Genomic DNA, 175,827 nt, shown 5'->3' with positions numbered 1-175,827 from the left:
GGGCACGCCCGGGCGGGCGCGGGCGCGCGCTGGCTGGCCACCTGGCCCGGCTGCTGCGCCAGGCCCAGGCTTGCCACGCGCCGCGGCTGCTGGCCGCCGCCTTCGTCCTCGCGCTGGCGGCCTGGGCGGCGGAAGCGCTGGCCTTCTACTGCCTGCTGCAGTGGCTGGACGCCGGCGCCAGCCTGTCCTTCGCCTGCCTGGCCTTTGCCGGCGCCATGCTGGCCGGCGCCCTGAGCTTCCTGCCCGGCGGCCTGGGCGGCATGGAAGCGGCCATGGTCAGCCTGCTGCTGTGGCAGGGTATGGCGCCGGCGCAGGCCGTCGCCGCCACCATCCTGATCCGCCTGACGACCCTGTGGTTTGCCGTGGCCCTGGGCGTAGCCGCCCTGTCCACCAGCCGCGCCGCCCGGGTGCAGCCGACATGAGCGCGCCCGTGCGTTCGTGGAACGGCCTGCCGCAGGCGGCGCATGCGCGCCAGCTGGCCCTGCAGGCGCGCGACGCGGCCCTGCCCACGCCTGACGGCAGCCTGCTGGCGCACGGCAATGGCCGCAGCTATGGCGACAGCTGCCTGAACGACGGCGGCACCGTGCTCCTGACGCGGGGCCTGGACCGCTTCATCGCCTTCGACCGCGCCAGCGGCGTGCTGCGCTGCGAAGCGGGCGTGCTGCTGGGCGACGTCGTGGCGCTGGCCCTGCCGCAAGGCTGGTTCCTGCCCGTCACGCCGGGCACGCGCCACGTGACGGTGGGCGGCGCCATCGCCAACGACGTGCATGGCAAGAACCACCATGCGGCGGGCAGCTTCGGCCACCACGTGCGCGCCTTCGAGCTGCTGCGCTCGGACGGCAGCCGCCTGCTGTGCGGGCCGGACCAGCTGCCGCAGTGGTTTGCCGCCACCGTGGGCGGGCTGGGCCTGACGGGCTGCATCGTCTGGGCCGAGCTGCAGCTCATGCCCGTGCCCAACCCCTTCATGCTGGTGGCCGAACGGCGCTTTGCGGGGCTGGACAGCTTCTGGGAGCGCAATGCGGCGGCCGAGCGCGCCGCGCCCTATACGGTGGCGTGGATCGACTGCCTGGCACGCCAGCCGCGCGGCATTTTCAGCAGCGCCTGCCATGCGCCGCCGCAGACGGACCTGCCCGCGCACCGCGCCGCGCGCCGCCGCATGCCCTTCATGCCGCCCGTTTCGCTGGTGAACTGCCTGAGCCTGCGCGCCTTCAACGCCCTGTACTACCACCGCCCCCTGCCGGCGGCGCCGGCGCTGCGCCACCATGGGGGCTTTTTCTATCCGCTCGACGGCGTGCGCGACTGGAACCGCATCTACGGCCGGCGCGGTTTTTACCAGTACCAGTGCGTGCTGCCGCCGTCCACCTGCCGCGACGGCATCGCCGCCATCCTCGCGCGCATCGCCGCCAGCGGCCAGGGGTCTTTCCTGGCCGTGCTGAAGACCTTCGGCGCGCGGCCGCCGGCCGGCATGCTGTCGTTCGCGCGGCCCGGCGCCACCCTGGCGCTGGACTTTCCCAACCGGGGCGCCGCCAGCCTGCGCCTGTTCGCCGACCTCGACGCCATCGTCGCCCAGGCGGGCGGCGCCCTGTACCCGGCCAAGGATGCGCGCATGCCCGCCAGCCTGTTCCGCGCCGGCTTTCCCGCCTGGGAAGCGTTCAGCGCCTTCATCGACCCCCGATTTTCATCAAGCTTCTGGAGAAGAGTCAACCCATGAGATCATTGCAACGCACCGTCATCTTCGGCGCCACCTCCGCCATCGCGCACGCCACGGCGCGCCGCCTCGTCGCCGCCGGCGCCAGCGTCCACTGCATCGCCCGCAACGGCGCCAGGCTCGACACCCTGCTGCAGGACTTGCGCGTGCGCGCCGGCGCCGAGGGTCCCTACATCGGCGGCGAATGCGCCGACCTCGACGACTACGACCTGCACGCGGGACTGCTGGCGCGCGCCGACGCGGCGCTGGGCGGCATCGACGCCGTGCTGGTGGCCCACGGCTGCCTGCCCGACCAGCAAGCATGCGCCGCCTCCGTGCCGCTGATGCTGGCGCAATGGACGACGAACGGCGGCAGCGCCATGGCCATCCTGGCGCTGGCGGCCAACCTGCTGCAGCCGCGGGGCCAGGGCGTGCTGGCGGCCATCGGCTCGGTGGCGGGCGACCGTGGCCGGCAAAGCAATTACATGTACGGCACGGCCAAGGGCGCACTGGCCATCTACCTGCAGGGACTGCGCCACCGCCTCGCGCCGCATGGCGTGGCCGTGCTGACCATCAAGCCCGGCTTCGTCGACACGCCCATGACGGCGGGCCTGGACAAGGGCGGCCCCCTGTGGGCCAGCGCCGACACGGTGGCGGCCGGCATCGTGAAGGCCATGCGGCGCGGCCAGGCGCAGGCCTACCTGCCCGGCTTCTGGCGCTACATCATGCTGGCCATCCGCCTGACCCCCGACGCGGTTTTCCACCGCACGCGCCTGTGAGCGCCGCAGCAAACGGCCTGCCGCCGGCCGCCCTGTTCGATTTCGACGGCACCCTGAGCCGGCGCGACTCGCTGCTGCCCTTCCTGCGCCATGCCTGCGGCACGCCGCGCCTGGCGGCCAGCCTGCTGCGCCTGTCGCCCGTGCTGCTGGCGTATGCCTGCGGCCTGCTGCGCAACGACGTGGCCAAGCGGCGCCTGCTGGCGCGCTGCCTGGGCGGCATCGATGCCGGCGCGCTGGCGCGGCTGGCCGACGCGTATGCGGGCGCGCCGCTGGACGCCCTGCTGCGCCCGCAAGGCATGGCGCGCCTGCGCTGGCACCAGGCGCAGGGCCACGCCTGCGTGCTCGTCAGCGCCTCGCTCGCGCTGTACCTGCAGCCGTGGGCGCGGCGCCACGGCTTCCGCGCCTGCATCGCCTCGCCGCTGGCGGGCGCCAACTGCCATGGCCAGGAAAAGGTGCGCCGCATCGCCCGCTGGCTGGCCCGCTCACCGCACGCCATCGCCTACGCATACGGCGACAGCCGCGCCGACCTGCCCATGCTGGCCCTGGCGCGCCATGCCTTTTTATGGCGCGGCGGGTGCTTCGTCGCCCAGGCGCGAGGCCCGCATGCGTGAACCGGCCGTCTTCCTGTGGCTGGTCGACCTGGCCGACCCCGCCCTCGATGCCCTGGCGTCCTGCCTGAGCGCGCAGGAACAGGCGCGCGCGGCCCGCTACCGGGGCGAGGCCCTGCAGCGCGGCTACCGGCGCGGCCGCGCCGCCCTGCGCCACATCCTGGCGCGGCAGACGGGACAGGCGCCGGCCGCGCTGGCGCTGGCCGAAGGGCCGCTGGGCAAGCCCGTGCTGGCGCATGGCGGGCTGCATTTCAACCTCAGCCACAGCGGCACCCTGGCGCTGGTGGCCGTCTCCGAGGTGGCCGTGGGCATCGACCTGGAACAGCGGCGCGACGGCTTCGACGCCGCGGCGCTGGCACCGCTGGTCTGCCATCCCGAGGAACGCGCGGCCCTGGCTGCCCTGCCGCCGGCGCAGGCGCAATCCCGCTTCCTGCAGCTGTGGACGCACAAGGAAGCGTATTGCAAGCTGCTGGGCACGGGCTTGCACACGGACCCCGCGCGGCTGACGTTCGGCGCCTCGCCCGGCCCGGCGCCCGTCAGCGATGCGCGCGATCCCCGCTGCGGCGCCTGGGTCTACCCGCTGTATCCGGCCGACGGCTACGCGGCCAGCCTGTGCGTGGCAGGACGGGGCGCCAGGCCCGTGTGGCTGCGCTTCCAGGCCTGGCCCGCCGCACCGTTGCCGCCTGGACAAGCGCTTGCGTAAACGCCCGTCACGCTCGATAATGAGAATGCTTCGCATTTATGGCCATGCGGATTTCTCAACAAGTTTTGCAGGGTTGTCTTACGCATGCGCGCTTTCTGGACTGTCATACACCGCTGGGCCGGCCTCACCATCGCCCTCTTCCTCATCGTCGCGGGGCTGACGGGCGCCGTCACCTCGTGGGACCACGAACTGGACGAGTGGCTCAATGCCGACATCATGGACACGCCGGGCCGCGGCCCCGTGCTGTCGCCCTTTGCGCTGGCGCACACCGTGGCGCAGGCCGATCCGCGCGCGCAAGTCAATTACATGACCCTGGGCCTGGAAGCAGGCCATGCGGCCGCCTTCATGGTGCGCCCCCTGGCCGATCCGGCCACGGGCAAGCCCTTCGCGCTGGGCTATGACACCGTCTACATCGACCCCGTCACGGCGCAGATCACGGGCACGCGCGATTCGGCCGCCATTTCCCTGTCGCGCCGCAGCCTGATGCCCTTCCTGCGCCACCTGCACTACAGCCTGCACGTGCCCGCCTTCTGGGGCACGGACCGCTGGGGCTACTGGCTGATGGGGAGTGTCGCCCTCGTCTGGCTGCTCGACAGCATGGTGGCCTTCTACCTGACCACGCCGCGCCGTTTGCGCCAACGCGCTCCGGACGAGGCACCGCGCCACCGCGACGCCGCCGGCTGGTGGCAGCGGTGGAAGCCGTCGTGGACGGTGCGCTGGGCGGCCGGCGGCTACAAGCTCAATTTCGACCTGCACCGCGCGGGCGGCCTGTGGGTGTGGGCCATCATCCTCGTCGTGGCCTTCACCTCGTTCTCGCTGAACCTGTACCGCGAAGTCTTCTATCCCCTCATGTCGCTCGTCTCCACCACCACGCCGGGGCCGTACGAGACGCAGACGCCGGCGCCCTACGGCACGTATATCGCGCCCGCCATCGGTTTCGAGCAGGCGGCCGGCATCGCCAGGCAGGCCGCCGCGCAGCGGGGCATCACCGCGCCCATGGGCGGCATTTACTATGGCGGCAATTATTCGTTCTACAACGTCTCGTTCTTTGACCCGGCCGACGAATTCGGCGCGGCCGGCATGGGCCTGTCGAACCTCTACGTCGACGGCATGGACGGCAGCATCATCGGCCAGCACAAGCCGTGGCAAGGCACGGCCGCCGACGTCTTCGTGCAGCTGCAATTCCCCCTGCACTCGGGCCGCATCCTGGGGCTGCCGGGACGCATTCTAATGTCCTGCATGGGCCTGATGGTGGCCATGCTGTCCGTCACCGGCATCGTCATCTGGGAGCGAAAGCGCCGCGCGCGCCGGCTGCAGGCGACAAAGGCGTGACGCGCACCTGACTGGCGCCAGCACGCGCCGCCGCCCCGCCTGGCCACCGGCATGCTCACGCGCAAGGCGTGACGGCATTCCCCTGCACCCTCCCCACCTTCCCCATTTGCACCTTCCCCCGCGCACCACGACCGCCGGCACCTGCCGGCTGTCCGCGCTGGGTGCTGTCCACGCGCCTGCCGGGTAACTGCGCGCCCTGCGCCAGCGCAATAATTCAAATGCAGTTTACTTGCAATAGCGTGGCACGCCCGCTATTATCGCAACTCGATTGCATTTAGACCATCTTGCCGCGGCCCCAGCCGGCGCCGCCGCTTCACCCTTCCTGGAAAGACCTATGCGCCAACACGTATTCGCAGCCGCCATGCTGTCCACCGCCCCGCTCGCCTACGGGGCGGACGACGTCACTTTGCAGGCCATCGAGGTCCGCGCAGACCGGCCTTCAAACATCGACAGCGTCGCCGTCGTCGAGAATGACCAGGCCCGGAACAGGACGCTGGGCGGCATGCTCGAACAGGTGTCCGGCGTGCAAAGCAGCGCCTTCGGGCCGAATGCGGGCGCGCCCGTGATCCGCAGCCTGGGCGGCAGCCGCGTGCAGATCCTCGAAGATGGCCAGTCCATCCTCGGCATGAATGCGCTCAGCGGCGATATCAACATCCCCTTCGATCCCCTGTTTGCGCGCAAGGTGACGGTCAACAAATCGTCCGACAGCGTGCGCTACGGCGGCAATGCCATCGGCGGCAGCGTCGACGTCGATTCCGGCCTCGTTTCCAGGAAGATGGAAAGCAAGCGGCAAGACGTGGAACTCGTCTTGCGCAAGGGCATCAACGATGCCGATGCCCAGGGCTTGCGCGCCAACTTCAACGACGGGCAGCACTTCTCGACCAATGTGCAGCTGTCCTTCCAGACAATCGGCCACTACGACATTCCCGGCAACAGCAAGGCCGGCGCGTGCAACAGCCAGCTGTTCCCGGCCAACGGCGGCGTGAATACCTTCCTGGCCGACAGTTGCCAGAAAGAAGCGCGCATCCAGCAGGTGTACAACAAGGCCTCGCAGCCCTTTATCGACCAGTTCATGACGGAAAATCCGGACTGGGCGGACGGTGATTTTTCCTTCTTTACCAACAATCCAACCTCCGTCTGGCAGCGCAAGACCTACGTCAATCCCGCCAATCCCGCCTACGTGCCGGGCACGCCAGCGATGACGCAGAACAAGATCAACAAGGACGTGACGCCCGACTACCACGGCACGCTGGGCAACAGCCACGCCAGCAATGCCCACTTTGCCGTCGGCACCACCTATTTCTTCGAGCGGGGTTACGTGGCCTTCAGCCTCGATACCAAGGACAGCGAATATGGCGTGCCCGGTTTTTCCATGGAGAACCAGTCCTTCGGCGCCAATTACGCCGAGGGGCAGCCCGTCGGCGTCGTGATCAAGCAGGATAAATATGCGCTAGAAACCCTGCTGCGCGATCCCCTCCCCTACCTGGAAAGCGTGCAGCTGCGTGCTTCCCGCCTGAACAATGCATCGGGGGAACGCCTCGGCGCCGCCTCGGCGAACGATTACCAGTTCGACACGAATCAGGCCGAACTGCTGCTGGCGCAGCGGCGCGCGGGGCCGTGGAGCGGCTTGCTGGGCTTAGGCTACCAGACGAGGGATGTCAGCGGCACGGGACCGCAGCGCTACCTGCCCGACGTCAGCACCCGCAGCAGCGCGCTGTTCGTGAAGCAAAACCTCGACCTCGACTGGGCTTCCTTCGATGCGGGCGTGCGCCATGAGCGCGTGCGGCATGCGATCCACGAGAGCGGCTTCAAGACGGCGCGCAATGCTGCCAATTCAAAGCTCGAGGACCGGGCGTTCAGCCTGAACAGCTACAGCGTGGGCGCCTCGGCCCCGCTGGGCCGGCTATTCGGCGTGAAGCTGCGCTACGCCTCATCGGCGAGGGCGCCGGAAATCAATGAGCTGTATGCGAGCAACCGGCACTATTCCATCATGACCCAGGAAGAAGGCAACCAGGACTTGCAGGCCGAGCGCGCCAGGACGACCGAACTGACGGCCCTGTTCGGCCATGGCGGCTTCAAGCTGTCGGCCACAGGCTACGCCATGAAGTACGCAAACTATCTGTACCTGGGCCACTCGGGACTGCAGACGGCCAACCGCCTGCCCCTGAAGTACTGGAAACAGACGGATACGACGGTGAAGGGATTCGAAGTGGACGCCTCGCAGGCCATCCGGCTCGGCGGCTACGGCAAGCTGGATCTCTCCGCATTTGCCGACCTGGTCAGGAACAAGGCGGACCATCCGGACGCGCTGCGCGCGCACAACGACGGCGCCTACCTGCCCAACATGCCCACCAGCCGCTATGGCGCCCATGTGCAGTGGGAACGCCAGGGCTGGAAGAGCCGCCTGTCCGGCACCCGCTACGCCGCGCAGAAATACCTGGGCAAGAGCGTCAGCGAGGAAGTGCCGCTCGATGGCTACACCATGGTGAACTTCCAGGTGAGCCGCGCGTTCCAGCTGCCCCATGCGCCCATGGCGGAAATGGAAGTCTTCCTCAGCGCCTCCAACCTGCTCGATGACGAGGCGCGGCCACACAATTCCCCATTGAAATACATCGCGCCCTTGCCGGGGCGGGCATTCCAGCTGGGCTTGACGGGCAGGCTGTAAGGCGCCGGGGGGACCTTTGCCGCGGCGCCTGCCGCTCAGGCCTCGCTGGCCAGGCGCTGGCACCTTTCCAGGCTGCGTTCGCCATTTGGTCCCCATTCGGCGGTGTCCAGCCTGGTGCCGATTTTTTCGAACTGCTCCAGCAAGGTCATCTTGTCCTTGGCCAGGCAGGCAAAATAGGCATAGCGGTTGCGCTGGCTGACGCTGTCCGGGGAGCGCGCCAGGATATCTTCATATCCCTGCTTCATCGTCGGCCAATCGGCCAGGCTGCTGTCGAACAGGGCATGGCCATACTGGTGTACCGCCGCCGCCCAGTACAAGCTGGCGTACAGCCCTGCGCCGTGTTCCGCCCGTGTCTGCGCGGTAGCCTGCCTGATATATTTGTCCAGCTTGCCACTGTCGCCGCCCCACTTGGGCAGCAGCGCCATGCTGGCCACGGCATACAGGTTCAGGTCCCGGGGGTTGCGCTGCAAGCCGTCCTGCACGATGACATCCCTCTGCTTTTGACTGAAGCCCAGGCCCCTGCCGATATCGAGCAAAGTCACATGGGCATAACTGTCGCTCAAGGCGACTTCGCCGTGGTCATTCAGGTACTTCACCGCACTGCGCAGATAGCTTTCAAAGTCTTTCCATGCCTGGGGTGGTACCTGGTCCGCCATTCCGTTGCCACGGTACGACCAGCCGTGCGCAAACAGTGACCTGGCGTGCAGGATATGGGCCAGCGCCGATTGCGGATACTGCGTCGTCCATTGCAAGGTCAGCGCGTCCAGTTCCCGCAGATACGGTTCGCGTGGCCGCGCATCGTGATCGAAGACGCTGGTCAACTCCTCGCGAAACAGGTCGAGCTTCGCCTGGCCTTCCGGCGTGTAGCCGCCACTGTCCCTGAGTTGCGCATTTTTCCTTTCCAGCGCGGCAAAGTCGCCTATCCAGAAGTCTTCCGAGGCTTTCGTCGCGATGGGCGCCGCCGCTTCCGCCTTCGCCTGCGCGGCGATGCCAGCCATGGCAATGAGCACGGCAGCCAAGGCCAGGAAGGGCCGGCCCGCCGTGCGCCCGCGTCGAGTCTGCATGATCATGGTGTTCCCTCCTCGCCATCGGCTGCATCGTCCATGCCGTCCAGGCTCCATACCATTTGAAAGCTGGCATAGCCCGTCTTCGACGGTGCATAGCTTTGTCCCGTCATGGCATAGGCCAGCGCGGCGGCATCAAAAACTTGCTCAAAAGCAATAGGCTGTGCATCACGGATGCCCGGCACCGCGATCTTGCGCCCGATGATACTGGCCTCCTGCGCCAGCCCGGCGCCATCGAGGCGCACGCGCACGGTAGTGGTGCCCGTCACCTCGAAGCGCCTGGCCAGCGGCGGATAGGGCCTGGCGGAAGGACTGTCCCCAGCGGACTTCATGGAACGGAAATCATCATAACGGTCGGCCGCGACGCTCAAGGTGCCATAGCGATAGGCACGCAGGGCCTGGGCAGGCGCGACGTCTTGCAACAAGCTCAGCTGCAGCCACCATTGCTGCAGGGCGCACTGTTCATCCTTGTGCAGCTTATCGTAGGCGAGCCGCTTCGACAGCACGCTGTCGGCCAGGGCCGGGGTGAGCGCCAGCGCAGGCCGGGGGCCGCCGGCCTGCCAGCGGCTGATTACCGAGGCAATGGCTTCCTGCGGCAGCGGTAGCGGCATGGGCAACTGGGCAGGCCGCGCTTGTCCCCAGCGCGCCAGCATCTGGCCTTCGTTTGCCAGCGCGGCCTCGCGCTGCGCCACGGGCATGGCCTGGATGCGCGTGATTCTTCTGGCAAAATCGCCAAAGCGCCACGCGCCATCCGTCACGCATACCCTGGGCGCCGTCTTGAGCACCGCCAGCATTGCTGCTTCATACGCAGCATCGCCCGTATCGAGTTGCCATAATGCCAATTCATTGAACAAGCGTGACATCAACGGGAAATACAGGTCTGCGGCAGTTCCTGCCTCGCCGGCAGCGCGTTGCTGGACGCGCTCATCCGCCATCCAGGCCGCCAGCAAGGGGCGAACCTGCTTCAGGTGCGTTTCCCGCAGGGCAATGGCGCCCGCGCGCAGCGCCGGGTCGAGGGGCAGATCCTCGTCCAGCGCGAAGGTGAGTTCAACCCAGTGGTGCAGCCATTTGAGGAGCTCCGCATCCTGCCCCTGGCTTTTGGCAGCCGCCCCAGCCGCCTTGCCCTTGACGGGTGTCTTGGCGGGCGCGGCCTCCAGGGTGGTACAACACAATGCCAGTCCCAATACCAGGGCATGGCGCAAGCGGGGTGACGACGGGAGATGGGGCATCAAAAAAGGTCTCTTCGCGGGAAAGCATATGTTTGATCGCCGCCGCCATCGGGCGGCGGTCCAAAATTGCGTGCGAGAAATACAATACCATCTTGTCAATGTTGAAAATACACACATTCTCACACTTTCCCGCTATCGATCAAATAGTCATGCTTCCAGCAACAGACTCCTGATCACCGCCCCTCCCGGCCTGGCGGGCGCGCCCGCTACACGGCGCTATCCCATGGCGCCGACAGCCGCACGGCGCAGTTGATGAGGCCCACCATCGAATATGTCTGCGGGAAATTGCCCCACATTTCGCCCGTCACGGGGTGCGTGTCTTCCGACAGCAGGCCCAGGTGATTACGCGCCAGCAACATGGTCTCGAAGATCTTGCGCGCCTCGTCCTTCCTGCCGATGCGCGCCAGGGCGTCGATGCGCCAGAAGGTGCAGATGTTGAAGGCCGTTTCCGGCTTGCCGAAGTCGTCGGGCGCCTCATAGCGGCGCATGTAGGGGCCGTCGCACAGGGACGCTTCCAGCGCGTCGACGGTGGCGATGAAGCGGGGGTCCATGGGGTCGATGAAGTTGACTTCCGCCATCAGCAGCACGGACGCGTCCAGGTCGCGCCCGCCCAGGCTTTCCGCGAAGGCCTGGCGTTCCTCGCTCCACGCTTCGCGCAGCAGGCGCTCGCGGATCAGCACGGCGCGGCCGTTCCAATGGTCGGCCCGGTCCGCCAAGCCCAGTTTATGGGCGACTTTCGCCAGGCGGTCGCAGGCGGCCCAGCTCATCAGCATGGACGAGGTGTGGACGCGCGCCCGCGTGCGCAGCTCCCACATGCCCGCGTCCGGTTCCGCATGCAGGCGGAAGGCCTGGTCGCCCACGGCTTCCAGCGCGGCAAACTCGGCTTTTCCCGCCCGGTGGAACAGGCGGTGGTCGAGGAAGGCCTGCGCCGCGCCCAGCACGATGTTGCCGTAGACATCGTGCTGGAAGTGTTCCTGCGCCTGGTTGCCCACGCGCACGGGGCCGTTGCCCCGGTAGCCGGGCAAGTGGTCGAGGATCGATTCGGGCAGCTGCTCTTCCAGGCCGATGCCGTACAGGGGCTGGATGTGGCCGCCTTTCGAGCGGGCGACGATATTCGTCAGCCAGCGCAAATACTCTTCCATCGTGCCCACTTCCGACAGGCTGTTGAGCGCGCGCACGACGAAGAAGGCGTCGCGCAGCCAGCAATAGCGGTAATCCCAGTTGCGGCTGCTGCCGGGCGCTTCGGGGATGCTGGTGGTCATGGCGGCGATGATGGCGCCCGTGTCTTCATATAAAGACAGTTTCAAGGTGATGGCGGCGCGGATGACGACGTCCTGCCACTCCAGCGGCACGGCCAGGCGCCGCGTGTAGGTGCGCCAGTAATTGATGGTTTCCTTTTCGAAGATGCGCGCCGTCTCGTCGATGCCGCCGGCCAGGGTTTCATCGGGGCCCAGCAGGAAATTGGCCGTGCTGCCCAGCACGAAATACGTTTCGCTCAGCACATAGTTGAGCGATACATCCGTGTTCAGGCGCAAAGTCTGTTCCGGCCCCACGTAGCGGATGTGGTGGCTGCCCTGCGTGACCTGCGGCGCCAGGCGGCCCCAGTCGTAGCGGGGGCGCAGGCGCAAGCGGATGCGCACGGCGCGGTCCAGCGGGCGCACGCGGCGGATCAGCATCAGCGGGCGGAACATGCGGTCGCGGCTGAGAAAGCGGGGCGCGAAGTCCGTGATTTCCACGCCACGCCCGTCCATGTCGTACAGCCGCGTGCGCAGCACGGCCGTGTTCGGCTCGTAGAACTGTTCGCTGCGGGCAAAATTCTCGATGTCGATGGCCCACACGCTGCCGTTTTGCGTGTCGTCCAGCAAGGTATTGAAGACGGGATCGCCGTCGAAACGGGGCAAACAGGACCAGACGACCTGCCCCGCCTGGTCGATCAGGGCGTTGAAGGCGCAATTGCCCACCACGCCGCAGTTCAGGGATGCTTGCGCGGGAGGCGCCGTGGCAGCGGTCGTGGCGGCGGATGCATGGGCGCCGCTGGGGATGTCATACGATGTCGTCATGGGCTACTCCTTCAAGGGGGATACGGCGGCGGCCAGCAAGGCGGCGCGCAAGGCGCCCGGGCTGGCCAGGCGCAGGGCGGCGGCGCTGGGGCCGCTGCCCACTTTCACGCCCTGCCCGCCTGCAAGTTGTACAAAGGCAAAGCCTGCCTCGTCGGTGGTATCGTCGCCCGCGAACACGGGCCGGCGACCGGCGAACGGGCTTTCCTGCAGGAAGGCGGCAATGGCGCCGCCCTTGTCCGTGGCGGCCGGCTTGGCTTCCAGGACCATTTTGCCATGCAACAGCAGAATGCCCGGGCACGCTTGCACGGCCGCCGTCATTTCCTGCAGGCACAATTGTTCCAGTTCCGGCGCCAGCCGGTAATGCAGGGCCACGGCGCCCCGTTTCTGTTCCACCAGCAAGCCCGGGTGGCGCTCCGCCAGCGCCTGCGCGCGCGCCAGCACGGGCGACACGTCGGGCGTGGCCGCCACGAACAAGGTGCCGTCGGCGCCGCGCCGCTCCACGCCATGCACGCCGGCCACGGGCAGGATCAGCGGGGCCAGCATGGCATCGATCTGCGCCACGGGGCGGCCGGAAATGAGGGCCAGCGCGCCGTCGTGGCGCTCGGCCAGCAGCGCCAGCGCTTCCACCACGCCCGGTTCCAGGCGCACGCCGTCGGGCGTGGCCGCCAGGTCGACCAGGGTGCCGTCGAAATCAAGGAAGACGGCCGTCCCGGGCGCACCCAGCAGTTGCAGCAGGGCGCCGCTATCGTCGGTCAGGTCGTCCATCAGATCCCCTTGCGCCGCTTGATGCGGCTGTGGGCGTCGATCTTGGTCATGACCTTGTCGCGCTGGCGCAAGCGGGCCGCGTCCAGCAGCATGCGCCCGGCCCAGCGGTAGACATTGAAATGTTTCACTCGGGCACGCATGCTCTTCATGCGCTCGCGCTGTTCCACGGGCGGCATCACGAGGGCGCGGTACAGGGCCTCGGCACCCTGCTCGATGTGATACGGATTGATGATCAGCGCTTCATGCAGCTCACGCGCGGCGCCCGTGAATTGCGACAGCACGAGCACGCCCAGTTCGTCGTCGCGCGCGGCGATGAATTCCTTGGCCACCAGGTTCATGCCGTCATGCAAGCTCGTCACCATGCACACTTCGGAAGCGCGGAAATAGCGCTGCAAGTCGTCCTGGCCATGGTGCTCGGCCTTCAGCAGGATGGGCACGTAGTCGCCGCTGCCGAAGCGGCGGTTGATGCGCTCGACCATCTTGCGCACCCGCGCATCGAAGCTTTGATATTCGTCCAGGGCGGCGCGGCTGGGCGCGGCGATCTGCACGAAGGTAAAACTGCCCACCATGCCGGGCTGCTGTTCCAGCATGCGCTCGACGGCCTGGAAGCGTTCGACGATGCCTTTCGTGTAGTCGAGGCGGTCCACGCCGATGCCCAGCAAGTGGTCTTGCGCCACGCCCAGCTCGCTGCGTATCTGTGCGCGGCACGCGGCCACGTCGGGCTGCTGCGGATTCTCGTCCGGCCAGGCGATGGAAATCGGGTAATCCTCGACCTGCGTCATCTCGCCGCCGTAGGAAATGACGGACGCTTCCGGCTCGATGCGCGTTTCCAGGTAGCGGTCCACCGTTTCGAGGAAATTCTTGCGGTGGAAGGGCGTATGGAAACCGAGGATGGTGCTGCCCAGCAAGCCATCGAGGATTTCCTCGCGCCACGGGCAAATGCCGAAGGATTCGGAATTGGGCCAGGGGATATGCCAGAAAGTAATAATGGTCGCCTTCGGCAAGACGGCGCGCACCATGCGCGGCAGCAAGGCGAAGTGGTAATCCTGCACCAGCACGACGGGATTGTCCGTCTTCGCCTCGGCGATCACGGCATCGGCGAAGCGCTGGTTCACCTTCACGTACTGGTCCCAGTCGGACGAGCGGAACACGGGGCGCACGTGGGCGATATGGCACAGCGGCCACATGCCCTCGTTGGCAAAGCCATAATAATAGCCCTGCTCCTCTTCTTGCGTCAGCCACACGCGGCGCAAGGTATAGCTGGGGTTGTCCGGCGGCACGGGCACGTGGTCGAGCTTATCCACCGTCTCGCGGTCGGCGGAACCGGCGCCATGCGCGATCCACGTGCCGGAGCACGCCCGCATCACGGCTTCCACGGCCGTCACCAGGCCGCTGGCCGGGCGCTGCACGGCGATCCCGGCTTCCGTTTTGGTATGGATATACGGTTCGCGGTTGGATACGACGAGCACCTGGTCGCCCGCCAGGTCCGCTTCGAGCAGGGCGCGCAGCTTGTCCGGCGTCCAGTCGGACGACCAGCCGTTGTCGCCCTGGCGTTCCAGGTGGTATTCCTGCAGCAGTTCGCGCAGGTCGCCGATCAGCGGCGCCATTTCCGGCGGCGGCGCGGGCGCGGCGGCGGGTGCGGCGGCGGCCACTGCGCCATTGCCTTTCGGCAACAACTCGCCCCGTAAAATATCCTTCACGGCGGACAGCCAGCCGCGCCAGCTCAGGTGGGCCACGAAGACGGTCATCAGGGAAATGAGCACGGCCAGCACGGCCAGGAAGGCGAAGATGAAACGCTTGGTGTCCGTATTGCGGCGCTCGACAAAGCTCATGTCCTGCACCAGCACCAGGCGGCCCAGCTGCGAGGCATCCTGCATGACGGGGGTTTCGCTGATGTGGACCTGCCCTTGCGGCAATTGCGCGAGGGACTTGTACAGCCCCCCCGTGGGCGGCGTGCTCCAGCAGCCGATCGAGGCGGGGTATTCCAGGGATTGGTAGACCAGGTGGCCCGCGTTGTCGCAAAAGCCGATGGCGATCAGGCGTTCGTCGCGCGTGGCGCCCTGGAACAGTTCCTCGATGCGCGCGGCATCGTGGGCGGGCAGGTATTCGGTGAGCGAGGGCCGCAGGGTTCCGGCCAGCAATTCGGCCCGGCTGTCGAGATCGCGCACATACCAGCGCAGGGTAATATTATCGAGCAGGGGTACCACAATATACGCAAACAATCCCAGCACCAGGGCCAGCGGCAGGATGAAGCGCAAGGACATGCGGAGTGATCGTACTAGCATCGTTTTCCTTTGCAGACATGAACAACCATTGCAAGTATGGCTATGTTTCCATTGCGGCGGCGCCCGTTTGCTTTCCGTATTGAAACGTCAACGGGCATTGGCGCAGCGCAGCAATTTTTGCCAGTATCGCTCCTCCCGTCAGGCTTATCCGTTCGGCAACGCACACCCCCGCGTTGCCGTCTGCCCGTAAAATACGGGCTTCCTGCATCCATTTCACTCATAAAGAAGGAGTTTTCGCCTATGGATCTCGGCACGTTCCACTCGCTGATGGGAGGCCCGCTGCGCTCGGCGCTGACCGTGCTCGTCTCCGCCCTGCTCGTCAGCGTCGTCGCCATCGGCGTGCACCGGGCCGGCATCGGCTTGCTGAGAAGGCTGGCCAATGGCCGCCCGTTCACCACCAATGCCACGCGCGTGGCCTTCCGCGCCAGCCAGCTGTGCGTGATCGTCTTCGGCCTGCGCATGGTGCTGGCCGGCGCGCCCGACGACACGCCGGGCCTCGTTGCCATGTCGCATGTCACCAGCGTGGCCCTCATCGTGGCCCTGACGTGGCTGGCCATGCAATGCATCCAGGCCCTGTCCCTCACCATTTCCGAAGTCAATCCCGTCGACGTGGCCGACAACCTGCGCGCGCGCCGCCTGATCACCCAGGCCCGCGTGCTCACGCGCAGCGCGCACGCCATCGTCGTCATCCTGGGCCTGGCCTTCGTGCTGCTGACCCTGCCCGGCGCGCGCCAGATCGGCGCCAGCCTGCTGGCCTCGGCCGGCGTGGCGGGCCTCGTGGCCGGTATCGCCGCCCGCCCCGTGCTGGGCAATTTCATTGCCGGCCTGCAAATTGCGTTTTCGCAACCGATCCGCATCGACGATGTGCTGATCGTCAATGGCGAATGGGGCAAGGTCGAGGAAATCAAGGGCACGTACGTGGTCGTGCGCGTGTGGGACGAGCGCCGCCTGATCGTGCCGCTGCAGTGGTTCATCGAAAATCCGTTCGAGAACTGGACGCACAGCTCGTCCACCCTGCTGGGCACGGTCTTCCTGTGGCTCGATTTCAGCATCCCGCTCGAACCGCTGCGCGCGGAGCTGGCGCGCATCTGCGAAGGGGCCGCGCAATGGGATGGCCGGGTCTGCACGGTGCAGGCGACGGATTCGAACGAACGGGCCGTGCGCGTGCGCTTCCTGATCAGCGCGGCCGATTCGGGCCTGGCCTTCGAGCTGCGCTGCATCGTGCGCGAGCGGATGCTGGCCTTCATCACGGCCCACTATCCGCACGGCCTGCCCCGCTTGCGCGCCACGCACGACCCCATCGAGCTGCACGAGGCGCGCGAAGTGCACGAGTTGCACGAGGTGCACGCGATGCAGGCGCAGAACGCCAGCGTGCCGCGCCACAAGGCCTGACCACACCGTGCGGCGCGCTGCCCTGCGCCGCGCGCCGCTACAATGGACCGCATGAGCACCACCGCCTGGTTCATCCTCATCGGCTGCCTGATGCTGGCGCGCGGCCTGGGCGCCGCCAGCATCGCGCGCCTGCCGTTTACCTCGGCCATGGCCTACCTGGGCGTGGGCCTGCTGCTGGGCCCCATGTTCCTCGGCGTATTCGCGCTGGACCTCGTCAAGCAGGCGTCCCTGCTGGAAACCCTGGCGGAAATCGCCGTCCTCATCTCCCTGTTTTCCGCCGGCGTCAAGATGCCCGTGCCCTTCAGCCTGGCGCGCTGGCTGCCGTCGCTGCGCCTGGCCTGGCTGTCGATGGCCATTTCCGTGGCGCTGGTGGCCGCCTTCGCCTGTTTCGTGCTGGGCATGACGCCGGGCGCGGGCGTGCTGCTGGGCGCCATCCTCGCCCCCACCGATCCCGTGCTGGCCACGGATGTGCAGTTGCGCCACCCGGGCGACAGTGAACAGCTGCGCTTCATGCTGACGAGCGAGGCGGGCATGAACGATGGCAGCGGCTTTCCCTTCGTCATGCTGGGCCTGGGCCTGCTGGGCCTGCACGAGCTGGGACCGCACGGCGCCACCTGGCTGTGGCGCGACCTGTTGTGGGCCAGCGCGGGCGCCATCGCCCTGGGCGCGGCCGGCGGAGCGCTGCTGGCCTGGCTGGGCTGGCAAGTGCGGGGCAAGGAACCGAAGCACGAAGTGCTGGACGACCTGGCGGGCCTGGGCCTGATCGCCCTCGTCTACGGCGTGGCCACGTGGCTGCACGCCTGGGGTTTCCTCGCCGTCTACTTTGCCGGCGTGGCCCTGCGCCAGACGGAACTGATGCTGGCCGGCGCGCCGACGGACCGGCAAGGCTTGCTGCAGGCGGAAGACACGCATGCCGTGTCCGCGATAAAACCGCACGACAGCGAGGCGCCGCTCACCGTCAGCGGCGAATCGCTCGTCTTCAAGGAACACCTGGAACGCCTGTCCGAACTGACCCTCGTGCTGCTGCTGGGCGGCGCCGCCACGGCCGCCGCCTGGAGCTGGCAGGCGTGGAGCGTGGCCCTGTTCCTGCTGCTGGTGGCGCGCCCCGCCAGCGTGATGCTGGGCTTGCTGGCCTCGGGCACCAGCCTGCGCCTGCGGGGCCTGGCCGCCTGGTTCGGCGTGCGCGGCATCGGTTCCATGTATTACCTCAGCTATGCCATCGCGCATGGCTTGCCGCACGGCCTGGCGCGCGAGCTGGCCAATATCACCATCGTCGTCATCATCCTGTCCATCATCGCGCACGGCCTGACGGTCAAGCCCCTGCTGGCCCGCTACTGGCGCAAATGAGCACAGGAGAAGCCGGCATGTCTTTGCCGCATAGCAAAGTTTCGTCAATTGGCCGTGGCCCATCGGGAAATATTGTTAAGATAATTAAAAACGGCCAAGAGAGAAGCAATGAAACGACGAAGTGTGCTGGGACTGGGTGTATCGCTGGCCCTGCTGCAAACAGGATGTGCCACCGATCCGGCCAGGCTCGCGTGGGAAACGGAATTTGACGCCTTCATGCGCGACGGCCTGGCGCGCACGGAAACACCGGGCATGGGCGTGGCCGTCGTGCGCGGCGAGCAGACCCTGTTCGCGCGTGGTTATGGCTGGGCCGATATCGGGGCGGGCAGGCAAGCCGATGCCAATACGGTGTTTCCCCTGGCTGCCGTCAGCACCCTGGTGACGGCCACGGCCGTCATGATGCTGCTGGAACAGGGCGCCTTCCAGCTGGACGACAAGGTGGCGGCCTACCTGGACTTCCCCCTCATGCACCCGAAGTTTCCCGACGTGCCCATCACCTTCCGCCACCTGCTCAGCCATACCTCGGGCATTTCCGATGCCGTGTATGACAAGACGGCCACGTTTTCCGTGCAGGGCGACCCGCGCCTGCCCCTGCGCGACTTCGTCAAGGGCTACCTGTCGCGCGGCGGCGCCTGGTATGACGCGGACCTGTCCTTTGCCGCCCGGCCCGGCACGCAATGGCGCTACAGCAAGGTGGGCATTGCCCTGCTGGGCTACCTCGTGGGCCGGCTGCAGCCAGACGGCCTCGATGCCTGGACGCAAGAACACCTGTTCGAGCCGCTGGGCATGGACAACACGGCCTGGAGCCTGGCCAGCCTGCCCCGCCGCGCCGTCGTCGCCACGCCCTATGCGCACAAGGACGCGGGCCTGCAGGCGCTGCCGCCCGTCGGCTATCCGGACTGGCCGGCGGGCCTGCTGCGCAGTTCGCCGCACGACTTTGCCCGCTTCCTGGCAATCTTCAGCAACGGCGGCCGGGCCGGCGGCCACCGCTATCTGCAGGAAGCCACCTTGCAGCTGTGTTTCGCGCCGCAGGAAGCCAGCCTGCCGCCCGCGGAACTGGCCGCCCGCCAGGCCCTGGCATGGGTCTTGCGAGATGTCGACGGCAGCGCGCTGGCCACCCTGCACGGCAACGATCCCGGCGCCGCCACGCTCGTCTGCATCGACCGCGCCAGCAGGACGGCCGTGCTGGCCTTTGCCAACGTCAGCGCCGACAAGGAATTTCGTACTTTTCAGAAAGAAGTCGTGCGGCGCCTGCTGGCGCGCGGCGGCAGTGGCGTGCCGGCAAAATAGGCGCCGCTTGTGTGAACGGGCGCACGGTAGCATCCGGGCAAGAACGTATGCTGTGCTGGTCAAACGTTATTTCAACAGAGGAGACCGGCATGACCAAGCGCATCGGCAACAAGGACGTGGCGCAGCAGCGCAGCAAGAGCGAAAAAGCCCGCATGAAGGCGCACAACATTGCCAGCGAGGCCGTCAAGAAGGCCGAGGCCAGGGCCCGCTACCGCAACGCCGTCAAGGGCCAGCCGGCGCCGGCGGCCTGACCTGGCCGGCTCAGGCGCCGAACCAGCCCTGCAGCTTCTCGGCCGCGCGCAGTTTCACGTCGGCCGTGATGTAGGTGGCGACGGTGGCCACGGCGGCGGCCAGCACGGCCAGGTCGTCCGCGTAGCCGATGACGGGCGTGATGTCGGGAATCGCGTCGATGGGCGAAATGAAATAGCCGAGCGCGCCGTAAATGGCCGTCTTCGCCCACAGCGGCGTATTCGGCTGCTGCGCCGCGTAATACAGCCACAGGGCCTTTTCGATGACTTCGCGCCCCGCCGTCTTGGCAAACTTGACGACCTTGTCCCAAAAACTGTCATCGGTATATTTTTTTTCATACTGCTGCCCGGCCTTGGGGGCGTGGTCTTGTTCCAGATTCTTTCTTTTACCAAACATTTGCTGCTCCTGTGTGCCGCGCACGGCTTTCCGTACGCGCACCTTAGCATAATGGCGGCGCGCGCGCAGGCCGGCGGCGCCAGGCGGCAACACCGCGGAGAGCATCAAGCATGAACATGGAGACACCAGCGAGCACCACCGTTCCCGCCTACGCCACGGCGCGCGCGGCCGGCCTGCGCCACACGGGCGACCACCAGCCCGGCATCGTCCGGCTGGGCAAGCCCGGCAAGTTCCGCTATGCGGATGCGGACGGCCAGCCCGTGCGCGACGAAGATCTCCTGGCGCGCATCAAGACGCTGGCCATTCCGCCCGCCTGGACCGATGTGTGGATCTGTCCGCGCGCGAACGGCCACGTGCAGGCGACGGGCCGCGATGCGCGGGGCCGCAAGCAATACCGCTACCATGCGCGCTGGCGCCAGGTGCGCGATGACGTCAAGTACGAGCGCATGCTCAGCTTTGGCAACGCCCTGCCCGCCATCCGCGCCGCCGTCGCGCGCGGCATGCAGCTGCCCGGCCTGCCCCGCGAAAAAGTGCTGGCCACCATCGTGCACCTGCTGGAACTGACGATGATGCGTATCGGCAATGAAGAATATGCGCGCGCGAACAAGTCCTTCGGCCTGTCCACCCTGCGCACGCGCCACGTCGACATCAAGGGCAGCGCCGTGCAATTCCACTTCAAGGGCAAGAGCGGCGTGCGCCACGACATCCGCCTCAGCAACCGCCGCCTGGCCAGGGTGCTGCAGCGCATGCGCGACTTGCCGGGGCAGGAACTGTTTCAATACGTCGACGATGCCGGCGAGCGCCACAGCGTCGATTCGGGCGACGTCAACGACTACCTGCGCGCCGCGACGGGCGAGGACTATACGGCCAAGGATTTCCGCACCTGGTCGGGCACCCTGCTGGCCGCGCTGGCACTGCAGGCGTTCGAGCAGGTCGATTCGGCGGCGCAGGCGAAGAAAAACATCGTGCAAGCCATCGAATCGGTGGCGAAAAAGCTGGGCAACACGCCGACGATCTGCCGCAAATGCTATGTGCACCCGGCCGTGCTGGAGTCCTACCTGGATGGCAGCTTATTGGAAGGAATGCGCGCGCGGGCGCGGCAGGAATTGCGCGGGGACTTGCATGCGCTGACGCCGGAGGAAGCGGCCGTGCTCGCCTTGCTGCAGCAGCGCCTGCAAGGCACGGCTCCCGTCAAGCCTGGCGCGCCGGCCGGGGCTGGCAATGGGGTGACAGCGTAAGGGCATCGCTGCGGCAGGCCGGCAAGGTATCGTGCCCCGCCTCGCGCGCCACGGGCGCCGGGCCGGCGTCGGCACCGCCGTCGGCCGGCAGCATGCTGGCCGCCAGGGTCGACATGGTGAACAGGCAGATCAGGGCAAAGGGCTTGTTCAGGTGAAACGGCTGGATCGTCTTGTGCATCGCATACTCCGTCGGACTGGTTGGCTGTTGCAGCATGAACACGATCATCGCGTGTTTCCACAAGGCATACAATCAGACGCTTTCGACAAGATGGGTAGGACAGCGCTGACAGCGCCCGGCCCATCTTTCGCTGTCGGAAAACTTGACATCCGTCCCCCAGCCACTGCCCAAGTCCTTGTTTTAGCAGCCCAATTTCTCCAGGAATGCTTCCTGCTTGACCTCCTTCCCGGGCACCTTTCACGCCCGTCAATGGGGGAACGATCATGCGCTTCGTCAAACAGACGCCGTTAGCGCTCCTGGCGCTGCTGCTGTGCGCCTGCGGCGGGCCCAACGATCCCACGCAGCCGCCCTTGCCGAAAGTCGCGCTGGCCGGCGGCATCGGCGCGGGCGCCACCGTCACGCCCGGCGATACCGGTCAGGACGGCAGGTCGGCCAGTTCCAGCTCGGAAAACCCGGCCCGGCGCCGCGCTTCCAGGTTAAACGGACCGCGCAGGGTGGGCGCTTCGTAGCGCCGCGCCAGCGCCGCGTACGTGGCGCGCAGCTCCAGGCCCCTTTGATCGCACAGGTAGCCGTACCAGCGGTTGCCGATTTCTACGTGCCCCACCTCGTCGCGCAGGATGATGTCGAGGATGGCGGCGGCGGCCAGGTCGCCCGCCTGCGCCAGCTTGGCGCGCAGGGGCGGAATCGCATCGAGTCCCCGCGCTTCCAGGGTGCGCGGCACCAGCGCCATGCGCGCCAGCACGTCGCCGCGCGTCTTGTCGACCATTTCCCACAGGCTGTCGTGGCCGGGGAAATCCCCATACGTATGGCCCAGCACCTGCAGGTGCGCCTGCAGCATGGCGAAATGCGTGGCTTCCTCCTTGGCCACGCGCAGCCAGTCCGTGTAGTACTCGGCCGGCAGGTCCGGGAAGCGCCACAGGGCGTCGAGCGCCAGGTTCATGGCGTTGAACTCGATATGCGCGAGGGCGTGCACCAGCATGGCGCGCCCTTCCGGGGTGATCATCGAGCGCCGTCCCACGAGGCGCGGCGGCACCAGTTCCGGGCGTGCGGGCCGGCCCGGCACGGGACCGGACGGCGCCAGGGGCGCCTTGGCGTCGAGCGCCAGGCCGGCCGCGGCCATGGCCGCCACCATCGCCACCTTCGTTGCCGGGTCCGCTTCCAGCAAGCAAGCGAGCGCGCAGGCGCGCAATTCCGCTGGCGCGGCGGAGGTCGGTGGGGATGACGGCATGGCGGTTCTTTCGGGCAGGTTCTTCAACAAGGGGCGCAGTGTATCAAATTGCCTGCCCCAGCAGCCAGTCCATCAGCGCCTGCACTCTCGCCGGCAGCGGCCGCCCGGCATGCACGAGGTAGTACGCCTGCGGGCTGCGCAAGGCAAATGGGCCGAACGGCAGCACCAGCTGGCCGCTGTTCAGCCACGGCTGCACGAGGCGGCGCCGGCCCATGGCCACGCCCGCGTGGTGGATGGCCGCCTGCGCGCACAGGTCGGCGCGGTCGAAGCGCAGGCTGCGCGGGGGCAACTGCACCTGGGGCGCCTGCGCGTCCAGCCACAGCCGCCATTCCGCATCGGGCGCGCAGGCGGGCCAGGCCAGGGTGTCGTGCAGCACCGTCGCGTCCGCCAATTGGTGCGGCGCGCCCGGCAAGCCATGCCGGCGCGCATAGTCGGGGCTGCAGACGGGCGCCAGCCATTCATCCATCAGCGGGCGCGACGCGAGGCCGGGAAAGCTGCCGTCGCCGTAATGCAGGGCCAGGTCCACCTGCCCGGCGCGAAAGTCCACGCTGTCATTGCCCACGCGCAAGTCGAGCGACACGTCGGGATACAAGGCGCTCAAGCCGGCCAGGCGCGGCACCAGCCAGCATTGGGCGATGGAGGGGCGCGCATGCACGGTGATGCCGCCGGCCAGCACGTCGCCGCCGGCCAGGGCCGCATGCAGGCCGTCCCAGCCCGCCTGCAGGGCGGCGAAGATGCGCTCGCCCTCCTGCGTCAGCCTGACCTGCCGCGTCAGGCGCTGGAACAGCCGCAGGCCCAGGGCCGCTTCCAGGCGCGCGATGCGGTGGCTGACGGCACTGGGCGTGAGCGCCAGTTCCTGCGCCGCCAGCGCGAAGCTGGCATGGCGCGCCGCCACGCGGAAGGTGTGCAGGTTGGCGAACTGGCTGGCCGTCAGCGTGGCCATGCGTTGCGCGCCGGCCGGCATCAGTCGGCTCCGGGCGCCAGCAAGGCGCGGCCCCGCGCCACGTAGGCGGCCATTTCCGCCTCGGGCACCATGCTGCCGCCCGTGCCCCACACCAGGTGCGTGGCCTGCGCCAGGTGCGGCTGGTACTGGGGCGCCGCCAGCACGGCAGCGATGCCCGCGAAGCCGGCCACGGCGGACGGCTCCAGGCGCCAGCCTTGCGTTTGCTCAAGCGTCGCCAGCAAGCGGTACAGTTCTTCATCCGTGACGGTGGCGTAGCCGTCGATCAGGCGCTGCATGGCCCGCCCGACGAAGCCGGACGGGCGGCCCACGGCCAGGCCATCGGCGGCCGTGACGTTGTCGATGCCGATGTCCTGCACGCTGATGCCCTCGTGCAAGCCCGTGTGCACGCCCAGCAGCATGCAGGGCGAATGGGTCGGCTCGGCGAAGATGCAATGGACATGGTCGCCAAAGGCCAGCTTCAGGCCGAAGGCCACGCCGCCGGGGCCGCCCCCCACGCCGCACGGCAGGTAAACGAACAGGGGATGGGCCGCATCGACCGCGACGCCGCTTGCCGCGAACTGGGCTTTCAGGCGCTGGCCGGCCACCGCATAGCCGAGAAACAGATCGTGCGAATTTTCATCGTCGACGAAGTGGCAGGCCGGGTCGCCCTGCGCCTGTTTGCGCCCTTCCTCGACGGCCACGCTGTAGTCGGTGGCGTACTCCACCACCGTGACGCCGTGGCTGCGCAATGTATCCTTCTTCCACTGGCGCGCGTCGGCCGACATGTGCACCGTGGCGCGAAAGCCCAGCTTCGCGCTCATGATGCCGATCGACAAGCCGAGGTTGCCGGTGGAGCCGACGGCAATCGCGTACTGGCCGAAGAATGCCCGCACGGCGTCGCTGGCCAGCAGGCTGTAATCGTCGCCCTCCTTCAGCAGCCCGGCGTCCAGCGCCAGCATTTCCGCGTGCTTCAGCACCTCGTAGATGCCGCCGCGCGCCTTGATGGAACCGGAAATGGGCAGATGGCTGTCCAGCTTGAGCCACAGCTGACCGCTCGTCACGCCTGACGCCAAACCCAGCGCCGCCTGCATGGCGGGCAGCGGCACGACGGGCGACTCGATGACGCCGCCGCTGGCCGCCGTTTCCGGGAAAGCCTTGGCCAGGTAGGGTGCAAAGCGCGCCAGGCGCGCGCTGGCATCCATGACGTCGCCGGCCGACAGGCCCACGTCATGCAAGGCTTCGGCGGCTGGGGCGATGGCGGGATTGAACCAGCTCAGGGGCTGCAAGGCCGCCAGTTCATGAATCAGGGGAAATTGCGCGCGCAAGGCGGCGATGGCGGAAGTGGATAACATGGCAAGCTCGTGAAGGATCAAGCCATGATTAGACCGCATCCGGACGCTGCTGGCAAAGGATGGTTCATCAGGCAATGGATGACTTGGCGTCATCTGTGCGCCGGGCCAGCCGCATGCAGGCTGGCAAGCGCCTGCCTAGCGCTGCGCGGGCGCGCCGCCACTGCCGCCATCGCCCTCCACGCCATTGATGTTGTGGTACAGCGCCTGCAGATAATGGTAGTCGGCCATGAACAGATCTTCGATCACCTTGGAATTGACGATATCGAGCGAGCCCAGCCGCACCACGACGCGCGCCAGTACCAGGACCATCAGATAGGCAGGGTTCGCCTGGACCCGGTGGTCCTTGCGCGGCAGGATTTCATCGCCGGCCGTCGCCAGCCGCATTATCCCGTTGCGATGCAGGTTGCCATCAGCGTCGCGATAGCCGATGGGCAGGGTAAATTCACATTCCGTATTCGGTACTTGCATGGGCTCGTCTCCTTGTCTGCGGGGCGCCATTGCATGCACGGCATCCCCTTTTGCAGGCACTACTATGCAATGAAATGTTCTTCTAAGCAATATCCAAAAGCAAGAGCCCGGCGCCCTGCCGATAGCTAAATTTAATTCTTGGATGCACTATCGATTAAAGAAAAGTTTCCACAAAAGCATAAAAATAAGTTATCTTTAATGCAAATAAAAAGGAGACATTTTTCTCTTTATGACCGAGGCAAAAATGCGCTCCACGAATGACAAAATCACGATACCGGATATGGAAACAAGGGACTGCGCAAGGCAGGATGACTTGACGGCTCAGAAGGTCGAGGTCGGCATCATCTTCCAGGAAATGCTCGACACGGCCACGGCGGCCGCCTACCTGGCCAAGAACAAGGTGCCCATCGCCACGGCCCTGCGCGTGCTGACGGGCTCGCGGCGGAAGAAGGCGGAATGTGCACGCTGATACCGTGCCTGCGGCAATGGCCGTCTTATTTCGAGCAGCTCGAATCCGGCAGCGTGCTGGCATCCACTTCGCCAGGCACGATTTCATAGCTGAGCAGTTCCGCCTTGTCATCGCGCACCTGCCATAGCATGCGCTCGCTGGCCTTCCCATTCCTGAAATCGGTCTGGTAAACCAGTCTGACCTGGTTCAGGACGCAGGCTGCCCTGAGCTGGTGCGATTCCTTGATGGGGCCATAGATCTGCATCGCCTGTTCGGCGGCCTGGATGAAGTCACGCTCCGTCTGGTGCTGTCTTAACAGCTCGCCGGACATGGCGTACATGGCAGAAAACTGGCCCTGCGTCCAATACTGATGAAAAACATCTGCGGCCGCATCGGCCGTTTTCCAGTCCTTTTCATAATAGCCAACATGTACATCACAGGCGCCCAACAGCACAGCGAGCGACAAGCAGCAGCCGATCTTTTTCATTGCCAAAGTATTCATCCTTGATGGTCCGTGGCTGGCAGCCACCTTGATTGCCGCCCACGCCCGCCGGACGGCGGCCGGACAACGCCGCGTGCCAGGCGCCTGAAGCGGGCGCCAGCGAGCATAACAAATTTCCAAGAAGAAACATAGATGCAGGATCACCAGCGGCCAGCCGCCGTGCAGGCTGCGCCCCGGGCCGGCGGGCGCCTTCCGCTGCGGCATGGGCGGCAGGAGGAAGGCGCCGTCGCCGATGGCCAGCCTCAGAAGGTCAGCCGCAAGCCCACGTCGATCGACCTGCCCTCGGCCGGCAAGGCTTGCAGCGCCCCGCCCTGCGCCTTCAGGCCCGACAGGTAGACGCCGCCCAGGGGGTCCGCATGGGCACGGTTGAACAGGTTGCTGACACCGGCGCTCAGCGTCGCCATCTTGCCCAGCGCCACGCTGCTGCGCACGTTGACGAGGGCGTAGCCGCCCGTTTCCCGCTCCAGGCGGCGCGCATCAACCCTGTCCTTGCGGGCCACCACCTTCGTTTCGATGCAGCTGCTCCAGGCGCCCAGCCTGTGCTCGACGGCGAACACGGCGTTGAGCGGCATCATGCGGTATAGGTCGCCGCCATCGCTGCGCTGGCCCCGCGTCCAGGCCCCGTTGCCGCTGGCGCTCAGGCTGCCCCACTGGCTGCTGCGCGCCAGCGGCAGCTGCCACGCCAGGTTGACGCCGTACAAGGTCGCATCGTGGTTGGCGAACTGCAGCAAGTTGCCCTGGGCGCCCATCTGCATGTAGGGGTGGAAAGACGCCAGCACGTCGGCGTCGATGTAGTTGTCGACCTTGCTGTAGTAGGGGTTGACGCGCAGGAACCAGCCCTCCTCGCCGCCGCCATGCCAGTCGGCCGTGAAGGCCGCCGTGTACGCCGTCTCCGGTTTCAAGTCGATATTGCCCACGTAGCCGTTGCCGTCGCCAAACCAGTTGGTCATGGTCATGGCCATCGAGCCGCGGCCCCAGGAATAGCGCTCGTACAGGCTGGGCGAGCGCACCTTGCGCGCCAGCGCGAATGCATAGCTGCTGGCAGCGTCCGGCGTGAAAGTGGCTTGCGCCGAGGCATCGATATTCGTGTCGCGCTGGCGGCGGCTGCGCGCATTGAAGGCGGCGGCGGCCATGGAATCGGCCATGTTCATCATGTTCGTGCCATACGACTGCACGGCGCCCGACTCCATGCGCACGGATTCGCCGCGCAGGCCCAGCACGCTCGTCCAGCGCCCGTCGTGGCGCGTTTCCAGTTCGCCAAACAGCACCGTGCGCTCGCGCCTGCCGTCGTTGATGTTCAGGTAGGTGCGCGGCCCCATCATCATGGAAGCGGGCACGGCCGGCCAGACATCGTCGAGGCGGAAGCCGTGCCATTCCTGGCCCAGGCGCAACTCGCCCGCAGCCAGCGGCAAGCTGGCCATCAGCGCGTAGCCCGTGTTGCGCCCGTGCGTGAGCATCGGCATCGTGCCCGTGCGCTCGGGCGTGAAGAAGCCCATTTCATGGTCCGTCTGCTGCCAGTAGGCGCGCGCGTCCAGCACGCCCCAGGCAAACGGGCCCTGGTAGGCCAGGTTGGCGAACTGGCCGTGGTTGTCCGTCATGTCCATGTACTGGTTGGGGAAACCCTGGTAGGGAATGTGCTGCACGCCGGCGCGCAGGGTCAGCTGCTGTCCATCGCCTTTCGCCGCCAGCACGATGGCCTGGTTGATGCTTTCAAACATGCTGGCCAAGACAGTGTTGCCATGGCCATCTTCATAACTGTGGCCGCGCGTGGCGGCGCCGCTGTAGCCGATGCTGAGGGTATCGCTGGCGGCCGACGCGTTCACGCTGGTGGCCACGCTGTTGTTGACGCTGCGTCCCGACACGGCCAGGCTGCCCTGCGTCAGCAGCCCCGCGCCGGGCTGGGCAAACACGGGCGCCAGCGACTGCACGTCGATGGTGCCGCCGATGCTGTCGCCACCCATGCTGACGGGAGTGACGCCCGCGATCAGGCGGATGCGCTGCACCTGCTGCGGGTCGATGTAGGACAGCGGCGCATTCATGTGATTGGCGCAGGCGGACGCCAGTTCCATGCCGTCGATGCGGATTTTCAGGCGCTCATCGGCGAAACCATTGACCACCGGCAAGCCGGACACGCCGCCGCCGGCCGCCACGCTGTAGCCTGGCGTGCTCGACAGCATCAGCGCCGTGTCGGCGGCGGGACGGTAGCCGTCCTTGACGCCCGTGACGATGACTTTCATCTCAGGCAAGACCGGCTCGCTGCGGGTCTGGCCCAGGGCGGGCATGGCGATAACAAAAGAAATGATGAATGGAAAATGTTTCATGGTGCTGCTTTCAGATTCTGTATGGGCAAGACGAACGGCCGCCAGCGCACGAGGGGTGCGAGGCAAGGCAGTTCAGGGAGTGGACAGGTCAGAAAGCGGCAGGCGGCCCGCGGGGCTGGACGGGCGTCCAGGCGAACAGGGGCGTGGCGGACTGGTAGAACAGCAGGGGCAGCAAGCCCGTGAGGACTTCGCCGGACGCCAGCACGAGCGTCGTGGGCGCAATATCGAGGGTGGCCGCGTGCATGCTGCAGCAGGGGCAATCCATGCGCATGGCGCCCTGGGCGGGATCGGGTGCCTCAGTGGACAACTTCACGGGCAGCATGTTCATGCCGCCCGCCACGGAACAGATCTCGAAACTGGGCACGGCCTGGCCGCTGGCGACCGTGAAGGCGCGCGACAAGGTGGGGGCGAGCGCGGCCATGAGGATGGCGAAGCACGCGATCCACAGGACGACGACGGCGCGGCCTTGGCGAATAAACATGGCGGCATTATAACGGCCGCCCTGCCCCGTGCCCAGCCGCGCCGTCAAGAAAGCGCTACAAGGTATCGAGCTTCTTGCGTTCGGCCCGCAAGTCTTCCTCGCTGAGCGGCAGATAACCCTCCTCGCCATCCTGCTGCGCGTCGAGGATGGCTTGTCCCTGCGGCGACAGGGCCAGCTGCAGATAGGCTTTCACCAGCGGATCGAGTCCCTTGCCCGGCGCGCGGTTGACGTACAGCTGCACGGGCATCGTCAATGGATATTTGCCTGCGCGCACGGTGGCCTTGTCGGGACCGTAGTATGGCGCGCCGGGCGCGGCCGCCAGCGGCAGCACGCGCACCTGGTCCGAGATGGGCGCCGCATTCACCCAGCCCAGCACGGCAATGCCGTAGCGGTCGGCGGCCACGGCGCGGATCACGGCGTCGCGCGAGGCCAGCGCCTCGTACCGGGCCGCGAACGGACGCTTGCCGAAACGCGCATGGCGCAAGCCCGTGGCGAAGCCGCCATCGTCGCGCAAGCCGTAGGCATGGATGCGGCGCGGCGCCCACTCCCCTGTCGCGCCCAGCTGCGACCACAGGTGGATGTCGCCGGCGGGCGCGCCCGCCGTGAACACCTGGCCCAGCTGCTCCATCGTCAAGCCCGCCAACGGGTTGTCGCGGTGCACGTAGACGGCGGGCGGCGTCTTGGCCGGCGGCCGGGGGCCGTGGCCGTTGTAGCCGATGCGCACGGGCGTGGCGTCGTAGCCAAAGACTTGCCGGAAGGCAGCCTGGTCGCCCGGCCACATGTCGCGCGTCAATGGCGCGAATGCCGTGGCGCCTGCCGTCAGCGCGGGCATGCCGGCCGACGAACCTTCCATGCGCAGGCTGAAGCGCACCTGCGGATGCTGGCGCGTAAACAGCGCGTTCAACTGCGTAATCACTTCTTCCAGGCCATCATTGCCGACGATGGCCACCGTGCCGTCACGGTTCACATAGGTTTGCGCCGGATCAACGGCCACGGGCGCGGCGTGCAGGGAGCTTGCCAGCAGGCAGCAAGCGGCCAGCGCGGTCTTGTTCAACAGCGTCATTCGAGTTTCTCCAGTTCAACCCTGGCCTGCGCGGCCGTCAGGGGCAGGTAGCCGCCCGGTTGCGCGGCGAGGATGGCCTGCCCTTCGCGCGACAGCACCAGGCGCAGGTATTCCTTCGCCAGCGGATCGACGGCCTGGCCCGGCAAGCGGCGCACGTACAGGTACACGTAGCGGCCGTACGGGTAGCGGCCGGCGACCACTTCCTCGTCCGTGCCCGTCGCCGCCTGACCGTCGGCGCCCACGATGGCCAGCTGGCGCAGTTGCGGATGGCGCACGCCCAGGGCGGCCACGCCGATGCCGGCCGGGTCTTGCGCGATGCGGCCCGTGATGGCGGCCGTGTTGCCCAGCTCTTCGTGATTGGGCGCCAGCGCGCGGCCCTGGAAGTGTTCGCGCTGCAAGTAGTCGCCAAAGCCCGTGTACGCGGCCGTGCCGTAGGGGTGGATGGAGCGCGTGCGCCATTCGCCGCTCAAGCCCAGCTGTCCCCAGCGGCTGACATCGCCGCCGGGATTACCGATGGAGAGGATTTGCGACACCTGCGCCGCCGTCAGCTGCGTCAGGGGATTGGCGCGGTTCACGTAGACGGCCAGGGAGGTGGCCAGCTTGCCGTCCGGCGTGGCCGCCGTGTGCGCGATGCGGATTTCCAGGGCGTCGCGGCCGACGATCTTGCGGTATGGCACCAGTTCAATGGCATGGATGGCGCGGCCCATGGCGCCGAACAGGATCTTGTCATGCATCAAGAGCGGCACGGCGCTGCTCGTGCCCTTGCCCTCGAAACCGAGCACGATGCCCGGGTGGCTGGCAGTAAACAAGGCATTCCATTCCCCCACGGCGGCGGCCATGTGCCCGGCGCCGCCTATCATGGCCGCGCCCGTCTTGCGGTCCACATAGCCGGCCGTGGCCGGCACCTTGACGGGCTGCGGCACATACGCGGGCAAGGCGGGATCGAGCGGGGCTGCCGCCCCAGCCGGTGCCGACAGGGCCAGCAGGAAGGCCGCCAGCGGCAAGGAAGGCTTATTTGCCATCGCTGGCCCAGTCCACGGCCGCGTCGAACAGGCGCAGGCCGGCCGGCGACAGGTTCGTAAACGTTTCATTGTCGAGGAAGAAGCTGACCCGGCGCGCGGGCGCCAGGCTTTCGTAATCCATGGTGGCGCCCTTTTCATAGCCGAAGATGGCGGCTTTTTCCGGCTCGCCATAGATGGTGGCGATCGTCGTCGCGCCCAGGCCCGGCTTGCCCCAGCTCATGGTCGATTGCTTTTGATAAATATCCACCGTGCCGGCCGGCAAGCCGCCCGCCAACGCGTGCGGCGCGTTGACCAGCCACACATAGCGCGACTTTTCCACCGTGCCATAGTCCACGCCGGCCCGCTTGCCCGTCATCGACAGGTCGTCATACAGGTCGTTTTCCCATGTCAGCACGGGCACGGTGACGTTGCGGTAGGCACCCAGCATATCGCGCCCGCGGATGGTCGACGACAGGATCACCAGGTCCTTGCCTTGCGCGCCGGACACGGGCGCGTACTGGCTGTGCAGGGTGACGGCATAGCCGCGCGATTCCAGGTGTTCCTTGATCTTCTGGTCGAAAGGCAGGCTCTTGCCTTCCAGGCGCACCACCAGCAGCACCTGCTTGCCAGATGCGCCCTGCGCCGCCTGCACGTGCAGCGTTCCCGCCAGCAGGACCGCCGCCAGCAAGGTGTTGAGCGGGCGCATCACAGGTCCACCTTCATGCTCAGCTTGATGGCGCGCGGCGCACCGGACGCCAGGCGCGTGCCGGCGCCGGCCCAGTAGCGCTTGTCCGCCGCGTTTTCCACGTTCAGCTGCCACACGACGGCCTTGTTCATGAGCGTGCTCGCATAGCGGGCACCCGCGCTGAACAAGGTCACGCCGCCCAGGAATGCCTGGTTCAGGTCGTTGACGGGACGGGCGCTGTAGTAATACGCGCCGCCATTGACGGACAGGCCCGGCATGCCATCGAAGGCGTAGGCGAGGAAGGCGCTGCCCGTGCGCCTGGAGGCGTTCTCCGGCGCCTTGCCGTTGTAGTCGGCGTTGATGTGCTCGAATGTCGGGTCGAGGAACTGGGCCGACGTCTGCCACGACAGCTGGCGCGTCAGCTTGCCCTGGGTCGACAATTCCAGGCCGCGGTAGCGCTGCTCGCCATCCGACGTGAACACATTGCTGCTGTTGGTGTAATAGCCGGGACGCGTGATGTCGAACAGCGCGGCCGACACCAGGGTGCCGCCCGGGGTCATCCAGCGCGCGCCCAGTTCCTTCTGCTTGCTCACGCCAGGCGCCATCTTGACGTTCTGGTTGACGGTGCCCGTCGGGCCCGTCTCGCCCTCTTCCAGCCCCCGCGCGGACGAGGCGTAGAACGAGATGGCGGGCGTGGCCTTGTAGATCAGCGACACCATGGGCGTCGTCTCGCTCACGTCATAGTGGCTGGCGCCCTGGTCGCTCTGGTAGCTGGTGCGGCGCACGCCCACCACGCTTTGCCATTGCGGGCTGAAGACCATGCGGTCGAGCGCATACAGGCCCGTGTCGCGCGTGTCCAGCGCTGCCGTCGTCGGCGTCGTCGGCTTGGGACCGAACACGACATTCGTCACGGGCACGGGCATGTACAGGTTTTGCGAGGCGATCGTGTAGTTGCTCTGGTAAATCGGGTCCTGCGACTTGTCCGTGCGCGAGGCGCCCAGGGTCAGTTCGTGGGCGATGAAGCCCGTGCTGAAATTGCCGGCCAGTTCCGCGCGCAGCAAGTCCGACGCCGTCACGTGGTGCTGCATATTGCCCGTGATGCGGCCCGCGCCCGTTTCCACGGCGGCCGCGTTGTTCAGGCGGAAGATGGCCAGGCGGCGGTCGCGCGCCGTTTCCGAGTGGCCCGCCTCCACCGTCAGGGCCCAGCCGTCCGCGATGGCGTAATCGGCGCGCAGTTGCGCGTTCTTCGTCTGCGCCTCGAAATTCGACCAGTCCGGGCCGATCAGCTTGCCCGGATCAACGGCGCGCGGCAAGGTGATCACGCCCTTCACGGCCGTGGGCAAGGCCACGCCCGCCTGCTCCGTCACACGGCGGCGGTCGTATTCCAGGTCTGCCTTCAGCAGCAGCTTGTTCGTCACGCGCCAGTCCAGCGCGGCGGACACGAAGCTGCGGTTGCCATTGCCCACGTTCTCCAGGTAGGAACCCAGGGTGCCGCCAGCGGCGTTGATGCGCACGCCGAATTCCTGCTCGGCGCCAAAGCGGCGGCCGATGTCCACGTTTGCCACGGCACTGCCCCGGTCGTCGAGACTCAGGCCCATGCCCGTGACGGGCTTGCTGCCCGCCCGCTTGGTGACGAAGTTGACCACGCCGGCCGGCGACGTGAAGCCGTAGTACAGGGCCGAGGCGCCCTTCAGCACTTCCACCCTTTCCTTGTTTTCCATGGGCACTTGCGAAAAGTTCATGATGGGCATGGAACCGTTCAGGCGGTAATTCGTGCGGTTTTCCACGGCGATGCCGCGTATCACCAACTGGTCCCATGTCTCGCCGCCGTTTTGCTGGCGCGTCACGCCCGCCGTATTGCGCACGGCATCGTACAGGCCGGACACGGCTTGCTGCTCCAGCAATTCGCGCGTGATCACGTTGACGGTCGATGGCACGTCCATGATGTTGGCGCCACGGAAGCTGCCCGCCTCCGTCGTGACGGGCACCAGGCCTTGCGCGCGCGCGCCCGTCACCTGCACGGCCTGCATGACTTTCTCATCGCCAGCCGTCAGCTCGTCCTGGCCGTTGGCCCCATTCGCGGCGCTGGCCGCGTGGGAAGCGAAGGCCAGCGACAGGGCCGCGGCCACTGGAAGTAGTTGCAGGGAAGGAAAGGCAGCGCGCATAAAGACAAATCTTTCAACAGAAAACAGTGATCGGAGGAAACCTCAAGTTACGCCGCATGATATCCGTAACGAGAATCATTCGCAATGAATATGTGACAATCCGTGAGATTGTGAGGGTTTTCACAAGATAAACAGTCTGCAACGCCGCCTGTTATCACTTGAACACGTTTGGATTTTGCAGACGAGGCCGCAAAGAGGCATACTGACAGTCACGGCGCGCGCGACGCGCCACCCAACAAGATATGAATAAAAGGTAAGTTCGTGAACACAATCGACAAGAAAAGCGTGCAGACGAAATCATTTCGCTGGAAACGCTGGCAGCGCTGGGCCGTCGGCACAGGCTGCGTCCTGGCCGCCTACAGCGCGGCCGGCTTCTGGCTGGTGCCCTACGTCATCAAGCACCAGTTGCCCAAATTTGCCGAAAAAGAACTGGCGCGCCAGGCCAGCATCGCCGACGTGCGCTTCAATCCCTACACCTTGCGGCTGGAAGCAGACCAGATTGCCCTGAAGGAAGCGGCCGGCGCGGATGGCAAGGGCGGCGCGCCCCTGCTGTCCATCGGCGCCCTGGCCGTGCAGCTGGAATGGAAATCCATCGTGCGCCGCGCCTGGAGCCTGGCGGAAATCCGCATCACGGCGCCGCAGGCGCAACTAACGATCACGCCGGACGGCAAGTTCAACCTGGCCGAAGTGCTGGCCACCTGGCAACGCAAGCACCCGGAAAAGAGCGACGGCGGCATCCCGCGCCTGATCATCGGCCACTTTGCGCTGGAACAGGGCAAGGTGGACTGGCAAGACCAGAAGGCGGGCTACGCGGACAACTTCACGCCCATCGACTTCACGCTCGAGAATATCTCGACCCTGCCCGACGCCAACGGCAGCTACAGCCTCAGCGCCGATGCGGCGCGCGGCGGCAAGCTGCACTGGCGCGGCACGGCGTCCTTGAACCCCATCCGCGGCGACGGCGAGCTGATCCTGAACGACGCTTCCCTGCCCGGCCTGGCCGCCTACCTGAAAGCCTACACGCGCGCCAGCGTGGCGAGCGGCAAGCTGTCGGCGCGCCTGCCCTACGCCTTTTCGTATGCGGATGGCACGCTGGAAGCGACCGTCAAGGGCGCGGGCCTGGCCCTGCGCGACCTGGCGCTGGTGCGCGACGGCAAAGGAGCAGCCTTTACGTCGCTCGATACCTTGGGCATTGCCGGCGTCAACGCGGACCTGGCGCGCCAGAGCGTCACGGTCGACAAGATCAAGCTGTACGGCGGCAAGGTGGCCGTGCGCCGCGACAGCAAGGGCGAGATCGACGTGGCAAACCTGATGCTGCCTGCCACCGCTGCACCGGCAGCTTCCACCGCGCCTGCCAGGCCGGGCAAGTGGAAAGTGGACTTGAAACAAGTGGCGCTGGCCAACGTGGACGTGTCCGCCATCGATGAAACCGTCTCGCCAGCCCTGCAATTGAGCGCGAAACAGTTGCAACTGCAGCTGCAGCTAGGCTTGCAACAAGGGCCAGCGGGCATGGCTACCGTGATCGACGGCGCCAATTTCAGCCTGGCCGACCTGGCCATGCAACGCGGTACGCAAACGCCGCTCAAGCTGGCCCAATTCGGCTTTACGGAAGGCAAGATCGACCTGGCGGCGCGCAGCGTGCACCTGGGCGCCGTGACGGCCAGCGGCGCGCAGATCGACCTGGCGCGCAACCGCCAGGGCCAGTTTGCGATTGCGCAAAAACTGCCCGTGTTTGCTTCCGCCAAGGCCGACGCGGGCACGGCGCCCCCTTCCGCGCCCTGGACCACCAAAGTGGACAAGGTAGAACTGAGCAAGGTGGGCGCCCGCTTCGACGATGCGGGCACGGGCATCAAGGGCAACCTGCAGGATGCCAGATTGTCCCTGCAAAACGTCAGCAACGACATGAAGCAGGCGCTGCCGTTCGAGCTGGGCGTGGGCTTGCGCGAAGGCGGCTTGCTGACGGCCAGCGGCAAGTTCGTGCCCGGCACGGCCGCCGTCGATGCGCAACTGAACCTGAAACAGCTGACCCTGGCGCCCGTGCAGCCCTTGCTGGCGCAGCATCTGAAACTGAAGCTGGCGGGCGGCACCCTGTCCGGCAGTGGCCGCCTGACGACGGGCGGCGGCGCGCCGAAGGCGCCCAAGCTGCGCTATGTCGGCGGCGTGGATATCGCCGGCCTCGTGCTCAATGAAACGGATGGCAAGCGTTTTGCTTCGTGGAAAAGCGTGCGCGCCGACAAGCTCACGGCCAGCGTGGGTCCCGACTTCGTCGACATTCCCGAGTTGCGCGTGGTGGAACCGAATGCCCAGCTGATCATCGAAAACGACCGTAGCCTCAATGCCCAGCGCCTGCTGGTGAAGGCGCCGGAGCCGGCCGCGCCCGCGCCCGCCCCGGCGGCAGTGGCAACCGCAGCTCCGGCCGCCGACGCCGCCTTCCCCGTGCGCGTGCGCCGCGTGCGCCTGCAGAATGCCAAGCTGGACTTCGCCGACCTGAGCCTGCGGCCCCAGTTCGCCGCCAAGATCTATGAATTGAATGGCGTCGTCACGGGCCTGTCGACCAGGCGCGATGCGCGCAGCCAGATCGAGCTGGACGGCCGCATCGACGAATTCGGCCTGGCCCGCGTGCGCGGACAATTGAATCCCTTCGCCCCGACCGACAACACGGACTTGAACGTCGTCTTCAAGAACGTCGACATGGTGTCCGCTTCGCCGTACACGATGAAGTTTGCGGGCTATAAGGTGGCCGAAGGCAAGATTTCGCTGGACTTGCAGTACAAGGTGCGCAACCGCCAGCTCGACGGCACCAACCAGATCGTGCTCGACAAGCTGACCCTGGGCGAGCGCATCGACAGCCCGGACGCCTTAAAACTGCCTTTGGAACTGGCGCTGGCCATCCTCAAGGATAGCGATGGGCGCATCGACCTGGGCTTGCCCGTGTCGGGCGACATGAGCGACCCGCAATTCAGCTATGGCGCCCTGATCTGGAAAGCCGTGGGCAATGTGCTGACCAAGATCGTCACGGCGCCATTCCGCGCCCTGGGCAATTTGCTGGGCATCAGCGCCGACAAGCTCGAAGCCATCGATTTCGATGCGGGCAGCGCCGTGCTGCTGCCGCCCGAGCGGGAAAAGCTCAAGCAGGTGGCGCACATCCTCGCCAAGCGAGAACAGCTGAAGCTGGCCGTGCCGGCCCAGTACAGCGACACGGACGGGGCCGCCCTGCGCGCCCAGGCCGTGCGCCGCGCCGTGGCCGCCAAGGCCGGCATCAAGCTGGAAGCGGGCGAAGAGCCGGGACCGCTGAACCTGGGCGAACGCAAGATACGGGGCGCCCTGCGCGACCTGTACGCGGAACGCTTCGGCAAGGCCGAGCTGGACAAGCAGAAGAAGGCGGCGGAGTCTGCCGTTCCAGCCGCCCCCGCGGCAGCAGCGGCATCGGCCAGCGCCTCCGCTGCGGCGGCGGCCAAGATTCCCGTCTGGCAGCGCCTGGGCAAGCTGATCGAAGGCGAGCCGCAAGTGGCCGACACGGGCGCGTTCTACAAGGGCTTGCGCGAGCAGCTGGAAGCGAAGCAGCCGCTGCCTGCCGATGCCTTGAGCAAGCTGGGCGCCCAGCGCAGCGCGGCGATTCTGGCCGCCCTGCAGCAGGACGGCACGCCGGCGTCCCGCGTCAGCGCGGGCGCGCCGGAAAAAACGGAGGCCACGCCGGGCAAGCCGGTGGAACTGAAGCTGGGATTGGCGGCGCAATAAAATAAGGAAACCATCTGACGCATGAAAAACCTCGACAAGGTAGCACCCTATACATCGTCTGCCGCGCAAGGCGACTGGGGCACAATGACAACGTTACTTGCTGAAACAGCAATATCGGCCAAAGACAGCATCTCCTTTGCTGAGAAGACGCTGCTGGCTAATTACGTCTACAAAAAAAATGGCACCTACAAGCTGATATATACGACTGTCGCGATGGATGGCAGTATTGAAAACTACGCCGAGGATGACGGCATTTTGCCTACACTGTTCCTAAGTCCGGATCAGGAAAATTATGTTTCCGTCATCCCCTATCATCCTGATAAAGAACTGGAAATCAGCATTCCCGTCTTTCATCGCGAAGATGTGGAAATGCCAAAGGGCAACCGTCCATTTACCGGACACTTCATTGGAACAACGGTGGCCTATTCGATATTTCACGATGTGGATATCTTCGACAATAAACCGGACAAAATCCTGACCATCGAGTTTATCAATGGGAAGCTGAAGAAGAAACACAATGCCAAAATCCCCTTGCCCGCAAATAACCGCATCGCCATTTGCAACAAGGCAATTCATTTGCTGGCCAATGACGGCAGCATCCTGCTGCACCGGGAAATCGATGAAAAAGGTAATGTCACGCGCTCGCGGGAAATCGGCGCGAACGATATCCATGTATTGCAGATATTAAGCGCCTCCTTCGACAGGGATTCCTATCTGCTGGCGCAAGAAAAAGATAAAATCATTATCGAAAAAATAAATGCGGCTGGGGCAAGCGAAATCATTGAATTGGCGGACTTTGCCGATCCGCTGTTCAATACATGGCAGCCAGTCGACATCGCTGACGACACTTTTGTCACGCGTTTCAATACCGAGTTTGGAAACGGCTGGTTGACCATCAAAAATGATGAGTTATTGGAAATATTCTATAGCAAAGGCGAGCAAGGCTACCGGAACTTGCTGACAAACGAGCTTCTGTCCATGCAGCATGACAAATTGATCATTTCCAGCATCAACAAGACCACGGAGCGTAGTTATGCGGTCGTGCTCTACCCGAGGGTAGTCGGTACAGCGGAGAATGCCGAACTCATCGTCTTGAATCGCCGCTTGCCATAGCGTCGGGGCCCTCAATGGCAGCGCGTCGGCGGCATTGGCCAGTCCATGCCGCCGATGCGCTTCACTTACTTATCCTCTTACTTCCCTTTCCCCGCCTCCTTCACCGCCTCATCCGGCAAGGCAAACGCCACCAGGCTGTCGCCCATCTTGGTCCCCAAGGAACCGTGGCCGCCAGCCATGACGACGACATATTGCTTGCCCGTCTTGTCGGAGACATAGCTCATCGGCGTGGCCTGGCCGCCGGCCGGCAGGCGGGCTTTCCATACTGTCTTGCCATTGCGCACGTCATAGCCGCGGATGTAGTAGTCGAGCGTGCTACTCAAAAACGCCACGCCGCCGCCCGTGGTGCTGATGCCGCCCAGGCTGGGCACGCCCAGCGGCAAGGCGATGGGCACGGGGGCGCTGTCGCGCGTGGTGCCGTTCTTGTGCATCCACACTTTCTTCATGGTGCGCAGGTCGACGGCAGCCACGTAGCCCCAGGGCGGCGCCTGGCAAGGGAAGCCCAGCGGCGACAGGAAAGGCTTGATTTCCACGGCGAATGGCACGCCCGTCTGCGGCTGCAAGCCCATTTCCGTGCCCGTGCCGCCCTTCGCATTGGCTTGCGCGCGCGGCACCAGGCGTTCCAGGAAGCCCATGTAATCGGGATTGACCAGCAACAATTGACGGCCCGGATCGACTGCCGCGCCACCCCATTCGAAGATGCCCAGCGGGCCCGGCGAGATGATGGCGCCCTTGATCTTGCCTTCGGCCACCGTCTGCGGCGTGAACGGCCCTTCGTAACGGTGCTGGCGGAAGATGATGCGGCACGCCAGCTGGTCGAATGGCGTCGTGCCCCACATGTCCGTCTCGCTGATATGTTTCTCGGGCAGGAAGGTGAGCGCGGAGAACGGCTGCGTGGGCGACAGCTTGTCGCCAGGCGCCGCGTTGGCGGTCGGCACGGGTTTTTCCGGCGCCGGCACCACCAGGCTGCCGTCGCGCCGGTCAATCACATAGATGTCGCCCCGCTTGGTCGTGGCCACCACGGACGGCACCTTGCCTTTCGGCGTGTCGATATCGACCAGGGTGGGCTGGCCGCCGATGTCCATGTCCCAGATATCGTGGTGCACGGTCTGGTAGACCCAGCGCACCTTGCCCGTCGCCAGGTCCAGCGCGACGATGGCGCTGTTGTACTTTTCACCGTTCGGATTGCGGTTGCCGCCCCAGGTATCCGGGGTTTCATTGCCCATCGGCACGTACACCATGCCCAGCTTTTCATCGATGCTGGACACGCCCCAGGAATTGGGCGAGTTGTTGGTGTAGGTCTTGCCATCGGCAATCGGCGCCGTGTCGTCGGGATTCGACGCATCCCAGTTCCACATCAGCTTGCCGGTGACGGGATCGTAGCCGCGGATCACGCCCGACGGCTCTTCCGTGGAGAAATTGTCGGTCACGCTGGCGGCCATCACCACCACGTTCTGCGCCACGGCCGGCGGCGAGGTGGGCATCAGGAAACCCCGCTTCTTCATGGCCATGCCGTGGTACAGGCCGATCACGCCATTTTCGCCAAAGCTTTTGCAGGCCTCGCCCGTGTCGGCATTGACGGCGATCAAGGTCGCATCCATGGTGGGCGCGAAGATGCGGCGCGGGCATTCCATGCCGGCCGCTTCGGGCGCCGGGTTGTCCTTGGCGCGGCCCGCGTTCACGTCCCAGTACGCCACGCCACGGCAGATCATGTGCTGGTAGCTGGACGCGTCGCGGTTGATCTTCGGATCGTGGCGCCACAGCTCCTTGCCCGTGTCCGGGTCCAGGGCGATGACGATGTTGTGCGGCGTGCAGAGATACAGCATGCCGTTCACTTTCAGCGGCGTGACTTCGTTGGCGATCTCGCCCGGGTCGTTCGGCCCCTTGAAGTCGCCCGTGTGGTAGACCCACGCCTCCTTCACCTGCGCGGCGTTGGCCGGCGTGATCTGCGCGGCCGGCGCGTAGCGGTCGCCGTAGCCGGAACGGCCGTACGCGGCCCAGTCGTTGGGCGCCACGCCAGGCGCGTAATCGCCCTCGGGCTTGCCCGCCATGTTCTCGGCCGGCACTTCGCCGTGCAGGGTGTAGTAATCCTGGAACAGGGAAAACACGCCCACGGCGGCCGTCACGACGACGGCGGCGAGCAAGGCGCTCTTGCCGGCATCGCGCGGCTTCGCCCCGGCGGCCAGGGGCGGATCGAGGCGCCGGTCGATGAAGGGCAGCAGCAGCCAGACGGCGGCGGCAAACCAGATGTCCAGACGCGGCAGCAATTGCCACCAGTCGAACTTCACTTCGATGACGGACCAGATCAGGGTGGCGAACAGCAGCAGCGCCAGGAAAGCCTGCGCGCTGCGCCGGCCTTGCCACACGAGCGCACCGGCAACGAGCATGCCGATACCGGCCACGACGTAATACCAGGAGCCGCCGAGGCTGACGAGCCAGGCGCCGCCGCCGGCAAGCGCGAGGCCAAGCAGGAGGAAGATGACTGCGGTAAATGCCAACAAGGGGCCACGCCGGGCAGAGGGACTCATGATGCTCCTTTACAAAGGTAAGAACAGCTGGCCAAAGCTGCGCGCGCCGGGCTCGTGGCCTGCGCTGCCCGCCGAGCCTGCATCCGCGCGCATGCGCACGGCGCCACCGCTCAGTCACAACGCATAGCACGCGCTACGCTTTGGTCAGACGTTGTAAATCGGCGGCGCGCGCCTGCGCACCGGGTTGAGCACAATCAATGAATTTTCATTTTTTCACCATTTGACAAAGCGTGGCACACGCCACAACACGGGCGGGACGCAGTGTTGCTTTTCATCACATTCCCTGCCCGCCCCCACTGCCGGACAGCCGTGTCCGCAGGCGTTTTCAATAGAAAACATAAAATAAATCAAATAAATAACAAATTTCTCGAATAAATCAAATTTTTATCGTAAAATACAAATACCGAATTTTTGCACACCGATTTTCCCGATTTTTACCTTGAAGGGGAGCGCCCATCATGACCATCGCCAAACGCCTGTATGCATTGATACTCGCCGTCATCGTCGGACTGGCAGCCCTTGCCGGCTTCAACATCTACGAAATGGATCGCGTCTACACGGCGGCCAACTATGCCACGGTCAACACCGTGCCCAGCCTGCTGACCCTGAACGAGGCGTTCGTGCCTTTCACGCAAATGCGCACGGCCGTCTGGCAGCACATGGCCAGCAAGGATGCCGCCCGGCGCGATGCCCTGGAAATGGACATCCGGCAGGCGCGCGCGGCCGTCGACAAGGCGCTCGACAAATATGAGAAGGAAAACCTGTCCGACGAGCAGGACAAGGCCCTGCTGGCTACCAACCGCGCCACGCTGTTGCGCTACGATGGCGTGCGCGACAAGGTGCTGGCCCTGTCGAAGGCGGGCGAACTCGACGCGGCGCGCGACTTGCTGATGGCAAACCAACCCGTCATCAAGCAGCTGGTCGACGCGCTGGAAGCCCACCTGCGCTACAACGAGAGCCTGGCCAACAAGGGTGCCGCCGACGGCGCCGCCGCCATCGGCAATGCGCGCTGGATTTCCAGCGGCCTGGCCCTGGCCGTGACGGTCCTGGTGGCAGGCATGGGCCTGCTGCTGGCGCGGCGCATTGCCGCCTCGCTGGCCAGCGCCATCGGCGTGGCCCGCACCATCGCCAGCGGCGACCTCAGCGCGCGGATCAGCGCCACCTCGAAAGATGAAGTGGGGCAACTGATGACGGCCATGGGCGAGATGAGCGACAGCCTGGTGCGCATCGTGGCCGAAGTGCGCTCCGGCACGGAAACCATCAACACGGCCTCGGGCGAGATCGCGGCGGGCAACCTGGACCTGTCGGCGCGCACGGAACAGCAGGCCGGCTCGCTGGAGGAAACCGCCTCGGCCATGGAAGAACTGACGGCCACCGTGCGGCAGAACGCCGACAATGCCCGCCAGGCCCAGCAGATGGCCGTCAGCGCCTCGGACAAGGCGGCGCACGGCGGCGAGGTGATGGGCGACGTGATACGCACCATGGAAGCGATCGACAGTTCATCCAGCAAGATTGCCGACATCATCGGCGTGATCGACGGCATCGCCTTCCAGACGAATATCCTGGCCCTGAATGCGGCCGTGGAAGCGGCGCGCGCCGGCGAGCAGGGGCGCGGCTTTGCCGTCGTCGCCACCGAGGTGCGCAACCTGGCGCACCGTTCCGCCACGGCCGCCAAGGAAATCAAGGCACTGATCAGCGACTCCGTGGCGCAGGTGGGCCAGGGCGGCAAACTGGTGCGCCAAGCCGGCGCGACCATGACGGAAGTGGTCGACACGGTGCGCAGCGTCACCGACATCGTCAGCGAAATCTCGGCCGCCAGCGTGGAGCAAAGCACGGGCATCGAGGAAATCAACCGCGCCATCACGCAGATGGATGAAGTCACGCAGCAAAATGCCGCCCTGGTGGAGGAAGCGGCAGCGGCATCGCAGTCGCTGCAGGAACAGGCGGGCAACCTCGCTGCCGTGGTGAGCGCCTTCACGCTGGCACCGGGCCAGGCCGGGGCGGCGCCGGCAGCAGCGCCCCGGGCGGCGCACGCGCCTGCCGCGCGGCCGCCCGCAGCGCGCAAGGCGCCGCTCAAGCTGGTCGCCACGCGCAGCGCGGCGCCGGCCCGGAACCCGGCCGCCGACGATGGCGGCGACTGGGAAGTCTTCTGAAGCACCGATCACACGACTGACGCACGAGCACCGGCACGGACCGCACTGGAGCACCGCCATGAACGCCTTTCTGACCGCCTATCCCTTCATCCGCTGCGAAGACATTTCGCTGATGCGCCCTGCCCTGGCCATGGCGGGCCTGGCATTGCTGCTGGCCGCCCTGCTCTGGCGCCGCATCCGCTGGCGCCAGGCGCGCCGCGTGCCGGCCGACCTGCATGCGGGCCTGGAGCAGTTGCTGCAGGCCCGCACGCCAGGGCCCACCCCGGCCGGCAAGGCGGCAGTTGCCGCAGCGCCGCAGCCGGCGGCGCACGCGCCGGATGGGCTGCCGTTCGAGCAGGCCCGCCTCGATGCCATGTTCGGCTACGACCGGCGCCTGCAGGGCGAGATCCTGGCCCTGTTCGTGTCGGAGACGCGCGACCGGCTGGCCGGCATCGGCCATGCGCTGCGCTGCGAGCGCGCCGCCCCGGCACGCGTGCTGGCGCAGGAAATCCTCGACGGCAGCCATGCCATGGGCCTGATGCCCTTGCAGGCGCTGGCGCGCCAGGCCGTGCACGCGGGTTTTTCCAACGACATCGTCGCCCTGCGCCGCCTGCATGCCGACCTGCTGATGGCGCTCGATGCGCTGTCCCAGGCCGTCACGGCCCTGCAGACCAGCGCGGCGCCGGCGGACGACTGCAGCGGCATCGGGAGCATGTCATGAGCGCAGCGATCGACCTGGCGGCCCTGCGCGGCGGCGCCATCCTGCCCTCGCCCGCCTGGCGGCGCCAGCGGCTGGCCACCTTGTGCCAGCAACAGGTGTCATTCGACGAGCTGGCCGAACAGATACGCTGCGATCCCGCCCTGGCCGGCAAGCTGATCGGCCTGGCGAACGGCGCCGTGCCGTCAGGCGGGCGCAGGCATGCCGCCGTCGGCGCCCCGCTGCTGGCAGCGCTGGGCCGGCCCGCCCTGATCCAGGCGCTCGCGGCCCCGGCGGCCGCCTCCACCCTGTGCACGCAATTCAACGAGCCGCGCTTCTGGTGCCACGCGCTAGCCATGGCCTGCGCGGCCCGCCTGGCAGGCGACGCGCTGCAGCTGGCGCCAGCCGACGAACTGTTCACCTGCGGCCTGCTCGCCAATACCGGCCAGTTGGCCCTGGCAACGCTTCGTCCGCAGGCGTATGGTCAGCTGCTGGGACAGCATGGCGGCGCCGCTTCCCGGCTGCTGTGCGAGGAATCGCGGCACTTCGGCTACCACCGGCTGGCCCTGTCCGCCAGTCTCATGCACGGCTGGGGCTTGCCGGAACCGCTGTGCAGCGCCGTGCGCTGCCATGCCGCGCCGCCTGGCTGCGGCCAGGCAGGCGGCATGCTGGCGCTGGCCTGGCTGCTGAAACTGGCCAGCGCGTTCGCCGACTTGATCCTGGTCAATGGCGCGGGACCGCGCGGACCGGCCCTGGGCGCCGCGCGGGTGCTGGGCATCGATGCGGACGACATGGAAACCCTGCTGCGCCACAGCAATGCCGACTGGAGCGAATGGCGCGACACCCTGGAGCCGCCCGGCCATGCCGCCCCCTGCCGCGTGCGCGCAAGGCCGCAGCCATGGACGGGCCTGGTCTTTAGTGAATTCATCTAATTTGTTGAAATTGATTTTTTTTGCGCGAGTGCGTATCATTCCCCTTACCTTATTCCCCACATAAAGCCCATCATGCACACAGCAGACGTCTGCACTACACAGAAGGCCGCCGAAATCCTCGGCATCTCGGTGACATCCGTGCAGCAGCTGGTCGAGGCCGGCGTCATCGAAGCGTGGAAGACCAAGGGCGGCCACCGGCGCATACCCCTCGCGGCCGTGGAAGCCTACAAGGGCAACCCCGGCCAGCATGGCCAGGAGCAGCGCTCGGCGCGGCCTGCCCGCCCCGCGCCATCGGGCCGCCCGCCGTCCATCCTGGTCATCGAGGACAATCCCATCGAACGGGCGCTGTACGAAAAGCAGATCGGCTCGTGGGGCTTGCAGGCGGACTTGCGCTTTTGCGAGAACGGCTACCAGGCGCTGATGGAGATCGCCCGCGACCAGCCCGACATCCTGCTGGCCGACATCGTCATGGAAGGCATCGACGGCTACGAGGTGATACGCACCATCCTCGCCGACCCGCTGCTGGCGGACATGCACATCGCCATGCTGTCGAGCCTGACGTCGGAGGAGCTGGAAGAACGGGGCGGCGTGCCGCCCGGCGTCGTCTTCTTTGCCAAGCCCGTCAATTACGACGAACTGCGCGGCTACCTGCGCGCCTGCTGCGCCGGCCATGCGCGGCGCAACAGCCTGGCCGCCTAGCCCGCCACGCCCACCCTCGCCCCGGAGCCCTTCATGCAAGCGTATCGCCACATCGATCCAGCCGTGCTGTTCCAGGCCACCGGCCATGACCTGGAGATGTTCCGCGCCCTGTCGCAAACCTACCTGGACACGGCTCCCGCCATGCAGGAGCGCTTGGAACAGGCGGTGCGCAGCGGCGCGGCGCAGGCCATCGTGCACAGCTGCCATACCTTGCGCGGCACCGTGGCCCTGCTGGGCGCCAGCGCGCTGACGGCGCGCCTGGCCGCACTGGAGCAGCTGGTGCGCCACCAGGGCATGGCGGCGCCCGGCTGGCTCGACGAGACGGCGCTCCTGCTCGGCGAAGTGGAGCGCGAGGTGCGCCGCAGCATGCTGGAATACACGGGCGCGCAGGCATGAACGCGCGCCGGGCCATCCTGCGCCTGGTGCACCGCTATCCGCCACGCACCACGGCGGCCCTGGTGGGACTGGTCCTGCTAAGCCTGCTGGCGCTGCGCATCATCGTCGCTGGCATGCTGCTGCACCGCGAAGCCGTTGACGACTGGAAACGTGACCTGTCCAACCTGTCGCTGCTGCTGGCGGAAAACACGGCGCAAAGCATGACGGCGGCCCGGCTGGTGCTCGACAGCGTCAGCAGCGAGATCCAGACGGCGGCGCCGGCCGACGCTGCCGCGCTGGCCAGGCTCGTCGGCAACCAGGCCATGCAACAGACGCTGCGGCACAAGATCGGCGGCGTGCCGCAAGTGGACGTCGTTTCCATCGTCGGCGGCGACGGCGCCGTGCAGGTCTTCAGCCGCGCCTATCCCGCGCCGCCCATCCACCTCGACGAGCGCGATTATTTCGATTACCACCGGCGCCACCCGGATGGCGGCCTGCACGTCAGCGCCCCCGTGCAAAACAAGGGCAATGGCGCCTGGACCTTCTATCTCAGCCGGCGCATCAGCGGGCCGGACGGCCGCTTCCTGGGGGTGGTGCTGGTCGGCCTGTCGTGCGACTTCTTCAGCAAATTCTTCCAGAACACCAGCATCGGCGAACACACGGCCTTTTCCCTGTACCGCAGCGACTACACGCTGCTGGCGCGCTGGCCCGCCGCCCCTGCCATGATGGGCAAGCGCAACCTGACGGGCAGCACCTACCGCCTGCTGGAGCAGGGCCAGACGCATGGCGTCATCCAGGTGGAGCTGCCACGCACGGCGGAACAGGGCCGCACGGTGGACCGCCTGGCCGGCATCCGCCTGGTGCGCGACTACCCGCTGGCCATCAACGTCACCATCACGGACGAGGTCTACCTGGCCGGCTGGCGCCGCATGCTGCACACCATGGGTGGCGCGGCGCTGGTGAGCCTGCTGGTGGTAGCCCTGGCCGTGGCGCTGATCATGGCCCTGCTGCGGCGGCGCGAACGCGACACGGCCATGGCGCTGGCGCTGCAGGCGCGGGCGGAAGCGGCGAATGCCGCCAAGTCGCGCTTCCTGGCCATCATGAGCCATGAAATCCGCACGCCGATGGCCGGCATCGCCGGCATGGCGGAACTGCTGCTGGAAACCCCGCTCGACGCGACGCAGCGCCAGTACGCAGGCAACGTCAGCAATGGCGTGCACGACCTCATGCACATATTGAACGACATCCTCGACCTGTCCAAGGCCGAGGCGGGCCAGATGGGCGTCGAACTGCGCGACTTCGACCCGCGCCTGCTGCTCGACGACCTGCTGGCGCTGCACCGCGCGCAAGCGGAGCGCAAGGGCTTGCCGCTGGTGGCCGAGGTCGACCCCGGCGTGCCGCCGCTGGTGTGCTCGGACCGCACGCGCATCGCGCAGATCCTGGGCAACCTGGTCAGCAACGCCATCAAGTTCACCACGGCGGGACCGGTTACGGTGGGCCTGCGCCTGGCGCCAGGCATCCCCGGGCGGGAGGGCAGCGCCACCGCCCTGCTGTTCAGCGTCAGCGACCACGGCATCGGCATGACGCCCGAGCAGCTGGGCCGCGTGTTCCAGCCCTATTGCCAGGCCGACGCCAGCATCAGCGGCGCGTATGGCGGCACGGGCCTGGGCCTGGCCATCTGCAAGCACCTGGCCGAGCTGCTGGGCGGCGACATCGGCTGCGACAGCACGCCCGGCGCCGGTTCGCGCTTCAGCGTGCGCATTCCGTGCACGCCCGCCGCCGGCGCGCCGCTGACGGCGCCGGCGCCGCCTGCCGACGCGCCGCCTGCCGCGCCAGCCACCCCGTCCGCACCCGTAGCCGAGCCGGTAGCCATGCCTGACGCGGCGCCGGCGCCGCGCATCCTGCTGGTCGAGGATACGGCAATGAACCGCCAGCTGGTCTGCCTGCAGCTTGGCGGCCGCGGCTACACCATCGAGACGGCGGAAAACGGCGAACTGGGCTTGCTGGCCCTGGCGGCACAGCGCTATGACCTCGTGCTGATGGATTGCATGATGCCCGTCATGGACGGTTACCAGGCATGCCAGGCCCTGCGCGCGCGCGAATTGCGCAGCGGCGCCCCACGCACGCCCGTCATCGCCCTGACGGCCGGCGTCACCGACGACGACCGGCAGCGCTGCGTGGCCGCCGGCATGGATGACTTCCTCTCCAAACCCTTCACGGCGACCCAGCTGCGCGAGCTGGTGGAACGCTGGCTGGGGCGCCAGGCAGCGGCGCCTGAACTGCAATCACAGCAACCAATTACAACACTTGCAACAAATAATTCAAATTAATCGATAAAATCACAAATATTCGATATAATTGACCGCAGAGAAGCAGCGCGGCCCCTGCCCTCGTCCGCACGCGCGGCGAGGGCGAGGCATACCTACCGTGGGAGGCGATATGCGGCACGACAACCAACACCCCTTGCAATGGCAGGCCCTGTCCTGGGAACGCCTCGACACGCGCGTCCTGCTGGCCATTTTCGTGGCCCTGCTGCTGGCCGGCCTGTGGGGCGTGACCCTGCTGCAGCTCGAGCACGCCTACGACCAGGCCATCGCCGATGGCCAGCGCGATGCGCGCAGCATGGCGCGCGTCTTCGACGAGCATGCGATCCGCACCATCGAAGGCGCGGACCAGGCCGTCACCTACCTGCGCGGCCGCTACAACGCCCTGGGAGACAAGCTCGACATTGCCACCGACCTGCAGCAGGGCCTCAATCCCGGTCCCCTGTACAATTTGTTTACCATCGTCAACGAGCGGGGCGACACGGTACTGTCGAGCCGCCCGTTCAAGCCCACCAACCTGGCCGACCGCGAGCACTTCCAGGTGCACGTGCGCGGCGACAGCGGCGAACTGTACATCAGCAAGCCCGTGCTGGGCCGCGTGTCGAAGAAATGGTCGATCCAGCTGACGCGGCGCATCAATCACCCCGACGGCAGCTTCAAGGGCGTGGTGGTGGCATCGATGGACCCGTACTATTTCACGCGCCTGTATGACGAGGTCGACCTGGGCAAGAACAGTTCCATCTCCCTCGTCGGCACCGATGGCGTGATGCGCGCGCGCCGCGTCGGCAGCGTCAACACCATCGGCCAGGACGTGGGCGACAGCGCCCTGTTTGCCCAGATGCGCGGCCAGACGCGCGGCAGCTTCCTGCAGCGCAGCCCCATCGACGGCGCCCTGCGCTACTACGCGTTTGAAAAACTGGCGCACTACCCCCTCTACATGCTCATCGGCCTGGACCGCGACACGGTGCTGGCCGACTACGCTTCGCGCCGCGACCAGGCGCTGCTGATGGCCGGCGTCACCAGCGCGCTGATCGTGCTGTCATGGGCCGCGCTGGCCCTGCTGATCGGGCGTTTGATCGACAGCCGCGCCCGCGCCATCGCCGCCAGCGAAGCCAAGTCGCGCTTCCTGTCGAACATGTCGCATGAGCTGCGCACGCCGCTCAACGGCATCCTCGGCTTTTCCGAGCTGCTGCTGGAGCAGTTGCAGAGCGGCCTGGCCGGCCATGCGCAGGCCATCCGCGCCAGCGGCCGCCAGCTGCTGGCCATGGTCGACGCGACCATGGAATTGAGCGCGCTCGAGGGCGGCCAGCTGCAGCTCAGGTGCATGCCAGAGCCGCTGTCCGGCGTGCTGACCCAGGCGCTGGCGCCGTTCCGCCAGCGCGCGGCCGACAAGGGCGTCGCCCTGGCCTGGAGCGCCTCGGCGGATACGCCGCCGCAGCTCGAGTGCGACCGGCCGCGCCTGGTGCGCCTGCTCGGCATCCTGCTCGACAACGCGCTGCACTTCACGGCCGCCGGACGCATCGACGTGCGCCTGGCGCGCCAGGCCGGCATGCTGCGCATCGACGTGTGCGATACGGGCATCGGCATCGCGCACGCGCAGCAGGCCGCCATCTTCGACAAGTTCTCGCAGGCCGATGACGCACCCAGCCGCTCGCATGGCGGCGTGGGGCTGGGCCTGGCCATCGCCCGCCACCTCGCCGTCCTGATGGGCGGGCGCATCGCCGTGGCATCGGCGCCGGGCCAGGGCGCCGTGTTCAGCCTGTACCTGCCGCTCGCCGACACGGCGCAAATTGCCGGCCGCTACGACAAATTGACCACACTATCAACCGAGTAGCAACTGGGAAAAGTTGTTCTTCTTCCATAACCGGTATAGCATCGATACATGATCCGACTTCCAGGTGGCAACGCAGTGCACAGACGACTGATTGAGTGGCTTTTTTTCCTCCTCGGACTGCTGATCATCGGCGCCACCCTGGCTTACCTGCATCTGGCCGAAGCGACGCGCAATGAAGCGGCGGAACGTGAGCGGCTCGGTGCCATGACGGCGCTGCTGGCGAAGAATATCGAAGTCGACCTGGCCGCCACCAACCTGGTGCTCGAGGGCGTGATCCGCGACTTTCTCGGCACCGAAACGGAAGCGGGCGCCAGCCAGGCCCTGCCCCGGCGCCTGGCGGCGCTGGTCGACGCCATGCCGGGCGTGCGCACCATGCTGGTCATCGATGCCAGCGGCAAGCCCGTCGCCAGCAATATCGAAGAACTGACCGGACAGGACTTTTCCCGCCGCGGCTACTTCCAGACGGTGCGCGACGCTCCCGACCTGCACATGCTGTACCTGTCGCCGCCCTTCCGCTCGTTCAAGAACGACCTCGTGATGACGGCCGCGCGCATGGTGCCGGACCGGCAGGGCCGCTTCGCGGGCCTGGTGGTGGCCACCTTCGATCCCGAGTACTTCACGGGCAAATTCCGCACCGCCATGTATGCGGGCGACGTGTGGGCCGTGGTGCTGCATGGCGACGGCCGGCAATTTCTCAATTATCCGGCCAAGGGCGCCCTCGATGGCAGCAACCTGGACGTGCCAGGCAGCTTCCTGCGGCGCTTCCGCGACAGCGGCCAGCCCTCGGCCGTGCTGGACGCCGTGCTGGTGCCGGGCATCCCCGCCAGCCCGCCACGCATGATGGCCATGGCCACCATCGCGCCGCCCGCATTGCACATGGACCGCGCGCTGATCATCGGCCTGAGCCGCGAGGAAGCGGCCATCGCCGCCCCGCTGCAGCGCCAGGCGGCGGGCTACGCCATCTTCTTTGCCATCCTGGCCGCGGCCGGCGGCGCGCTGCTGTACTGGAGCCAGCGGCGCCGCCTGTCCCTGGCCAAATGGCGCGCGCAGCAGGAAAGCGCGCGCCAGGCCTTGCAGGCCGTGACGGACAGCGAGACGCGCTTTCGTACCCTGATCGAAGATGCGCCGCTGGCCATCGCCATCCTGCGCCATGGCCGCTTCGTCTATTCCAACCCGCGCTACCGGCATCTGCACGGCTATGCCCTGGAAGATGACTTGAGCGGCATGCCGTGGCGCGCCATGCTCTCGGCAGGATCGCAGGCGGCGCTGGCGGCCAACGAAGCGCTGATCGAGGCCGATTCGGCCTGCGAGCAGATGTTCGAGGCCGTCGGCCTGGACAAGCAGGGGCGCCCCGTGCCCGTCTTCAAGACGACGGCCCGCGTGATGCTCAAGGATGGACCGGCCACGCTGATCTTTGCGCAGGATATCTCGGCGCAGAAGCAGGCCGAGGAAGCCATGCTGCTGGCCCGCGACGCGGCCGAGGCAGCCAACCGCAGCAAGGCGGAATTCCTCGCCAACATGAGCCATGAAATCCGCTCGCCGCTCAATGCCATCCTCGGCATGGCATGGCTGCTGGAACGGGGCCGCCTCGATGCGGAAGGGCTGCAGATGACGCGCAAGATCCGCGCCGCCGGCCAGTCCTTGCTGGGCATCATCAATGACGTGCTCGACGTGTCGAAAATCGAGGCGGGCCACATGACGATCGAGCAGGCGCCGTTCCGCCTGGCCGAGGTGATCGACAAGACCGCCGCCAGCATGGGCGTCGCCGTGCATGACAAACCCATCACCGTGCGCATCGCCCCCCTGCCCGACGGGATAGACCAGGTGCTGGGCGATGCGCTGCGGCTCGAGCAGGTGCTGGTCAACCTCACCAGCAATGCCATCAAGTTCACGCCGCAGGGCATGGTCGAGCTGTCGATCACGCTGGAAAGCCGCGACGGCGACGCCGCCGTGCTGCGCTTCTGCGTGCGCGACACGGGCATCGGCATCGCCCCCGAAGTGCAGGAGGCGATCTTTTCCGCCTTCGCCCAGGCCGACAGCTCCACCACGCGCCGCTTCGGCGGCACGGGCCTGGGGCTGACCATCTGCCGCCAGCTGGTGCGCCTGATGGGCGGCACCCTGAGCCTGGAAAGTGCCCTGGGCCAGGGCAGCGCATTCAGTTTCACGGTGCCGCTGCAGCTGCTGCCGGCCGGCGCCTTGTCCTCGCCCGACATGAAAGGCCTGCACGTGCTGCTGGCCGACGACAACCCCGCCGCGCGCGAGATGGTGGCGGCAGTCGCCCTGGGCCTGGGCTGGAGCGTGCATGCCGTGGGCGGCGGCCAGGCGGCGCTCGACTACGCCTTGTCGTGCGCCGAGGGAGCGCGCCCCGGCGTCGCCCTGCTGGCCGCGCGCCTGCCGGACATCGATGGACTGGCCACGGCGCGCGCGCTGCGCGAACGCCTGCCGGCGCAGGATTGCCCCGTCGTCATCCTCGCGCCCAGCGACGCCGTCGCCGCGCCGCCCGCGCGCCGGCATACCGATCCGGACGATCCTGCCGACGCCATCCTCAACGAACCGGTGACAGCCTCCAGCCTGTACAACGCGGCGATGGATGCGCGGCAGCGGCGTGCCGAAGCGGCCGGCCTCGATGCCAGCCACGCGGCGCTGGAGGAGCGCCAGCTCGCCGGCGTGCGCGTGCTGGTGGTCGACGACAGCGAAATCAATCGCGACGTGATCAACCATATCCTGTGCGACCAGGGCGCCCAGCCCGCGTTTGCCTGCGATGGCAGGCAGGCACTGGACTGGCTGCAGGCCCATCCCGCCGACGTCGACATCGTGCTGATGGATGTGCAGATGCCCATCATGGATGGCTTGCAGGCGACGCGCGCGCTGCGCCAGCTGCCGCAGTTCCACGACCTGCCCGTGGTGGCCCTGACGGCGGGCGCATTCCAGACGCAGCGGGCAGCGGCGATGGAGGCGGGCATGAACCACTTCATCAGCAAGCCCTTCGACGTGCCGCAGACCATCGCCCTGATCGCCCGCGCGCATCGCCGCCATGCGCACGGGTTGCCGGCCCTGCCGTCGAGCGTGGCCGCGCCGACGCTGCGGGCCGCGCCGGACGGCACGGTGCCCGTCATCGACCTGGCGCAAGGGCTGGCACAGTGGCTAGACGAAGCCCCCTACCGCCAGCACCTGTCGCGTTTTGGCGCCACGTATCGCCACGCCGTCGGCAGCATGCGCGCCATGCTGGCAGCGAATGCCCGCGCCGACGCCGCCGCCCTGGCGCACAAGCTGGCGGGCGTGGCGGGCAGCCTGGCGCTGCCGGCCACCTTGCACGCGGCCCAGCACGCGGAACAACTGCTGCATGCCGGCAGCGATGCGGCGGCCGCGCTCGATACGCTGGAACAGGCGCTGGCGCACGCCATCGAGGCCGCCACGACGTTCACGGCACAAGCCCCGCCGCCTAGCCAGCCGGCCATGCGCGCCAGCGCGCCGGCCACCGTGCTGCTGGCGCGCCTGCTCGAAGCGCTCGACCGCGATGAGCCGGCGCCCGCCGAAGCGCTGCTGCAGGAACTGGAACAAGTCCTGCCCTCGAGCTGCCTGGGCGCGTTGCGCGCCCACCTGTCCGACTTTGATTTCCGCGGCGCGGAACGGGCCACGCGCCAGCTGGCCGAGCGACTCACGCCGCGGGTGCCGGGATGACCTTGCCGACCGTGCTGGTGGTCGACGATGAACCGACCAACCTGAGCCTGCTGCGCTCCATCCTGGCCGACAGCTATCACCTGGTCTTCGCCTGCAGCGGCAGGGATGCGCTGGCGGCCGTGCTCAAGCACCGGCCGGCGCTGGTGCTGCTCGACGTGGGCTTGCCGGACATCGACGGCTACGCGCTGTGCCCGCAACTGCGCCAGATCGACCCCACGCAGGCGATGCAGGTGATCTTCATCACGGCGTATGGCGGCGCGCAGCAGGAATCGGCCGGCTTCGAGGCGGGCGCCGTCGACTACATCGTCAAGCCCGTCTCCGCGCCCATCGTGCGCGCCCGCGTCGCGGCGCACCTGTCGCTGGTGCGCGCCACGGCGCTCGAACGCAGCTACCGCGACGCCATCCAGATGCTGGGACATGCGGGCCACTACAACGACACGGACACGGGCGCGCATATCTGGCGCATGGCCGCCTATGCAGCCGCCCTGGCCCGCGCCGCCGGCTGGGATGCCGAACGCTGCGCCCAGCTCAAGCTGGCGGCCGCCATGCACGATACGGGCAAGCTGGGCATCCCGCAAGCCATCCTGCGCAAGCCCGGGCCGCTCGACGAAGCCGAATGGGCCGTCATGCGCACGCATCCGAAGATCGGCTACGACATCCTGTCGCGCAGCGAGGCGCCCGTGTTCCAGCTGGCGGCGGAAGTGTCGCTGCGCCACCACGAAAAATGGGACGGCAGCGGCTACCCGGACGGCTTGCGCGGCGACGCCATTCCCCAGTCGGCGCGCATCGTCGCCCTGGCCGACGTCTTCGACGCGCTCAGCATGAGCCGGCCCTACAAGCCCAGCTGGCCCATCGAGGAGATCGTCGGCCACCTGAAGGCGGGCGCCGGCAGCCATTTCGATCCCTGGCTGGCGGAATTATTCATCGAACTGATGCCGCAGTTGCTGGCCATCCAGGGGCAATTCCACGACGTGGAGACGGCGGCATGATGCCCCGCCATGGCGGAAAGTCGCCATGAGTGTGCCGGCCAATGATAAACTTGCCAACTTAAAAACTTGGGGAACACTATGATCTGGTGCCGTGATCTGCTGCTGAGGCTCCTCATGCTGGGCGTGCTGCTATTCGTCGTGGGCGAATCGCTGTCCTACTGGATGCCGGAAATCAGGAAACTGCTGGCCTGGCGGCCTTTCTGAGCGCAGCCTAGCCTTCGCGCCCATCCACCCTGGCGCGCCACAGATACGGCGCATACGTCAGCCCGAACAGGGCAAACGCCAGCGACCAGCACAGCCCTGCCGCCAGCAGCGCGGGCACGTACAGCGAAGCGGGTCCCGCCGCTGCCAGCAGGCGCGCCAGCGCGCCCAGCTGGATCAGCCAGTACATGCCCGCTTCCGCCCTGCCCGCCTTGAGGGAACGTCCCGTGTGGCCCAGGGTGGTGCGCGTCATCATGCCGATGATCAGGCCCGCCATCGAACCCACCGTCAGCGCGTGCAAGGCGGCGCTGGCCGGCAGCAAATGCAGGCTGGCCAGCGCCAGCAGCGCAAAGCCGATGCCTATCCACGCGTACGACAGGTGCAGTATCCACAGCAGCGGCACGCGCAAGGTGCGCTGCGGTTGCCAGGCCAGCAGCTTGGCCAGGGAGACGCCGGCGGCGCACAAGGCCAGCGGCGCCGTCAGCCAGGCGGGCGCACCGGCCAGCCACGCGATCGCGGCGGCCGCCATGCAGGCCACGGCGAGCAGCGCGCGTTTCGGGCTGGCCACCGGCGTGCTGCCAGGTGCGCCATTGCGGGTAAACATGGGAATGACGCGCGCGCCGATCATGGATTCGATCAGCACGATGATGAAGATGGCCGCCTGCACGGGCAGCATCGGCGGCAAGGCCAACACCCCCAGCGCTTCCGCGTGGTACAGGCCATTGGCCAGCGCCAGCAATGCCAGCAGGCCGACGAGGAACAGGTTGCGCGTATTGCCCGCGCGGCGCAGCACCTGGTACAGGGGCCAGGCGGCCAGCGGCAGGAACAGCCAGTCGACCAGCGCCGCCACCAGCCCGGGACCGCACAGCATAGCCACGCGCCCGGCCAGCCACAGCCCCGCCAGCGCCATCAGCGGCGCGCCGTGCGGCGTGGGCAAGCCCGTCCAGTTGCGTCCCGCCGTGTACAGGAAGCCCACGACGACGGCCACGGCAAAGCCGAACACCATCTCGTGCATGTGCCAGCCCAGTCCCAGTTGCAGGCCGCCCGGCATCCACCCCAGGTAACTGGCCAGCCACAAGGGAATGCTGACCGCCGCAAACACGGCCGCCAGCAGGTAGAACGGGCGGAAACCCAGCTGCCAGACAGGGTGGCCGCTCTGCCAGGGCGCCGCGCCTTTTGTCATGCCGGGAGGGGTAGCTTCACTGATGGGGGTAAGGGCCATGATGGACTCGCCTTTAAAGATATATTCAACATACTACTTTAAAAGCACAGGAACTGCCATCGGCAAAAAGGACTAGAGAGATAGCGACAAGTCACCATGGGGTCTGACCCGGCGGGTCAGACCCCAACGCGGGCTACTTGCCCTGGCGGTGCTCCACCGCGTAGACGGCGGCCTGCACGCGGCTGTTCAGGTTGAGTTTTTTCAGCACGTTCTGCACGTGGATCTTGACCGTGCTTTCGGCCAGGTCCAGGGTGCGCGCGATGCCCTTGTTGCTCTCGCCGCGCGACAGGCAGTCGATGATCTCCTTTTCGCGAGGCGTGAGCTTGTCCAGCTCCGACACGGGCTCCTCGCGCCGCGTGCCCGCCTGCAACTGCGCCACCAGCTTGCCCGTCATGGCCTCGGCGATGACGACTTCGCCGGCGGCCGCACGGCGGATGGCGCGCACCAGGTAGTCGGCGTCGATATTCTTGATCAGGTAGCCGCAGGCGCCCGCACGCAGGGCCGTCGCCAGGTCATCTGCATCTTCCGAGACGGTCAGCATGACGATGGCCGTGTCGGGGCAGTCGTGCTGCATCAGTTGCAGCGCTTCGACGCCGGACATGCCGGCCATGTTCAGGTCCAGCAGCACCACGTCGGGCTGCAGCTGGATGGCGCGCTTGATGCCTTCCACGCCATCGGCGGCCTCGCCCACGACGGAAAACTCCGTGTGGCGCTGCAGCAGCGAGCGTATGCCGCTGCGGAACAACGCATGGTCGTCCACCAGCATGACGGTGATCGGTTTATCGGGTGTCTCCATTTTTTTTGTACTTTCAGATAGTGGCTTAGGCGGAGCGCCGCTGCTCGCGCGACAGATGCAGTTCGACGGTCGTGCCGCCGCCCGGGCAGGCATGCACGTCGAACGTGGCCTCGATGCGCTGCGCGCGTTCGCGCATGATGTGGATGCCGACGTGGCTGTCGCCTTTTTCCAGCACGGCCGCGGCCTCGAAGCCGACGCCGTTGTCGCTGATCGTCAGGGTAAAGTCCTGGTCATCGGCCAGGCGCACCTCGACGTGGCTCGCCTGGGCGTGCTTGCGGATGTTCGACAGCGCTTCCTGCACGATGAATAATAGCTGCAATTGCTGCTCGCGGGGGAATGGCGCGCCATCCACGTCGGCCAGCAACTCCGCGTCGATGCCCGTCTGGCGGCGGAATTTGTCGAGCGCCGCGCGCAGGGAGCCGATCAGGTCGTCCTCCATCAGGCGGCTGCGGAAATTCGCCAGCAGCTCGCGCACGTCTTCATAGCTTTCCTTCACGCCCGCGTGCAGGGCCGGCACGATGCCCGCCACCTCGTCGAAACGGGCGTTGCGCACGGAATCGTCGAGCATCTGCACCTGCAGGTTGAGGAAGTTGAGACTTTGCGCGATGCTGTCGTGCAGGCCCTGCGCCACCAGGTTGCGCTCTTCGGAGACGGCCATTTCGCGTTCGCGCGCGGCCAGGCGCAGGTTTTCCAGCGCGATGCCCAGCAGCTGGCCCAGGGTTTCCAGCAAGGCCAGCTCGCGCGCGGAAAACACGCGGGCCAGGCGGAAATGCAGGTTAAAAAAGCCCAGGTGCTGTTCGTGCGCGTGGATCTGGAACACGGAGACCGTCGCAAAGCCCTCGCGGTGGCAGCGCAGCTCGTGCGCCCTGTCGATGCGGCGCATGTCGTGCACCTTCGCCACCTTCATTTCGACGGCCGTGCCGCACAGGCAGTCGCCCACCTTCAGGCAGTGCTCGGACGCCACCAGTTCCTCGGACAGGCCCGTATGCACCACCATGTGCAGGTTGCCCCGCTCGGCGTCGAGCACGCGCACGGTGGAGCCGTCGGCCGCGAAATAATCGACGATGCGCTGCATGAAGCCGCCGCAGATGTCCTCCAGGGGCTGCGGGCGCTGCAAAAAGGCCGCGCTTTCATACAGCAGCGCCAGTTCGCGGTTGCGGTATTCGAGCGTGGCCGTCTTGCTGCGCACGCCCTCTTCCAGGTTGCCGTACAGGGCCTGCAGGCGGTCGGCCATCTGATTGAAGCCGCTGGCCAGCTGGCCGAATTCATCATTGCTCTCGACAGCCAGGCGCACGCTGAAATCGCGCTCCTTCATGCGCTGCATGCCCAGGCGCAGCCGCGTGACCGGTTCGATGATGAGCATGAACATCAGGTAAATCATGCTGACCGTGCCGATGACGGCCATGCCGACGAGGATCAGCTGCGAGGCGCGCAGCCAGAAGGTGCGCTGTTCGCTATCGTGCTCGATCAGGCGCACCAGCTGGTCCACCTGGCCGGCGAAGGCATCGGCGTCATGCCCGAACTGTCGCGCCTTGGATGTGGAATCGGCGGCCAGCGCGGCCGGGCGCAGGGAAGCGCGCCAGGCCTGGCCGATGCGTTCGAATTCCGCCTTGATGGCGGCGCTGGGGGGCAGGAACAGGGGCCGCTGCGGGTCGCCATGGGCGATCTTTGCCAGGGTCTCGTCGATCAGCAGCACCTGGCGCTGCGCCTGCTGGGAGGCGTCGCTGGCGATCAGCAAGGTCAAACGATAGGTCTGCATGCGCAGCCGGCCCGTCTCGTTGATGGCCGCCGAACTGCCTTCGAGCTGCCAGGACAAAAACAGGGTGCAGCCGATGGCGCTCAGGGCCAGCACCAGCATGAGCAGCAGCGCGCCGACGATCTTGGTCGACAGCTTCTGCCAGGAGGAAAACATCGCCTTCAATTTCATACCGCCCTTGAGTGTAAATACAAAACTGCCTCAGCCGCCCGTCTGCGCCATGAATCTCACGATTTTATCGGGCTGCGTATTGAAATCATGCTGCTGCGGCTTCAGCTCGATGGCGGCGCGGATCGCCGCCTCGATCTGCGCATCCGTGGCCCCGCCGCGTAGCATGGGTCCAAGGGCGAATTGTTCTTCCTGCCCCAGGCACAAATACAGCGTACCGTCGACGGACAGGCGCACGCGGTTACAGGTGGCGCAAAAATGCTGCGACATGGGCGTAATAAAACCGATGCTGGCGCACCCCTCCGGCGTGGCCAGGTAGCGCGCCGGCCCGCCACCCAGCTCCATCGCCTGCGGCACCAGGCCGAAACGGGCCGCCAGGCGCTCGCGCACGGGCCCCAGCGGCATGTAGCTGGCATTGCGGCCCGTGCTGCCCATGGGCATGGCTTCGATCAGGCGCAAAATAAACTGCTGCTCGATGCAGAAGGCCGCCATGGCCTCGATCTGGCCGTCATTGACGCCGCGCATGGCCACCATGTTGATCTTGATCGGGTCAAAACCGGCCGCCTTGCCCGCCATCAGGCCGTCCAAAATAGGCTGCAGGCTGTCGCGCCCCGTGATCTGCTGCATGCAGGCGCGGTCGAGCGAATCGAGGCTGACATTGATGCGGTCCACGCCCGCCGCGCGCAAGGCCACGGCGTGCTTGCCCAGCTGCGTGGCATTGGTCGACAGCGACAGGTCATCCAGACCGGGCAGCGCCGACAGCCTTTGCGCCAGCTCCGGCAGATTGCGCCGCAACAGCGGTTCGCCGCCCGTCAGGCGCACGCGGCGCGTGCCGAGCCGCACGAAGATGCCCAGCAGGCGCTCGATCTCGTCGAACGTCAGCCAGTCCTTCGGTTCCTCGAAGCCGCGAAATCCCTTGGGCAGGCAATAACTGCAACGCAAGTCGCATCGGTCGGTAACGGACAGCCGCACATAATCGATCGAACGGCCAAAACGGTCCTGCAACTTGACGCTACCCATGACGCTACTCCTGATTCTTCCTTGATTGTAAAGGCTGGGGCACGATCTGGCTGTGCCCCAGAAGGCCTAGCGGCCTACGCCTTCCGGTCTATTGCACTAATGGACTGGCTGTGCCTTCGAGCTCGATGCCGGCGATGTCGGCCCGCCCCACCAGCAAGTGCAGGTACTGGTGCACGGCGCGCTGCCACGCTGCCCGCGCCAGGCGGTCGGCGATCTGCGCCTGCACGGCTTCGTAGGCGATGGCCTGGCCTTCGACCCGGCGCTGCACCTGCACGATGTGGTAGCCGAAGCGCGTTTCCAGCAAATGGCCTGCCAGCGCACCCGCCTCCAGGCGGAACACGAGCGCATCGAATTCCGGCACGCTCTGGCCCGGCGACAGCTGGCCCAGGCTACCGCCCAGCGCGCCCGACGGACAGTTCGAATACTGCGCCGCCAGTTTGCCGAAGCGTTCCGGCGCCAGTTTGAGGGCGTCGAGCACGGCTTGCGCCGTCGTGCACAGCAGCTCCAGGGGGGCTTCCGGCGTCACCTGGAACAGGATGTGGCGCGCCTCGACCAGCGCGCCGCTGCGAAACAGCTGCGGGCGCTGCGCATAAAAGGTGCGGCAAGCCGCATCATCGGCCGGCGGCACGCGCACTTCCTGCGCCAACAGCGCCTCGATGCGGTCATCCTCGCCGGCGCCCGGCACGCCGAGGCGCTGGGCCTCGTCCAGCAGCAGCCGGCGCAGCACCAGTTCATGCACGGCCTGTTTCAGCGGATTGCCGGCACCGTCGTGATGCGGCAATTCCTGCGCGATGTCGGCATCGTCGATATCGATGCCATTGACGGAAATTCCCATGATGTGACTCCTCTTTTAACGGCGGCGCACCAGTTGCCAGGTGCGGCCCAGATAGCCGATGGCGCCAAAGCCGCTCCACACGTGCACCAGGCGGGTGAACGGGAAGATGACGAACAGCGACATGCCCATGAACAGGTGCAGCTTGAAGACCAGCGGCGCGTCGACGATGAAGCTGGCCGCATCGGCGCGGAAAGTGACGATGTGCTGCGCCCAGGTCATCAGCAAGACCATCATGTGGCCATCCATGTGCGAGGCCGAGACGAAGATCGAGGACAGGCCCAGCAGCAGGGTCAGCAAGATCCACAGCATTACCAGCTTGTCGCCGGCCGTGGTGACGGCGCGCAGGCGGGCATTGCCGAAGCGGCGCGCCAGCAGGATCAGGATGCCGGCCAGGCACAGGCCGCCCATCACGCCGCCGGCCGCCATGGCCACGCCCTGCTTCAGGCTGTGCGACACGCCCAGGGTATCCCACACCCAGACGGGGGTGAGCAAGCCGGCCGCGTGGCCGAACAGCAGGCCGATGATGCCGATGTGAAACAGAATATTGCCCAAGCGCAAGCTACCACGGTGCAGCAGCTGGCTGGAATCGGACTTCCACGTATATTGCTCGCGGTCGAAACGGATCAGGCTGCCCAGCAAAAAGATGGCCAGCGCGATGTACGGGTAGATGCCGTAGACGAATTGATGCAGATAGTGATTCATGATGTACTCTCCTCATGCGGGCGCGGTGGGCCATTCAGGCGGCGCGCCGCGGCTGCGGGTGAAAATGCACGGGATGGACGCCGCCCACGACCTGGCCCTGGCCTTGGCCCATACTTTGGCGCAGCAGCGGCTCGACGCCGTCCGCGCCGGGACCGAAGGTTTCCAGCGCTTCATCCATGTCGCGGATGGGCGGCTCGGCCAGGGTTTCCGCCGCCACGGGACTCAGGCGTTCGAGCACCGTGAAGACGGGCGCATACGGGCTGCCATTGGCCGCCAGCTTGCGGCCGATGTGTGCGAGCACGTGAACGGCGTCGCCCAGCAGCGGCGCCGAGACTTCCTCGTCGAGCTGCGCCAAAAACTCCAGGAACAGGGGCACGAAGTCGGGCAAGTCGTCGCCCACCATTTGCAGGCCGTGGCGCTTGTATTCCTCCATCAGGTCGACCATGGCCTGGCCCCGATCGCGCGATTCGCCGTGGATATGCTCGAACAAATGCAGCGAGTGCGAGGGGTTGCGATCAAAAGTAGCCACGTACTGCTGCTGCAGGTCGATCAGGCTGCTGCTTCCCAGGTGCGCCAGCAAGGGCTGCAGCAGCGCATGCTGCTCCGGTACGGCCGCCAGTGCGGCCTCCAGTTGCGGCAGGTGCGCGATCAGCTCGGGCTCCGGATACAGCAGCAGGCGAGAGAGGATTTGATAGTGATGCATGGCGTTGTTCATATCGGTTCCTTAAGCGCCTGGCGCCGTTTTGCGCGACTTCGGCATCTGCATGAAGATGGCCGAACCGTGCTTTTTCTTGCCGAACAAGGTAGGCTCGCTGACCCCGTCCGAGCAGCCGTTGCCGAAGCTGAAGCCGCACGAACCCTTCTCGTTGAAGCTGTCCTCCGCCATTTCCTTGTGGCTGCTGGGGATGACGAAGCGGTCTTCGTAGTTGGCAATCGCCATGATGTGGTACATGTCCTCCACCTGCGCCTGGGTCAATCCCACTTGCTTGAGGACCGTCAGGTTTTCCACCTTCTCCACCGTCTTGCTGCGCATGTAGGCGCGCATGGCCAGCATGCGGTCCAGGGCCGAGACGATGGGCGGCTGGTCGCCGGCCGTCAGCAGATTGGCCAGGTACTGCACGGGAATGCGCAGGCTTTGGGTGTCGGGCAGCATGCCGTTCACGCCCAGCTTGCCCGATTCGGCGGCCGCCTGGATAGGCGACAGCGGCGGCACGTACCACACCATCGGCAAGGTGCGGTATTCGGGATGCAGCGGGAACGCCACTTTCCACTCGACGGCCATCTTGTAGACGGGGGATTTCACGGCAGCATCGAGCCACAGGTCCGGGATGCCCTGGCGGCGGGCCTCGGCGATGATGGCCGGGTCGTGCGGATCGAGGAACAGGTCGAGCTGCGCCTGGTACAGGTCCTGCTCCTGCGGCACGGAGGCGGCGGCCTCGATCCTGTCGGCGTCGTACAGCAGCACGCCCAGGTAGCGGATGCGGCCCACGCACGTTTCCGAGCACACGGTAGGCTGGCCCGCCTCGATGCGGGGGAAGCAGAAGGTGCACTTTTCCGCCTTGCCGGACGACCAGTTGTAGTAAATCTTCTTGTACGGGCAACCGGAGATGCACATGCGCCAGCCGCGGCACTTGTCCTGGTCGATCAGCACGATGCCGTCGTCTTCGCGCTTGTACACGGAGCCGGACGGGCAGGACGCCACGCACGTCGGATTGAGGCAATGCTCGCACAGGCGCGGCAAGTACATCATGAAGGTGTTTTCGAAGGTGCCGTACATCTCCTTCTGCATGTTGTCGAACAGCTTGTCCTTGCTGCGCTGGGCAAATTCGCCGCCCAGGTCATCTTCCCAATTCGGGCCCCACTCGATCTTCTCCATCTTTTTCCCCGTCAGCACGGAGATGGGACGGGCCGTCGGCGGCGTCTGCGACAGCGGTGCGCTTTGCAGGTGCTCGTAGTCGTAGGTGAACGGCTCGTAGTACTCGTCGATGGCGGGCAGGTTCGGGTTGGCGAAGATATTGGCCAGGATTTTCAGGCGGCTGCCCTGGCGCGGCTCGATCTTGCCCGCGTCCGTGCGGCGCCAGCCGCCATTCCACTTGTCCTGGTTTTCCCACTGCTTCGGGTAGCCGATGCCCGGTTTCGTCTCCACGTTGTTGAACCACGCGTATTCGACGCCATCGCGGCTGGTCCACACGTTCTTGCAGGTGACGGAACAGGTGTGGCAGCCGATGCACTTGTCCAGGTTCAGCACCATGCCGATTTGCGCTCTGATTTTCATACCATGCTCCCGTCTTCTGTTTCCAATGGCCCTTCGAGCCAGTCAACCTTGTTCATCTTGCGCACCAATACGAATTCATCGCGGTTGGAGCCCACCGTGCCGTAGTAATTGAAGCCGTAGGCCAGCTGGGCGTAGCCGCCTATCATGTGCGTCGGCTTGGGCACGGCGCGCGTCACCGAGTTGTGGATGCCGCCCCGCTTGCCCGTCATCTCCGCGCCAGGCACGTTGATGATCTTTTCCTGGGCGTGGTACATCATCGTCATGCCGGCCGGGATGCGCTGGCTGACGATGGCGCGCGCCGTCAGGGTGCCGTTCACGTTGAACACTTCGATCCAGTCGTTGTCGACGATACCGGCCGCCTGCGCGTCCGTCTCCGACAGCCACACGTGCGGTCCGCCGCGCGACAGGGTCAGCATGCGCAGGTTGTCCGAATACGTGGAGTGGATGCCCCACTTCTGGTGCGGCGTCAAAAAGTTCAGCGCCAGTTCCTTGTTGCCGTTCGGCTTGGTGCCCAGCAGCGCCTGCGTCGTCTTGGTGTTGATGGCCGGCTTGTACACGCACAAGCCTTCGCCAAAGTCGCGCATCCACAGGTGATCCTGGTAGAACTGCTGGCGGCCCGTCAGGGTGCGCCACGGGATCAGTTCATGCACATTGGTATAGCCGGCCGTGTAGCTGACTTCCTCGCTTTCCAGGCCCGACCACGTAGGCGATGAAATGATCTTGCGCGGCTGCGCCTGCACGTCGCGGAAGCGGATGCTGTCATGCTCGCGCGGCAGCGCCAGGTGGGTGTGGTCGCGGCCCGTGATGGCCGACAGCGCGGCCCAGGCTTTCACGGCCACGTGGCCATTCGTTTCCGGCGCCAGCGACAAAATCATCTCGGCCGCATCGATGGCCGTATCGAGGCGCGGCTGGCCCTGCGACACGCCTTCATCTTGCACCGTGCGGTTGATGCCGCGCAGTACGTCCACTTCATGGCCCGTCTTCCAGGAAATGCCCTTGCCGCCGTTGCCGATGGATTCCAGCAGCGGGCCGATCGAGGTGAATTTCTTGTAGACGTCGCGGTAATTGCGCTCCACCACCGTCATGTTCGGCATGGTCTTGCCGGGAATCGCCTCGCATTCACCGGCGCGCCAATCCTTGGGATCGAAAGGCTGGCCCAGCTCACCCGGGGTGTCGTGCATCAGCGGGGTGAGGATGATGTCTTGCTGGGTGCCCAGCAGCTCGCCGCCGATTTCCGAGAATTTCTCGGCCAGCCCCTTGTAGATTTCCCAGTCCGACTTCGATTGCCACAGGGGCTGCACGGCTTCGGACAGCGGGTGGATGAACGGGTGCATGTCCGACGTGTTCAAGTCGTCTTTTTCATACCAGGTGGCCGTCGGCAGCACCACGTCGCCGTACAAACACGTGGTCGACATGCGGAAGTCCAGCACCACCAGCAGATCGAGCTTGCCTTCGGCGGCCGGGCGCACTTTCACCTGCTTCGGCGTGATGCAGTCGTCTTCGTCGCTGAGCAAGCCGTTCTGCGTGCCGAGCAGGTATTTCAGGAAGTACTCGTGGCCCTTGCCCGAGCTGCCCAGGATATTCGAGCGCCAGACGAACATATTGCGCGGGAAGTTGGCCGGGTTGTCCGGGTCGTCGCACGAGAACTGCAGCTGACCCGCCTTGATCTGGTCGAGCGCATACGCGGCCGGCGCCTGCCCAGCCGCCTTGGCGGCCCTGGCCACTTCCAGCGGATTGGTCTGCAGCTGCGGCGCCGATGGCAGCCAGCCCATGCGCTCGGCCTTGGCGTTGTAGTCGAGCAGGGTCAGCTCGCCCGTGCCGCCGGCCGCCGATGGCGAGGCGATGTCGCCCGTTTCCAGCTTTTCGTGGCGCCACTGGCTCGTGTGGGCATAGAAGAACGAGGTGCCGTTCATCTGGCGCATGGGGCGTACCCAGTCCTGGGCGAAGGCCAAGGGCGTCCAGCCCGTCTGCGGACGCAGCTTTTCCTGGCCCACGTAATGGGCCCAGCCGCCACCCGACTGGCCGATACAGCCGCACATCATCAGCATGTTGATGATGCCGCGGTACGTCATGTCCATGTGGTACCAGTGATTCAGGCCGGCGCCCACGATGACCATGCTCTTGCCGCGCGTCTGGTCCGCGTTTTGCGCGAACTGGCGCGCCACGGTGATGACGTCGGCGCGTTTCACGCCCGTGTGCTTCTCTTGCCACGCGGGGGTGTAGGGCACGTCGTCGTCATAGCTCTCGGCCACGTTCTCGCCACCGAGGCCACGGTCGATGCCGTAGTTGGCCAGGGTCAGGTCGAACACGGTGGTGACGAGGCCCGTCGTGCCGTCGGCCAGGCGGATGGTTTTCACCGGCACCTTGCGCAGCAACATGTCGGCCGCGTCCTTGCCGCCGAAGTAGGCAAAACCCACTTCCGTGACGGCGTCGCTGTCGTTGATCATGGAGAGCATCGGCACGATGGGCGCGCCGCTGCCGCCCGCCTTCTGTTCCAGGTTCCACTTGCCCGACTCGCCCCAGCGAAAGCCGATGGAGCCGGCCGGCGCGGTGATGGCGCCCGTGGTTTCGTCGATGACCAGGGTTTTCCATTCCGGATTGTTGGTTTCGTCGAGGTTGTTGTCCAGGTGCGAGGCGCGCAGGAAGTAATCGGGCACCAGGGTGCCGTTATGCTCCTTGAGCAGGACCAGCATGGGGAAGTCCGTGTACTGGCGCGCATAGTCGCGGAAGTAGGCGCTCTGCCCTTCCGAATGGAATTCCTTGAGGATGACATGGCCCATGGCCAGCGCCAGCGCGGCGTCCGTGCCCTGCTTCGGGGCCAGCCAGATGTCGCCGAACTTCACCATTTCGCCGTAGTCGGGCGAGATGGCCACGGTTTTCGTGCCCTTGTAGCGCACTTCCGTGTAGAAGTGGGCATCGGGCGTGCGCGTCATCGGCACGTTCGAACCCCACACCATCAGATAGGTCGAGTTGTACCAGTCGGCCGATTCCGGCACGTCCGTCTGCTCGCCCCACACTTGCGGGCTGGCCGGCGGCAAGTCGCAGTACCAGTCGTAGAAGCTCAGGGCCACGCCGCCGATCAGCGACAGGTAGCGCGTGCCGGAAGCGTAGCTGACCATGGACATGGCGGGAATCGGCGAGAAGCCGACGATGCGGTCCGGGCCGTATTTCTTGATCGTCAGCGCGTTCGCGGCGGCGATGATTTCATTCGATTCTTCCCACGTGGCGCGCACGAAGCCGCCCAGGCCGCGGATGGATTTGTATTGCTGCGAGCGCACGGGGTCCTGGCTGATCCAGTCCCAGGCCGTGACGGGGTCCATGGTCTTGCGCGCTTCGCGCCACATTTCCATCAGCCGGCCGCGCACCATCGGGTATTTCACGCGCTGGGCCGAATACACGTACCAGGAATAGCTGGCGCCGCGCGGGCAGCCGCGCGGCTCGTGGTTGGGCAGGTCGGGCCGCGTGCGCGGATAATCGGTTTGCTGGGTTTCCCAGGTGATCAGGCCATTCTTGACATACACCTTCCAGCTGCACGAGCCGGTGCAGTTCACGCCATGCGTGGAACGCACGATCTTGTCGTGCTGCCAGCGCTGGCGGTAGGCGTTTTCCCAGGTGCGGTCTTCATCGACGACGCTGCCATGGCCGTTCGAGAACGGTTCTGCGCTCTTGCTAAAAAATTTAAGACGGTCCAGAAAGTGACTCATGCTACCTCCACATTGCGCCGCAGGAGCGGCGCCAGGTCATAAAAACGCTGCAAGCCGGATGGCCTACGCGTCGATACAAGCAGTCTATCGACGCACCGTGCGCGACGGTATTGGCAAGAAGTCGGTTTCCGGCACCAGGAATGCATAGGCGCGTAGTCACCCGGATAGTCACTATTGCCTATGGGCGGCAAGGCGGCGCTGCGGTATACCTGTCGTCATCGTTCAACACAGAGAAAGAGCATCATGCCAATTACCGATTACGCCAGCCTGCTGCGCAGCGCCCGCCACCAGGAGCAGCCGCAACGCCTGCTGTTTACCTTTACCCAGGCGCAGGCCCAGCCCGGCGGCCAGGGCCGCTCGCTGACGCCCGTGATGTGCGCCGACAAGCTGCCCGATGAACTGGGCAGCTTTGAGGCGCTGGAGGAGGAATCGAAACAGATGCAGACGCACTGGGACGTGGTCTTCGTGGCGGGACTGGCGGGTCGCGAGGGCCAGCCGCCCGCCCCGGAGGATTGCGAAGCCCCCCTGCGCGCCATGGTGGCGGCCATCGAGCAAGGCCGCATAGATACATTGCTGGCGTTTGACCGCAGCGGGGATTTACTGCGTTTTAGCTGAATCCGGCCATGGGCGCTCATGCAAATGACGCGCCCGCTCGATCGGGCAGACCAGCGGCAAAAACTGCTGCTGGCGCGCCGAATACGCCATCAGCGCCCCGCTGTCGATATCAAAATACCATCCGTGCAATTTCAATACGCCCTGCTCCACCCGGCGCTTGAGCCACGGGTAGGTCAGCAGGTTGTCCAGCGACTGCAGGATGCTGGCCAGTTCGCACGCGTGGTGCTGTTCCTCCGACGAGCGGTGCGCCAGCTCGCGCCGCACGCGCTGCGCCACCGGTTCGGCGATGCGCATCCACGGTCCCACGAAGTCCGTTTCCTGCTCGTCGGAGCGCGGCTGCGGCTGCAGCAGCGCGCATGTCCGAGCACGATGACCCTGGCCACTTCCAGCTTGCAGACGGCAAACTCAATGGCCGAACTGACGCCGGGCGGCGCGTCGGGCGTGCACGGCGGCACCAGGTTGGCGATATTACGCACGACAAACATGTCGCCCGGGTCGCTGCCCGTCAACAGCATCGGGTCGACCCGCGAATCGCAGCAGCCGATCAGCAAGGTCGACGGTCGCTGCCCGTCGCGCAGGCTGTCGTACAAGGTTTGCGGCTCGCTGAAATACTGCTGCTGAAACAGGCTGAAGCCGTTGACGAATTTTTCCAGTTCTTCCATGACTACCTCTGATACTGTAAACAACGCCTGACAAGTGCGACCTGCCAGGCGTTTTGCTCAATTAGCAAGGCATGGGCGCGTTTTTGCGCGCATAGCACCACCAGGTAATCGCGATGCAGCTGACATAAAAGCCGATGAAGCACCACAGGGCCGCGTCGGGGCTGCCCGTCAGCGAAATCGAGGTGCCATAGCTTTTCGGGATGAAGAAGGCGCCGTAGGCCGCCACGGCCGACGTGAAGCCCAGGACGGCCGCGCCTTCCTTGTTGGCGTCGACGATGGCTTGTTCCTGCGCCGCCTTGCCCTTGCCGGCCGCCGCGCGCTGGTGCTCCGTCAAAAAGATCACGGGGATCATGCGGAAGGTCGACGCATTGCCGATGCCCGTGCCGGCGAACAGCAGCATGAACATCCAGAAGAAGCCGTTGAAGCTTCCACCCACGCCGGCCTGCGGCATGAAGTACAGCACGCCCAGCACGGCGCCTATCATCATGAGGAAGGACCACAGGGTGACGCGGGCGCCGCCCAGTTTATCGGAAATCACGCCGCCGGCCACCCTCGCCAGGGCGCCGACCAACGGTCCCAGGAAGGCGTAATCGAGCGGGTTCACGTCGGGGAACTGGATCTTGATCAGCAGGGGGAACGCGGCCGAATAACCGATGAAGGAGCCGAAGGTGCCCGTGTACAGCCAGCACATGAGCCAGTTGTGCTTGCGCTTGAAGATCACGGCCTGTTCGGAAAACGAGGCCTTGGCCGAGGCCAGATCATTCATGCCGAACCAGGCCAGCAAAGTGGACAGTGCGATGAACGGCACCCAGATGAAGCCTGCGTTTTGCAGCCACATCTCCTTGCTCACGCCATTCTTGACCCAGGTGAGCGAATCGCCGCCCCAGGCGCCGAAGACGGCGAACGTGATCACCAGCGGCACGACGAACTGCACCACCGACACGCCCAGGTTGCCCAGGCCAGCGTTCATGCCCAGCGCGAAGCCCTTGCTGGCCTTCGGATAGAAAAAGCTGATGTTGGCCATCGACGAGGCGAAATTGCCGCCGCCGAAACCGCACAGCAGGGCCAGGATCAGCATGGTCGGGTAGCCCGTGTTCACGTCCTGCACGGCCAGGCCGATGCCGATGGCGGGGATCAGCAAGGACCCCGTGGAAATGGCCGTCCAACGCCGGCCGCCGAAGATCGGCACCATGAACGAATAGAAGATGCGCAAGGTGGCGCCGGACAGGCCCGGCAAGGCCGTCAGCCAGAACAGCTGGTTGTTACTGTAGGTGAAACCGATGTTGGGCAGGTTGACCACCACCACGCTCCACACCATCCACACGGCAAACGCCAGCAGCAGCGCGGGAATCGAGATCCACAGATTGCGCGCGGCCGTGGCCTTGCCCGTGCTTTGCCAGAAACCGGGAGTCTCAGGCTCCCACGTATTGATCATATAGCGGCTCATTGGTTTGCTCACAGCGGTGCTCCTGCAGGTTGAGGGATAGTTGCCGCGCGCAGCGGCTTGAACGAGAAATGCATCCAGACGAGGGAAACGCAGACGGTGCCGTACAGGAGCATGAAGGAGCTCGAACGCACGCCCGTCAAATCCACCAGGGCGCCGAACATCACGGGCAGGATGAAGCCGCCCAGGCCGCCGGCCAGGCCCACCACGCCCGAGACGGCGCCGATGTTGTCGGAAAAATCATCGCCGATGAACTTGAAGACGGACGCCTTGCCCACGGCCATGGCGATGCCGACGATGAACAGCAGCACGGTAAACCACAGCGGCGACAGGCCGATATGGAAGGCCAGCGGCCCCGTGACGGTTTCCACCACCATCTGCGTTTGCGGATACGACAGCAGGAAGAAGCACACCCAGCACACCCACATCACGGCCCACGTCACCTTGGCCGCGCCGTATTTGTCCGAGATCCAGCCGCCCAGCGCGCGCAGCACGCCGCCCGGCAGCGAGAAGCAGGCGGCCAGAAGCGCCGCGTGCTTCAAATCGAAGCCGTATTCGGCCACGTAGTACTTCGTCATCCACAGGGCCAACGCCACATAGCCGCCAAACACCACCGAGTAGTACTGGCAGTAGCGCCACACGCGCGGGTCCTTCAGCACCTTCATCTGCTCGGTAAAACTTTCGCCCGATGGCGCCAGGTGCGATTTGTCCGTGTACGAAAACAGCCAGAAGAGGATGGCCGTGGCCAGCATGGCTACCGCATACACCTTGGGCAGCATCTGCCAGCCGAAGGCGGCGACGATGCCCGGCGCGACGAACTTGGTCAGCGCGGAACCGGAATTGCCCGCGCCGAAAATGCCCATGGCCAGGCCGCGGCGCTCCTTCTCGTACCAGCGCGCCACGTAGGGCGTGCCGACGGAAAACGAGCCGCCCGCCAGGCCGACGAACATGCCCAGCAAGAGGAAATGCCAATAGGCGGTGGCGTAGGCGATCAGGTAGATGGGCACGACGCTGGCCAGCATCAGCAGGAAAAACACGCGGCGTCCGCCGTATTTGTCCGTCCAGATGCCCAGCGGCACGCGCACGAGGGAGCCCGTCAGCACGGGCATGGCGGCCAGCAGGCCGAATTGCGTTTCGCTCAAGCCCAGGCTGGTCTTGATGGGGATGCCCAGTACGGCAAACATCATCCAGACTGCAAAGCAGATGGTAAATGCGAAGGTACTGCTGATTAATACGGACGCCTGCTTGCGCCGCCTGCCCCCTTCACCTGCCGTGTTGTTACTGTTGTTCTTAGTGCTATCTAGGGTAGCCACGATGTTTCTCCATGAATGCACTGGCCGTCTGGCCAGCCGTCCCGACCAGCTTACGTGGCAGCGGCGCAAGGCACTATCGGCCACAGGGTGATTCCGGGAAGGCAATCTGGATAGCCGCATCGGCAAAAGTGACTAGATACGGGAGCGTGAAACTAGCCTGGATGGCGGGTGTTTTACAAACCAGCGCGTTTTTGGCACACTCGGCGCCTGGAGAAAAGGAGCGACATGCAGAACGGGCACGACAGGCACAATACCGACCCGATCATCACGCGCGTGACCCAAGCTGGCGACGTGGAAGCCATGCTGGCTTGCGACGCCTATGCCCAGGCGCACCCGGAGCGTGGCGACGCCGTGCGCACCGCCGTCGGCAAGGGTTTATGCCAGGTGGCCACCCGCGCCGGCCATGTGGGCGGCTATGCGCTCCTGCACGACGACTTATTCTTGCCTTAGCTGCATCTCGTCCCGACGGCGTATGGCGCAGGACGCCAAAGGCGGCTATGCTGGCGCCACCGTCAATCAACGCCACCACATCACGCATGGATTATCTGAGCCTCAAGCATTTCCACATGGGCTGCGCCGCCGCCAGCGGCTGTCTTTTCCTGTTGCGCGGCGCCTGGATGCTGCGCGCCTCGCCCGCACTGCAGCAGCGCTGGGTAAAGATCCTACCGCACCTGGTCGACACGGCCCTGCTGGCCAGCGCCATCGCCCTGGCCGTATGGAGCGGCCAGTCGCCGGGCAGCCAGCCTTGGCTGGCCGCCAAGCTGGTCGCGCTGCTGGCCTACATCGTGCTGGGCACCATCGCCCTGAAACGGGGCAAGACGCCGGCCGTGCGCGGCGCCGCGTTCGCGGGTGCCGTGCTGGTCTTCGCCTACATCGTCGCCGTGGCCGTCACCAAGCAGGCCTGGCCGCTGTGATGCGTCAAAAGAGCTAGCGCAGGGCGCTGCCCTGTTTCGAGTGGCTCGATACGGAACTGGCGCAGCGCGCCGTGGAAGAAAGCGGCCATGAGCTGATCCAGATCGACGGCAACGGCACCGACGAAATGGATGCGCCTGTGGTGTACCGGCGCGATACAAACGACATCATCCACGCGGCTGCATTGATGGGCGTGACGATAGGCCGGCCGCTCACTTATTATCGCGGCATCGAAGCGATGGCGGACAGGCGGCCGGGCCAAGAACCAAGGCCTATTGCATCGGCAAGGTATTTACATCGACGGCAGGCGCCTGCCCCGTCGCGGGCCGCGTGAAGTTCTGGCCGGTTTGCACGTAGTCGGCGAAGAAGCCCCCGTTATGCAGGTAAAACTTGCCGTTTTCCAGGCCGCCCGCGTAGTCCATGCGCTGCGCGTTGGTGGCCGTGGCGTCGCCCGTGAACCTCCCGGCCGTCACTTCCGACCACGTGCCAGACACATTGCGCGCCCACTGGTTGCCGAACTGCACGCGGCGTTCCGTGTAGCCCCTGGTGTCGATGAAGTTCTCGAGGAAGGAATGCACGCCCGTCAGATAGGTACTGATGGCCGGGCGCTTCCACGTGGCGATGTAGCGCCACTTGCCCGTCTCCGGCGCGAAGAACCAGGCGGAATAGTCGCTGCCGCCGTTGCCGTCCGGCCGCGCGCGCGTGATGAAGCGGTAGGTGGCGCCGGCCGCCCAGTTGTACGACAAATAGGTCTGGCCGCCCGTGCCTTCGCCGCCGAATGCGTTGTCGACCACGCCGGCGCCCTTGCTCACCAGGGTGGTCTTCGCGCCATTGTCCGCGTCCCACACGGAGAACAATATCCAGCGCTCGCTGGCCGATTTCACCTGGATGCCCATGTAGCCCTGGCCGAAGCCATTGGCCATGAAGTAGGAGCCGATGGCGTCCTGGCCCTGGGGTATCGTCATCTCGTTATAAAAATACTCGGTATTGGCCGGCACCGTGTAGCCCATGTGCACGGACGGGCCGCGCCGCGACCAGTAGTAATTGGCCGGGTCGCTGGCGTAGTTGAGCGTGGCGTTCGACGTCACCTTCAGCGCCGAGACGTCGCCAAAATAGCCGCCCGCCTTGCTCACGCCGCGCAAGTCCACCTTCACATAGCCTGGCGCGGCCACATTGACCGTGCCCACGGCATACGTCTTGCTGGCCGTGCCCGCCAGGGCCACGTCGAAAGGCTGGCCGTCGACCGTCACGCGCACCACGCTGCTGGTGCTGCCGGCCAGCCGGGCGTCGAGCGCCACCGTCACGGGGCCGGCCGCGCCGACGCGGAAATACGCGCTCGTCACCGTGTTCGGGCTGGTCCAGTTGGCCAGGCCATTGTCATTGATGACTTCCTGCGCGCTGGCGTCGGCGCTGGTGATGAAGGCATTGCCTGCCAGGGCCACGGTGGCCGGCGTGCCCGCCACGGTGGCCAGGCCGGTTTCGGCCTTGATCACGCTGGCGCCGGCACTGCTGCCGCCGCCGCTGCCGCAAGCGGCCAGCAGCAGCGGTGCGCTGGAAAGGACTGCGTAGAGTACTGCACTTCTGTGTTTCATCGACGTCTCCTGGTGGTACAGCTTGCGGCGGGCAACAGGCGCAAAGCGTCCTGCGGCGCGCGCCGCGGTTGAAAAACGGATAGGGACAGAAAAAACCCGCAACGGCGGCAGGCGCGGTAGCGGGTTGTGAAGGCTTAGTACTTGCCGTCGAGGGCGAAGATCGGTTTGCGCGACTTCCACTGCCCGCCCGTGAAGTCCGGGAAGTCCAGGGTCTGGAAGTTGGCGGCGATCGACTGCTCGGACAGGGGCGTGATGGCGCTCCACGTCACGGCATCATAGATATCGATCGGCATCGGCGCGCTGGCCTTCAATGCTTCGACAAAGGCGTGGATGACGAAGAAGTCCATGCCGCCGTGGCCCGCGCCTTCCGCCTGCGCCGCATACTTGCGCCACACGGGATGGTCATACTTGTCCTGGTAAGCCTTGAAGTCATCCCACTGGTGCGGCTTGCTGACGCCTTCGATGTGGATGGAATTATTCAAGTCCATCCACAGGCCGTCCGTGCCTTGCACGCGGAAGCCCAGCGAATACGGGCGCGGCAGGCTCGTGTCGTGCTGCAGGATGATGGTTTCGCCGTTTTCACACGCCAGGGTGGTCGTGACCACGTCGCCCAGCTTGAACTTGACCTTGGCGTTCGCGTGCTGCGCGCCGCCCGGCTGCTTGACGATGTAGTCGTGCAGGCCGCGCGCCTTGGTGGCGAAGGCGTTGATGCGCGTAAAACGGTTGCCGCGGTTGATGTTGGTGTACATGGCGCACGGGCCGATGCCGTGGCTCGGATACAGCTCGCCATTGCGTTCGACCGAATGCTGCGTGCGCCAATGGGCTTCCGACCAGCCCTTTTCGCCGAATTCCACGCCGCCGCCATACGGCTTGGCCGGATTGCCGCTGTTGAATTTGACGGCGCGCAAATCGTGCTGGTAGCCGCCCTGCAGGTGCACCAGTTCGCCGAACAGGCCGGCGCGCACCATCTGCAGCGCCGCCATCACGTCGCGGCGGTAGCATACGTTTTCCAGCAACATGTACGGCGTGCCCGTTTTCAGCTGGGTATTCAGGACGTCCCAGTGGTCTTGCAGGGTGATGCCGGCCACCACTTCGCAGCCGACGGCGATCTTTGCCTGCATGGCGGCAATCGCCATCGGCGCGTGGAATTCCCATGGCGTGGCGATGATCACGCCATCGAGGCCGCCCGCGTCCAGCATGCGCTTGTAGGCTTTCTGGTCGCGGTCTTCGCCATACGTGCGCGGACGGGGCTTGCCGGCCTTTTCCACCTGGCCCAGCGCGTGTTTCAGCATGATCGGCTCGATATCGCACAGCGCCACCACTTCCACGTCATCGCGGCGCACCAGTTCGGCCAGCAGCACCTGCCCGCGCATGCCCGTGCCGATCACGCCCAGGCGGACCTTGTCGCGGCCGGCGGCCGGGGCGGCGACGGCGCCGCCAGGCAGCAGTGCGCTGCCGGCCATGGCGCCACCGGCCAGCGCGGCGCTGGCGGACAGGAAATTGCGGCGATTGAATTGTGTCGTCATTGGTCTCTTCTCACTTCCGTTGGTAATCATGGGCCGGCCCGCCGCAAGGCAGGCCGGCATGCGGTTAATAGGTGTATTCCGCCGTGAAGCGCACGGAACGCGGTGCCGTGCGGCCAGCCACCTGCAGGTAGTTGCGGGCGATGGCGCCGTGGTCTTCGCGCGTTTCGTTATAGCGGGTCACCGTCTGGCTGTTGAACACATTGAACACGTCCACTTTCAGGCTCAGGCCCTTGATGGCGCTGGGAGTATAGGCCACATTCATGTCCAGCTGGGCTTGCCATGGCAGGCGGCCCTGGCTGCCGCGCGGCGCCGGCTTGCCATTGCAATAAAAGTAGGAATCGCCATAGTCGTTCTCGAACTTCAGGTCATCGGGCAGCGCGCCGATGCAGTTGCGCGGCGCGCCCGAGATCAGCGACATGTTCGCGCCCACCGTCACATCCGGCACCACCTGCATGAAGCCGTAGGCCTTGAAGGCGTGGCGGTGGTCGCCCGGCAGGTAGCCATAGGCGTTGTACATCAGCTCCTTGTGGTCGTCGCTGACCGTCAGGCCCACGTCGCCGCCGCCGATGCTGTCCGTCTGGCCTTCCATATTGCCCTTCAGGCCGGACAGGGTGTAGGTCAGCTTGCCATACCAGCCATTCGTGTACGGGTGCTCGACGAACAGGTTCAGGGCGCGGTAGGTGCGCGAAGGCAGCGGGTTGCCCCACTCGGCCGCCGAAATATCCACGCGGCGCAGGCCCTTGCCATCGTCGAAGTCCACCATCAGGCTGTTGTCGCGGCCCGGGTTGATGATGGCGCACTGGAAGCCGCCCCAGTTGCTGGTGTCGACGCTGTTGCGCGTGGCCCAGGCCTGCAGCGGACGCTCGTCGCAGACGTCGTCGTTGGTGTCGTTCAGCTTGCGGTACAGGACGCTGGCACCCACCACCAGCTTCTTGCTCAGGGCGCGCTCGAAGCCCAGCGAGAATTCGTCCTGCGACAGGGGTTTCAGGCCGATGGCCGTCACCTCGCGCGCATCGCGGCTCTGGCCATAGGCGTTGTTGGCCGAATACGGCTTGCTGATGGCGTGCAGGCCCGTCGGCGCGCCCGTCACCGGATCGACGCCCGTGTAGGTGAACATTTCGCTCGTGGCCAGGAAGGGACTGGCCATATTGCTCGACAAATTCGACGGCACGGGCAAGTGGTAGCGGCCGCCGTTGGCGAAGAATTTCAGGGTGCCGTCGCCCAGGTAATCCCAGGTCGCGCCCACGCGCGGGGCGATCATGTTGCGCTGCGAAATGAAGGCTACGCCATCGGTGCTGTAGTTGGTGAACTGTTCGCGGCGCAGGCCCAGGTCCAGCAGCACGCGTTCCGTGACCTGGTAGTGGTCCTGGACGTACTGCGCCGACTGCACGCTGGTGGGACGCGCCAGGTTGGCGTTCAGGTCCTTGCTGACGTAGTAGCCCTGCGCGCCGTAGCCGCCGCCCTGCGCCGGCGTCTCGAACGCGCCGTTGATGGCCCGGTTCGGGTCTGCCGCCTTCTGGTAGCTCCAGCGGTAGCCGCCCGCCAGGCTCAGGCCCACCTTCGATTCGACATCGATGCGGTCGATGCCGCCGCGCAGCGAGTGCTTGCCCAGCTTGTATTCCAGGTCCAGGCGCTTGGCTTTCTGGCGGTCTTCCGACGACGGGTCGATCAGCGTACCCGTCACCGTCTGCGGATTGGCGTAACTCAAACCTGGCACCTGGGTGGAGGCATTCGACGACGTCTGCGCCAGCAGCGGGTCGTAGCCATTGGGCGTACGGCGGTGCGAAGTGCGCGACTGCCCCATCATCGCCGTCACCGTCAGGTTGTCCGTCAGGTAGCCCGTGTACTTGAAGATGTCGATGTTCGCGCCCGGCGCGGCCGACGGGCCGCAGCAGTTGGTGGTGCTCTCGCCCTTGCCCGACTGGATGCCGTTGCTCGCATGCGTGTCGTAGCTGTAGCCATACGACTGGCTGTCCGTGCGCGTGCGGTCATACAGCTTGGTGTATTCGAAGTGATGGTCGTCCGTCAGGTTGTAATCGAGCTTGGCCATCATGCGGTCCACCTTGCTCTGGCTGGTGCTCCAGCCGCGCGACAGGGCCGTGCCCGCATCGGCGGCCGCTGCCACGGCCTGGCCATCGGTGCGCGTCTGTTCCAGCGCCACGAAGGCGAACAGCTTGTTCTTGATCAAAGGACCGCTGCCGTACAGGCCCACGACCTTGCTGGTGCTGCCGTTGTCGCGGTTCCAGTACAGCAGATTGCCGTCCGTCTTGGGATTGGCGCCCGTGTTCGGATAATACGTGTTTTCCGGGTCGCCCTTCAGCGAGCGGGGAATGATGGAGACCTTGCCGCCGAATTCCACCTTGTTGCCGCCGCTCTTGGTGGTGATGTTGATCACGCCGCCCGTGGAACGGCCGAATTCCGAGCCGTAGCCGCCCGACAGCACCTGCATGTTCGAGATGGCGCCGAACGGCAGTTCCGACGCGCCCACCTGGGTCAGGATGTTGGTGATGGGGAAGCCGTTGACGTAGAACGCGTTTTCCGACTGGCCCGAGCCGCCGATGGACGGCGCATTGCCGTACACGCTGTTGGTGCCGCGCGATACGCCCGGCGTCAGCTGCACGATGGACGCCACGTCGTTGCCGACCGGCAGCGCTTTCAATTCCTTGGCCGTGAAGATCACGCCATTGTTCGTGTTCGACACGTCGATCGGATTGCGCGACGCCTTCACCACGACGGTCTGCTCCTGGCCCACGGGACCTGCCGCGCTGGCCGGGCCAAAGTTCGCTTCGGCGCCGGCGCCGATCAGGGCTTCGACTTCCTGCGTCGCTTCGACCGTGCCGGCGCGCAGCACGCGCACCGCGTAGCGGCCCGGTGGCATGGAGTTGGCCACATAGCGTCCCGACGCATCGGGCGTCAGGGTGCGCTGCACGCCCGTCGCCAGGTTTTGCAGTACCACGGTGGCGCCGGCCGGCGCGCTCACTTCGCCGAAGATGGTACTGGTGGCATTCGATTGTGCCCAGGCCTGGCCTGGCACGCCGGAGGCCAGCGCGATGACGATCGCGGCGGCGCGGCTGATGTCGCGCAATTTGAGTCGGGTGCTATGCATGCTGTCTCTCCGTCTATATCGAGGGTTATCAGCGCCCTTCCCGCTCCAGGGCGAAGCTGTGGGGGGCGCCATTTTTATGGTCATCGTCGGAAGGCAGAGCCGGGCAGCCGCGCCTTCCGGAAAATCGGTCCGTCTCGGCCAATTTTCGTTTCTTGGGAATACTTTAAAAAGAAAAATAAGTATCGTCAATAAAAAGAAAGTTATTACGGCAATTTAACGCTGAAATCAGCAAATAAAGGCGATTTACCTTTCGTTTCACTGGAATATGCTGCACATAACTTTCGCTATCGTGGCGTGAGGGATACATGCGCATGCGGGGAGATGGCCGGCGGAGGCGAATCGGCGCAGAAATTGCGAAGGAAAATCGCGAAAGAAGACATGGCAATCGCCTTTCGCTTACGTTTATCTTTCGTATTGCGTATTTCGGGATGTTGTCTTTTTCTTTTCATCGCACTATCCCGGCCCGCCAGCCGACATGGTGGCGAGCCGGGACAGGTCACGCGTCAAAAGAACTTGTAGCTGGCCGACAGGGCAAACTGGCGGCCGAACAGGTCCTGGCTATGGTTGTAGCCTTCCCAGCCGTTCGGGTCGTAGTACGGCTGCTTGTTGAACGCGTTTTTCACGTTCAGGCCCACGTCCAGGTTCTTGATCGGCTTCCAGCTGAAGGCCAGGTTCACCGTGGTGTACGACGGCGCGCCCTTGCACTGGCCGGCAGGCAGGGAAACCGAGGCGGCGGTGCAGTTTTCCGGCGTGTTGTCCTTGTCCCAGGGACCATACGCCCAGCGCGTCTTGCCCGAATAGTTGATGAAGACGCTGCTGACGAAATTGCGGTAGCTCCAGTCCGCGTTCACGGTGGCGCGGTAGCGCGGCGAATCGTAGTAGCCGACGGTATTGCCCTTGATGTCGCTGCCGTCTTCGCTGTCGTGGGTGTCGCGCTTGCGGATGGTGGCGGCGATGCCCGTGCTCAGCTTGCCCCAGTCACCCAGCGCAAAGCGCGTGCGCGCGTCGATGTCCACACCGTCCATCAGGGTGCGGCCCCGGTTCGAGTACGAATTGATCAAGCCGCCCAGGTTGCCCACCGAGTAGCCCGGCACGCCGCCGGAACACACGCCCGCGTTGGCGGGATTGGCGCACATGGCCGCCACTGCCGCCATGTTGGCGCGGTCCGTATCCGTCAGCTCGTTGCGGATGGCGTTCGATGCGCCGGCCAGGGTCGGGCCATACTTGTCCACCAGCTCCGTAAACAGCTCGTTGAAGTCCTGGCGCACGATTTCGTCGCGGCGGTTGATGAACCAGTAATCGACGGAGATGCTCACGTCCTTGGCCGGCTGCAGCACCAGGCCCACGGTGGAGATCTTGGCCTTTTCCGGGCGCAGGTTCTGGTTCGGCGGCGTCAGTCCGCCCACCGTCGTCGAGCAGTTCGAGTTCAGCAGGCTCTTGCCCAGGTCCGCATCCGTCGCCACCTTCGATTTCAACAGCGCGCGCGCCATGGCGTTCGTTTCGTCGCAGCGCACCGTGTCGCGGATGCCTCCCACCTGCGCAAAGACGCCGCCCGAACCCGATTCGGCCAGGTTGGGCGCGCGGAAGCCTTCCGAGTACGTCCCGCGCAGCATCAGCTCGGGGCGCGCGCGCCAGATCACGCCCAGCTTGGGCGCCAGGTTGGCGGCGAAATGCGGGTATTTGTCCAGGCGCGCGGCCGCGTTGACTTCCAGGGTGTCGGAAAGCGGCACCACCACCTCGCCAAACACGGCGGCGATGGTACGCCGGCCGTCGAACCAGGAACCGCCCTGCTGCGTGATCAGGCCATTGGCCGCATCCGCATTGCCGGGCGTAAGAAAGCTCTCGCGCATCACGTTCGTGCCCACGGCGGCGCGCACTTCGCGTTCGCCCAGCTTGAACAGCGTGCCTTCCAGCTTCGCGTCCCACGTCATCAATTTGGTCCAGGATTCGATGGCAAACGTCGGGTAGGCAGCGCGCAGCAGCACCGCATTGGCCTCGCTGATTTCGCCGAACTTGTAGGCGGGATTGTCGGAGATATACGTGCGGCCGCTGACAGGGTCCTTGGTGAACGGGCCGAACGCCTGCTCGAAACCCTTGATGTTGATGTTCGCCGTCTGGAACAGGGTGGAATGGCTACCCGCGACGCTGAGCGCCGTTTCAAAATCCCAGCCGCCGCCGATGCTGCCGCGCAGGCCAACGAGGGCGCGGTAATTTTCATCGATATTTTTCTGCCCGAAGTGGCCCGTCGCATCCTGCAGCAGGTAATTCAGGCCGGCCGCGCCGCCCATCTTGGCCACCATGTCGGCATCGAGCTTGCCTTTCAGGTAGACGTTGTTCGGGCTCAGGAAAGGCGTGGCGAAGGTGTTCAGGGTAGTGCCCGTGTTGCGCGCGAACCAGTTGTTCGTGCTGCCGCTGTTGAAGCTGGAGGGGCCGTTCTCGCCGCGCATCTTGATGTGCGTGTAGGCGCCTTCCGCGAACGCTTCCATGTCGCCGCCCAGTTTCAGGCGTCCGCTCAGGTAGGCCGTGGCGCGCTCCGAGGTGGGGCCCGTGTCGAGCTGGTTGGGCAGCGCATTCCACACGCAGCGCGTGCCCGACGCCTCGGTGATGCTGGTATTGCAGCCGGGCGCGGCGCGCTGGGTGCGGGCATTGTTGTTGGCCTTGTCGAAGACGAAGAAGGTGCCGGGGTTCATCACGCCCGGCTCGCTGCCCACGCCCACGCGCATGTTCGGGATGAAATTGGGGTTGTTGACATAAAAATACGAGGGGCGCTTCTGCCAGGTGTCGGCCAGCGCGATGCGGTCGCGCTGGTACACGTTCACGGAGCCGTAGACGTTGTAGCCGTCGCTGGCCAGGTCGCCCACGCCATACAACAGGCTGGCCTGGCGCTCGCCATAGGCTTTCACACTGGGCGAAAACTCGCCGTTGGCGCGCGCTTCCAGGCCTTGATACGATTTTTTCGTGATCACGTTGATGACGCCGGCGACGGCGTCGGAGCCATACACGGCCGAGGCGCCATCCGTTAGGATTTCCATGCGCTCGATGGCGGCGGCCGGAATCGCGTCGATGTTGACGAACATGGTCTGGAAGCCGGCCGGCGCGCCATAGAAGGACAGGCGGCGGCCATTGAGCAGCACCAGGGTGCCCTGCGCGCCCATGCCGCGCAAGTTCGCCTGCGAGCCACCATCGGACCCCGTGAACATCGAGCGGAAATCCTGCTGCGCCGGGCGGGCGGCGGGCAGGTTGTCGAGCACCTGCAGCAAGGTGAGCGCGCCCATGTTTTCGATCTGCTTGGCGTTGATCACCTGCACGGGCGACGCCGTTTCCGCGTTGATGCGCTTCAGGCTGGAACCCGTCACTTCGACGCGCGCCAGCTTCTCCTCCTCTGCGGCCAGCGCTGTCGACGCCAGCGCGGTTGAGCCAAGTCCGACCGCCACCATTGCGGCCACCATTTTTTTCATATGCATGCTCGTCTCCCTTTTTATAAGTAATTGATGTTGCAGGCTGCAAGAGCCCCTCCCCGGTCCGAAGAGGGGCTCGTTTTGGTGAAATGAAGTGATTGCGGTTAGCGCGGCTTGACGGTCGCGCCTTCCGTGCCGGTGAGTACGGCATTGGCCCAGTTGCCGCAGACCTGGGCCGGGTGGGCGCCGCGCGCGCCCAGGGTGCGCAAACTGAGCTGGCTCAGGCCGCGCACGTCGATTTCGGGTTTGACCACCCCGGGAGCCGTGACCAGACCGCTGTCGTACAGCAGCCGCTCGCCGCTCCAGACCTGGAATTGCAAGCCGCCCGCGCTGCGGCAGCTATCGTCCACGCCCAGGTCGGCGCGCAGCAGATTCCAGTTGCCCGCCAGCTGCAAGTCGATGCGGCTGGCTGGTCCCACGCCGAGGCCCTTGCGGAACCACAGCCCGTTCATGCGCATCTCGGCGGCCTTGCCGGCCGGCCGGTCTTTCGCGACAGTCTTCGGCAGCGCCAGGTCCGACAGATAGCGCTGCACTTCGGCGCCTTCGGCAACGCGGTGCTCGAGCACGCGGAATTCGGACAGGGTCACGGGCGCCACGTCGGCGGCCAGCGCCGCGTCGTAGGCGCGCGCCACGGGCCCGGCCTGCGCCGCCGTCACCATCGGGTCCGTGGATGCCGCACCGTCGCCTTCCGGATTTTGCGTGCTCATGACGCGGAAGCGCAGCAGGCGCCCGGCCGTCGCGGGGAAGCTGATGGTCTGCGTGCCTTCCTGCAGTTTCAAGGTGCCGCGCGCCAGCGGCGCGCCCCACTCGCCGTTGTTGTCGCCGATGTAGATTTCGTAATCCCGCACCTGGCCATGCTTCCAGTGCTGGTCGTTGCGCGGCGCCAGTTCGATGCCGTCCACCAGGCGCCGCTCCGTGAAGCCGATCACCCATTCGTGCGGCCCGCTTTTCACGGCCGGGCTGCGCACGGTGCGGAACCACGTCTCCGGCTTGCCGTCGAAGGCGTTTTCCAGCGGATAGCCGCTTTCCTCGAAAGGACGTCCCACCACCTGCATGGCGTCGGCCGGCAAGGCGCGGCCCGGCACGGGGGCGGCCGGGAAGTCGGCGTCCAGTCGCGCCACGGCCAGCGCGCCGGCGACCTGCAAGGCCAGGGGCTGGCGGATATCCTGCGCCGCCACCTTCACGTGCAGGGTGCCCTGGCGGTCGGCAGGATCGAAGAACCAGGCATCAAGCGCCTGGTCGTAGGCAGCGCGGTCGCTGGCCGCGGCGATCACGCGCTCGCCCGCCTTGACGGCGGCCGGGGCCTGCCCCGCCAGCATGCGCAGCGCATAGCCGCGCCGCGCTTCCTGGCCCTGGTAGGTGCCATCGACGGCGCCGATGTCGACCTGCACGTCGGCGCCCGTCTGGCGCATGCGGATGACTTGCTGGCTGAAGGCGCCGCCCTGGTACTGGCGCGTGTTGCCGTCGTCTTCATACAAGGTGTAGTCGGAGTCGCCGTGCGGGTAGATATCGAGGGTCAGCTGATCCTTCGGCTTCTGGCCGTCGTACAGCATTTCCGGATACATGGGCAGGATGGCGCCGGCGCGCACGAACACGGGCAGCTTGTCGAGCGTGACCTGCAGGTCCAGGTCGCGCCCTTTCGCGTCCGCCGTGGCCTGGCGGCCGTCCCAGTAGTCGTACCACGTGCCCTGCGGCAGGTGGATGCCCTTGCGCCAGCCACCGCTGACTGCCTGGCTGCGGTAGACGGGCGCCACCAGCACGTCGCGGCCCAGCAGGAACTGGTATTTATAGGCTTCCGTGTAGGCGGCCGGGTCTTGCGGGTAATCCCACATCAGGCCGCGCACCAGCGGCGCGCCCGATTGCTCCGCTTCGCGCACCAGCGTGTACATGTACGGCGTCAAACGCATCTTGAGCTTCAGATAGCGGCGGTTGATGTCGCGGTACGGTTGCTCGAACCACCACGGATGCTTGCGCTCGGCCGCGGCCCAGCCGGACATGCCCATCAGCACGGGCGTGAAGCTTTTCCACTGCAGGTCGCGCAGATAGGTTTCCGGGCTGCCGCCGAAAATGGCGTCCACGTCGCCGGACGCATACGCCTGGCCGGACAGGCCCGAGCCGATCAGGGTCGGGATGTGCCAGCGGATGTAGTCCCAGCTGGCGCTCTGGTCGCCCGTCCACGCCACGGCGTAGCGCTGGATGCCGGCCCAGCCCATCACCGTCCATAGGAAGGGCCGGCTGTCGGAGTTGTTCAGGATGCCGTCGTAGGCGGACTTGTTCGCATCCATGGCGAACTGGTAGCCCTTGCCTGTCCACGCCACGTCCAGCTTTTGCACGCGGCTGCCCGCCTGGCCCACCTCCCAGGCGATCTTGTCGACGCCGTTTTCCGTCCACAGGCCCGTGCGGAAGCCATAGCCGGCCAGGCCCTTCACCGTTTCCGGCAGGTTCGTGTAGCCGCAGCCATAGCCGTCGTTGGGCAGTATCCAGCCGCCCGGCATGTCGTGTTCGCGGTACTGGCGCGCCACCGCTTCCACCACGTCCGGCGTCTTGCCCGTGGGGCCGTCGGTCCAGCCCTTCGGCACGGAGCCGGGCTTTTTCACGTTGTCGCCATCGTTGTAGCAATCGGCGTCGCCGAATTCCAGCGCCCAGCGGGGCAGCATGCGCGCGCGGCCCGTCAAGTCCGTGTAGCGGGCGACGACGTCGCGCAAGTCCTTGCCGACGAAGAAGTAGGCATCGAAGCGGCCTTCCGCGTGCTGCAGCGAGATCTGCTCCGCGTCGCGCAAGTCATAGTTGCCGTCGGACCAGGTATTGCGCAGCACGCCCCAGCCCCGTGAACTCATCAGGAATGGCGCGGGATTCGGGCGGTCGCCCTCTTCCCAGCCACCCGAATACGACACGGGCACCTGCTTGCCCTTGAATTCGAAGCGCCCATTCTGCTGGCCGCCGCCGAAGTAGCGCTCGCCCGGCAGGCTGGACAGCACTTGCACGCCCTGCTTGTCGTCGAGCGACAGCGGCTGTACCTCGCGCCACAGGGGCACCGTGTCGCCCTTGCGGTACAAGGCAAAGCGCAAGGGCTTGCGGTCGATGCGCAGGCTCAAGGCATCCGTGGAGATCAGGATATGGTCCGGCTGTTCCTTGATCTGGTAAGCCACCTGCGCGGCCGGCTGGCCCACGACGATGGGCGCGGCCTTGTCACCGGGACCCGTCAGCCCCGCCTTGCCGCCGGCCTGGATGCGCAGCACGTCCACCTGCGGCAGGCTGATGCGCAATTGCACGCCCGTGTCGCTGCGCAAGTCCCAGCCCAGGCCCTCACCCTTGGCCACGTCGGCGGCATGCACGGCGGAGAAGGCCTGCAAATTGCCGATAGGCGCGGCCTGCAGGCCAGGCGCGGACAGGGTGGCAAGGGCGGCGAGGACGCAGGCGGCAAGGGCGTGGCGGGGAAGCGGGAGAGGTTTCATCTGTCGGCTTTCAGGAAATCAAAGTGATGGAAATACTTTAAGAAGAAAAATAAATATCGTCAATAAAAAGAAAGTTTTGACGCTGATTAATTAATAAAATGCCCAAAATTGGCGCACTTATCTTACGTTTCACCAAAATGTCACAAAACATACTTTCGTTATCGTGGCATTTCAGCGACAGGCCGCAGCGACAGGGGGCTTCGCGCGGCGCTGATGCGGCACTGCAGCACACTTCAGCCCCCATAAAACGACATTATTTCGCAAGCAACGCAACAATTTACTTTCGTTTTACTTTCGTATTTGACTTTTCGAAATTTAGTATTTATGCTTTCTCACAACAAACACTTTACTGACCTCACATGACTACCCTTCTGCAGCGTGACACACAATCCTGGCGCGACATCGGCGGCCTGTACACGGCCGAGGAAATCGCCCACCAGCCCGCCATCTGGCGCGCGCTGGCCGCCATTTTGCGCGACGAGCAGGCCGGCCTGGCCGCCTTCCTGGGCGACGCCCTGTCCAACCCGGCGCAGCGCGTCATCCTGACGGGCGCCGGCAGTTCGGCCTACGTGGGCGAAATCGTCGCAGATAGCTTGAATGCGGCCTGGCCCGCGCAGATCCGCGCCATCGCCACCACCACCCTGCTGACCCACCATGAGCTGTATCTGGAAGCGGATGCGCCCACCCTGCTCGTCTCGTTTGCCCGCAGCGGCGACAGCCCGGAAAGCCTGGCCGCCGTGGAACTGCTGCGCCAGGTCGTGCCCGGCGCGCGCTTTTTGAACATCACCTGCAATGCGGACGGCAAGCTGGCGCGCCAGGGCGCGCATGACGCCCATACCTATAACCTGCTGATGCCGGCCGGCAGCTGCGACCGCGGCTTCGCCATGACCAGCAGCTTTAGCAGCATGCTGCTGGCGGCGCTGTCCGTGCTGGGCAAGGATGCGGATCTGCAGCGCCTGGACACCCTGGCGCAGCTGGGCGAACACGCCTTGCGCGACTGGTCGGCCCCCGTGGCGGACCTGGGATCGACACCCGTGCAGCGCGTCGTCTACCTGGGCAGCGGCCCGCTGGAGGCGCTGGCCAAGGAAGCGGCCCTGAAAATCCTGGAATTGACGGGCGGGCGCGTGATGGCGATGGCAAATACGCCGCTGGGTTTCCGCCACGGTCCGAAGTCGGCCGTCACGACGGAATCGCTGGTGATCCTGCTGCGCAGCAGCAAGCCGCTGGCGCGCCAGTACGAAGACGACTTATTGCAGGAACTGCAGCGCGACAGCGTGGCGCAGCGCTGCCTGACGGTGGGCATCGGCGGCGACCTGTCCGCCGATGCGCCGGCCTGGCCCGACGCCTGGCTGGCCCCTTTGTGGCTGCTGATGGCGCAGCAATATGCGCTGCACCAGTCCGCGCTGCTGCAACTGCGCCCCGACAATCCATTCGCCGGCGGCATCGTCAACCGTGTCGTGCAGGGCGTCACCATCTATGGCCATGACCAATTCTAATCAACTGCAAGGCTTTCACGGCATCGACATCGGCGGTAGCAAGATGGAGCTGGTGGCCTTTGCCGACCGCGACGGCGCGCTGGAAGAAGTCTTCCGCGAGCGCGTGGCCACGCCAGGCGACGATTTTGCCGCCTTCGTGCAAGCCATCACCGGCCTGGTGGCGCGCGGCGACGCCGCCCTGGGCACGACGGCGCCCGTGGGCATCGGCCTGCCCGGGGTGATCGACAGCGCCAGCGGCCGGCAACTGAGCTCCAACGTGCCGGCCCTGAACGGCCGCCTGGTGGCGCAGACCCTGCAGCAGGCCTTGCAACGCCCCGTCGCCATCGGCAACGACTGCCAGTGCTTCGCCCTGTCGGAAGCGCAGGGCGGCGCGGCCGACCATGCGGCCAGCATGTTCGGCGCCATCCTCGGCACGGGCGCCGGCGGCGGCTATTGCGTGGGCGGCCAGCTGCTGCGCGGTTTTAACGGCGTGGCCGGCGAATGGGGCCACTGGAGCCTGCCCGCCACCCTGCTGGCGCAGCACGGCCTGGCGGAATACGCCTGCCCGTGCGGCAAGGCGGGCTGCCTGGAACGCTATGTCTCCGGTCCCGCCATGGGCAAACTCCACGCGCATTTCGGCGGCGACGGCGCCGAGCCCCTGGCCATCGTCGCGCGCGCCAACATGGGCGACGCCGTGGCCGAACGCACGGTGGCCGTGCACCTCGACCTGCTCGGCCATGCGCTGGCCGGCCTGGTGCTGGCCTACGACCCGCACGCCATCGTGCTCGGTGGCGGCCTGTCCAAGCTGCCGCACCTGTACGACAGGCTGCCGGCCGCCGTCAAGCGCCACCTGTTCCCCGGCGTGCACGTGCCGCCCATCCTGCCGCCCCGCTTTGGCGACGCCGGCGGCGCGCGCGGCGCGGCCCTTTTGATACGACAACATACAAAGGCTTGAGAACGATGAATCCAGTGGAAACCCCGACCTTTACGCTTTCGCCCATCCAGCAAGTGATCAAGGCGCACCGCCGCGGCGAGCGCGTGGGCCTGTACGCCGTCTGCTGCAGCCACCCGAGCGTGCTGCGCGCCGCCATGCGCGTGGCCAGCGAGTACGACACCGTGCTGCTGGTCGAGGCGACGTCGAACCAGGTCGACCAGTTCGGCGGCTACACGGGCATGACACCAGCCGTCTTCCGCGACACCATGCTGGCACTGGCGCGGGAACAGGGCTTCCCCGCCGAGCGCCTGGTGCTGGGCGGCGACCACCTCGGTCCGAACGCCTGGCAGCACCTCGATGCGGCCACCGCCATGGACCACGCCGAGACCCTGATCGCCGCGTATGCGTCGGCCGGCTTCCACAAGATCCACCTCGATTGCAGCATGCGCTGCGTTGATGACCCTTTGCAGCTCGACGATGAAACCGTGGCCGCCCGTTCGGCGCGCCTGTGCAAGGTGGCCGAGGATGCCGCCGCCGCCGCCGGCTTCGCCCCGCCCGTCTACGTGATCGGCACGGAAGTGCCGATTCCGGGCGGCGAAGCGTCGCTGGCGCAGGCCGGCGCCGTCACCAGCCCGCAGGCGGCGCGCCGCACGCTCGACGTGCATTGCCGCGCCTTCCTCGACAACGGCCTGCACGGCGCCTGGCGCCGCGTGATCGCCATGGTGGTGCAGCCGGGCGTCGATTTCGACCAGCGCAGCATCCAGCATTACGACGCCGATGCCGCCGCGGAGCTGTCGGCCTTTGTCGCCGAGCAGCCCGGCCTCGTGTTCGAAGCCCATTCCACCGACTACCAGCGCGAATCGGCCCTGCACGCCATGGTGCGCGACCATTTCGCCATCCTGAAAGTGGGCCCGGCCGCCACCTTCGCCCTGCGCGAAGCGCTGTTCGCCCTGTGCCAGATCGAGGAAGAACTGCTGCCGGCGCCCGCCACCTCGCAGCTGATGCAGGTGCTCGACGACGTCATGCTGGCCAAGCCGAAGAACTGGATCAAGCACTACCTGGGGACGCCGGAAGAACAGCGACTGATGCGCCGCTACGGCTTGAGCGACCGTTGCCGCTACTACTGGGGCGAGCCGGAAGTGGCGGCCGCCGTCGGCAAGCTGCTGGCCAACCTGGAGAGCGTGGACATTCCCCTGCCGCTCCTGAGCCAGCACTTGCCGGAACAGTATGCGGTCGTGGTGCAGGGCAGCCTGGCAGCCAAGGCGCCGGCCTTGATCGAGCACAAGATCGGCAGCCTGCTGGCGCAATATGCGCGTGCCTGCAACCGCAATGCGGCAGTGGCCGTCGTTGCCGAAGCGGCAATCTGTTAAGCTCGGTCTTTTCATTTTTTTACCGAGCCCGCCACCATGCGAAATACCAGCCAACGCCGTGAATCCATCCTCCAAATGCTTGCCCAGCAGGGCTCGGTGCAGGTGACCGATCTGGTGGAAAAACTCGGCGTGTCCGCGGTCACCATCCGCAGCGACTTGAATGCGCTGGAAGCGCAAGGCATGGCCACGCGCAGCCACGGCGGCGCGACCCTGACGCGCACCCCGCCGCCCGAGCACACGATACGCCAGAAGGATGCCATCAACCACGAGCAGAAGGAGCGCATCGGCGCCTATGCCGCGCGGCTGGTGGAACCGGGCGACAACATCATCATCGACTCGGGCACCACCACCATCTCGCTGGCGCGCCATCTGCGCGACGCGACGGGCGTGACGGTGGCCACGAATGGCCTCAACATCGCGTGGGAACTGGCCGACGCGCCGGGCGTGGACCTGATCCTCACGGGCGGCCTGCTGCGCAAGCAGTCGCTGTCCATCCAGGGCAGCCAGGCCGAAACCTGCCTGCAAGCCTACAGCTTCGACAAGCTGTTCCTGGGCGTGGACGGTTTCGACCTGCAGTTTGGCGTGACCACCCACCATGAAGCGGAAGCAAGCCTGAACCACAAGATGGTGGAACGGGCGAAGAAAATCATCGTCCTCACGGACGCCTCCAAGTTCGGCCGCGTCAGCCTGCACCGCATCGTGCAGCTGGACCGCGTCGATACCGTCATCACCGATGCCAGCATCAGCCAGGAGTACCGCGAAGGGCTGCACAAGCTGGGCATCGAACTTTTTATAGCGGAATAATACATGCTGAGCGGCAGAATCCTTACCCCATCTGGCTGGATCACGGGCACCATCACCTTTGACCAGCGCATCGTCCAGATACAAGAAGACCCTGCCGCCGACAGCGCGCTGACCATCCTGCCCGGCTTCATCGACCTGCACGTGCATGGCGCGGCCGGCGTCGACATCATGGAAGGCGGCAACGCGGGCGCCACCGTGGCGCAGGTGCATGCGCGCCACGGCACCACGGCCCTGCTGGGCACCACCCTGACGGCGAAAGAGCCGTCAATCCTGCGCGCCCTGCAAGGCCTGGCCGACGTCATCGCCGAGCGCCCCGCCAACGGCGCGCGCATGCTGGGCGTGCACCTGGAAGGCCCGTTCTTGAATTTGCACCGCCTGGGCGCGCAGCCGCCCGACGTGGTGCAGGCCAGCCTGGCGCTGGTGCAGCGCTTCCACGCCATCGCCCCCATCAAGGTACTCACCATGGCGCCGGAAATCCCCGGCCACCTGGAACTGATCCCGCAGCTGGCGGCGATGGGCATCCGCGTGCAGATCGGCCACAGCGCCGGCACGTATGACGAAGGCGTGGCGGCCCTGCAGGCCGGCGTGGCCGGCTTTACCCACCTGTACAACGGCATGACGGGCATGACGCACTACGACCCCGGCATGGTGGGCGCGGCGCTGGCGCACGCGGAGTACGCGGAAATCATCCCCGACCTGCAGCACGTGGCCAAGGGCGCCCTGCGCGCGGCCCTGCGCGCCATCCCCCGCCTGTACGGCGTGACGGACGCCACCTCGGCCACCGGCATGCCGGACGGCGAATACGGCCTGGGCACGCAGCGCGTCTACAAATGCCTGGGCTGCGTGCGCCTGGCCACGGGCTCGCTGGCCGGCAGCGTGCTGACCATGGACCAGGCCCTGCGCAATTTCGTCGAGCTGGGCCTGGACCTGGCCGACGCCTCGAACCGTTTGTCGCTGTACCCCGCCGATTACCTGGGCGAATCCGAACGGGGCCGCCTGGCACCGGGCGCCTGGGCCGATATCGTCGTCCTCGATTCAGCACTACAGCCAGTGTCCGTCTTCGTCGAAGGCGCGGCCATCGATCTTTCCACCCGCTAGACCACTTCATCTCACCTCAACCCCGTCCCGGAGTTTTCATGCACGACACGTCACACAAGGCCCCCGTGTGGGCCATGCGCTACCTGCTATTTATTGCCGGCATGGGGGGATTGCTCTACGGCATAGACATCGGCATCATCGCCGGCGCCCTGCCCTACCTGGAATCGACGGCCTCCGTGGCCTGGAAACTGACGGCCCAGCAGCTGAGCTTTATCGTCGCCGCCGTGCTGCTGGGTTCGGTCCTCTCGTCGCTGTTCGCCGGCGCCCTGTCCGACCTGCTGGGCCGGCGCTGGGTGATGTTCCTGGCCGGCGCCCTGTTCAGCGCCAGCATCCCGCTGATCGCCCTGGCCGACGGCTACCTGCCCCTGCTGCTGGGCCGCCTGCTGCAAGGCATCAGCGGCGGCTTGATCGGCGTCGTCGTGCCCCTGTACCTGGCCGAATGCCTGCCCGCGCAGCAGCGTGGGCGGGGCGCGGCCCTGTTCCAGCTGCTGCTGACCATCGGCCTGGTGGCCGCCGCCCTGATCGGCCTGCTGCAGGCGCAGACGGTGGAAACGGCCACGCAGGCGGCGCAGGCCTTGCCGGAAGCAGGCCGCATCGCCGCCATCTTCGCCGCCAAGGACCACGCCTGGCGCAGCATCTTCTGGGTCTGCCTGACGCCGGGCCTCGTGTTTACCATCGGCAGCCTGCTGCTGGCCGAATCGCCGCGCTGGCTGGCCCGCCGCGGCCGCATCGAGCAGGCACGCCAGTCGCTGCTGCGCACCCGCCTGCCCGCCGAAGCCGACCTGGAACTGCGCGAAATGCTCGATACCCCCGAGAACGCGGCCAAGACGAGCGGCACGGCCAAGGCCAAGGACCCGCTGCTGAGCCGTCGCTACGTGCTGCCCTTCCTGCTGGCCTGCCTGATCCTCGCCTGCACGCAGGCGACGGGCATCAATTCCATCCTCGCCTATGTCGTCAATATCCTCAACCAGGCGGGCCTGTCGGGCGCCTCGGCCAACATGGCCGACGTCTTGCTGAAAGTGCTCAATGCCGTGATGACGGTGGTGGCCGTGCTGCTGGTGGACCGCAAGGGCCGCAAGTTCCTGCTGATGCTGGGCACGGGCGGCATCGTCGTCTCGCTGCTGGCGGCCGGCCTGCTGTTCCGCGGCGCCGAAGCGCACCTGGCCGACGTGCGCCCCGCCATCGCGGCGCAGGTGCAGGCCGACGGCCTGACCGTGCACCTCGATGCGGCCACCCTGGCGGCCCTGGGCGCGGCGGCCGACGGCACGCCGCAGCAGCTGACCATCGCCTACGCCTACGGCCCGTTCACCAACGTGAAGAGCCTGCGCAGCGACGACCCCGTGCTGCGCCAGGTGACGATCGCCCGCGAAGACGCCGTGCAGGCCGACAGCGTGATCGGCGTGTTCTTCCGCAAGCTGCACCTGAACCCGTTCGCCGACCCGGCCGCCGGGCGCGAGGCGCCGCTGCGCATCGAGAAGGCCAGCCTCGGTCCCGTGCCCTCGTCCACGCATGGCTGGCTGGTGGCGATTGCCATCTGCGTGTTCGTCTCCAGCTTTGCCGTCGGTCCCGGCGTGTGCGTGTGGCTGGCCCTGTCCGAGCTGATGCCCACGCGCATCCGCTCGAACGGCATGAGCATCGCCCTGCTGGTGAACCAGTTCGTCTCGACGGTCATCGCCGCCATCTTCCTGCCGACGGTGGGCTTGCACGGCTATTCCACCCTGTTCTTCTTCGGCGCCGGCTGCACCGTGCTGTATTTCCTGGCGGCCGCGTTTTTGTTGCCGGAGACCAAGGGAAGAACACTCGAGGAAATCGAAGCGCATTTCGCCAGATAGCGAATTCAAGCAGTCTCCCATGCGGCCCCGGTCCAGCGTCCGGGCGCCAATCACATGCCCTCACCCTATAAGTTATCAAACTTATAGGGTGTTTTCATTTGGCTATGTCACCGTCAAGTGTGGGAACGCTCCCAACGTTGCCTTCAATTAGGTTTCTGGCGAGCGGATGCGCCCGGCATCGAGTATCCAGCGCCATCCCAGGTAGTTCGGCAGGTAGCGCGTGGCCACGCCGTGAAAGGGCCGCAGCCATTCCCGCAGGCGGCTGTGATAGGCGTTGACGTTCTGCACGTGGAGGGCGCCCCGCACGCGGATGCCGGCGCGCAAGTTGACGGCCTGGTGGCTGATGCCCGCAGCGCGCGCGAAGGCCCGGCAAGCAGCATGGCCGTCCGTCACCAGCAAGACATCCTTGTCGATGACGGGAGACAAACAGTGATGCAGCTTATTTCGACAAATTTCCCTTGAGCAATTTTCATCCATCGCCCGCCCAGGCGCTTGAGGCACCTGCATCCATATTTTTCTCGGCGGAGTCAACGGCACATGCGTAGCTGCGTTAATGCATGCAGACACGTCATTTCGTGCACACCGGAGACTCTAAATGAAAAATTTCTTGGCAATCCTCGCAGTCAGTGCAGCCTTTGCGTCGCAGGCGTTCGCACAGACCCCGGCAACTGCACCTTCGGCGGCACCCAAGCCATCGGCCGCAGCGATGGGAAATTCCGCTATGCCAGATGTGGCGCCCATGCCCAAGTGCAAAGATGGTTCGGCGCCCCTAGGCCAATCCACTCACGGTTGCCGTGGCCACGGCGGCATGATGAGCAACGCAGCGCCTGCGAAGATGGCAGCTGGCGCGGCTCCTGCGGCGAGTACCGCGGGCAAGGCAGCGCCTGCCCAGATGGCTCCAGGCGGCGGCGACGGCAAGGTTTGGGTTAACACCGCAAGCAAGGTCTATCATTGCGAAGGTGATAAGTACTACGGCAAGACAAAAAAAGGCGAATACATGGCTGAAGCAGATGCCAAGGCCAAAGGGTTCCATGGTGAACATGGAAAGGCTTGCGGGAAATAAGCGCGCGCCAGGATCTGCACTGACCGGATTGTCACCTGTCAGTGCATTGCCCATCCCACGCTCATCAGCCCGCCTGTCGCGGGCATTTTTTCAAGTATTCCGCCCCCCGCTTCCGCCACCCGCTTTCACTGGCGTCGCGTCAGAAGCACAATGCCTTCACGCAACTATGCCCGCCATTCGTCAAGATCAAAGCAGTCCCGATGGCCGTGGTCCGGCCTAAGCCGGAGCATTCCTGGCCTGACACTGTCCTTGATTCCCCATGCCAGCCCGACGCTTCGGGGCGCATGAAACGGTCACCCTTCCCCTATAAGTTACCTGCGGAAAAACCGCTCCAGTCAGGCACCGGAGCGACTTCAGCGAGCCGACTGCCATCGGACAAAATCCGCTTGCAAAAAAAGGGCGGCATAGATTTTCTTGCCTGGGAGCGCGGCTTGCAGGCCGGCGCGCACGGCACCGTACGTTTTTCCTTCTGGAATGGCGGCCGCCTGGGCTAGAATCTGGCTGCGTCGTGCTACCCACGAGGCGGCAATGGCGCCATGACAAAAACACACAGGAGAGACAGTGAGCTTATTTAGAACCAAGAATTTGGATGACATGATTGCCCACAGCAAGAAGCCGGGAGGACTGGCCAAGGTGCTGGGCCCCTTCGACCTTGTCCTCATGGGCATCGGCGCCATCGTCGGCACGGGCATTTTCGTACTCACCGGCACGGGCGCGCTGACGGCCGGCCCCGCCCTGTCGCTGTCCTTCGTCGTGGCGGCCGTCGCCTGCTGCTTCGCCGCCCTGTGCTATGCGGAATTCGCCTCCACCGTGCCCGTCGCCGGCTCCATCTACACCTACAGCTATGCGACCTTGGGCGAGCTGGCCGCCTGGATGATAGGCTGGGACTTGCTGCTCGAATACGGCCTGGCCGCGGCCGCCGTCTCCGTCGGCTGGTCCGGCTATTTCCAGTCGCTGCTGTCGGGCTTTGGCATCACCCTGCCCGTCGCGCTCACCGCCGCGCCCGGCGCCCTGCCCGGCGTGACGACCTTCATCAACCTGCCGGCCCTCGTCATCATGCTGGCCCTGACGGCCATGCTGGGCTGGGGCGTGCGCGAATCGGCGCGCCTGAACAACGTCATGGTGGCCATCAAGGTGGGCGTGGTGCTGCTGTTCATCCTCTTCGGCGCGCGCCACGTGCAGCCGGCCAACTGGCAGCCCTACATGCCGTTCGGCTACCACGGCATGCTGAGCGCCGCCGCCCTCGTCTTCTTCGCCTTCATCGGCTTTGACGCCGTCACCTCGGCCGCCGAGGAAGTCAAGAAGCCGTCGCGCGACCTGCCGATCGGCATCATCGGCTCGCTGGCCGTATGCGCCGTGCTGTACGTGGTGGTGTCGGCCATCATGACGGGCATCGTGCCATACCAGAAATTCCTCGGCATCGACCATCCCGTCTCGCTGGCCCTGCAATACGCGGGCGAAAACTGGATCGCCGGCTTCGTCGACCTGGGCGCCATCCTCGGCATGACCACCGTGATCCTCGTGATGGCCTTCGGCCAGACGCGCATCATCTTCGCCATGTCGCGCGACGGCCTGCTGCCCAAGCGCCTGTCGAGCGTGCACCCGCGCTTCCACACGCCATTCTTCGCCACCTGGCTGGTGGGCATCGTGTTCGGCCTGATCGCTGCCGTGATCCCGCTCAACATCCTCGCCGAGCTGATCAACATCGGCACGCTGGCCGCCTTCACCATGGTCTCCGTCGCCGTGGTGGTGCTGCGCAAGCGCCGTCCCGACCTGCCGCGCGCCTTCCGCTGCCCCGGCGTGCCCTACGTGCCGGCGCTGGCCGTGATCCTGTGCGTGGGCCTGATGAGCTTTCTCAGCTGGGTCACCTGGGTGGCATTTTCCATCTGGCTGGTGATCGGCCTCGTCATCTACTTCGGCTACGCGCGCCGGCGCTCGCTGCTGCATCCGCCCGCCTGACGGCAAGCGGTCCGCGCCGCGCGCACGGCGGCTACGCCAGGCCGGGCGCGGACAGCAGCCGGCGCGGGAACGGCGCCGTGGCCGCCGGCAGCGATGCCGCGCGGTCCGCGCCGACGGCCGCACCGCGCACCAGCTGGAAGGCATCAACCAGCGTGGCCAGCTGCACCGACTGCTGCTGCATGTCGGCCGCCGCGGCGGCCGCCTGCTCGACCAGGGCGGCATTTTGCTGCGTCACGTCATCCATCTGCGTGATGGCCTGGTTGATTTGCTCGATGCCCTCGCTCTGCTCCTGGCTGGCGGCCGTGATGTCGGCCATGTAGCCGGCCACCTGGCCCACCGAATGCTCGATGTCGGCCATCGTCCTGCCCGCATCCTGCACCAGCCGGCTGCCCACGCCCACCTTGTCCACCGAGTCGCCGATCAGCACCTTGATTTCCTTGGCGGCCTGGGCCGAGCGGTGCGCCAGACTGCGCACCTCGGATGCGACGACCGCAAAGCCGCGTCCCTGCTCCCCGGCGCGCGCCGCCTCCACGGCCGCATTCAGAGCCAGGATATTCGTCTGGAAAGCAATGCCGTCGATCACGCCGATGATATCGACGATCCTGCGCGAGCTCTCCTGGATCGCGCCCATGGTGGCAATCACCTGCGCCACGGCTTGCTCCCCCTTGCGCGCCGTTTCCGCGGCGGTGCTGACGAGGCGGTTCGCCTCGCGCGCGTTCTCGGCATTCTGCCTGACCGTGCCCGTCAGCTCTTCCATCGACGATGCCGTTTCTTCCAGCGCGCCGGCCTGCGACTCGGTGCGCCGCGACAGGTTCGCGTTGCCTGAGGCGATTTCCTGCGCGCCCCGCCCCACCACGCCCGTCGATTCCTTGATTTGCCCGACCAGCAGCTTGACGTTCGTCTGCAGCACGCGCAGCGCCTGCACCACCGCCGTCAGCTCGTCGTTGCCGCTGGCCGTGATGCTGCCCGACAGATCACCCGCACTCATGCGCTCGATATCGCTGCGCATGCGCTCCAGCGGCGCCACGGTCGTGCGCTGCAAGGCATAGCCGCCGGCCGCGCACGACACTACACCGCACAGCGTGGTAAACAGCATCGGCACGCCGGCGTGTCCCGTGGCCACGTAGGAGATGGCCGGCGCGGCGCCAAACAGCAGCGCCAGGGTGCCGAACATCAGGCCCAGCCGGGCGCGCAGCGTGAGCCGCGCCATCAGGTTCAGGCGCCGCAGGGCCGAGCGGGGCACGGCCACGCCTTCGCGCACTTCCAGCGCCGTGCTGCCTTGCCTGATCGCCCGGTAGGCCTGCTCGGCGGCCGCCACCTGTTCCCGGCTGGGTTTGACGCGGATCGAAGTGTAGCCCACCATCTTGCCATCTACCAGCATCGGCGCGGCGTTCGCCTCCACCCAGTAGTAGTCGCCATTCTTGCAGCGATTCTTGACCATCCCCGTCCACGCCTTGCCGCCCTTGATGGTGCGCCAGAAGTCGGCGAAAGCCTCGACCGGCATGTCCGGATGGCGCACGATGTTTTGCGGCGCGCCGATCAGCTCCTCGGCCGAAAAACCGCTGATATCGATGAAGTCCTGGTTGACATAGGTGATATTGCCCTGCAGGTCAGTCTTCGAGACTACCGTCTGACCCTCGCTGAGCACATATTCCCTGTTTGTTACCGGCATATTGTTACGCATGTCTCTCTCTCCTATCTATCCGCCCGATGGCGGCGCCATCCGGAAACTAGCGGGCTCGCGCCCTGGCCTCACAACATTCGTCTTGTCCTGCAGCGATCCTGGAAAGTGGAAAGGGGCGCCGTGCAACAACTTTTATGCCCTTATTCGCCATTTTTTGATCTGGATCAAATTTATTTTGCTACACAAATCCAACAATTTCAACATTTAAATTTAAAAATAAACCGAATTTTGCGTTTTTAAAGATGCGCGGAACTGGGCCGAATCTGCATTTTCATAGTGCGCGATGGCTGTCGGAGGCGCTCTTTTGCGCCAAAATAGCCGTTGCACCAAAAATACAAATCGTTTAAATCATGAAATTCATTGAAATCTAGTTTATTTGGTGTATGATGAGTCATATGGAACACGGCGGCCATGCCAACACAGCGCGCATCCCGCTCCAGCAAATCCGTAGTTATGCAGGGGAGAAACTCATGAACCAAGTCCTGGCCTTGCGCCTGCTCGACGCCGCCGACGATGCCGCCGTCATCATCGATGCCGCCTCGCGCATCCGCTATGCAAACGACGCCATGTATGCGCTGAGCGGCTATGCGCCGGGCAGCCTCTCCGGCCAGCAGATCGAGGCGCTGCTGCCCGACGCGGTGCGCCAGCAGCATGGCGCGCAGATCGGCGCCTACCTGGCGGGCGAAAAGAAATCGAAGGTGCTGGGGCACAAGCGCCATTTCGCCATCCGCCACCGCGACGGCTCGATGCTGCCCATCGTGCTCAAGGCCATGGACCTGGGCAAGCTGAACGACGAGAACTACATGGGGGCCTTCTTCATCGACCAGCGCCACGAACGCGCCATCGAACAGCAGAATGCGGCACGCTGGCAGCAGTTGCAACGCATCGCCCTGAGCGACCCGCTGACCCACCTGCCCAACCGCCGCGCCTTCGAGATCGAAGCCGTGCGCTCGGCGGCGCGGGCCAGGCGCGCCGGCAGCTCCCTGGCCATCGGCATCGCCGACATCGATTTCTTCAAGCACGTCAACGACCAGCATGGCCATGCCGCCGGCGACGCCGTCCTGCAAGCCATCGCCGCCGTATTCCAGTTCCAGGCGCGGGCGTCGGACGTCATCGCCCGCGTAGGCGGCGAGGAATTCGGCTTCCTGTTCCCGCACACCGACATGGCCATGGCGTACCAGGTGGCCGAGCGCATCCGTCGCGCCGTGGCCGAAACGCGTTTCGACTTCGGCAACCTGCACATTCCGGTAACGATCAGCATCGGCCTGGCGCCGCTGCCCGTCAACGGCGACTGGAAGGCAGGCTACATGCAGGCCGACGCCGCGCTCTACCAGGCCAAGAACCAGGGCCGCAACCGCACCGAGCAAGCCTGAGTAGCGCATCCGCATCCACCCACGCATCACCTGACAGGAGCAAGCACATGGAAACCACCACGACACATGCCGCACCCACCAGCCAGCTGGCACAGGCGGGGGCACGCGAATTGCTGGTCTTCGGACTGGGCAAGGAGGAGTACGCGATCGACATCGGCCTGGTGCAGGAAATCCGCGGCTACGGCGCCGTGACCCGCATCGCCAACGCCCCCGCCTTCCTCAAGGGATTCATTCACCTGCGCGGCAGCATCGTGCCGCTGATCGACCTGCGCATTTCCCTGGGCCAGGCCGAGCCCGCGTATGACGCCTCGACGGTAGTCATCATCCTGATCTTCGCGCAGGGGGCCACCGGCATCGTCGTCGACCGCGTGGCCGACGTGGTGCCGCTGGCACCGGCACAGCTCAAGCCGCCGCCGCAGCTGCACGGCTCCGCCATGGCCGGCCACGTGACAGCCATCGGCACCCTGGATGAACGCATGCTGATCGTGCTCGACATGGACAGCCTGCTGTCGGGCATGGGCATGCATGCCGGCGGCAAACTGGCGGCCTGAGGCCGCCGCCCGTCCCACTACCCGAATGCGCCCCGCGCGGAGACACCATGAGCATCCTGATCGTCGATGATAACGACACCAACCTGAGCCTGCTATCGACCCTGGCGCGCAAGGCCAGCAGCATCGAGCCGGTCTGCATGAGCGACCCCATCGACGCGCTGGACTGGTGCGTATCGCACGTGCCGGACCTGGTCTTGCTCGACTACCGGATGCCCAGCCTGTCGGGCAACGAGTTTCTGCGCATTTTCCGCAAGATGGACGGCATGGCCGACACCCCCATCATCATGGTCACCACCGAGAACGACCGCGCCGTGCGCAAGCAGGCCTTTTCGCTGGGCGTGACGGAGTTTCTCACCAAGCCCGTCGACACCATCGAGTTCAGTTTGCGCGTGCGCAACCTGCTGGCCTTGCGCGCGGCGCAAACCATGCTGGCCGACCGCGCCAAGCTGCTCGAGCACGAGGTGCAGCGCGCCATCGCCAACGTCACGGCGCGCGAAATGGAGCTGGTCACGCGCCTGGCGCGGGCGGCCGAATTCCGCGACCCGGAAACGGGCGGCCACATCATGCGCATGGCCCGCTACTCGGCGCTCATCGCCAGGGACCTGGGCACGGATGCGCAATGGCAGGAACTGCTGCTGCACGCGGCGCCCATGCACGACGTGGGCAAGCTGGCCACGCCCGACCACATCCTGCTCAAGCCGGGACGGCTGGACCCCGATGAAATGGCCATCATGCGCCAGCACGCGCAAATCGGCGGCCAGATCCTGGCCGGCAGCGATTCGCCGCTGATCCGGCTGGCCGAGGAAATTGCCTGCGGCCACCACGAGAAATACGATGGCAGCGGCTATCCGCGCGGCCTGGCGGGCGAACAGATACCGCTGTCGGCGCGCATCGTGGCCGTGGCCGACGTCTTCGACGCGCTCAGTTCGGAACGCCCGTACAAGCCGGCCTGGCCCCTGGAGCAGGCACGCCTGTTCCTGCAGCAAAACCGGGGCAGCCATTTCTGTCCGTTGTGCATCGACGCCTTCCTCGGCGCCTGGGATGAGGTGCTGGCCATCCGCGACAGCCTGCCCGACCCCGTCCAGCCCCATGCCCACCCACTTTAAGCGAGGAGCCTGCCATGCGCGTGCAACAACTGATCCTGAACAACCATGCCGACTTCGATGCCGTCCTGGCGCCGCTGGCGGACCTGCGGCCGCAGCTGGTGCTGGTCTTCGGCGCCTGCGCCTACTTCGCCACGCCCGGGCTGACGGCGGCCTTGCGCCGCCAGCTGCCCGGCGCCGTCATCGCCGGCTGTTCCACGGCCGGCGAAATCGCCGGCAAGCGCGTCTACGACGACAGCTGCGTCATCACCGCCATCCGCTTCGCCCGCACCCAGGTGGCCATCGCCGACGCCATCATCTGCGACATGGCCGACTCGCGCGACACGGGCGAACGCCTGGCGCAGGCGCTGCCGCAGGAAGGCCTGGCGGCCGTCTTCATGCTGGGCACGGGCGTGGCCATCAACGGCAGCGCCCTCATCGCCGGCCTGCAGGCGAACCTGCCGCCGGGCGTGACGGTGTCCGGCGGGCTGGCAGCCGATGGCGGCGCCTTCCGCCAGACGTGGACCCTGGGTCCGCGCGGCGCGGCCGACAATACCGTCGTCGCCGTCGGCCTGTACGGCGGCCATGTCCGCCTCGGCTACGGCAGCCACGCGGGCTGGGAAGCGTTCGGCCCCGCGCGCAAGGTGACGCGCTGCGTCGGCAACGTGCTGTACGGCCTGGACGGCGCGCGGGCGCTCGATATCTACAAGCTGTACCTGGGCGACTATGCGCGCGACCTGCCCGGCTCGGGCCTGCTGTTCCCCTTTGAAATGCTGTCGGCCGCGCATGAGAAAAGCAATGTCTTCCGCACCATCCTCGCCGTTGACGAGGAACAGGGTTCGCTGACCCTGGCCGGCGACATCCTCGCCGACGGTTACCTGAAATTGATGCACTCGAGCACCAATAAACTGATCGACGGCGCCGAAACGGCGGCGCGCGGCGTCCAGCCGCACGCCGACGCGCAGGGTGACCAGCTGGCCCTGCTCGTCAGCTGCGTGGGGCGCAAGCTGGTCATGGGCGACCGGGTCGACGAGGAAGTCGAGGCCGTGGCCGACCTGCTGGGCGCCGGCGTGAGCTGCATCGCCGGTTTCTACTCGAATGGCGAAATCGGCATCGCCCAGCCGCACGGCGCATGCCAGCTGCACAACCAGACGATGACCGTGACCGTGCTGAGCGAAACATGAACCGCACCCTGGCACGCCAATTGAGCCGGGTCTGCAACATCGATTCGGAAGGCGCCCGCGCCGCCCTGCTGGCGCAGGCACAGGCGCTGTGCGCGCAGCCGGATTTGCCAGCCGAACTGGCCGGCTTCCTGGCCGGCCTGCCAGCCCTGCTGCTGCGCATCGACAGCGCCTACGACCAGTCCGAACGGGACCTGGACCTGCGCTCGCGCAGCCTGGAGCTCAGTTCCACGGAACTGAGCATGACCAATGACCTGCTGCGCACGGAACTGGCCAGCCGCAACCGCGTGATCCAGTCGCTGCGCGTGGCGGCCGTGCGCCTGCTCGACAACGACGATTCCGGACTGCGCCTGCCGCAGGAAGGCGATATCGAGGGCCTGTCCGTGCTGCTGGCCGAACTGGTGGCGCAGCAGGAACTGCGCCGCATCGAGCTGCTGAACCAGCGCTTCGCGATGGACCAGCACGCCATTGTCAGCATCACCGACACGGCTGGCGTCATCATTTACGTCAACGACAAGTTCTGTGCCATCAGCGGCTATGCGCGCGAGGAGCTGATCGGCAAGACGCACCGCCTGATCAACTCGCACACGCACCCGGACGCCTTCTTTGCGCAGATGTGGCAAACCATCACCACGGGCCAGGTGTGGCACGGCGAAATCTGCAACCACGCCAAGGACGGCCAGCAGTACTGGGTCGATGCCACCATCGTGCCCTTCCTCGACGCGGCCGGCAAGCCCTATCAATACATCGCCATCCGCACGGAAATCAGCGACAGCAAGCGCATGGCCGAAACCATCGCGAAAAGCGAGCGCGAATACCGCAACGTCGTCAACAGCCTCAATGAAGTGGTGTTCCGCACGGACCTGAGCGGCGCCTGGACCTTCCTCAACCCCGCCTGGCATGCCATTACCGGTTTTTCCATCGCCAACAGCCTGGGCAGGAACGTGCTGCAGTTCATCGATGCGCGCGACCGCAACCGCGCCGCCGCCGGCCTGGCGCAACTGCAGTCGGGCCAGGTGGACAGCATGCGCCATGAAGCGCGCTACGTCACCAGCGACGGCAGCGTGCGCTGGATCGACGTCTGCGCGCGCGCCGAACACGACGGCCTGGGGCGGCTGGCCGGCATCACTGGCAGCCTGACCGACATCACGGAGCGGCGCCTGGCGGCGCGCGAACTGCAGCACAACCTCAATTTCGTCGACGCGCTGATCGAGACCATCCCCATCCCCCTGTACCTGAAAGATGTGCAGGGCCGCTACCTGCGCGCCAACCGCGCCTTCTGCGCCTTCTTCGGCGTGGCCCAATCGGACCTGCTGGGCCTGACGGCGGCGGACATCCTGCCGCCGCAGCAAGCGCAGTTGGTGGCGCAGCAGGATGCGCGCCTGCTGCAGGACCGGGGCAACCAGACGTATGAAGAACGGCTGAGCGTCGGCGCGCGGCAGGTCGATGTGCTGTTCAGCAAGGCCGCCCTGCTGAAGTCGGATGGCAGCCTGAGCGGCCTGGTGGGCACCCTGGTCGACATCTCCAGCCAGAAGGCGGCCGAACGCGCGCTGCTGCAGGCCAAGGAAGTGGCCGAATCGGCCAGTCGCTCGAAGAGCGAATTCCTGGCCAACATGAGCCACGAGATCCGCACGCCGATGAACGGCATCCTCGGCATGACGGACCTGGTGCTCGACTCCGAGCTCGACGTGCACCAGCGCAAATACCTGGAAATCGTCAAGGCCTCGGCCGACGCCCTGCTGTGCATCATCAACGACATCCTCGACTTTTCAAAGATCGAGGCCGGCATGCTGACCCTGGAAAGCATCCCCTTCAACCTGCGCCAGCTGATGCAGGAAACCATGCGCGCCCATGCCATGCGGGCCCAGTCCAGCGGGCTGGAACTGGTGCTCGACCTCGATCCCGCGCTGCCGCAAACCCTGCTGGGCGACCCGGGCCGCCTGCGCCAGGTACTGACCAACCTGACGGGCAACGCCATCAAGTTCACGCCGCATGGCGAGGTGATCGTCAGCGCCCGGCTGCTGGCCCGCGGCGACGGCATGGCACGGCTGCAGCTGGGGGTGCGCGACACCGGCATCGGCATCGCCGCCGACATGCAGGAGGCCGTCTTCGACGCCTTCCAGCAGGAAGACGGCTCGACCACGCGGCGCTTCGGCGGCACGGGACTGGGCCTGTCGATCACGCGCCGCCTGGTGACGATGATGCAAGGCAGCATCCGCCTGACGAGCGAGCTGGGCAAGGGAAGCACTTTCAGCGTGGAGCTGGCCCTGCCCATCAGCGAGAACCGCCCGCCCCTGCCGCCGCCCGGCAGCTCGCTGGCCGGGCGCACCATCCTGCTGGTCGACGACAATACCAGCAGCCTGACCATCCTGCGCAAGATCTTCGGGCATTGCGGGGCCAGCGTCACCGCCTGCGAATCGGGCGAGGCGGCGCTCGACGCCTGCCGCACCGCCCTGCCGGCGGACTGCATCATCATGGACTTTGCCATGCCGGGCATGAATGGCTTCGAGACGGCGGCGGCGATGGCCGCCCTGCCCCACTGGAGCCAGGTGCCCATCGTCATGCTGTCGTCGAGTGGCAGCCTGGGCGACGCGGCGCGCTGCCGCGAACTGGGCATCCAGGGCTACCTGCTCAAGCCGGCCAGCCCGGACGAGCTGCTGACGGTCACCATGAGCGTGCTGGGCACCTGCCGCGACCTGCCCAGCACCGCCCCCGTGGTGACGCGCCACGCCGTGCGCGAAAGCACGCCCAGCCTGGACATCCTGCTGGTCGAGGACAATGCCATGAACCGCGAACTGGCCACCGTGCTGCTCACCAATGCGGGCCACAGGGTCACGCATGCGGCGCACGGCCGCGAAGCGCTCGCGCGCCATGCCGCCGGCCACTTCGACCTGATCCTGATGGACCTGCAGATGCCGGAAATGGGCGGCTTCGAGGCGACGGCGCAGATCCGCCAGCGCGAGGCGCAAGGCATGCCGCGCAGCGTCATCATCGCCATGACGGCCAGCGCCTTCGAGGGCGACCGCGAACGCTGCATTGCCGGCGGCATGGACGATTACCTGTCCAAGCCGTTCCGCACGGCCGCCTTCCAGAGCCTGATCCAGCAGCACGTGTTGCAACTAGGAAACCATGTGCCGGCACCCGCCGTGCCGCCGGCCGAGGTGCCGGCGGCCAGGCAGGCCCAGGCCGGCTTCGACTATGGCGCGGCCCTGGCCGGCGCCGACCCCGAGGTCGTCGCCATCATCGGCGCCGCGTTCCTGGCCGGCCTGCCGGCCCAGCTCGATGCCATGCGCACGGCCCTGCAGGCGCACGACCGGCCTGCCGTGAGCCGGCAGGCGCATACCCTGGCCGGTTTGCTGGGCAACTTCCATGCGGCTCCCGCCGTCGCCATCGCCGCGGCCATCGAGCGCGAAGCGGCGGCGGCGCCACCACCGGCGCTGCAGGCGCGGCTCGCCGCGCTGGAGGCCCAGTTGCAGCTATTCGCGCAGCAGGCGGGCGCGGCTCTCCACGCATCCGGCCAAACTTGATGTAGATCATAATTTTTTGAACAAGCTCTTGCTATCCTGTAAAAAAACAGCGGGAGTCCCCATGAGCAAGACGCAGCAGGCAATCACGGAGCATGAACGCCAGGGCAGCGCCTGGCAAGGCGCGCCTGCGCCCGACTATCCCGAGAGCGCGCCGGAAGGCGCCACCCTGGACCTGCTGCTGAACGCCTGGCTGGGCAAGTTCACGGGCGGCATTTCCCCCGCTGCGCTGGGCAATGCCTATGCCGACTGGCTCAGCCACCTGGCGCTGGCGCCATCGAAACAGCAAACCCTGCTGCAGGAAGCGTGGAAGAAGATCGGCCGCTGGCAGCAGTACGCCGCGCAGTCGGCACTGTCCGGCGACGCCGGCGCGGCGCCCTGCATCGCCCCGCTGCCGCAGGACCGGCGCTTCGAGGACCCGGCCTGGCAGCGCTGGCCGTACAACCTCGTCTACCAGGGCTTCTTGCTGCAGCAGCAGTGGTGGCACCGCGCCACCACGGGCGTGCGCGGCGTCTCGCCGCACCACGAGGACGTCGTCACCTTCACCGTGCGCCAGTGGCTCGACATGCTGGCGCCGTCGAACTTCATGCTGACCAATCCCGTGGTGCAGCAGGCCACCCTCGCAAGCGGCGGCGCCAACCTGGCGCGCGGCATGGCCCATGTGGCCGAGGACTGGCAGCGCGCCGCCATGGGCGCGCAGGCGCCCGGGCAGCGCACCTATGCCGTGGGCGGCAACGTGGCCGTCACGCCGGGCAAGGTGGTCTACCGCAATGACTTGATCGAACTGCTCCAGTACGCGCCGGCCACCGCCAGCGTGCATGCCACGCCCGTCCTGTTCGTGCCGGCCTGGATCATGAAGTTCTACATCCTCGACCTGTCGCCGCACAATTCGCTGGTGCGCTACCTGGTGGCCCAGGGGCACACGGTGTTCATGATTTCCTGGAAAAACCCGCTGGAGGAAGACCGCGAGCTGTCGCTGGAAGACTACCGCCAGCTGGGGGTGATGGATGCGCTCGACGCCGTGGCCCGCATCACGGGCGCGCCGCAGGTGCACGCGGCCGGCTACTGCCTGGGCGGCACCCTGCTGGCCATTGCCGCCGCCAGCATGGCGCGCGATGGCGACGCGCGCCTGGCCAGCCTTACCATGCTGGCCTCGCAGGTGGACTTCAAGGAACCGGGCGAACTGTCGCTGTTCATCGATGACAGCCAGGTCAGCTTCCTGGAAGCGGCCATGTGGAAGCAGGGCTACCTGGATACGCGGCAGATGGCGGGCGCCTTCCAGCTGCTGCGCTCGAACGACCTGGTCTGGTCGCGCCGGCTGCGCCACTACCTGCTGGGACTCGATGAGCAGGACAGCGACCTGATGGCCTGGAACGGGGACGCCACGCGCATGCCCTGCCGCATGCACTCGGAATACCTGCGCCGGCTGTTCCTGCACAACGACCTGGCCGAGGGCCGCTACCGCACGGCGGGCCGCCACATCGCCCTGCCCGACATCCACGCGCCCATCTTTGCCGTCGGCACCGTGACGGACCACGTGGCGCCGTGGCGCTCCGTGTACAAGCTGCAGCTGCTCACCGATACCGACGTCACCTTTTTGCTCACCTCGGGCGGCCACAATGCGGGCGTCGTCTCGCCGCCGGGCCAGGCGCGCCGCAGCTACCAGCTGGCGACGCACCGCCACGACGAAGCCTACATCGACGCGGACAGCTGGCAGCGCGACGTGCCGCGCCACGAGGGCTCGTGGTGGCCCGCCTGGCAAGCCTGGCTGGCGGCGCGCTCCGGCGCGCAGGCGCCGCCGCCGGCCATGGGGCCCGACCTGGGCGACGCCCCCGGCACCTACGTGCTGCAGCCCTGACCACCGATACCGACAACCGAGGAAAACGCCATGCCCTACACTACCCTGCTGGTCCACGTGGACAATTCACGCCACTGCGCGCAGCGCATCCGCCTGGCCGTGCGCCTGGCCATCGCCGAAGGGGCGCACCTGATCGGTTCGGCCATGAGCGGCATCTCCCGCTACGCCTATGGCGGCGGCGTCAACGCGCTGCAGTTTGCGCCGGCGCAAATGCAGGCGCTGCGCGGCCAGGCCAGCGATGCCCTGCATGCCTTCGAGCGCATCGCCCGCGAAGAGGGCCTGGCCACCTACGAAACGCGCTTCGTCGACGACGACGCGCAGGGCGCGCTGCTGCTGCAGGCCCGCTATTGCGACCTGCTGATCCTGGGCCAGACGGATGCGCAGGACACGCCTTCGCGCGTCATCGCCGGCACCGCCGAATACCTGATGCTCCACTGCGGCCGTCCCGTGCTCATGGTGCCGCATGTGCCGCACGCGCCGTCCGCGGCGCCGGACAGCCTGGCCCGGCACCCCCTGCTGGCCTGGAACGGCAGCGCCGAAGCGCTGCGCGCCATCACGGACGCCTTGCCCCTGCTGCGCCGCGCCCGGCAAGTGACGCTGGCCGTCGTCAATTCGCACCTCCAGCCGGCCGCGCACGGCGAACAGCCGGGCGCCGACCTGGCCCTGTACCTGGCGCGCCACGGCGTCAGCGTCGAGGTGCTGCAGCACGACACGCCGCCGGGCCAGGACGTGGGACAGGCCTTGCTGGCCATGGCGGCGCAGCGGCAATGCGACTTGCTGGTGATGGGCTGCTACGGCCACATGCGCCTGCGCGAAACCTTGCTGGGCGGCGTCACGCGCACGGTGCTGCAGGAGATGACCTTGCCCGTGCTCGTGTCGCACTGACCGCAGCGCCTCAGGCGCCGCCCAGCAGCTCGCAGAAGCGCGGCATGTCCACGTTGCCGCCGCTGATCAAGATGCCCACGCGCTTGCCGCGCAGCTGCTCCTTCATCTGCAGGGCGGCGGCAAAGCCCAGGCAGCCCGTCGGCTCGATCACCAGCTTCATGCGCGAGGCGGCAAAGGCCATGCGCTCGACGAGCTGGGCGTCGCTGACCGTCAGCACGTCGTCCACGTCGCGGCGGATGATGGGGAACGTGAGGCTGCCCAGGTGCTGCGTCTGCGCGCCGTCGGCGATGGTCCTGGGCGTGTCGATGTGCACGATCTGCCCCGAGCGGAACGACTGCTGGCCATCGTTGCCCGCCTCCGGCTCCACGCCGTAGAGCTTGCAATCGGGCGACAGCGCGCGCGTGGCCAGGGCCGAGCCCGCCAGCAGGCCGCCGCCGCCCAGGCACACGAAGAAGGCGTCCAGCGGTCCCGTTTCCTCGAAGAGCTCCTTGGCCGCCGTGCCCTGGCCGGCGATCACGTGCGCATGGTCGTAGGGCGGAATCAGGGTCATGCCCCGCTGCTCGGCCAGTTCGCGGCCGATCTGCTCGCGGTCCTGCGTGTAGCGGTCGTACAGCACCACGTTGCCGCCATAGCCACGCGTGGCGGCGATTTTGGCGGCCGGCGCATCCTGCGGCATGATGATGGTGGCGGGGATGTCCAGCAGCCGCGCCGACAGCGCGATGGCCTGGGCGTGGTTGCCCGACGAGAAAGCCACCACGCCCGCCTGCCGCTGCCGCACGTCGAACTGCGACAGCGCGTTGTAGGCGCCGCGGAACTTGAAGGCGCCCATGCGCTGCAGGTTCTCGCACTTGAAGAAGACGTCGGCGCCAAATTCCGCGTCGACGGTGCGCGAGGTGATGACGGGCGTCCTGTGGGCGTGGCCCGCGATGCGGCCGGCCGCCGCCACGACGTCGGCGTAGGTGGGAAGTGTCAGGTTCTGCATGCTGCGTGCCTTTCAAAAGTGAGGAACGGCCCTACCACGGCCAGGAAATGTCGGTGCCGCTGCCGGCGGCCAGCGCCTGCCGGTACACCAGGCGCGCCACGGTCAGGTCTTGCAGGGCCAGGCCCGTCAGGTCCAGCACGGTGGCGTCGCCGGCGGCCCGCGCCAAGGTGGCGCGCCCGTCGAGCAGGTCGCCCAGGGTCTGGCACGGGATCTCCGGCGCCCATTGCGCCTCGCCGATGCTGCGCGCCTGCACCACGTCGTCGACCACCAGGCGCGCCCGCGCCAGCAAGCCCTCGGGCAGCTCGCGCTTGCCGCGCGTGTCCGCGCCGATGGCGGTGACGTGCGTGCCGGGCCGCACGGCGCCCGCGCTGAACAGGGGAGCGCGTCCCGGCGTGGCCGTGATCACCACGTCGCTGGCGGCGACGGCCGCATCGGCGTCGGGCGCATGGGCGATGGCGATGCGGCCGGCGAAGGCCGCCTCGAAGCCGGCATGCGGCTGGCCGCTCGAGCTGACATAGCGCAGCTGGCGCAGTTGCGGCAGCACGCGCAGCGCATAGCAGGCCTGCGCCGTGGCCTGCACGCCCGTGCCGAACACGCACAGGCTGGCGCTGTCGGGCCGTGCCAGCCGCTGCAGCCCCAGCGCGCCGGCCGCGCCCGTGCGCGCCGTCGTAATGGCATTGCCGTCGATGATGCACACGGGCCGTCCCGTGGCCGGGTCGAGCAGCATGATGGTGGCCTGGTGCGGTTCGCCGCCTGCGGCGCGGTTGGCGGGCCAGAAGCCGGCCGCCTTGAAGCCCAGCAGGTTCTCGGCCGGCACGTCGCCCGCCTTGATGCCGAACACGCCGCCCGTCGCCAGCGCTTCGCGGATGACGGGGAACACGCGGCCCTGCTGGCGGCTGTGCAGCACGAAGGCTTCGCGCACGGCGGCCAGCACGGCGTCGGCCTGCAGGTGGGCGGCGACGGCGGCCGCATCGAGCAGCAGCAGGCGCGCCGCCGAAGGGTCGATGCCGGTAGAAGTATCCATGTGCCTACCTCGCGTAGGTGTAGACGGCGGCGCGCGACACGCCAAGATGCTCGGCGATGATTTCCATGGCGCGGCGCACGTCGAGCAGGCCGGCCGCGCGCAGTTCCTGCAGCAAGGCGCGGCGCGCCGGGGCTTTCAGGGTGCGCGGCGACGCGGCCAGGCGCGCCGCGAACTGGTCGATGCGGGCGCGGATGGCGTCGGCGCCGGCCGGGTCCAGCGATTCGCGCGGCGCGGCGCCCGCGTCGACAGCCACGAACTGGTTCATGGCCGTCTGAAAACCCTGGAACAGGGTCAGGTCCACGTTCAGGCACAGGGCCGCGACGTACTTGCCTTCGCCATCCTTGATGCCGATCGAGGTGCTCTTGGCTTGCCGGCCATCGGCAAACTTGTTCGGGTAGTTCGCCACCACCTGGGCGAAATCCGGGTCGAGGATGCGCGCCAGGCCCAGTTCCGTCGCCGGCTGGCCCACGGTCCGCCCCGACAGGTTGTTGTGGATGGCCAGCACGGCATGCTCGGGCGCCAGCAGGTCGTGCAGCACCACTTCGCAGAAGGGCGCGAAGGTGCGCGCCAAGCCGTCGGCCACCTGCTTGAGCTGCTCGAGCAGCAGGACGTGTTCGGCGTTGCGCGCGGCAGCGGGAGGGGCATCGTGTGTTTTCATGCAGACAGATTATCCAATTCTGGAAAATATGTCAAAGCCTTTTCTTCAGGCGATCTTCACGCCCCGCTCAGCCGCGCTTCATGCGCGCTGCCGATACTGGCTGCTGTCACTTACCCCAGAGGAGCACGCCATGCACCAGTCCAGCGGTCCCACGCCGCATTTCCACGCCCGCAGGCAGGTGCTGCTGGGTATCACGGCCCTGGCCGCGCTGTCCGCCTGCGGCGGCGGGCCGCGCGGCGCCAGCGTCACGGACCGGCAGATCGGCGTCGCCCCCGGCGTCAGCCTGCACGTGCGCGACTGGTCCGCGGCGCCGGGCAGCGGCGGCGACGCCGACGTGATTGTGCTGCTGGCAGGCCTGGGCGGCAACGCCTACGGCTTCGACAGCCTGGCGCCCGCGCTGGCACGCCGCCACCGCGTGCTGGCCATCACGCGGCGCGGCTACGGCTCCTCCGGCAAGCCCCTGCCTGCCGATGCCGCCAGCGATGGCACCTACGCGCCCGCCACCCTGGTAGCCGACCTGCTGGCCGTGCTCGACGCCCTGCGCGTCCGGCGCGTCATCCTGGGCGGCCACTCCGTCGCCGGCAACGAGCTGACCCTGTTCGCCGGCAGCCATCCGCAGCGCGTGCGGGGACTCGTCTACCTGGACACGACCTTCGACTACCTGGCCAGCGGCGGCGATGACGGCGAGTCGGAACCCCTGCCCTTCGAGGCGCCCCCGCCCGGGCCGGCCGACCTGGCGTCGATGGAGGCCTCGATCGCCTATGCCCGGCGGGTCAACAAACAATGGTGGCCGGCGCTGGAGGCGAACTGGCGCGACAGCCTGGAGGTGCTGCCCGGCGGCGCCGTGCGGCCCAATACCGCGCCCGCCATCGCCAGGGCCATGGACATGGCTGCGCACAATTTCTCGCCCGACTACCGCCGCGTGCGCGCGCCGGCGCTGGTCATCACCGTCGATCCCGGCACCTTGCGCAACCTGCTGCCATGGCTGTCGCCGCAGAGCGACCCCGCGGTCCTGGCCACCGGCACGGCGTTTTTCGACGCTTTCCGCCCGCTGCGCCTGGCCGATGGCGAGCGCCTGGCCGCCGCCCTGCCCGGCTGTACCCATCTGCTCATCCGCAACGGCTTTCACAGCGATTTCTTCATCGAACACGAAACGGCCGTGGTGAACGCCATCGAGGCCATGCGCTGGGAAGGTCTACAATGAGCATGCAGCTTCCCGCCGCGCAGCCAGCAGCCCGTGACCGCGCGGCCCTTGCCGTTTCCCTTCGCCACAAGGAGTACCCGCATGAGCAAGCAAGCCACCATCGTCCTCGTCCACGGTTTTTGGGGCGGTGCCGCCCACTGGAGCCGCGTCATCGTCGAATTGCGGCGCCAGGGCCACACGGCCATCCGCGCCGTCGAACTGCCCCTCACGTCGCTGGCCGACGATGCCGAGCGCACGCGCAAGATGGTGGCCCAGGTCGATGGCCCGGTGTTGCTGGCAGGACACTCCTACGGCGGCGCCGTCATCAGCGTGGCGGGCAATGCCCCGAATGTGCAGGGCCTCGTGTACATCGCCGCCTTCGCCCCCGACACGGGCGAAAGCGCGGGCAGCATCACGCAGGAACACCCGCCCCTGGGCGCGGCCAGCCTGGAAGGCGACAGCGACGGCTACCTGTGGGTCAAGGCCGAGCAATACCACGACAGCTTTTGCCAGGACCTCGATGCGGAGGAAGGGGCCGTGCTGGGCGTGGTGCAGAAGGCGCCGCTGGCCAGCACCTTCGGCGACACCGTCAGCGACCCGGCCTGGCGCCACAAGCCCAGCTGGTACCAGATTTCCAGCGCCGACCGCATGATTTCCCCCGTCAACCAGGAGCGCATGGCGGCGCGCCTGCAGGCGAGAAAAGTCATCACGCTCAACGCCAGCCACGCCTCGCTGGCCTCGCGCCCCGTGGAAGTGGCGGCGCTGATCCTCGAAGCGGCTGCGGCGGTGGCGAAGGTATAGCCACAGGCATCGGCAAAAAAAAGGCTCCTGGTTCGCAGGAGCCTTGTGGCATCGGACGCGCCCTGTACCCTGGCTGCACGCTCTGGGGTGGCAGCGGCAGCCGGGCACGGCGCCCACGCCAAGGAGGTTTCAACGCGTTGCCATCGACCGCCTTCACTGGGACAACTTCATCGTAGCAGCAAATCGGGCGGCAAAACTCTCCAATATTTGCATGCCGCCCTACAGCCAGCCGTCGCGCTTCAGGCGCCGGTGCAGCAGGTAGCAGCCGACGAAGATGCCGGCGATGACGGCCGGATAGCTGCCGCGCCATTTCAGCTCCGGCATGAATTCGAAGTTCATGCCGTACAGGCTGAAGACCATGGTGGGCACGGCCAGGATGGCGCCCCAGCCGGCCAGGCGCTTGACCACTTCGTTCTGGCGGATCGAGATCTGCCCCAGCGCCACCTGCATGGCGGAATTGACCATTTCGCGCATCTGCCCCGCCGTGTGCGTGACGCGCTTCACGTGGTCGAGGATGTCGCGGTAATAGATGCGGTTTTCCTTGGGCACGATATCGCCATGGAAACGGATCAGCTGGGTGCAGATTTCATGCAGCGGGTTGACGGCCGCGTCCAGCTTAAGCAGCTCCGTCTTGAGCTGGTAAAAATCCTGCAGCTTGTCCTCGGACAGGCTGGGCTTGAACAGCTGCGTTTCATATTGCTGGAATTTGGCCTGCAAGTGGTCGATGCAGGGCTGGTACTGGTCGACGATGAAGTCGATGATGGAATACAGCACGTAGCCGGGGCCGCTGGCCAGCTTGTCCGGCACGCTTTCCTTGCGCTCGCGCAACTTTGCATAGCCAGCCGAAGGGCCGTGGCGCACGGTGATGATGAAGCGGCAGCCGAGAAAGACGTGGGTTTCGCCGTAGACGATGGCGTCGCCGTCGAGGCTGGCCGTGTGCAGCACCATGAACAGGGTGTCGCCGTATTCCTCCAGCTTGGGCCGCTCGTGCGCCCCTTCCGCATCCTCGACTGCCAGCTCGTGCAAGCCGAAGGCCGACTGCAGCGCCTGCATGGCGGCCGTGTCGGGGCCGGCCAGGCCGATCCACACGAAACAGGCGGGATCGTCGAGGAAGTCGCCTACCTTGTCGATGTCGAAGTGGGCGATCTTGCGGCCATCGCGGTAGGCTTCGCAATTGACGACGGCGGCGTGCTGGCTCAAATCCATGTTGATTTCCAAAAATAAAAGATAGTGACAGCTTATTCCAGGCGAAGTTGTCGCTCTGTTAAGCATTGCACGGTAAAATAATGCATACAGGCATAGTATGGAGGAAACTTAGCAAAAGGACCGCACCTTGCCCAGACTGCCCGCCCCCGACCAGCGCCGCCAGCTGCTGCTGGACCGCCGCGATGAAAAAATGGCCCGCTCGCCCCATGCCTATGTGCGCGGCAATACGGCGCAATACTATGACTGGCTGCAGGCGCAGCCGGGCCACAGCCTGCCCGAAGGCCCGCCCATCTGGATCTGCGGCGACTGCCACGTGGGCAACCTGGGACCGCTGGCCGGTGCCGACGGCAGCGTGGAAATGCAGATCCGCGACTTCGACCAGAGCGTGATCGGCAATCCCGCGCACGACCTGGTGCGCCTGGCCCTGTCCCTGGCGACGGCCGCGCGCGGCTCCTCCCTGCCCGGCGTGGTAACGGCCAGCATGCTGCGTCACTTGCTCGACGGCTATGCCTTTGCCTTCCTGCCCGGCGAATTGCAGCTGGCCCTGCCCCGCCCCGCCGTCGTGCGCTCGGCCTTGCGCGGCGCCGTGCAGCGCTCGTGGAAGGAGCTGGCTGAGGAACGCTTCCTGGAAACCCGGCCCATCATTCCCATGGGGCGCAACTTCTGGCCCATTTCCCGGGAAGAAAAGAAGGCCATTGCCGCCCTGTGCGCCTCGTCCGATCTGCGCGCCCTCGTGACGCGGCTGAAGTCGCGCAGCAAGAAGGTGAAACTGGAAGTCATCGACGCGGCCTACTGGGTCAAGGGCTGCAGTTCCCTGGGCCTGCTGCGCTATGCCGTGCTGCTGGGACTGGGCGACGGCGAATACTGCCTGATCGACATCAAGGAAGCCGTGCAAGCGACCTCCGTGCGCTATGCGCATGCCAGCATGCCGCGCGACAACGCCAAGCGCGTGGTGGCCGGCGCGCGCCACCTGTCGCCCGCCCTGGGCGAACGCACCATGCCGCAGCGCTTCCTGGGGCGCGGCATCTTCGTGCGCGAACTGCTGCCGCAAGACCTGAAGCTGGAAATCGATGAACTGAGCGTGGAAGATGCGGCCAGCACGGCCAGCTACCTGGCCTACGTCGTCGGCTGCGCGCACGCGCGGCAGATGGACTGGTCCACGGGCATGCACTGGATCAAGGAACTGCAGACGGACCGCCACGATGGCAACCCGATTCCCCCCTGGCTGTGGAACAGCGTGCTGCAGCTCATCGCCAGCCACGAGACGGGCTACCTGGAACATTGCCGCAGCTACGCCCAGCGGCGCCAGGGAAGCTGAGACCAGCCGAGGCCGCCGGCACATTGACATTCAGGCATGCCCATGTAAAATGAGAACCATTCGCATTTAAGAAGGACCTGCACGCGCCCTCTCCCAGCGGCATGGAGGACTTCAGCGCCAACCTGGAGTGTGCCGTGACGTTTGCCCTAGCCCCCGCCGCCGAGCCACAAGGCCCGTTTTCCATGAGCCAGCTGTATGGCGAACACCACCCGTGGCTGCTGCGCTGGCTGCGCGGCAAGCTGTCGTGCACGGACCACGCGGCCGACCTGGCGCAGGATACCTTCGTCAAGCTGCTGGCCACGCCGGAGGAACGGAGCTTCACCCTGCGCGAGCCGCGCGCCTACCTGACGACCGTGGCGCGGCGGCTGCTGATCGACCATTACCGGCGCCAGTCGCTGGAGCAGGCGTGGCTGGCCGCCGTGGCGCAGCTGCCCCCGCCCAGCGCGCCGTCGGCGGAGGAACGCCTGCTGATCCTGGAAACCCTGCACCGCATCGACGCCATGCTCGACGGCCTGGGCGCGAAGGTGCGCACGGCCTTTCTGCTGTCGCAGCTGGAAGGCCTGGGCTATGCCGCCATCGCCGCGCGCCTGAACGTCAGCGAGCGCACGGTGAAACGCTACATGGTGCAGGCGCTGACGCAATGCATACTGCTGGCGGCATGAACGCGTCCATCGATGCGCGCGCCGCGCGCGAAGCGGCACACTGGATGGTGCGCCTGCAAAGTGGCGAACTCGACGATGCCGCCCGGCAGGCGCTGGCCCGCTGGCGCGCCGCCCACCCGCACCATGAAACGGCCTGGCAGCGCGCCGAGCACGTCTGCCGCAGCTTCGGCATGCTGCCCGCGCCGCTGGCCACGACCCTGGCCATGCCCGTGCTGGACCGTCCGGCCGGCGCCCAGCGCCGCGCCATGCTGAAGTCCCTGGCCCTGCTGATCGTCGCCGGCCCGGCCGGCTGGGCCATGCTGAGGGCGGCACCGTGGCAGGCATGGACGGCCGACGTGCGCACGGCAAGGGGCGAAATCCGCCACCTCGCCCTGGCCGACGGCAGCGCCCTGAGCCTGAACACGGCCAGCGCCGCCGATATCGTCTTCAGCGATGCGCTGCGCCTGGTCCAGCTGCGCGGCGGCGAGATCCACGTGGCGACCCGCCCCGATGCGCGCCAGCGTCCCTTCATCGTACGCACCAGCAACGGCAGCATCCGCGCCCTCGGCACGCGCTTCACGGTGCGCCAGGACGACAGCCTGCTGGACGCGCGCAGCCACGTGGCCGTGTCGCAGGGCGCCGTGGAAGTGCGGCCCGCCGAGGGCCGCCCCGTGATCGTGCCGGCGGGCTGGCAAGCCAGCTTCGACGCGACACGGGCCGGCGCGCCGCAGCCGCTGGCGCCCCATGCGCACGCCTGGCTCAGGGGCTTGCTGTACGCGGACGCCACGCCGCTGGCCAACGTGCTGGCCCAGCTGGGCCGCTACCGCCACGGCGTCGTGCGCTGCGATCCCGCCGTGGCGCGGCTGGGCGTGTCGGGCGTGTACCGGCTGCGCGACACGGATGCACTGCTGGACCTGCTGCAAGCGTCGCTGCCCATCCGCGTGCGGCGCCACAGCCGCTGGTGGATTTCCGTCGAACCGGCATAAAAATTTTTGAAAAGAATGTCCCTTTCGCGCATGTGCCACGTCAATCCACACAGGACCAACACATGAACGAAGGGAAACACGCAATGCAGCACTACCGCCACACCGGCATCACCCTCACCCTGCTGGGCAGCCTGGCCCTGGCCGCGCCCGCATTCGCCCAACAGCGCCAGGAAGCGCCCGCGCGCCACTACCAGGTGGCGGCCGGCCCCCTCAGCACGGCCCTGTCCGCCTTTGCGGCCGAGGCGGGCGTCAGCATTTCCGGCGCCGCCAGCCTGTACGCGGGCTTGAACAGCCACGGCTTGAACGGCAGCTACCAGGTGGCCGGCGGCTTTGCCCGCCTGCTCGATGGCAGCGGCCTCGTCGCCATCGACCAGGGCGGCGGCAACTACGCCGTGCGCAAGCTGCCGTCCGCCGCCGACGCGGCCACCCTGCCCGGCATCGCCGTGCGCGCCACGGCCGAGCGCAGCCCCGCCACGGACGGCACGGGGTCGTACACGACGCCGGCCACGGCCAGCGCCACGGGCCTGCTGCTGTCGCTGCGCGACACGCCGCAATCGGTCAGCGTCATCACGCGCCAGCGCATGGACGACCAGGACTTGCTGACGGTGCGCGACGTGCTGCGCAACACGCCCGGCATCGCCGTCAACCAGTTCGACACGGAGCGCAGCACGTTTTCCGCGCGCGGCTTCGACGTCGACAATTTCCAGTACGACGGCGTGCCCACCACGTATAAAGTGCAGTATTCGGGCGGCGAATCGGAAATGGATGCGCTGCTCTACGACAGGGTGGAAGTGACGCGGGGCGCCACGGGCTTGCTGACGGGCGCAGGCTACCCGTCCGCCTCGATCAACCTGGTGCGCAAGCGGGCCAGCGCCAGGCAATTCGAGGGGCAGTGGTCGCTGGCGGCGGGCGCGTGGAGCGACTACCGGGGCACCGTCGACCTGGCCGCGCCCCTGAACGCGGACGGCTCCGTGCGCGGCAGGATCGCCGGTGCCTGGCAGGACCGCAAGTCGTTTACCCATGGGTATGCGAACCAGCGCCAGCTGGCCTACGCCACCGTCGAGGCGGACCTGGCGCCCGGCACCGTAGCCATGCTGGGCGCCAGCTACCAGAAGAACGACCCGAAAGGCAGCAACTGGGGCGGCTTCCCCCTGTGGTACAGCGACGGCACGCGCACGGATTTCGACCGCTCCGTGACCACGGCGCCCCGCTGGGCCGCGTGGGCCACGCAGCAGACCAATGTGCACGCCACCGTGGAACACGCGCTGGGCCAGGGCTGGAAGGCGCAGGCGCAAGCCATGTACAGCAAGCACACGGAAGACACGCCGCTGGTATTCCTGGCCGAATGGCCGGACAAGGTCACGGGACTGGGCATGCTGGGCTACCCGAACCGCTACATCGGTGCGCGCGACCAGAGCAGCGCGGATATGAAAATCTCGGGACCGTTCAGCCTGGGCGGGCGCGGGCATGAAGTCATCGTCGGCGCCAGCTACACGGTGCAGCACGCCGAATTCAAGGTCAAGGAAGCGCTCGACCCAGAACCGATCGGCAACTTCCTCGCCTGGGATGGCAGCTATCCGCAACCGGCCTGGGGCGAGCCCGTGCTGTCGGAACAATACACGACGAAGCAATATGGCGCCTACGGCGCGGCGCGCCTGAACCTGGCCGACAAAAGCAAATTGATACTCGGCGGTCGCCTGAGCCGCTGGGACAAGGAGCGCATCGGCTATGACGGCAGCGCCCGCTTCACCTTTGCAAAAAGCAAGTTCGTGCCCTACGCGGGCGTGGTGGTGGACCTGAACGAGACGTATGCCGCGTATGCCAGCTACACGGACATCTTCCGCCCGCAGGAAAACCAGGACCGCGCGGGCGCCTGGCTGGACCCGTTGACGGGGAAAAGCATGGAAATCGGCCTGAAAGGCGAGTTGCCAGGCGGACAATTGAACGGCACCATCGGCATCTTCTCGATCCAGCAGGACAAGCTGGCACAGCCGGACGGCGCCCACCGCGTGCCCGGCACCACCACGCAGGCGTATTACGCGGCGCGCGGCGCCACCAGCCGCGGCATCGAGGGAGAATTGTCGGGCCGCCTGGCGCCGGGCTGGAACGTGACCGCCAGCGCCAGCCACTTCCGCGCCAGGGACCGCGAACAGCAGGACATCAACACCCTCTCGCCCCGCTCCACGGCGCGCCTGTTCACCACGTGGAAAGCGCGCCACGACATCACCGTGGGGGGCGGCGTCAACTGGCAAAGCCGGTTTTATTATGACGGCGAAGGCCCGCGCGGCACGGAGCGCGTGACGCAGCCAGCCTACGCCACGGTAAGCCTGATGGCCACCTGGCAGCTGTCGCGCCAGCTGCTGGCCCAGCTGAACGTGGAAAACGCACTGGACAAGAAGTATATCAACATCAACACCTACGCCCAGGGCACGTACGGCATGCCGCGCAGCGTGCGGGGGACGTTGACGTACCGCTTCTGACGGCATGGCCGGCGGGGCCGCTTGCGTCCCGCTGGCACGCCTTCAGCGCCCAATTGCCATCCAGTAAAAATAGTCGGCCCGTTACCGTTGACAACATGCCATGCTGTTTTTATTTTAACCAATGCCACCGCGCGCCATGCCCTCGTCAAGACATAGGCAAAGCGGCGCTATACATTGCATTTTTCAAGGAAAGCAAGCCGTTCAAGAGCGATACGCCATTTCTTTCGAGGCAACGCTGACCAGCCAGGCCTATTCCAATTTGAACAAGACATTCACGCTCTTTTCCAGGGCGATGCTGGCCGGCGCGCGGACGGCCGAGGCAGGCTCGGTGGGCGGAATAAAGGGCGGCGGCGTGAAACCTTCATTGCTGGAACGTATCATCGCGCGCTCCAGCGACTGGAACGGCACTTCCGAGATGGCCATGACGGACGCGATCTTCCGGTTGAACGACTTGGCGATGCGCGCCGCCTTCGTCTCCGCATCCCTGGCGGCCTTCAATTCCAGGTCGGCAACCAGCGTGTCGTGAGCGCTGGTCCTGAAATCCGTATCGAGCCGGGTGATGTTCTTCATGGCGGCCAGTTCCGACACCAGTGGCGACCATGCCGCCAGATCCCGCACCCACACGCGCAGGTTGCGGTTGATGACATAGGTGGGCGGCGCATCGCGTTTTTCCCTGCTGGAATAATCGAGCGTACGCATGATTTCCGACGCCTGGGTATCGGCCTGCGCAATCTTCACCTTGCCCAGCAACTGGAAGACTTCCGCGACGCCGGCATTGACCACGCCCAGCGTTTTTGCCGCATCGGCGCCCCGGCTGGCGACGGTGATGTCCACGACGGCCATGTCCGGCGACACTTCCACCTGGGCCGTCCCCGTCTGGAAAATGAAGGGATAGTCAGGCAGGGACGAGGCCTGGACGGCCATCTGCACAGTGAACAGTCCGAGTCCCAGTCCCACCACCAGCAACAGCTTGCGTTTCATGCCACTCCCACAGAGTCGATTAAGGTTTCGACAATATAGCAGTCCTGACACAAAACCCCAAGAACCCGGGCATTCCGCTATGCGGGGACGGCGCCCGGCGATGGCGGCAAGGCCGCCAGCAGCTTGTCCAGGGTCAGCGGATACTCGCGCACCCGCACGCCCGTCGCGTTGTAGACGGCATTGGCGATGGCGGCCGCCACGCCGCAGATGCCCAGCTCGCCCACGCCCTTGGCCTTCATGGGCGAGGACATGGGGTCCGTCTCGTCGAGGAAGATGACGTCCTGGTGCGGGATGTCCGCATGCACGGGCACTTCGTAGCCGGCCAGGTCGTGGTTGACGAAAAAGCCGCGGCGCCGGTCGACCACCAGCTCTTCCATCAGGGCCGCGCCCACGCCCATGGTCATGGCGCCGATGACCTGGCTGCGCGCCGCCTTCGGGTTGAGGATGCGGCCCGCCGCGCAGACGGCCAGCATGCGGCGCACGCGCACTTCGCCCGTGTCGCCATCCACGCCCACTTCGACGAAATGCGCGCCAAACGTGGACTGCTGGAATTTCTTGTCGAGGTCGCCGTATTCCATGTGGTCTTGCGCGACGATGTCGCCATGGAAGGCGGCCGCCGCCAGCGGCACGCTGCGTTCGCCCCGGCTGACCTGCCCATCGGCAAAGCGCACCTCTTTCTCGTCGAAATCGAGCTTGCCCGCGATGGCCTGGCGCAGGCGCACGCAGGCCGCATACACGCCCGCCGTGGCGCTGTTGCCACCCCACTGCCCGCCCGAACCGGCCGAGACGGGAAAGTCCGAGTCGCCCAGGCGCACGACCACCTTGCTCAGGGGCACGCCCAACATTTCCGCCGCCGTTTGGGCAATGATGGTGTAGCTGCCCGTGCCGATGTCCGTCATGTCGGTCTCCACGGTGACGATGCCATTGCCGTCCAGGCGCACGCGGGCGGCGGATTTCATCACCAGGTTGTTGCGGAAGGCGGCCGCCACGCCCATGCCCACGAGCCAGCGGCCGTCGCGCCGCATGCCCGGCTGCGACTGGCGCGCCTTCCAGCCGAAGGCCACGGCGCCCGTGCGCAGGCAGTCGATCAGGCGGCGCTGGGAAAACGGCCTGCCCGGTTTCTCCGGGTCCACCTTCGTGTCGTTGAGGATACGGAAGACGACGGGGTCCATCTTTAGCTTGTCCGCCATCTCGTCCATGGCGATTTCCAGCGCCATCAGGCCCGGCGCCTCGCCCGGGGCGCGCATGGCATTGCCTTCCGGCAAGTCCAGCACGGCCAGGCGCATGGCCGTCATGCGGTTGGCGCCCGCGTACAGCAGGCGCGTCTGCATCACGGCCGTTTCCGGCTTGCCGCCTTTCAAGTCGCCGGACCACGATTCATGGCCGATGGCCGTGATCCTGCCGTCGCGCGTGGCGCCGATGCGCAGGCGCTGAATGGTGGCGGGCCGGTGCGTCGTATTGTTGAACATCAAGGGCCGCGTCAGGGCCACCTTCACGGGGCGCTGCGCCGCGCGCGCCCCCAGCGCCGCCAGCAAGGCTTCCGCGCGCACGAACAGCTTGCCGCCGAAGCCGCCGCCGATATACGGCGAGACGATGCGCACCTTCTCCTTCGGCACGCCCAGGGTGCGCGCCAGGTCGCCCCGGCCCCAGTCCACCATCTGGTTCGCCGTCCACAGCGTCACCTTGTCGCCGTCCCAGGCGGCGATCGACGCGTGCGGCTCCATCATGGCGTGCGACTGGTCCGGCGTCGTATAGCTGGCATCAAGGCGCACGGGCGCGTTGGCATAGGCGCCCGCAAAGTCGCCCGTCTGGCTGTCGGGCTGCTCATCTTTGGGCTTGACGGCGCCGCCTTTCGCCTTCGCCAGGTCGAACGCGCCCGGCTGTTCCACATAGCGCACGTCGAGCAGCTGCGCGGCGGAGCGGGCCTGTTCAAACGTTTCCGCCACCACCAGGGCGATGGCCTGGTGGTAATGCTCGATCTGCGGCCCGGCCAGCAGCATCGCCGTGTTCATTTTTCCTTTGCCCAGCTTGCCGGCCGATTCGGCCGTGACCACCGCCAGCACGCCCGGCGCGCGCCGCGCCGCGCTGGTGTCGAGGGCGGCGATGCGCCCCTTGGCAATGGCCGCGCCGACGACATAGCCGTAGGCGGCATGCGGTGCGGCCGCGTGCTGCTCATAGGCGTAGGGGGCCGTGCCCGTGGTTTTCAGGGGACCGTCGATGCGGTCCGTGGGCCGGCCCACGACTTTCAGCTGGTCGATGGGATTGGTGGTGGCGGGTGTGGAAAATTTCATGGCCCTAGCCTTTCTGCGCAGCGGCGTCAGCCATCACGGCGGCGATCGTGCGCTGCGCGAGGATGGTCTTGAAGGCGTTGTCCGCCGTGGGATGGGCGCCGGCCAGCAGGCGTTCGCTGACGGCAGCCGAGCCATTCGGTATCGCCTGCTCGGCGGCGGCGATCCGCCACGGCTGCGGCGCGACGCCGCCCAGGGCCAGCCGTCCCGTGCCATCAGGCAAGATAATCGCCGCCACGGAGACCAGCGCGAACGCGTACGAGGCGCGGTCGCGCACCTTGCGGTAGACGTGCGTGCCGCCGGTAGGCCGGGGCAAGGTGACGCTGGTGATCAATTCGCCCGGCTGCAGCACGGTTTCCACGTGGGGCGTGTTGCCCGGCAAGCGGTAGAAATCGGCGATGGGGATGCGGCGCGTGCTGCCGTCGGCCCGCACCGTGTCGATGCCCGCGTCGAGCACGCGCATGGCCACGGCCATGTCGCTCGGGTGCGTGGCGATGCACGCATCGCTGCCGCCCAGAATGGCCAGCGGCCGGCTGAAGCCGCCGATGGCCGAGCAGCCGCTGCCCGGCACGCGCTTGTTGCAGGCCTGGTTCGTGTCATAGAAATACGGGCAGCGCGTGCGCTGCAGCAGGTTGCCCGCCGTCGTCGCCTTGTTGCGCAATTGCGCCGAGGCGCCCGCCAGCAAGGCGCGCGACAGCACGGCATACTCGCGCCGCACGGCGGGATGGGCCGCCAGCGCCGTGTTGCGCACGAGGGCGCCGATGCGCAAGCCGCCGTCCGCCGTCGTTGCCACGGTATCGAGGGCCAGGCCATTGACATCGATCAGATGCGCGGGCGTCTCGATTTCCAGCTTCATCAGGTCGAGCAGATTCGTGCCGCCCGCGATGAATTTGGCGCCCGGCGTGTGCAAGGCGGCAGCCGCCGCTGCGGCCGGCGTGGCCGCCTTCTGGTAGCTGAATACCCTCATGCCGGCCTCCCCGCCACCTCGGTGATGGCGTCGATGATGTTGGAATAGGCGCCGCAGCGGCAGAGATTGCCGCTCATGCGCTCGCGCAACTCGTCCGGCGTCGCCTGCGGCGGCGCGCCCAGGTCCGCGCTGACATGGCTGGGGATGCCCTGGCGGATCTCGCCCAGCGCGCCGACGGCCGAGCAGATCTGCCCCGGCGTGCAGTAGCCGCACTGGTAGCCGTCATGCGCGATGAAGGCCGCCTGCATCGGATGCAGTTTCTCGGGCGTGCCCAGGCCCTCGATGGTGGTGACCCTGGCGCCGTCGTGCATCACGGCCAGGGTCAGGCAGGCATTGATGCGCTGGCCGTCCAGCAGGACGGTGCAGGCGCCGCACTGGCCGTGGTCGCAGCCCTTTTTGGTGCCCGTCAGGTGCAGGTGTTCGCGCAGGGCGTCAAGCAGGGTGGTGCGCGTATCGAGTTCCAGGCTGTGGCGCCGGCCGTTGATGTCCAGGTTGACTTTCATCAACACGGGCGGCGGGGAGGCGCCTGCCTGGGTGGCCGTGTTGACCGCTTCCGCCGCACCCGCCACGCGGGGCACTGCCACGGCCGTGGCCGACAGCGCGCCGGCGATCAGCAGGCCGCGCCTGCCCGTATTGACCTGATCGGCTTGCTCATTGAACTGCGTCATGTCGCGCTTCCTCCTGGCGGTTGGCTGGGCGGGCGCATGCAGGCCCGACGTCCCAGTCTGGCGGCGGGACAGGCCCCCGTCTGTACGCGAACGTACGTTCATCCGCACATCGCGCCGCCGGGAGGAGACGGCCGGGGCAAGACGATACACGTCCGGCATGACGGCTTCGTGACATTGCCTCTGGCCAAAATTTCCTCATGCTGGACGCCGGGAACGGCGCGTATTTCGGCTACACTGGCTGTCACTCTGCCTTTCATACGCCCGATGATCGAAAAGAACCTGCCCGAACTGGTCATGCTGAAGCGCCTCATCGACGAGGGCGGCAGCCACCTGGAAGTGGCCACGCCCTGCAGCATCGCCATGGATGGGCGCCAGTTTCCCGTGTACGCCATTACCTTGGGCAATCCCAGCCCCGACGTGCCCGCCCTGGGCTTCTTTGGCGGCATCCACGGACTGGAACGCATCGGCACGCAAGTGCTCCTGTCCTTTCTGGAAAGCATCATTGCCCGCCTGCGCTGGGATGCCACCCTGCACCAGCAGCTCGAATCGATGCGCCTCGTCTTCATGCCGCTGGTCAATCCGGGCGGCATGTGGCAAGCCACGCGCAGCAATCCGCGCGGCGTGGACCTGATGCGCAACGCGCCGCTGAGCGCGCGCGAGCGCGTGCCGTTCATGCTGGGCGGACAGCGCTACAGCCCCCGCCTGCCCTGGTACCGGGGCGCGTTTGACGCGCCGATGGAGCAGGAAAGCGCCGCCGTGTGCGACCTCGTCGAGCGCGAACTGCTGTCGCGCCAGTTCAGCATCGCCCTCGACTGCCACTCCGGCTTCGGCCTGCGCGACCGCCTGTGGTTTCCCCACGCGCATACCAAGGTGCCCATCGCCCACCTGGCGGAGATCGGCGCGCTGGAAGAGCTGTTCAGCGAAAGTTACCCCAACCACAACTATGTGTTCGAGCCGCAAAGCCGGCAGTACCTCACGCACGGCGACCTGTGGGACTATCTCTACCTGAACGGCACCAGCTACAGCGGGCGCGTCTTCCTGCCCCTGACCCTGGAAATGGGCTCCTGGCTGTGGGTCAAGAAAAATCCGCGCCAGCTGTTCAACCGTGTCAGCATCTTCAACCCGACGGCCGCGCACCGCCTGCAGCGCGTGCTGCGGCGCCACCTCGTGTGGTTCGACTTCCTCATGCGCGCCGCCAGCAGCCACGGCCGCTGGGTGCCGGAAGGCCTGGCGCGCAAAGCCCAGCGCCGGCGCGCCCTGGCGCTATGGTATGAATCATGACGCAGATCAATAAGCGCGAACACTGGGTCCTGCTGCGCGGCCTGATGCGCGAACAGCGCCACTGGGGCGCCTTCCCCGCCACCCTGGCGCGCGCCCTGCCCGGCGCCACCATCCTCACGCCCGACCTGCCCGGCAACGGCACGCGCCATGGGCAGGACAGCGCCACGCGCGTAGCCGACATGGTGGATGCGTGCCGCCGGCAGCTGTCGGCGCAGGGCGTCGCCGCGCCCTACCACCTGCTGGCCCTGTCGCTGGGCGGCATGGTGGCCGTGGACTGGGCGCACCGCTACCCGCAGGAAATCGCCCGCTGCGTGCTGATCAACACCAGCATGCGTCCGTACAGCCCGTTTTACCGGCGCCTGCGCTGGCAGAATTACGGCGCCCTGCTGCGCCAGCTCTGCCTGGGCGACGCGCGCAGCCAGGAAGCCCTGATCCTGCGCCTGACCAGCCGCCGCCACGGCGCGGGCGATGCGGCGCTGCTGGGCAGCTGGCTGGCCTTCCAGCGGCAATACCCCGTCAGCCGCCGCAACATCCTGCGCCAGCTGCTGTCGGCCGCCCGCTACCGCGCCCCCGCCAGCCGCCCCGCCATGCCCGTGCTCGTCATGGCCGGCGCGCAGGACCGGCTGGTGGACCACCGCTGCTCGCAGCAGCTGGCCCGCGCCTGGCAGGCGGACTGCCTGATCCACGGCGAGGCGGGCCACGACCTGCCGCTCGACGAGGGGGAATGGGTGGCGCAGTCGGTGGCGCGCTGGCTGGGCGCGGCGGTGCCGGACAAGACAAGGAAAACAGCCGCGCGATGACCATGCGGACGACAGACTGTCCCGCCGCGGCGCCTGGCACGCACAGGGGCCGGTCATCTGAAAAAAAGTGCAACTCATGCCCCGATTCGTGCCGTTCGTCGCATTTCCCGCCCAGCATGGCAGCTTTTCCATAGAATCAGTCGAACAAGGGCGGCGCACCGCCATCGCCGCCTTCCATCAGCCCGGTCACCATTCCTGGCCCTACCCCAAGGAACCATTCATGTGGAAATCCGTATCCGCGCGCGCCAGCCTGGCGCTCATCGCCGTCATCACCCTTGCGTCTTGCGCCGCGTCCAATGAAACGGCACGGCAGCCAACCTTCTCGAAAGCGCCCGAGCCGCTGAGGAAAACGATTGAACAGATGGACGAAGCCTTGTTCGCTGCCTTCAATGCCTGCGATATCCCCGCATTTACGGCGTACCTGGCGCCGGATGTCGAGTTCTACCACGACGAAGGCGGCCTCATGCTATCGGCCGGTTCCCAGGCCGAAGGCTTGAAGGTGCGCTGCGCCGAGCAGGCGAAAAACGGCGAACTGCGGCGCGAACTGGTCAAGGCAAGCCTGGAGGTGTATCCGATCAAGAATTATGGCGCCGTTGAAATCGGTACGCATAATTTTTACAGGACGCTGCCGGGCAAGCGGGAAAAACTGACCACGGTGGCGAAGTTCATGCATATCTGGCAGCAGGATGGCGGGCAATGGCGGGTGTCGCGCATCGTCAGTTACGCGCATTCCGCAGCCGACTGACGCTGCGTCCAAGGGGCCAGCGGGCCAGCCTGCCCGGCAATGTCCCCGCTACGCCAGCCGGTGCCGGAACGTCGGCTCGATATTGCGCGCATGCAGCCAGCGCACGATGTCTTCCAGCGTGGCGTCCTGCAGCAGCAGGCCAGGCGCGGCGCTGGATGCTGGCGCCGGCAGCGGCACGGCAACGGGCGCGGCGGAGATTGGCTCCGGCGCGGCCCCGGCCAGCCCCGCATGCCCCTGCAATTTCGCCAGCGCCTGCGCGAACTGTGCCGGGTTGATGCTGCGCAAGCTTTCCAGGAAACCCAGCTGGGCCGCCGGCGGCGGCGCCATGTCCAGGCCCGGCTCGTCGACGAAGGCGGCGCCCATGCTGGGGTGGATGAAGGCGGCCCACTTGCCCGACGGCTGCAGGCACGGCGGCAACGCCACCTGCTCCACACAGGCGGGCGGCGGTGCGGCAAGGATGTCGGTCGAGGCCGGCAAGAAGGTCGAGCGCAGCAGCTGCACGAACTGGCGCGCCTGGGCAGCGGGCACGGGCGTGGCCAGCGACAGCCACAGCTGGAATGCCGTGCCCGAGACGCTGACGGCGGGTGCGGGCAAGTCCAGCTCGTGCTGCACGGCATTGGCGATCGTGCACAGCGCGCTCCAGTGCGCCTCGCCGCCCCCCTTGCCGCCGAATTCCAGCACCAGCGCGCGCGCCAGGCCATGCTCGCTCAGCAGCCGCACGGCTACCGTCTGCTCGCCCGCCAGGTGGCGCGCCAGCACGGCCGGCGTCAGCGCCTGCGCGCCGCCGTCCCCATCGACGTATTGCTGCTGTTCTGCGAACAGGTACAGGCGGGTGAGTGCGGAAATCAGTTTGTGCATGGGCGGCTCCGTGATGACGTTGAGCAACACTTGCCAACGTGCCTGGATTATAGCCGCTCTAGCCCGGGGTACTGGCCACACGGGCAGTGCGCCAGGTGCCAAACACCAGCCAGTTGGCAAGGGAGAACAGGCAGGCCGCCACGCCGCCGTACAGCATCACGGCGCCAAAGCCTTGCGCCAGCGCAAACCGTGCCACGCCGGGCGGCAATGGCAAGGCCAGTTCGCCTGCGCCCTTGCCTGCCGACAGACCTTCCGCCACGGCCCGCAACGCTGCCGCATCGATGCCGGCCGGCAGCTGCGGGCGCAGGGCGGACTGGATGGCTGCGACGAGGATAAACCCCATCAGCGCGATATTGATGGACAGGCTGACCATGCGCGCGCTGATGTCGATGCCGGAGGCCATGCCGGCGCGCTCGCCGGGCACGGCGCCTGTCGTCGTGTTGGTGACGGGCGTGTTGGTCAAGCCCAGCCCCGTGCCAGCCAGCAGGCAGCCGGGCAGCATGGTCAGCCAGCTGGCGGCATCCGCGCGGCTGCCCCACAGCATCAGCAGGAAACCCGCGCCGATGGCCAGCAAGCCGGCCGGAATCACCGCATCGGCCCGGTAGCGCAACGCCAGCCGCTCGGCCAGCGGCGGCACGAGCAAGGTGGGCAAGGTGTAGGCCAGCAGGGTCAGTCCCGTGCCCAGGCTGCTGTAGCCGAGGCAGTTTTGCACGTACAGGGGCAGATAGACCATGAAGGGCCAGAAGCTGCAATTCATGCCCGCCGAACCCAGCAAGGCGCCCGAGAAACGGCGGATGCGGAACACGGCAAAATCGATCATCGGGTCAGGCTGGCGCCGCTCGACGAAGGCAAACAGCATCAGGCTGACGAGCGCGGCGGCCAGGCTGGCCAGCGTACGGGGATCGCCGAGACCCAGCGCCGGCCCCTGCGTGAGGCACCATGCCAGGCTGAATACCCCGAGCGACAGGCTGACGATGCCCGCCACGTCCAGCTTGCGCCGCTGCGGATCGCGCGACTCCGTCACGCCCGGCACCGCCAGCAGCAGCGCCAGCAGAGCCAGCGGCCCGTGCACGAGAAAGACCCATTGCCAGTTCGCCAGCGCGACGATGGCCGCGCCGATGATGGGACCGAAGCCCAGGCCGATGCCAAACACGATGCCCCAGGCACCGAACGCCCGGCCCCGCGCCGCGCCCGCCGGGAATTGCTGCGACAGCACGGCCACCTGGCAAATCAGCATGGCGCCGCCGGCCATGCCCTGCAGGCAGCGCGCGACGATCAGCACGCCGGCATCGCCAGCCCAGCCGCACAGCAGCGAGGTCACGCCAAACAGCGCCAGGCTGGCCAGCAGCAGGCGCTTGCGGCCATAGCGGTCGGCCAGGGTGCCCGTGGCCATCAGCACGGTGGTGCAGGCGATCGTGTAGGCATTCATGATCCACTGCAAATCCTGGAAGCGGCCATGCAGCACCGTTTCCAGCGCGGGCAGGATGACGGGGACGCTGGAAATTTCCAGCCCAAACATGAGCGAGGCCAGGCAGACGGCGGCCAGCGTCATGCGGTTTTGTTGCGAAATAGTCAGTTGCATCGAAGCCCAGTCAAAGTCAGCGGTTGAAGGCACCCAAGGAAGAGCGCCAGTACCGCGCCATTCTAGGAGCCAGCCATTCATGAAGGAAATGATAAAATTTTGTACAATTCATTCATTTTCATCATGAATCAGATCGGCACTCCCCCATGGACTTCGACACCGCATTGCTGCGCGCCTTTGTTGCCGTGCAAGAAACGGGCGGCTTCACGCGCGCCGCCGAACGGCTGCACCTGAGCCAGTCCGCCATCAGCCACCAGATCCGGCGCCTGGAAGAACAGGCGGGCACGGCCTTGCTGGTGCGCACCACGCGCCGCCTGGATCTGACGGAAGACGGCGAGGATTTTTTGCGCCATGCGCGGCAGGTGCTGGCGGCCCAGGATGCGCTGGCGCGGCGCTTCCAGCGCTCGTCCATCGACGGCGCCGTGCGTTTTGGCGTGCCGGAAAATTTCATGGGCGCCCGCCTGCCCGCCCTGCTGGCGCAATTCGGCCGCCTGTTTCCCGGCGTGCGCATGGAAGTCACGGTGGGCACCTATCTGGATCTGCAGAACATGGTCGGCGCCGATGCGCTGGACCTGGCCGTCGTCATGTCCCTGTCGCCCGCACAGGATGAAGCGGCCGTGCTGCGCCACACGCGCTTCGTCTGGGCGGCAGCGGAGGATTTCCGCCACGATGGCCAGGCGCCGCTGCCGCTGGCGTTTTCGCCGGCGCCTTGCCTGCACCGGCAAGTGGGCGTGCAAGCCCTCGATGGCGCGGGCATGGACTGGCGCGTGGCGTTCACCTCGCCCAGCCAGCAGGGCTTGCGCGCCGCCGTGCTGGCGGGCCTGGCGCTGACGGCCTTGCCGCAAGGCGACCTGGAAGCGGGCATGCATGTCATCGATGGCCAGCATGGCTTGCCCGCCCTGCCCGAGGCTGCCTTTACCCTGGTCTGGCGCGCCGCCGGCGCCACGGCGGCGGCCAAGGCGTTCGGACAACTGCTGCGCGAATGGTCAGCCGCTGCGCCAGCCTGACACGGCACGCTGCCCTGCCCGGCTGGCGCACAGCACCAGCAGCAAGGCCAGCGCCAGCATGGCGGCCGCAGCGCCCAGGGCGACCGTGACCCGGTGCGCCAGCAGGGCCGCGCCCGCCAGCTGGCGCGCGCCGAAGGCGGAAATGGCCACCAGGCTGGCCAGGCCCAGCGAATTGCCCAGCTGGTGCGCCACGTTGACGATGCCCGCGGCGGCGCCCGCGTCCTGCGCCGGCACGCCCGCCACGCCGGCCGCCGTCAGCGGACTCAGGCTCATGCCCTGCCCCGCGCCGATCAGCAGCATGGGCAAGGCCACGCCCAGCCAGTACGCCGTGCCGCTGTCCACCCGGCTGAGCCATGCCATGCCCAGCAGGGTGGTGCCCAGGCCGCAGGCCAGCAGGCGCGCATTGCCCAAACGGCGGGTCAGGCGCGGCACGCACAGGGCCACGCCGAAATTGAGCAAGGTCATGGGCAGGAAGGCCAGTCCCGTCAGCGATGGCGGATAGTGCAGCACCACCTGCAAAAATTGCGTGGTGAAAAAGAAAAAGCCGATCATGGCGCCGAGAAACAGCAGCCTGGCCCCGTACGCCGCATTGCGCTGGGCATCGGCAAACAGGCGCAGCGGCATGATGGGCTGGGCGGCGCGGCGTTCGATGACGATGAAAGCGGCCAGCAGCAGTACCCCCGCCGCCAGCGTGCCTTGCGTCAGGGCATCGCCCCAGCCGGCGCCGGCCGAGCGGATCAGGCCATACACGAGGGCCGACATGCCCAGGGTGGACGCGGCCGCGCCCGCCACGTCGAAGCGGCCCTGGCTGCGGTCACTTTCCGCAATGAAACGGCGCGCTGCCACCAGCATGGCCGCGCCGATGGGCAGGTTGATGAAGAAGCCCACGCGCCACGACAGCCATTCGGCCAGCACGCCGCCCAGCACCAGCCCCACGCTGGCGGCGATGCCGGCCGTAGCGCTGTACAGGGCGATGGCGCGCGTGCGTTCGCGCGCGTCCGTGAAGGTAGTTTGCAGCAAGGCCAGGGTCGAGGGCGCCAGGATGGCCGCACCGGCGCCCTGGACGGCGCGCGCGGCGATGAGCATGGCGGGCGAGCGCGCCAGGCCGATGGCCAGCGAGGCCAGGGTGAACAGCGCCAGGCCCCACTGCAGCAGGCGGCGCCGTCCGTAGGTGTCGCCCGCGCGCGCGGCCAGCAGCAGCAAGCCGCCGAAGGTCAGGGTGTAGGCGCTTTGCACCCAGGCCAGGCCCGTGTCCGAAAAGCCCAGCTCGGACTGGATCCTGGGCAAGCCCGTCAGCACGATGGATGTGTCGAGCACGATCATCACGTAGCTGGCGAGGATGATGGCGAGGATGGCCGCCTTGTGCGGCGCGGCCCCGGTAGCGGGAAGATTTTTCATGCCGCCACTGTAAGGCGTATGCATTACGGTGAATAGATGCTAAAGTCCGCATGAACTTATTAGCCTCACTAATGAATCAGAAAGGCCGGCGCGCATGGCACAGACCAACTTCAATGACATCCTGGCCTTCGTGGCCGTGGCCCGCGAAGGCAGCTTTACCCGGGCGGCCGCCAAGCTGGGCGTGTCGCAGTCGGCCCTGAGCCAGACCGTGCGCGCGCTGGAACAGCGGCTGGACCTGCGCCTGCTGGTGCGCACCACGCGCAGCGTCTCGCCCACGGAGGCGGGCGAACAGCTGCTGCGCACGGTGGCGCCCCGCTTCGACGAGATCGAGGCGGCCCTGGCCCTGCTCAGCGAACGGCGCGACAAGCCGGCCGGCAACATCCGCATCAGCGCGGGCGAGCATTCCGCCCTCACCGTGCTGCAACCGGCCATCGCCCGCCTGCTGCCCGACTACCCGGACATCCACGTCGAAGTCGTCGTCGACAATGGCATGACGGACATCGTGGCGGCCCGCTGCGACGCGGGCGTGCGCCTGGGCGAGCAGGTGGCCAAGGACATGATCGCCATGCCCGTCGGCCCGGACTTCCGCATGGCCATCGTCGGCTCGCCCGCGTACTTTGCCCGCCACGCGCCGCCCGCCACGCCGCAGGACTTGACGGCGCACAACTGCATCAACATGCGCCTGCCCACTCTGGGCGGCCTGTTCGCGTGGGAATTTGCCAAGGACGGCCATGCGCTGAAGGTGCGGGTCGAGGGGCAATTGATCGTCAACAACATGGCCCTGCGCCTGCACTCTGCCCTCGACGGCCTGGGCCTGGCGTGCATGGCCGAAGATATCGTGCTGCCCTACCTGGCCGATGGCCGCCTCGTGCGCGTGCTGGACGACTGGTGCCCCGCCTATGCGGGCTACCAGCTGTACTATCCCAGCCGGCGCCACCCGTCGCCCGCGTTTACCGTGCTGCTCGACGCCTTGCGCTACCGGGCGCCGGATGCTCGAAGCGGCGCCATTGTTTACCCGGCGTGAACGGTGAATGGCGCGAACGCGCATTTACCGGACGGCGGCGCAGGACTATAGTGACCTCTTTCCCACCTGTTCAAGGACCGCCATGAAACTCTTCTATTCGCCGGGCGCCTGCTCGCTCGCCCCGCACATCATCCTGCGCGAAACGGGCACGCCGTTCACGCTGGTCAAGGTCGACCTGGGCCAGCACCGCACGCCCGAAGGCAGCAATTACTATGAACTCAACCCGAAGGGCCAGGTGCCGCTTCTGGCGCTCGACGACGGGAGCACCTTGAGCGAAGGCCCCGTCATCGCCCAGTACGTGGCCGAACAGGCGGGCCAGCCGGCGCTGCTGCCGCCCGTGGGCAGCCTGGCCCGCTACAAGGTGCTGGAATGGCAAAACTACATCACCTCCGAGCTGCACAAGTCGTACAGCCCCCTGTTCGATCCCCGCTTCGACGCCGCCACCAAGGCCTTGTTCGTGCAGCAGCTGGGCAAGAAATACGCGTGGGTCAACAGCCGCCTGGAAGGCCAGGCCTACCTGACGGGCGACACCTTCACCGTGGCGGACGCCTACCTGTTCGCCGTCACGGGCTGGGCGCCGCGCGTGGGCGTGGACCTGTCCGCGCTGGCCAACGTGCAAGCCTTCCTGGCCAGGGTGGCCCAGCGCGACAGCGTCAAGGCGGCCCTGGCAGCGGAAGGGCTGGGCAAGGACGCCTGACAGCCGTGCCGCGGTGCACGGCTCAGCTCTTTTCCGGCTTGCCGTGCATCACCATGATAGTTTGCTGCATCAGCGCGCACAGGGTTTCCCCGCCATCGCGCACGGCAAACACTTCGGCCTGCGTGACGATCAGCGTGCGCCCCGGGCGCACCACCTTGCCGCGCGCAATCAGTTTCTCGCCATCGGCGGGCGCCAGCAGATTCATCTTGTATTCCACCGTCAGCACGGACGCGCCGTCCGGCACCGCCGTCATGGCCGCGTAGCCGGCGGCCGAGTCGGCGATCATGCCCACCACGCCGCCGTGCACGAAACCGTGCTGCTGCTCGATGCCGCTCCAGTGGGGCACGTGGATTTCCGTGCTGCCGTGCGCCACCACGGGCAGGCTGGCCCGGATCAGGGTCATGGCGTTTTGCAGGTCGAAGCTGGCGCGCACGCGCGCGGCGACCTGCGGGTCGGGAAGGCGGGAATTGCTCATGGGTGATGCTTTCGAGGTGGCAACGCCCTACTGTACCCGCTTGCGCCCGTTCCCGCCATGGGCGGCGCTTGCCTGCCTGCCCGGCAATTGCGGTAGTATCGTCCTATCGGCGCCCGTCCTCCCCCTGCGCCGGCGAAAGGTCCGCCATGGAAGAAGAATATGAAGTGCCCAGCCCCCATGAACACGCGGTGGAAGAGGCGACGGAAAAGGAACACGACGGCCTGACGCAGAAGATCGCCCTGATGACGGCCATCCTCGCCACCATCGGCGCGCTGATCAGCTACCAGAGCGGCAATGCGCAGAACGAAGCCATGTTCCTGAAGAACGAGAGCATCCTGAAGCAGGCGCAGGCCAGCGACCAGTGGGTCCTGTACCAGGCCAAGTCGACGAAAGGCCATATCGCCGAGGCGACGGCGGCGCTGGCCGGCGTGCCCGAGGTGCGGGCCCGCTACCTGGCGGAACAGGCGCGGCAGGAACGGGAAAAGCCGCTGGTGCAGGCGCAGGCGCGCCAGCTGGAAGAACAGTCGCGCAAGCTGGGCGAGGCGTCGGAAGCGAAGCTGCGGCCGCACGAGCGGCTGGCCATGGCCCTGACCTTCATCCAGATCGCCGTGGCGCTGGCCGCCATCACCGTGCTGACGCGGCGCCGCTGGCTGCTGTGGGGTTCCGTGGGCGCGGCGGCGGCCGGCATCGTGGCGGCCGGCAGCGCCTTCCTGCTGTAGACGCCGTCAGGCGGGCGGCACGATCCCCGTCCAGCCCGGCAAATAGCGGGCTTGCTGGCTGCGCGCCAGTTTCATCGCCTGCGCCAGTGCCTTGGGGAAATTCTTTTGCAGGCTGGCCGGCGCGATGCGGCTGCGGAAGAAATCGGCCCACAGGAATTCGCTGAACGGCGTCACGTCCTTGGCATAGCCGCCCGCGCTGCGCAGTTCGCCCGCCAGGCTGCGGTAGGGATCGTCCTGCAAGCCCGCCAGGTGGCGCGGCAAGGCGGAAAAATCGCGGCGCAATCCTTCGCTGTCGTAGGGATGCACCCACTGGTGGTGGTCCATCACATGCCAGAAGTGCCCCATTTCCAGCCAGGACAGGTCCTTCAAGATCATCAGGCTGACGCTTTTCACGCCTTCCTGGTGCAGCGCCAGGCCGAAATGGTGGTGGTCGACGATGTAGTGGCGCCCTTCCGGGCCTATGATGCTGGGAAACCAGTGATCGGCCAGCGCCGCCGCGCGCGCCTTCCTGCCCAGGCTGGCCCAGTGGGCGCGCTTGAGCGCCACCTCGGCCATGCCCACCGTGATCTGCGTGGGCAGCAATTTGTTCAGCCTGGCCTTCACCAGTTGCGGTCTTGCGCGCGTCATGCCCTCTCCTCTTGCGTCCATGCCCGCTGCCAGCGTACCACAGGCGCGCTCACTTTTCCTGCCCTTCGCCATCGAGCAGGCGCACGGCTTCGGCCACGCTCAGTTCGCTCAAGACGAGGCCCGGCGCGCCATCCTGCCGCAGCAACTGGTCGCGCAGGGCCAGGCGCAGGACATCGCAGGCGGGTTCCTTCAGCCGCGCCAGGGCCAGGCGCACGCCTTGCCGGCGCGCAAAGCCGGCAAAATCGCGCAGCGCCTCCACGCTGCTACCGTCGAGGTCGGGCGACTCTTCCAGGCTGAGGACCAGCTTGCCCACCTGGCCGCCATTCGCTTCCAGCATGGCGCGCGCCAGGTGCAGGCTGCGCTCGGCATTGACGAAGAACAAGGGTTCATCGAGGCGCAGAATCAGCATGCCGGGCTGCGCGCGGGCCGCCGGATACAGGGCCAGCTTCACGTAATCGTGGCTGTCGCCCAGGCGCCCGAGGATGGACAGGCTGGGCCGCGACAGGCGGCGCAGCATCAGCAGCAGGCTGATGGCGATGGCCACCAGCAGGCCGTCGAGCACGCCGAACAGCAGCACGCCGGCAATGGCCGCCAGCACCAGCAGGCGGTCGCGGCGCCACGCAAAATACGGCCGCAGGGCCACGGGATTGAGGGTGTGGCTGACGGCATGGATGACGATGGCGGCCAGCACGGGCACGGGGATCAGGGCCACCAGCGGCAGCAGGGTCAGCACGATGGCGCCCACGACGGCGACCGCCACCAGACCCGCCAGGCGCGAGGTGGCGCCGGCCGCCTCGTTGGCGGAGGTGGCGGAATAGCCCGCCCCCACCGGCATGGCCTGGATCAGGCCGGCCACCACGTTGGCCGCGCCCAGCGCCAGCAGGTCGCGCTCGGGCGCCACGGCATCGCCATGCTTCAAGGCAAAACTGCGGATGGCGCCATACGATTCCGCATACAGGATCAGGGCCAGGGCGAAGGCCAGCTCGGCCAGGCGCGTCCATTCCGCCTGCGTCAGGCGCGGCAAGGCGGGCATGGCGAGGGCAAGGTCGATGGCGCCCACCAGGGCCACGCCGTGGCGCGGCAACTCCAGCCATTGCCCGGCGGCGATGCCCAGGGCGATGACGATCAGGCCGGCAGGCCAGCGCTGCCGCCGCCGCAGCAGGAACAGCAGCAACAGCGCCGCCGCGCACAGGGCCGCGCCGCTCCCGTTCCACCGCCCCGCCGCCGCAGCCAGGGCGGGCAGCAGGTGCGGCACGTCGCCGGGCGCCTGCACGCCCAGCACGCCGGGCAGTTGCTTGACGATGATGACGATGGCCAGGCCGAAGGAAAAGCCCCGCAGCACGGGCTTGGCGATGAATTCCGTGATGCTGCCCAGCCTGGCCAGCCAGGCCAGCAGGAAAAACGCGCCCGACAGCAGCACCAGTCCCGCCGTCAGCATCAGCCGGTGGCCAGCCGTGCCGCCCGGCATGGACGCCATGGCGGCGGCCAGCACGGCGGCCGAGGACGAGGTGGCCGAGACGATGGCAAAGCGGCTCGTGCCCAGCATGCCGTAGCACAGCAGGCCGGCGAACAGGGCCAGGATGCCCGCCTGCGGCGCCAGGTTGCCGATGCCGGCATACGCCACCGCTTCGGGCAGCAGCAGGCCGGCGATCGACAGCCCGGCGCTGGCATCCTGCCAGCGGCTGGTGGAAGACATGGATGACACTGGCGCTGCAGGCATGGCGACCTCCCCGGTAGGTGGCATTCGCTCCATGATGGGCCAAAACCGCCGCGCCGACCACATTTGCTTACACTTGAGACAAATATCGTGTGCACGAACGGCCCCGGCAGCGCGTTTCAGCGGTGTGACACCCCTGATCACAGCCCAACCGGAGACTTCCATGAAAACCGCCATCCTGTCCAGCATCCTCCTGATCACCCTTGCCTCGGCCGCCGCCAGCAGCTTTGCCGCGGACACCGCCTGGCAGAAAAACCACCCGCGCCGCGAACAGGTGAACCACCGCCTGGCGCATCAGGATGCGCGCATCCGGAAGGAAGTCAAGGAAGGCGAGATCAGCAAGGGCCAGGCGGCCGCCCTGCACCGCGAAGACCGCAGCATCCGCCGCGAGGAACGCAGCATGGCCAGGCTCGATCACGGCCACATCACGCGGGCCGACCAGCGCGCCCTGAACCAGCAGGAAAACGTGGTCAGCAAGCAGATCGGCAAATAAGGCGGCGGCACCCACCGCCCGCACTTCAGGCGGCAGCTGCCCCGTTCGCCAGTATGGCGCGCCACTGGGCGGGCGTGTAGGCAAAATGCCGCATGCGCCCGGCCCTGGCGATGCCGATGTCATAGCCGACGATGAAGGTGATGACGATGGCATCCTGGCTGGCCGCCTGCGGATAGTTCTGCAGCACGGTTTGCGCGATGCGGCGCGCCAGGGGATCCGGGTCGGCCGGCTCGGCGGCCAGGAAGATATTGATGTCCAGGCGCCGCGTGGGCGCCGGGCTGGCCGTTGTCGAGTAGGTGCCGAGAAATACGCCGGCCCGTTCCACGCCCGGCATGGCCACGAGGGTCTGCTGCAGCGCCTGCAGCGGCGCCAGCCTGGCATCCTGTTCCAGGCGTTGCGACAGCAGCACGGCGGTCACGCACAGCACCAGCAGCGCCACGGCGCCGACAAGGGCGTGGCCGCGCCACAGGGGGCCGGACGGCAAGTCCGCCTTGCCCGGGCCGCCCTTCACCACCACGGCGCCGACGGCCAGGTCGTGCAGCGATTGCCGCGCCGGCCGGTTGAACAGCAGCAGGTAAACGATGCCAAACAACAAGGCACCGCACAGCAGGGACACGCCGGTCGCCAGCCAGGCCAGCCCGGGTCCCGCGTCGGCCGTGGCGCCATAGAGAAAATACGGCAGGCAAAAAATACCGGTACGCAAGAAAGCAGCGGGCAAGGACAGCAGCTCGCCGCCGCGCGTGACGACGCGCAGGCCGAGTACGCGCATGCCCGGCGACCGGCCGCCGCCCATCGCGCTTTGCGTGCAGCCCAGGTAGAGCACGGCAATGGCAAAGCCCGGCAGGCGGCCCCACGCTCCCATGGCGGCGAATGGCGCGAACAGCAGCGCGCCGGCGGCCATGCCGACCAGGCCCAGGATCAGCATGTCGATGAGGAAGGCGGCCGCGCGGCGCCACACGGGGGCGATGACGGCGGCCCCGTCCGCCGGCGCAGGCCTTGCCTCGGCGGGCGCGGCGGCCAGCGCGGCCAGGCGCGCCTCCACTTGCCGCAGCCGCTCGGGAAAGCGCGTGCCGTCGATGCGCAGCAAGACCTGTTTCAGCTGCGTGGCCGTGTAATGGCTGTAATCGGGCGCGTCCATACAATTTCCACAAGAAAAATAGATATTTTACCTGCAATGTTTCATTTTGGAAATTTCATATCCGACCCGCCCCGCAGGCCGTCGCGCCAGTCTTGCCGCGCAACATCTCCCGTCGCGTCCCGCCATATGCGAAAATGCCCGCCTTCGCCCTTGCCGGATCTTGCCCATGCTCCACACTGCCGTTGACCTCCTGAGCGCTTCCGATGCGCGCCGCATCGCGCGCCATGCCCCGGCGGCCGACGCCGCCCGCTTCCTGCACCCCGTCCAGCAAGCCTTGCTGCACCGGCGCGGCTGGCTGACGATGCTGGCGCCGCGCAGCGCGGGCGGCGCCGAGCTGCCACTGCCGCAGGTGGTGCGCCTGGAAGAAGCCGTCGCTGCCGTCGACGGCAGCATGGGCTGGGTGCTGACCCTGTGCGCGGGCGCGGGCTGGTTCGCGGGTTTTCTGGCGCCGGAGCTGGCGCGCAGCATCATCGGCACGCCGCGCGCCTGCCTGGGCGGCAGCGGCGCGGCCACGGGCTACGCGGAGGAAGAAGGCGACGGCTACCGCATCACGGGCAGCTGGGACTACGCCAGCGGCGCGCCCATGGCTACCCACTTCACCCTGAACGCGCGCCTGCAGCGCGATGGCCAGCCCCTGCTCGACGAGGCCGGCACGCCGCGCATCCGCGCCTTCCTCGTGCCGGCCGCGCTGGTGCAGCTGGTGCCCTCGTGGAACAGCCTGGGCATGCGCGCCAGCGCCTCGCACAGCTACCGCATCGATGGCGCGTGGCTGGGCAAGGAGCACGGCTTCGCCATCCGCCCCGACGCCGCGATGGCGCCCGGTCCCCTGTACTGCTACCCCTTCTATTCGCTCGCCTACGTGACCCTGGCCGCCAACGTGGCCGGCATGGCCGGCCACTTCCTGCAGCTGGCCGGGGAATGCATGCGCCACCGCCGCCACGCGCGCGCCGGCCTGCCCCTGCTGGACGTGCCGGAAGTGGCCGCCGTGCTGCAAGGCAGGAAGGACGCGCTGGCCGGCGCCCGCGCCCGCTTTTATGCCGTGCTGGACGACAGCTGGGCGCAGGTGGCGGGCGGCGCAGCGCTCGATGCCGCCGCCATGCAGGCCGTGCAAGCGGCGTCGCTGGGCCTGGTGGCTGCCTCCCGCGCCGCCGTCGACACTGTCTACCCCTACTGCGGCCTGTACGCGGCCCGCGAAGACACGGCCATCAACCGCGTGTGGCGCGATTTCCATACGGCCAGCCAGCATTCCCTGCTATTGCCCTGATCCGGGCTCATTGCGCCACGCGCACCACGTCACCGTCCAGCACGCCGTCGGGCGGGCTGTCGATGATGCGCTCCAGCCCTTCCCTGCCGCCGGCCAGTTCCACCACGTTGCCGAAGTCGCGCGCGATGGTGACTTTTTTCAGCAGCACCTTGCTGTCCGGCGTGACGGTGGCCACCTGCACGCCATCCTTGCCAAAGATCAAGGCGCCGGGCGGCACGGTCACGCCGCCCTGCGCTGCCGCGTCGGCAAAGCTGACGGTGGCAAAGCCGCCCGGCAGCAATTCCCCTGCGGCATTGTCGACCGACAGCTGCACCAGCATGGCGCCCGAGCCAGGGTTGATGGCTTGCGCGGACGACAGCACCGTGGCGCCGTAGCTCTTGCCGGGGCGCTCGGGCACGGCCAGTTGCGCCTTCGCGCCCGGCGCCACCTGCGCCACCTGGCGCTGCGGCACGCTGGCATACACGCGCAGGCGGCGCACGTCCGACACGACGAACAGCTCGCTGCCGGGCGCGCCGCCCACGCCGATCAGCGCGCCCACGTCCGTGTTCCTGGCCGTCACGATGCCGTCAAAGGGCGCCACCAGGCGCGCATAGCCCCGCAAGGTCTGCATGCGCTCGACATTCGCCTGCAGGGCGGCGACGGACGATTGCCGCGCCGCCAGGTCGCCCGTCTTTTCATCCGTTTCCTGCTGCGACACGCCGTCGATGGCGCGCAGTTCCTGCCAGCGCCGCGCCGTGCTGGCCGACAGGGCCAGGCCGCTGCGGGCGCTGGCCAGCTCGGCGCGCGCCTGCAGCAGCTGCTGGTCCAGATCAGGCGTGTCGAGTTCGGCCAGCAGCTGGCCCGCCTTGACGGGCGCGCCGATATCGACGGTCCAGCGTTTCAGGTAGCCGCTGACGCGCGCATAGATGGGTGCGCGCGACCAGGCCTCGATGCGCGCCGGCAAGGCCAGCGGCGCGGGGGCCAGGGTGCCGGCCGACACCAGCTTCACCGTCAGCACCTGCGACTGCGCGGCCCGTTCGGCGATGGCGGCCGCGTGCGAGCGCCGCCCCAGCAAGCCCGCGACGACGACGGCGAGCGCGATGACGGCCAGGCCCAGGCCCAGCAGCTTGTTGCGGGAACGAAAGAAATCAGCTGGCATGCGGCGGGACATAGGACGTGGCTCCGGTATCGGTGTGGGGTGGCGGCGGCGCCGGCTTGGCGCGGCGGGAAGGCTGGGCGTGCACGAGGCTGAAGACGACGGGCACGAAGACGAGGGTGGCGACGGTGGCGAAGACGAGGCCGCCGATGACGGCGCGCCCCAGCGGCGCATTCTGCTCGCCGCCCTCGCCCAGGCCCAGCGCCATGGGCAGCATGCCGATGATCATGGCCAGCGCCGTCATCAGCACGGGACGGAAGCGCACATGGCCCGCTTCCAGCGCGGCCAGCGTCGCATCCTGCAGCACGTCCAGGCGCTCGCGGGCAAAGCTGATCACCAGCACGCTGTTGGCCGTCGCCACGCCCATGCACATGATGGCGCCCGTCAGGGCCGGCACGGACAGGGTGGTATTCGTGGCGAACAGCATCCACAGGATGCCCGCCAGCGCGGCCGGCAGGGCCGAGACGATGACGGCCGGGTCCAGCCAGGACTGGAAATTGACGACGATCAACAGGTAAATCAGACCCACGGCGCCCAGCAGGCCGAACAGCAGGCCGGAAAAGGCCCGGTCCATGGTGCGCGCCTGGCCCAGCAACTGCACCGTGGCGCCCTTGGGCACCTGGGCCGCCGTCTCGGCCAGCACCCGGCGGATATCGGCGGCCACGGCGCCCAGGTCGCGGTCCTGCGTGGTGGCGTGGATCTGCACCATGCCCTGCACGTCGTACTGGCTGACGAGGGCGCTGCCGGCGCCGCGCTCGACGGTGGCCAGCGCGCCCAGGGTGGCGGCATTCGCATTGTTGCCATTGCCAATTGGCAAGTTGTTCAGCGCGGCCAGCGTATCGAGCTGGTACTGCGGCGTCTGCATAACGATGGGATAGCTGACGCCGTTGGCGGGATTCAACCAGTACGTGGGCGCCACCTGGCTGCTGCCGGCCAGGTTCACCACCAGGCTGCTGGTGACGTCGCGCGTGGTCAGGCCCAGCAGCTGCGCCTGCGTGCGGTCCACGTCCACGTTCAGCACGGGCGCCCGGTTCGACTGCTGGATGCGGGCGTCGGCCACGCCGGGAATGGCGCGCATGCGCTTGAGCAGGCGCTGCGCGTGGGCATAGCTGGCCTCCGTGTCGCGCCCGCGCACCTGCACGTCGATGGGTGCGGGAGCGCCGAAGTTCAGGATCTGGCTGACGATGTCGGCGGGCGGGAATGAAAACGTGGTGTCGGGAAATTCACGCGGCAAGACCTCACGCAGCCGGCGCACGTAGTCGGCCGTGGGCCGGTGGCCTTCGCGCAGGGCGATCTGGAAATCGCCGTCGTGCGGGCCCATCACGCCCGTATTGTTATAGGTCAAGTTGATGCTGCTGGGCGGCAAGCCGATATTGTCCACCATGGTGGTGATCTCGGCGGCGGGGATCACGCGGCGGATGGCTTGCTCGATGCGGGCGAAGCGGGCCGCCGTCTCCTCCACGCGCGAACCGACGGGCACGCGCGCATGCATCAGCAGCTGGCCCGAGTCGACGGACGGGAAGAAATTGCTGCCGATAAAGGGCAGCAGCAGGAACGACAGCGCCACGACGGCGAGAAAACCGGCGATGAAGGGCTTGCGCGCCGCCATCGCCGCTTCCAGCACCTCTTGATAGCCGGCGCGCAGGCGCTCGAAGCGGGCCTCGAAGCGGCGCTGGAAGCGCACGAGCGGATTGCGCGTGGCGGCCACGGGCGCGTCGGCATGCGCGTGCTGGCGCAGCAGGTAGTTGGCCATGGTGGGCACCAGGGTGCGCGACAGGATGAAGGAGCAGATCATGGCGAACATCACGGCTTCGGCCATGGGCACGAAAAGGAAGCGCGACACGCCTTCCAGGAAGAACATGGGCACGAAGACGATGCAGATGCACAGCAGGGAGACGAGCGCCGGCGTGACGATCTGCTGCGCGCCGTCGAGGATAGCCGTTTCCACGGGCTTGCCCTGCTCCAGGTGCCAGTTGATGTTCTCGATCGTCACGGTGGCGTCGTCGACGAGGATGCCGACGGCCAGCGCCAGCCCGCCCAGGGTCATCAGGTTCAGGGTTTCGCCGAACGCGGCCAGGGCGATGATGGAACCGAGGATGGACAGGGGGATCGAGATGGCGATGATGACGGTCGAGCGCCAGCTGCCGAGGAACAGCAGGATCATGACGCTGGTCAGCGCCGCCGCGATGGCCCCCTCCAGCGCCACGCCCTTGATGGCGGCCCGCACGAACACGGACTGGTCGTTGATGGGCACGACGTTCAGGGCGGCCGGCCACGACGGTTTCAGCTCGGCCAGCTTGGCGCGCACGCCGTCGACGATGGCCAGGGTGGAGGCGGAACCGTTCTTCAGCACCGACATCAGCACGGAGCGGCTGCCGTCCACGTGCACGATATTCGTCTGCGGCGCATTGCCGTCATGCACGTCGGCCACGTCGCGCAGGTAGATCGTGCTGCCATTGACCACTTTCACGGGCAGGCGGCCCAGTTCCTCGATGACGGATGGCGCGCTGTTGACCTGCACCGTGTATTCCAGGGCGCCGATCTTTTGCGTGCCCACCGGCACCAGCACGTTCTGCGCCGCCAGGGCGGCGGCGATATCCTGCGCCGACAGGCCGCGCGCCTGCAGCGCATCGGGCTTCACGTCGATCTGCACCTGGCGCTGCTTGCCGCCGTACGGCAGGGGAATCGCCGCGCCCGCCACCGTCACCAGCGGCGTGCGCACCGTGTTCAGGCCCAGGTCGAACAGGTTCTGCTCGCTCAAGCCCTGGCCCGACAGGGCCAGTTGCAGGATGGGCACGGTGGCCGCGTTGTAATTGAGGATCAGGGGCGGCGTGGTGCCGGCCGGCATTTGCCGCAAGGCCACCTGCGACACGGCCGTCACCTGCGCATTCGCCACGGCGATGTTCGCGCCCGGCTGGAAGAAAATCTTGACGATGCTGATGCCGGGATAGGTATTGGCCTCGATATGCTCGATATCGTTGACGGTGGTCGTCAGGCTGCGCTGGAACAGGGTGGAAATGCGCCCCGCCATCTGGTCCGGCGGCAGGCCCGTGTATTGCCAGGCGACGGCGATGACGGGGATGCGGATCTCGGGAAACACGTCGGTGGGCGTGCGCAGGGCCGCCAGCGGCCCGATGATCAGGATCGCCAGCGCCATCACGACGAAGGTATAGGGCCGCCGCAAGGCGACGCGGACTGCGTCTATCAGCACGAGAACTCCACTGGTGGGGATAAGGAAGGACGTGACAGGAAGGTAGTACAAGCGGCTGCCGCCGTCCCGGCATGGCCCTGTTTTCGCGCCGCAAGACCCTGGACCCGCCCACTTGCGTGCCCTGCCGTGGCACGGTGGCGCTACTGTAAGGCCAGTGCGGCGTGGCGACTAGCGGGGGAAAACGGCATGCTCTTATTAGCTGGGCTAATGAATGGGCCCGGCGCCCCGCCCCGGCCTATCTATGCCGCCGGCCGTCCTTCCACGGGGTAGCCGGGGTCCGTATAGCCATGCGTGGAGGCATGGCCCGGCGCCACCAGCGCGTCGACGAAGGCGTCGTCCTCCGGTCCCAGCCGCAGGGCCAGGGCGGCCACGTAGGCATCCCACTGCGCCTCGGTGCGCGGGCCGGCGATGGCGGCGCTGATATAGGGATTGCTCAGCACCCACGCGAGGGCGAAGGCGACCGGGGTGGTGCCGCGCGCGGCCGCATGGGCGGCGACGGCTTGCGCGATGCGCAGCGATTCGGGGCGCCACTCCGTCTGCGCGATGCGCTTGTCGCCCCGCCCTGCCCGGCTGTCGGCCGGCGGCGGCGCGTCCGGCGCATACTTGCCGCTGAGAACGCCACGCGCCAGCGGACTATAGGACACGCTGCCCAGCCCCAGGTGAAAGGCGGCCGGCAGCTGCTCCACTTCCGCCTTGCGGTCGACGATGTTGTACAGCGGTTCGCTGGCGATGGGGCGCGGCATGCCCAGTTGGTCGGCCATGCGCACGACGTCGGCGATGCGCCAGCCGTGGAAATTCGATACGCCGTAATAGCGCAGCTTGCCCTGGCGTATCAGATCGTCGATGGCGCGCAAGCCTTCTTCCAGGGTCACGTCCGTCAAGGCCCGGTGGAAATACAGGATGTCGAGGTAATCCGTGCCCAGGCGCCGCAAGCTGGCCTCGAGCGACTGCGTGATCCATTTGCGCGACTGGCCCTGGCGGTTCGGCCCTGCCCCTGCCGCTGCGGGAAAGCCGAACTTGCTGGCCAGCACCCAGTCGTCGCGCTGGCCGGCCACGGCCCGGCCGACGATTTCCTCGGAGCGGCCGGCGTGGTAGACGTCGGCCGTGTCGAGGAAGTTGATGCCCTGCGCATGCGCGCTGGCGATGATGCGCTGCGCCGTAGCGGCGTCGGCCTCGCCGCCGAACATCATGGCGCCCAGGCAAAGGGGCGACACTTGCAGGGCGCTGCGGCCCAGATAGCGGTAACTGCCGCGGGGATCCATGGGGGAAGGCATCTGCTCGCTCCTCGTTGATGTGATGGCGATCATGCTACGCCCCGCCGCCGCCCGCCGCCAGGGGGCCAGGCCGCATACGCTTATGCACGGCGTGCATGACCGGGGCCAGTCTCCGGCCCAGCCGAACGCCTGCGGCGGCGCATAGCCTGATAATATAGGACGCATCGCTATTTCACGGCCCCCATCCATGCACGTCAATACCCTCAGCAGCCTGGCGCAGCTCCTGGCCAGCGCCGAAACGGAATCGCTGGCCTTTCCCACCAGCGTGAATACGGCCCTGCTCCTGCAAAGGGAGCTGGCCAACCCCGATTGCCATTCGGCCGACATCAGCCGCCTGCTGCTGTGCGAACCGACCCTGTCGGCGCGCGCCGTGGCGCTGGCCAACTCGGCCCTGTTCGCGCCCGGCCACGCCCCCGCCGTCACCAGCGTGCGCGCGGCCGTCGAGCGCCTGGGCCACCGCAACCTGTATGCGCTGGCCACGGCGGCCGTCATCCGCCAGCTGAACGCGGGCATCAAGGACCCCGCCCTGCGCGCCCGCGCCACCCAGCTGTGGGCGCACACCGTGCACGTGGCGGCGCTGGCCCATGAAATCGCCCGCGCCGTGACGCGCACGGATGCCGATACGGCCCTGTTCGCCGGCATCGTGCATGAAGTGGCCGGCTTCTACCTGCTGGCCCAGGCCGACAGGACGCCGGACCTGTACGCGCAGCTGGAAACGCAGATGGCGCCCGCGCTGGAAGTCATCGGCCGCGCGCTGATGCAGCAGCTGGGCGTGCCGCAGCCCGTGGCCGACGCCGTCAACGCCCTGCCCGGGTCGACCGTCATGCTGCCGCCCGCGGGCCTGCGCGACACCCTGCTGCTGGCCAAGGCGCTCGCGCCCGTGCCCTCGCCCCTGCCGCAGGCCTGCGTCACCGTCGGCGCGCCGCTGCGGGCATATCTCGACCACGATCCCGTGCTGCAGGCCCTGCGCGCGCAGCCATCGGCCGAAGCAAGGGAGCTGATCGCAGTACTGCTCAGCTGAGCGGCCATCTGCTATGATGGCGCTGGCCGGGATGGACCCGGCTTGCCCCTACTATGCAATTGCTATTGCGACATCAGTTTACTGGAAGACTGCCTTGACTACCTCCTTACGCATGCTCGGCCTGGCCGCAGCCCTGACCGTGGCGTGCAACGCCAACGCCGACAGCTTCGTTTCCTCGGCCTCCAGTGCCGGCTCGCAGTCGAGCGGCAGCATTTCCGATTCGCTCAAGGGCTCGAGCAACAGCTCCTCGCGCGACAACAAGGTCGCCAACGGCCCCTACCGCATCATCGACGTGGCCGCCGTGCCGGGCCGCGACGGCATGACGCGCCTGACCATGCAGGCCGACGCCACGGCAACACCCCTGGTGCTGGACCTGCCGCAGGCGGCGCTGGACAAGCAGCTGCTGGCGCAGGGCGACATGGTGTATGCGCAAAACCGCGCCTACGGCATCGAATTCTCGCGCAACGACACGCGCGCCGCCTTCTTCCTCGTGCTGGCCGACGACTGGTACGGCGAACTGGCCACGCGTCCGGTCAGCCTTTGATCCCTCGATTGCCCCCGCGCCGCCTGGCGCGGTGCCTGGCCGCCTGCGCCGCGCTGGCCCTGGCGGGCGCCGCCCATGCGGGCGGTTCGCTGGCGTCGGCGCGCTTTTGCGACCGCGCGCAGGAACTCACGGCCACGGAGCAGGATCGCTTGCTGCGCTTTGCCGCCGTCGTGCGCGAGGAACTGGCCGCCAGCGAAGGCAGCGTGGCCCTGATCAGCCGCTCCGGCCTGGACCTGGCCCGCTTCGGCATCCGCTACTCGCACGCGGCCCTGGCCTGGCGCCACGATGACGGCGCCTGGTCGGCGCGCCAGCTGTACTACGCCTGCGACGAAGGCCGCCCGCGCATCTTCGACCAGGGCACGGCCGGTTTCGCCATGGGCACGGAAAATCCCGCGCTCGGCTACATCGCGCTCGTGAAACTGCCGGCGGAAACGACGCCGCCCCTGCGCCGCGCCCTGCTCGACCCCGTGCGCGTGCAGCAGCTGCTGGCCGGGCGCTACAGCGCCAACGCGTATGCATTCAATTTGAAATATCAGAACTGCAACCAGTGGGTGGTGGAAATGCTGGCCGCCGCCTGGGGCGAACTGGCCGAGGGCAGCGACCTGCGCGCGCGCGCGCAGGACTGGCTGCGCACGGCGCCCTACGCGCCCGCTCCCGTCGACGTGGGCGCCCGCTGGCTGATGCTCGGCTCGATCTTCGTGCCCCTCGTGCACATGGACGACCACCCGCCCGGGGCGATACGCTCGATGCAGCTGGAAGTAAGCCTGCCGGCCAGCCTGGAAGCGTTCGCGCGCCAGCGCCTGCCCGCCAGCGAACGCGTGGAAATCTGCCACGACGGCAAGCAGGTGGTGGTGCACCGGGGCTGGGAACCCATCGCCGAGGGCTGCGTGCCCGGCCCGGGCGACCGGATCATCGCCCTCGACTGATCACTGCTGCGCGTCGAGCGCCTCGCCGATCGCATAGAAGCGCCCGCCCGCGATGTAATGCAGGCTGCGCCAGGACGGATCGGCCCCCTCGAAATGCCAGTGCCCGTCGCGGAACACGCGCGTGTCGGCCCAGGCGCCCGTCACCTCGCCGATGAACAGGTCATACGCAGCCTGGTTGTGCGGCTCGGGCAGCAGCTTGCACGCCAGCCAGGCGGAACACCCGGCCACGCACGGCGCCTCGACACCTTCCATCTGAAACAGCCGCACGCCGGCGCGCGCCAGCTTGTCCGGCTGCGCGTCGAGGCTGTGCGTGCCGACGGCCTGCGTCAGCTGCAGCTGCGCCGCCGTCGGCACCTGGATGACGAAGCTGCCGCTGCCCTCGACCAGCGCGCGCGTGCGCGTCGCCTTGTCCAGCACCACGGTGAGCTTGGGCGGCGCGAAATCGAGGGCGCAGGCCCAGGCGGCTGCCATCACGTTCTCCACGCCGGCATGGCGCGCCGAAACGAGGATGGACGGGCCGTGGTTGAGCAAACGATAGGCCTTTTCCAGCGGCACGGCGGCGATCTGGCCGTCGGCGGCGCTCATCGCGGCACTCCGCGCGCCGGCAGCGGCAAGACCATGTCGCACCGGTCGATGCCGGGGCCGAAGCCGTCCGGCGTCACCTTCTCGGTGACGAAGCCGAACGCCGCGTAAAAGCCCTGCGTATGCTGGCTGGTGTTCAGCCTGACGCTGGCCACGCCCGGCATGGCGCCGATGGCGTCCAGGCGGGCCTGCGTCAGCGCGCGGCCGAGGCCCTGTCCATGCAGGTCCTGCGCCACCATGCCCCAGCACAGGCTGGCGACGCTGCCATCCCCGTCCGGCGCATGGCCGCCGCAGGCGACGAGGCGGCCGCCGCGCAGGATGACCAGGTAGGGATGCGGCGAGGCAGCGAGCCAGGCGGCGAAGTCCGCCCGTTCGGACGGGTCGAAAAAGCGCGGCGTATTGCCGTCGAAGAGGGCCAGGCAGGCGTCGCGGTCGCTGGCCTGGTAAGGGCGTACTGTCTGCATGTGCTGTCCTTTCTGGAACAGGAGCGCAGATTATACGGGCGTGTGCTCACAGCAGCCGCTCCGACGTCACCACGTGCACGCCGGGCGTGGCGCGCATCGCCGCTTCCAGCAGGGCGTGCGCGATGCGCGGCGCCGGGTTGATGCGCCAGCGCGCCGGCAGCACGGGGCCAAGCACGCGCAGCACGCCCAGCGCCAGCCCCTCGCCCATGCGCGCTTCATCGCGCTCGCCGCCGATCAGGCCGGGGCGCACGTGCGTGAGCGAGGCAAAGCCCAGCCCTTCCAGGTCGCGTTCCAGCTCGCCCTTGACGCGGTTGTAGAAGATGCGCGAGCCGGCGCTGGCGCCGGCGGCGGAATTGAGCACGTAGGCGGGCGTGCCCGCCGCCATGGCCAGGCGCGCGACGGCCAGCGGGTAGTCGTGGTCGACCCGCCGGAACACTTGCCGCGTGCCGGCCGCCTTCATGGTCGTGCCCAGGGTGCAGATGACGGCGTCGGCCTGCCACCAGGGCGCGTCCGGCGGCAGCCGGTCGAAGTCGACGAGGGGCGCCTGCAGTTTCGGGTGCGCGGGCAAGGCCTTGCGCACGGGCGCGACGACCGTGGCGACGCGGGCATCGGCCAGCGCCAGGGCCAGCACATGGCGGCCCACCAGGCCCGTGGCGCCCACGAGGAGTAAATTCATGATTGTCCCATCAGAGTGGCTGTCGGCCCCCACCATACACGCAAGTCAGGACAGGCGCAGCGCCAGTGCCGCCAGGGTGGCCAGCAGCACGGGCACGGTCAGCACGATGCCGATGCGGAAATAGTAGCCCCAGGAGATGTGGATATTCTTGCTGTCGAGCACATGCAGCCACAGCAAGGTGGCCAGGCTGCCGATGGGCGTGATCTTCGGTCCCAGGTCGCTGCCGATGACATTGGCGTAGATCATCGCCTCGCGCACGGCGCCCTGCGCCGTGGTCGGGTCGATGGCCAGCGCGCCCACCAGCACCGTCGGCAGGTTGTTCATCACGGACGACAGCAAGGCCGTCAGCACGCCCGTGCCCATGGCCGCGCCCCACACGCCGTACTGGGCAAAGTGGTTCAGCATGCCCGTCAGGTAGGCCGTCAGGCCCGCATTGCGCAAGCCGTAGACGACGAGGTACATGCCCAGCGAAAAGACGACGATGTGCCATGGCGCGTGGCGGATCACATGATGCGTGGAAATGACGTGGCCCTTGCCCGCCACGCCCAGCAGCAGCGCGGCGCCCACGGCGGCGATCAGGCTGATGGGCACGCCCAGGCTTTCCTGTGAGAAAAATCCCACCAGCAGCAGCGCCAGCACCAGCCAGCCGGCGCGGAAGGTTGCCAGGTCGCGGATGGCGGCGCCGGGACGCTTCAGCTGCGCGGCGTCATAGTCGCGCGGAATGTCCTTGCGGAAAAAGAGCAGCAGGACGCCCAGGGTGGCGGCCACGGCGACGACGTTGACGGGCACCATCACGGACGCGTACCCGGCAAAGCCGATCTTGAAATAGTCGGCCGAGACGATATTGACCAGGTTCGACACCACCAGGGGCAGGCTGGCCGTGTCGGCGATGAAACCGGCCGCCATGACGTAGGCCAAGGTGGCCCTGGCGGAAAACTTCAGGGCGCGCAGCATGGCGATGACGATGGGCGTGAGGATCAGCGCGGCGCCGTCGTTGGCGAAGATGGCGGACACCAGCGCACCCAGCAGCACCAGCAGCACGAACAGCCGGCGCCCGCTGCCGCCGCCCCAGCGCGCCACGTGCAGCGCGGCCCACTCGAAGAAGCCGGCCGCGTCCAGCAGCAGGCTGATGATGATGACGGCAATAAACGTGCCGGTGGCGTTCCACACGATGTGCCAGACGACGGGGATGTCGCCCCAGTGGATCACGCCCGCCAGCAAGGCGACACCGGCGCCGATGACGGCGCTCCAGCCGATGCCCAGGCCGCGCGGCTGCCAGATGACGAGGGTTAAGGTGGCGAGAAAGATAAGGAAAGCGGTCAGCATGCGGCGAGGGTCCCGTGCAATGCGGCAGCGCGGGCACCATGCGCCGCGGCCTGTGAAAGTCAAAATATTTCCATAATACTGGAATTATTGAATGAAGGCAAAGGGACGGCCCTGTTTGCCGTGGCCAGCCAGGGGCGGGGACGCAAAAATAGTTTGCCCGCCCCGCAATGCTTGTATTTAAGCAACTTAATCGGTGTATAGTCGCAGGCATTGCCAACACGGGGAACAGGCAGGGAAGGACAATGGCGCGCATTTATCAGAGCAACAACATGGGTGAAGCGGACGTGCGGGTGGCGCTGGTGCCGCGCGAGCGCGCCGACCTGCTCGTGCACCGCGTGGGCAGCTGGGGCCTGGCGCACGGCGACGCCCTGTGGTTCGTCACCCGCGAGCGGCAGGACGCCACGGCCCGCGTGTATTTCACTTCGCCAGGCTTCGCGCAGCTGGCCATCTGTTTTGTCGAGCACGCGGCCGAGGCAGGCTGGGTGCGGCAACACCGCTTCAAGGACTGCCTGTCGCGCGGCGCCACCTGAGCATCGAGCAGAGGACTACGCCATGGATCTGATTTTACTGGAACCCGGCAACGGGGAACTCGTGTTCGGCAAGGCGCCGGACGGTGACAAGGGCGGCGGCATCGACGCCACCTGGCGCGACGCCGCCGCGCTGCGGGGCATGGGCGCGGCCCAGCCGACCAGCTGCATATCGCCCGCCATGCGGACAGCAAGACGGCCAACGTCATCACCATTGCCCTGCGCGACGCCATGATCAGCGAATTCCAGCTGCAAACCCATGCCGACGACATGCCCACCGAGCAGTTCAAGCTGAACTTCACGGAAATCCTCTGGAGCCACAGCGTGCAGCAGGCCGACGGCGAGGATGCGGGCCCCGGCATTGCCAAGGAACTGGCGCCGCACGTGTTCGAAGCGTTTCGCCGCGGCGACAGCGACGGCGGCGACCCGCATGCGGGCAGCGGCCTGGGACGGGCCGTGGTCGAAGCCATCGCACGCGCCCACGGCGGCAGCGCGGCCTGCACACGCGGCAAGGCAGGCGGCAGCCTGTTTACGGTGAAATGGCCGGTGGAGCACGGCGCGCCGCCAGCCGCCGGCTGATCAGGCGGGCGCCTGCGGCGGCGTGGCGGCATCGGCGCGCAGCATATCGACAAAGGCGCGCAGCATGGGCGGCATCTGGCGCCGGCCCGGGTAGTACAGGAAGTAACGGGACGGCGGCGGCAGGCAGCGTTCCAGCACGCACACCAGGCGCCCCGCCGCGATATCGGCGCGCGCATCGGCTTCGTACACGTAGGCCAGCCCCGCGCCATCGCGGGCCGCGCGCAGCATCAGTTCATCGTCGTCGAACACGAGCGGGCCATCGACGGCGATGCTGACGGCTACCCCCTCCTGCCCGAACTCCCACGCATACTGGCGCCCGCTGGGAAAACGCCGGCTTATGCAGGCATGCGCCAGCAAGTCGCGCGGCGTGGCCGGCGCGCCATGCGCCGCCAGGTAGGCGGGCGACGCCACCACCACGAAGGGCTGCGGCGCGCCCACGGGCACGGCGATCATGTCGGCCGCCACCTGTTCGCCGAAGCGGATGCCCGCGTCAAAACCGTCGCGCACGATATCGATCATGCCGTCGTCGGTGACCACTTCCACCTGCACGCGCGGATAGCGGGCGACAAAACGGGCCAGCATGGGCCCCAGCAGCAGCCGCGCGGCCGGACGGGGCACGTTCAGGCGCAGCTTGCCGGCCGGTTCGTGCTGCAGGGTGCTCAGGTCCAGCAAGGCGTCGTCGATTTCGCGCATGGCCGGTTCCAGCCGCGCCAGCAGTTGCTGGCCCGCCTGCGTCGGCGTGACGCTGCGCGTGGTGCGGTTCAGCAGGCGCACGCCCAGGCGCTCTTCCAGCGCGCGCAATGCATGGCTGAGCGCGGAGGCGGACACGCCCCGCTCCACGGCCGCCTTGCGGAAGCTGCGCAGGCGGGCGACGGCCGCAAAGGCCGTCAATTCGTTGAGGTCAGCCATTATCGGGGAAACAATTCATGAAAAAAATTCAGTAATGCATGCAGAATTAGCCATCTTATCGCATGCTGTTCATTAAGCCATACTCCTTGCATCTTTTTTTGAAAGGAAATGACAATGGAACACAGAACACTGGGAAACTCCGGTTTGCGCGTCGCCCCCATCGGCCTGGGCTGCATGGGCATGAGCTTTGCCTACGGCGCCGCAGACGAAGCCGCCTCGCTGCGCGTGCTGCACCGCGCCGTGGAGCTGGGCGTGACCCTGATCGATACGGCGGAAGTGTACGGCCCCTACGCCAACGAGGAACTGGTGGGCCGCGCCCTGAAAGAATTACGCGGCAAGGTCAGCGTGGCCACCAAGTTCGGCTTCAAGATCTTGCCGCACGGCCAGGGCGTGGAACGCATGGCCGGTGTCGACAGCCGCCCCGAACATATCGTGCAAGCCGTGGAAGGTTCGCTGGCCCGGCTCGGCATCGAGTGCATCGACCTGCTATACCAGCACCGGGTGGACCCCGCCGTGCCCATCGAAGACGTGGTCGGCGCCATGGCCGGCCTGGTGCGGGCGGGCAAGGTGCGCCACCTGGGGCTGTCGGAAGCGTCGGCCGCCACCCTGCGCCGCGCCCACGCCGTGCATCCGATTGCGGCCGTGCAGTCCGAATACTCGCTGTGGAGCCGCGAGGTGGAAGCGGACGTGCTGCCCGCCTGCCGCGCGCTCGGCATCGGCTTCGTGCCCTACAGCCCGCTGGGCCGGGGCTTCCTGACGGGCCAGCTGTCGTCCAGCACCACGCTGGCGGCCGATGACTACCGCCACAGCCTGCCCCGCTTCCAGCCCCAGGCCATGGCCGCCAACGGGCATCTCGTTGCCGAGTTGCAGCGCCTGGCCGCCGCGCGCGGCGCCTCGGCGGCGCAGCTGGCCCTGGCATGGCTGCTGGCGCAAGGCGACGACATCGTGCCGATTCCCGGCGCACGCAGCCTGGCGCACCTGGAAGAGAACGTGGCCGCAGCGCAACTCACCCTGAGCGACGCAGAGCTGGCTGCCATCGGCGCCGCCATCGCGCCCGCCAGCGTGCAAGGCGCGCGCTACCCGGCAGCGGAGCTGGCCATGGTGGGGCTGTAAAGGACACGGACAGCTCATCTATACAACTCTCTTTGCGGCGCCGCACTTGAAATGGCTGAATCCGCTATCATTTCCAATCTGAACTATTCACTCTGAAAGGGATACACATGTCCGATTTGCTCGAAACACTGCAATGGCGTTACGCCACCAAGAAGATGGACCCGACGAAAACGGTGCCGCAAGAGAAGGTCGAGCGCATCCTGGAAGCCGTGCGCCTGACGGCCAGCTCCAGCGGTCTGCATCCCTACGAAGTGTTCGTCGTGACGAATCCGGCCCTGCGCGAGCAGATCAAGCCGCATGCATGGAACCAGTCGCAAGTGACGGACGCCTCGCACCTGCTGGTGTTTGCCGCCTGGGACAATTACACGGCCGAACGCATCAACGCCCGCTTTGACCTGGTCAATACCGTGCGCGGCTTCAAGAACGAAGGCTGGGAAGCCTACCGCCAGCAGATCCTGGCCACGTATCCGCAGCGCGACGCGGAAACCAACTACCAGCACGCGGCGCGCCAGGCCTACATCGGCGTGGGCACGGCCCTGATCGCCGCGGCGCAGGAAAAGGTCGATTCGACGCCGATGGAAGGTTTTGATCCGGCCAAGGTCGACGAGATCCTGAAGCTGCGCGAGAAAGGCTTGCGCTCCGTCGTCATGCTGCCGCTGGGCTACCGCGCCGATGAAGGCGACTGGCTGGTGGACCTGAAAAAAGTACGCCCCGCGCGCGAGCAGTTCATCACCGAACTGGCCTAAGCGCCGCGCCAGCGACTGAAAAGCGGATGCCCTCGCCGGCATCCGCTTTTTTTTCGTTCACGCCGCCTGCGGGAAGCGCACCGTCACCTGCAGGCCACGGCCCGCCGCCCCTGCGGCCAGCGCGATGTCGGCCTGGTGATGCTCGGCGATGTGGCGCACGATGGACAGGCCCAGGCCGCAGCCCCAGGCGTCGTTGCCGTCGGGACGGAAGAAGCGGTCGAACAGGCGGCCGTGGTGCTGCAAGGGCACGCCGGGGCCGTTGTCGGACACGCGCAGCAGGGGCCGCCCGCCCTCGAGCGCCGACTGCAGGTCCACCCTGCCGCCCTGCTGCGTGTAGCGCAGGGCGTTGTCGATCAGGTTGTTCAGCAAGACCTGCAGGCCGTCGGGATCGGCCTGCACCAGCACGGGCGCGGCCCCACCAGCCGGTTCGAGCACGCCCAGGTCGATCGCGCGGCTGTCGGCCAGCGCGCTGTGGTCGGCCACGGCCGCTTCCAGCAATTGTCCCAAATCAACTGTTTGCAGCTGGGCCGCCGTCAGCGCCGTTTCGTGGCGGGCCAGGCTGAGCAATTGGCGCACGAGGTGCGTGCTGCGGTCCAGCCGTTCATGCAGCCGTGACAGCGCGAGCCGGCGCGCCGCCTCGCTGTCGGCCCGCTCCGCCACCTGCAGCTGCAGCTTCAGCGCCGTCAGCGGCGAGCGCAGCTCGTGGGCGGCGTCGGCGACAAAGGTGCGCTGCGCCGTCAGCGCCGCCTCGAACTGCCCCATCAAGCCATTCAGCGCCAGCGCCACGGGACGCAGCTCGGGCGGCATGTCGTCGGCCGCCAGCGGCGTCAGGGCGTCCGGCGAGCGGCCTGCCACCGATTGCGCCAGGCGCCGCAGGGGCGCCAGCGCGCGTCCCACGACGGCGACGATCAGCAGCGCCAGGATCAGCGCGAACACCAGCAGGGGCGCGCCGGCGCGCATGGTCATCTGCGCCGCCAGCTGGTTGCGCACGTCCATCGCCTGCGCCACCTGCACGTAGCGCCCGCGCCGCGTCTCGCCGTACAGCCGCCAGTCCTCGCCCTGGATCGTGACGTCCGCAAAGCCGGCCAGCGCGTAGCGCGGCAGCTGCGGCTGGCCCGCCAGCACGGGCAGGGACTCGCCCTCCTCGTCCCACGCCTGCAGCACGAACGCTTCTTCCGGCTCTTGCGCGGCGGCCAGGCCCGTCTGCGGCTCGAACTCGTCGGGCAAGGCGACGGCCAGCTGGCGCAGCTGCAGATCGGCCAGTTCATTGGTTTCTTCCAGCAGCGAACGGAACAGCGAGATACCGGCCCCGAGCACGCACAGCAGGGTGGCGGCCAGCAAGCCGAGCAGCAACTGGCGGCGGATGGTCATCATGGCGCCAGCCGCATCTTGTAGCCCACGCCGCGCACGGTCTGGATGCAGTCCGCGCCGAACTTCTTGCGCAGCTGATACACGTACACGTCGACGGTATTGCTTTCCACTTCGCTATCCCAGCCATACAGCTTTTCGCCCAGTTGCCGTTTCGACACCACCTTGCCCGGGTGATCGAGCAAGGCGCGCAGCACGGAAAACTCGCGCGGCGGCAGCTTGATCTGTTCTCCCGCAAACGTGACGTCGTGGCTGGCCAGGTCCAGGGTCAGCGCGCCATGCTCGATGACGGAGCGCGAGCGGCTGACCCGGCGCCGCAGCAGCGCGCGGATGCGGGCCAGCAGCTCATCGAGATCGAAGGGTTTCACCAGGTAATCGTCGGCGCCGCTGTCGAGGCCTTCCACGCGGGCCCGCGTGCCGTCGCGCGCCGTGATGATCAGCACAGGCAGATCGCCGCCGCGCGCGCGCGTGGCGCGCAGCACCGCCATGCCCTCCTTGCCGGGCAAGCCCAGGTCCAGCAGCATCAGGTCGTAGGCGAAACCGCCCAGCGCCAGTTCCGCATCCTTGCCGTCGCGCACCCAGTCCGCCGCATAGCACTCGCCGCGCAAGCCATCGACGATGCTTTCCCCGATCATCGGATCGTCTTCCACCAGCAACACACGCACCCCGGTCCCTCGCAATCGCATAAAGGCGACATCTTACCGTGGCTGGCAGAAGCGCGCTGGCGCGCCCGGCAGCGGCCAGGTGGCGCCGCGCGGCACCCTCCCCGGCCGCGAAGTCGAAGTTTTACAGGTCTTGCTTGCGGTTCAAGGTGACGTCCACGCCGGTGCCCGTGATTGGCATCGTGTATTGCGCCATGTCAGAAAAATTCTGCACGATATAGGTCTGGCCCACCATCGGCGGCGTGGCCACCATGAAGTAGAAGTTGGGCAGGTACTCGAAGCTCGCCGCCATGCGCGGGTCGACCTGCGGCATGGTCACGACGGGCTTGTCGTTGACGTACCAGTTGCCGTCGAATTGGCCGGCGGGCATGGCCTGGTTGATGACGCCGCACTGCTGTGGCGTCAGCGGACTCTGCGCCGGCGACGCGGCGGGCTGCAGCAGCGGCGACAGGCCGCTCGGACTGGCGGCCCACAGCAGTTGCCCCGGCAGCACGGGCTTGCGGTCCGCATCGGTCTTCCCATCGTTCGCGCCATCGCTGCTGTTGCCGGCCGAGATCACCTCTTCAAAGGCGAACGATTCCGTGCTGCGGGGCGCCCCGCTCAAGACTTGCCAGGCATGCAGGCGGTAATCGCTCTGCGGACTCTGCGGCTTGAGGAAAACCAGCACGGTCTTGCCTCGCATGTCGTCGTTTGTCACGTTGTAGTTGACCTTGAATTGCGTCGTCATCACTTGCTCCTCGCTCTGTACCTGCCCGGACTCAGGAACAATGGCGCCGGAGGACGAGTCCGTGAATTCCCAGGCGCCCCCTCATGCTTGCTGCAAACGCGTGCCAGGCTGCCCGCGCGGTGCAGCCCTCCCCACAGCAGGATGCGGCAATCGCGACGCAATGAGCAAGTAGATGAACTATTTTCTGAAATGCAATCATATGGGATCGCATGCCGTGGCATTCTCACCAAAAGTCACGCTGCAAATAATGGGGTTATTGCCATTGGGCTGCCCCGATGGCGCGCGCAGCGCGCAGCATGCCAGGCTGCCAGCGCAGGCTTGACTTGCCCGCCAAAATTCATTAACTTGATAGTAAAAAAACCGTGCGGTGCGCGTCGTCCACCAGCACTGCCAGACCCAGCCTGCCGGCGCGCCGCACCACGGCGCCGGTTCCGCCGCACGCTTACACCTACACGGGTCACCAGGCCATGCCGACACACGCTCCCTCCCCGGCCCATCCGCTGGCCACCGCCCTGGCCCTGTCGCTGGGCGCCGCCGTCGCCCTGGGCCTGTCGCGCTTTTCCTACGGCTTGCTGCTGCCGCCCATGCGCGCCGACCTGGGCTGGTCCTACCTGCTGGCAGGCTCCATGAATACCTTCAATGCGCTCGGTTACTTTCTCGGCGCCCTGGCCACGCCGGCCCTGATGCGCCGCCTGGGCGTGTGGCGCCTGCTGATGGCGGGCTGCGTGCTGGCCAGCCTGTTCATGCTGATGTCCGGCCTCGTCAGCGACACCACCGCCCTGTTCCTGCAGCGCGTGTGCGCGGGCGTGGCCAGCGCCTTCATCTTCATCGCCGGCGGCGTGCTGGCGGCCAGGCTGGGCGCCATGCACAGCCAGCGCGCGGGCTTCTATATTGGCCTGTACTACGGCGGCACGGGCTTCGGCATCGCCCTGTCGGCCCTGCTGGTGCCGGCCGCCCTGGACGCCGCCCATGACCATGGCGCCGCGCATGCCTGGCAGTGGCCCTGGCTGGCACTGGGCATCGCCTGCCTGCTGGCCACCGCCATCATGGCGGCACCGGCCCGGGCCATCGGCGAAACGCCACGCGCGCCGGACGCGGGCCGGCGCTTCGCCTGGCGCGATTTTGCCCCCAGCCTGGCCGGCTATTTCATGTTTGGCGTCGGCTACATCGGCTACATGACCTTCGTCATCGCCCTGCTCAAGCAGCAAGGCATGAGCGCCACGCTCGTCACCGTGTTCTACACCTTGCTGGGCCTGGCCGTGGTGGCCTCGTCGCGCATCTGGGCGCGCATGCTGGACCGCTACCGGGGCGGCGAATCGCTGGCCATCCTGAACGCCGTGCTGGGCGCCGCCACCATCCTGCCCGCGCTGACCAGCCTGGTGCCCGTCGTGTTCATCTCCGGCCTGGTCTTCGGCGCCGTCTTCCTGTCGGTGGTGGCCTCGACGACGGCCCTGGTGCGGCATAATCTGCCGCAGGAATCCTGGACGGCCGGCATCAGCGCCTACACGACCGTCTTCGCCCTGGGCCAGATCGCCGGCCCCGTCGCCGTCGGCTGGATCGCCGATGGTCCGGCGGGACTGGAGCGGGGGCTCATCGCCTCGGCCATCGCCCTCTTCATCGGCGCGGCCCTGGCAGCGCGGCAAAAGGCGCTGGCGCCAGCCGCGTAGTAGACTGCCACCGTAAACCACTCGCCCGGAAGGAAGACGATGAACGCAGATGCACGGAAAGTCCCGCCCGCCATGGATGCCGACACCCTGGCATTCATCCAGGGCCTGTTCGCCCTCGTGCGCGAAGGCGATACGCAGCAGCTGGGCGCCATGGTGGCGCAAGGCGTGCCTGTCAATTTCCGCAACGAAAAAGGCGACAGCCTGATCATGCTGGCCGCCTACCACGGCCACCTGGAAACGTCGCGCCTGCTGCTCGAGGCGGGCGCCGACGCCAACGTGGCCAATGACCAGGGCCAGACGCCGCTGGCCGGCGTGGCCTACAAAGGCTACCTGGAGATCGCCGAACTGCTGCTGCGCCATGGCGCGCAGGTGGAAGGCGCCAGCCCGGACGGCAAGACGCCATTGATGATGGCGGCCATGTTCAACCGCCTGGCCATCTTCGAGCTGCTGCTGCGGCATGGCGCCCGCATCGACGCCGCGGACAGCCGCGGCATGACGGCCGCCACGCTGGCCAGGAGCATGAATGCGCAGGAGACCCTGGCCCGCCTGGCCGACCTGGGACAGACTGCCTGAACCCGGCGGCCCCGGCGCCCGGCGACGGCGTGCAGCGCGCGGGCGCAGCGCAAGACGGAAGCTGGACCGGCATCGCCCCGTACCGCACGGTGCAACGGTCGGCCGCCGTGGATTTCTGACGCGCCGAACGGTCAGGCATCGCCCGGCATGGCGCGGCGCAGGCAGTAGCCGGCGCCCGCCACCGTGTGCAGCAGCGCTTCGCCGTGGCCGTGGTCGACCTTGCGGCGCAGGCGGTGCATGTGCATGTCGATGATATTGCCGCGCGGTTCGAAATCGTAGTCCCACGCCGCTTCCAGCAGCATGGCGCGCGTGACGACCTGGCCGGCACGGCGCATCAGCAGTTCCAGCAGCAGGAATTCGCGCGGCTGCAGCTCCAGCTCGCGTCCGTCGCGCCAGGCCGTGCGGGCGGCCGTATCGACGCGCAGGCCCGCCAGTTCCAGCACGGGCTGGCGCCGGCTCGCGTCGCTGCGCCGTCCCAGCGCCTCGAGGCGCGCCAGCATCTCGGCAAACGCGTACGGCTTGACCAGGTAGTCGTCCGCCCCGGCGCGCAGGCCTGCCACGCGCTCCTCGGTGCTGCCCAGGGCGCTGACCATCAGCACGGGCGTGTGCGCGTCGCGCTGGCGCAGCTGGGCCAGCAGCGCCATGCCGTCCATGCCCGGCATGCGGCGATCGACGATCACCACGTCGTAGATGCCTTCGCCCGCCATGGCCAGGCCCGTCGCGCCGTCGCCCACCTGGTCGGCCACGTGGCCGCTCTCGGCCAGGCCCCGTGCCAGGTACTGGGCCGAGCGGCGGTCATCCTCGATTACCAGTAGACGCATTGCGCGATTCTTTCCATAATTGCCAGGCAGTGGCCCAACATGAACGATTTTTAATCCGCGCGCGAAGCGCCTGTAGCCGGCGGCACGGCATAATGGCCAGTATATATCAGGGGCGCGCGGCGATATGCCGCCGCCACGCACAAGGAGGACAACATGGCCAGGGTGCTGGTAATCGAAGATGACGCGCAGACGGCCAGCGAGATCGACGCGGCCCTGTCCGACTATGGCCACCGGGTCGACCTGGCCGGCAATGGCCGCGACGGCCTGCTGAAAGCCGTCACCGGCAGCTATGACGTGATCGTGCTGGACCGCATGATGCCGGGCGGCCTCGATGGCCTGGCCGTGCTGTCCACCCTGCGCACGGCCGGCACCACCACGCCCGTGCTGATCCTCAGCGCCCTGTCCGCCGTGGACGAGCGCGTGCGCGGCCTGCGCGCGGGCGGCGACGACTACCTGGCCAAGCCCTTCGATTTCATCGAACTGACGGCGCGCCTGGACGCCCTGCTGCGCCGCCGCGACGCGGCGCCCGCCGTCACGGGCTTCCAGCTGGCGAACCTGGAAATGGACCTGCTGACGCACACCGTGCGCCGCGCCGGCCAGACCATCGACCTGCTGCCGCGCGAATTCCGCCTGCTCGAATACCTGTTCCGCAATGCCGGCCAGGTGCTCACGCGCACCATGGTCTTCGAAGCCGTGTGGGACTACCGCAGCGACGAGCGCAGCAACGTCATCGACGTGCACATCAGCCGCCTGCGCAAGAAGATCGACCCGGACGGCACGGCGCCGCTGATCCATACCTTGCGGGGCTCAGGCTATGTCTTCCGTGCCCCCGACTAAATGGTGGCAAGCCGCCCCCGGCGGCCCCACGGCCCTGCTGCATGGCCTGCGGCGCGCGGCCAGCTTCCGCATGGCGCTGCTGTTCCTGGCCCTGTACGGCCTGATTTCGCTGCTGCTGTTCGCCTTCCTGTACGTGCAGATCTCCGCCTACGCCCTGGGCCGCATCGACGACTGGCTGGCGCGCGAGCGCAATGGCCTCATGCGCGACGGTATCGCCGAGCTGCATGCGCGCGTGGATTTCCACGCCCGCCTCGACCCCGACAACGTGCGTCCCTTCGGCCTGTACGACGCGCAGGGCCGCCACCTGGCCGGCACCTTTCCCGGCCCCCTGCCCCCGCTGGCCCGTGACGGCCGCGCCGTCAGCATGGCGGTGCAGGACGGCCGGCGCGAACTGCGCGCGGCCGCCTTCGCGCTGGAAAACGGCCAGACCCTGCTGCTGTCGCAGGACCTGCACGAGTTCAAGGAGTTCGACGAAGTGCTGGTGCGTGCCCTGGCGTCGGCCGCGGCGCTGGCACTGCTGCTGGGCATGACGGGGGCAGCCATCATCGGCCGCGGCTCCGTGCGCCGCCTGGACGCCATCACGCGCGCCATCGAAGCCATCGTCTCCGGCGACTTGAGCCAGCGCCTGCCGCAGCGCCCGGCGCAGGGCGCCAACGACGACGTGGACCGCCTCGTCATCGTCGTCAATGGCATGCTGGACAACCTCGAACGGCTGATGCGCGAAGTCAAGGGCGTCTGCGACGGCATCGCGCACGACCTGCGCACGCCGCTGGCGCGCCTGCTGGCCGGCCTGGAACGGGCGCAGCGCCGCGCCGGCAGCGCCGCCGACTACCATGCAGCGGTGCAGGCGGCGATCGGGGAAACGCTGTCTCTGCTGGCCACCTTCAACGCCATGCTGCGCATCTCCGAGGTGGAAGACGGCATCCGCCGCGCCGGTTTCACGAACGTGGACCTGGCCGCCGTGCTCGATGACGTGATCGAATTCTATGAGCCCAGCGGCGAGGAAAAGCACCTGGCCATCGACTATGCGCGTCCGGCGGCCCTGCGCCTGCCCCTGCGCGGCGAAGCGAGCCTGCTGTTCGAGGCCTTCGGCAACCTGCTCGACAACGCCATCAAGTTCACGCCCGACGGCGGCCGCATCGCCGTGCGCCTGTGGCAGGACGACGCGGGCTACGGCATCGACATCGAGGATACGGGTCCCGGCATTCCCGCCGCCGAGCGCGAAGCCGTGTTCCAGCGCTTTCACCGCAGCGAGGCGAGCCGCCACCTGCCCGGCAACGGCCTGGGACTGAGCCTGGTGGCCGCCGTCGCCCGCCTGCACGGCTTCAGCATCGCCATCGCCGACAGCCAGGCCGGCTGCCGCATCGAACTGCGCCTGCCCATGTCCCCGAATACCTCCGTGCCTGAAAGGATGCCCGCCCCATGACGCCCCAATCGAACTGGATCACCTTCGCCCTCGCCTCCGCCGTCTTTGCCGCGCTGACGGCGCTGTTCGGCAAGCTGGGCGTGGCGGGCCTCAATTCCAACCTGGCCACCTTCATCCGCACCGTCGTCATCCTCGCCGTCATCGGCGGCATCGTCTCGCTGCGCGGCGAATGGCAAAGTCCCGCCACCATCAGCGCGCGCAGCTGGCTGTTCCTGGTGCTGTCGGCCATCGCCACGGGACTGTCCTGGCTGTGCTATTACCGCGCGCTGCAGCTGGGACCCGTCAGCCGGGTGGCGCCGCTCGACAAGCTCAGCGTCGCCCTGGCCATCGTGCTGGGCGTGGTCTTCCTGGGCGAGACCCTGACCTGGCCCGTGGCGCTGGGGGCCGCGCTGATCGTCGCCGGGTCCATCATCATGGTGATCTTCTAGGTTTTCTCCCGAAGCTGCGGCGCGCTCAGTGACAGCTAAGTCTCGCGCCCTATGCTCTCCATGGCGCACCCCACGCGCGCAACCACAGGAGGAAACCATGTACCGCCATACCAAACTGACATTACTCGTCGTCGCCCTCGCCACGGTCGGCGGCGTGGCCTGGGCCGTGACGGGCCAGCAAGCCGCCATGGACAACGACGCCCTGGCCATCGCCAAGGCCAAAATCTCTCTCAGCCAGGCCGTCGCCGCGGCCGAGCAGCATGCAGGCGGCAAGGCTACGCGCGCCGAATTCGAACATGAAAAAGGCAGCTGGGTCTTCGACGTGGAAGTGGCCAGCGGCGCCAGGGTCTTCGACGTGCGCATCGATGCCGACAAGGGCGCCGTGCTGTCCTCGCAAGAGGACAAGGCCGACCGCGACGGCCGCGAACGCGAGCACGACGACGACTGATCCCGCCAACCCGCCGGCCCGACCGAGTCGGGCCGGCCTGCCAGCTAAACTATGGAACACCTCAATTTCGCCCTGTTCGCCCTGCTCAACGGCCCGGCGGCGCCCTCCCCCGTCACCCTCGCCCTGGCGCTGCTGTTCGGCGAATGGCTGATCTGGCTGCTGCCTGCCGCCGCCGTCGTCGCCTGGCTGCGCGGCGGCGAGGCGCTGCGCGCGCGGCTGCTGGCGGCCACCGCCACGGTGCTCGCCGGCCTGTGCCTCAACCAGCTGATCGGCCTGGGATGGCAGCATCCGCGCCCGTTCATGCTGCACCTCGGGCATACCTTCATCGCGCACGTGGCCGATTCCTCGTTTCCCAGCGATCACCTGACCGTCATCTGGTGCGCCGCCTGCGCCCTGCTGCTGCAACCGTCCACGCGCGCGGCCGGTGCCGCCCTTGCCCTGCTGGGCCTGCCCGCCGCCTGGGCGCGCATCTACCTGGGAGTGCATTTCCCGTTCGACATGCTGGGCGCGGCGCTGGTCGCCTTGGCCAGCACCGCCTTGCTGGCCTGCCTGCCGCAGCCGCTCGCTCTGGCGCTGGCGCGGCAAGCCATCCGCGTCTACCGCGCCCTGTTCGCGCCCCTCATCGCGCGCGGCTGGCTGCGTCCCTGAAGGCTATGGCTGGCCTAAGTCTGGCGCCCCACACTGGCCGCACCACCACTGAACGGAGTCCGCCATGCCCCAGCCATCCTCCGCCGCCAGCCACGCCTGGCTGAACAAGGTCCCCCACGCCACCGTGCTGTTCTGGATCATCAAGATGATGTCGACCACCGTGGGCGAGACGGGCGCCGACTACCTGAACGCCGACCTGCACTTCGGCCTGGGCGGCACCACGGCCGTCGTCGGCGCCCTGCTGGCCCTGAGCCTGTGGGCGCAGCTGCGCGCCAGCCGCTATGTTCCCGTGCTGTACTGGCTGGTGGTGGTCTGCGTCAGCGTGTTCGGCACCCTGCTGACGGACAACCTCACCGACCAGCTGGGCGTGCCGCTGGCCGCCTCCACGGGCGCCTTCTGCGCTGCGCTGGCCGCCACCTTCCTGCTCTGGTACCGCAGCGAACGCACCCTCTCCATCGACAGCATCGTCACGCCGCGCCGCGAATGGTTTTACTGGGCCGCCATCCTGTTCACCTTCGCCCTGGGCACGGCCGCCGGCGACTGGGTGGCCGAAGGCATGCAGCTCGGCTACGCGCACGCGGCCCTGCTGTTCGGCGCCCTGATCGCCGCCACGGCCGCCGCCCGTTACCTGTTCCAGGCGAACGGCGTGGCCTGCTTCTGGGTCGCCTACGTGCTCACGCGCCCCTTCGGTGCCGCCTGCGGCGACCTGCTGTCGCAGCCGGCCGGCAATGGCGGCCTCGGTTACGGCACCGTCGCCACCAGCGCCCTGTTCCTCGCCACCATCGTCGCGCTGGTGGCCTATCTGTCGGCCACGCACAGGCATGCCGCACCGTGCTGAGGACAAATATGTGAAAATCACGGCAAGACATCAAAGAAAGACAGCCATGCGGGTACTGCTGGTGGAAGACGACGCCATGATAGGCGCGGCCGTGCAGGCGGCGCTGCGCGACGCCGCGTACGCGGCCGACTGGGTGCGCAACGGCCAGACGGCGCTCGATACCCTGGCGTGCCAGCACTATGACCTGGTGCTGCTGGACCTGGGCCTGCCCGGCAAGGATGGCCAGGACGTGCTGCGCGCCATCCGCGCCAGGAACAACGTGCCGCTGCTGGTCATCACGGCGCGCGACGCGCTGGAACAGCGCTTGCTGGGCCTCGATGGCGGCGCCGACGACTATGTCTTGAAACCGTTCGAGATGGCCGAGCTGCTGGCGCGCATGCGCGCCGTCCTGCGCCGCAAGGGCGGCGCGGCCGCCCCCGTGCTGGGCAACGGCAGCGTCTCGCTCGACCCGGCCACGCGCGAAGCGACGGCCAGCGGCGCGGCGCCCGTACAGCTGTCGAACCGCGAATTCGCCCTGCTGCACGCCCTGCTGCTGCGCCCCGGTGCCATCCTCTCGCGCAGCGAACTGGAAGAGCGCATCTACGGCTGGGGCGAGGAAGTGGAAAGCAATGCCGTCGAATTTCTCATCCATGCGCTGCGCAAGAAGCTGGGCACGGCCGTCATCAGGAATGTCAGGGGCGTGGGATGGATGACCTCCAAGGGCGCGTGAAGCGCGTCAGCAATGCCCTGCGCACTTCGCTGCGCTGGCGCCTGTCCCTGTGGCTGGCCCTGGCGATCTGCTGCGTGGCCGTGCTGGCCGGCGCCTTCGCCTTTTATTCCGCCTTCCGCCAGGCGCACGCCCTGCAGGACGACATGCTGCGCCAGGTGGCCGCGCTGGCCGGCCGCCAGCCGCTGGCGCCAGCGGACAGCGCCGAGGCGCAGGGCGATGGCGATAGCGACAGCAAGGTCTATGTGCAGCTGCTGGGGACGCACGCTGCCGGTGAACCTGCCCTGCCCGCCAATTTGCCGGACGGTCTGCAGACGGTGCGCGCGGATGGCGAAACCTACCGCGTGATGGTGCGCGCCAGCGGCGGACACCGCCTGGCCGTGGCGCAGGAAACCTCGGTGCGCGATGAAACGGCGCGCGACAGCGCCCTGCTGACCCTGATCCCCTTCCTGCTGCTCGTGCCCGTGCTGCTGCTGGTCGTCACGGACCTGGTGCGCAAGGTGTTTGCGCCCGTGCGCGACGCCGCCAGCGCCGTCGATGCGCGCGGCGAAGACGACTTGCGGCCCGTCGCCAGCGCCGCCCTGCCCGCCGAAATTCGTCCCTACGCCGATGCCATCAACCGGCTGCTGCGGCGCGTGGCCCGCTCGATGGACGAACAGCGCCGCTTCATCGCCGACGCGGCGCATGAGCTGCGCACGCCATTGACGGCCCTGTCGCTGCAGGCCGAGCGCCTGGCCGCCACGCCGCTGCCCGCGGAAGCGCAGGCGCGGCTGGCGACCCTGCGCGCAGGCATGGCACGCAGCCGCGCCCTGCTGGAGCAGCTGCTGTCGCTGGCGCGGGCGCAGCAAGCGGCAGAGGCGGCGGCCGCGCCGGCCACCTCCGTGGATGCCATCTGCCGCCAGGTGCTGGAAGAGCTGCTGCCCCTGGCCGAGGCCAGGCAGATCGATATCGGCATGCTGGCCGGCGGCGACGTCCTGGTGCAGGCCGGTGCCACCGACCTGGCCACGGTGCTGCGCAACCTGGCCGGCAATGCCATCCGCTACACGCCGCCGGGCGGCAAGGTCGACCTGTCGCTGCGGCGCGCGGGCCGGTTCGCCATCCTCGCCGTGTCCGACAATGGCCCCGGCATCGCTGCGGCCGAACGGGAACGCGTCTTCGCCCCGTTCTACCGCGTGCTCGGCAGCGGCGAGGAAGGCGCCGGCCTGGGCCTGTCCATCGTGCGCGCCATCTGCCAGCGCCTGGGCGCCAGCGTCACGCTGGGCTGCGCCGATGCGGCCGGCGGCACGGGCCTGCTGGCCGAAGTGCGCCTGCCGGCGGCCCGTCAAGCCTGACTCTCGGCCAGCGCGCCATGGCGCGCATCGCGCCGGTGTTCCAGCGCCTTGGCGGCGCGCTCGAAGTACAGGTAGATGACGGGCGTGGTGAACAGGGTCAGCGCCTGCGACACGATCAGGCCGCCGACGATCGAGATCCCCAGCGGCACGCGCAATTCCGCGCCCGCGCCGTGCCCCAGCGCCAGCGGCAGTGCGCCGAACAGGGCCGACATGGTGGTCATCATGATGGGCCGGAAGCGCAGCAGGCTGGCCTGGCGGATGGCCTCGAGCGCGGACAGGCCCTGCTCCCGTTCCGCCACCAGCGCGAAGTCGATCATCATGATGGCATTCTTCTTGACGATGCCGATCAGCAGGATGATGCCGATCATGCCCATGATGGACAGGTCCTGGCCGCAGATGATCAGCGCCAGCAAGGCGCCCACGCCGGCCGACGGCAAGGTCGAGATGATGGTCAGCGGGTGGATCGGGCTTTCGTACAACACGCCCAGCACGATGTACACGGCCACCAGCGCCGTCAGGATCAGCCACGGCTCGCTCTTCAGGGAACTCTGGAAGGCCTGCGCCGCGCCCTGGAAAGTGCCGTTCAGGGTGGCCGGCATGCCGCTGGCCGCTTCCGCGTCGTGGATGGCCGTGACGGCGTCGCCCAGCGCGTAGCCCGGCGCCAGGTTGAACGAGATGGTCACGGCGGGGAACATGCCCTGGTGGTTGATGGTGATGGGCGAGACGCCCTGCGTCACCTTGGCCAGCAGGTTCAAAGGCACCAGCTGCTGCGTCAGCGGCGAGCGCACAAACAGGTGTTCCAGCGCCTGCGTCGACAGCTGGAAGGCCGGGTCGACTTCCTGGATCACGTGATACTGGTTCAGCTGCGTGAACATGGTAGCCACCTGGCGCTGGCCGAAGGCGTCGTACAGCGTGTCGTCGATGGCCTGCGCCGTGATGCCGAAGCGCGACGCCGTGGCGCGGTCGATGGTCAGGGTGGCACTGCTGGCCGACGACTGCAGGTCCGATGACACGTCGCGCAGCTGCGGCAGCGCCGCCAGCTGCTTCGTCAGGGTCGTCGACCACTGGTTCAGGCTGGCCACGTCCGTGCCCTGCAGTGTGTACTGGTACTGCGCGGCGGAGATGCGCCCGCCCACCTGGATATCCTGGCGCACCTGCATCTGCAGCACGATGCCGGGCACCACGGCCGTACGCGCCTTCAGGCGCGCCATGACCTGGTCGGCGCTGGCCGTGCGCTCGCCGAACGGTTTGAGGTTGATCATCATGCGTCCCTGGCTCAGGGTCGGATTGGCGCCGATCCAGAAGTACACATTGTCGACAGCCGGATCGCTCTTGACGATGCGCCCCAACTGCTGGATGCGCGCCGACATGGCGTCGAACGAGGTATCGGGCGCCGCCTGCGCCAGGCCGACGATCAGGCCCGAATCGGCTTGCGGGAAGAAGCCCTTCGGGATGGCCACGAACAGGGCCGCCGTGGCGAACACTGTGGCGATGGTCACGGCCAGGGTCAGGCCCCGGTGGCGCAGCACGATGTCGAGCAGGCGGCCATAGCCGGCCGTCATGCAATGGAAAAATCCCTCGCTCCACTGGTAGAAACGGCCCTGCTTCGCCTTTTCCTCGGCGCCCGGCTTGATCAGCCAGGCGCACAGCATGGGCGTGACGGTCAGCGAGACGAAGGCCGACATGACGATGGCGACGCTGACGGTGACGGCAAACTCGCGGAACAGCCGCCCCACGATGCCGCCCATGAGCAGGATGGGGATGAAGACGGCGATCAGCGAAATCGTCATCGAGACAATGGTGAAGCGCACTTCCGTCACGCCCAGCACAGCAGCTTCCAGGCGCCCCTTGCCCTCCTCGATGTGCCGCATGACGTTCTCGATGACGACGATGGCATCGTCGACGACGAAACCGATGGCGATCGTCAGGCCCATCAGCGACAGGTTGTCCAGGCTGTAGCCGCACAGGTACATCACGCCGAAGGTGGCGATCAGCGACAGCGGGATGGTCAGGCTGGGAATCACCGTGGCCCACAGGTTGCGCAGGAAGGAGAAGATCACCAGCACCACCAGGCCCACCGTCAGCATCAGGGTGAACTGCACGTCGCTGACGGAAGCCTGGATGGTCTGCGTGCGGTCGCCCACCACGTCCAGGCGCGCGGCCGGCGGCAGGCTGGCCGTCAGTTGCGGCAGGCTGGCCTTGACGTTGGCGATGGTGTCGATGACGTTGAAGCCGGGCTGCTTGTGCACATCGAGGATGATGGCGCGGCGCCCCTGCAGCCACGCCGCCTGGTGCGTGTCCTCGGGCGCGTCGAGAACCCGACCCAGGTCGCCCAGGCGGATAGGCGCGCCGTTCTTGTAGGCCACCACCATGGCGCGGTAGCCGTTGGCGTCCGTCAGCTGGTCGGTGGCATTCAGCACCACGGCCTTGTCCGGGCCGTTCAGGGTGCCCTTCGGCGCGTTCGCGGTCTGCGTGCCGATGATGCCGCGCACGTCTTCCAGGCTCAGGCCCAGCGCCGCCAGCTTGTCCGGGTCCACCTGCACGCGCACGGCGGGCCGCTGCTGGCCGTGGAAGTCGACCAGGCCGACACCGTTCATCTGCGAAATCTGCTGCGCCACGTGGTTTTCCGCGTAGTCGTCGAGCTCCGTCAGCGGCATGGTGTCCGAGGTCAGCGCGAGCGACAGCAAGGTGAAGTCGGCGGGGTTGGTCTTCTGGTAGGTGGGCGGGCTGGGCAGGTTCTTCGGCAGGCTGCCGCCGGCCGCGTTGATGGCAGTCTGCACGTCCTGCGCGGCGCCGTCGATATTGCGCGCCAGGTCGAACTGCACCGTGATCGAGGTGGTGCCCAGCGAGCTCGATGAAGTCATCTGCGTGATGCCGGGAATGGCCGACAGCTGGCGTTCCAGCGGCGTGGCCACCGAAGTGGCCATGGTGTCGGCGCTGGCGCCTGGCAGCTTGGCCTGCACCTGGATGGTGGGGAAGTCGACTTGCGGCAGGGGCGCCACGGGCAGCATGAAATACGCCACCAGGCCCACCAGCAGCACGCCGATGGCGAGGAAGGAGGTGCCGACGCGGCGCTGGATGAACAGTTCGGTAAGCGACATCATCGTGCTCCCTGCGCGGCAGCAGCCATGGCCATGGCCGTCACCGGCGTACCTTGCGCCAGCCGGCTCTGGCCGTCGAGCACCACCTGTTCGCCGCCCTGCAGGCCGGCCGTGACGGTGGTGTAGGCGCCATCGCTGGCGCCCGTGGCCACCTTGCGCACGCTGGCCTTGTGGTCCGGCCCCGTGACGTAGACGAAGTTGCCATCCTGGCCCGTCATGATGGCGCGGCTGGGCAGCGCGACGACGCCATGGTCCGTGCGCAGCAGCAGGCGCGCCGTCACCAGCTGGCCCGGCCACAGGGCCCGGTCGGCGTTGGCGAAGCCCGCCTTCAGCTTGATCTGGCCCGTGGCCGCATCGACCTGGCTGTCGATGAAGGCCAGCCGGCCATCGGCCAGCGGCTTGCCGCCCGAGGCGTCGGCCACGGCAACGGCCAGCGGCGCCCTGGCCTGCTGCTGCGCCAGTTCGCCCAGGTTTTCCTGCGGCACGGAGAACAGCACGGTGATGGGCGCGATCTGCGTCAAGGTCACCAGGCCGGCCGCGTCGGCCGCCTTGACCATGGCGCCCACGTCGGCCTGGCGCATGCCCAGGCGGCCGCCGAACGGCGCGCGGATGGTGGCGTAATCGAGCTGCAGGCGCGCCGTTTCCACCTGCGCCTGGTCCGCCGCCACGGCGCCCAGCTGGGCGGCCAGCTGCGCCTGGCTCGTATCGCGGCTTTGCGTGCTGCCCGCGCCGATCTCGGCCAGTTTCGCGTAGCGCTGCGCATCGAGGCGCAGGCTGGCCACGGAAGCCGCATCCTTCTGCAAGGTGGCCTGGGCCTGCTGCAGGGCCGCGCGCAAGGGGCGCGGGTCGATCTGCGCCAGCAGCGCGCCGGGCGCCACTTCCTGGCCTTCCGCAAAGGCGATCTTCTGCAGCTGGCCATCGATGCGCGTCTTGATGTCGACGGCGTTGAGGGCCGTGACCGTGCCGACGGACGACAGCCAGACGGGCATGTCGCGCCGTTCGGCCACGCCCAGGTGGACGGGAATGGCGGCCCTGGCGGCCGGCGCCGGTGCCGGTTTATGCAGCGCATACGCGCCGCCGGCGGCCAGGGCCGCGATCAGCGCGGCCAGCAGCCAGCGGCCGCGCCACGCTCCCGCGCCAGTGCTGCTGTGTTCTTCTTGGTTCACGGTGTGACTCCCGAAATGGATGAAAGGGGTGACATGGAGGGCGTATCGCCGCCGGCGTCGAAGCCGCCGCCCAGGGTGCGGAACAGGCCCACCGCCGCCTGCAGGCGGCCCAGGCGCGCTTGCAGCAAGGCGTCCTGCGCCTGGGCGCGCGTGCGCTGCGCCGTCAGCACGTTGAGGAAATCGCTGCTGCCCAGCCGGTACTGCGCCTCGGCCAGGGTGCTGGCGCGCTGCGCCGAGCTGGCCGCGTCCTGCGCCGCCGCTTCCAGCTCGCGCTGGTGCACGGTGGCGCTCAGGCCGTCCTCGACTTCCTGCAAGGCGCCCAACACCGTGCCACGGTAGGCGGCCGCCAGTTCCGTAGCGCGGCCCCGGCTCACCGTCAGCTGGCCCTGGCGCTGGCCGCCGTCGAACAGGGTCTGCGCCAGCGCGGCGCCGATGTCGAGGATGGGGTTGGACGACAGCAGTTGGCCCAGCGCGGCGCTGGTCACGCCCGCGTTGGCCGTCAGGGCGAGACTCGGGTAAAAGGCGGCGCGCGCCACGCCGATGTCGAAATTGGCGCCCTGCAGGCGCGCTTCGGCGGCGCGGATGTCCGGCCTGCGCTGCAGGATGCTGGCCGGCAGGCCTGCCTGCGGCTGCGGCACGGCGACGGCCTGCACGCCGCCGTCAGCCAGCGCGAACTGCTGCGGCGTGGCGCCCACGAGCACGGCCAGCAAATGGCTGTTCTGCTCCAGTTGCTGCTGCAGCGGCGGCAGCGCCGCGGCAAAGCTGGCCGCCGCGCTGCGCTGCTGCTCCACTTGCAGGTTGCTGGCCACGCCCAGGTCGGCCTGGCTTTGCACCAGCGCCAGCAGGCGCTGCGCGTCGTCGGCGATGCCCTGCGCCAGGCGCAGGCGTTCGCGCAACGACAGCAGCTGAAAATAGGTATCGGCGACGGAGGCGGTCAGCGTCAGCGCCACCGTGTCGGCGTCATACACGCTGGCCTGCGCCAGCGCCTGCGCCGCATCGCCGGCCGCGCGGTTCTTGCCCCAGAAGTCGAGCTCGTAACCGGCCTGGGCAAACAGGCTCTGCGTGTTGCTGCTGCTGCCGCTGCCCACCTTCGCCGTCGTGCCGCTGCCGTTGTGCACGCGGTCCAGCGTGCCGTTCAGGCTGACGGTGGGATACAGCGCGGCACCGGCCGACTGGGCCGTGCCGCGCGCCTGTTCGATGCGCGCCCTGGCCTGCGCCAGGGTCGGGCTGTCGCGCAACGCCCGGTCCTCCAGCGCGGACAGCGCGGGGTCGCCGAAGCTGCGCCACCAGCCGCTCTGCACGGGCACGGTGGCGTCCAAAGGTGCCGTCTGGTAACTATTCCAGCGGGGTGCCAGGTCCACCTGCGGCCGCTCGTAGACGGGCACCAGCGAGCAGCCGCCCAGCAGGACGGCGGTGGCAGCCAGGGTGGCCAGGGCCAGCCCCCTGGCCGGTCGTGATGGGAATGTCATGGTGATGGCCTCGTTCTGAACTGGTGTCCAGAATAGGCCGCAGGGGCTAAAACCCCCTTCGCCGCCAGATGAAATTTAATTCATGCTTTCCAGGCGAGCCGCCGCGGTGCCGCGCCGCTCACCTGCGCCGTGCCGGTGGTAAACCACGCGGTGTGGATCACTCCCGGGTTGACCGTATTGACGGTGATATTCAGCGGGGCCAGTTCCACCGCCGCGGCGCGCGAGATGGCATCGACGGCGCATTTGCTGGCGATATAGGCGCTGAAGCGGCCGCCAGCATTGACAACCGCCAGCGACGCGATATTGACGATGGCGCCAATGTTCGTGGCTCACCAGATTGTAGGGGGCCGGCGCCAGCATGCCGGCGTTATTGACCAGAATGGTAATTGGCCCGAAGGCGTCCCTGCCTTCCTTCACTACCCGCGCCCTATCCTCCGCCGACGAAACGTCGTGGCGCATGGCCAATGCCGCGCCCGGGCGCTCCCCATTGATGGATGCCACCACCGCGCGCACCGCCGCGTCATTGATGTCGGAGGCGATCCCCCATGCTCCCTCTTTGGCCAGCTCCTGGCTTCAGCCTCGCCCTGGCCGGTAGCGGCGCCAGTAACCAGCGCAACTTTTCCTGTAACACGTTTTTCGCTCCTTGATATGTTTGAAATTGACACCCAGCACAAAGTGGTCATCGATGACCATTTTGTGTTTTGCGCTTGCCACCCCTATCAATTTCGAATTCCTTTACGCTAAGATGGCAGGCTATGCAGCCAGATACCGACAAACCACCCAGGGGCGATGCCGGACGTCGTTGCGTCAGGCGCAATACGCGCCGATCTGAGCGTGAAGGATGTCGAGCTGCTTGCAGGGATGCTGGGAGCCGCGCTCAGGGGCGAGAGTGCCGAAGTGCGTAGCCAGTTGACGCACCGGGCGCTCCTGCTGATCAAGACCGGAATCCAGCTGGCATCCTGATCAAGGTACTGGCTGCGTTCGTTACCAGGGCTCGCACCGCGTCATCAAAATTAAGCTCGTTGCCTTAGGTGACGGAGTTCAAGGTGACCAGCTTGACCGGGATCAGCAGGCACTGAATCGAGAAATCAGGTGACCTTGGCGGTGTGCGATAGCCCACTCTCGTTCCTGCCTACGGCCCCGACTTCCGGGCGTCCCCAATGTCGGGTAACAGAGGGAGCCGATTAGCGGGTTCTGCCGCATTGACGAACCTTGTATATTGAAAGGCAATACCTATGCCTGGCGACACTAATGTTTCTGCGCGGCTCACAAGATGCCGCGAGGATCTTCGTATGTCACAAGTACTGCTTGCCGAACGGGCGGGCATCAATCCCACGCAACTGTATCGCTATGAATCCGGCAAAGCCGAACTTCGCATGGAAGCGGCAGAAAAGATTGCCGCTGCCCTCGGCGTCAGCACAGCCTGGCTTGTGGATGGAACGTTGCCCATTGCCAGAGAGACACATATCGCCCCGCCAGGACCGGCCGGAGGGGGGCTGATCCTGCATGCGCTGGAACTTCCCCCTGCGCTGGCTTGCGCCGTGCAGCGCCTGTCCATGCAACATGGCAGCACCGTAGAAATGGCGCTGCTGGACCTCGCGCATCAAGGCCTCGACGCCATGCACAAAAAAGCCCTGGCTTGCGCGGACTCCTCAGGCACGAGCGAGAAATAGCCGCGTCCCTACCTTGCTGGAAAGACCTTCGCAGCAGGTGGGCGGCGCAGCTCGCGGGGAAGAGTATGCGGAACGTCATCCATGCGCCGACCTGTGAAGTCAAAAAACTACTTGATGGCTGGATGGAACCATTGACCTGGATCAAAGTGGAGACCTCGATGCAGGCATTTCCTTGGCGCGCACGATCAACCGAATGCGCAACAAGAAAATGGCCGTTGATAATTCTTTTCGAATCATCAACGGCCATCAATTTTTCACTTTAAAATCAATCAGTTAAAGCGAGCTCATCATTCCCACTCCATCATCAACAGATCGCCCAAACCCGCGTGGTTAAAGGGATTGGCTGTGATCGACATGGGGCCTTACCGTCGCTTTTACCGTCAGAAGCGCACATCTTTTACTGGCGCGGCAGATGGAGCGATTTGCGGGAGAGCAACTCTAGCGACACCATCATCAATCAGCTGAAATAATACAGGAAGCTTGATGCCTTGTCCCC

The 175,827-nt window shown here is 67.1% G+C and carries 145 protein-coding genes and 2 pseudogenes; 77 read left to right on the top strand and 70 right to left on the bottom strand.

Going from position 1 to position 175,827, the window contains the following annotated elements:
* The 7 genes from AC07VL_RS10930 to AC07VL_RS10900 form a co-directional block, all read left to right on the top strand.
* On the top strand, positions 1 to 422 hold a 422-nt coding region (locus AC07VL_RS10930; protein ID WP_494805852.1), incomplete at its 5' end, for a flippase-like domain-containing protein.
* Positions 419 to 1,711 carry an FAD-binding oxidoreductase gene (locus AC07VL_RS10925; protein ID WP_494805851.1) on the top strand — a complete coding sequence of 431 codons (1,293 nt, stop codon included), beginning with the start codon at positions 419 to 421 and terminating at the stop codon, positions 1,709 to 1,711. The genes AC07VL_RS10930 and AC07VL_RS10925, both read left to right, overlap by 4 nt.
* Positions 1,708 to 2,466 carry an SDR family NAD(P)-dependent oxidoreductase gene (locus AC07VL_RS10920; protein WP_290601694.1) on the top strand — a complete coding sequence of 253 codons (759 nt, stop codon included), beginning with the start codon at positions 1,708 to 1,710 and terminating at the stop codon, positions 2,464 to 2,466. The genes AC07VL_RS10925 and AC07VL_RS10920 overlap by 4 nt, the downstream gene beginning before the upstream one ends.
* Complete coding sequence (locus tag AC07VL_RS10915; RefSeq protein ID WP_494805850.1) at positions 2,463 to 3,077, top strand: HAD-IB family hydrolase; 615 nt, start codon at positions 2,463 to 2,465, stop codon at positions 3,075 to 3,077. Before AC07VL_RS10920 ends, AC07VL_RS10915 begins: the two co-directional genes overlap by 4 nt.
* Positions 3,070 to 3,777 carry a 4'-phosphopantetheinyl transferase family protein gene (locus AC07VL_RS10910; protein ID WP_494805849.1) on the top strand — a complete coding sequence of 236 codons (708 nt, stop codon included), beginning with the start codon at positions 3,070 to 3,072 and terminating at the stop codon, positions 3,775 to 3,777. The genes AC07VL_RS10915 and AC07VL_RS10910 overlap by 8 nt, the downstream gene beginning before the upstream one ends.
* An 84-nt stretch (positions 3,778 to 3,861) precedes the next feature.
* Positions 3,862 to 5,109, top strand: a complete 1,248-nt coding sequence (locus AC07VL_RS10905; RefSeq protein ID WP_494805848.1) for a PepSY-associated TM helix domain-containing protein — start codon at positions 3,862 to 3,864, stop codon at positions 5,107 to 5,109.
* Positions 5,110 to 5,443: 334 nt separating this feature from the next.
* Positions 5,444 to 7,774, top strand: coding sequence for a TonB-dependent receptor (locus AC07VL_RS10900; RefSeq protein WP_494805847.1), 2,331 nt, complete (start codon positions 5,444 to 5,446; stop codon positions 7,772 to 7,774).
* A gap of 35 nt (positions 7,775 to 7,809) precedes the next feature.
* On the opposite strand, the gene AC07VL_RS10895 is transcribed toward AC07VL_RS10900, so the two are convergent.
* The 5 genes from AC07VL_RS10895 to AC07VL_RS10875 all read right to left on the bottom strand — a co-directional run bounded on the left by AC07VL_RS10895 (position 7,810) and on the right by AC07VL_RS10875 (position 15,156).
* A complete protein-coding gene (locus tag AC07VL_RS10895; RefSeq protein WP_494805846.1) occupies positions 7,810 to 8,844 on the bottom strand; it encodes a DUF4034 domain-containing protein in 1,035 nt (344 codons plus the stop codon).
* The gene (locus AC07VL_RS10890; protein ID WP_494805845.1) at positions 8,841 to 10,040 is read right to left on the bottom strand and encodes a hypothetical protein; all 1,200 of its coding nucleotides are present in this window, start codon (positions 10,038 to 10,040) and stop codon (positions 8,841 to 8,843) included. Before AC07VL_RS10890 ends, AC07VL_RS10895 begins: the two co-directional genes overlap by 4 nt.
* 233 nt (positions 10,041 to 10,273) lie before the next feature.
* Complete coding sequence (locus tag AC07VL_RS10885) at positions 10,274 to 12,127, bottom strand: glycoside hydrolase family 15 protein (RefSeq protein WP_494805844.1); 1,854 nt, start codon at positions 12,125 to 12,127, stop codon at positions 10,274 to 10,276.
* 3 nt (positions 12,128 to 12,130) lie between these two features.
* Entirely contained in the window at positions 12,131 to 12,892 is a 762-nt protein-coding gene (gene otsB / locus AC07VL_RS10880) for a trehalose-phosphatase (RefSeq protein WP_494805843.1), read from the bottom strand.
* Positions 12,892 to 15,156 carry an alpha,alpha-trehalose-phosphate synthase (UDP-forming) gene (locus AC07VL_RS10875; protein ID WP_494805842.1) on the bottom strand — a complete coding sequence of 755 codons (2,265 nt, stop codon included), beginning with the start codon at positions 15,154 to 15,156 and terminating at the stop codon, positions 12,892 to 12,894. Before AC07VL_RS10875 ends, otsB begins: the two co-directional genes overlap by 1 nt.
* Before the next feature lie 261 nt (positions 15,157 to 15,417).
* Here AC07VL_RS10875 and AC07VL_RS10870 point away from each other — a divergent pair, with 261 nt between their 5' ends.
* The 4 genes from AC07VL_RS10870 to AC07VL_RS10855 all read left to right on the top strand — a co-directional run bounded on the left by AC07VL_RS10870 (position 15,418) and on the right by AC07VL_RS10855 (position 19,457).
* Entirely contained in the window at positions 15,418 to 16,569 is a 1,152-nt protein-coding gene (locus AC07VL_RS10870) for a mechanosensitive ion channel family protein (RefSeq protein ID WP_494805841.1), read from the top strand.
* A 51-nt stretch (positions 16,570 to 16,620) separates the two neighbouring features.
* Positions 16,621 to 17,916 (top strand): cation:proton antiporter, encoded by a 1,296-nt coding sequence (locus tag AC07VL_RS10865; RefSeq protein ID WP_494805840.1) that lies wholly within the window; start codon positions 16,621 to 16,623, stop codon positions 17,914 to 17,916.
* A gap of 108 nt (positions 17,917 to 18,024) precedes the next feature.
* Complete coding sequence (locus AC07VL_RS10860) at positions 18,025 to 19,206, top strand: serine hydrolase domain-containing protein (protein ID WP_494805839.1); 1,182 nt, start codon at positions 18,025 to 18,027, stop codon at positions 19,204 to 19,206.
* Between the two features lie 89 nt (positions 19,207 to 19,295).
* Positions 19,296 to 19,457, top strand: coding sequence for a hypothetical protein (locus tag AC07VL_RS10855; protein WP_290602782.1), 162 nt, complete (start codon positions 19,296 to 19,298; stop codon positions 19,455 to 19,457).
* Positions 19,458 to 19,467: 10 nt separating this feature from the next.
* Here AC07VL_RS10855 and AC07VL_RS10850 read toward each other — a convergent pair whose 3' ends face one another.
* Positions 19,468 to 19,851 carry a YkvA family protein gene (locus tag AC07VL_RS10850; protein WP_290602778.1) on the bottom strand — a complete coding sequence of 128 codons (384 nt, stop codon included), beginning with the start codon at positions 19,849 to 19,851 and terminating at the stop codon, positions 19,468 to 19,470.
* 110 nt (positions 19,852 to 19,961) lie between these two features.
* On the opposite strand from AC07VL_RS10850, the gene AC07VL_RS10845 reads away from it, so the two are divergent.
* On the top strand, positions 19,962 to 21,089 hold the full coding sequence (locus AC07VL_RS10845; protein ID WP_494805838.1) for a DNA topoisomerase IB: 1,128 nt from the start codon (positions 19,962 to 19,964) through the stop codon (positions 21,087 to 21,089).
* Here the strand turns inward: AC07VL_RS10845 and AC07VL_RS10840 are convergent.
* From AC07VL_RS10840 to AC07VL_RS10820, 5 genes are all read right to left on the bottom strand, one after another.
* Positions 21,043 to 21,267 (bottom strand): hypothetical protein, encoded by a 225-nt coding sequence (locus AC07VL_RS10840; RefSeq protein WP_494805837.1) that lies wholly within the window; start codon positions 21,265 to 21,267, stop codon positions 21,043 to 21,045. The genes AC07VL_RS10845 and AC07VL_RS10840 overlap by 47 nt on opposite strands.
* A 415-nt stretch (positions 21,268 to 21,682) precedes the next feature.
* The gene (locus tag AC07VL_RS10835; RefSeq protein ID WP_494805836.1) at positions 21,683 to 22,495 is read right to left on the bottom strand and encodes a ferritin-like domain-containing protein; all 813 of its coding nucleotides are present in this window, start codon (positions 22,493 to 22,495) and stop codon (positions 21,683 to 21,685) included.
* 43 nt (positions 22,496 to 22,538) lie between these two features.
* On the bottom strand, positions 22,539 to 23,459 hold the full coding sequence (dsdC, locus tag AC07VL_RS10830; protein ID WP_494805835.1) for a DNA-binding transcriptional regulator DsdC: 921 nt from the start codon (positions 23,457 to 23,459) through the stop codon (positions 22,539 to 22,541).
* The gene (gene dsdA, locus AC07VL_RS10825) at positions 23,459 to 24,790 is read right to left on the bottom strand and encodes a D-serine ammonia-lyase (RefSeq protein ID WP_494805834.1); all 1,332 of its coding nucleotides are present in this window, start codon (positions 24,788 to 24,790) and stop codon (positions 23,459 to 23,461) included. Before dsdA ends, dsdC begins: the two co-directional genes overlap by 1 nt.
* A gap of 135 nt (positions 24,791 to 24,925) precedes the next feature.
* Complete coding sequence (locus tag AC07VL_RS10820) at positions 24,926 to 25,258, bottom strand: hypothetical protein (RefSeq protein ID WP_494805833.1); 333 nt, start codon at positions 25,256 to 25,258, stop codon at positions 24,926 to 24,928.
* Positions 25,259 to 25,571: 313 nt separating this feature from the next.
* Between AC07VL_RS10820 and AC07VL_RS10815 the strand changes: the two genes are divergently transcribed.
* On the top strand, positions 25,572 to 25,727 hold the full coding sequence (locus AC07VL_RS10815; protein ID WP_494805832.1) for a hypothetical protein: 156 nt from the start codon (positions 25,572 to 25,574) through the stop codon (positions 25,725 to 25,727).
* A gap of 25 nt (positions 25,728 to 25,752) precedes the next feature.
* On the opposite strand, the gene AC07VL_RS10810 is transcribed toward AC07VL_RS10815, so the two are convergent.
* The 7 genes from AC07VL_RS10810 to AC07VL_RS10780 all read right to left on the bottom strand — a co-directional run bounded on the left by AC07VL_RS10810 (position 25,753) and on the right by AC07VL_RS10780 (position 33,924).
* Positions 25,753 to 26,412, bottom strand: a complete 660-nt coding sequence (locus AC07VL_RS10810) for a hypothetical protein (protein ID WP_494805831.1) — start codon at positions 26,410 to 26,412, stop codon at positions 25,753 to 25,755.
* A 38-nt stretch (positions 26,413 to 26,450) separates the two neighbouring features.
* Positions 26,451 to 28,529 (bottom strand): TonB-dependent receptor, encoded by a 2,079-nt coding sequence (locus AC07VL_RS10805; protein ID WP_494805830.1) that lies wholly within the window; start codon positions 28,527 to 28,529, stop codon positions 26,451 to 26,453.
* Between the two features lie 88 nt (positions 28,530 to 28,617).
* Positions 28,618 to 29,010, bottom strand: coding sequence for a DUF2946 domain-containing protein (locus tag AC07VL_RS10800; RefSeq protein WP_494805829.1), 393 nt, complete (start codon positions 29,008 to 29,010; stop codon positions 28,618 to 28,620).
* A gap of 55 nt (positions 29,011 to 29,065) precedes the next feature.
* The gene (locus AC07VL_RS10795) at positions 29,066 to 30,073 is read right to left on the bottom strand and encodes a PstS family phosphate ABC transporter substrate-binding protein (RefSeq protein WP_494805828.1); all 1,008 of its coding nucleotides are present in this window, start codon (positions 30,071 to 30,073) and stop codon (positions 29,066 to 29,068) included.
* Entirely contained in the window at positions 30,070 to 31,095 is a 1,026-nt protein-coding gene (locus AC07VL_RS10790; protein ID WP_494805827.1) for a PstS family phosphate ABC transporter substrate-binding protein, read from the bottom strand. The genes AC07VL_RS10795 and AC07VL_RS10790 overlap by 4 nt, the downstream gene beginning before the upstream one ends.
* Positions 31,085 to 31,780, bottom strand: a complete 696-nt coding sequence (locus AC07VL_RS10785; RefSeq protein ID WP_494805826.1) for a hypothetical protein — start codon at positions 31,778 to 31,780, stop codon at positions 31,085 to 31,087. The genes AC07VL_RS10790 and AC07VL_RS10785 overlap by 11 nt, the downstream gene beginning before the upstream one ends.
* Positions 31,780 to 33,924, bottom strand: coding sequence for a TonB-dependent siderophore receptor (locus tag AC07VL_RS10780; RefSeq protein WP_494805825.1), 2,145 nt, complete (start codon positions 33,922 to 33,924; stop codon positions 31,780 to 31,782). Before AC07VL_RS10780 ends, AC07VL_RS10785 begins: the two co-directional genes overlap by 1 nt.
* Positions 33,925 to 34,185: 261 nt before the next feature.
* Between AC07VL_RS10780 and AC07VL_RS10775 the strand changes: the two genes are divergently transcribed.
* Positions 34,186 to 37,662 carry a DUF748 domain-containing protein gene (locus AC07VL_RS10775; RefSeq protein WP_494805824.1) on the top strand — a complete coding sequence of 1,159 codons (3,477 nt, stop codon included), beginning with the start codon at positions 34,186 to 34,188 and terminating at the stop codon, positions 37,660 to 37,662.
* 21 nt (positions 37,663 to 37,683) lie between these two features.
* Positions 37,684 to 38,775, top strand: coding sequence for a hypothetical protein (locus AC07VL_RS10770; RefSeq protein WP_494805823.1), 1,092 nt, complete (start codon positions 37,684 to 37,686; stop codon positions 38,773 to 38,775).
* A gap of 77 nt (positions 38,776 to 38,852) precedes the next feature.
* Here the strand turns inward: AC07VL_RS10770 and AC07VL_RS10765 are convergent, their stop codons facing one another.
* Positions 38,853 to 41,303 (bottom strand): membrane-bound PQQ-dependent dehydrogenase, glucose/quinate/shikimate family, encoded by a 2,451-nt coding sequence (locus tag AC07VL_RS10765; RefSeq protein WP_494805822.1) that lies wholly within the window; start codon positions 41,301 to 41,303, stop codon positions 38,853 to 38,855.
* A 458-nt stretch (positions 41,304 to 41,761) separates the two neighbouring features.
* On the opposite strand from AC07VL_RS10765, the gene AC07VL_RS10760 reads away from it, so the two are divergent.
* The 10 genes from AC07VL_RS10760 (at position 41,762) to AC07VL_RS10715 (ending at position 55,170) form a co-directional block, all read left to right on the top strand.
* Positions 41,762 to 43,456, top strand: a complete 1,695-nt coding sequence (locus tag AC07VL_RS10760; RefSeq protein WP_494805821.1) for a methyl-accepting chemotaxis protein — start codon at positions 41,762 to 41,764, stop codon at positions 43,454 to 43,456.
* Between the two features lie 58 nt (positions 43,457 to 43,514).
* Positions 43,515 to 44,156 (top strand): hypothetical protein, encoded by a 642-nt coding sequence (locus AC07VL_RS10755; protein ID WP_494805820.1) that lies wholly within the window; start codon positions 43,515 to 43,517, stop codon positions 44,154 to 44,156.
* Entirely contained in the window at positions 44,153 to 45,064 is a 912-nt protein-coding gene (locus AC07VL_RS10750) for an HDOD domain-containing protein (protein ID WP_494805819.1), read from the top strand. Before AC07VL_RS10755 ends, AC07VL_RS10750 begins: the two co-directional genes overlap by 4 nt.
* A 72-nt stretch (positions 45,065 to 45,136) precedes the next feature.
* Positions 45,137 to 45,763, top strand: a complete 627-nt coding sequence (locus tag AC07VL_RS10745; RefSeq protein WP_494805818.1) for a response regulator — start codon at positions 45,137 to 45,139, stop codon at positions 45,761 to 45,763.
* 33 nt (positions 45,764 to 45,796) lie between these two features.
* Positions 45,797 to 46,159, top strand: coding sequence for an Hpt domain-containing protein (locus AC07VL_RS10740; protein ID WP_494805817.1), 363 nt, complete (start codon positions 45,797 to 45,799; stop codon positions 46,157 to 46,159).
* Complete coding sequence (locus AC07VL_RS10735; protein ID WP_494805816.1) at positions 46,156 to 48,468, top strand: hybrid sensor histidine kinase/response regulator; 2,313 nt, start codon at positions 46,156 to 46,158, stop codon at positions 48,466 to 48,468. Before AC07VL_RS10740 ends, AC07VL_RS10735 begins: the two co-directional genes overlap by 4 nt.
* A 109-nt stretch (positions 48,469 to 48,577) precedes the next feature.
* Positions 48,578 to 50,296 (top strand): sensor histidine kinase, encoded by a 1,719-nt coding sequence (locus AC07VL_RS10730; protein ID WP_494805815.1) that lies wholly within the window; start codon positions 48,578 to 48,580, stop codon positions 50,294 to 50,296.
* Between the two features lie 75 nt (positions 50,297 to 50,371).
* Positions 50,372 to 53,977 (top strand): response regulator, encoded by a 3,606-nt coding sequence (locus tag AC07VL_RS10725; RefSeq protein ID WP_494805814.1) that lies wholly within the window; start codon positions 50,372 to 50,374, stop codon positions 53,975 to 53,977.
* Entirely contained in the window at positions 53,974 to 54,966 is a 993-nt protein-coding gene (locus AC07VL_RS10720; protein ID WP_494805813.1) for a response regulator, read from the top strand. Before AC07VL_RS10725 ends, AC07VL_RS10720 begins: the two co-directional genes overlap by 4 nt.
* Before the next feature lie 78 nt (positions 54,967 to 55,044).
* Positions 55,045 to 55,170 (top strand): hypothetical protein, encoded by a 126-nt coding sequence (locus AC07VL_RS10715; RefSeq protein ID WP_494805812.1) that lies wholly within the window; start codon positions 55,045 to 55,047, stop codon positions 55,168 to 55,170.
* A 7-nt stretch (positions 55,171 to 55,177) separates the two neighbouring features.
* On the opposite strand, the gene AC07VL_RS10710 is transcribed toward AC07VL_RS10715, so the two are convergent.
* The 9 genes from AC07VL_RS10710 to AC07VL_RS10670 all read right to left on the bottom strand — a co-directional run bounded on the left by AC07VL_RS10710 (position 55,178) and on the right by AC07VL_RS10670 (position 67,645).
* Positions 55,178 to 56,389 carry an NnrS family protein gene (locus AC07VL_RS10710; protein WP_494805811.1) on the bottom strand — a complete coding sequence of 404 codons (1,212 nt, stop codon included), beginning with the start codon at positions 56,387 to 56,389 and terminating at the stop codon, positions 55,178 to 55,180.
* A 133-nt stretch (positions 56,390 to 56,522) separates the two neighbouring features.
* A complete protein-coding gene (locus tag AC07VL_RS10705) occupies positions 56,523 to 57,185 on the bottom strand; it encodes a response regulator (protein ID WP_494805810.1) in 663 nt (220 codons plus the stop codon).
* A gap of 25 nt (positions 57,186 to 57,210) precedes the next feature.
* Positions 57,211 to 59,112 carry a type IV pili methyl-accepting chemotaxis transducer N-terminal domain-containing protein gene (locus AC07VL_RS10700; protein ID WP_494805809.1) on the bottom strand — a complete coding sequence of 634 codons (1,902 nt, stop codon included), beginning with the start codon at positions 59,110 to 59,112 and terminating at the stop codon, positions 57,211 to 57,213.
* Between the two features lie 30 nt (positions 59,113 to 59,142).
* Positions 59,143 to 60,129: a GTP 3',8-cyclase MoaA gene (gene moaA / locus AC07VL_RS10695; RefSeq protein WP_494805808.1), complete on the bottom strand. Its 987-nt coding sequence runs from the start codon at positions 60,127 to 60,129 to the stop codon at positions 59,143 to 59,145.
* A gap of 88 nt (positions 60,130 to 60,217) precedes the next feature.
* Positions 60,218 to 60,964 carry a peptidylprolyl isomerase gene (locus AC07VL_RS10690; RefSeq protein WP_494805807.1) on the bottom strand — a complete coding sequence of 249 codons (747 nt, stop codon included), beginning with the start codon at positions 60,962 to 60,964 and terminating at the stop codon, positions 60,218 to 60,220.
* A 15-nt stretch (positions 60,965 to 60,979) separates the two neighbouring features.
* Positions 60,980 to 61,666, bottom strand: a complete 687-nt coding sequence (gene narI / locus AC07VL_RS10685; protein ID WP_494805806.1) for a respiratory nitrate reductase subunit gamma — start codon at positions 61,664 to 61,666, stop codon at positions 60,980 to 60,982.
* A 34-nt stretch (positions 61,667 to 61,700) separates the two neighbouring features.
* Positions 61,701 to 62,381: a nitrate reductase molybdenum cofactor assembly chaperone gene (narJ, locus tag AC07VL_RS10680; RefSeq protein WP_494805805.1), complete on the bottom strand. Its 681-nt coding sequence runs from the start codon at positions 62,379 to 62,381 to the stop codon at positions 61,701 to 61,703.
* A gap of 9 nt (positions 62,382 to 62,390) precedes the next feature.
* Positions 62,391 to 63,941 carry a nitrate reductase subunit beta gene (narH, locus tag AC07VL_RS10675; protein WP_494805804.1) on the bottom strand — a complete coding sequence of 517 codons (1,551 nt, stop codon included), beginning with the start codon at positions 63,939 to 63,941 and terminating at the stop codon, positions 62,391 to 62,393.
* Positions 63,938 to 67,645: a nitrate reductase subunit alpha gene (locus tag AC07VL_RS10670; protein WP_494805803.1), complete on the bottom strand. Its 3,708-nt coding sequence runs from the start codon at positions 67,643 to 67,645 to the stop codon at positions 63,938 to 63,940. Before AC07VL_RS10670 ends, narH begins: the two co-directional genes overlap by 4 nt.
* Before the next feature lie 243 nt (positions 67,646 to 67,888).
* Here AC07VL_RS10670 and AC07VL_RS10665 point away from each other — a divergent pair, with 243 nt between their 5' ends.
* The gene (locus AC07VL_RS10665) at positions 67,889 to 68,260 is read left to right on the top strand and encodes a ribonucleotide reductase subunit alpha (protein ID WP_494805802.1); all 372 of its coding nucleotides are present in this window, start codon (positions 67,889 to 67,891) and stop codon (positions 68,258 to 68,260) included.
* Here AC07VL_RS10665 and AC07VL_RS10660 read toward each other — a convergent pair.
* The 3 genes and pseudogenes from AC07VL_RS10660 to AC07VL_RS10650 form a co-directional block, all read right to left on the bottom strand.
* Positions 68,243 to 68,922: pseudogene (locus AC07VL_RS10660) on the bottom strand (carbonic anhydrase). The gene AC07VL_RS10665 and the pseudogene AC07VL_RS10660 overlap by 18 nt on opposite strands.
* Before the next feature lie 61 nt (positions 68,923 to 68,983).
* Positions 68,984 to 70,369 (bottom strand): NarK family nitrate/nitrite MFS transporter, encoded by a 1,386-nt coding sequence (locus AC07VL_RS10655; RefSeq protein WP_494805801.1) that lies wholly within the window; start codon positions 70,367 to 70,369, stop codon positions 68,984 to 68,986.
* A gap of 8 nt (positions 70,370 to 70,377) precedes the next feature.
* Entirely contained in the window at positions 70,378 to 71,682 is a 1,305-nt protein-coding gene (locus tag AC07VL_RS10650) for an MFS transporter (RefSeq protein ID WP_494805860.1), read from the bottom strand.
* Between the two features lie 222 nt (positions 71,683 to 71,904).
* Between AC07VL_RS10650 and AC07VL_RS10645 the strand changes: the two genes are divergently transcribed.
* Both AC07VL_RS10645 and AC07VL_RS10640 read left to right on the top strand, forming a co-directional pair.
* Positions 71,905 to 72,129, top strand: a complete 225-nt coding sequence (locus AC07VL_RS10645) for a hypothetical protein (protein WP_494805800.1) — start codon at positions 71,905 to 71,907, stop codon at positions 72,127 to 72,129.
* A gap of 86 nt (positions 72,130 to 72,215) precedes the next feature.
* On the top strand, positions 72,216 to 72,593 hold the full coding sequence (locus AC07VL_RS10640) for a SirB2 family protein (RefSeq protein WP_494805799.1): 378 nt from the start codon (positions 72,216 to 72,218) through the stop codon (positions 72,591 to 72,593).
* A 270-nt stretch (positions 72,594 to 72,863) separates the two neighbouring features.
* On the opposite strand, the gene AC07VL_RS10635 is transcribed toward AC07VL_RS10640, so the two are convergent.
* The 5 genes from AC07VL_RS10635 to AC07VL_RS10615 all read right to left on the bottom strand — a co-directional run bounded on the left by AC07VL_RS10635 (position 72,864) and on the right by AC07VL_RS10615 (position 85,728).
* Complete coding sequence (locus tag AC07VL_RS10635) at positions 72,864 to 74,183, bottom strand: DUF3472 domain-containing protein (protein ID WP_494805798.1); 1,320 nt, start codon at positions 74,181 to 74,183, stop codon at positions 72,864 to 72,866.
* Positions 74,184 to 74,317: 134 nt separating this feature from the next.
* Entirely contained in the window at positions 74,318 to 75,709 is a 1,392-nt protein-coding gene (locus tag AC07VL_RS10630; RefSeq protein ID WP_494805797.1) for a Gfo/Idh/MocA family protein, read from the bottom strand.
* Positions 75,710 to 75,773: 64 nt separating this feature from the next.
* Positions 75,774 to 78,815: a TonB-dependent receptor gene (locus AC07VL_RS10625; protein ID WP_494805796.1), complete on the bottom strand. Its 3,042-nt coding sequence runs from the start codon at positions 78,813 to 78,815 to the stop codon at positions 75,774 to 75,776.
* Between the two features lie 503 nt (positions 78,816 to 79,318).
* Positions 79,319 to 82,279 carry a TonB-dependent receptor plug domain-containing protein gene (locus AC07VL_RS10620; protein WP_494805795.1) on the bottom strand — a complete coding sequence of 987 codons (2,961 nt, stop codon included), beginning with the start codon at positions 82,277 to 82,279 and terminating at the stop codon, positions 79,319 to 79,321.
* A gap of 98 nt (positions 82,280 to 82,377) precedes the next feature.
* Positions 82,378 to 85,728 (bottom strand): TIM-barrel domain-containing protein, encoded by a 3,351-nt coding sequence (locus tag AC07VL_RS10615; RefSeq protein ID WP_494805794.1) that lies wholly within the window; start codon positions 85,726 to 85,728, stop codon positions 82,378 to 82,380.
* A gap of 359 nt (positions 85,729 to 86,087) precedes the next feature.
* On the opposite strand from AC07VL_RS10615, the gene AC07VL_RS10610 reads away from it, so the two are divergent.
* Genes AC07VL_RS10610 through AC07VL_RS10585 form a run of 6 tightly spaced genes read left to right on the top strand, consistent with a single transcriptional unit; the run spans position 86,088 to position 93,241 of the window.
* On the top strand, positions 86,088 to 87,224 hold the full coding sequence (locus AC07VL_RS10610; RefSeq protein WP_494805793.1) for an SIS domain-containing protein: 1,137 nt from the start codon (positions 86,088 to 86,090) through the stop codon (positions 87,222 to 87,224).
* The gene (locus tag AC07VL_RS10605) at positions 87,211 to 88,158 is read left to right on the top strand and encodes an ROK family protein (RefSeq protein ID WP_494805792.1); all 948 of its coding nucleotides are present in this window, start codon (positions 87,211 to 87,213) and stop codon (positions 88,156 to 88,158) included. Before AC07VL_RS10610 ends, AC07VL_RS10605 begins: the two co-directional genes overlap by 14 nt.
* Before the next feature lie 5 nt (positions 88,159 to 88,163).
* Positions 88,164 to 89,507: a D-tagatose-bisphosphate aldolase, class II, non-catalytic subunit gene (locus AC07VL_RS10600; protein ID WP_494805791.1), complete on the top strand. Its 1,344-nt coding sequence runs from the start codon at positions 88,164 to 88,166 to the stop codon at positions 89,505 to 89,507.
* 36 nt (positions 89,508 to 89,543) lie between these two features.
* On the top strand, positions 89,544 to 90,311 hold the full coding sequence (locus AC07VL_RS10595; protein WP_070223655.1) for a DeoR family transcriptional regulator: 768 nt from the start codon (positions 89,544 to 89,546) through the stop codon (positions 90,309 to 90,311).
* Positions 90,312 to 90,314: 3 nt separating this feature from the next.
* A complete protein-coding gene (locus AC07VL_RS10590; RefSeq protein ID WP_494805790.1) occupies positions 90,315 to 91,409 on the top strand; it encodes an N-acetylglucosamine-6-phosphate deacetylase in 1,095 nt (364 codons plus the stop codon).
* A 38-nt stretch (positions 91,410 to 91,447) separates the two neighbouring features.
* Entirely contained in the window at positions 91,448 to 93,241 is a 1,794-nt protein-coding gene (locus tag AC07VL_RS10585; protein WP_494805789.1) for an MFS transporter, read from the top strand.
* A gap of 147 nt (positions 93,242 to 93,388) precedes the next feature.
* On the opposite strand, the gene AC07VL_RS10580 is transcribed toward AC07VL_RS10585, so the two are convergent.
* Positions 93,389 to 93,718 (bottom strand): IS1595 family transposase, encoded by a 330-nt coding sequence (locus AC07VL_RS10580; protein ID WP_494805859.1) that lies wholly within the window; start codon positions 93,716 to 93,718, stop codon positions 93,389 to 93,391.
* Between the two features lie 118 nt (positions 93,719 to 93,836).
* Between AC07VL_RS10580 and AC07VL_RS10575 the strand changes: the two genes are divergently transcribed.
* Positions 93,837 to 94,304: a DUF3761 domain-containing protein gene (locus tag AC07VL_RS10575; protein ID WP_494805788.1), complete on the top strand. Its 468-nt coding sequence runs from the start codon at positions 93,837 to 93,839 to the stop codon at positions 94,302 to 94,304.
* Between the two features lie 353 nt (positions 94,305 to 94,657).
* Here the strand turns inward: AC07VL_RS10575 and AC07VL_RS10570 are convergent, their stop codons facing one another.
* Positions 94,658 to 94,900, bottom strand: coding sequence for a hypothetical protein (locus tag AC07VL_RS10570; RefSeq protein WP_494805861.1), 243 nt, complete (start codon positions 94,898 to 94,900; stop codon positions 94,658 to 94,660).
* Here AC07VL_RS10570 and bcaP point away from each other — a divergent pair.
* On the top strand, positions 94,866 to 96,263 hold the full coding sequence (gene bcaP, locus AC07VL_RS10565; protein WP_494805787.1) for a branched-chain amino acid transporter BcaP: 1,398 nt from the start codon (positions 94,866 to 94,868) through the stop codon (positions 96,261 to 96,263). The two genes, AC07VL_RS10570 and bcaP, sit on opposite strands and share 35 nt — an antisense overlap.
* 31 nt (positions 96,264 to 96,294) lie before the next feature.
* Here bcaP and AC07VL_RS10560 read toward each other — a convergent pair whose 3' ends face one another.
* Positions 96,295 to 97,947 (bottom strand): methyl-accepting chemotaxis protein, encoded by a 1,653-nt coding sequence (locus tag AC07VL_RS10560; RefSeq protein WP_494805786.1) that lies wholly within the window; start codon positions 97,945 to 97,947, stop codon positions 96,295 to 96,297.
* Between the two features lie 470 nt (positions 97,948 to 98,417).
* On the opposite strand from AC07VL_RS10560, the gene AC07VL_RS10555 reads away from it, so the two are divergent.
* The 7 genes from AC07VL_RS10555 to AC07VL_RS10525 all read left to right on the top strand — a co-directional run bounded on the left by AC07VL_RS10555 (position 98,418) and on the right by AC07VL_RS10525 (position 108,401).
* Positions 98,418 to 99,320, top strand: a complete 903-nt coding sequence (locus tag AC07VL_RS10555) for a GGDEF domain-containing protein (RefSeq protein ID WP_494805785.1) — start codon at positions 98,418 to 98,420, stop codon at positions 99,318 to 99,320.
* A 47-nt stretch (positions 99,321 to 99,367) separates the two neighbouring features.
* Positions 99,368 to 99,871, top strand: a complete 504-nt coding sequence (locus AC07VL_RS10550; protein WP_494805784.1) for a chemotaxis protein CheW — start codon at positions 99,368 to 99,370, stop codon at positions 99,869 to 99,871.
* Positions 99,872 to 99,918: 47 nt separating this feature from the next.
* Positions 99,919 to 100,977: an HD domain-containing phosphohydrolase gene (locus AC07VL_RS10545; protein WP_494805783.1), complete on the top strand. Its 1,059-nt coding sequence runs from the start codon at positions 99,919 to 99,921 to the stop codon at positions 100,975 to 100,977.
* 14 nt (positions 100,978 to 100,991) lie between these two features.
* Positions 100,992 to 102,137, top strand: coding sequence for an FIST signal transduction protein (locus AC07VL_RS10540; protein WP_494805782.1), 1,146 nt, complete (start codon positions 100,992 to 100,994; stop codon positions 102,135 to 102,137).
* Positions 102,134 to 105,661, top strand: a complete 3,528-nt coding sequence (locus AC07VL_RS10535) for a PAS domain S-box protein (protein WP_494805781.1) — start codon at positions 102,134 to 102,136, stop codon at positions 105,659 to 105,661. Before AC07VL_RS10540 ends, AC07VL_RS10535 begins: the two co-directional genes overlap by 4 nt.
* A 61-nt stretch (positions 105,662 to 105,722) precedes the next feature.
* Complete coding sequence (locus AC07VL_RS10530; protein ID WP_494805780.1) at positions 105,723 to 107,516, top strand: PHA/PHB synthase family protein; 1,794 nt, start codon at positions 105,723 to 105,725, stop codon at positions 107,514 to 107,516.
* Between the two features lie 30 nt (positions 107,517 to 107,546).
* On the top strand, positions 107,547 to 108,401 hold the full coding sequence (locus AC07VL_RS10525; protein WP_494805779.1) for a universal stress protein: 855 nt from the start codon (positions 107,547 to 107,549) through the stop codon (positions 108,399 to 108,401).
* Positions 108,402 to 108,411: 10 nt separating this feature from the next.
* Here AC07VL_RS10525 and AC07VL_RS10520 read toward each other — a convergent pair whose 3' ends face one another.
* Genes AC07VL_RS10520 through AC07VL_RS10510 form a run of 3 tightly spaced genes read right to left on the bottom strand, consistent with a single transcriptional unit; the run spans position 108,412 to position 111,065 of the window.
* Positions 108,412 to 109,383, bottom strand: coding sequence for a threo-3-hydroxy-L-aspartate ammonia-lyase (locus AC07VL_RS10520; RefSeq protein WP_494805778.1), 972 nt, complete (start codon positions 109,381 to 109,383; stop codon positions 108,412 to 108,414).
* Positions 109,384 to 109,414: 31 nt separating this feature from the next.
* Positions 109,415 to 110,407 (bottom strand): ornithine cyclodeaminase family protein, encoded by a 993-nt coding sequence (locus AC07VL_RS10515; RefSeq protein WP_494805777.1) that lies wholly within the window; start codon positions 110,405 to 110,407, stop codon positions 109,415 to 109,417.
* Positions 110,408 to 110,411: 4 nt separating this feature from the next.
* Positions 110,412 to 111,065, bottom strand: coding sequence for a helix-turn-helix transcriptional regulator (locus AC07VL_RS10510; RefSeq protein WP_494805776.1), 654 nt, complete (start codon positions 111,063 to 111,065; stop codon positions 110,412 to 110,414).
* Between the two features lie 130 nt (positions 111,066 to 111,195).
* Between AC07VL_RS10510 and AC07VL_RS10505 the strand changes: the two genes are divergently transcribed.
* Together AC07VL_RS10505 and AC07VL_RS10500 are read left to right on the top strand one after the other, a co-directional pair.
* Entirely contained in the window at positions 111,196 to 112,269 is a 1,074-nt protein-coding gene (locus AC07VL_RS10505) for an alpha/beta fold hydrolase (protein ID WP_494805775.1), read from the top strand.
* An 81-nt stretch (positions 112,270 to 112,350) separates the two neighbouring features.
* On the top strand, positions 112,351 to 113,049 hold the full coding sequence (locus AC07VL_RS10500; RefSeq protein WP_494805774.1) for an alpha/beta hydrolase: 699 nt from the start codon (positions 112,351 to 112,353) through the stop codon (positions 113,047 to 113,049).
* Positions 113,050 to 113,268: 219 nt separating this feature from the next.
* Here AC07VL_RS10500 and AC07VL_RS10495 read toward each other — a convergent pair whose 3' ends face one another.
* Positions 113,269 to 114,255, bottom strand: a complete 987-nt coding sequence (locus AC07VL_RS10495; RefSeq protein WP_290602602.1) for a magnesium and cobalt transport protein CorA — start codon at positions 114,253 to 114,255, stop codon at positions 113,269 to 113,271.
* Between the two features lie 127 nt (positions 114,256 to 114,382).
* On the opposite strand from AC07VL_RS10495, the gene AC07VL_RS10490 reads away from it, so the two are divergent.
* From AC07VL_RS10490 to AC07VL_RS10475, 4 genes are all read left to right on the top strand, one after another.
* Positions 114,383 to 115,573: a DUF2252 family protein gene (locus AC07VL_RS10490; protein ID WP_494805773.1), complete on the top strand. Its 1,191-nt coding sequence runs from the start codon at positions 114,383 to 114,385 to the stop codon at positions 115,571 to 115,573.
* A 182-nt stretch (positions 115,574 to 115,755) separates the two neighbouring features.
* Positions 115,756 to 116,235, top strand: a complete 480-nt coding sequence (locus AC07VL_RS10485; protein ID WP_494805858.1) for a sigma-70 family RNA polymerase sigma factor — start codon at positions 115,756 to 115,758, stop codon at positions 116,233 to 116,235.
* A complete protein-coding gene (locus AC07VL_RS10480) occupies positions 116,214 to 117,200 on the top strand; it encodes a FecR domain-containing protein (RefSeq protein WP_494805772.1) in 987 nt (328 codons plus the stop codon). The genes AC07VL_RS10485 and AC07VL_RS10480 overlap by 22 nt, the downstream gene beginning before the upstream one ends.
* 62 nt (positions 117,201 to 117,262) lie before the next feature.
* Positions 117,263 to 119,680, top strand: coding sequence for a TonB-dependent siderophore receptor (locus AC07VL_RS10475; RefSeq protein WP_494805771.1), 2,418 nt, complete (start codon positions 117,263 to 117,265; stop codon positions 119,678 to 119,680).
* Between the two features lie 249 nt (positions 119,681 to 119,929).
* Here AC07VL_RS10475 and AC07VL_RS10470 read toward each other — a convergent pair whose 3' ends face one another.
* The 4 genes from AC07VL_RS10470 to paoA form a co-directional block, all read right to left on the bottom strand.
* Positions 119,930 to 120,661, bottom strand: a complete 732-nt coding sequence (locus AC07VL_RS10470) for an SIMPL domain-containing protein (protein ID WP_494805770.1) — start codon at positions 120,659 to 120,661, stop codon at positions 119,930 to 119,932.
* A gap of 77 nt (positions 120,662 to 120,738) precedes the next feature.
* Positions 120,739 to 122,952, bottom strand: a complete 2,214-nt coding sequence (paoC, locus tag AC07VL_RS10465) for an aldehyde oxidoreductase molybdenum-binding subunit PaoC (RefSeq protein WP_494805769.1) — start codon at positions 122,950 to 122,952, stop codon at positions 120,739 to 120,741.
* Positions 122,953 to 122,956: 4 nt separating this feature from the next.
* Positions 122,957 to 123,916, bottom strand: coding sequence for an FAD binding domain-containing protein (locus AC07VL_RS10460; RefSeq protein ID WP_494805768.1), 960 nt, complete (start codon positions 123,914 to 123,916; stop codon positions 122,957 to 122,959).
* Complete coding sequence (gene paoA, locus AC07VL_RS10455) at positions 123,913 to 124,584, bottom strand: aldehyde dehydrogenase iron-sulfur subunit PaoA (protein WP_494805767.1); 672 nt, start codon at positions 124,582 to 124,584, stop codon at positions 123,913 to 123,915. The genes AC07VL_RS10460 and paoA overlap by 4 nt, the downstream gene beginning before the upstream one ends.
* A gap of 264 nt (positions 124,585 to 124,848) precedes the next feature.
* Between paoA and AC07VL_RS10450 the strand changes: the two genes are divergently transcribed.
* From AC07VL_RS10450 to AC07VL_RS10440, 3 genes are all read left to right on the top strand, one after another.
* Positions 124,849 to 125,865, top strand: a complete 1,017-nt coding sequence (locus AC07VL_RS10450; RefSeq protein WP_494805766.1) for a M14 family zinc carboxypeptidase — start codon at positions 124,849 to 124,851, stop codon at positions 125,863 to 125,865.
* Positions 125,862 to 126,665: an alpha/beta fold hydrolase gene (locus AC07VL_RS10445; protein ID WP_494805765.1), complete on the top strand. Its 804-nt coding sequence runs from the start codon at positions 125,862 to 125,864 to the stop codon at positions 126,663 to 126,665. The genes AC07VL_RS10450 and AC07VL_RS10445 overlap by 4 nt, the downstream gene beginning before the upstream one ends.
* Before the next feature lie 220 nt (positions 126,666 to 126,885).
* Complete coding sequence (locus tag AC07VL_RS10440; RefSeq protein WP_494805764.1) at positions 126,886 to 127,410, top strand: nuclear transport factor 2 family protein; 525 nt, start codon at positions 126,886 to 126,888, stop codon at positions 127,408 to 127,410.
* 48 nt (positions 127,411 to 127,458) lie between these two features.
* On the opposite strand, the gene AC07VL_RS10435 is transcribed toward AC07VL_RS10440, so the two are convergent.
* On the bottom strand, positions 127,459 to 128,268 hold the full coding sequence (locus tag AC07VL_RS10435; protein WP_494805763.1) for a TOTE conflict system archaeo-eukaryotic primase domain-containing protein: 810 nt from the start codon (positions 128,266 to 128,268) through the stop codon (positions 127,459 to 127,461).
* A gap of 58 nt (positions 128,269 to 128,326) precedes the next feature.
* Positions 128,327 to 129,850, bottom strand: coding sequence for an MFS transporter (locus AC07VL_RS10430; RefSeq protein WP_494805762.1), 1,524 nt, complete (start codon positions 129,848 to 129,850; stop codon positions 128,327 to 128,329).
* A gap of 146 nt (positions 129,851 to 129,996) precedes the next feature.
* On the opposite strand from AC07VL_RS10430, the gene AC07VL_RS10425 reads away from it, so the two are divergent.
* Entirely contained in the window at positions 129,997 to 130,857 is an 861-nt protein-coding gene (locus tag AC07VL_RS10425) for a LysR substrate-binding domain-containing protein (protein WP_494805761.1), read from the top strand.
* Here the strand turns inward: AC07VL_RS10425 and AC07VL_RS10420 are convergent.
* Positions 130,837 to 132,255 (bottom strand): MFS transporter, encoded by a 1,419-nt coding sequence (locus AC07VL_RS10420; RefSeq protein WP_494805760.1) that lies wholly within the window; start codon positions 132,253 to 132,255, stop codon positions 130,837 to 130,839. The two genes, AC07VL_RS10425 and AC07VL_RS10420, sit on opposite strands and share 21 nt — an antisense overlap.
* Before the next feature lie 94 nt (positions 132,256 to 132,349).
* Here AC07VL_RS10420 and AC07VL_RS10415 point away from each other — a divergent pair, with 94 nt between their 5' ends.
* A complete protein-coding gene (locus AC07VL_RS10415) occupies positions 132,350 to 133,279 on the top strand; it encodes a LysR family transcriptional regulator (RefSeq protein WP_494805759.1) in 930 nt (309 codons plus the stop codon).
* A gap of 82 nt (positions 133,280 to 133,361) precedes the next feature.
* Complete coding sequence (gene gstA, locus AC07VL_RS10410) at positions 133,362 to 133,976, top strand: glutathione transferase GstA (RefSeq protein ID WP_494805758.1); 615 nt, start codon at positions 133,362 to 133,364, stop codon at positions 133,974 to 133,976.
* 22 nt (positions 133,977 to 133,998) lie between these two features.
* Here the strand turns inward: gstA and AC07VL_RS10405 are convergent, their stop codons facing one another.
* The gene (locus tag AC07VL_RS10405) at positions 133,999 to 134,451 is read right to left on the bottom strand and encodes a PaaI family thioesterase (RefSeq protein WP_494805757.1); all 453 of its coding nucleotides are present in this window, start codon (positions 134,449 to 134,451) and stop codon (positions 133,999 to 134,001) included.
* 146 nt (positions 134,452 to 134,597) lie between these two features.
* On the opposite strand from AC07VL_RS10405, the gene AC07VL_RS10400 reads away from it, so the two are divergent.
* A complete protein-coding gene (locus AC07VL_RS10400; RefSeq protein ID WP_494805756.1) occupies positions 134,598 to 135,170 on the top strand; it encodes a DUF4337 domain-containing protein in 573 nt (190 codons plus the stop codon).
* Between the two features lie 6 nt (positions 135,171 to 135,176).
* Here AC07VL_RS10400 and AC07VL_RS10395 read toward each other — a convergent pair whose 3' ends face one another.
* Complete coding sequence (locus AC07VL_RS10395) at positions 135,177 to 135,797, bottom strand: ParB-like protein (RefSeq protein WP_494805755.1); 621 nt, start codon at positions 135,795 to 135,797, stop codon at positions 135,177 to 135,179.
* Positions 135,798 to 135,846: 49 nt separating this feature from the next.
* Complete coding sequence (locus AC07VL_RS10390; protein WP_494805754.1) at positions 135,847 to 137,493, bottom strand: SulP family inorganic anion transporter; 1,647 nt, start codon at positions 137,491 to 137,493, stop codon at positions 135,847 to 135,849.
* A gap of 184 nt (positions 137,494 to 137,677) precedes the next feature.
* On the opposite strand from AC07VL_RS10390, the gene AC07VL_RS10385 reads away from it, so the two are divergent.
* Positions 137,678 to 138,007 (top strand): hypothetical protein, encoded by a 330-nt coding sequence (locus AC07VL_RS10385; RefSeq protein WP_494805753.1) that lies wholly within the window; start codon positions 137,678 to 137,680, stop codon positions 138,005 to 138,007.
* 25 nt (positions 138,008 to 138,032) lie between these two features.
* On the opposite strand, the gene AC07VL_RS10380 is transcribed toward AC07VL_RS10385, so the two are convergent.
* Entirely contained in the window at positions 138,033 to 139,145 is a 1,113-nt protein-coding gene (locus AC07VL_RS10380; protein WP_494805752.1) for an RDD family protein, read from the bottom strand.
* Between the two features lie 166 nt (positions 139,146 to 139,311).
* Between AC07VL_RS10380 and AC07VL_RS10375 the strand changes: the two genes are divergently transcribed.
* Complete coding sequence (locus AC07VL_RS10375; RefSeq protein ID WP_494805751.1) at positions 139,312 to 140,409, top strand: acyl-CoA dehydrogenase family protein; 1,098 nt, start codon at positions 139,312 to 139,314, stop codon at positions 140,407 to 140,409.
* 7 nt (positions 140,410 to 140,416) lie between these two features.
* Here AC07VL_RS10375 and AC07VL_RS10370 read toward each other — a convergent pair whose 3' ends face one another.
* From AC07VL_RS10370 to AC07VL_RS10360, 3 genes are all read right to left on the bottom strand, one after another.
* Complete coding sequence (locus AC07VL_RS10370) at positions 140,417 to 141,559, bottom strand: efflux RND transporter periplasmic adaptor subunit (protein ID WP_494805750.1); 1,143 nt, start codon at positions 141,557 to 141,559, stop codon at positions 140,417 to 140,419.
* Positions 141,537 to 144,752, bottom strand: coding sequence for an efflux RND transporter permease subunit (locus AC07VL_RS10365; protein WP_494805857.1), 3,216 nt, complete (start codon positions 144,750 to 144,752; stop codon positions 141,537 to 141,539). Before AC07VL_RS10365 ends, AC07VL_RS10370 begins: the two co-directional genes overlap by 23 nt.
* A gap of 242 nt (positions 144,753 to 144,994) precedes the next feature.
* Positions 144,995 to 146,029 (bottom strand): aldo/keto reductase, encoded by a 1,035-nt coding sequence (locus AC07VL_RS10360; protein WP_494805749.1) that lies wholly within the window; start codon positions 146,027 to 146,029, stop codon positions 144,995 to 144,997.
* Positions 146,030 to 146,216: 187 nt separating this feature from the next.
* Here AC07VL_RS10360 and AC07VL_RS10355 point away from each other — a divergent pair, with 187 nt between their 5' ends.
* The 3 genes from AC07VL_RS10355 (at position 146,217) to AC07VL_RS10345 (ending at position 148,520) form a co-directional block, all read left to right on the top strand.
* Positions 146,217 to 147,050: an HDOD domain-containing protein gene (locus AC07VL_RS10355; RefSeq protein ID WP_494805748.1), complete on the top strand. Its 834-nt coding sequence runs from the start codon at positions 146,217 to 146,219 to the stop codon at positions 147,048 to 147,050.
* A 112-nt stretch (positions 147,051 to 147,162) separates the two neighbouring features.
* Positions 147,163 to 147,594 carry a hypothetical protein gene (locus AC07VL_RS10350; RefSeq protein ID WP_290605404.1) on the top strand — a complete coding sequence of 144 codons (432 nt, stop codon included), beginning with the start codon at positions 147,163 to 147,165 and terminating at the stop codon, positions 147,592 to 147,594.
* An 8-nt stretch (positions 147,595 to 147,602) separates the two neighbouring features.
* Entirely contained in the window at positions 147,603 to 148,520 is a 918-nt protein-coding gene (locus tag AC07VL_RS10345) for a DUF2145 domain-containing protein (protein WP_494805747.1), read from the top strand.
* On the opposite strand, the gene AC07VL_RS10340 is transcribed toward AC07VL_RS10345, so the two are convergent.
* Genes AC07VL_RS10340 through AC07VL_RS10325 form a run of 4 tightly spaced genes read right to left on the bottom strand, consistent with a single transcriptional unit; the run spans position 148,521 to position 151,568 of the window.
* Positions 148,521 to 149,105, bottom strand: a complete 585-nt coding sequence (locus AC07VL_RS10340) for a flavin reductase family protein (protein ID WP_494805746.1) — start codon at positions 149,103 to 149,105, stop codon at positions 148,521 to 148,523.
* Positions 149,102 to 149,566, bottom strand: coding sequence for a GNAT family N-acetyltransferase (locus AC07VL_RS10335; RefSeq protein ID WP_494805745.1), 465 nt, complete (start codon positions 149,564 to 149,566; stop codon positions 149,102 to 149,104). The genes AC07VL_RS10340 and AC07VL_RS10335 overlap by 4 nt, the downstream gene beginning before the upstream one ends.
* 46 nt (positions 149,567 to 149,612) lie before the next feature.
* Positions 149,613 to 150,242, bottom strand: coding sequence for a Rossmann-fold NAD(P)-binding domain-containing protein (locus AC07VL_RS10330; RefSeq protein ID WP_494805744.1), 630 nt, complete (start codon positions 150,240 to 150,242; stop codon positions 149,613 to 149,615).
* Positions 150,243 to 150,287: 45 nt separating this feature from the next.
* The gene (locus tag AC07VL_RS10325) at positions 150,288 to 151,568 is read right to left on the bottom strand and encodes an arsenic transporter (RefSeq protein WP_494805743.1); all 1,281 of its coding nucleotides are present in this window, start codon (positions 151,566 to 151,568) and stop codon (positions 150,288 to 150,290) included.
* Between the two features lie 242 nt (positions 151,569 to 151,810).
* Here AC07VL_RS10325 and AC07VL_RS10320 point away from each other — a divergent pair, with 242 nt between their 5' ends.
* The 3 genes from AC07VL_RS10320 to AC07VL_RS10310 are packed head-to-tail and all read left to right on the top strand — an operon-like array spanning position 151,811 to position 152,674.
* Positions 151,811 to 152,098, top strand: coding sequence for a 7(1) septoil knot domain-containing protein (locus AC07VL_RS10320; protein WP_494805742.1), 288 nt, complete (start codon positions 151,811 to 151,813; stop codon positions 152,096 to 152,098).
* A 22-nt stretch (positions 152,099 to 152,120) separates the two neighbouring features.
* On the top strand, positions 152,121 to 152,330 hold the full coding sequence (locus tag AC07VL_RS10315) for a hypothetical protein (protein ID WP_494805741.1): 210 nt from the start codon (positions 152,121 to 152,123) through the stop codon (positions 152,328 to 152,330).
* A complete protein-coding gene (locus AC07VL_RS10310) occupies positions 152,261 to 152,674 on the top strand; it encodes an ATP-binding protein (RefSeq protein ID WP_494805856.1) in 414 nt (137 codons plus the stop codon). Before AC07VL_RS10315 ends, AC07VL_RS10310 begins: the two co-directional genes overlap by 70 nt.
* Here AC07VL_RS10310 and AC07VL_RS10305 read toward each other — a convergent pair whose 3' ends face one another.
* Positions 152,675 to 153,583: a LysR family transcriptional regulator gene (locus AC07VL_RS10305; protein WP_494805740.1), complete on the bottom strand. Its 909-nt coding sequence runs from the start codon at positions 153,581 to 153,583 to the stop codon at positions 152,675 to 152,677.
* 114 nt (positions 153,584 to 153,697) lie between these two features.
* Between AC07VL_RS10305 and AC07VL_RS10300 the strand changes: the two genes are divergently transcribed.
* On the top strand, positions 153,698 to 154,696 hold the full coding sequence (locus AC07VL_RS10300) for an aldo/keto reductase (protein ID WP_494805739.1): 999 nt from the start codon (positions 153,698 to 153,700) through the stop codon (positions 154,694 to 154,696).
* Positions 154,697 to 154,803: 107 nt separating this feature from the next.
* Complete coding sequence (locus AC07VL_RS10295) at positions 154,804 to 155,442, top strand: NAD(P)H-dependent oxidoreductase (RefSeq protein ID WP_494805738.1); 639 nt, start codon at positions 154,804 to 154,806, stop codon at positions 155,440 to 155,442.
* Between the two features lie 57 nt (positions 155,443 to 155,499).
* On the opposite strand, the gene AC07VL_RS10290 is transcribed toward AC07VL_RS10295, so the two are convergent.
* The 3 genes from AC07VL_RS10290 to AC07VL_RS10280 all read right to left on the bottom strand — a co-directional run bounded on the left by AC07VL_RS10290 (position 155,500) and on the right by AC07VL_RS10280 (position 158,199).
* Entirely contained in the window at positions 155,500 to 156,816 is a 1,317-nt protein-coding gene (locus tag AC07VL_RS10290) for an ATP-binding protein (RefSeq protein ID WP_494805737.1), read from the bottom strand.
* Positions 156,813 to 157,475, bottom strand: a complete 663-nt coding sequence (locus AC07VL_RS10285) for a response regulator transcription factor (RefSeq protein WP_494805736.1) — start codon at positions 157,473 to 157,475, stop codon at positions 156,813 to 156,815. The genes AC07VL_RS10290 and AC07VL_RS10285 overlap by 4 nt, the downstream gene beginning before the upstream one ends.
* 121 nt (positions 157,476 to 157,596) lie before the next feature.
* Positions 157,597 to 158,199, bottom strand: coding sequence for a hypothetical protein (locus AC07VL_RS10280; protein WP_494805735.1), 603 nt, complete (start codon positions 158,197 to 158,199; stop codon positions 157,597 to 157,599).
* 467 nt (positions 158,200 to 158,666) lie between these two features.
* On the opposite strand from AC07VL_RS10280, the gene AC07VL_RS10275 reads away from it, so the two are divergent.
* Complete coding sequence (locus tag AC07VL_RS10275; RefSeq protein WP_494805734.1) at positions 158,667 to 159,866, top strand: YbfB/YjiJ family MFS transporter; 1,200 nt, start codon at positions 158,667 to 158,669, stop codon at positions 159,864 to 159,866.
* Positions 159,867 to 159,905: 39 nt separating this feature from the next.
* On the top strand, positions 159,906 to 160,439 hold the full coding sequence (locus tag AC07VL_RS10270) for an ankyrin repeat domain-containing protein (protein WP_494805733.1): 534 nt from the start codon (positions 159,906 to 159,908) through the stop codon (positions 160,437 to 160,439).
* Positions 160,440 to 160,570: 131 nt separating this feature from the next.
* Here the strand turns inward: AC07VL_RS10270 and AC07VL_RS10265 are convergent, their stop codons facing one another.
* A complete protein-coding gene (locus tag AC07VL_RS10265; RefSeq protein WP_494805732.1) occupies positions 160,571 to 161,260 on the bottom strand; it encodes a response regulator transcription factor in 690 nt (229 codons plus the stop codon).
* Between the two features lie 153 nt (positions 161,261 to 161,413).
* Between AC07VL_RS10265 and AC07VL_RS10260 the strand changes: the two genes are divergently transcribed.
* The 8 genes from AC07VL_RS10260 to AC07VL_RS10225 all read left to right on the top strand — a co-directional run bounded on the left by AC07VL_RS10260 (position 161,414) and on the right by AC07VL_RS10225 (position 167,922).
* Positions 161,414 to 162,097, top strand: a complete 684-nt coding sequence (locus AC07VL_RS10260) for a response regulator transcription factor (RefSeq protein ID WP_494805731.1) — start codon at positions 161,414 to 161,416, stop codon at positions 162,095 to 162,097.
* Positions 162,084 to 163,523, top strand: coding sequence for a sensor histidine kinase (locus AC07VL_RS10255; RefSeq protein WP_494805730.1), 1,440 nt, complete (start codon positions 162,084 to 162,086; stop codon positions 163,521 to 163,523). Before AC07VL_RS10260 ends, AC07VL_RS10255 begins: the two co-directional genes overlap by 14 nt.
* Positions 163,520 to 163,951: an EamA family transporter gene (locus tag AC07VL_RS10250; protein ID WP_494805729.1), complete on the top strand. Its 432-nt coding sequence runs from the start codon at positions 163,520 to 163,522 to the stop codon at positions 163,949 to 163,951. Before AC07VL_RS10255 ends, AC07VL_RS10250 begins: the two co-directional genes overlap by 4 nt.
* A gap of 97 nt (positions 163,952 to 164,048) precedes the next feature.
* Positions 164,049 to 164,399 (top strand): PepSY domain-containing protein, encoded by a 351-nt coding sequence (locus AC07VL_RS10245; protein WP_494805728.1) that lies wholly within the window; start codon positions 164,049 to 164,051, stop codon positions 164,397 to 164,399.
* 51 nt (positions 164,400 to 164,450) lie between these two features.
* A complete protein-coding gene (locus AC07VL_RS10240) occupies positions 164,451 to 165,047 on the top strand; it encodes an undecaprenyl-diphosphatase (protein ID WP_494805727.1) in 597 nt (198 codons plus the stop codon).
* A 64-nt stretch (positions 165,048 to 165,111) separates the two neighbouring features.
* Positions 165,112 to 165,885 carry a COG4705 family protein gene (locus tag AC07VL_RS10235; RefSeq protein ID WP_494805726.1) on the top strand — a complete coding sequence of 258 codons (774 nt, stop codon included), beginning with the start codon at positions 165,112 to 165,114 and terminating at the stop codon, positions 165,883 to 165,885.
* Between the two features lie 46 nt (positions 165,886 to 165,931).
* Positions 165,932 to 166,594, top strand: a complete 663-nt coding sequence (locus AC07VL_RS10230; protein ID WP_494805725.1) for a response regulator transcription factor — start codon at positions 165,932 to 165,934, stop codon at positions 166,592 to 166,594.
* On the top strand, positions 166,570 to 167,922 hold the full coding sequence (locus tag AC07VL_RS10225; protein WP_494805724.1) for a sensor histidine kinase: 1,353 nt from the start codon (positions 166,570 to 166,572) through the stop codon (positions 167,920 to 167,922). The genes AC07VL_RS10230 and AC07VL_RS10225 overlap by 25 nt, the downstream gene beginning before the upstream one ends.
* Here AC07VL_RS10225 and AC07VL_RS10220 read toward each other — a convergent pair.
* From AC07VL_RS10220 to AC07VL_RS10205, 4 genes and pseudogenes are all read right to left on the bottom strand, one after another.
* Positions 167,913 to 171,026, bottom strand: a complete 3,114-nt coding sequence (locus tag AC07VL_RS10220) for an efflux RND transporter permease subunit (protein ID WP_494805723.1) — start codon at positions 171,024 to 171,026, stop codon at positions 167,913 to 167,915. The two genes, AC07VL_RS10225 and AC07VL_RS10220, sit on opposite strands and share 10 nt — an antisense overlap.
* Positions 171,023 to 172,189: an efflux RND transporter periplasmic adaptor subunit gene (locus AC07VL_RS10215; RefSeq protein ID WP_494805722.1), complete on the bottom strand. Its 1,167-nt coding sequence runs from the start codon at positions 172,187 to 172,189 to the stop codon at positions 171,023 to 171,025. Before AC07VL_RS10215 ends, AC07VL_RS10220 begins: the two co-directional genes overlap by 4 nt.
* On the bottom strand, positions 172,186 to 173,658 hold the full coding sequence (locus AC07VL_RS10210; RefSeq protein WP_494805721.1) for an efflux transporter outer membrane subunit: 1,473 nt from the start codon (positions 173,656 to 173,658) through the stop codon (positions 172,186 to 172,188). The genes AC07VL_RS10215 and AC07VL_RS10210 overlap by 4 nt, the downstream gene beginning before the upstream one ends.
* Before the next feature lie 80 nt (positions 173,659 to 173,738).
* Positions 173,739 to 174,222 (bottom strand): annotated as a pseudogene (locus AC07VL_RS10205) (SDR family NAD(P)-dependent oxidoreductase).
* A gap of 671 nt (positions 174,223 to 174,893) precedes the next feature.
* Between AC07VL_RS10205 and AC07VL_RS10200 the strand changes: the two are divergent.
* Positions 174,894 to 175,331 carry a helix-turn-helix domain-containing protein gene (locus tag AC07VL_RS10200; RefSeq protein WP_494805720.1) on the top strand — a complete coding sequence of 146 codons (438 nt, stop codon included), beginning with the start codon at positions 174,894 to 174,896 and terminating at the stop codon, positions 175,329 to 175,331.
* The last annotated feature ends 496 nt before the right edge of the window (positions 175,332 to 175,827 follow it).

Source organism: Janthinobacterium sp. GW821-FHT03C08 (assembly GCF_059420905.1).
Note: the sequence above shows the minus strand (reverse complement) of the source record. Positions and strands in the feature narration are given on the sequence as shown.

Bases quoted from the DNA above. Each gene is read 5' to 3' on its own strand.
- AC07VL_RS10280 (WP_494805735.1), bottom strand. From the start codon at position 158,199: ATGACGACGCAATTCAAGGTCAACTACAACGTGACAAACGACGACATG.
- AC07VL_RS10405 (WP_494805757.1), bottom strand. From the start codon at position 134,451: ATGAGCAATTCCCGCCTTCCCGACCCGCAGGTCGCCGCGCGCGTGCGC.
- AC07VL_RS10480 (WP_494805772.1), top strand. From the start codon at position 116,214: ATGCATACTGCTGGCGGCATGAACGCGTCCATCGATGCGCGCGCCGCG.
- AC07VL_RS10640 (WP_494805799.1), top strand. From the start codon at position 72,216: ATGGATTATCTGAGCCTCAAGCATTTCCACATGGGCTGCGCCGCCGCC.
- AC07VL_RS10810 (WP_494805831.1), bottom strand. From the start codon at position 26,412: ATGCCGCAGCGGAAGGCGCCCGCCGGCCCGGGGCGCAGCCTGCACGGC.
- AC07VL_RS10835 (WP_494805836.1), bottom strand. From the start codon at position 22,495: ATGCCGTCATCCCCACCGACCTCCGCCGCGCCAGCGGAATTGCGCGCC.
- AC07VL_RS10530 (WP_494805780.1), top strand. From the start codon at position 105,723: ATGAGCAAGACGCAGCAGGCAATCACGGAGCATGAACGCCAGGGCAGC.
- AC07VL_RS10645 (WP_494805800.1), top strand. From the start codon at position 71,905: ATGCAGAACGGGCACGACAGGCACAATACCGACCCGATCATCACGCGC.
- AC07VL_RS10550 (WP_494805784.1), top strand. From the start codon at position 99,368: ATGGAAACCACCACGACACATGCCGCACCCACCAGCCAGCTGGCACAG.
- AC07VL_RS10760 (WP_494805821.1), top strand. From the start codon at position 41,762: ATGACCATCGCCAAACGCCTGTATGCATTGATACTCGCCGTCATCGTC.
- gstA (WP_494805758.1), top strand. From the start codon at position 133,362: ATGAAACTCTTCTATTCGCCGGGCGCCTGCTCGCTCGCCCCGCACATC.
- AC07VL_RS10790 (WP_494805827.1), bottom strand. From the start codon at position 31,095: ATGGCAAATAAGCCTTCCTTGCCGCTGGCGGCCTTCCTGCTGGCCCTG.
- AC07VL_RS10845 (WP_494805838.1), top strand. From the start codon at position 19,962: ATGAACATGGAGACACCAGCGAGCACCACCGTTCCCGCCTACGCCACG.
- AC07VL_RS10885 (WP_494805844.1), bottom strand. From the start codon at position 12,127: ATGACGACATCGTATGACATCCCCAGCGGCGCCCATGCATCCGCCGCC.
- AC07VL_RS10240 (WP_494805727.1), top strand. From the start codon at position 164,451: ATGGAACACCTCAATTTCGCCCTGTTCGCCCTGCTCAACGGCCCGGCG.
- narJ (WP_494805805.1), bottom strand. From the start codon at position 62,381: ATGAACAACGCCATGCATCACTATCAAATCCTCTCTCGCCTGCTGCTG.
- AC07VL_RS10670 (WP_494805803.1), bottom strand. From the start codon at position 67,645: ATGAGTCACTTTCTGGACCGTCTTAAATTTTTTAGCAAGAGCGCAGAA.
- AC07VL_RS10325 (WP_494805743.1), bottom strand. From the start codon at position 151,568: ATGCTGACCGCTTTCCTTATCTTTCTCGCCACCTTAACCCTCGTCATC.
- AC07VL_RS10625 (WP_494805796.1), bottom strand. From the start codon at position 78,815: ATGCATAGCACCCGACTCAAATTGCGCGACATCAGCCGCGCCGCCGCG.
- AC07VL_RS10610 (WP_494805793.1), top strand. From the start codon at position 86,088: ATGACTACCCTTCTGCAGCGTGACACACAATCCTGGCGCGACATCGGC.
- AC07VL_RS10870 (WP_494805841.1), top strand. From the start codon at position 15,418: ATGGATCTCGGCACGTTCCACTCGCTGATGGGAGGCCCGCTGCGCTCG.
- AC07VL_RS10515 (WP_494805777.1), bottom strand. From the start codon at position 110,407: ATGGATACTTCTACCGGCATCGACCCTTCGGCGGCGCGCCTGCTGCTG.
- AC07VL_RS10370 (WP_494805750.1), bottom strand. From the start codon at position 141,559: ATGTCCCGCCGCATGCCAGCTGATTTCTTTCGTTCCCGCAACAAGCTG.
- moaA (WP_494805808.1), bottom strand. From the start codon at position 60,129: ATGGGTAGCGTCAAGTTGCAGGACCGTTTTGGCCGTTCGATCGATTAT.
- AC07VL_RS10400 (WP_494805756.1), top strand. From the start codon at position 134,598: ATGGAAGAAGAATATGAAGTGCCCAGCCCCCATGAACACGCGGTGGAA.
- AC07VL_RS10615 (WP_494805794.1), bottom strand. From the start codon at position 85,728: ATGAAACCTCTCCCGCTTCCCCGCCACGCCCTTGCCGCCTGCGTCCTC.
- AC07VL_RS10700 (WP_494805809.1), bottom strand. From the start codon at position 59,112: ATGAAATTGAAGGCGATGTTTTCCTCCTGGCAGAAGCTGTCGACCAAG.
- AC07VL_RS10875 (WP_494805842.1), bottom strand. From the start codon at position 15,156: ATGTCCTTGCGCTTCATCCTGCCGCTGGCCCTGGTGCTGGGATTGTTT.
- AC07VL_RS10735 (WP_494805816.1), top strand. From the start codon at position 46,156: ATGAACGCGCGCCGGGCCATCCTGCGCCTGGTGCACCGCTATCCGCCA.
- otsB (WP_494805843.1), bottom strand. From the start codon at position 12,892: ATGGACGACCTGACCGACGATAGCGGCGCCCTGCTGCAACTGCTGGGT.
- AC07VL_RS10595 (WP_070223655.1), top strand. From the start codon at position 89,544: ATGCGAAATACCAGCCAACGCCGTGAATCCATCCTCCAAATGCTTGCC.
- AC07VL_RS10710 (WP_494805811.1), bottom strand. From the start codon at position 56,389: ATGGCCCTTACCCCCATCAGTGAAGCTACCCCTCCCGGCATGACAAAA.
- AC07VL_RS10230 (WP_494805725.1), top strand. From the start codon at position 165,932: ATGCGGGTACTGCTGGTGGAAGACGACGCCATGATAGGCGCGGCCGTG.
- AC07VL_RS10295 (WP_494805738.1), top strand. From the start codon at position 154,804: ATGTCCGATTTGCTCGAAACACTGCAATGGCGTTACGCCACCAAGAAG.
- AC07VL_RS10585 (WP_494805789.1), top strand. From the start codon at position 91,448: ATGCACGACACGTCACACAAGGCCCCCGTGTGGGCCATGCGCTACCTG.
- AC07VL_RS10435 (WP_494805763.1), bottom strand. From the start codon at position 128,268: ATGCACAAACTGATTTCCGCACTCACCCGCCTGTACCTGTTCGCAGAA.
- AC07VL_RS10770 (WP_494805823.1), top strand. From the start codon at position 37,684: ATGAAAAACCTCGACAAGGTAGCACCCTATACATCGTCTGCCGCGCAA.
- AC07VL_RS10510 (WP_494805776.1), bottom strand. From the start codon at position 111,065: ATGAAAACACACGATGCCCCTCCCGCTGCCGCGCGCAACGCCGAACAC.
- AC07VL_RS10865 (WP_494805840.1), top strand. From the start codon at position 16,621: ATGAGCACCACCGCCTGGTTCATCCTCATCGGCTGCCTGATGCTGGCG.
- AC07VL_RS10720 (WP_494805813.1), top strand. From the start codon at position 53,974: ATGACCTTGCCGACCGTGCTGGTGGTCGACGATGAACCGACCAACCTG.
- AC07VL_RS10705 (WP_494805810.1), bottom strand. From the start codon at position 57,185: ATGGAGACACCCGATAAACCGATCACCGTCATGCTGGTGGACGACCAT.
- narH (WP_494805804.1), bottom strand. From the start codon at position 63,941: ATGAAAATCAGAGCGCAAATCGGCATGGTGCTGAACCTGGACAAGTGC.
- AC07VL_RS10225 (WP_494805724.1), top strand. From the start codon at position 166,570: ATGGATGACCTCCAAGGGCGCGTGAAGCGCGTCAGCAATGCCCTGCGC.
- AC07VL_RS10420 (WP_494805760.1), bottom strand. From the start codon at position 132,255: ATGAAAAATCTTCCCGCTACCGGGGCCGCGCCGCACAAGGCGGCCATC.
- AC07VL_RS10200 (WP_494805720.1), top strand. From the start codon at position 174,894: ATGCCTGGCGACACTAATGTTTCTGCGCGGCTCACAAGATGCCGCGAG.
- AC07VL_RS10840 (WP_494805837.1), bottom strand. From the start codon at position 21,267: ATGCACAAGACGATCCAGCCGTTTCACCTGAACAAGCCCTTTGCCCTG.
- AC07VL_RS10395 (WP_494805755.1), bottom strand. From the start codon at position 135,797: ATGACGCGCGCAAGACCGCAACTGGTGAAGGCCAGGCTGAACAAATTG.
- AC07VL_RS10925 (WP_494805851.1), top strand. From the start codon at position 419: ATGAGCGCGCCCGTGCGTTCGTGGAACGGCCTGCCGCAGGCGGCGCAT.
- AC07VL_RS10315 (WP_494805741.1), top strand. From the start codon at position 152,121: ATGGATCTGATTTTACTGGAACCCGGCAACGGGGAACTCGTGTTCGGC.
- AC07VL_RS10450 (WP_494805766.1), top strand. From the start codon at position 124,849: ATGATCGAAAAGAACCTGCCCGAACTGGTCATGCTGAAGCGCCTCATC.
- AC07VL_RS10910 (WP_494805849.1), top strand. From the start codon at position 3,070: ATGCGTGAACCGGCCGTCTTCCTGTGGCTGGTCGACCTGGCCGACCCC.
- AC07VL_RS10605 (WP_494805792.1), top strand. From the start codon at position 87,211: ATGACCAATTCTAATCAACTGCAAGGCTTTCACGGCATCGACATCGGC.
- AC07VL_RS10385 (WP_494805753.1), top strand. From the start codon at position 137,678: ATGAAAACCGCCATCCTGTCCAGCATCCTCCTGATCACCCTTGCCTCG.
- AC07VL_RS10265 (WP_494805732.1), bottom strand. From the start codon at position 161,260: ATGCGTCTACTGGTAATCGAGGATGACCGCCGCTCGGCCCAGTACCTG.
- AC07VL_RS10535 (WP_494805781.1), top strand. From the start codon at position 102,134: ATGAACCGCACCCTGGCACGCCAATTGAGCCGGGTCTGCAACATCGAT.
- narI (WP_494805806.1), bottom strand. From the start codon at position 61,666: ATGAATCACTATCTGCATCAATTCGTCTACGGCATCTACCCGTACATC.
- dsdA (WP_494805834.1), bottom strand. From the start codon at position 24,790: ATGTTATCCACTTCCGCCATCGCCGCCTTGCGCGCGCAATTTCCCCTG.
- AC07VL_RS10390 (WP_494805754.1), bottom strand. From the start codon at position 137,493: ATGTCTTCCACCAGCCGCTGGCAGGATGCCAGCGCCGGGCTGTCGATC.
- AC07VL_RS10525 (WP_494805779.1), top strand. From the start codon at position 107,547: ATGCCCTACACTACCCTGCTGGTCCACGTGGACAATTCACGCCACTGC.
- AC07VL_RS10335 (WP_494805745.1), bottom strand. From the start codon at position 149,566: ATGCAGACAGTACGCCCTTACCAGGCCAGCGACCGCGACGCCTGCCTG.
- AC07VL_RS10320 (WP_494805742.1), top strand. From the start codon at position 151,811: ATGGCGCGCATTTATCAGAGCAACAACATGGGTGAAGCGGACGTGCGG.
- AC07VL_RS10235 (WP_494805726.1), top strand. From the start codon at position 165,112: ATGCCCCAGCCATCCTCCGCCGCCAGCCACGCCTGGCTGAACAAGGTC.
- AC07VL_RS10380 (WP_494805752.1), bottom strand. From the start codon at position 139,145: ATGGACGCGCCCGATTACAGCCATTACACGGCCACGCAGCTGAAACAG.
- AC07VL_RS10575 (WP_494805788.1), top strand. From the start codon at position 93,837: ATGAAAAATTTCTTGGCAATCCTCGCAGTCAGTGCAGCCTTTGCGTCG.
- AC07VL_RS10855 (WP_290602782.1), top strand. From the start codon at position 19,296: ATGACCAAGCGCATCGGCAACAAGGACGTGGCGCAGCAGCGCAGCAAG.
- AC07VL_RS10275 (WP_494805734.1), top strand. From the start codon at position 158,667: ATGCCGACACACGCTCCCTCCCCGGCCCATCCGCTGGCCACCGCCCTG.
- AC07VL_RS10715 (WP_494805812.1), top strand. From the start codon at position 55,045: ATGATCTGGTGCCGTGATCTGCTGCTGAGGCTCCTCATGCTGGGCGTG.
- AC07VL_RS10765 (WP_494805822.1), bottom strand. From the start codon at position 41,303: ATGAGTCCCTCTGCCCGGCGTGGCCCCTTGTTGGCATTTACCGCAGTC.
- AC07VL_RS10635 (WP_494805798.1), bottom strand. From the start codon at position 74,183: ATGAAACACAGAAGTGCAGTACTCTACGCAGTCCTTTCCAGCGCACCG.
- AC07VL_RS10620 (WP_494805795.1), bottom strand. From the start codon at position 82,279: ATGCATATGAAAAAAATGGTGGCCGCAATGGTGGCGGTCGGACTTGGC.
- AC07VL_RS10740 (WP_494805817.1), top strand. From the start codon at position 45,797: ATGCAAGCGTATCGCCACATCGATCCAGCCGTGCTGTTCCAGGCCACC.
- AC07VL_RS10545 (WP_494805783.1), top strand. From the start codon at position 99,919: ATGAGCATCCTGATCGTCGATGATAACGACACCAACCTGAGCCTGCTA.
- AC07VL_RS10745 (WP_494805818.1), top strand. From the start codon at position 45,137: ATGCACACAGCAGACGTCTGCACTACACAGAAGGCCGCCGAAATCCTC.
- AC07VL_RS10430 (WP_494805762.1), bottom strand. From the start codon at position 129,850: ATGCAACTGACTATTTCGCAACAAAACCGCATGACGCTGGCCGCCGTC.
- AC07VL_RS10495 (WP_290602602.1), bottom strand. From the start codon at position 114,255: ATGGATTTGAGCCAGCACGCCGCCGTCGTCAATTGCGAAGCCTACCGC.
- AC07VL_RS10330 (WP_494805744.1), bottom strand. From the start codon at position 150,242: ATGAATTTACTCCTCGTGGGCGCCACGGGCCTGGTGGGCCGCCATGTG.
- AC07VL_RS10360 (WP_494805749.1), bottom strand. From the start codon at position 146,029: ATGCCTTCCCCCATGGATCCCCGCGGCAGTTACCGCTATCTGGGCCGC.
- AC07VL_RS10250 (WP_494805729.1), top strand. From the start codon at position 163,520: ATGACGCCCCAATCGAACTGGATCACCTTCGCCCTCGCCTCCGCCGTC.
- AC07VL_RS10220 (WP_494805723.1), bottom strand. From the start codon at position 171,026: ATGATGTCGCTTACCGAACTGTTCATCCAGCGCCGCGTCGGCACCTCC.
- AC07VL_RS10750 (WP_494805819.1), top strand. From the start codon at position 44,153: ATGAGCGCAGCGATCGACCTGGCGGCCCTGCGCGGCGGCGCCATCCTG.
- AC07VL_RS10905 (WP_494805848.1), top strand. From the start codon at position 3,862: ATGCGCGCTTTCTGGACTGTCATACACCGCTGGGCCGGCCTCACCATC.
- AC07VL_RS10900 (WP_494805847.1), top strand. From the start codon at position 5,444: ATGCGCCAACACGTATTCGCAGCCGCCATGCTGTCCACCGCCCCGCTC.
- AC07VL_RS10895 (WP_494805846.1), bottom strand. From the start codon at position 8,844: ATGATCATGCAGACTCGACGCGGGCGCACGGCGGGCCGGCCCTTCCTG.
- AC07VL_RS10305 (WP_494805740.1), bottom strand. From the start codon at position 153,583: ATGGCTGACCTCAACGAATTGACGGCCTTTGCGGCCGTCGCCCGCCTG.
- AC07VL_RS10425 (WP_494805761.1), top strand. From the start codon at position 129,997: ATGGACTTCGACACCGCATTGCTGCGCGCCTTTGTTGCCGTGCAAGAA.
- paoA (WP_494805767.1), bottom strand. From the start codon at position 124,584: ATGACGCAGTTCAATGAGCAAGCCGATCAGGTCAATACGGGCAGGCGC.
- AC07VL_RS10785 (WP_494805826.1), bottom strand. From the start codon at position 31,780: ATGCGCCCGCTCAACACCTTGCTGGCGGCGGTCCTGCTGGCGGGAACG.
- AC07VL_RS10520 (WP_494805778.1), bottom strand. From the start codon at position 109,383: ATGCAGAACCTGACACTTCCCACCTACGCCGACGTCGTGGCGGCGGCC.
- AC07VL_RS10440 (WP_494805764.1), top strand. From the start codon at position 126,886: ATGTGGAAATCCGTATCCGCGCGCGCCAGCCTGGCGCTCATCGCCGTC.
- AC07VL_RS10920 (WP_290601694.1), top strand. From the start codon at position 1,708: ATGAGATCATTGCAACGCACCGTCATCTTCGGCGCCACCTCCGCCATC.
- AC07VL_RS10755 (WP_494805820.1), top strand. From the start codon at position 43,515: ATGAACGCCTTTCTGACCGCCTATCCCTTCATCCGCTGCGAAGACATT.
- AC07VL_RS10795 (WP_494805828.1), bottom strand. From the start codon at position 30,073: ATGACGCTGTTGAACAAGACCGCGCTGGCCGCTTGCTGCCTGCTGGCA.
- AC07VL_RS10600 (WP_494805791.1), top strand. From the start codon at position 88,164: ATGAATCCAGTGGAAACCCCGACCTTTACGCTTTCGCCCATCCAGCAA.
- paoC (WP_494805769.1), bottom strand. From the start codon at position 122,952: ATGAAATTTTCCACACCCGCCACCACCAATCCCATCGACCAGCTGAAA.
- AC07VL_RS10780 (WP_494805825.1), bottom strand. From the start codon at position 33,924: ATGCGCGCTGCCTTTCCTTCCCTGCAACTACTTCCAGTGGCCGCGGCC.
- AC07VL_RS10500 (WP_494805774.1), top strand. From the start codon at position 112,351: ATGAGCAAGCAAGCCACCATCGTCCTCGTCCACGGTTTTTGGGGCGGT.
- AC07VL_RS10260 (WP_494805731.1), top strand. From the start codon at position 161,414: ATGGCCAGGGTGCTGGTAATCGAAGATGACGCGCAGACGGCCAGCGAG.
- AC07VL_RS10800 (WP_494805829.1), bottom strand. From the start codon at position 29,010: ATGTTTATTCGCCAAGGCCGCGCCGTCGTCGTCCTGTGGATCGCGTGC.
- AC07VL_RS10415 (WP_494805759.1), top strand. From the start codon at position 132,350: ATGGCACAGACCAACTTCAATGACATCCTGGCCTTCGTGGCCGTGGCC.
- AC07VL_RS10820 (WP_494805833.1), bottom strand. From the start codon at position 25,258: ATGCAAGTACCGAATACGGAATGTGAATTTACCCTGCCCATCGGCTAT.
- AC07VL_RS10665 (WP_494805802.1), top strand. From the start codon at position 67,889: ATGCCAATTACCGATTACGCCAGCCTGCTGCGCAGCGCCCGCCACCAG.
- AC07VL_RS10300 (WP_494805739.1), top strand. From the start codon at position 153,698: ATGGAACACAGAACACTGGGAAACTCCGGTTTGCGCGTCGCCCCCATC.
- AC07VL_RS10355 (WP_494805748.1), top strand. From the start codon at position 146,217: ATGCACGTCAATACCCTCAGCAGCCTGGCGCAGCTCCTGGCCAGCGCC.
- AC07VL_RS10210 (WP_494805721.1), bottom strand. From the start codon at position 173,658: ATGACATTCCCATCACGACCGGCCAGGGGGCTGGCCCTGGCCACCCTG.
- AC07VL_RS10375 (WP_494805751.1), top strand. From the start codon at position 139,312: ATGCTCCACACTGCCGTTGACCTCCTGAGCGCTTCCGATGCGCGCCGC.
- AC07VL_RS10505 (WP_494805775.1), top strand. From the start codon at position 111,196: ATGCACCAGTCCAGCGGTCCCACGCCGCATTTCCACGCCCGCAGGCAG.
- AC07VL_RS10570 (WP_494805861.1), bottom strand. From the start codon at position 94,900: ATGTCATCCAAATTCTTGGTTCTAAATAAGCTCACTGTCTCTCCTGTG.
- AC07VL_RS10485 (WP_494805858.1), top strand. From the start codon at position 115,756: ATGAGCCAGCTGTATGGCGAACACCACCCGTGGCTGCTGCGCTGGCTG.
- AC07VL_RS10805 (WP_494805830.1), bottom strand. From the start codon at position 28,529: ATGAAACATTTTCCATTCATCATTTCTTTTGTTATCGCCATGCCCGCC.
- AC07VL_RS10690 (WP_494805807.1), bottom strand. From the start codon at position 60,964: ATGGGAATTTCCGTCAATGGCATCGATATCGACGATGCCGACATCGCG.
- AC07VL_RS10245 (WP_494805728.1), top strand. From the start codon at position 164,049: ATGTACCGCCATACCAAACTGACATTACTCGTCGTCGCCCTCGCCACG.
- AC07VL_RS10655 (WP_494805801.1), bottom strand. From the start codon at position 70,369: ATGAGCCGCTATATGATCAATACGTGGGAGCCTGAGACTCCCGGTTTC.
- AC07VL_RS10590 (WP_494805790.1), top strand. From the start codon at position 90,315: ATGCTGAGCGGCAGAATCCTTACCCCATCTGGCTGGATCACGGGCACC.
- AC07VL_RS10860 (WP_494805839.1), top strand. From the start codon at position 18,025: ATGAAACGACGAAGTGTGCTGGGACTGGGTGTATCGCTGGCCCTGCTG.
- AC07VL_RS10460 (WP_494805768.1), bottom strand. From the start codon at position 123,916: ATGAGGGTATTCAGCTACCAGAAGGCGGCCACGCCGGCCGCAGCGGCG.
- AC07VL_RS10270 (WP_494805733.1), top strand. From the start codon at position 159,906: ATGAACGCAGATGCACGGAAAGTCCCGCCCGCCATGGATGCCGACACC.
- AC07VL_RS10340 (WP_494805746.1), bottom strand. From the start codon at position 149,105: ATGAGCGCCGCCGACGGCCAGATCGCCGCCGTGCCGCTGGAAAAGGCC.
- AC07VL_RS10470 (WP_494805770.1), bottom strand. From the start codon at position 120,661: ATGAAACGCAAGCTGTTGCTGGTGGTGGGACTGGGACTCGGACTGTTC.
- AC07VL_RS10350 (WP_290605404.1), top strand. From the start codon at position 147,163: ATGCTCGGCCTGGCCGCAGCCCTGACCGTGGCGTGCAACGCCAACGCC.
- AC07VL_RS10555 (WP_494805785.1), top strand. From the start codon at position 98,418: ATGAACCAAGTCCTGGCCTTGCGCCTGCTCGACGCCGCCGACGATGCC.
- AC07VL_RS10730 (WP_494805815.1), top strand. From the start codon at position 48,578: ATGCGGCACGACAACCAACACCCCTTGCAATGGCAGGCCCTGTCCTGG.
- AC07VL_RS10630 (WP_494805797.1), bottom strand. From the start codon at position 75,709: ATGACGACACAATTCAATCGCCGCAATTTCCTGTCCGCCAGCGCCGCG.
- AC07VL_RS10560 (WP_494805786.1), bottom strand. From the start codon at position 97,947: ATGCGTAACAATATGCCGGTAACAAACAGGGAATATGTGCTCAGCGAG.
- AC07VL_RS10290 (WP_494805737.1), bottom strand. From the start codon at position 156,816: ATGATGACCATCCGCCGCCAGTTGCTGCTCGGCTTGCTGGCCGCCACC.
- AC07VL_RS10850 (WP_290602778.1), bottom strand. From the start codon at position 19,851: ATGTTTGGTAAAAGAAAGAATCTGGAACAAGACCACGCCCCCAAGGCC.
- AC07VL_RS10580 (WP_494805859.1), bottom strand. From the start codon at position 93,718: ATGGATGAAAATTGCTCAAGGGAAATTTGTCGAAATAAGCTGCATCAC.
- dsdC (WP_494805835.1), bottom strand. From the start codon at position 23,459: ATGCCGGCCGGCGCGCAACGCATGGCCACGCTGACGGCCAGCCAGTTC.
- AC07VL_RS10475 (WP_494805771.1), top strand. From the start codon at position 117,263: ATGAACGAAGGGAAACACGCAATGCAGCACTACCGCCACACCGGCATC.
- AC07VL_RS10445 (WP_494805765.1), top strand. From the start codon at position 125,862: ATGACGCAGATCAATAAGCGCGAACACTGGGTCCTGCTGCGCGGCCTG.
- AC07VL_RS10540 (WP_494805782.1), top strand. From the start codon at position 100,992: ATGCGCGTGCAACAACTGATCCTGAACAACCATGCCGACTTCGATGCC.